The organism is Vibrio salilacus (assembly GCF_002811245.1).
Lineage (GTDB): Bacteria > Pseudomonadota > Gammaproteobacteria > Enterobacterales > Vibrionaceae > Vibrio > Vibrio salilacus.
The window spans coordinates 1-200,556 of record NZ_NIVQ01000006.1; the positions used below are offsets into that span (position 1 = coordinate 1).

Annotated in this window: 186 protein-coding genes, 4 tRNA genes and 8 pseudogenes; 105 read left to right on the top strand and 93 right to left on the bottom strand. The window is 44.8% G+C overall.

Annotated features, from left to right (window positions below):
* The coding region (locus CDZ87_RS05620; protein WP_157806448.1) for a hypothetical protein at positions 1-447 on the top strand (447 nt) is incomplete at its 5' end.
* 22 nt (positions 448-469) lie between these two features.
* Here CDZ87_RS05620 and CDZ87_RS05625 read toward each other — a convergent pair.
* Both CDZ87_RS05625 and mobV read right to left on the bottom strand, forming a co-directional pair.
* Positions 470-715, bottom strand: coding sequence for a hypothetical protein (locus CDZ87_RS05625; protein ID WP_100752571.1), 246 nt, complete (start codon positions 713-715; stop codon positions 470-472).
* Positions 715-1,356: a MobV family relaxase gene (mobV, locus tag CDZ87_RS05630; protein WP_100752572.1), complete on the bottom strand. Its 642-nt coding sequence runs from the start codon at positions 1,354-1,356 to the stop codon at positions 715-717. Before mobV ends, CDZ87_RS05625 begins: the two co-directional genes overlap by 1 nt.
* A 506-nt stretch (positions 1,357-1,862) precedes the next feature.
* Between mobV and CDZ87_RS05635 the strand changes: the two genes are divergently transcribed.
* A complete protein-coding gene (locus CDZ87_RS05635) occupies positions 1,863-2,534 on the top strand; it encodes a hypothetical protein (RefSeq protein ID WP_100752573.1) in 672 nt (223 codons plus the stop codon).
* On the opposite strand, the gene CDZ87_RS05640 is transcribed toward CDZ87_RS05635, so the two are convergent.
* Positions 2,527-4,455, bottom strand: coding sequence for an acyltransferase family protein (locus tag CDZ87_RS05640; protein WP_100752574.1), 1,929 nt, complete (start codon positions 4,453-4,455; stop codon positions 2,527-2,529). The genes CDZ87_RS05635 and CDZ87_RS05640 overlap by 8 nt on opposite strands.
* Positions 4,456-4,581: 126 nt before the next feature.
* Here CDZ87_RS05640 and CDZ87_RS05645 point away from each other — a divergent pair.
* The 3 genes and pseudogenes from CDZ87_RS05645 to CDZ87_RS05650 all read left to right on the top strand — a co-directional run.
* Positions 4,582-4,929 (top strand): annotated as a pseudogene (locus CDZ87_RS05645) (DUF4174 domain-containing protein); the annotation flags it as partial.
* Positions 4,930-4,980: 51 nt separating this feature from the next.
* Positions 4,981-5,076: pseudogene (locus CDZ87_RS17550) on the top strand (diguanylate cyclase); the annotation flags it as partial.
* Positions 5,077-5,084: 8 nt separating this feature from the next.
* Positions 5,085-5,213, top strand: a complete 129-nt coding sequence (locus CDZ87_RS05650) for a hypothetical protein (protein ID WP_245834652.1) — start codon at positions 5,085-5,087, stop codon at positions 5,211-5,213.
* Positions 5,214-5,306: 93 nt separating this feature from the next.
* On the opposite strand, the gene CDZ87_RS05655 is transcribed toward CDZ87_RS05650, so the two are convergent.
* From CDZ87_RS05655 to CDZ87_RS05710, 12 genes are all read right to left on the bottom strand, one after another.
* Positions 5,307-5,380 (bottom strand) — tRNA-Cys (locus CDZ87_RS05655).
* Between the two features lie 23 nt (positions 5,381-5,403).
* Positions 5,404-5,490, bottom strand: a tRNA-Leu gene (locus CDZ87_RS05660).
* Between the two features lie 67 nt (positions 5,491-5,557).
* Positions 5,558-5,631, bottom strand: a tRNA-Cys gene (locus CDZ87_RS05665).
* A 172-nt stretch (positions 5,632-5,803) separates the two neighbouring features.
* Complete coding sequence (locus CDZ87_RS05670) at positions 5,804-6,154, bottom strand: MmcQ/YjbR family DNA-binding protein (protein ID WP_100752743.1); 351 nt, start codon at positions 6,152-6,154, stop codon at positions 5,804-5,806.
* Between the two features lie 40 nt (positions 6,155-6,194).
* The gene (locus tag CDZ87_RS05675) at positions 6,195-6,254 is read right to left on the bottom strand and encodes a hypothetical protein (protein WP_245834658.1); all 60 of its coding nucleotides are present in this window, start codon (positions 6,252-6,254) and stop codon (positions 6,195-6,197) included.
* A gap of 23 nt (positions 6,255-6,277) precedes the next feature.
* Positions 6,278-7,036 (bottom strand): SDR family oxidoreductase, encoded by a 759-nt coding sequence (locus tag CDZ87_RS05680; protein ID WP_100752577.1) that lies wholly within the window; start codon positions 7,034-7,036, stop codon positions 6,278-6,280.
* A gap of 12 nt (positions 7,037-7,048) precedes the next feature.
* Positions 7,049-7,951 carry a 3-hydroxyisobutyrate dehydrogenase gene (gene mmsB, locus CDZ87_RS05685; RefSeq protein ID WP_100752578.1) on the bottom strand — a complete coding sequence of 301 codons (903 nt, stop codon included), beginning with the start codon at positions 7,949-7,951 and terminating at the stop codon, positions 7,049-7,051.
* Positions 7,952-7,997: 46 nt separating this feature from the next.
* Positions 7,998-9,125, bottom strand: coding sequence for an enoyl-CoA hydratase/isomerase family protein (locus tag CDZ87_RS05690; RefSeq protein ID WP_100752579.1), 1,128 nt, complete (start codon positions 9,123-9,125; stop codon positions 7,998-8,000).
* Positions 9,126-9,142: 17 nt separating this feature from the next.
* Positions 9,143-9,931 carry an enoyl-CoA hydratase gene (locus CDZ87_RS05695; protein WP_100752580.1) on the bottom strand — a complete coding sequence of 263 codons (789 nt, stop codon included), beginning with the start codon at positions 9,929-9,931 and terminating at the stop codon, positions 9,143-9,145.
* A 12-nt stretch (positions 9,932-9,943) separates the two neighbouring features.
* Positions 9,944-11,098: an acyl-CoA dehydrogenase family protein gene (locus CDZ87_RS05700; RefSeq protein ID WP_100752581.1), complete on the bottom strand. Its 1,155-nt coding sequence runs from the start codon at positions 11,096-11,098 to the stop codon at positions 9,944-9,946.
* A 9-nt stretch (positions 11,099-11,107) separates the two neighbouring features.
* On the bottom strand, positions 11,108-12,601 hold the full coding sequence (locus CDZ87_RS05705) for a CoA-acylating methylmalonate-semialdehyde dehydrogenase (RefSeq protein ID WP_100752582.1): 1,494 nt from the start codon (positions 12,599-12,601) through the stop codon (positions 11,108-11,110).
* Positions 12,602-12,627: 26 nt separating this feature from the next.
* Positions 12,628-13,854, bottom strand: a complete 1,227-nt coding sequence (locus tag CDZ87_RS05710; protein WP_100752583.1) for a thiolase family protein — start codon at positions 13,852-13,854, stop codon at positions 12,628-12,630.
* 164 nt (positions 13,855-14,018) lie between these two features.
* Between CDZ87_RS05710 and CDZ87_RS05715 the strand changes: the two genes are divergently transcribed.
* The 7 genes from CDZ87_RS05715 (at position 14,019) to CDZ87_RS05745 (ending at position 21,124) form a co-directional block, all read left to right on the top strand.
* Positions 14,019-14,396, top strand: a complete 378-nt coding sequence (locus CDZ87_RS05715) for a MerR family transcriptional regulator (RefSeq protein WP_100752584.1) — start codon at positions 14,019-14,021, stop codon at positions 14,394-14,396.
* A gap of 63 nt (positions 14,397-14,459) precedes the next feature.
* A complete protein-coding gene (locus CDZ87_RS05720) occupies positions 14,460-15,629 on the top strand; it encodes an isovaleryl-CoA dehydrogenase (RefSeq protein WP_100752585.1) in 1,170 nt (389 codons plus the stop codon).
* 9 nt (positions 15,630-15,638) lie between these two features.
* Positions 15,639-17,249: a carboxyl transferase domain-containing protein gene (locus CDZ87_RS05725; RefSeq protein ID WP_100752586.1), complete on the top strand. Its 1,611-nt coding sequence runs from the start codon at positions 15,639-15,641 to the stop codon at positions 17,247-17,249.
* A 2-nt stretch (positions 17,250-17,251) separates the two neighbouring features.
* The gene (locus CDZ87_RS05730; RefSeq protein WP_100752587.1) at positions 17,252-18,052 is read left to right on the top strand and encodes an enoyl-CoA hydratase-related protein; all 801 of its coding nucleotides are present in this window, start codon (positions 17,252-17,254) and stop codon (positions 18,050-18,052) included.
* 28 nt (positions 18,053-18,080) lie between these two features.
* A complete protein-coding gene (locus CDZ87_RS05735; protein WP_100752588.1) occupies positions 18,081-18,998 on the top strand; it encodes a hydroxymethylglutaryl-CoA lyase in 918 nt (305 codons plus the stop codon).
* A 180-nt stretch (positions 18,999-19,178) separates the two neighbouring features.
* A complete protein-coding gene (locus CDZ87_RS05740) occupies positions 19,179-20,162 on the top strand; it encodes a response regulator (RefSeq protein ID WP_100752589.1) in 984 nt (327 codons plus the stop codon).
* On the top strand, positions 20,159-21,124 hold the full coding sequence (locus tag CDZ87_RS05745; RefSeq protein ID WP_100752590.1) for a sensor domain-containing diguanylate cyclase: 966 nt from the start codon (positions 20,159-20,161) through the stop codon (positions 21,122-21,124). The genes CDZ87_RS05740 and CDZ87_RS05745 overlap by 4 nt, the downstream gene beginning before the upstream one ends.
* Positions 21,125-21,361: 237 nt before the next feature.
* Here the strand turns inward: CDZ87_RS05745 and CDZ87_RS05750 are convergent.
* The 3 genes from CDZ87_RS05750 to CDZ87_RS05760 all read right to left on the bottom strand — a co-directional run bounded on the left by CDZ87_RS05750 (position 21,362) and on the right by CDZ87_RS05760 (position 25,076).
* Positions 21,362-21,436 (bottom strand) — tRNA-Gly (locus CDZ87_RS05750).
* Between the two features lie 101 nt (positions 21,437-21,537).
* Positions 21,538-22,929 (bottom strand): transporter substrate-binding domain-containing diguanylate cyclase, encoded by a 1,392-nt coding sequence (locus CDZ87_RS05755; protein ID WP_100752591.1) that lies wholly within the window; start codon positions 22,927-22,929, stop codon positions 21,538-21,540.
* Positions 22,930-23,075: 146 nt separating this feature from the next.
* Positions 23,076-25,076, bottom strand: coding sequence for a HAMP domain-containing methyl-accepting chemotaxis protein (locus CDZ87_RS05760; RefSeq protein ID WP_100752592.1), 2,001 nt, complete (start codon positions 25,074-25,076; stop codon positions 23,076-23,078).
* A gap of 702 nt (positions 25,077-25,778) precedes the next feature.
* Between CDZ87_RS05760 and pdhA the strand changes: the two genes are divergently transcribed.
* From pdhA to CDZ87_RS05775, 3 genes are read left to right on the top strand one after another with little or no spacing between them, the layout of a single operon-like run.
* The gene (gene pdhA, locus CDZ87_RS05765) at positions 25,779-26,885 is read left to right on the top strand and encodes a pyruvate dehydrogenase (acetyl-transferring) E1 component subunit alpha (protein WP_100752593.1); all 1,107 of its coding nucleotides are present in this window, start codon (positions 25,779-25,781) and stop codon (positions 26,883-26,885) included.
* Positions 26,878-27,861: an alpha-ketoacid dehydrogenase subunit beta gene (locus tag CDZ87_RS05770; protein ID WP_100752594.1), complete on the top strand. Its 984-nt coding sequence runs from the start codon at positions 26,878-26,880 to the stop codon at positions 27,859-27,861. Before pdhA ends, CDZ87_RS05770 begins: the two co-directional genes overlap by 8 nt.
* Positions 27,858-29,003, top strand: a complete 1,146-nt coding sequence (locus CDZ87_RS05775) for a dihydrolipoamide acetyltransferase family protein (RefSeq protein WP_100752595.1) — start codon at positions 27,858-27,860, stop codon at positions 29,001-29,003. The genes CDZ87_RS05770 and CDZ87_RS05775 overlap by 4 nt, the downstream gene beginning before the upstream one ends.
* A 64-nt stretch (positions 29,004-29,067) precedes the next feature.
* Here the strand turns inward: CDZ87_RS05775 and CDZ87_RS05780 are convergent, their stop codons facing one another.
* Together CDZ87_RS05780 and CDZ87_RS05785 are read right to left on the bottom strand one after the other, a co-directional pair.
* Entirely contained in the window at positions 29,068-30,021 is a 954-nt protein-coding gene (locus tag CDZ87_RS05780) for an electron transfer flavoprotein subunit alpha/FixB family protein (RefSeq protein ID WP_100752596.1), read from the bottom strand.
* Between the two features lie 10 nt (positions 30,022-30,031).
* The gene (locus tag CDZ87_RS05785; protein WP_100752597.1) at positions 30,032-30,784 is read right to left on the bottom strand and encodes an electron transfer flavoprotein subunit beta/FixA family protein; all 753 of its coding nucleotides are present in this window, start codon (positions 30,782-30,784) and stop codon (positions 30,032-30,034) included.
* 106 nt (positions 30,785-30,890) lie between these two features.
* On the opposite strand from CDZ87_RS05785, the gene CDZ87_RS05790 reads away from it, so the two are divergent.
* The 7 genes and pseudogenes from CDZ87_RS05790 (at position 30,891) to CDZ87_RS05815 (ending at position 39,476) form a co-directional block, all read left to right on the top strand.
* Complete coding sequence (locus CDZ87_RS05790) at positions 30,891-32,549, top strand: electron transfer flavoprotein-ubiquinone oxidoreductase (RefSeq protein WP_100752598.1); 1,659 nt, start codon at positions 30,891-30,893, stop codon at positions 32,547-32,549.
* A gap of 292 nt (positions 32,550-32,841) precedes the next feature.
* Positions 32,842-34,074: an L-lactate MFS transporter gene (locus CDZ87_RS05795; protein WP_100752599.1), complete on the top strand. Its 1,233-nt coding sequence runs from the start codon at positions 32,842-32,844 to the stop codon at positions 34,072-34,074.
* A gap of 33 nt (positions 34,075-34,107) precedes the next feature.
* Positions 34,108-34,412: pseudogene (locus tag CDZ87_RS16990) on the top strand (fatty acid cis/trans isomerase); the annotation flags it as partial.
* A gap of 2 nt (positions 34,413-34,414) precedes the next feature.
* Positions 34,415-34,603, top strand: coding sequence for a hypothetical protein (locus CDZ87_RS05800; RefSeq protein ID WP_100752600.1), 189 nt, complete (start codon positions 34,415-34,417; stop codon positions 34,601-34,603).
* Positions 34,604-34,977: 374 nt separating this feature from the next.
* On the top strand, positions 34,978-36,726 hold the full coding sequence (locus CDZ87_RS05805) for a formate--tetrahydrofolate ligase (protein WP_100752601.1): 1,749 nt from the start codon (positions 34,978-34,980) through the stop codon (positions 36,724-36,726).
* Between the two features lie 133 nt (positions 36,727-36,859).
* Positions 36,860-38,749 carry a putative nucleotidyltransferase substrate binding domain-containing protein gene (locus CDZ87_RS05810; RefSeq protein WP_100752745.1) on the top strand — a complete coding sequence of 630 codons (1,890 nt, stop codon included), beginning with the start codon at positions 36,860-36,862 and terminating at the stop codon, positions 38,747-38,749.
* Positions 38,750-38,756: 7 nt separating this feature from the next.
* A complete protein-coding gene (locus CDZ87_RS05815) occupies positions 38,757-39,476 on the top strand; it encodes a 3'-5' exonuclease (RefSeq protein WP_100752602.1) in 720 nt (239 codons plus the stop codon).
* A 72-nt stretch (positions 39,477-39,548) separates the two neighbouring features.
* Here the strand turns inward: CDZ87_RS05815 and CDZ87_RS05820 are convergent, their stop codons facing one another.
* A complete protein-coding gene (locus CDZ87_RS05820) occupies positions 39,549-41,120 on the bottom strand; it encodes a BCCT family transporter (protein WP_100752603.1) in 1,572 nt (523 codons plus the stop codon).
* A gap of 378 nt (positions 41,121-41,498) precedes the next feature.
* Between CDZ87_RS05820 and CDZ87_RS05825 the strand changes: the two genes are divergently transcribed.
* Positions 41,499-41,981, top strand: coding sequence for a MarR family winged helix-turn-helix transcriptional regulator (locus CDZ87_RS05825; protein WP_100752604.1), 483 nt, complete (start codon positions 41,499-41,501; stop codon positions 41,979-41,981).
* A 167-nt stretch (positions 41,982-42,148) separates the two neighbouring features.
* On the opposite strand, the gene CDZ87_RS05830 is transcribed toward CDZ87_RS05825, so the two are convergent.
* Positions 42,149-42,619: an Lrp/AsnC family transcriptional regulator gene (locus CDZ87_RS05830; RefSeq protein ID WP_100752605.1), complete on the bottom strand. Its 471-nt coding sequence runs from the start codon at positions 42,617-42,619 to the stop codon at positions 42,149-42,151.
* 144 nt (positions 42,620-42,763) lie between these two features.
* Here CDZ87_RS05830 and CDZ87_RS05835 point away from each other — a divergent pair, with 144 nt between their 5' ends.
* The 3 genes from CDZ87_RS05835 to emrD all read left to right on the top strand — a co-directional run bounded on the left by CDZ87_RS05835 (position 42,764) and on the right by emrD (position 45,484).
* Positions 42,764-43,690: a DMT family transporter gene (locus CDZ87_RS05835; RefSeq protein ID WP_216639376.1), complete on the top strand. Its 927-nt coding sequence runs from the start codon at positions 42,764-42,766 to the stop codon at positions 43,688-43,690.
* A gap of 68 nt (positions 43,691-43,758) precedes the next feature.
* The gene (locus CDZ87_RS05840) at positions 43,759-44,067 is read left to right on the top strand and encodes a cysteine-rich CWC family protein (protein WP_100752606.1); all 309 of its coding nucleotides are present in this window, start codon (positions 43,759-43,761) and stop codon (positions 44,065-44,067) included.
* 211 nt (positions 44,068-44,278) lie between these two features.
* Positions 44,279-45,484 (top strand): multidrug efflux MFS transporter EmrD, encoded by a 1,206-nt coding sequence (emrD, locus tag CDZ87_RS05845; RefSeq protein ID WP_100752607.1) that lies wholly within the window; start codon positions 44,279-44,281, stop codon positions 45,482-45,484.
* 54 nt (positions 45,485-45,538) lie between these two features.
* Here the strand turns inward: emrD and viaA are convergent, their stop codons facing one another.
* Together viaA and CDZ87_RS05855 are read right to left on the bottom strand one after the other, a co-directional pair.
* Positions 45,539-46,984 carry an ATPase RavA stimulator ViaA gene (gene viaA / locus CDZ87_RS05850; protein WP_100752608.1) on the bottom strand — a complete coding sequence of 482 codons (1,446 nt, stop codon included), beginning with the start codon at positions 46,982-46,984 and terminating at the stop codon, positions 45,539-45,541.
* A gap of 9 nt (positions 46,985-46,993) precedes the next feature.
* Entirely contained in the window at positions 46,994-48,658 is a 1,665-nt protein-coding gene (locus CDZ87_RS05855; protein WP_100752609.1) for an ATPase RavA domain-containing protein, read from the bottom strand.
* 268 nt (positions 48,659-48,926) lie between these two features.
* Here CDZ87_RS05855 and CDZ87_RS05860 point away from each other — a divergent pair, with 268 nt between their 5' ends.
* Together CDZ87_RS05860 and ltaE are read left to right on the top strand one after the other, a co-directional pair.
* Complete coding sequence (locus CDZ87_RS05860) at positions 48,927-49,451, top strand: NUDIX hydrolase (RefSeq protein ID WP_100752610.1); 525 nt, start codon at positions 48,927-48,929, stop codon at positions 49,449-49,451.
* Between the two features lie 13 nt (positions 49,452-49,464).
* Entirely contained in the window at positions 49,465-50,475 is a 1,011-nt protein-coding gene (gene ltaE / locus CDZ87_RS05865; RefSeq protein ID WP_100752611.1) for a low-specificity L-threonine aldolase, read from the top strand.
* Positions 50,476-50,523: 48 nt separating this feature from the next.
* On the opposite strand, the gene ppiC is transcribed toward ltaE, so the two are convergent.
* A complete protein-coding gene (ppiC, locus tag CDZ87_RS05870) occupies positions 50,524-50,802 on the bottom strand; it encodes a peptidylprolyl isomerase PpiC (protein ID WP_100752748.1) in 279 nt (92 codons plus the stop codon).
* A gap of 193 nt (positions 50,803-50,995) precedes the next feature.
* Between ppiC and CDZ87_RS05875 the strand changes: the two genes are divergently transcribed.
* The gene (locus tag CDZ87_RS05875) at positions 50,996-51,934 is read left to right on the top strand and encodes a chemotaxis protein (protein WP_100752612.1); all 939 of its coding nucleotides are present in this window, start codon (positions 50,996-50,998) and stop codon (positions 51,932-51,934) included.
* Between the two features lie 174 nt (positions 51,935-52,108).
* A complete protein-coding gene (locus CDZ87_RS05880) occupies positions 52,109-53,122 on the top strand; it encodes a GGDEF domain-containing protein (RefSeq protein WP_100752613.1) in 1,014 nt (337 codons plus the stop codon).
* 55 nt (positions 53,123-53,177) lie between these two features.
* Here the strand turns inward: CDZ87_RS05880 and CDZ87_RS05885 are convergent, their stop codons facing one another.
* Positions 53,178-54,110: an exopolyphosphatase gene (locus CDZ87_RS05885; protein ID WP_100752614.1), complete on the bottom strand. Its 933-nt coding sequence runs from the start codon at positions 54,108-54,110 to the stop codon at positions 53,178-53,180.
* A gap of 238 nt (positions 54,111-54,348) precedes the next feature.
* The gene (locus CDZ87_RS05890) at positions 54,349-55,173 is read right to left on the bottom strand and encodes a YdcF family protein (protein ID WP_100752615.1); all 825 of its coding nucleotides are present in this window, start codon (positions 55,171-55,173) and stop codon (positions 54,349-54,351) included.
* A gap of 176 nt (positions 55,174-55,349) precedes the next feature.
* On the opposite strand from CDZ87_RS05890, the gene CDZ87_RS05895 reads away from it, so the two are divergent.
* Complete coding sequence (locus CDZ87_RS05895) at positions 55,350-56,720, top strand: L-serine ammonia-lyase (protein WP_100752616.1); 1,371 nt, start codon at positions 55,350-55,352, stop codon at positions 56,718-56,720.
* A 46-nt stretch (positions 56,721-56,766) separates the two neighbouring features.
* Here CDZ87_RS05895 and CDZ87_RS05900 read toward each other — a convergent pair whose 3' ends face one another.
* The 3 genes from CDZ87_RS05900 to yjjG all read right to left on the bottom strand — a co-directional run bounded on the left by CDZ87_RS05900 (position 56,767) and on the right by yjjG (position 58,876).
* On the bottom strand, positions 56,767-57,891 hold the full coding sequence (locus tag CDZ87_RS05900; protein ID WP_100752617.1) for a M14 family metallopeptidase: 1,125 nt from the start codon (positions 57,889-57,891) through the stop codon (positions 56,767-56,769).
* A 59-nt stretch (positions 57,892-57,950) separates the two neighbouring features.
* The gene (locus CDZ87_RS16995) at positions 57,951-58,121 is read right to left on the bottom strand and encodes a hypothetical protein (RefSeq protein WP_157806449.1); all 171 of its coding nucleotides are present in this window, start codon (positions 58,119-58,121) and stop codon (positions 57,951-57,953) included.
* A gap of 80 nt (positions 58,122-58,201) precedes the next feature.
* The gene (gene yjjG / locus CDZ87_RS05905; protein WP_100752618.1) at positions 58,202-58,876 is read right to left on the bottom strand and encodes a pyrimidine 5'-nucleotidase; all 675 of its coding nucleotides are present in this window, start codon (positions 58,874-58,876) and stop codon (positions 58,202-58,204) included.
* Between the two features lie 95 nt (positions 58,877-58,971).
* On the opposite strand from yjjG, the gene CDZ87_RS05910 reads away from it, so the two are divergent.
* The 5 genes and pseudogenes from CDZ87_RS05910 to CDZ87_RS05925 form a co-directional block, all read left to right on the top strand.
* Positions 58,972-59,883, top strand: a complete 912-nt coding sequence (locus CDZ87_RS05910; RefSeq protein WP_100752619.1) for a LysR family transcriptional regulator — start codon at positions 58,972-58,974, stop codon at positions 59,881-59,883.
* A 75-nt stretch (positions 59,884-59,958) separates the two neighbouring features.
* On the top strand, positions 59,959-60,144 hold the full coding sequence (locus CDZ87_RS17000) for a hypothetical protein (protein ID WP_157806450.1): 186 nt from the start codon (positions 59,959-59,961) through the stop codon (positions 60,142-60,144).
* A gap of 75 nt (positions 60,145-60,219) precedes the next feature.
* A complete protein-coding gene (gene elbB, locus CDZ87_RS05915; protein ID WP_100752620.1) occupies positions 60,220-60,870 on the top strand; it encodes an isoprenoid biosynthesis glyoxalase ElbB in 651 nt (216 codons plus the stop codon).
* A gap of 315 nt (positions 60,871-61,185) precedes the next feature.
* Positions 61,186-62,334, top strand: coding sequence for an L-threonine dehydrogenase (gene yiaY / locus CDZ87_RS05920; RefSeq protein ID WP_100752621.1), 1,149 nt, complete (start codon positions 61,186-61,188; stop codon positions 62,332-62,334).
* Between the two features lie 53 nt (positions 62,335-62,387).
* Positions 62,388-62,621, top strand: a pseudogene (locus CDZ87_RS05925) (dienelactone hydrolase family protein); the annotation flags it as partial.
* Positions 62,622-62,714: 93 nt separating this feature from the next.
* Here the strand turns inward: CDZ87_RS05925 and secF are convergent.
* From secF to phhA, 6 genes are all read right to left on the bottom strand, one after another.
* A complete protein-coding gene (secF, locus tag CDZ87_RS05930; protein ID WP_100752623.1) occupies positions 62,715-63,617 on the bottom strand; it encodes a protein translocase subunit SecF in 903 nt (300 codons plus the stop codon).
* A gap of 3 nt (positions 63,618-63,620) precedes the next feature.
* On the bottom strand, positions 63,621-65,471 hold the full coding sequence (secD, locus tag CDZ87_RS05935) for a protein translocase subunit SecD (protein WP_100752624.1): 1,851 nt from the start codon (positions 65,469-65,471) through the stop codon (positions 63,621-63,623).
* A gap of 76 nt (positions 65,472-65,547) precedes the next feature.
* A complete protein-coding gene (locus CDZ87_RS05940) occupies positions 65,548-66,033 on the bottom strand; it encodes a hypothetical protein (protein WP_100752625.1) in 486 nt (161 codons plus the stop codon).
* Positions 66,034-66,156: 123 nt separating this feature from the next.
* Positions 66,157-66,828, bottom strand: a complete 672-nt coding sequence (locus CDZ87_RS05945) for an SH3 domain-containing protein (protein WP_100752626.1) — start codon at positions 66,826-66,828, stop codon at positions 66,157-66,159.
* Positions 66,829-67,080: 252 nt separating this feature from the next.
* Positions 67,081-67,422, bottom strand: coding sequence for a 4a-hydroxytetrahydrobiopterin dehydratase (locus tag CDZ87_RS05950; protein WP_100752627.1), 342 nt, complete (start codon positions 67,420-67,422; stop codon positions 67,081-67,083).
* Positions 67,412-68,206, bottom strand: coding sequence for a phenylalanine 4-monooxygenase (phhA, locus tag CDZ87_RS05955; RefSeq protein WP_100752750.1), 795 nt, complete (start codon positions 68,204-68,206; stop codon positions 67,412-67,414). Before phhA ends, CDZ87_RS05950 begins: the two co-directional genes overlap by 11 nt.
* 225 nt (positions 68,207-68,431) lie before the next feature.
* Here phhA and CDZ87_RS05960 point away from each other — a divergent pair, with 225 nt between their 5' ends.
* The gene (locus CDZ87_RS05960; RefSeq protein ID WP_100752628.1) at positions 68,432-70,432 is read left to right on the top strand and encodes an acetoacetate--CoA ligase; all 2,001 of its coding nucleotides are present in this window, start codon (positions 68,432-68,434) and stop codon (positions 70,430-70,432) included.
* Positions 70,433-70,478: 46 nt separating this feature from the next.
* Here CDZ87_RS05960 and CDZ87_RS05965 read toward each other — a convergent pair whose 3' ends face one another.
* The gene (locus CDZ87_RS05965) at positions 70,479-71,057 is read right to left on the bottom strand and encodes a class I SAM-dependent DNA methyltransferase (protein ID WP_100752629.1); all 579 of its coding nucleotides are present in this window, start codon (positions 71,055-71,057) and stop codon (positions 70,479-70,481) included.
* A 143-nt stretch (positions 71,058-71,200) separates the two neighbouring features.
* Here CDZ87_RS05965 and CDZ87_RS05970 point away from each other — a divergent pair, with 143 nt between their 5' ends.
* Complete coding sequence (locus CDZ87_RS05970) at positions 71,201-72,079, top strand: LysR family transcriptional regulator (RefSeq protein WP_100752630.1); 879 nt, start codon at positions 71,201-71,203, stop codon at positions 72,077-72,079.
* A gap of 195 nt (positions 72,080-72,274) precedes the next feature.
* Positions 72,275-73,168 carry a cation efflux transmembrane domain-containing protein gene (locus CDZ87_RS05975; protein ID WP_100752631.1) on the top strand — a complete coding sequence of 298 codons (894 nt, stop codon included), beginning with the start codon at positions 72,275-72,277 and terminating at the stop codon, positions 73,166-73,168.
* A gap of 54 nt (positions 73,169-73,222) precedes the next feature.
* Here the strand turns inward: CDZ87_RS05975 and CDZ87_RS05980 are convergent, their stop codons facing one another.
* Positions 73,223-73,417 carry a hypothetical protein gene (locus CDZ87_RS05980; RefSeq protein ID WP_100752632.1) on the bottom strand — a complete coding sequence of 65 codons (195 nt, stop codon included), beginning with the start codon at positions 73,415-73,417 and terminating at the stop codon, positions 73,223-73,225.
* A 377-nt stretch (positions 73,418-73,794) separates the two neighbouring features.
* Between CDZ87_RS05980 and CDZ87_RS05985 the strand changes: the two genes are divergently transcribed.
* From CDZ87_RS05985 to proX, 5 genes are all read left to right on the top strand, one after another.
* A complete protein-coding gene (locus CDZ87_RS05985; protein WP_100752633.1) occupies positions 73,795-75,582 on the top strand; it encodes an alpha-amylase family protein in 1,788 nt (595 codons plus the stop codon).
* Positions 75,583-75,907: 325 nt separating this feature from the next.
* Positions 75,908-76,156 carry a hypothetical protein gene (locus CDZ87_RS05990; protein WP_100752634.1) on the top strand — a complete coding sequence of 83 codons (249 nt, stop codon included), beginning with the start codon at positions 75,908-75,910 and terminating at the stop codon, positions 76,154-76,156.
* A gap of 351 nt (positions 76,157-76,507) precedes the next feature.
* On the top strand, positions 76,508-77,695 hold the full coding sequence (gene proV, locus CDZ87_RS05995) for a glycine betaine/L-proline ABC transporter ATP-binding protein ProV (RefSeq protein WP_100752635.1): 1,188 nt from the start codon (positions 76,508-76,510) through the stop codon (positions 77,693-77,695).
* 4 nt (positions 77,696-77,699) lie between these two features.
* Positions 77,700-78,785: a glycine betaine/L-proline ABC transporter permease ProW gene (gene proW, locus CDZ87_RS06000; protein WP_038177344.1), complete on the top strand. Its 1,086-nt coding sequence runs from the start codon at positions 77,700-77,702 to the stop codon at positions 78,783-78,785.
* The gene (gene proX / locus CDZ87_RS06005; protein WP_100752636.1) at positions 78,782-79,780 is read left to right on the top strand and encodes a glycine betaine/L-proline ABC transporter substrate-binding protein ProX; all 999 of its coding nucleotides are present in this window, start codon (positions 78,782-78,784) and stop codon (positions 79,778-79,780) included. The genes proW and proX overlap by 4 nt, the downstream gene beginning before the upstream one ends.
* An 81-nt stretch (positions 79,781-79,861) precedes the next feature.
* Here proX and CDZ87_RS06010 read toward each other — a convergent pair whose 3' ends face one another.
* Positions 79,862-81,127 carry a RidA family protein gene (locus CDZ87_RS06010; RefSeq protein ID WP_100752637.1) on the bottom strand — a complete coding sequence of 422 codons (1,266 nt, stop codon included), beginning with the start codon at positions 81,125-81,127 and terminating at the stop codon, positions 79,862-79,864.
* Between the two features lie 796 nt (positions 81,128-81,923).
* Here CDZ87_RS06010 and CDZ87_RS06015 point away from each other — a divergent pair.
* Positions 81,924-82,937 carry an alpha/beta hydrolase family protein gene (locus CDZ87_RS06015; protein ID WP_100752638.1) on the top strand — a complete coding sequence of 338 codons (1,014 nt, stop codon included), beginning with the start codon at positions 81,924-81,926 and terminating at the stop codon, positions 82,935-82,937.
* Between the two features lie 20 nt (positions 82,938-82,957).
* Here CDZ87_RS06015 and CDZ87_RS06020 read toward each other — a convergent pair whose 3' ends face one another.
* The 7 genes from CDZ87_RS06020 to CDZ87_RS06050 all read right to left on the bottom strand — a co-directional run bounded on the left by CDZ87_RS06020 (position 82,958) and on the right by CDZ87_RS06050 (position 90,895).
* The gene (locus CDZ87_RS06020; RefSeq protein WP_100752639.1) at positions 82,958-84,028 is read right to left on the bottom strand and encodes a helix-turn-helix domain-containing protein; all 1,071 of its coding nucleotides are present in this window, start codon (positions 84,026-84,028) and stop codon (positions 82,958-82,960) included.
* 329 nt (positions 84,029-84,357) lie between these two features.
* On the bottom strand, positions 84,358-85,020 hold the full coding sequence (locus tag CDZ87_RS06025) for an HAD family hydrolase (protein WP_100752640.1): 663 nt from the start codon (positions 85,018-85,020) through the stop codon (positions 84,358-84,360).
* Between the two features lie 16 nt (positions 85,021-85,036).
* Positions 85,037-85,939: an EamA family transporter gene (locus CDZ87_RS06030; RefSeq protein WP_100752641.1), complete on the bottom strand. Its 903-nt coding sequence runs from the start codon at positions 85,937-85,939 to the stop codon at positions 85,037-85,039.
* A 66-nt stretch (positions 85,940-86,005) separates the two neighbouring features.
* Complete coding sequence (phnR, locus tag CDZ87_RS06035; protein WP_005442366.1) at positions 86,006-86,710, bottom strand: phosphonate utilization transcriptional regulator PhnR; 705 nt, start codon at positions 86,708-86,710, stop codon at positions 86,006-86,008.
* Between the two features lie 9 nt (positions 86,711-86,719).
* Positions 86,720-88,444, bottom strand: coding sequence for a putative 2-aminoethylphosphonate ABC transporter permease subunit (locus CDZ87_RS06040; protein WP_100752642.1), 1,725 nt, complete (start codon positions 88,442-88,444; stop codon positions 86,720-86,722).
* Positions 88,445-88,452: 8 nt separating this feature from the next.
* Positions 88,453-89,559, bottom strand: a complete 1,107-nt coding sequence (locus CDZ87_RS06045) for a putative 2-aminoethylphosphonate ABC transporter ATP-binding protein (protein WP_100752643.1) — start codon at positions 89,557-89,559, stop codon at positions 88,453-88,455.
* A 325-nt stretch (positions 89,560-89,884) separates the two neighbouring features.
* Positions 89,885-90,895 carry a putative 2-aminoethylphosphonate ABC transporter substrate-binding protein gene (locus tag CDZ87_RS06050; RefSeq protein WP_100752644.1) on the bottom strand — a complete coding sequence of 337 codons (1,011 nt, stop codon included), beginning with the start codon at positions 90,893-90,895 and terminating at the stop codon, positions 89,885-89,887.
* Between the two features lie 266 nt (positions 90,896-91,161).
* Between CDZ87_RS06050 and phnW the strand changes: the two genes are divergently transcribed.
* The 3 genes from phnW (at position 91,162) to phnX (ending at position 94,565) form a co-directional block, all read left to right on the top strand.
* Positions 91,162-92,265, top strand: a complete 1,104-nt coding sequence (gene phnW, locus CDZ87_RS06055) for a 2-aminoethylphosphonate--pyruvate transaminase (RefSeq protein ID WP_100752645.1) — start codon at positions 91,162-91,164, stop codon at positions 92,263-92,265.
* Positions 92,266-92,291: 26 nt separating this feature from the next.
* The gene (locus CDZ87_RS06060) at positions 92,292-93,671 is read left to right on the top strand and encodes an aspartate aminotransferase family protein (RefSeq protein ID WP_100752646.1); all 1,380 of its coding nucleotides are present in this window, start codon (positions 92,292-92,294) and stop codon (positions 93,669-93,671) included.
* A 78-nt stretch (positions 93,672-93,749) separates the two neighbouring features.
* Positions 93,750-94,565 carry a phosphonoacetaldehyde hydrolase gene (gene phnX, locus CDZ87_RS06065; RefSeq protein ID WP_100752647.1) on the top strand — a complete coding sequence of 272 codons (816 nt, stop codon included), beginning with the start codon at positions 93,750-93,752 and terminating at the stop codon, positions 94,563-94,565.
* Between the two features lie 218 nt (positions 94,566-94,783).
* Here phnX and CDZ87_RS06070 read toward each other — a convergent pair whose 3' ends face one another.
* From CDZ87_RS06070 to CDZ87_RS06090, 5 genes are all read right to left on the bottom strand, one after another.
* A complete protein-coding gene (locus CDZ87_RS06070) occupies positions 94,784-95,029 on the bottom strand; it encodes a response regulator (protein ID WP_100752648.1) in 246 nt (81 codons plus the stop codon).
* A gap of 38 nt (positions 95,030-95,067) precedes the next feature.
* Positions 95,068-95,283: a DUF3820 family protein gene (locus CDZ87_RS06075; protein WP_038177357.1), complete on the bottom strand. Its 216-nt coding sequence runs from the start codon at positions 95,281-95,283 to the stop codon at positions 95,068-95,070.
* Positions 95,284-95,343: 60 nt separating this feature from the next.
* On the bottom strand, positions 95,344-95,700 hold the full coding sequence (locus CDZ87_RS06080) for a helix-turn-helix domain-containing protein (protein ID WP_100752649.1): 357 nt from the start codon (positions 95,698-95,700) through the stop codon (positions 95,344-95,346).
* 167 nt (positions 95,701-95,867) lie between these two features.
* Complete coding sequence (locus CDZ87_RS06085) at positions 95,868-97,034, bottom strand: D-alanyl-D-alanine carboxypeptidase family protein (protein WP_100752650.1); 1,167 nt, start codon at positions 97,032-97,034, stop codon at positions 95,868-95,870.
* A 186-nt stretch (positions 97,035-97,220) separates the two neighbouring features.
* Positions 97,221-97,577: an NADH:ubiquinone oxidoreductase gene (locus tag CDZ87_RS06090; RefSeq protein ID WP_100752651.1), complete on the bottom strand. Its 357-nt coding sequence runs from the start codon at positions 97,575-97,577 to the stop codon at positions 97,221-97,223.
* Between the two features lie 471 nt (positions 97,578-98,048).
* Here CDZ87_RS06090 and CDZ87_RS06095 point away from each other — a divergent pair, with 471 nt between their 5' ends.
* On the top strand, positions 98,049-99,212 hold the full coding sequence (locus CDZ87_RS06095) for a threonine/serine exporter family protein (RefSeq protein ID WP_100752652.1): 1,164 nt from the start codon (positions 98,049-98,051) through the stop codon (positions 99,210-99,212).
* Positions 99,213-99,275: 63 nt separating this feature from the next.
* Here CDZ87_RS06095 and CDZ87_RS06100 read toward each other — a convergent pair whose 3' ends face one another.
* Entirely contained in the window at positions 99,276-99,482 is a 207-nt protein-coding gene (locus CDZ87_RS06100; protein ID WP_100752653.1) for an alternative ribosome-rescue factor A, read from the bottom strand.
* A gap of 376 nt (positions 99,483-99,858) precedes the next feature.
* Here CDZ87_RS06100 and CDZ87_RS06105 point away from each other — a divergent pair, with 376 nt between their 5' ends.
* The 3 genes from CDZ87_RS06105 (at position 99,859) to CDZ87_RS06115 (ending at position 101,212) form a co-directional block, all read left to right on the top strand.
* Complete coding sequence (locus CDZ87_RS06105; RefSeq protein ID WP_006960450.1) at positions 99,859-100,068, top strand: cold-shock protein; 210 nt, start codon at positions 99,859-99,861, stop codon at positions 100,066-100,068.
* 69 nt (positions 100,069-100,137) lie between these two features.
* On the top strand, positions 100,138-100,677 hold the full coding sequence (locus CDZ87_RS06110) for a YaeQ family protein (protein WP_100752654.1): 540 nt from the start codon (positions 100,138-100,140) through the stop codon (positions 100,675-100,677).
* 46 nt (positions 100,678-100,723) lie between these two features.
* Positions 100,724-101,212, top strand: coding sequence for a hypothetical protein (locus CDZ87_RS06115; RefSeq protein ID WP_245834654.1), 489 nt, complete (start codon positions 100,724-100,726; stop codon positions 101,210-101,212).
* 40 nt (positions 101,213-101,252) lie between these two features.
* Here the strand turns inward: CDZ87_RS06115 and hmpA are convergent, their stop codons facing one another.
* On the bottom strand, positions 101,253-102,428 hold the full coding sequence (gene hmpA / locus CDZ87_RS06120) for an NO-inducible flavohemoprotein (RefSeq protein ID WP_100752655.1): 1,176 nt from the start codon (positions 102,426-102,428) through the stop codon (positions 101,253-101,255).
* Positions 102,429-102,661: 233 nt separating this feature from the next.
* On the opposite strand from hmpA, the gene norR reads away from it, so the two are divergent.
* From norR to CDZ87_RS06140, 4 genes are all read left to right on the top strand, one after another.
* Complete coding sequence (gene norR / locus CDZ87_RS06125; RefSeq protein WP_100752656.1) at positions 102,662-104,251, top strand: nitric oxide reductase transcriptional regulator NorR; 1,590 nt, start codon at positions 102,662-102,664, stop codon at positions 104,249-104,251.
* Positions 104,252-104,342: 91 nt separating this feature from the next.
* On the top strand, positions 104,343-104,702 hold the full coding sequence (locus CDZ87_RS06130) for a glutaredoxin family protein (RefSeq protein ID WP_100752657.1): 360 nt from the start codon (positions 104,343-104,345) through the stop codon (positions 104,700-104,702).
* Between the two features lie 24 nt (positions 104,703-104,726).
* Positions 104,727-105,335 carry an HAD family hydrolase gene (locus CDZ87_RS06135; RefSeq protein WP_100752658.1) on the top strand — a complete coding sequence of 203 codons (609 nt, stop codon included), beginning with the start codon at positions 104,727-104,729 and terminating at the stop codon, positions 105,333-105,335.
* 179 nt (positions 105,336-105,514) lie between these two features.
* Entirely contained in the window at positions 105,515-106,855 is a 1,341-nt protein-coding gene (locus CDZ87_RS06140) for an MATE family efflux transporter (protein ID WP_100752752.1), read from the top strand.
* 93 nt (positions 106,856-106,948) lie between these two features.
* Here the strand turns inward: CDZ87_RS06140 and trhO are convergent, their stop codons facing one another.
* A complete protein-coding gene (gene trhO / locus CDZ87_RS06145) occupies positions 106,949-107,929 on the bottom strand; it encodes an oxygen-dependent tRNA uridine(34) hydroxylase TrhO (RefSeq protein ID WP_100752659.1) in 981 nt (326 codons plus the stop codon).
* A gap of 149 nt (positions 107,930-108,078) precedes the next feature.
* Positions 108,079-109,626: a DUF3369 domain-containing protein gene (locus CDZ87_RS06150; protein ID WP_100752660.1), complete on the bottom strand. Its 1,548-nt coding sequence runs from the start codon at positions 109,624-109,626 to the stop codon at positions 108,079-108,081.
* 173 nt (positions 109,627-109,799) lie between these two features.
* Here CDZ87_RS06150 and CDZ87_RS06155 point away from each other — a divergent pair, with 173 nt between their 5' ends.
* Positions 109,800-110,684, top strand: a complete 885-nt coding sequence (locus CDZ87_RS06155) for a DMT family transporter (protein ID WP_100752661.1) — start codon at positions 109,800-109,802, stop codon at positions 110,682-110,684.
* Positions 110,685-110,741: 57 nt separating this feature from the next.
* The gene (locus CDZ87_RS06160) at positions 110,742-111,341 is read left to right on the top strand and encodes a glutaredoxin domain-containing protein (protein WP_100752662.1); all 600 of its coding nucleotides are present in this window, start codon (positions 110,742-110,744) and stop codon (positions 111,339-111,341) included.
* A 134-nt stretch (positions 111,342-111,475) separates the two neighbouring features.
* On the opposite strand, the gene CDZ87_RS17435 is transcribed toward CDZ87_RS06160, so the two are convergent.
* The 3 genes from CDZ87_RS17435 to CDZ87_RS06170 all read right to left on the bottom strand — a co-directional run bounded on the left by CDZ87_RS17435 (position 111,476) and on the right by CDZ87_RS06170 (position 113,253).
* Positions 111,476-111,610, bottom strand: a complete 135-nt coding sequence (locus tag CDZ87_RS17435; RefSeq protein WP_281251951.1) for a hypothetical protein — start codon at positions 111,608-111,610, stop codon at positions 111,476-111,478.
* 75 nt (positions 111,611-111,685) lie between these two features.
* Entirely contained in the window at positions 111,686-112,036 is a 351-nt protein-coding gene (locus CDZ87_RS06165; RefSeq protein ID WP_100752663.1) for a hypothetical protein, read from the bottom strand.
* Positions 112,037-112,074: 38 nt separating this feature from the next.
* Positions 112,075-113,253, bottom strand: a complete 1,179-nt coding sequence (locus CDZ87_RS06170) for a multidrug effflux MFS transporter (RefSeq protein ID WP_100752664.1) — start codon at positions 113,251-113,253, stop codon at positions 112,075-112,077.
* A 111-nt stretch (positions 113,254-113,364) separates the two neighbouring features.
* Here CDZ87_RS06170 and CDZ87_RS06175 point away from each other — a divergent pair, with 111 nt between their 5' ends.
* Positions 113,365-114,249: a LysR family transcriptional regulator gene (locus CDZ87_RS06175; RefSeq protein ID WP_100752665.1), complete on the top strand. Its 885-nt coding sequence runs from the start codon at positions 113,365-113,367 to the stop codon at positions 114,247-114,249.
* Between the two features lie 118 nt (positions 114,250-114,367).
* Positions 114,368-116,215, top strand: a complete 1,848-nt coding sequence (locus tag CDZ87_RS06180; protein WP_100752666.1) for a putative bifunctional diguanylate cyclase/phosphodiesterase — start codon at positions 114,368-114,370, stop codon at positions 116,213-116,215.
* A gap of 70 nt (positions 116,216-116,285) precedes the next feature.
* Here CDZ87_RS06180 and CDZ87_RS06185 read toward each other — a convergent pair whose 3' ends face one another.
* The gene (locus CDZ87_RS06185; protein WP_100752667.1) at positions 116,286-116,816 is read right to left on the bottom strand and encodes a nicotinate-nicotinamide nucleotide adenylyltransferase; all 531 of its coding nucleotides are present in this window, start codon (positions 116,814-116,816) and stop codon (positions 116,286-116,288) included.
* A 185-nt stretch (positions 116,817-117,001) separates the two neighbouring features.
* On the opposite strand from CDZ87_RS06185, the gene nadE reads away from it, so the two are divergent.
* Together nadE and CDZ87_RS06195 are read left to right on the top strand one after the other, a co-directional pair.
* Complete coding sequence (gene nadE / locus CDZ87_RS06190; protein WP_100752668.1) at positions 117,002-117,829, top strand: ammonia-dependent NAD(+) synthetase; 828 nt, start codon at positions 117,002-117,004, stop codon at positions 117,827-117,829.
* Positions 117,830-118,138: 309 nt separating this feature from the next.
* Positions 118,139-118,687 carry an MSHA operon transcriptional regulator gene (locus CDZ87_RS06195; RefSeq protein ID WP_100752669.1) on the top strand — a complete coding sequence of 183 codons (549 nt, stop codon included), beginning with the start codon at positions 118,139-118,141 and terminating at the stop codon, positions 118,685-118,687.
* Positions 118,688-118,750: 63 nt separating this feature from the next.
* Here CDZ87_RS06195 and CDZ87_RS06200 read toward each other — a convergent pair whose 3' ends face one another.
* The gene (locus CDZ87_RS06200; RefSeq protein ID WP_100752754.1) at positions 118,751-119,479 is read right to left on the bottom strand and encodes a substrate-binding periplasmic protein; all 729 of its coding nucleotides are present in this window, start codon (positions 119,477-119,479) and stop codon (positions 118,751-118,753) included.
* A 119-nt stretch (positions 119,480-119,598) separates the two neighbouring features.
* Positions 119,599-120,492 carry a DMT family transporter gene (locus CDZ87_RS06205; protein ID WP_100752670.1) on the bottom strand — a complete coding sequence of 298 codons (894 nt, stop codon included), beginning with the start codon at positions 120,490-120,492 and terminating at the stop codon, positions 119,599-119,601.
* 99 nt (positions 120,493-120,591) lie between these two features.
* Here CDZ87_RS06205 and CDZ87_RS06210 point away from each other — a divergent pair, with 99 nt between their 5' ends.
* Entirely contained in the window at positions 120,592-122,010 is a 1,419-nt protein-coding gene (locus CDZ87_RS06210; protein WP_100752671.1) for an aminotransferase-like domain-containing protein, read from the top strand.
* 204 nt (positions 122,011-122,214) lie between these two features.
* Here CDZ87_RS06210 and hutZ read toward each other — a convergent pair whose 3' ends face one another.
* The gene (gene hutZ / locus CDZ87_RS06220; RefSeq protein ID WP_100752672.1) at positions 122,215-122,739 is read right to left on the bottom strand and encodes a heme utilization protein HutZ; all 525 of its coding nucleotides are present in this window, start codon (positions 122,737-122,739) and stop codon (positions 122,215-122,217) included.
* Positions 122,740-122,758: 19 nt separating this feature from the next.
* The gene (gene hutX, locus CDZ87_RS06225; RefSeq protein ID WP_100752673.1) at positions 122,759-123,280 is read right to left on the bottom strand and encodes a heme utilization cystosolic carrier protein HutX; all 522 of its coding nucleotides are present in this window, start codon (positions 123,278-123,280) and stop codon (positions 122,759-122,761) included.
* Between the two features lie 315 nt (positions 123,281-123,595).
* Between hutX and CDZ87_RS06230 the strand changes: the two genes are divergently transcribed.
* From CDZ87_RS06230 to CDZ87_RS06260, 7 genes are all read left to right on the top strand, one after another.
* Positions 123,596-124,327 carry an energy transducer TonB gene (locus CDZ87_RS06230; protein ID WP_100752674.1) on the top strand — a complete coding sequence of 244 codons (732 nt, stop codon included), beginning with the start codon at positions 123,596-123,598 and terminating at the stop codon, positions 124,325-124,327.
* Positions 124,327-125,031, top strand: a complete 705-nt coding sequence (locus CDZ87_RS06235) for a MotA/TolQ/ExbB proton channel family protein (protein WP_100752675.1) — start codon at positions 124,327-124,329, stop codon at positions 125,029-125,031. The genes CDZ87_RS06230 and CDZ87_RS06235 overlap by 1 nt, the downstream gene beginning before the upstream one ends.
* Complete coding sequence (locus tag CDZ87_RS06240) at positions 125,028-125,438, top strand: ExbD/TolR family protein (protein ID WP_100752676.1); 411 nt, start codon at positions 125,028-125,030, stop codon at positions 125,436-125,438. Before CDZ87_RS06235 ends, CDZ87_RS06240 begins: the two co-directional genes overlap by 4 nt.
* A gap of 14 nt (positions 125,439-125,452) precedes the next feature.
* Positions 125,453-126,298 (top strand): heme/hemin ABC transporter substrate-binding protein, encoded by an 846-nt coding sequence (locus CDZ87_RS06245; RefSeq protein ID WP_100752677.1) that lies wholly within the window; start codon positions 125,453-125,455, stop codon positions 126,296-126,298.
* Positions 126,299-126,310: 12 nt separating this feature from the next.
* A complete protein-coding gene (locus CDZ87_RS06250; RefSeq protein ID WP_100752678.1) occupies positions 126,311-127,348 on the top strand; it encodes a FecCD family ABC transporter permease in 1,038 nt (345 codons plus the stop codon).
* Positions 127,348-128,130 (top strand): heme ABC transporter ATP-binding protein, encoded by a 783-nt coding sequence (locus tag CDZ87_RS06255; protein ID WP_100752679.1) that lies wholly within the window; start codon positions 127,348-127,350, stop codon positions 128,128-128,130. The genes CDZ87_RS06250 and CDZ87_RS06255 overlap by 1 nt, the downstream gene beginning before the upstream one ends.
* Before the next feature lie 61 nt (positions 128,131-128,191).
* Complete coding sequence (locus tag CDZ87_RS06260) at positions 128,192-128,923, top strand: substrate-binding periplasmic protein (protein ID WP_100752680.1); 732 nt, start codon at positions 128,192-128,194, stop codon at positions 128,921-128,923.
* Positions 128,924-128,925: 2 nt separating this feature from the next.
* Here CDZ87_RS06260 and ppsR read toward each other — a convergent pair whose 3' ends face one another.
* Positions 128,926-129,759 carry a posphoenolpyruvate synthetase regulatory kinase/phosphorylase PpsR gene (ppsR, locus tag CDZ87_RS06265; protein WP_100752681.1) on the bottom strand — a complete coding sequence of 278 codons (834 nt, stop codon included), beginning with the start codon at positions 129,757-129,759 and terminating at the stop codon, positions 128,926-128,928.
* Positions 129,760-129,932: 173 nt separating this feature from the next.
* On the opposite strand from ppsR, the gene ppsA reads away from it, so the two are divergent.
* The gene (gene ppsA / locus CDZ87_RS06270) at positions 129,933-132,302 is read left to right on the top strand and encodes a phosphoenolpyruvate synthase (RefSeq protein ID WP_172953554.1); all 2,370 of its coding nucleotides are present in this window, start codon (positions 129,933-129,935) and stop codon (positions 132,300-132,302) included.
* Between the two features lie 71 nt (positions 132,303-132,373).
* Here the strand turns inward: ppsA and shyA are convergent, their stop codons facing one another.
* From shyA to CDZ87_RS06285, 3 genes are all read right to left on the bottom strand, one after another.
* Complete coding sequence (shyA, locus tag CDZ87_RS06275) at positions 132,374-133,678, bottom strand: peptidoglycan DD-endopeptidase ShyA (protein ID WP_100752683.1); 1,305 nt, start codon at positions 133,676-133,678, stop codon at positions 132,374-132,376.
* A 151-nt stretch (positions 133,679-133,829) separates the two neighbouring features.
* A complete protein-coding gene (locus tag CDZ87_RS06280) occupies positions 133,830-134,129 on the bottom strand; it encodes an isoamylase early set domain-containing protein (RefSeq protein ID WP_038177403.1) in 300 nt (99 codons plus the stop codon).
* 102 nt (positions 134,130-134,231) lie between these two features.
* Positions 134,232-134,843 carry a hypothetical protein gene (locus CDZ87_RS06285; RefSeq protein WP_100752684.1) on the bottom strand — a complete coding sequence of 204 codons (612 nt, stop codon included), beginning with the start codon at positions 134,841-134,843 and terminating at the stop codon, positions 134,232-134,234.
* 209 nt (positions 134,844-135,052) lie between these two features.
* Between CDZ87_RS06285 and CDZ87_RS06290 the strand changes: the two genes are divergently transcribed.
* Together CDZ87_RS06290 and CDZ87_RS06295 are read left to right on the top strand one after the other, a co-directional pair.
* On the top strand, positions 135,053-135,718 hold the full coding sequence (locus CDZ87_RS06290; RefSeq protein ID WP_100752685.1) for a YoaK family protein: 666 nt from the start codon (positions 135,053-135,055) through the stop codon (positions 135,716-135,718).
* 240 nt (positions 135,719-135,958) lie between these two features.
* The gene (locus CDZ87_RS06295) at positions 135,959-137,329 is read left to right on the top strand and encodes a YjiH family protein (protein ID WP_100752686.1); all 1,371 of its coding nucleotides are present in this window, start codon (positions 135,959-135,961) and stop codon (positions 137,327-137,329) included.
* 208 nt (positions 137,330-137,537) lie between these two features.
* On the opposite strand, the gene CDZ87_RS06300 is transcribed toward CDZ87_RS06295, so the two are convergent.
* A complete protein-coding gene (locus tag CDZ87_RS06300; RefSeq protein ID WP_100752687.1) occupies positions 137,538-138,881 on the bottom strand; it encodes a DEAD/DEAH box helicase in 1,344 nt (447 codons plus the stop codon).
* 343 nt (positions 138,882-139,224) lie between these two features.
* Between CDZ87_RS06300 and CDZ87_RS06305 the strand changes: the two genes are divergently transcribed.
* Positions 139,225-139,473, top strand: coding sequence for an Lpp/OprI family alanine-zipper lipoprotein (locus tag CDZ87_RS06305; protein WP_038177420.1), 249 nt, complete (start codon positions 139,225-139,227; stop codon positions 139,471-139,473).
* Positions 139,474-139,521: 48 nt separating this feature from the next.
* Here CDZ87_RS06305 and CDZ87_RS06310 read toward each other — a convergent pair whose 3' ends face one another.
* Genes CDZ87_RS06310 through CDZ87_RS06325 form a run of 4 tightly spaced genes read right to left on the bottom strand, consistent with a single transcriptional unit; the run spans position 139,522 to position 143,581 of the window.
* Entirely contained in the window at positions 139,522-140,427 is a 906-nt protein-coding gene (locus tag CDZ87_RS06310; protein ID WP_100752688.1) for a L,D-transpeptidase family protein, read from the bottom strand.
* The gene (gene phrB, locus CDZ87_RS06315; RefSeq protein WP_100752689.1) at positions 140,417-141,844 is read right to left on the bottom strand and encodes a deoxyribodipyrimidine photo-lyase; all 1,428 of its coding nucleotides are present in this window, start codon (positions 141,842-141,844) and stop codon (positions 140,417-140,419) included. The genes CDZ87_RS06310 and phrB overlap by 11 nt, the downstream gene beginning before the upstream one ends.
* Before the next feature lie 8 nt (positions 141,845-141,852).
* The gene (locus tag CDZ87_RS06320; protein WP_100752690.1) at positions 141,853-142,641 is read right to left on the bottom strand and encodes a MerR family transcriptional regulator; all 789 of its coding nucleotides are present in this window, start codon (positions 142,639-142,641) and stop codon (positions 141,853-141,855) included.
* Positions 142,631-143,581, bottom strand: a complete 951-nt coding sequence (locus tag CDZ87_RS06325) for a YbgA family protein (RefSeq protein WP_100752691.1) — start codon at positions 143,579-143,581, stop codon at positions 142,631-142,633. Before CDZ87_RS06325 ends, CDZ87_RS06320 begins: the two co-directional genes overlap by 11 nt.
* Before the next feature lie 350 nt (positions 143,582-143,931).
* Here CDZ87_RS06325 and deoD point away from each other — a divergent pair, with 350 nt between their 5' ends.
* The 4 genes from deoD (at position 143,932) to CDZ87_RS06345 (ending at position 149,349) form a co-directional block, all read left to right on the top strand.
* Positions 143,932-144,642, top strand: coding sequence for a purine-nucleoside phosphorylase (gene deoD, locus CDZ87_RS06330; RefSeq protein WP_100752692.1), 711 nt, complete (start codon positions 143,932-143,934; stop codon positions 144,640-144,642).
* A 56-nt stretch (positions 144,643-144,698) separates the two neighbouring features.
* On the top strand, positions 144,699-146,168 hold the full coding sequence (locus CDZ87_RS06335) for a lactate dehydrogenase (RefSeq protein ID WP_100752693.1): 1,470 nt from the start codon (positions 144,699-144,701) through the stop codon (positions 146,166-146,168).
* 132 nt (positions 146,169-146,300) lie between these two features.
* Positions 146,301-147,788, top strand: coding sequence for a tetratricopeptide repeat protein (locus CDZ87_RS06340; protein WP_100752694.1), 1,488 nt, complete (start codon positions 146,301-146,303; stop codon positions 147,786-147,788).
* The gene (locus tag CDZ87_RS06345) at positions 147,769-149,349 is read left to right on the top strand and encodes a GGDEF domain-containing protein (RefSeq protein WP_100752695.1); all 1,581 of its coding nucleotides are present in this window, start codon (positions 147,769-147,771) and stop codon (positions 149,347-149,349) included. The genes CDZ87_RS06340 and CDZ87_RS06345 overlap by 20 nt, the downstream gene beginning before the upstream one ends.
* 28 nt (positions 149,350-149,377) lie before the next feature.
* Here CDZ87_RS06345 and CDZ87_RS17555 read toward each other — a convergent pair.
* Positions 149,378-149,588, bottom strand: a pseudogene (locus CDZ87_RS17555) (EamA family transporter); the annotation flags it as partial.
* A 174-nt stretch (positions 149,589-149,762) separates the two neighbouring features.
* Here CDZ87_RS17555 and CDZ87_RS06350 point away from each other — a divergent pair.
* The gene (locus CDZ87_RS06350) at positions 149,763-150,149 is read left to right on the top strand and encodes a DUF3302 domain-containing protein (RefSeq protein WP_100752696.1); all 387 of its coding nucleotides are present in this window, start codon (positions 149,763-149,765) and stop codon (positions 150,147-150,149) included.
* On the top strand, positions 150,149-151,279 hold the full coding sequence (locus tag CDZ87_RS06355; protein WP_100752697.1) for an HlyD family secretion protein: 1,131 nt from the start codon (positions 150,149-150,151) through the stop codon (positions 151,277-151,279). Before CDZ87_RS06350 ends, CDZ87_RS06355 begins: the two co-directional genes overlap by 1 nt.
* Positions 151,280-151,332: 53 nt before the next feature.
* Here the strand turns inward: CDZ87_RS06355 and CDZ87_RS17300 are convergent, their stop codons facing one another.
* Positions 151,333-151,512 carry a hypothetical protein gene (locus CDZ87_RS17300; RefSeq protein WP_245834655.1) on the bottom strand — a complete coding sequence of 60 codons (180 nt, stop codon included), beginning with the start codon at positions 151,510-151,512 and terminating at the stop codon, positions 151,333-151,335.
* Positions 151,513-151,778: 266 nt separating this feature from the next.
* Here CDZ87_RS17300 and CDZ87_RS06365 point away from each other — a divergent pair, with 266 nt between their 5' ends.
* The 3 genes from CDZ87_RS06365 to CDZ87_RS06375 all read left to right on the top strand — a co-directional run bounded on the left by CDZ87_RS06365 (position 151,779) and on the right by CDZ87_RS06375 (position 154,610).
* Positions 151,779-153,209 (top strand): methyl-accepting chemotaxis protein, encoded by a 1,431-nt coding sequence (locus CDZ87_RS06365; RefSeq protein ID WP_100752698.1) that lies wholly within the window; start codon positions 151,779-151,781, stop codon positions 153,207-153,209.
* A gap of 144 nt (positions 153,210-153,353) precedes the next feature.
* Complete coding sequence (locus tag CDZ87_RS06370) at positions 153,354-153,782, top strand: acyl-CoA thioesterase (protein WP_100752699.1); 429 nt, start codon at positions 153,354-153,356, stop codon at positions 153,780-153,782.
* A gap of 123 nt (positions 153,783-153,905) precedes the next feature.
* Complete coding sequence (locus CDZ87_RS06375; RefSeq protein WP_100752700.1) at positions 153,906-154,610, top strand: DUF445 domain-containing protein; 705 nt, start codon at positions 153,906-153,908, stop codon at positions 154,608-154,610.
* A 43-nt stretch (positions 154,611-154,653) separates the two neighbouring features.
* Here the strand turns inward: CDZ87_RS06375 and CDZ87_RS06380 are convergent, their stop codons facing one another.
* From CDZ87_RS06380 to CDZ87_RS06405, 5 genes are all read right to left on the bottom strand, one after another.
* Positions 154,654-155,130: an Lrp/AsnC family transcriptional regulator gene (locus CDZ87_RS06380; RefSeq protein WP_100752701.1), complete on the bottom strand. Its 477-nt coding sequence runs from the start codon at positions 155,128-155,130 to the stop codon at positions 154,654-154,656.
* 490 nt (positions 155,131-155,620) lie between these two features.
* Positions 155,621-157,108 (bottom strand): sodium/proline symporter PutP, encoded by a 1,488-nt coding sequence (gene putP, locus CDZ87_RS06390; RefSeq protein WP_100752702.1) that lies wholly within the window; start codon positions 157,106-157,108, stop codon positions 155,621-155,623.
* Between the two features lie 71 nt (positions 157,109-157,179).
* Positions 157,180-157,878, bottom strand: a complete 699-nt coding sequence (locus CDZ87_RS06395) for a 1-pyrroline-5-carboxylate dehydrogenase (RefSeq protein WP_100752703.1) — start codon at positions 157,876-157,878, stop codon at positions 157,180-157,182.
* Positions 157,879-157,900: 22 nt separating this feature from the next.
* Positions 157,901-161,020, bottom strand: a complete 3,120-nt coding sequence (gene putA / locus CDZ87_RS06400) for a bifunctional proline dehydrogenase/L-glutamate gamma-semialdehyde dehydrogenase PutA (protein ID WP_100752705.1) — start codon at positions 161,018-161,020, stop codon at positions 157,901-157,903.
* A 187-nt stretch (positions 161,021-161,207) separates the two neighbouring features.
* Positions 161,208-162,023, bottom strand: a complete 816-nt coding sequence (locus CDZ87_RS06405; protein WP_100752707.1) for an AraC family transcriptional regulator — start codon at positions 162,021-162,023, stop codon at positions 161,208-161,210.
* A gap of 494 nt (positions 162,024-162,517) precedes the next feature.
* Here CDZ87_RS06405 and CDZ87_RS06410 point away from each other — a divergent pair, with 494 nt between their 5' ends.
* From CDZ87_RS06410 to CDZ87_RS06420, 3 genes are all read left to right on the top strand, one after another.
* Positions 162,518-163,615, top strand: a complete 1,098-nt coding sequence (locus CDZ87_RS06410) for a PEGA domain-containing protein (protein ID WP_100752708.1) — start codon at positions 162,518-162,520, stop codon at positions 163,613-163,615.
* Between the two features lie 141 nt (positions 163,616-163,756).
* Complete coding sequence (locus CDZ87_RS06415; RefSeq protein WP_100752709.1) at positions 163,757-165,583, top strand: formylglycine-generating enzyme family protein; 1,827 nt, start codon at positions 163,757-163,759, stop codon at positions 165,581-165,583.
* A 361-nt stretch (positions 165,584-165,944) separates the two neighbouring features.
* The gene (locus tag CDZ87_RS06420; RefSeq protein ID WP_100752711.1) at positions 165,945-166,658 is read left to right on the top strand and encodes a helix-turn-helix transcriptional regulator; all 714 of its coding nucleotides are present in this window, start codon (positions 165,945-165,947) and stop codon (positions 166,656-166,658) included.
* Between the two features lie 20 nt (positions 166,659-166,678).
* Here CDZ87_RS06420 and pdxH read toward each other — a convergent pair whose 3' ends face one another.
* Positions 166,679-167,314 (bottom strand): pyridoxamine 5'-phosphate oxidase, encoded by a 636-nt coding sequence (gene pdxH / locus CDZ87_RS06425; RefSeq protein ID WP_100752712.1) that lies wholly within the window; start codon positions 167,312-167,314, stop codon positions 166,679-166,681.
* Positions 167,315-167,526: 212 nt separating this feature from the next.
* Here pdxH and CDZ87_RS06430 point away from each other — a divergent pair, with 212 nt between their 5' ends.
* From CDZ87_RS06430 to CDZ87_RS06445, 4 genes are all read left to right on the top strand, one after another.
* Positions 167,527-168,918: an HlyD family type I secretion periplasmic adaptor subunit gene (locus tag CDZ87_RS06430; protein WP_100752713.1), complete on the top strand. Its 1,392-nt coding sequence runs from the start codon at positions 167,527-167,529 to the stop codon at positions 168,916-168,918.
* An 82-nt stretch (positions 168,919-169,000) separates the two neighbouring features.
* Positions 169,001-169,639, top strand: a complete 639-nt coding sequence (locus CDZ87_RS06435; RefSeq protein ID WP_422641442.1) for a transglutaminase-like cysteine peptidase — start codon at positions 169,001-169,003, stop codon at positions 169,637-169,639.
* A gap of 5 nt (positions 169,640-169,644) precedes the next feature.
* Positions 169,645-171,564 carry a bifunctional diguanylate cyclase/phosphodiesterase gene (locus CDZ87_RS06440; protein ID WP_100752714.1) on the top strand — a complete coding sequence of 640 codons (1,920 nt, stop codon included), beginning with the start codon at positions 169,645-169,647 and terminating at the stop codon, positions 171,562-171,564.
* A 17-nt stretch (positions 171,565-171,581) separates the two neighbouring features.
* Positions 171,582-173,696: a type I secretion system permease/ATPase gene (locus CDZ87_RS06445; RefSeq protein WP_100752715.1), complete on the top strand. Its 2,115-nt coding sequence runs from the start codon at positions 171,582-171,584 to the stop codon at positions 173,694-173,696.
* A gap of 65 nt (positions 173,697-173,761) precedes the next feature.
* Here CDZ87_RS06445 and CDZ87_RS06450 read toward each other — a convergent pair whose 3' ends face one another.
* Together CDZ87_RS06450 and CDZ87_RS06455 are read right to left on the bottom strand one after the other, a co-directional pair.
* Positions 173,762-176,005 carry a glycosyl hydrolase family 18 protein gene (locus CDZ87_RS06450; protein ID WP_100752717.1) on the bottom strand — a complete coding sequence of 748 codons (2,244 nt, stop codon included), beginning with the start codon at positions 176,003-176,005 and terminating at the stop codon, positions 173,762-173,764.
* A gap of 173 nt (positions 176,006-176,178) precedes the next feature.
* Positions 176,179-176,388: a hypothetical protein gene (locus tag CDZ87_RS06455; protein ID WP_100752718.1), complete on the bottom strand. Its 210-nt coding sequence runs from the start codon at positions 176,386-176,388 to the stop codon at positions 176,179-176,181.
* Between the two features lie 50 nt (positions 176,389-176,438).
* Between CDZ87_RS06455 and CDZ87_RS06460 the strand changes: the two genes are divergently transcribed.
* From CDZ87_RS06460 to sstT, 5 genes are all read left to right on the top strand, one after another.
* The gene (locus CDZ87_RS06460; RefSeq protein ID WP_100752719.1) at positions 176,439-176,720 is read left to right on the top strand and encodes a GNAT family N-acetyltransferase; all 282 of its coding nucleotides are present in this window, start codon (positions 176,439-176,441) and stop codon (positions 176,718-176,720) included.
* An 83-nt stretch (positions 176,721-176,803) separates the two neighbouring features.
* A complete protein-coding gene (locus CDZ87_RS06465) occupies positions 176,804-177,232 on the top strand; it encodes a hypothetical protein (protein WP_100752720.1) in 429 nt (142 codons plus the stop codon).
* Entirely contained in the window at positions 177,229-177,828 is a 600-nt protein-coding gene (locus CDZ87_RS06470) for an SCO family protein (RefSeq protein WP_100752721.1), read from the top strand. Before CDZ87_RS06465 ends, CDZ87_RS06470 begins: the two co-directional genes overlap by 4 nt.
* Before the next feature lie 2 nt (positions 177,829-177,830).
* A complete protein-coding gene (locus CDZ87_RS06475) occupies positions 177,831-178,277 on the top strand; it encodes a copper chaperone PCu(A)C (protein ID WP_100752722.1) in 447 nt (148 codons plus the stop codon).
* Positions 178,278-178,670: 393 nt separating this feature from the next.
* A complete protein-coding gene (gene sstT / locus CDZ87_RS06480) occupies positions 178,671-179,885 on the top strand; it encodes a serine/threonine transporter SstT (protein ID WP_100752723.1) in 1,215 nt (404 codons plus the stop codon).
* A gap of 76 nt (positions 179,886-179,961) precedes the next feature.
* On the opposite strand, the gene CDZ87_RS06485 is transcribed toward sstT, so the two are convergent.
* Positions 179,962-181,134 (bottom strand): tetratricopeptide repeat protein, encoded by a 1,173-nt coding sequence (locus tag CDZ87_RS06485; protein WP_100752725.1) that lies wholly within the window; start codon positions 181,132-181,134, stop codon positions 179,962-179,964.
* A 372-nt stretch (positions 181,135-181,506) separates the two neighbouring features.
* Between CDZ87_RS06485 and nagB the strand changes: the two genes are divergently transcribed.
* On the top strand, positions 181,507-182,307 hold the full coding sequence (gene nagB, locus CDZ87_RS06490; RefSeq protein ID WP_100752726.1) for a glucosamine-6-phosphate deaminase: 801 nt from the start codon (positions 181,507-181,509) through the stop codon (positions 182,305-182,307).
* 140 nt (positions 182,308-182,447) lie between these two features.
* On the opposite strand, the gene CDZ87_RS06495 is transcribed toward nagB, so the two are convergent.
* Entirely contained in the window at positions 182,448-183,884 is a 1,437-nt protein-coding gene (locus CDZ87_RS06495) for a coniferyl aldehyde dehydrogenase (protein WP_100752727.1), read from the bottom strand.
* A gap of 359 nt (positions 183,885-184,243) precedes the next feature.
* Between CDZ87_RS06495 and CDZ87_RS06500 the strand changes: the two genes are divergently transcribed.
* Positions 184,244-186,004, top strand: coding sequence for an SgrR family transcriptional regulator (locus CDZ87_RS06500; RefSeq protein WP_100752729.1), 1,761 nt, complete (start codon positions 184,244-184,246; stop codon positions 186,002-186,004).
* A 352-nt stretch (positions 186,005-186,356) separates the two neighbouring features.
* On the opposite strand, the gene CDZ87_RS06505 is transcribed toward CDZ87_RS06500, so the two are convergent.
* The 6 genes and pseudogenes from CDZ87_RS06505 to CDZ87_RS06525 form a co-directional block, all read right to left on the bottom strand.
* Positions 186,357-186,563, bottom strand: coding sequence for a hypothetical protein (locus CDZ87_RS06505; RefSeq protein ID WP_100752730.1), 207 nt, complete (start codon positions 186,561-186,563; stop codon positions 186,357-186,359).
* Between the two features lie 165 nt (positions 186,564-186,728).
* Positions 186,729-186,941 carry a cold-shock protein gene (locus CDZ87_RS06510; RefSeq protein ID WP_100752731.1) on the bottom strand — a complete coding sequence of 71 codons (213 nt, stop codon included), beginning with the start codon at positions 186,939-186,941 and terminating at the stop codon, positions 186,729-186,731.
* A 296-nt stretch (positions 186,942-187,237) separates the two neighbouring features.
* The gene (locus CDZ87_RS17440; protein ID WP_281251952.1) at positions 187,238-187,360 is read right to left on the bottom strand and encodes a hypothetical protein; all 123 of its coding nucleotides are present in this window, start codon (positions 187,358-187,360) and stop codon (positions 187,238-187,240) included.
* A gap of 261 nt (positions 187,361-187,621) precedes the next feature.
* Positions 187,622-187,852, bottom strand: a pseudogene (locus tag CDZ87_RS06515) (heavy metal-binding domain-containing protein); the annotation flags it as partial.
* 12 nt (positions 187,853-187,864) lie between these two features.
* A pseudogene (locus tag CDZ87_RS06520) lies at positions 187,865-188,526 on the bottom strand (TolC family protein); the annotation flags it as partial.
* A gap of 232 nt (positions 188,527-188,758) precedes the next feature.
* Positions 188,759-189,178 carry a hypothetical protein gene (locus CDZ87_RS06525; protein WP_157806451.1) on the bottom strand — a complete coding sequence of 140 codons (420 nt, stop codon included), beginning with the start codon at positions 189,176-189,178 and terminating at the stop codon, positions 188,759-188,761.
* Between the two features lie 203 nt (positions 189,179-189,381).
* On the opposite strand from CDZ87_RS06525, the gene CDZ87_RS06530 reads away from it, so the two are divergent.
* Entirely contained in the window at positions 189,382-190,182 is an 801-nt protein-coding gene (locus CDZ87_RS06530; RefSeq protein WP_100752733.1) for a Cof-type HAD-IIB family hydrolase, read from the top strand.
* Here CDZ87_RS06530 and CDZ87_RS17560 read toward each other — a convergent pair.
* Together CDZ87_RS17560 and CDZ87_RS06535 are read right to left on the bottom strand one after the other, a co-directional pair.
* Positions 190,179-190,256 (bottom strand): annotated as a pseudogene (locus CDZ87_RS17560) (VOC family protein); the annotation flags it as partial. The gene CDZ87_RS06530 and the pseudogene CDZ87_RS17560 overlap by 4 nt on opposite strands.
* Positions 190,257-190,303: 47 nt before the next feature.
* Positions 190,304-190,918, bottom strand: coding sequence for a hypothetical protein (locus CDZ87_RS06535; RefSeq protein WP_100752734.1), 615 nt, complete (start codon positions 190,916-190,918; stop codon positions 190,304-190,306).
* A gap of 383 nt (positions 190,919-191,301) precedes the next feature.
* Between CDZ87_RS06535 and kynA the strand changes: the two genes are divergently transcribed.
* The 3 genes from kynA to CDZ87_RS06550 all read left to right on the top strand — a co-directional run bounded on the left by kynA (position 191,302) and on the right by CDZ87_RS06550 (position 194,450).
* Positions 191,302-192,117 carry a tryptophan 2,3-dioxygenase gene (kynA, locus tag CDZ87_RS06540; RefSeq protein WP_216639377.1) on the top strand — a complete coding sequence of 272 codons (816 nt, stop codon included), beginning with the start codon at positions 191,302-191,304 and terminating at the stop codon, positions 192,115-192,117.
* A gap of 17 nt (positions 192,118-192,134) precedes the next feature.
* Entirely contained in the window at positions 192,135-193,316 is a 1,182-nt protein-coding gene (locus CDZ87_RS06545; protein WP_100752736.1) for an aminotransferase class V-fold PLP-dependent enzyme, read from the top strand.
* 186 nt (positions 193,317-193,502) lie between these two features.
* Positions 193,503-194,450 (top strand): endonuclease/exonuclease/phosphatase family protein, encoded by a 948-nt coding sequence (locus CDZ87_RS06550; RefSeq protein ID WP_100752737.1) that lies wholly within the window; start codon positions 193,503-193,505, stop codon positions 194,448-194,450.
* Between the two features lie 60 nt (positions 194,451-194,510).
* Here CDZ87_RS06550 and CDZ87_RS06555 read toward each other — a convergent pair whose 3' ends face one another.
* Complete coding sequence (locus CDZ87_RS06555) at positions 194,511-194,771, bottom strand: DUF2999 family protein (protein ID WP_100752738.1); 261 nt, start codon at positions 194,769-194,771, stop codon at positions 194,511-194,513.
* A gap of 313 nt (positions 194,772-195,084) precedes the next feature.
* Between CDZ87_RS06555 and CDZ87_RS06560 the strand changes: the two genes are divergently transcribed.
* The 4 genes from CDZ87_RS06560 (at position 195,085) to CDZ87_RS06575 (ending at position 200,282) form a co-directional block, all read left to right on the top strand.
* Positions 195,085-195,987, top strand: coding sequence for a DMT family transporter (locus tag CDZ87_RS06560; protein WP_100752740.1), 903 nt, complete (start codon positions 195,085-195,087; stop codon positions 195,985-195,987).
* A 181-nt stretch (positions 195,988-196,168) separates the two neighbouring features.
* Complete coding sequence (locus CDZ87_RS06565) at positions 196,169-196,687, top strand: Hcp family type VI secretion system effector (RefSeq protein WP_038177510.1); 519 nt, start codon at positions 196,169-196,171, stop codon at positions 196,685-196,687.
* 164 nt (positions 196,688-196,851) lie between these two features.
* On the top strand, positions 196,852-199,872 hold the full coding sequence (tssI, locus tag CDZ87_RS06570) for a type VI secretion system tip protein TssI/VgrG (protein ID WP_100752741.1): 3,021 nt from the start codon (positions 196,852-196,854) through the stop codon (positions 199,870-199,872).
* Positions 199,869-200,282 (top strand): hypothetical protein, encoded by a 414-nt coding sequence (locus CDZ87_RS06575; RefSeq protein WP_100752742.1) that lies wholly within the window; start codon positions 199,869-199,871, stop codon positions 200,280-200,282. The genes tssI and CDZ87_RS06575 overlap by 4 nt, the downstream gene beginning before the upstream one ends.
* The last annotated feature ends 274 nt before the right edge of the window (positions 200,283-200,556 follow it).

Here is a 200,556-nt window from a genome sequence, read left to right on the forward strand (position 1 = left end):
CTAAATGTGATCGTCAAATCGATCATTGATTTGATTAAAAAATGTTCGCGATCTCACCCTGGGATAGCAGACTTCAAAGCTAATATAGCAAGACTTTCAAGTGATAATAAATTAGCTTATTTTGACAAAACAGATCCTGTATCAATAATAAAAGGTAAAAGATTTGTTAACGAGAACTTTGCAGGTTTTGTTATTTCAAGTGATTCAAAAGCCTGTACTGCTTTATATTCAAATGGGAAAATTATTCATTTCCCACTAAAGAACAGCAAAATTGAAAAGAAAGAAAGCATCAGGCCTGTAGATGGTTTTAGTGAGTTCTTTGAATTAAAACAAGAAATACTAAATTCATATAAAAGTGGGAATATGGATGGAATGTTCATTGAAATATTAAGAGCTACTAATTTCTGGGGTGTTGACACACCAGAGAAAGACTACTCATTTGAATAACCCAAAATAGATTAAGAAAATATCATCTTAATCTATTTTTCTTTATTCTTCTACCTTTTCTTTCATTGAGCTCATCAGGATAGTTATTTGGCTTTAGCTCTGGAAAAAGATATTTATGCTGCTTTTTTCCTGGTTCTTTTTCCGGAGTGCCATAATTGAAAAAATTTTCAATTTTTTCTTTCAACTTTTCAACAACCTTATTCAGTTTGTTAATTTCACTATTTTGATACTCCACTTTTGCCTCTAGCTTTTTTACTTTATTACTCATTAAAAATATCTTATCTTTTTTTCTTCAAGTTCACTCTCTAAATTTAAAATATCACTTTCTAATTTATTACCATCCTCTACTTTTTCATTTATCATAGAGTAATAATCTTTGAGCTTTGTATGTTCTAGCTTAGAGCCCTTATTATATTTTAGTTTAGGCTCAATTTTTTTCATTTTTTTTAAGTAAGACTTTTGATAATCGGGCAATGTGCTTTTATTAAAAAGTTCACGAGCGGATAATCTACTATCGCCAGTAATTGGAACAATATGAGCGTGTACGTGCGGCGTTTTTTCATCAAGGTGCAACACAGCAGATACAAGATTATCACCAAACTCACTTATTAGCCATTCACGGGCACTTATTGCAAAGTCTTTTGTGTTCGTGTTGCTCTGAAAAAAGTCAGGCGATAGGCTTAATACAGCTTCAATACAAAGCACTGCGTTTTTTCTCGGGTTAATATCATTTTCTTCAAACTTCCGCTTTACATCTTTTACAACATTACCAGAACCACGTAATTTTTTGTTCATTATATTAGGGTTGGCGTTTGGTGTTTCTAAGTATCTATATACGTGAGAATTTGATAAGTTTAAATTATTATAATCTTTTATTTTTTCAAATCGTAATATTGTTTTTAATTCCATCTTAAATCTCCATGTTATTTTTTATAATAAATAATCCTTGATTATTTATACCCGCAGGGCGAACACAAACGAAGTTTGTATAGTGAGTATACAAACGTGTTTGTTCGTATATACACTAAACATATGACCATATATTATAATATTGTCAAATATTGGTGCTTTGACAATCACAATTAGCTAGATATCCACAACCGTTCCAACATCATTCCATAACTGTTCCAATCACATCACACAATAGTTCCAAGTTTATTCCGCAGCCGTTCCAAGATAAAAGGCTACACATTGAATTATTACTTTAAATATCAGATTATTTTGTCATTGATAAAACACCCTAATATATCTTTAAGCATTTTGTTTATTATTATTTTTAAAATACTAAAAGCCAATTGCGCTATGCGCCTTTCTGATAATCCGCACGTAGTGCGAATAAATAACTTCGATCACCTATTTACATTTGATAAATATATGATAAAAATATTACACAACCGTTCCAAAAAGAGGATATTATGAATAAATATAATGAACTACCACAATTACCAAAAGTTAAAAAAAACAAGTTAATAATTTTACTAAATCAAAATGCAGTTAGAGATACTAATTTCATAAGGTCATTTGGAAAACCAAGAGAATTTTATCTATTTTCTATATTGCTTCATAACGAAATAACTCGAACAAAAGAAAATAGAACAATTGAAATAAGCATAAAAGAACTACAAGAAAAGTATAAAATTTTTAGAGGGGAATCAAAATATGACTTAATGGATTTCTCAAATCAAATTAATAATGAAATATTTTCATATTTTGTTTTAGACAAAGAAAACGAGACCTTAAATTACAATGTCAAAACTGATTATTTTGATACTAATAGCAATACATTCTTTGTTAATGTCTGCTTATTGAAAAGACTAAAAATTCACTCTCAAAAAATCGCACTATATTTAATGAGCATGGGACCACACGCTAAGTATCTTCACCTTTCACATATTGCTAAGTTATTAGATATTGAAGGTAAGAGTCAGAGGTTAAAACAAAAATCAGCTAACATTGCCATAGAGACACTATCAAAGCATAATTTTATTAAAGATAGTAAATATGATCGAAGTAAGAAAATATTTTACTTCAAAATGGAAGATCTTAAATTAAAGGAAATAATTCAAGATCTTCCTGATTTCATTTAACAACAGATAAAAACATTGGTGTAAGCAACTTATTACCAAACTCACTCATATGATCACCATCGTAGTAAATAGGTCTACCGTCATAATCTCCATAGCAGGTGTTATTATCACAAAGATAAATCGTTGGATCTAATAGCGTAACATTACTTATTTCATTAGGTAATTTGTTAAATATATCTAACATTTCTTTATTCCGATCTATATAAAGAGATTTATCTACACCAATAGTATCTACTCCATGGCCTAATAGTAATGACCGACTAATTTTTTTAGGTACATTTACTCTCATTTCAGGTGTAGGTAATACGAGGTATACATCCCTATTATCATTTATTTCGTTCAGTGTTAATTTTAATGAATAATCTATTTCATTCAATAAATCTTTATTTAATTCCTCATAAATATGTTCTGAAAAGTAAATAGATGGTTTGGTATCTCTTATATCTTTAATTCTATCTGGATTTGATTGGCCTTTTATATAAGCAGAACTTCTGGCAACCCAAAAAACAGGCGTGTTGATATATTTTTCTTTTAATATTTTTAATCTACGCTCATTCTCTTCCAAACATTCCGCTCCGTGTTTAGTTGATTTTATACCCAAGATAAATGGACAACTTGATTTAGTAAGAGCTATTATTCCACTTTTTTCTAAATCAAAAGCACTGGATAACGATGTTGTTAATGCATCAGCGTGGCTATCCCCTACAATAATAGCCTTTATATTATTGGCATTACCTATATAACAAGGGAACTTTTCCTCTTCCATACACTTATATGGATTCTTATTAACTGCTTCATTTGATGCTAATATCACTTCATTATTATAATGCCATTCAAAACCACGACTTATAAATGTAATACTACCAAATAAACCTACAAAAATAACCATATACAATGGATAGCATTTTGTATAAGTAAATATTCCATTAAAATTATTCTTAAACTTAATACTCTCTATATATCTATTGCTAACAAAGCCAAGAATTACTGACAGGATAATACCAAAATATACAAACTGTTCATTTAGTTCAAAGTAGTATATGAAAACAACAAGAGGCCAATGCCAAAGATAAATTGAATAAGACCACTTACCTAATGATTGAACCACAATATTACCTGTTACAATACTGTCACTCCTTTGAGCTTGGATTAGTAAAAACGCACCGAGAACAGGAATTAAAGCTAAATAGCCTGGCCATAAGTTTTCTTTTGTAATAAAAATACAAGATAAAATTATTAGTGCTAAACCAAACGATTCAAAGACTTTCTTTTTATTCTCTACAAGTTTTAACGGGTAAAGGTATGCAACACCGCCAATCATCATTTCCCACGCTCTGGTAGGTAATAGATAGTAAGCAGGATTAGGCCATTTATAAGTAGCTACTACACAGAAGATAAAGCCCAACACCGTTCCAACTAAAACAGTCGCTTTCATAGCCTTTAATGACATAAACTTTCTCATAGCAACTAGGACTAATGGATAGATTATGTAGAACTGCCATTCAGCAGATAAAGACCAAGTATGTAAAAGCCACTTTTCGTGTGAAGCTGCGTCAAAGTAGCCCGACTCCCTCCAATATATGATATTGGATAAAAAGCCCATGCTACTGCCTGCGTGCTTTCCTAATGCTCTATAATCTAACGGAGTAAGATAGAACCAACCAAACACTAACAAGACCAGACAAAGAACTGCTAATGCAGGTATGATCCTGTTAGCTCTCGCAACATAAAACTTCAAAATAGAAAAGTTTTCTTGCTCAATCCCTCTGAATATTATCCCTGTCATTAAAAAACCAGAAATAACAAAAAACACGTCTACCCCTGCAAAACCGCCGGGCATCCAACTCGCATTAAAGTGAAATAGCACAACCGCTATTACTGCTATGGCTCTTAAACCATTTATATCTTTTCTGAACTGCACAAGCCTAAACCAACTGATTAAAATATTTGGTCGTATTTTATACTAATACTAAGGCAAGACAAGACAATTGATGAAAACTCAATACATTATAAAATCTCAATTTTATTCCTGTTAATCTTGCGTAGCACTGTGATCTATTTTGCGCCAACCAACGATGAGCACGTTAAACAGTTTTTGCTTGAGACGTTGATCAATAAGTGTCAATTACAAGACCGAGATTTGATTGCTCTCGTCGTCACTGAAGATGGTTTTACCCAACCTAAGTGGGTCAAATATGAGTTCAACCTCAATGAACTGTTTGCCGTTTACAATATTGAGCCGGGTTCGCACACTGCTGTGTTGATAGGTAAAGACGGGCATGAAAAATTGCGCTGGGGAAGTGCAACAGATTGGGAACAAGTCAAACGTGTGATCGATCGCATGCCAATGAGAAAACACGAGATGGCCACGAAAGCCAGTCCATGTTCAGCTTAGTTGTGGGTACAACAATAAATCGCCATTAATAAACCGCACCAAACATGTGTAAACCTCCACCCCGACGACTACGATCTTGCCGTCGGTGCCTTTGAAGATCATCTCGCGGGTAAACCGCTGCGGATGATGGGCACCCATACCGACATAGTATTGGGGTGTGTCTTTTCTCGGGCTCACACCACCGTTTTGAAGACATTTACCAACGCGCAGACAGTGCCATGTACAAAATTAAGAAGAATGGCAAAAACGGAGTAGCGGTGGTCGACTTAACCGCAACGCAGTAACATCTAAATCCTCCGTCAATAAAAAACGCACGGCTCAGTCAATAAAATCCAGATACAACAAAGCCAGTCACTAGGACTGGCTTTGTTAAGAAATGGAGGCGCGTCCCGGAGTCGAACCGAGGTCCACGGATTTGCAATCCGCTGCATAGCCACTCTGCCAACGCGCCTTTGTGCTCTATGAGCGAATAGATGGTGCCCCGGGCCGGACTTGAACCGGCACAGCGCGAACGCCGAGGGATTTTAAATCCCTTGTGTCTACCAATTCCACCACCAGGGCACACAAATTACTTTGTGATGCCGTTTAGTACGATAAACACCATCTAAAATTTAATAAAGAAAAGAAATGGAGGCGCGTCCCGGAGTCGAACCGAGGTCCACGGATTTGCAATCCGCTGCATAGCCACTCTGCCAACGCGCCCTTTTCTTTCAACGCGTTAGGTGACTCACCGTTGCGTTCGATGCATACTTTACGGATTGAGCGAGAAGAGTCAAACAAAAACATCACTTTTTATTTTGTTTGCTGAGTTTTGAACCAACATGCTGCTTGTTTGATCTAATCTAACGCTTTTTGAGCAGCAAAACCAAACCATTCAAGCAAGCAAAGCCCGCTGCGCCTTAGGTAACTTGTTCACAACAAGCTGGTACGAGCGTTGACACAAATCTTCAATCAGGCCATCTTCAACATCTCCTGGGTAATAAACCGTCACCCAATGGCGCTTGTTGGTGTGATAACCGGGAGTAATATCGGCAAACTGCGCGCTAAGCACTTCACCATCTTCTGGCATGACCTTCACCGTGACATACTCACGCCCTTCCCTGTGTGACAAAATGGCAAACATCTTACCTTTGATCTTGTAAACCCGTGCATCTGGCCCAAAAGGGTAATCCGCTTGCGCGCAGGTAAAAGTATCAAGAAACGTCGCTAATTGTTGATTATTCATGATGACGCCCAAAAGGAGCATAAAGCTCCTACTCAGATTATTACGCTTTAGCCACTAACGCAGGGCCATCAAACTCAATACCTTGCCAGCCATATTGCATAAAATTACGAATATTAGCGTGATTTACATTCTTATCCCGCCGTCTATTTCCAAGATCCGACCGCTGATGTAATCATTGTCGAAAATAAATTTAACCGTATTGGCTATTTCAGCGGTTTTTCCCATTCTGCCGACAGGAATCATTGCTTCAAGGCGTGCAATCGCTTCTGGTTTCATTTGCGCGGCCATTGGTGTTTCTATCACACCGGGCGCAATTGCCGCCGCTCGAATGCCGTAACGTGCTAACTCTTTCGCCCAAGTTGTTGCCAAAGTTGCGACTGCCGCTTTTGACGCCGCGTAGTTAGTTTGACCGATGTTTCCTGCTCTGGCGACACTAGAAATATTGATGATCACCCCTTGAGACTGAGTCTCTATCATTTGCACTGCCGCTTCCCGACCACACAAAAACGTTCCGGTAAGGTTAACGTCAATCACCGCATTAAACTGCTCAAGCGACATCTTCGACACCTGACCATCTTTGACTTTAACCAATAGTCCATCACGCAGTATCCCAGCGTTATTGACCAACCCATTCAATCGGCCAAAATCTGTGACAATGTCACTAAATATCTGTTCAACCTGCGCTTCTTGGGTTACATTCACTTGGTAGGTCAGTGCTTTGACACCCAACATTAAGCACTGACGCTTAGTATCATCAAGAGCCTTTTGATTGACGTCGAGCAGGGCTAATTCAGCGCCAGCGTGAGCCAGCGTCACCGCCATCATTTGCCCAAGCCCTTGCCCTGCGCCTGTAATCGCTATTACGCTTTGCTTTAAATCCATATCCTTTCCCTATCATGGCTGCTCTGAGCGATAAAACTCAAACAAACTCGAAAAGTCTAGCTCTTGATTACCGTTCATATTGTGAAATGCATACAAATTACGCGCTAAAGCGCCCATCGGCACTGAAGATTGACTTTGCGTGGCGGCTTCAAGGCCTAATCCTAAATCTTTGAGCATCAATTTACTCATAAATCCTGGCTGATAGTGGTTGGATGCCGGCGCATTTTCCATCACACCGGGACACGGATTATAAAGCTCAAGCGCCCAGTTTCGCCCTGAACTTTGTAGCATGATGTTAGACAGTACTTTTGGATCAAGTCCGTTGGCGATACCTAAGTTAAGCGCCTCACAGGTTCCTGCCATCAATATACCCAACATCAAGTTATTGCATATTTTCCCCATCTGACCACAACCACTGTCGCCAGCATGAAAGATGTTTTTTCCCATGTGTTTCAACACACACTCTGCGCGTATAAAAGCTTGCTCGCTGCCACCGACGATAAAAGTTAACGTACCGGCCGAGGCGCCAGTGACACCACCAGAAACAGGAGCATCGGCAAAATCAATACCGCGTTCTTTTGCCTTGGCTGCAACCAAGCGTGCAGACTTAGGATCAATGGTTGAAGAGTCGATCAACACCGTCGACTCACCAACATAATTGACAATACCTTGGCAGCCATTACCACCTAAGTAGACCGCTGTGACATGTTCACCAGCAGGCAACATGGTAACAACCGCATCAGCGCCCATCACTACCTGTTCTATCGAATCACACACCTTTGCGCCAGCGGCAGCGAGTGGTTTTGCCAACTCGGTTACCAAATCAAACACCTGAACCTTTAACCCTGCCGACAACAAGTTGTTGGCCATTGGCGCGCCCATATTTCCCAGTCCGATGAATGCTATCGTTTCCATGCGCACTTCTCCTTAATAATGACCTTACGTTAATCGTGACTTAACGTTAATAGTGGCCTAGCGTTGCCAAAGGGTGAGCTTCTTCAGGCCACAGTGAACGGCACATTTCATCGATAACTTGGGTCTCCACCGTTGCAACATTGGGATAGAGCCATTTAGGCTCACCATCTTTGTCGACCAATCGAGCTCTCACCCCTTCTTGGAATTCACCCAATAAGGTACTGCGAACCGACATAGTGATCTCTAAGCGAAAACAGTCTGCTAGTGATAGGTCACTGTATTGCGTCATCTGACGAAAGCACAAGTGGGCGGTAATCGGGCTGCCTAATGCCGAGTTTGATTTAGCCACCGCTAGCCATTCATCGTCCCCTTGAATCGCTTGGATATTATCAAGCACTTGAATCACATTATCGGCACTACAGGCTAAACGAATCTGACCCAAATACGGCACCATTTGCGCTTGTGGTTGATTGTCGACCTGCAATGCGAAGCCTTCAAGAAGCTCAGTGACCACTTCATAGACATCGTCGACACACTCCCAATCGGCCACCTGCAACTGCTCTATCAACTGCTGTTTATGCCTTGGCAAGGCAATGTGATCAGCAAGATGGATGGCAACGGCATCACTGGCATTAACCATCACGCCGGTCATACCTAAAAACATGCCAACACCGCTGTCTAAACGATTAAGAAACCAGGTTCCACCGACATCAGGATAGAGACCAATACTGACTTCCGGCATCGCTAAACGTGAATCAGGAGTCACGACTTTATGGCTTGAGCCCATGTAGAGCCCCATCCCTCCTCCCATGACAATGCCCTGCCCCCAAGCAATAATCGGCTTGCAGTAAGTATGGATCAGATAGTCACATTGATACTCGGTGGTAAAAAATTGGCCACAAAAATCTTGGATTTCCTCACGACTGCTGTCACGCATCACGCGGTGCATAGTGCGAACGTCACCTCCAGCGCAAAAGGCTTTTTCACCCGCACCTTCTAATAGTACACAAACTAGATTGTCGTCTTCATGCCACTTCTGAAGTTGTTGATGCAAACTCACCAGCATGTCTAAGGTTAGCGCGTTTAAAGACTTGGTATTGTCTAAGGTCGCAACGCCCACTTTATGCACCCCATTGCTACAGGGCAATTCAGAAAAATGAATGCTCTCACTCATGATTGTTCTCCTTCGCCCTAGCGGTTATTCCAGCGTGGTGGGCGTTTTTCAAGAAAGGCATTGACGCCCTCTTGTTGATCGTCGGTATCAAACAGTTGAGTAAACCGCTCCCTCTCTTTTTCCAATCCGTGAACAATTGGCCCAGAGCGAGCATGTTGAATAAGTGTTTTGCACGCAGCGACAGCCGGCGGGGCTTGATTGGCGACCTTTTCGGCAAGTTGAATGGCCGTTTTCAAAGCATCCCCCTGCGCGACCACCTCTTCCACCAAGCCGATCTCAAGAGCCTTGGCCGCGGTAAGTTGCTCACCACACAAAATAATTCGCTTAGCCCAACCCTCGCCAACCAACGCGGTAAGATTTTGCGTCCCCCCAGCACAAGGCAACAGACCAACTTTCGCCTCGGGCAGCGCCAGCTTGGCTTGCTGCTCTGCGATGCGAATATCACAAGCAAGCGCCGCTTCTAGTCCCCCACCCATCGCATAGCCATTAATTGCTGCGACAGAGACTCCGCGAAATGCGCTCAAGGTTTCAAACGCTTCGCCAAACACGCGCGCCATATCGGCAGCAACCTGCTTATCACCTGAAGAAAACAGGTTAAGATCGGCACCGGCTGAGAAAAACTTGTCGCCTTGACCGGTTATAACCAACGCATACACGGTTAATTGCTGATTAAGTGCGGTGATCAGTTGCTTGAGTTCAATCAGGCTATCACGCGTCCAAGTATTTGCAGGTGGATTAGTGATGGTCAGCACCGCAACGTGATTATCAATATAGTGTTCGATGCATCCTTGCTTTTGATTGGTCATATCTCTCTCCCTTTACAGTTGCTCAGCGCCATCAGCGAGTAATCTTCGGGCGACGATAAGGCGCATGATTTCGTTGGTGCCTTCTAAAATTTGGTGGACACGCACATCTCGAAAATAGCGCTCAAGCGGGTACTCTTTGATGTAGCCATAGCCGCCGTAAAGCTGTAGGGCCTGATCGCAGACCCGAAAACCGACGTCAGTTGCAAAACGTTTTGCCATCGCGCAATACGTACTGGCATCTGGGTGTTGGTTGTCGAGTTTACTTGCAGCCAAACGTACCATTTGCCGCGCCGCCACCAGCTCGGTGGCCATGTCTGCCAATGTAAACTGCAACGCCTGAAACTGGCCGAGCGGTTGACCAAACTGCTTGCGCTCTTTGAGATAACCGATAGCAAGATTAAGTGCTTGCTGCGCAGTGCCGAGCGAACAGGTGGCGATGTTAATGCGACCACCATCCAATCCTTTCATCGCGAAGACAAAACCTTGGCCCTCTGCGCCGAGTAAATTTTCTTTCGCCACCAAGACATTATCAAAACTGATACTGCGGGTTGGCTGAGAGTTCCAGCCCATTTTCGGCTCCTTACGCCCATAACTGATCCCTTGGCTATCGGCCGCAACGACAAACGCAGACACCCCCTTGGCTCCCTCATCACTGGTGCGTGCCATCACGACCAACACATCCGTTTCTCCGGCCCCTGAAATAAACACCTTGCTGCCATTGAGCAGATAACCATCGGCCACCTTCTTGGCACTGGTGGTCAACGATGCCGCATCTGATCCTGCGTTGGGCTCAGTTAAACAGTAAGAACCAAGCCACTCGCCACTAATAAGCTTAGGACAGAACTGCGTCGCGGCACGTTCGGTTGCAAAGCTGGCCACCATCCAGGTCACCATGTTGTGGATGGTCATAAAAGCGGTCGTTGAAGTGCAGCCCATCGCCAGTTGTTCAAAAATGATCGAGGCATCAAGGCGGCTCAAACCCAATCCCCCTTTTTCCTCTGGGGTGTAAAGGCTCAGAAAACCTAGCTCCCCCGCCTGGCGTAATACCGACTTGGGGAAAATTTTCTCTTCATCCCACTTGGCCGCATTGGGTTCGAGACTATCGCGAGCAAACTGCGCGGCGGTATCAGCAAAAGCGCGCTGATCTTGGTTGAGTTCGAAGTCCATATCGCCTCCTTAGCGCAGCTGAATCGACATGTTTGGGCCACTTGGCACATCATCATCAAACCAACGCGCAGTGACTGTTTTGGTCTCGGTATAAAAACGCACCGCTTGTTTGCCATACGCATGCAAGTCGCCATAAAAACTGCCACGCCAACCTGTAAACGAGAAAAACGGCAGCGGGACCGGAATCGGTACGTTAATACCAACTTGGCCGACCTGAATCTGGTGTTGGAATTTTCGCGCAGCACCACCGCTGGCGGTAAACAATGACGTTCCGTTGCCATATGGATTGCGATTAATTAGCTCGATAGCCTCATCAAGGCTCTGTACCTCAATACACACGAGAACCGGTCCGAAGATCTCTTGTTGATATAGCGACATCTCGGTGCTCACACCACGAAACAAGGTCGGGCCGAGCCAGTTGCCATCAGGGTGCCCCTCTACCTCACACTGAGTACCATCAAGCAAACAGTTGGCACCCTGTGTTTTTCCTTGCTCTATCAAAGAGACAACACGCAGCTTCGCTTCCCTGCTGATTAAAGGACCAAAGCCTGCATGCTCATCATCCCAAACCCCAGGCGTCACCTTGGCCATTTCACTGGCTAAATCGTCGATCCACTGGCTTGAATCACCGACAAATACCGCCACCGATATTGCCATACAGCGCTGACCCGCCGCACCCACCGATGCACCAACAAGGTTATTGATTACCTGAACTTTATTAGCATCAGGCATGATCACCATATGATTTTTCGCGCCAGCAAACGCTTGGACGCGCTTATTGTAAGACGTTGCTGTGTGATAGATGTATTTTGCAACCGGAACAGAACCGACAAATGAGACTGTTTTGATCTGCGGGTGTGCCAACAGGTAATCCACTTGCGCTTTAGCGCCATGAACAACTTGCAATACCCCTGGCGGCGCTCCGGCTTGGTCAAATAGCTCTGCTAATCTCATCGCGGTAAGGGGCACCTGCTCTGAGGGCTTAAGGATAAACGTGTTGCCCGCGGCGATGGCTAATGGAAACATCCACAGTGGGATCATGGCCGGAAAGTTAAAAGGCGTGATACCACAGCAGACACCGAGCGGTTGAATAAGTGAATAGCTGTCGATATCTGCCGCGACATTTTCAACCGTTTCACCCATCATATTACTGGCGATATTAGCCGCTTGCTCGACCACTTCGATACCTCGCCAAACATCTCCTTTCGCATCAAGAGTGGTTTTTCCGGTCTCTTTTGATACCAGCCACGCCAACTCATCATGATGCTGTTTTAATAAATGCTGATAACGCAGCATTAATCTTGCGCGATCGGAAACTGCGACCTCTTTCCACACACTAAAAGCCTGGCTTGCGCTCTCAATCGCACGTTCGATCTCATCACCTGTTGCACAAGGTAACTGCGCGATGATTTGATTATTGGCAGGATTGGTAACTTCAAGCCACTCATTGCTTTCAGACTGGCAGAACTCTCCACCGATAAATAAAGAGACTGGCTGTGTCATGATGATGTCCTTAATTGATTAAGCGATTACAAAGGAATTTCGACGGCAATCGCGGTTGCTTCGCCACCACCGATGCATATCGCCGCTATCCCTCTCATGGTTTTACGTTGAGTGGCATCATCATCGATTCCATAAGCTTGCAGCTGACGTAAACTGTAGATAAGCGTGGTGATAATTCTTGCTCCGCTGGCCCCGATCGGATGACCCAACGCGCATGCTCCACCTTTGATGTTGACTTTACTTGAATCTAAACCGAGCTCTTTAACCGCGATTTGCGCAACCACGGCGAAGGCTTCGTTAATTTCCCATAAATCAACGTCTTCAACGTCCCAGCCCAGTTTTGACAGCAAGGCTTCAATGGCGTAAACCGGAGCAACCGTAAATTCTTCAGGTAATCTAGCATGAGTCGCATGGCCTTTAATCACCGCAAGTGGCGCTACGCCATTTTGCTCGGCGAAGGCTTGCTCCATCACGATTAATGCCGCTGCACCGTCTGAAATCGCGCTTGAGTTGGCGGCAGTAATTGAGCCTTGCGGTGAGAATGCGGGTTTGAGTCTGGCGATTTTGGTCGCATCAATGGAGGGCGGTAGTTCATCAAAATCAAACCAGTCTAATGCACTTTCGCCCTGTTTTTCGCTTTCTATTGCCACCATTTCAGCGCTAAACATGCCCTGCGCCTGCGCGGCTAGCGCTCTTTGCAACGACTGTTCGGCCCAGTTGTCCATCTCTTGACGTGAGAAGTTAAGTGTATCGGCGATCCGCTGACCATAAACGCCCATCAGCTCACCTTGATAGGCATCTTGCAGCCCATCAAGAAACATATGATCAAACGTTGTTTTGTGCCCCATCCGCATACCGGCTCGCGACTCTTTGAGCAAATAAGGGGCATTCGACATGCTTTCCATTCCACCAGCAACCGCGCATCGAATTGAGCCACTGCGAATCAAATCATACGCCAACATCACGCTTTTCATTCCAGAACCGCACACCTTATTGATGGTCGAACATGGCACACTGTCAGGCAGGCCTGCTTTCAATGCGGCTTGACGTGCTGGCGCTTGGCCGCATCCGGCAGCAAGTACACAGCCCATAAATAGCTCATCGATTAGCTCCCCGTGAAGATTTGACTGCTCCGTCGCCGCGCGAATAGCAAACCCACCTAATTGTGGAGCCGAATAGCTCACGAGTTCGCCTTGAAAGCGCCCCATCGGTGTGCGTTTAGCCGCGACTATCCATATCTCATCCAGTTCCATCATAGCTCTCTTTGACCGCTAGATAATTTCTTGACGTTTACGTAAGCATAGCACTAACATTTACGTAAACGTCAACAAACCAAGAAAACTATTTTGCTTTACCAAATTGATGGAAAGTGACCGATTAGTAACCCAAGAAAGACGGACCCAGGAATCAAGGCTCAGTGGAAAAATATAAGATAAGTGAACTTGCGAAAGAATTTGATATTACAACTCGAAGTATCCGTTTTTACGAAGACGAAGGGTTAATTCAGCCTGAGCGAAAAGGCAGTATGCGGATGTACAACCGTCGAGATAAAACCCGACTCAAGCTCATTTTACGGGGTAAGCGCTTGGGGTTTTCTTTGGCGGAGATTCGTGAATTATTTGAACTGTATGATACTCGTCAAGGCAACACTCAGTTAAAAGAAATGCTGAAAATCATTGATGAGAAAGAAGCGTTGCTGATGCGACAGCTCGAAGACATAAATAACATGCTAGAAGACTTATCTGTCGCTCGCGCACGTTGTGAGCAGGCGCTTAAGTCACCACAACTTAACTAAGCATCAACGAATCGTCTTCGTCTATTTGGTTGATTGATTGGCTTACATTCATTCGGAGGCGTTATGTTTACTCATTATACCCCACTCAATTTTGGGCTGGATAACTCTATTAACATGCTGCGTGATCACGTTTATGGATTTGCACAGCAGCACATTGCGCCCCTCGCTCAAGAAATCGATCGCTCCAACACGTTCCCCAATCAACTTTGGCCTTTGATGGGAGAGATGGGCTTACTCGGCGTCACCGTCAGCGAACAATATGGCGGTGCCGAGATGGGGTATTTAGCCCACGCCATCGCCATGGAAGAGATAAGCCGAGCTTCCGCCTCGGTTGGACTCAGTTATGGCGCGCACTCCAATTTGTGTGTCAACCAAATTTTTCGTAACGGCACCACTGAGCAACAAACGACGTTCTTACCCAAATTGCTCGATGGCAGCTCGGTGGGCGCACTTGCAATGAGCGAACCCAACGCCGGCTCTGATGTTGTTAGCATGCAGCTTAAAGCAACGTTAAATAATGACCATTATCTTCTTAATGGCAGTAAAATGTGGATAACCAACGGGCCTGATGCCGATGTGATCGTGGTGTACGCTAAAACTGTGCCTGAGCAAGGGAGTCGTGGTATTACTGCATTCATTGTCGACAAAAATACCAGCCCTTTCCAAGCGGCGCAAAAGCTCGATAAGCTTGGCATGCGCGGTTCAAACACCTGCGAGCTAGTGTTTGAAAATTGCCCCGTTCCAGTAGAGAACGTGCTCGGTAAGATTAATCATGGTGTCGAAGTGCTGATGAGCGGCCTTGATTACGAACGTGTGGTCCTTGCCGCTGGCCCAGTCGGCATTATGCAAGCCTGTTTGGACTTGGTCGTGCCCTACATTCATGACCGCAAGCAGTTTGGCCGCTCAATTGGCGAGTTTCAATTGGTGCAAGGAAAAATGGCCGACATCTATACTCGAACCAACGCCGCCAGAGCTTATCTTTATGCGGTCGCAGCGGCCTGCGATAACGGTCACGCGACACGCAAAGACGCCGCTGGAGTAATTTTATACTGCGCCGAAACCGCAACCCAAATTGCATTAGATACCATTCAGCTTCTTGGCGGCAATGGCTACATCAACGAATTCCCCGCTGGACGTTTGCTGCGTGATGCTAAGTTGTATGAAATTGGTGCCGGTACGTCAGAAATTCGCCGTATGTTAATTGGTCGCGAACTGTTTGAAGAGTCTCGATAGGAGCATGTGATGCCAATCATTCAAAGTAAAATCAAACCTGACTCAGAGCTTTTTCAAAGCAACGTTGCAGCGATGTCAGCACTTGTCGCAACACTAAACACTGACATCCACACTATTTTACAAGGCGGTGGTGAAAGCGCTCAGCAACATCAAAAAGCAAAGGGCAAACTGCCAGTCCGAGAGAGAATTGATCTGTTACTCGACCAGCACAGCCCGTTTCTTGAAATCAGCCCATTCGCCGCTTGGAATGTTTACTCTGAAGCGGTTCCATGTGCGGGCATTGTCGCCGGAATTGGTCAGGTCAATAGCCATCCTTGCATGGTGATCGCCAATGATCCGACCGTCAAAGGCGGCACCTACTACCCTTTAACCGTAAAGAAACATCTACGTGCTCAAACGATTGCTCAACGCTGCAAAATCCCCTGCGTATATTTAGTCGATTCCGGCGGAGCCAATTTACCTCATCAAGCCGAGGTGTTTGCCGACAAAGAACATTTCGGCCGTATCTTCTTTAATCAAGCCAAGATGTCGAGTGAAGGTATCCCGCAAATTGCTGTCGTGCTTGGATTGTGCACTGCAGGCGGCGCCTACATACCAGCGATGTCAGATATTGCCATCATGGTCAAACAACAAGCGAGCATCTTTCTCGCCGGTCCCCCTTTAGTCAAAGCTGCCACAGGCGAAGTGGTCAGCGAAGAAGAACTTGGCGGCGCAGATGTCCATTGTCGTAAGTCTGGCGTCGCAGACTATTATGCAGAAAGTGAAGCGCACGCGATGGCACTTGCCCGTGAAGCTCTCGCCAATACTGGGCAAGACAGTCGCAAGCCTGTCGTTGATGTTGATAAGGTGGCATCTCCTCGCTATCCGGCAGAGGAGTTATACGGCATTGTTAACGCCAACTTAAGGCTTTCATTTGACGTTCGGGAAGTCATCGCCCGACTTGTTGATGACTCAGAATTCGACGAGTTCAAAGCGCTGTTTGGCACGACACTGGTGTGCGGATTTGCACGCATTGACGGATACTTAATCGGTATCTTAGCGAACAATGGCATCTTGTTTTCTGAATCAGCACAAAAAGGCGCGCACTTTATCGAACTGTGTGCCAAGCGCCATATCCCGTTACTTTTTTTACAAAACATCACCGGATTTATGGTGGGAAAAAGAGTCGAAGAAGGCGGCATTGCTAAACACGGCGCTAAGCTGGTGATGGCAGTGGCGTGCGCCGAAGTACCCAAGTTTACCGTTGTTATTGGCGGTTCATATGGGGCGGGTAACTACGCAATGTGTGGCCGTGCTTACGATCCTACCATGATGTGGATGTGGCCCAATGCACGCATTTCAGTGATGGGAGGTGAACAAGCCGCTGGTGTGCTCACTGAAGTAAAAAATCACGTCATGCAACGCAATGAAACGCCATGGCCCGAGAGCGAACAGCAGCAGTTTCGACAAGAGATCCTCGACTTATATGAACAACAAGGACACCCGTACTACGCCAGCGCAAGGCTGTGGGATGATGGCATTATCGATCCTAAAGAGACCCGCAATGTATTGGCTCAAGCTCTGAATGCGACTTCACAATCTGACACAACAGTCAGTCAATTTGGCATATTTAGGATGTAGTCATGTCAGTGAAACATTACGCCAATTATCAACACATTGAATGTCAGCTCAACGGTGAAGGTATCGCACAGTTGATACTGAATCGGCCACAATGCGCCAACGCATTTAACGACCAGATGATCGCCGAACTTATCTCTGCTATCGACCAACTCGCAAGTGATAAAGCAGTGCGTGGACTGCTGCTTTGTGGTCATGGTAAACACTTCTCTGCAGGCGCCGACATCACTTGGATGCGCTCTATGCTTAATAAAAGTCAACAAGACAATCAGCTTGATGCCTACCAATTGGCAACACTTCTGGCAAAACTTGACCAATTTCCTCACCCGACGGTTGCTGCAGTGCAAGGTTGCGCATTTGGCGGTGCCTTAGGCTTGATATGTTGCTGTGACATGGTCTTTGCTGCCGATCACAGTCAGTTTTGTTTAAGTGAAGTTAAGCTAGGGTTAGTCCCTGCCACTATTGCGCCGTACGTGATCCGAGCGATAGGCATTCGTCAGGCCCGGCGCTATATGTTGTCTGCTGAGCCTATCAACAGCCAAACGGCGCAGCACATTCATCTAGTCCATGAGTTAGCCGCGAGCGAACACCTTGCTTTAAGTAGTCACGCATGGCTGATGTCGACCATAAACCACAGTCCAAATGCCTTAACCACAACCAAACGTCTGTGTGACCACTGTCATCACCAACCCATTGATGACGCCTTACTGCGCTATACAAGCGAATTAATCGCCAAGATTCGCGTTTCTCAGCAAGGGCAAGAAGGGCTCACAGCCTTTCTAGAGAAACGGCCACCCAATTGGTAGTGCGCGACTAGCAACTAAGGAGCAACGCATGAATAATCCGCTAGCAAGTAAGCACCTTCCATCCTCTGTAACTGTTGTCGAAGTGGGCCCCCGCGATGGATTACAAGGTGAGCGTTCTCTGCCTATTGCCAGTAAAATCGAGTTCATCAATCAACTATCACGGGCGGGTCTCACTCATATTGAATCAGGTGCCTTTGTCGCCAAACATCGCGTACCGCAAATGGCCGACTCAAAACAAGTTCTGCAAGGGATCTCGCGCCAACTAGGGGTGCGTTATTCTGCGCTCACGCCTAATAGGCAAGGCTTGGAGGCTGCGATAGAGAGCCAAGTTTCTGAAGTTGCGGTATTTACTTCAGCTTCTGAAGGATTTTGCCAACGCAATATTCATTGTTCCGTCGAGGCCAGTCTCGCGCGCTTTGAGGACGTAATTGCGTTGGCGTCTCAATATCATATCCCAGTGCGCGGTTATCTTTCTTGTGTCATCGACTGCCCTTACGATGGTGCTACTCTACCTGACAAAGTGGCCCAGCTTAGCCAGACCATGTTAGAGATGGGTTGTTATCAGGTATCACTCGGCGACACGATAGGAACAGCAACACCACATCGTATTGCGACCATGCTAGAGGCCGTACTAAACATCGCAGATCCAGACGCCATCGCCGTACATTTTCATGACACATATGGTCAAGCACTTGCCAATATTTATCAGGCACTTACGATGGGAATTCATGTCATTGACTCTAGCACCGCTGGACTCGGCGGCTGCCCATATGCCAAAGGCGCTGCTGGTAACGTTGCTACCGAGGATGTGCTCTATCTTTGTCACGGTTTAGGTATAACAACTGGGGTTTCCCTTGATAACGTGGTGAGTGCGGCGTGGTATATCTGTGGCCAATTAAACAAACTTCCCAGCTCTAAGGTTTCATTAGCATTTAAACGCAATTGAAATGAGTAATTATGTGTTTAAACTCCAATTTTTCGACCTTCAAACTAAAAAATACGTGAGTTAGTGCTGTGAAAAGTGTTTACTAGCAGGCTTGAAGATTTGAACTAAGGTCACAAGACCCCGATCAGATTGTTGGCTATTTAGACAAAACCACCATTTTCAAGGCTAGCGACTAACACTATGAACCTATTAGTTTGCGATGATTCAATTATCGCTCGCAAATCCATTGTTAGCAGGATAGAACCCTCAACACACAATACGATTCACCAAGCCGAAAATGGTCAACAAGCACTCGATATCTTAACTTCGCATCATATTGATGTCTTGTTTCTCGACTTAACAATGCCAGTGATGGATGGCTTTGAAGTGTTAGCCAACATGCCAGTCAACCATTACCCTACTGATGTTATTGTCGTGTCGGGCGATATACAAACAGCGGCAAAAGCTCGTTGCTCCGACATGGGCGCAAAAGACTTTATTGAAAAGCCGTTTGCCACCTCTGACCTGGTCGATCTATTCAGCAAATACCACATTCCCCTGCGAAATACAGAGCTTAATAGTTCAATTTCATCGTCGACGGGGGTTGATCTGGTCGCAGCTATTCGTGAGATGAGCAATATTGCGTTAGGCTCTAGCGCCGCGCTGATTTCTCAGCAAGTCGGCCATTTTATTGAAATGCCTTTACCTAATGTTGCCTCTCTTCATCAGTCTGAATTAAAAATGACATTGCAAGATATTGTTAATAATTCAGAGTCGCGCGCGGTATCTCAACGTTTCGTCGGTCACGGCATTAATGGCGAGGCTTTGGTTTGTTTGCATGGCACGGATTTTAGCAACTTAACTTATCAAAATGGTGAGCAGGTTGAATGTTCGACCAATGAGATCATTTTGGATCTGTCGAATCTATTAGTTTCGTCGTTTTTAGGCTCATTTAGCAAGCAGTTAGATATCAATATCTCACTCAGACAGCCAATAGTTTTAGAGAAAGAAGTCTTGCAACTCGCGCTTAACTCCAACCAGTTTTTGGCTGACTACGAGCAAGACATTTTCACCATTGAGTTTGTCTATAAAGCAGAAAATCTTGATGTCGCTTGCGATATCGTGTTTTTAATCGACAACGACTCGCTCAGTGCAATTAAAGCAATTTTGGAGAGTGTGTTATGAACTCAACTGAAATCGGTGACTTACATTGGGTAATGCAGATCCTGGGCGATCTCGACGCCGGATTGATTGTGGTTGATAGAGATTACAATGTCTGTGTCTGGAACGCGTTTATGCAATCATACAGCGGCATTGCTGCAGACCAGATACTGGGCAAAAACTTGTTTGATGTGGTCCCCGAACTGCCCCATGCTTGGCTAAGGCGTAAAGTTGATACGGCATTCACACTCAACAGCCGTGGATTTTCCTGCTGGGAAGACCGAGCTTACCTGTTTAAGTTTAAAAACTTTAGCCCCATTTCCAATAGCCTAACCGAAATGAGGCAGAACATTAACTTTTCGCCACTGACCTCTGTTAATGGTGACGTTTCTCATGTCAGCATCATCATTAACGACGTTACCGATATCGCCAAAAACAAAATTCACTTGCTCGATTCAAACCAAAAACTGTCTGATCTGAGTCGCATTGATGGGTTAACGAAACTGTTTAATCGCGCCCATTGGGAAAGTTGCTTACACCACCAATATCAACAACAAAAATTGGTCGGTAACCCTGCTTCCTTAGTGATTTTTGATATCGATCACTTTAAACGAGTGAACGATACTTATGGTCACACGGTTGGGGACGAAGTCATCCGCCACGCCGCCCAAGAACTGAAGAAAGCCTCACGTAACTCTGATATCTGCGGACGTTATGGCGGCGAAGAATTTACGGTAATTCTACCAGACACTTCTGCCAATCAAGCGCTGTACTTCACCGAAAGACTGCGAAAACGAATCGAACAAGCGGTAATTCAAGTTGGTCAGCATGCGGTGAAATATACGATAAGCTTGGGAGTTTGCGAGCTGTCTAGCTATCAAACCTGTCATTTAACTTGGTTAGAACATGCCGACAAGTCTCTCTACTTCTCTAAGCAATCAGGCCGTAATCGCTCGACTGTGTTTGACCCAGCTTTTATTCGCTAGAGTTGCACAGCGTAGCCAGAATATTGGAGTATGTGATAATCAACAACGTTGTTAGCTTTGACACTAATTGGACAGCATCGTTGTTTAGAATGGTTAACTCAGATAAAAGGAAAATAAAGACAGGTACGGTAGTTTAAATTACGATTTCGGAAAATGCACATCGTGACACCTTGTTGTATCACTGCTAATTGGAATTGCTTAACCTTGGTGTAAATCTTTGAAATTAATCAGGAGTTTTGGAGCGTACTGCGGGAATCGAACCCGCATCATCAGCTTGGAAGGCTGAGGTAATAGCCATTATACGAAGTACGCTATGCCTTGAAGACAGGTGTAATATGCCACATCTGACTGAAAAGAAAAGTCTTTTATTGCCCTATTTGGTTCGACTGCTGAAGTTATCGCCATTTTGTTGATTAAGTGCTGTTTTTCACATCGATTGGTTCGTCAATTGTAAATTCCTGAGCGGTGACACGATTCTTTCCAGCCACTTTAGATTGATACATTAGCTTATCCGCATCGGAAAGAGAAATTGCCATCGAAGTATGGGGATAATAAGCACATCCTATACTCACTGTGACTTTGCGCGTTTTGTCTTCGCGCAAGTCAACGGTTCTGACCTGGTCACAAATCATCTCGGCCAACTCCACCACATCAGCAACCCCCTCATTATTGACGACGACCGCGAACTCCTCACCGCCAATTCGTCCGATAAGATGCGGTTCAGACAACACACTTTTTGCCGCCTCGGCAACCTCTCGTATCACTCTATCGCCGACTTGATGACCATATTCATCATTAACCCGTTTAAAATCGTCAATATCAAAGATCATTATTGCAATTGAACCTGGGTTATTGAGCCGACACTCAAACTCTAAAACAAAATGTCGACGATTACTTAAATTCGTGAGCTGATCGGTTTCGGATAGTTTTTTTAGCTCTTGGTTGGCTTGTTCTAACGCTTTGGTGCGAGCTTTCACCGTTGCATTGAGCATAACAATATAAACCACAGCCACGACAACGATAACCAAGATCGATAATGGTAATAAGTAGTCAGGATAAACAGTGCTGATATACATCCAGCGGTTTAAGATTTGTTTCTTCTCTTCATTGGTCAATGCGGCAAGGCCAGACGTTATTTGCTCTAGCAACTGCTGATTGCCCTGCATAACAGCAGGTCGAAGCTCACCGGAGTAGAGATGACGTACGCCAACAAAACGATGAGCTTGCTCACCACTACTGAGTACATAAAAGTTGGCAACTTGGAGATCGGCAACAAATGCATCCAGTTCACCATTAAATGCAGCCTCGATCATTTGATGATTATTGGAAAAACTGAGCAGGTTTAAATTTGGGTAGTGCTGTTGGGTAAATGCTTGTTCGTAGCCACCCGCAACAACCCCAACTTGGTATTGATGATCACCTAGCAGAAACTGGTCAAGATTGGTTGCGATAAGATCTTGGCTAATGAACATCTGAGTGTCGATGTTCATTAAAGCTGGAGCATAGTCGAGGTAGGCATCACGCTCTTCCGACCACAGTAAGCCGGCGTGAATGTCGGCTCTGCCATCTTTCAACGCATCCAGTGACGCCTGCCAATCTAAGAGAACAAACTCAATGTCAACATTGTGCTTTTTTCCATAAGCCTTCCAGTAATCGATTAAGATACCATCAGGCTCGCCGTCACTATTGATGAAAGAGAAGGGTTTCCACGCTTTTGAATTCGCGATAGTAAGGCTATTTGCCGATGAGGTATCGGCAAAGGTGTGAAAAGACAACAGTAGCAAAACGAAAAGCAAGCGATACACAAGTGTTCCTAATTACTAATTCAAAATGCACTGACCCTGAGTAAAAAGTCAGTAGAATAGATTATGTATAGATTAAGTTCGTGTTGCTAGCTGAAACCAGCAAACAATTATGAGACTTAAATCATTTATTCATATAAGCCGCTGACTTATTTGGTTTTAAATTGCGCCATTTCATTATTCAACTCACCGACTTGCCCTTGAACCTGGTTTGATATTTGTGCCGATGCCTGGGATATTTTGGCCACATCATCAACCGATGCGATGACTTGGTTCATCAACCCTTGAATTTCGTCGGTAGCGTTCGACTGTTGCTGAGCAGAACGGAGTAATTCTTGCATTTGTTGGCTCAGGCGTTTGATCTGTTCGGTAGTGGCACTTAATGTTCCGTGAGCGTGTTGAGTATGATCCGCCCCTTCTTGTGCAAGCATTTTACTACTATCAATCTCGCTGACGACTGCCGCAGTCGATGATTGGATCGCATTAACAATGTTATTGATTTCTGACGTTGATTCCGTGGTTCGAGTTGCCAGTAATCTTACCTCGTCGGCAACCACTGCAAACCCTCGCCCATACTCCCCAGCTCGAGCCGCTTCGATAGCCGCATTCAGTGCAAGCAAATTTGTCTGCCCTGCGAGATTTTCAATCACTTCGGTAACGCGGCCAATCGCTTCACTCTCTTTACTCAGTTCATTCACTTGCACGCTGGCTTTTTCAATCGTTGCATGCAATAGATCCACGGTGGTTTTGTTGCGTTCAAGGGCTTTAGAGCCTTGCTCAATGTGCGTCTTAGATTCAGCCAAACTAGCCGAAGATTGTTCGGCTTGAAGTGCCGTTTCACTGGCGGAGTGACTCACTTCAGCGACTTGTTGTCCAACAAGATCAATCGTGGATTTTTGGCTCTCCACTTGTGACACCGTCTGATGACTCGCGTCTTGTAGAGATGACATACTACTGCCGACCTTTCTGGCTTTATCACTCACGCCTTTAACAATATTGGCTAACTCATTATTCATTTTGTTAATAGATCGGGTCAAACTTGCTAGCTCGTCACTACCACCGAGATCCAATGCTGGCTGTGAAATATCACCATTGGCAATCGACTCGGCACGTTGAGAAATAGTGGCTACGCGTCTACCAATGTTTTTACCCATAAAATGAGCCACGGTAAAAGAGACACCAACCACCCCTGCAATTGATGCGATAAGTAGTGTGAGCACCTTGGTCACTGATTGGAATATCCCCTGACCACTTTGATCGGCGCGCTGTTGCTGCTGATTAATCACAGTTTCAAGATTCGAGTTTATTGTTTCAACGGCTGGCACAAGTTGATTAGCCATTTTTTGGTTCGCAATATTCCAACCATTTGAACGACGTTGCGCGACCACTTGCTCTGCCAAAGGGAAGTAAAGTTGCTGCATATCTTTAAATAACGACCATAAACTTTGATCACTGCTCGACATCAGCTCGATTTTTGACTCAATTTCACGCACCGATTTGTTGTGCGAGTCTAAGAAATCTTGGTACTTGTCCAGATGGTCTTGTCTACCGTATAAAAGGAAATCTCGCATAGAAGAAAGAGCATTAGCCAAAGAGGTATAACTGTCAGCATAAAGGCGAAATAAGCGCTTACGCTCCCCCCCCTCTTTATTACCAGCTTCATCGTTAATAAGGCCTTGCAACTGATCCAGTGCCACCTCTGCGATTGGTGCTGCTTCATTAATAAACAAAGAGTGTGCAGGGAGATTTTCATCACTATGGCTAAGTAGAGTAATTTCGTCGATTGATTGAGTCACCGCGGCCCAATCAGTGGTCACTTGGTGATATTGCTCCAGATCAATCAATTTCTCTAATGGCGGTAGAGCTCCCTCAACATGGTCTATAGCTTGCTGTAGGTTGGCTTGATGGAACGCGCTAGTTAGTTCATCTCCACCGAGCAACATGTATGCTCTTAGTGAGGAAACCGTAGCGTGAATCGATTGTTGTATCGTACGTGCCGCATTCACTGTTGGCAGATCTCGGCTCAGTAATGATTGTGTCTGGCTTTCGACGCTAGCAACACTGCGATAAATGAAAAAAGCGGATGCGATAAAAAGTACTGCAAGTGACAGAAAACTCAGCTGTAACTTCCCTGATATCGTGAGTTTCATCCTTTAACTCCTATTATATAGCCAGTCGACACTATAGCTTCTTGCCGCGCATTGTTAAATATATGTAAGCCAAATAGTTAAAATTTCGTTTGAGTTAGTTCATAAACTAAAAAATCCCCGTGAAACCTGTAACGATTAATGTTTGTTTGCCGCTAGTCGATATTGGTGAAACACAAGATTCGCTCATCACTTCAGCAGCCTGCTGAACAGGTAGAATAAGCACCGTTTAAGTGGATTTAACCCAACAGCAGGCCTTGCCCTACTGTTTCTTTATGCCAATCATTTTTTATCAGATTCTCCAGCCGCTGTCACGCCACGTATTATTTCACCATTAATACCCTAGCCAGTACATAATTCTATTTTTAACCTTATAGTTCGTTTAATAGCAACACCTTTCACTAATCTCCCTCAGTGTGTAAGCCTAACTTTACTGATCGATACACTATCGAACTGCGCAATATTTAACATTTTGATTACACTTAACTCTAACGGCGTACTACAACATTGTTCTCTGCATTGTGAACACTTTCTAGCGTATTAACGCAAGCTTGAGTCACTGGTTAGCAGGTTATGTTTAGAACACGACCAAGAAGTATCAACGAATAATATCTACCTTGACTCGTCAAGACCGGAACATGGTTATCGGGTCATCGTTTGTTGCTCAACGTGCGATCCATTTTGAGTAGCAGTGAGGAGATAGCGATGAATGTTCAGACACTTCCCATGCATCGATTCATTGATCACCACGGTGTATCAATAAATCAACTACCTGCTTGGGCCGATATTGCCACCTTGACCACCTTCTATAAGGACATGGTTCTTACTCGAACCTACGACAACAAAGCGGTCGCACTACAACGTACTGGCAAACTAGGTACCTACCCGTCACATCTTGGGGCAGAGGCATTTGGCGTTGGTCTTGGCCATGCGATGCATCCGAGAGATGTGTTTATCCCCTACTACCGTGACATGCCCGCAATGTGGGTGCGCGGTATAGCGATGGAGAAAAATCTTCAATATTGGGGAGGCGATGAGCGAGGCAGCGATTTTTATATTGAGCCAAGCGATGGAGGGGTTGCAGAACATTGCCGCGATCTTCCCTTCTGTGTGCCTATTGCGACTCAATGTACTCACGCAGTCGGTGTTGCCGCGGCGCTAAAAATTGAAGGACATCATCACGCGGCTGTTGTGACTTGCGGAGACGGTGCGACTTCTAAAGGTGACTTTCTTGAGAGTATCAACTGCGCTGGTGCTTGGAATCTGCCACTGGTTTTCGCTGTTAACAACAACCAATGGGCGATTTCTGTTCCACGAGCACTGCAGTGTGCGGCTGATTTCTTGTCCGAAAAAGCCAAAGGTGCTGGCATCAAGGGTATTACCGTCGATGGCAACGACATTGTCGCCATGCATGATACGGTGTTGGCAGCACTTGACAGAGCACGTAAAGGCAAGGGCCCAACTCTAATCGAGGCCGTGAGCTACCGTTTAAGCGATCATACCACTGCCGACGATGCTAGCCGTTATCGTAGCGATGAGGAACTCAACCAAGCGTGGCAGTTCGAACCGATTAAACGCTTACGACGCTATCTTGAAGCGCAACACGCTTGGGACAATACTCAGGAAGAGCAATGGCAAAAAACATGCAAGCAACACGTTGACCGAGTGGTCGAAAACTACATCAACCTAGCACCACAAGCCCCCGAATCAGCGTTTGATTACCTCTACGAACACACGCCTGCTGAACTCAACCCACAGCGTGATGCACTAATTAATAAAGCAATGCGCATGCAAGGAGGCAAACATGGCTGAATTAACCCTGGTTGAAGCGGTCAACCTTGCCTTACATCATGAAATGAATCGCGATGAGAGTGTGGTACTCCTTGGCGAAGATGTCGGTGATAACGGCGGTGTCTTTCGTGCAACTGTGGGACTGAAAGAAAAGTTTGGCTTACGCCGCGTTATTGACTCACCTTTAGCAGAAGCGCTAATTGGCGGTGTTGCCATCGGCATGGCGAGTCAGGGGTTACGTCCGATCGCCGAGTTTCAATTCCAAGGCTTTGTTTTCCCTGCAATGGAGCATCTAATCTGTCACGCAGCGCGAATACGTAATCGAACACGCGGACGCTTAACCTGCCCAGCAGTATTCCGCGCGCCTTTTGGTGGCGGTATCCATGCGCCCGAACACCATTCAGAAAGTGTGGAAGCTTTATTCGCTCATACTCCCGGTTTTAAAGTGGTCATCCCCTCTTCGCCACAACGTGCGTATGGATTACTGTTAGCATCGATCCGGTGCAATGATCCAGTGATGTTTTTCGAACCCAAACGCATCTACCGAACCGTCAAATCGGAAGTCATTGATAGTGGCGAAGCGCTCCCTCTTGATCGCTGTTTTACGCTTCGTAAAGGGCGAGATGTGACATTAGTGACTTGGGGAGCGTGTGTGGTTGAGTCACTGCAAGCGGCGCAAACCCTCTCATCACAAGGTATTGAGCTCGAGGTTATCGATTTAGCCTCAATTAAACCCATCGACATGGACACTATTCTGCGCTCGCTGGAACGAACCGGTCGTCTGTTAGTCGTACATGAAGCGAGTCGAACCTGTGGCGTTGGCGCTGAGCTTTTAGCTCGGGTTGCAGAACAAGCAATGTGTTTACTCAAAGCGCCACCGAAACGGGTCACCGGGATGGACACCATCATGCCGTACTACCGGAACGAAGATTACTTCATGATTAATGAACAAGACATTGTGCTGGCGGCACGCGAGCTCGTGGAGGGCTGGAAATGAAAGCATTCTTATTGCCAGATCTCGGTGAAGGATTAGCTGAGTCGGAGATTATTGAGTGGCACATTAAGGTTGGCGACAGCGTTGAAGTTGATCAAGTAGTATTAACCGTTGAAACAGCCAAAGCCGTAGTCGAAGTGCCGGCTCCCCATTCAGGGGTGGTCATTAGCCGACATGGTGAAGCGGGTGATGTGATTAATATTGGCGCTTTGCTGCTAGAAATCGAAGAACAACCTGAACGGGTGGCAGACGCTGGGAAAAAATCACAACAGCACGATGCCGCAACCGTGGTGGGCAATGTATCTCATACCACTCATCATGTGGATGTCGATAACTTTTGGGTTGGTGGCTCTCATAACTCATCCTCAACTCAAGCCGTCTCGGCACTGCCCTCGGCACGTCTGCTGGCCAAAAAACTCGGCGTTGATGTTAACCAAGTCAATGGTTCAGGCAATCAGGGCATGGTGACTGAAGAAGATATTTATCGTCAAGCAAGAAAACAAAGCCCAGGTACTGAGGTACTTAAAGGAGCGAGACGAACGATGGTCTCGACCATGTCCGAGTCGCACAGCAGCGTTGCCGCCGTCACGATAACTGAAGAGGCAAGTCTGGGTGATTGGCACGACGATGAAGATGTTTCGGCGCGTTTAGTCAAAGCCGTATTACACGCTTGTCAGCAAGAGCCTGCAATGAACGCTTGGTTCGATGCTGAGACCATGACTCGCTGCGTACACAGTAAGGTCAATATTGGTATCGCAGTCGATAGTAGCCACGGCTTGTATGTACCAGTACTTAAGAATGCCGAACAATACAATGGTGAGCAAATACGACACTGGCTTGATGAGACAGTACAAGGTATTCGCAATCGTCGTATTGGCCGAGAAAGTCTGCAAAATGCCACGATCACGCTATCTAATTTTGGTGCAATCGCGGGTATTTTTGCGACGCCAGTGGTCTCCCCACCGCAAGTCGCTATTGTTGGTGCGGGGCGCATTATTGAGCGAGTCGTCATCCATCAAGGTCAAGCGATTGCCGTCAAAGTAATCCCATTATCGATCACCTTCGATCATAGAGCTTGCACTGGCGGTGAAGCGGCCCGTTTTACCAAGCGATTAGTCGAACACTTGCAGCAACCCAGCGGTTAATCACTTATCTCATCCAATCAAAAGCGCACCACCTAGGTGCGCTTGCTTTTGCCAACTGGCTTGATTACACCTTGTCGATAAGCTCTGGTAAAATCTCAAATAAATCGCCCACCAATCCATAATCAGCAATCTCAAAAATGGGCGCATCAGGGTCGCTGTTAATCGCGACTATCACTTTTGAATCTTTCATCCCGGCGACATGCTGAATCGCTCCCGAGATGCCCACTGCAATATAAAGCTGCGGTGCGACAATTTTCCCTGTTTGTCCAACTTGCAGATCATTACTGACAAAACCGGCATCAACCGCCGCACGTGAAGCGCCAATTGCAGCGCCCAATTTATCGGCCAATGTTTCTAACATCGCAAAGTTCTCTTTACTTCCAACCCCGCGTCCGCCTGAAATCACCACCTGCGCTTGTGTGAGGGCTGGGCGCTCAAGATCCACCTGCTCACGCTCAATGAGTTGCGTCAGTTGTGGCCGATAGTCGAGATCGAGTGCCACCACCTCTGCGCAAGCCTCATCGGCAGGGGAGGCTTTGTCAAAAGCGGTCGCACGAATCGTCATCACAACCAAGCTATCTTGGGTTTTCACCCGTGCAAGCGCATTACCTGCATAAATAGGTCGAATGACAGTATCAGCACTTTCAATAGTGACAATATCAGACAACATATCCACATCGAGCAGGGCTGCAAACCTTGGCATGACGTCTTTACCATAGCTAGTTGCAGGAGTAATAACATGAGTGTAATTTTTTGCTAACGCTTGCAAGACCATGGCATGATTTTCCGCAAGACCGTCTTGATAGATGGGTCTGTCGACCATCAGCACTCTGTCGACATCGGTACAATGACTTAAGCTCTGACCGACTTGTTGACATTGACTACCAATCACCAACATGTCGATATGACCGCCAGCTAACTGTCGTAATTGTAACGCCGCAGTCAACGCAGAATAAGTGTCGGCGTGTACATTTTGATTATTATGCTGAGCAAGCACTAGTATATTCAAATGACTCATCGCTTTCCCCTTACTCTATGACTTTGGCTTGATTTTTAAGCTTATCAATCAGCTCAGCAACGTTATTAACTCGAACACCAGCGCTGCGGCTTGCCGGCACCACGACTTCGAGCACTTGATGATGGCTGGTTAACTCAACGCCCAACGAATCCGCAGCCACGACCTCTAAAGGTTTGCGCTTCGCTTTCATAATATTGGGCAATGAGGCGTAACGCGGTTCATTCAAGCGTAAGTCGGTACTGACCACAGCGGGCAAATTCAGTTGTAACGTTTCAAGGCCACCATCGACCTCTCGCGTGACCAATGCTTTATCGCCCTCAATTTCAAGCTTTGACGCACACGTCGCTTGGGACCAACTCGCGATCCCTGCGAGCATCTGCGCAACTTGATTGTTGTCGTTATCAATTGACTGTTTACCCATTAATACCAAATCGGGTCGCTCTTGACGAACAATCGCATTGAGCAACTTGGCAGTCGTTAATGGCGAGTAAGTTTGGACAACGTCAACATGAATCGCTCTGTCTGCGCCGAGCGCCAGTGCGTTTCGTAACTGTTCTTGGCAACTTGCGCCACCAATCGAAACCACCACCACCTCTTTACATACACCTGATTCTTTTAAACGTACCGCTTCTTCTACCGCAATTTCACAAAATGGATTGATCGCCATTTTTACATTGTCTTGTTCAACACCACTTCCATCGGGCTTGACTCGAATTTTGGTGTAAGGATCGATAACGCGCTTGATCGCAACGAGTACTTTCATTACCTGCTCCATCTAACCGTTGATAGTTTGAGCTTAGTAAAGTTTACGTTTACGTCAACTGTAACTATATTTGTCTCATAGGCGATAACAACAAAGGTTTAGTAGGATGGAACGAGAGAGCATGGACTTCGACGTAGTGATCGTCGGAGCTGGCCCTGCCGGGCTAACAGCCGCTTGCCGACTTGCGCAACTTGGAGTAGACAATCAACAGCCAGTCTCCATTTGCGTCGTCGAGAAAGGAGCTGAAGTTGGCGCACATATCCTCTCTGGCGCGGTGTTTGAGACCACCGCACTCGACGAGCTTTTCCCCGATTGGCGTGAGCGTAGAGCCCCAATCAGTACACCCGTTGGCTCCGAACAACTACTCTACCTCACTACTCCGCAACGCCATGTGCAAATTCCCGAACTGTTGACACCGTTAGCCATGCGCAATCAACAAGATCAATACGTGATCAGCTTGAGTAAACTATGCCGCTGGTTGGCAAAGCAAGCAGAAAGCCTTGGCGTTGACATTTTTCCCGGCTTTCCAGCCAAAGAGATCTGCTTTGATAAAAACGGTCAAGTATGCGGGGTTATCACTGCCGATATGGGACTTGATAAAGACGGCCAAGCGAAATCGACTTTTCAACCGGGTATTAAGCTCAATGCAAAGCAGACGATTTTTGCCGAGGGCGCACGTGGACATTTAGGCAAACAAATTATTAGTCGTTTTCAGCTTGATGCAGATAGCCAACCACAGCATTACGCTTTAGGCATCAAGGAAATTTGGCAACTCAGCAAAGACGACCCGCGCTTTCAGCCCGGACTTGTCGTCCACACCACAGGTTGGCCATTATCGGAATCATCAACCACAGGCGGTGGTTTTCTCTATCATCTCGAAGATAACTTAATTGCGGTTGGCCTGATCACCGATCTCAACTACACCAACCCGTATCTGAGCCCATTTGATGAATTTCAACGCCTTAAACATCACCCCAAATTCGCCGAGCAGTTAACGGGGGCCGAACGCATCGCCTACGGTGCCAGAGCGCTCGCCAAAGGTGGCCTTTTTTCTCTGCCTAAACAGCAGTTCCCAGGTGGACTATTGATTGGCTGTGACGCAGGCACTCTCAATGCAGCGAAAATAAAAGGTTGTCACACCGCCATGAAATCTGGCCTTCTGGCCGCAGAATCTGTATTTAACGCGCTATTAAACAGTGAAAACCAAGCCAATTATCAGCACTTGTTTGAGCGCTCTTGGCTCTATAGTGAACTCAATCAACAACGTAACTTCGCGGGGGCCATCCACAAATACGGATCTTTGATTGGCGGTGCACTGGCACTGCTTGAACAAAATATTTGGCAGCGCTTAACCGCTGGTACATCGAGTTGGGATATTAAAGATACCCAACCAGACTATGTGGCTTTGTATGAACAAACTCGCTGTAAACCGATTCACTACGATAAACCTGATGGCGTATTAAGTTTCGATAAGCCTTCGTCAATGTATCTCTCTGCTACTTTCCATGAGGAGAACCAACCCTGTCACTTACAAGTAACCGATTTAAATATCGCCCTAACGCAACATATGACACTATTTAACGAGCCAAGTCAGCGTTATTGCCCTGCCGGGGTATACGAAGTGATCGACGCACAAGGCAAACAAAAACTGCAGATCAATGCGGCCAATTGTCTGCACTGTAAAGCGTGTGACATCAAAGACCCTTCACAAAATATTACTTGGACACCACCAGAAGGTGGCGGGCCTAATTACCAGAATATGTAACTTATAACGCGCATACAGAGTGGATTTAACAGCACAACATCAGACGTTTTTACTTTGTTGGAGTTAAGTTGTCCGACTTGGCTCTTGTGCCGAATTGTTGCTAGTTTTTGTCTTAATCGATCACTTTATTAACATCTTAAAATAAATCCATCATTGATTTAAAAAGAGATTCCAATCACATTTTATTCGGTTATAATCCGCGCCACTGCGATTTATGTTGATAAACGCAAACTTAATTTGAAGAAATCGACAGCTAACCGAACCTCACTGACGAGGGAGAATGAGAGTAATAATGAGCAAGATTGATAAAGCAATGCGAATTCTACTAGCAGGATTTTGTATCAACCTTTGTCTTGGCATCCTGTATGCTTGGAGTGTATTTAACAAAGCGTTAGTCACAGAGTCTGGCTGGAGTGCCGCTGAAGCATCGGCTCCTTATGCAACCGCAACGATCACCTTTTCTATCTGCCTTCTTGTTGCGGGCATCTTGCAAGATCGCATGGGGCCACGGCTGATTCTGATCCTAGGTACTGTTCTTACCGGTTTTGGCATGATCGCGTCTGGTTTTGTTAACTCACCACTTATGCTCAACATCACCTTTGGCGTGATCACCGGTGCAGGTATCGGTTTTGGTTACGCTTGCCTGTCACCTTCAGCCATGAAATGGTTCCATGCGTCGAAAAAAGGCATGGTTAACGGCATCATCGCAGCTGGTTTTGGTCTTGCGGCTATTTATCTAGCGCCAGTGACTTCCGCTTTGATTGACAGCATGGGTATCCAAACTAGCTTCTTAGTCCTTGGTATTGGCATCCTTGCTATTGCGGTTCCTTTGGCCGCCACTATTAATAATCCACCCGCGGATTACACCCCTGCTGAGCCTAAACTCAAACAAGGGCAAGCCCCTAAAGTGGTTAAAAAGTCTGATGACCTAACTTGGAAAGCAATGCTAAAAACACCGCAGTTTTATTCACTGTGGATCATGTATGCATTCGCGGCATCGGTTGGTCTGATGATCATCGGCAATATCACCACTATCGCCAGCGTTCAAGCAAACCTACCCAATGCGGTTTACCTTGCGTCTATCTTAGCGGTATTTAACTCAGGTGGTCGTGTTGCTGCTGGCATGTTGGCTGATAAAATTGGCGGCGTGCGTACTCTACTGCTCGCATTCGTGCTGCAAGGCGTAAACATGGTTCTGTTCGCGACATTCAATACAGAGTTCACGCTTATCATTGGTACTGCTATTGCAGCCGTTGGTTACGGAACGCTTCTCGCCGTATTCCCTACTCTAACCGCAGAGTTCTACGGCCTTAAAAACTACGGGACTAACTACGGCGTGCTCTACACTGCATGGGGTATTGGTGGTGCCATCGGCGCAGCTGTAGTTGGCTTCTCAATGACTAACGGCGAAGGTTATGCACTCGCTTATACCGTTTCCGCGGTTATGATGGCGGTGTGTATTGTTCTTGCCGTGCTTACTAAGCCGATGACTGAAGCCAAGATTGCGCAACTAAAAACCGCTTAATTAACTGATTTTTAAATAAAAAGGCTTAAAATTAAGAATAATGACCTTTTTTTAATTCGTGGAGTGATCGGCCGCCTTCCTTCGGCGTACCTATCTGTCAAGGAATAACAAATTCCTAAGCTAGTAAATATCCGCGATGTCTTAAAAGTGAAGAAGATTAGGTTAAGTCGTTGGATATGTTCGCGGTTCGTCGCAGCTCAGACAGGTTCTGGCCACATAATGACAAGGTTCATCAATGGTATCGTACTAATCAACCTATCGAATTTGGTTTACTTGACTACAATAAATTTAGAATAGGTAGAACCGTTCAACTGCGCAGACAACGCAAATGGAGGTAACCATGGGTATTAACGATAGCATTCGAGCGTTAGAGCAACAGATCTATGTCGCTTGCTCTGAAGGAGATTACGACACGGTCAATATGCTTGAGCATCAATTGGACAGCTTACGCCATAAAGCTGAGCATCCCTTTGATGACGATCCGTACGCGTCAGAATCGACCATCTTCCCGGAAGATAATCAGTACTAAATTGTCAACGCCCCAGCAAAAAATGGGGCGTTTATTTAGCGGCTTTTTTCTCGCTACTTGTAGGTAACTGGCCGCGTCACTCACACGACCCGAGTGGAGAAGATAAACCAATGCAACTTTTGACGAATAGGGGTCAGTTCTAGGTGAATATCTTGTTGGAACTTGCCTCCACTCTCGCGACTCAGGGATTATAGGGATTTTGGCCTACCTTCGGGTAGGTCATTTTTGTTTATGACAGTGATCAACACGCCACGTCTATTTTTACGTTAAAGTCTCATCCATACTAAAAACACCGCTTTACAAAGCACGTTTTAACGCTATTATTTGAACGCAAACGATTGCCTCACTTTTTGTGTGCTTATTTTGAGGATTTTATGCTGTCCGATATCGATATCTGTCGTAAGACGATTCTCCAACCCATTACCCAAGTCGCGCATAATGCAGGACTAAGAGATGGTGAATTTCATAGCCAAGGTAAATACAAAGCAAAAGTGGCATTAGATACCCTTAAACGTCTGCAACATCACCCCAAGGGAAAGCTTGTTTTAGTCACCGCTATCACTCCAACCCCGCTTGGCGAGGGAAAGACAGTGACAACCATTGGTCTTTCACAAGGATTGGCTAAGTTACAACAATCGGTGATGGCATGCATTAGACAACCTTCTATGGGCCCAGTTTTCGGTGTCAAAGGCGGTGCAGCGGGTGGTGGTTACGCTCAGGTTGCTCCAATGGAAGAGCTCAACCTCCATTTGACAGGAGACATTCACGCCGTGACTGCCGCGCACAATTTAGCGGCCGCGGCTATCGATGCCCGCATTTATCATGAACAACGTTTGGGATATCAAGACTTCGAGCAGCGCAGTGGTATGAAAGCATTACGCATTGATAGCAAGCGTGTAGTGTGGAAGCGCGTGATGGACCACAATGATCGCGCGCTGCGGATGGTCACGGTGGGGCAAAATGAACCAGACAAAACCGTTAATGGCTTTGAGCGTCTCGATGGTTTTGATATTTCGGCAGCCTCCGAACTGATGGCAATCTTAGCCCTAGCAAGTGATTTGAAAGACTTACGGTCTCGCATTGGTCGTATTGTGGTCGCTTATAACCTCGAAGGCCATCCTGTTACAACTGAAGATCTTCAGGTAGCAGGCGCGATGGCTGTCAGTATGAAGGAAGCGATTGAACCAACGCTAATGCAAACGCTTGAAGGAGTTCCGACGTTAATTCACGCCGGACCATTTGCCAACATCGCCCATGGGAACTCTTCGATCATTGCCGACAATATTGCCACCAGGTTATGCGACTATACCGTCACTGAAGGTGGCTTTGGCTCTGATATGGGGTTTGAAAAAGCCTGTAATATTAAAGCGCAGATGTCAGCCAAGGCTCCAGACTGTGCGGTCATCGTTGCGACCCTGCGTGGCCTCAAAGCCAATTCGGGCCACTACCAATTCATGCCTGGTCAATCTATTCCTGACACCCTATTTGCCGACGACGAGCAAGCTCTTGAGTCAGGGTTTGAGAACCTCAAATGGCACATTAATAACGTCAATAAATACGGCGTGCCAGCCGTAGTTGCGATCAACCGCTTTCCACAAGACAGCGAACATGAATTGCAGTTACTCAAACAATGGGTCGAATCGCTGCCAAACAATGTAGCGGTCGCAATTAGTGAAGGCTTTAGCCAAGGCGGTAATGGCACGTTAGAACTGGCGGATAAAGTCATCCAACAATGCACCAAACCATCGATATTCAAGCCTCTTTATCATTTTTCTCAGCCCACGGAGGAAAAGCTGATGGCGGTTGCTGAAAGTGGTTATGGTGCAGCCAGTATTACGTTTAGTGACAAAGCTAAGCAGCAACTCGCCGATCTTAAACATCATGGATTTGATAATCTTGCTGTCTGTTTGGCCAAAACACCGATGTCGATTTCAACCGATGGTTCGGTCAAAGGGGTACCGAAAGGCTTTGATGTCCCCGTTCGAGAGCTTAGGCTTTGTGCTGGTGCAGGGTTTGTCTATGCTCTGTGTGGTCATGTTATGACAATGCCTGGCTTACCCGAAAAACCCGCTTTCATGCATCTCGATATCGATGATAATGGCGATATTATCGGCTTAAGCTAATTTGGCGCATACTAACAGCAAACTAAGCCACATTAAGTACTTGGTTTGCTGTTGATTTGTATCGCCATCCCATGAAGTTACTCGTGAGATGGTGTACCATGAAATGACAGTCTCTCAACAATCGGACGTTTTCATGGAAGCAGAGCTACTGGAAATTAAAAACTTCCTATCCCAACACCCTCCTTTTGACGAATTGGAAGATGATGTACTTAATTACATCACTAAAAATGTCGAAATTTCCTATTATCGTGAAGACACTCCCGTCATTCACTTCGGTGACGAGATCCACGATTTGTACGTTGTTCGCAGTGGCGTTATTGAGTTGTATCGTCGCAAAGGCGAGTTATACAATCGACTTGATGAGGGCGCGCTATTTGGACAGATGGGAATTTTAACCCGTAATAAAGTACGTTTTCCTGCCAAAGCCATCAAAGATAGTTTGCTCTACTGCATCCCCGAAGCGGTGTTTCAAGAGCTGTATGAAAATCATGAATCCTTTGCCGATTTTGTAGAGGTTGAAAATAACGCTCGCCTGCGTAACACGGTTTCTAATAGTAATGAGCGAAATGACCTAACCACATCCAAATTGCGAACGTTACTCAGCGGTGAAGCCCCGTTCATCCATAAAACAGAGTCGATTCAAAACGCGGCAATAAAAATGGCCGATGAGAATGTGTCATCACTGCTAATTATTGACCCCAACATCACCGATGATGACGAAAGCGATAATAACCCGCTTGTTGGGATCATCACTGACCGAGATCTTTGTACGCGGGTATTAGCACAAGGGCTCGATCCTGGTGATGATGTCGCGAGCGTGATGACCACAGAAGTCATTTCACTCGACTACAACGCATACGTGTATGAAGCGATGCTAACCATGCTGCGCTACAATGTCCATCACCTACCAGTGCTCAAAGACAAAAAGCCAATCGGTATTATCGAAGCCACTGACATTGTGCGCTACGAGTCGCAGAACTCTTTATTGCTAGTGAGTAGTATTTTCCAACAGCAGTCTATTGAAGAGCTCGCCACCCTTGCAGAACAAGTGAAAGATAGCTTTGTCCGTTTAGTTAACGAAGATGCTAACTCGCACATGGTTGGCAGTGCAATGTCAGTGATTGGCCGCAGCTTTAAGCAACGTATTATTGAACTCGGTGAAGAAGAACTTGGCGAACCACCCGTACCGTACTGTTTTGTCGCGTTAGGATCGATGGGACGTGATGAACAGTTATTGGTCACCGACCAAGATAATGCCATTATTCTTGATAATACCTTTATCAAGGAAGAGCATGATGCGTATTTCGCTGAACTTGCCAAACGTGTCTGTGATGGTTTGGACAAATGTGGCTACAGCTACTGTACTGGCGATATTATGGCCACCAATCCAGATTGGCGCATGACCCGTACCGAATGGGAAGAATGTTTTGCTGATTGGATCGACAACCCAAACCCTAAAGCGCTGCTCAATGCTTCGATCTTCTTCGATCTTGATGGCGTCTATGGCCGCCTAAAGTGGGCTGAACAGCTTAATGGATTCATTGTTCGCCGTGCTCGACGCAATAACCGCTTCTTAGCTTGTCTAGCAAGAAACGCGATGAATCGGACTCCACCACTTGGTTTCTTTAAAGACTTTGTGATGGAAAAAGATGGCCAACACAAAAACTCGATTAACTTGAAGCGTCGCGGTACCGCACCTTTGGCGGATCTTATTCGCGTTCATGCTTTAGCCGTCGGTTCGCGCTCTAAAAACTCGTTTGAACGCCTCGACGATATTCACGATGCCGGAATTTTGCCCAAAGGAAAAGCGCGTGATCTCAGTGATGCGCTGGAGTTTATCTCTATGGTCCGTATTCGCCACCAAGCGTACGATGTAGAGAATCAGATCGATCCAGACAACAATATTGAACCCGAACACCTGTCTGAGTTTGAGCGTCGAAACCTTAAAGATGCTTTCCAAATTTTGAGCAATGCGCAGAACTTCCTCAAGTTCCGTTACTCTGCCAGCAAAAACTTTAAGTGAGGCACTGATGATCAGAAAAATCATGTCCCCACCGTCGATTGATTGGAAAGCCAAGTTCTCGCGGAAACTTGAAGTCATTAAAGATGATGCGTTGCGCAGTTACTACACAGCGGGGGTTCCGGAACCAAATACGCCATTAAATGAAGTGACTTTTCTGGCGATGGACTTTGAAACCACAGGCTTAGACTCGCTTACAGATGACATCATTACCATTGGTACTGTGCCATTTACGCTCAATCGAATCTTTATCAATCAAGCAAAACATTGGACAGTAAAACCGCGTAGACAATTGGCAGAAGAGTCTGTCATTATCCACGGCATTACTCATTCGGATGTGCTCGATGCACCTGATCTCTCTGCGGTTTATCAAGATGTATTGGCTCAAATGTCGGGGCGTGTCATGGTGGTCCACTACCAGCGCATCGAACGCGAATTCTTTGCCAATGCGTTATTAACGCGAATTAATGAAGGGATTGAGTTTCCAGTCGTTGATACAATGCAGATCGAATCACATGTGCAAAAGAAACATCATGGCGGCATCATCAATAAACTACGAGGCCGAAAACCTGAATCGGTTCGTCTAGGCGCCAGTCGCACTCGCTATGGTTTACCGCTCTATACCCCGCATCATGCTCTAACCGATGCGGTAGCAACTGCTGAACTACTTCAGGCGCAAATTGCCCATCATTACGATGCTAAAATGCCAATTGGTCAGTTGTGGATTTAATGCTTAAATAGTGGAGATAAAAAAGGGGCCGATACATCGTCGCCCCCTTTTTCGTATGTTTAGTACAACCTGTTAGCGGCGCTCTGTTCTCATACCCATGATCAAACTGACACACATCAGCAAGAGTACAAAAGTAAATGGTAGCGCAGTAGAGATTGCCCCTGCCTGCAGCGCTTGAACCGCTTCGGAACCTCCAACCCATAGCAGGGCAACTGCAATCGCCCCTTCCATGAAGGCCCAGAATATACGCTGAGTCACTGGTGCATCAACTTTACCACCAGCCGTGATACTGTCGATAACCAACGAGCCAGAATCTGAAGAAGTAATAAAGAACACCAACACCAACACGACAGCGGTAATTGACAGAATTGAGCCATAAGGCAGAACATCAAACATCTGGAACATCGCAAGCGAAACATCGGTTAAACCGTTAGTGCCAAGCTCGCCGACATTGTTCATAACTTGGTCAATCGCCAAACCACCAAAGGTCGACATCCAAATAACCGTCACAGCCGTTGGAACCAGTAGAACAGCAGTAATGAATTCACGGACTGTACGACCTTTTGATACTCGAGCAATAAACATGCCCACGAATGGTGACCATGAAATCCACCATGCCCAGTAGAATACAGTCCAGCCTTGGAACCATGCTTCGTCTTGACGACCATGCGGGTTGCTCAGCGGGATTAGGTTTTCTACGTATGCCATAAACGTCGTACCGATGTTACCAAGTACAATCGCGTAGCCAATCAGGGCAACCATAATCAGTAGCAAGAAGGCGATAACCATATTGATGTTACTGATCACTTTCACACCACCATCAATACCACGCACAACCGAAACGACGGCGAGTAAGGTAACAACAGTGATCACGATAACTTGCAAGCCAAGACCAGAATCAAGACCAAACACATGGTGAATACCACTTGCTGCTTGTTGTGCGCCTAAACCCAGTGATGTTGCCAAGCCAAACAGAGTCGCTAATACCGCGAGAATATCGACAATATGACCTGCCCAACCCCAAGCGCGATCGCCTAAAATCGGGTAAAAAATTGAACGAATTGAAAGTGGTAAGCCTTTGTTGTAAGCAAAAAACGCTAGTGAAAGCGCCACAACACCGTAGATTGCCCATGGGTGAAGGCCCCAGTGGAACATGGTCGCGCCAAGCGCTAGTCTTGCAGCTTCCGGCGTATTCGCTTCTACACCCAGCGGCGTTTCATACCAACCAGTGAAGTACGCGACAGGTTCTGCCACACTCCAGAACATCAGACCGATACCCATGCCTGCTGCAAATAGCATCGATAGCCAAGAAATATACGAGAAGTCAGCGGTTGCGTCAGTCCCCCCCAAACGGATTTTACCATACGGTGACACAACTAACGCCAAGCAGAAGATCACAAAAATGTTACCAGACCAGATAAATAACCAGTCAAAACTGCCAATGATCTGCCACTTGATGCCATCGAGCGTTGCTTTCGCTGATTCAGCATCCATTATTAACACAGCGATTAAAAACGCTGCAATCAGACCCGCACTCCAGCCAAAGACCGGATTGTGTACATCGAACCCCCACTTCTGTACATTATCTTGACCGACCGTATAGTCGGTACTATCAATACTGTACTTATCTATGCCTTTAGTCATTTTTCCTCACTACCTCTAGTTTCAAATGCACAACAGATTGCCAACGTAGAAATCATTAGAGTTGAAATGATAATTTTAATACTACAATCTGATACACCTCTCATTATCTTACTCAAGTTATCGTTAAATTCCACTAATATACTATTTTTTAACCACATTTTCTCAAATTAGCATAGCGAAAGACCAAATTTCAACCAATGCAGTAGTGTTTTATTTTCTGCAAATTTTAGTGCACTAAACATGAGCCCTGCACAAAATGTCTAAAAATCGGACCGACCACTACTGTTTGTTTAAATAGAGGCTTTTTTTCAATGCTCGATTAAGGTATTTTGCATTGCTTTCATTATCATTATAAAAGACAGTAATTAAGGATCTGAATTGGAAAAGCATGAAGAAGTCCTTATCTCGATTCGCCAAATTATTCGTGCGATCGATTTACACTCCAAGAAACTCAGCAAAGAATCGGGGCTTACAGGCCCTCAGTTAATATTAATGCGCTCAATTCGCGAGTTGGGTGAAGTAACCATTCGTCAACTGTCAGATCATACGAATATGAGCCAAGCAACCGCGACCACGATACTAGATCGCTTAGAACGCAATGGCCTAGTTCAACGTGTTCGCAGTAACAAAGACAAACGTAAAGTTCATGCTCACCTTACTGAGAAAGGTAACGTGTTACTCAGTCAAGCCCCAATGCCACTGCAACAAAGTTTTATTACTAAATTCCAGCACTTAGAAGAGTGGGAGCAGTCTCTTTTACTTTCGTCTGTTCAGCGTATTTCTTCGATGATGAATGCGGAAGAATATGACGTTGCACCAGTTTTGGAAATTGGCAGTATCACACAATCAGAATATAAGTAAGGATATTTGCTTTCCCTCCTTTAAGCTTACGTTTACTGAATAGCAGTATAAGTCGCGAGAACTGGATGGGAAAGCATCAATCTTTACCGAATTAACCGACGAGGCGATTCTCTACTTAAAACAGCAAAAGCGTTTTAAAAAATGTTTGCCTTCACTCTTTTGGTCGTTTAAAAGTTCGAAGACGTATTAAAAATCGGTAATTCGCTACCACCTTTAACCTGACGTATCGCTAAATGAGTATGGATGTCTTTAACGTTTTCAAGTCGCTGTAGCTTACGGGTGAATCCTTCATACCCCAATAGATCATAGCTGACCACTTCAAGTAAATAATCATATGCCCCCGAAACCACATGGCAACTGATCACCTCATTCATATCTTGAATCGCGTCCTCAAACTCATCAATACTAGTGGCTTGGTGATTGCTTAAGCTCACTTCGACAAACACCGTCATACCAACACCAATACGTTCTTTATTCAAGTAAGCCCGATAACTGGCAATAATACCGGACTCTTCTAGCCGCTTGATACGCCTTGCACAAGGTGATGCCGACAACCCGACCTTATCGGCAATATCGGCAGTGGCTTGACGTGCGTCTTGTTGCAGTAGTCTTAGGATATGTTTATCTATACGGTCCATCTCTTGTCGCCCTTTTCACGCGCTAATAATACTTTACACGCGACTTTCAACTAATAACTCATAAAATTAGGACTAATATTGCCAGATATCGGCTTCATTTTCGCACCATAATGTTAACAAATTCAATTTAGCTCACGGATCGATATGCTTTCTGGTTACTTGGCAATGTTTATCACATTACTACTTTGGTCAGGTTTTTTTCTTTCGTTACGCAGTGGAGCGCATTCGGAATTAATGACTGGCGACATCGCTTTAACTCGCTTTATCATCCCTTGTTTGATCTTATTACCGATTGTATACAAGGCTCGAGCCAAAATTGCCGTGATTCCAAAACGTTACGTGCTAGGTATGTTTGTTGGTAGCGGTTTGCCTTATTTGATGGTAGCGGGGACAGGAATGCAATATGCGCCAGTTTCTGACGGCAGTGCTCTTGTTCCTGGCACTTTGCCTTTATTCGTTTCCGCCATCGCTGTACTATTGTTTAAGCAGCCGTTAAGTTCTCACCGAATCTTTGGTTTAGTCTTAGTCATCTCAGGCATAGCCACTTTTTTATCGCAGAGTTTTTCTAATATGAACGACGGCTTACTGCAAGGGCATTTACTGTTTTTACTTGGTAGTGTCATGTGGGCAACATTTACCATTTGTGCGCGAGTCTCTAACCTCGATCCACTCGCCGCTTCTGGGCTGGTATCATTACTTTCTAGCCTATCGTTAGTCTTACTGGTTTTAACTGGCGGTATTGATAGCTATCTAGTCACTCAACCTCTGTCGGTTTGGCCATGGCAAGAGTTATTTGGTCATATGATGCTACAAGGGATAGGCGCCGGGTTAATTGCTGCTTTTACCTATCTCCATGCTATCTCTGTGTTAGGAGCTGAACGAACGGCAGCATTTGGCGCCGCAACCCCCGCCATCGCGACTCTGCTTGCTATTCCAGTGCTGGCTGAGTCTCCATCGCACTTAGGTTGGATTGCATTAGGGTTAATCTGTTTGGGAAGTTTAATCTCGAGTAATGTTTTACTTAAGAAGGATACATCTTTGCACTATCGACCTCCGTCATTTAAAAATTAATCGACTTTGATGTTGGTTGGCGATACAGGTATAGTCCTGCCGGTCTTTGTTGATTTGGAACACCTGATTTGAAAACGCCTTGTATCGCAGCCTGCAAAAATAGTCATGGTATCTGCAGTGGTTGCCATCGCACCATGAATGAAATCGTTAACTGGCGTCATTTTTCTGATGCTGAGCGAGATACGGTCATCACTCATATTCAGCGACAGACGTCAACGCATCAATGCCCATCGTGCCATGCGCCAGCACAATGCGATATTAGCCAAGGTAAGGCTACTTGTTGGTGCTTTGAGCTAGAACAGCGTGACACATCAAGTCTGGTAGAGAATAGCGCCTGCTTGTGTCGACAGTGTTTAACCGAACTGCCTCTGGCATAAAAACTCACTACATTCTGCATGATTATTTTCATTACTTTATCTAATGGAAAGGTGAAATTTTTATCTTGTTTAAGATCACACTTTTTGATTGCGAGTTACTGTAACTCGCTCTAATATCTCGCGCCTAAATAGTTCCCTATTTGATTTAATTCATTAGCCTAGCTTTGCAAAGGCTATCTTTTTTACGCTTTGAATTTAGGTGTAGTAGACAATGTCAGCGTCGTCTCAAGTGATTAAACTCGTGTTCCTTATCGCTATTTTGACAGCAGTGGGGCAAATGACTCAAACCATGTATGTACCTTCAATTGGTTATATGGCGAACGAGTTTTTGGTCTCGCCTGCCGCTCTTCAAGCGGTAATGGCGTGTTATTTGATCCCTTATGGCTTCTCGCAATTTATCTACGGCCCAATGTCTGATCGCTTGGGTCGTAAGCCGATTATTATTGTTGGCTTGTTGATTTATATTGTCGGTTCTTTGCTAACTCTATTTGCCCACAGCTTTGAATGGTTTCTGGCAGGCAGTTTTGTTCAAGGGTTAGGAGTTGGTTGCGGTGGTGCGATGTCACGTACGTTAACTCGCGATTTGTTTGAAGGTGCAGAGCTACATAAAGTAAACGGCTTGATCAGCATGTGTGTTATTTTTTCACCACTGTTAGCTCCCGTATTAGGGGGGTTCTTAACCGAAAGCTTTGGCTGGCGTTCAAGTTATATGTTCTTGGCGCTATTTGCGATTGCAGTGGTGATTACGATGATGACTAGTTTTATCGAGACATTACCGCGTGAAAAACGCCGCTATGAGAAAGTCAGCCATAGTTATAAATTTGTGTTGTCTGATCGTCGCTTTCAAGGCTACTTAATCTGCCTAGTTGCGACCTTCTCAGGCATTGCTATCTTCGAAGCGGCAGCGGGCGTGTTGTTGGGGGGTGTACTTGAGCTACCTGCAACAACCGTTAGCCTATTATTTGTATTGCCGATCCCGGGCTACCTATTAGGTGCTGCGCTTTCAAGCTATATTGCGGCTAAATGCGATGAGAAGCGTGCGATGAGTGTTGGGCTTATAGCGACAATGGTTGGTGCAGTAATTGTCTTGCTCCCAGGTTTGATGGGTGAGACTACCGCACCCACATTAATTGGTGGCGCGACACTCTATTTCTTAGGTGGTGGAATTTTGTTTCCAGCCGCCACGACTGGCGCGCTATCACCCTTGCCTTATCACGCAGGCACTGGCGGTGCACTGTTGGGTGGTATGCAAAACTTAGGCGCCGGTTTAGCGACACTTGCAGCATCATTAATTCCGGCAACAAACCAGATGCCGCTAGGCGCATTAATGCTGATCATGTCATTCATCGCCCTACTCGGCTTACTGCGCGTATACCGCAAAAACGACCCGTCTAACGAGATGCCTTTGGCGATATAAGATGGAAGAAAGGAGCTCATCGAGCTCCTTTTTATTTTTGATTATTGAGTTTTACTACCATTTTTTCATCAAACGCCCAACAAGATTGGGGTGATAGGCCCAGCTATGATCAAATAGGCTCATTAACTCAGGATTGCCGTATTTCGATAGACTGATCGCATGAAAGCGGTTTTTGGCTTTTTTAAGCTCGGCGACTTTATCAACCATCTGCTGAGATTGCTTTGGCGCGATAAAGTCTGAAATGACCACCATATCGGCATTTTTATATTTACCACTACTCATCAACTCAACGGATTTAAGCAGCACTGGCTCTAAATCGGTTCCGCCATGGAAGCGATAGCTTAAAAAATCACTCGCCTCACGAAGACCATCTTGTCTTGTCAACTCATAGGTAATTTGCTCGCTAGAAAACAGGATCACATAACAATCTCGATCTTCTGCCAATGCAATTTGCATTAACGCATAAGCTATCGCCTTTGCACACTGTTCTGGAAAGCCACTCATCGAGCCTGATGCATCAACACATACGATGAACGGTCCTTTCTCAACATCAACTTGCTTATGATCTGGTTGCTGAGCGCGGATCTTTCTCAGCGTTCTCGACTTACCTTGCATGCGATAGTTCATTAAACGCTTATCGACTAAGTGTTTATAGAACACGACTTCTAACTCAGGATAAGCAAGGAATAAGGTTTCATTAGGCAGTAATTTGTTCAGATCATCGCTTTCATGAACGCCGACAATATCATCTGTCGCTTCATCTGACTTTTCTTCTACCATCTGCAACTGTTCAGCTGGCGCACGATTAAGCTCGGGATCATCCACCTGCCCTGCCATACGTCCAAGCTTTTCAGCGATCTCTTGTAGTCCCTTATTTTTCACCAAAAATTCTGCATGACGTTTCATCACCGTGAGATCGCTCTTACTCAATTTTGCCGATGCCATATCCCACAGTCTGCCTACACTCGCTTGGTCTCCTTCTTGCGTGACTTTATCCATGTTTTTCATGGTTTCCATCCGCTGATAGAGATCTTTAAGCACTTTTTCTTGGCTCGCTTTTAACTCGCTCAATTGAGCCTGACGCAAGGCATCCGACAAACTTTGGTACCATTGATCGCAAAAATAGTGTGGCAACATTGGGTTATTAATCCCTTTGTTCTGTTCGATTAAACGCCTCGCTTGAAGATAAAAAGCAGAGTGCCACTCAAGCTTTCTGATCACATCAGAAATACGCTCAAAAAACTCTGATTCATTCCAATAAATCACCTCTTGATATAAAGCTATCTCTTGTTGAAATCGTTCTGTCTCACACACTTTAGTAATGCGTTTTTTCACGCTACCGCGCCATTTGAGAAGGTGGCTTTTGACCGATGTCTTGACGCCCGGGTTTTCCGCCACCATCATCACTTGTGACCGAGCCATCAATTCATTCACTGCGCTATCAAGCATGCCAGAATCGGCGATTGCTAAGATTAGGTTTAGACCATCTGCTCCTAACATATCGATTCCTTACGCGAAGAACTGGTTAAGGTTTTTAAAGCGAAAGGCGGTATGCTCACACTCTGTTTTGGTCGATTCCAGAACCTGTTGCAGCTGCTGTAAACTTGCTTCCATAATCCGAGGCAGCTCTTGATCAATAAAGCTATGCGGTAGAGCGCCGTGGAAATTTGCACGCACTTTTCTCAGGTGATGTTCAGCCGTTTCTAGCTGGGCCATCGCTTGCTCACTTTTGCTAACCCACTGTTGGTAAAGTGAGTCATCAAGGCCGGCATTCGTCACTAACGACACTAAGACAGCGCGGTTAGCAATGTCTTTAATCACTAAGTTACTTTCAGCATCTAGCTCAAAGCGCAGTCGACACAAATTGCTATTTTGATTAACGTAACCGTACACATCACCTTGGCCATCTTTGATCACGCGCTCTAGATCATTTTTTGCGATATACACCCAGCGGCTATCACCTTTCTCAGATTCAGACACCGATAAATTGCTTTGCAACAGTACTAACTTAACTAAATCAAACGCGCTGCCGACTTTATAACTTTTAGCCTGTGAAATATCATAGCTGTGGATTTGTTTTTTAAGCAGCCCTGTAGTCGATTCCATCAATACCGTAATGCCAAATTGCAATTCCAATTCATCTTGAATATCGAGTAATTCTTCACGACACAATGTGATTTGTTGCTCGACATCTTGTTGATCGAAGGCGTGGTGTAACGCGAACTCTTTTACTACATTTCGCACCACGTCACGTGATTCAGGGTTGTTCCATAAGCAGTCTTGCAAAAGCAGTAAATCTAGGGGATTAATTGCGTCACGGCCATTAAAATAGGCGCTAGCTTTCAGTAGTTTGACTGCTTTTTTCCAACGGCGATCAGACACATACATATCGGTATTGCTGCCATCGATACCCGTTATCGACGTGGTTGCATTTTCAAGCAGGTCTTTTAGTTCAAAGAGCTTCTCAAATACCTCATCAGAGAGTTCGAGCTTATCGAGCTCCCCTTGCCACTGATGATATTCTCGATCGGTAATCGCCAGTCCTGGTGGAATCGTTGCTTCTTGCGACGTCCCGACAGTCAGCATCGATTTGAAATTTTGTTTGTTTTGGATACGATTAACGAATACACGGACCAACATTCGATCATAAAGCGCTTCTAGTCCACTGTCTTCATCTGGTAATTCATTCGATGCAGACACCAGTAGACGCATTGGAACGCGTTCAATATCGCTGCCATTTTTGAAGGTTTTTTCATTAACAACCGTAAGTAATGTGTTAAGAATCGCCGGGCCAGCTTTCCAGATTTCGTCTAAAAATACCACTTGTGCGGTTGGCAAATAACCTTCGGTCAAACGCAAGTAACGGCCGTTGTCTTTAAGTTCTTGAATACTGAGCGGACCAAAAACCTCTTCTGGTGTCGAGAAGCGTGTCATTAAGTATTCAAAATAGGAGGCGTTATCGAACGCTTGAATCAGCCTTTTTGCAATCAAGCTTTTTGCAATACCCGGAGGACCCAAAAGGAAAACACTTTCACCCGCAAGCGCGGCAAGTAGGCAGAGTTTTATCGTGTCCTCACGCTCATATACACCATCAGATAACGCTTCAGCAAGCTTATTAATTCGTTCAGAGAGTAACGCTTTTTGCGAGTAAGAGACTCGGCTAGTACTCATCATATATCCACTCTCCTAACATAAAGTATGCATCTATACACAAGCTTATACATTTGTTGACACTTTGTTACAAGTGTAATTTACAATTGCCCACCCTTTATAGCAGAAGTGTTTTCGCTGTTATCGAATGAAACCTTTGTTTGCAATTTTGAGGTATATATCACTAATGAATGTAATCATATGCAACAATAACGCTTATTTTGACTTTATCTCCCTTACACGAAAAGTTATGGTAAAGCTCGTCTAGCGTGAGGACTAAAATAACAACCATATGGAAAACAACATCACCACACTTCATCAATGGAAGCGTGTCGCACTTGTCGAAGAGTCGGTGGCTCTGCCCAATGGCAAAACCATCACTCACACAACCATCTCTCATCCTGGCGCTGCGGTTATTTTACCGATTAAGCACAATGGCGAGATTGTTGTGGTCAATCAATTCAGACCATCATTAAAAAAGTGGCTGATTGAACTGCCCGCGGGTACTCTCGAAGCGCAAGAGCCAATTGAATCGTGCGCGCTACGCGAATTAGAAGAAGAGACGGGTTACAGTGCGGAAAGCTTGATTCCAATGGGACAAGTGACGCCAATGGCAGGCTTTTGCGACGAGATACAATACCTCTTTGTTGCTAAAGGACTCCGTCGTACACAACGCTATTCATGCGATGACGATGAAGTACTCGAAGTACTATCCCTGACGATCGACACCTTAGAGCAAAAGATAATCTCTGGTGAGGTCACCGATGCCAAAACCATCGCCTGTTTGAGTAAAGCCAAGCTGTGCGGCTACATTTAGGAGAGTAAATACAATGGATTTTCGTTCAGATACTGTAACTAAACCAACCTCGGCAATGCGTCAGGCAATGGCGCAAGCCCCTGTTGGTGATGATGTTTATGGTGACGATCCCACGGTTAACGAGTTAGAGCAATGGACAGCAAAGCGTCACGGTTTTGAATCCGCCTTATTTACCACATCGGGAACGCAAGCTAACCTACTTGGTCTGATGGCGCATTGTGAGCGTGGTGACGAATATCTTTGTGGCCAGCAAGCTCACAACTACAAATACGAGGCAGGCGGCGCAGCTGTTTTGGGCTCAATCCAACCTCAACCGATCGAAAATAATCCTGACGGTAGTTTAGATTTCGCCAAACTTAAAGCTGCGATCAAACCCGATGATTGTCATTTTGCTCGCACTAAGCTCTTAAGCCTTGAAAACACCATCAATGGCAAAGTGCTTCCGCTTAGCTACTTGGCTGATGCGCGCGAATTTGTCGATACTCACGGTTTGTCTTTGCATTTAGATGGGGCACGCGTCTATAACGCCGCCGTCGCACTCGATGTGGATGTAAAAGATATCGCACAATATTTCGATTCGATGACGGTATGTTTATCGAAAGGGCTAAGTGCCCCTATTGGTTCACTACTGCTAGGTAGCCACGAATTTATTGCCAAAGCACGACGATTAAGAAAAATGGTTGGGGGCGGCATGCGCCAAGCCGGTATTCTGGCAGCGGCGGGCAAACTGGCCCTTACCGAGCAGGTTGAACAGCTTAAACTCGATCATCAAAACGCCAAACGCTTGGCTCTGGGTCTTAGTCAAATTGATGGGTTCAAGGTCAATCCCGACCTAGTGCAAACCAACATTGTCTTTGCCAAACTTGATGAACATATCGACATTAATCAAATCGCAGAGCAACTGGCAGAAGAAGGAATTACCATTTCTACGGGAAATCCGATTCGTTTTGTCACCCACAAAGATGTCAGCAGTAACGATATCGATACACTGTTAAGCAAACTTGCGGTGTACTGCAACACGTAAAAACACCAATTAGGAATAACAAGAGCTGACATCCATCAGCTCTTTTTTTTACGTTCTGTAAAGCACTTTGACCACATGCCAGCCAAACTTGGTTTTGACTAGGTGTGGTACTAAGGTTTCACCCGAGAAACAAACTTTGTCAAATTGAGGTACCATTTGACCGCGACGAAACTCGCCCAAATCGCCTCCGCGCTTACCAGATGGACAAGTAGAGTGCTTTTTCGCTAAAGCTTGAAACTTAGCGCCTTTTTTAAGCTGCTTGATGATGTCTTCAGCCTGCTCTTTATGTTTAACCAATATGTGCAGTGCCGCTGCTGTGTTCGCCATAATTCTTCTCAGTAAAACTTCTAACGACTCGAATTGTACCCGATTCATCGGCATTTGTTCACCCAAACCGTATGATGATTGCACTGTTTTGCCTTTGTTCCTAACCGTTGACAACAATTTTGATATGACTCCATTGATCATCGAACCAAATCCGTTACCATTTAACTAACTAAGCGGAAATATGAGCACCTCAATGGCTAAAACAGTAAGTAAGGCAAACCAATCTCAAGGCATGCTGATGTTTACTTTAACCAACAGTAAACAACTTTTTGCAATTGGTACATTAAAAGTACGAGAGATCGTACCCTATCAGCCTACAACGCAAATTCCGTATTCTCATCACCACGTGATTGGCACTGTAACGATCCGCAACAAAACCATTCCGGTGATCAATATGCCTGCAGCGATTGGCTTTCGTCCTATACAACCAGAGGAATACGGATCTTGTTATCTGATAGTCACCGATTGTTTGCGTACTATTGTGGCCTTTATGGTTCGTTCTATCGAAAAAATCATTAGTTGTGATTGGAAAACCATCGAGTCGACCCCTAAAACGGCGGGTAATGATGTGTTCGTTACTGGCATAACCCGCTATAATAATCAGATAGTTCAGATGCTTGATGTTGAGTTATTACTATCTAAAATTTATCCTCAATATGAGTCAACCAACATTCCAATGTTGACCGATATTGAGCGCGAGCGTCTCAAAGCGTTACGAATTCTCCTTGTTGATGATTCTTCCATCGCTCGTAAACAACTCGCGGATGCACTCGATAGTATCAACATTTCCTATCAAATTTGTAATAACGGTCTTGATGCCTTAACACTGATGCGCCAATGTGCCGCACAAGGACAAGCGATCGATTTATTGGTGAGTGATATTGAAATGCCAGGTCTAGATGGCTACGAATTGGCATTCGAAACACAAAATGAACGCGAATTGAGCAATAGTTACGTAATATTGCATACGTCATTATCAAGTGAAATTTGTGTCGAACGCGCTCAACAAGTCGGTGCTCATGAAGCACTAGAGAAATTTAACGCTGCCGACTTAATTCAAGCGATGTTGCGCGGTGCCAGTAAATTGGAGCAAGGCAATGTAAGACCCGAAGTTGTCACGGACGAAGGCTAAATAAAAGTCACGAATAAGTTTGCTCAACGAATTGACTGGTTCTACGCTTTAAATGTGCAATTGAACAAAGTCTAGGTAAAGTGATACAAGCAAATTAACTTTAAATCAAACATCTATGCGCAAAATCGGGTAATCTTAGCTCATAGTATGTCTCTTATAGAATGTTCATAGGAAATGACCGACGATTTTAAAAAGTCGACAGCGAATTTACGAAAAGCTGTCCCACTGATGATGAAAAATCATGTAGCGGCTACGCCAGCAAACTATGCCCTTTGGTACACATACGTTGATAATGCGATTCCCCAGTTAAACAGGGATCTAGATGACGTTATTGACAACTTCGGCATTTGTCCACCAGCGGCTAGTGAACAGTTGTATCAAAACTATGTTGCATGTCGCACTGAAACAGATATACGTGATCTACGAGCCAACATAGAGATATTAGTTAATGAAGTTTCCAACTCTATGGTAGATACCCTTTCTGATACCTCCCAATTTTCGCAACTGATTGACAAAAGTTTTGTTGATTTGGCTCGTGTTGAAAATGAAGCCATGTCTATGGAAGAGGTAATGAAGGTTATCCGCCAGTTAGTCTCGGAATCAACTGAAATTCGCCACTCTACGCGCTTTCTAAATAATCAGCTCGAAAACGCAACTAAAGAGATTAATCACCTCAAAACCCAATTGGCCGCTGTTCAACAAGACGCCTTATTTGATGCCCTAACGAGCTTATATAATCGGCGAGCCTTTGATAGCGACATCAACACACTATGCCGCGCAGAGCAAAAAATGTCGTTAGTACTGGCTGATATTGACCATTTTAAAGCCTTTAATGATACCTATGGTCACCTATTTGGTGATACGGTCATCAAAAGCATCGCTAGACGTCTGCAGCTAAGTTGTCGCGATGGCATTCATGCCTACCGTTTTGGTGGTGAAGAATTTGCTCTTATCGTCCCGAATAAATCTTTGCGTATTGCCAGACAATATGCTGAAACGTTACGGCGTTCAATAGAAAAGTTGTCGATCAAAGATCGCCGCACGTCGGAGCAAGTAGGAAATATCACGATCTCTTTAGGTATCGCTGAGTTTGAGCCTGGCGAGTCGGTAGAGTCTTTGATTGAACGCGCAGACAAACACCTTTATGAAGCAAAACAACTTGGCCGCAACCGAGTCATGCCGATTTAAGTTATCGTTCAAATAATAGAGCTCCAATACTATGATTGGAGCTCTATTATTTGGCTTAACCGTCACGTGTTATCGTTTCAATCAGATCTTTCTGAACTTGTTCCGCTTTATCATTAACAATTTGACAGGTTCCCGCCGCTTTATGGCCACCCCCACCATATTTCAACATCAACTCTCCGACATTGGTTTTAGAGCTGCGATCAAATATTGACTTTCCGGTAGCAAAAACCGTATTTTGTTTTTGAAAGCCCCACATTTTATGGATTGAGATATTGCACTGCGGATAGAGCGCATAAATCATAAACCGGTTACCCGCATAGATCACCTCTTCCCCCGTCAAGTCGAGAAATACGAGGTTGTCGTATACTGTGGCACAGCGCTGAACTTGCTGCTTAAACAAGTTTTCATGTTCACGATACAGATCAATACGCTCACGCACATCAGGTAAATCGAGTATTTGGTCGATCGAATGGTGTTTACAGTACTCGATAAGATCCATCATTAAGTTGTAGTTTGAAATACGAAACTCTCTGAATCGCCCTAATCCAGTGCGAGCATCCATTAAAAAGTTGAGTAGGTTCCACCCAGTTGAATCAAGCACTTCATCACGACTAAATTGCGCTGAATCCCCTTTGTCTACTGCTTTCATCATCTCTAACCATTGCGATGGAAAAGTGCTCTCTCCGCCATAATGATCCCACACCACACGAGCCGCAGAAGGTGCATCAGGATCGATAATGTGATTGGCACGCTTGCCTTGGTTTCGAATAACCTCTGACAAATGATGATCAAAGACAAGGTGCGCGTGTTCTACGTAAGGCAAGTTGGTTATGATGTCATTTGACGTAATATCTATCACACCATCTTGCATATCTTTAGGGTGTACAAATTTAATATCGTCAATAAGGTCTAGTTGCTTCAACAGTACAGCACACACTAAACCATCAAAGTCACTTCGGGTGACGAGTCGATGTTTTTGATCCGACATTGGCACTTCCTATGCTTGAGCTTGTTATTAATACGGCGATAAACCGAGTTAGCGAAAACGGTGAACAAAACGACAATGACAATATCGCTTTGACATATAACTCATTTAATTTTAGACAGCGCTAATATTTTAACCAGTTTAAGGCAAAGAAATTATTCGATTATTGCCCATTTCATATTCAACTGAGTAAAACAATCAACTAACAGGGCATGAAAAAATAGCAATTGAAGTCTTGGTATCAGTTCTCTGGGTCGATACGCCGATTAAGATCCGTTAAGTGCCAGTTAAGCTGCTTTAGATATGTCACACAAACCTGAGTGTCTACCTCTGCGGTCGTATTTTCAACGGCCTGTTCGATCTGTGTCAGTGACTGTTGTATCTGTTTATCGAAGCTCAATATTTTTAGACGTTTTAACGCCTGACGAGCAATCTGATATGGCTGGGCTCTGACCTCGGTCAACGGACGTTTAAATACACATGCAACGACGCCCTCTAAATAGACCCGGTACGTTGTCAGCTTGTCAAGCAATAAAAACCCGTGCGCTCTTGCGCCATCATGAGGATAAGGCACCGCAAAGTGCTGCGATAGTTGATTCGTTATCGAGATATTGAACCCTAACGTATGATATTGATGCCGCATCGCATTCAACAACCCTTGCTCGGGCATTAGCCTTTCTACTTGGACAATACGCTGAAGGTGATAATCGTTTGAGAGCAAAGTGAGCGTGAGTGTTTGCTGGTGCAGTGAAGTAAGACTTTGGTTTAGTTTACTCGCGGCATTGGCAAGATTCTCGATGGTATTTTGCGATTGATCCTCAAGGAGAATGCGATATGACTCAATGACGCTCAACGGCAGTAACTGCTGTAAATAATTTCGCATCGCCATCGCTTCAGAGACTAGTTGCCCTTGCGTGACTCCCCCACAAAAAATAATGGCTGTCGTCTTGCTATCAAGTGACATCATCTGCTTAGCGAGCGCCTCAACCCGAGAGCGACCTTCAACAGTCAACTGGTCTGAGACTAATCGTTTGCCGAGCACCAATACTACACTATTTATATTCATTAATTATCCATGTCTCAATTATTCCTACTGAGTAACGGAGAAACTGTACAAGCATCGACTTTACCGTTAGCTTAAGCTCGGTTAACATTTTGTTAAATGCAGCGATTCATTACCCGTGACGCTGCGATCCCCTACAAGAGCCTCAACCAAAGGCCACGACAACAGGAAGTAAGTTTATGCTGTCAATATTTGATATTTTCAAAGTGGGCGTTGGGCCTTCAAGTTCACATACTAATGGCCCAATGATCGCTGGCTACCATTTTACACGCTTGCTATCGCCAACGCTGCAACAAGTCCACCGAGTTCAAGTCGATTTGTATGGTTCGTTGTCACTAACTGGACGAGGCCACCATACCGACCGCGCTGTGATCCTCGGTTTACTTGGTAATACACCCGATACAATCAAAATGTCGAGTGCCAAGCAAGCCCTTGCAACAGCCATCGATGAACAACAACTTGTTTTAGCCGGTGAACATCACATCGGCTTTGATTATGACGCTGATATCTTGTTCCATAACGACAATTTGCCACTGCACGAAAATGGTATGACGATCACCGCCTACGACGGCACCGGTGAGCAGCTTTGCTTTGAAACTTACTACTCCATTGGTGGTGGGTTTATTGCTACTGCTAAAGAGTTGACTGAAGGCACTGGCATCTCGCCTGTCGAGGTGCCTTACCCATTTACCAATGCAGAACAAATGCTTGAAATGGCAGAGCTACATGGCTTTAGTCTTGGTGGCATGATATTGCGCAACGAACAGCAGTTTCATGATGATGAAACGATCACGCGAAAAACAGAGCAAATTTGGAAAGTAATGTCACTTTGTATGCAACGCGGATTTGACACAGAGGGCATACTTGAAGGCGGACTCAATGTGACTCGCCGTGCACCAAATCTGCTCAAAAAGCTCGAAGCCAACGCCGCCGTTGAAAACGATCCGATGGAAATTTTAGACTGGATTAATTTGTTTGCTTTTGCCGTGAGCGAAGAGAACGCCGCTGGTGGTCAAGTTGTCACATCGCCAACCAATGGAGCCGCTGGTGTTATTCCGGCGGTTCTTATGTACTACCATCGATTTATCAAAGAGTTAGATAACAAGCAGTTGAAAGACTTTTTGGCAGTGGCAGGAGCCATTGGAATTTTGTACAAAACCAACGCTTCTATTTCTGGCGCTGAAGTAGGCTGCCAGGGCGAAATAGGCGTCTCATCTTCAATGGCCGCCGCTGGGCTGACCGCGCTTCGTGGTGGCAGTAATGAACAGATCTGTATCGCTGCTGAAATCGCAATGGAGCACTCGCTTGGCATGACTTGCGATCCCATCGGAGGTCTAGTTCAAGTACCATGCATTGAGCGTAACGCGATGGGCGCAATGAAGGCCATCAACGCTTCAAGAATGGCGTTAAAACGTACCAGTAAGTGTTTAATCTCGTTAGATAAGGTGATTGAAACCATGTATCAAACGGGTAAAGACATGAATAAAAAATACCGTGAGACTTCGCTTGGCGGGCTTGCCGTGATCCATATGGCACCACCTTGTGAATAACAACAAAGGCGGAGCTGACTGCTACGCCTTTCAATTTTTGCTTCAATTAGACCTTATCGGCGATTGCGAGTGTCGCAGTCAGCACATCCTGACCAAACTTAACACTACGCTCAGGTGACCAACCATAAAGCGGATCCGGGTACTCATTGTTGTCTTTGAACGGCATTTCGACAGTGTAAGATAGGCATTTAAACTGCTCACCCACCCAGTTAGAACCGACAGTCAAATTGGCTTTACCCGGTTCGTCTTTGTCGTAGCCATGATGATCTTGAAATTCTGGGGTGGCAATTGAAAGCGCCTGTTTAAACGCATTTTCCAAGCTTGCTAAACGTTCATTGTATGATGGAATACCTTCAGAGCCTGCGACAAAGTTGTATGGAATCGCCTCATCACCGTGAATATCTAAAAACATATCTACGCCCGTTTCAAGCATACGTTGACGGACCAAGAACACTTCAGGGCTTTTCTCCATTGAAGGGGTTTGCCACTCACGGTTAAGGTTGACTCCCTGCGCGTTGCAACGTAAATGGCCTCGAATTGCCCCATCCGGGTTCATATTCGGCACAACGTAAAGTACCGCTTTTTCAAGCAACGCACGTGCACTGGTGTCGTCGTGATCAAGCAGGCGCTGGATAAAACCTTCCATGAACCACTCGGCCATACTTTCGCCTGGGTGTTGACGGGCGATTATCCAGATTTTTTTCTTCCCTTGTTCCTGCTCGCCAAAGGTAAGCAACGACATATCGTTGCCATCAAGAGTATGACCTAAGGTTTCGAGTTGACAGTGATGAGCACTTTGAGCCAAATGCAACAAGTCCAAATGACGATCGTAAGTATAAGGTGCGAAGTAAGCGAAATAGATAGAGCTACGCTCCGGGATCGCGGTAAAAGTGAGCGTATCGCCATCAAACTCAGCCGGAATTCGGAACCACTCTTCTCTGTCATATGAAGCGACGACATCATAGCCTTTCCATCCATCAGGATAAGCAGAACTTTTAAGATCAAGCAGTGAAATGGTATGTGCTTGCTCTGCTTGCGTCTCTAACCGAAAGTGGAACCATTGATAAAACTCGGACTGGTTATCATTAGGAATTTTTAACTGGATGTTGTCTTTATCTTTAATACTAACAACCTCAATGTTGCCGCTATCAAAGTTACTGAATATCTTCATGTCGTTACACTCCTTATACATAATTAATCGCGATGCTCGAGGCTATCATAAAGCTAGGACTAAGACGTAGCGTATTTTCTTCTATTGGCCCACTGTTCGCTATCGTTGGCGGTCGTTATGGTTGCGATTACACTGGTTTCATCTTTGATCATGAGTAAAATACTTGAAGCAGCAAGCACCGGTGAACCACCCGTTGACTTGGTTGCAACGATAAATGATTGAGTCAGCAATGCTTAGTTCAATGATTTAACGCAGGCTATTAGCTATACTTATCCGAAATTACGTCACATACAACAAGTCGATTGGAACCTTATGCCAAAAGAATATCTTTTAACTCGTGCAACGAGCTAACGGTGTAATTTGGCGAGATATTTGAATCTTGCTCGACGCCCTGATGATTAAGCCAACACGTCTCAATGCCAAAGTTAATGCCACCGAGAATATCGGAATGTTGATTATCACCAACCATTAACACTTTGCTTTTACACGGTGTGCCCATCTTCTCTAATGCATGATTGAATATCGCTTGATCAGGTTTGGCAACCCCCACCTGCTCAGAAATAATGACGTGTTCAAAATAATGCGCTATTTCTGTTCGTTCTAAACGAATCGCCTGAAGCTCGGTAAAGCCATTGGTAATGATCCCCATTTTCGCTCGACCATGAACCGCGTCCATCAACTCCCTCGCGCCAGGCAGTAAAGTACAAATGTCTGCCATCGCTTCTAAAAATGCACTATTAAGCTCGGCTGTCGTCGTCTGAAGCTTTTCAGCCCATTCGATAAAACGGTTGTGTTTAAGCTGAGCAGCGGTAATTTTCCCATCCTGATAGTCAACCCACAAAGGCTTATTAATGGTTTGGTAGTCAGCAAAGTCTTGTTGGGTGAATTCAACGCCTTTGCGTGAAAACATCAACTGCATCCCTTTAAAAGCATCAAAATGAAACAGGGTTTCGTCAGCGTCAAACAAGATCCAATCGTACTTCATTTATCTTCTCCTCATTTTTATCGCTTTATTGTAGATTGTTTTCAATTTAATGATAATCTTTAAAAATTGAATTAATTGTTTACTAATAATCAACAATGCACGCATTCTCGTCGATCCCTATATTTATCTCTGTGGTTGAAAATGGCAGTTTTTCTAGTGCAGCCCAAAGTTTAAACATCACCAAATCGGCGGTGAGTAAACGTATCACTCAGTTAGAAGATGAACTGGGTATACGTCTTCTTAATCGCACCACCAGAAAACTCAGCTTAACCGAAGCAGGACAGCGATATTACCAATACGTCATTCAGGCCTATAGTCTTGCACAACAAGGTATCGATGCGGTTACCGAGCTGCAAGGACAGCCCCGTGGCCGCCTAAAATTAACCGCCCCGATGTCTTTTGGTGTATTGCATATTGCACCATTAATCGCAGAGTTTATGACTTTGTATCCAGAGGTCGATATTGATCTTCAATTGGAAGATAAAATGGTCGATTTAGTCCAGCAAGGGTTTGATTTAGGAATCCGCATTGGTCATCTCCCTTTGTCTAACTTGGTCGCCAAGCGACTCGCGCCGTGTAAAAGTGTCCTGTGCGCCTCACCTGACTACCTTAAACACCAAGGCACACCAATGCGGCCTAGTGAGCTATCACTGCACAACTGCTTACAGTATAGCTATTACCGTGGTGGCAATGAATGGCGACTTAGTACCACCAATCATCAATACAGTGTCATTCCTAAGGGACGTTTAATGGTCAACAATAGTGAAGCCATTCGGCGCGCCGTACTCGCTGGTAGCGGCATAGGCAACTTACCAACCTTTATCGTTGGTAAAGACATTATAGCGGGGGCGATTGACGTCGTTCTACCTAACTACCAACTGCCTGAGCACGCAGTCTATGCGGTATTTCCTGAACGTAAGCATATGCCCTTGAAGGTGCGGGCTTTTATTGATTTCATCAGCGACAAACTAGGCTCTGATGAACCTTACTGGGATCAATGGATGTGATGCTATACTCAAAATTCAAGTCTTAATTCTATTAGTCGCTGAATTTAATGACTTAAAACAACTCGCCGAGCCAAAGTGCAATCGACAATAGCGGTACGGATTCAATTCTTAGTCGAGAACAATATGAAACGCTTTTTCCCCTCAAGCATTATGCTGACCCCTTTCTTAGTAAAAAACTACTCCGAAGATCTCGCTGATCTCGAGGCACAAGAGTTTGAACAAACTGATTCAGGCCATGACCAAGACGAAACTGAAGAATGAGAGCCTCATCAGATCGTTGATTAAAAAAATTTGCTAGTGTCGACCCTCGAATGAAATTAAGGGTGGGAATCAATGATGAAAAAAATCGCTGTGATATTAAGTGGTTCAGGTGTGTTTGATGGCGCAGAAATTCATGAGGCAGTGTTAGCCCTGCATGCGATAGAAAAGGCCCGCGCAAGTTGGCACTGCTTTGCTCCCAACATTGACCAGTTAAACGTCATTAACCATCAAACTGGCGACGAGATGGATGAAAAACGCAATGTGTTGATCGAGGCGGCGAGAATCGCGCGCGGCAACATTGAGGATGTTGCCAAGCTCAATGTCGACGAGTATGACGCCCTCTTGCTGCCCGGTGGTTTTGGCGCCGCCAAAAACCTGACCGACTTCGCCGTGAACGGCGCCGAATGCAGTATCAACACCCATGTCGCCTCAGCATGTCGTGCTTTTGCCCTCGCGAAAAAGCCGGCAGGCTATTTGTGCATTGCACCTATCATTATCCCGATGATTTACCCTAACGGAGTAAAAGGTACCGTTGGCAAGGATCAAGCCGCCGCCGCCGCTTTCAATCAACTCGGGGGGCAGCATGTCGACTGCGCGGTAGAAGACGTGATTTTCGACCCAGAACATGTGGTTCTCTCTAGCCCCGCTTATATGCTTGCCGAGACGATTTCACAGGCCTCCGCTGGCATCGACAAACTCGTCACTCACCTTGTCGAACTCACGTAAGTCACGTAGCACAAATTTTATTCACTTTTTTATCGCCCTTTGCTTGGTTATTCGAGCAAAGGGTTGTTTTTTCTCGCCACCAAGTTTTGGCTTCATCGGGCCTATCTATCTAAATATGTTGAGAAAACGATTGCGCTAAACCACTAATTATTAACAAGTTTATCCATTAAAACTAACCGTATGAATGAGGATCACACTTCCGATTCTCCCCTCGCCTATTTACCATCGAATCTTGTCGGAGATCAAATTTCTTGCGCGGATTTTTATGCGAGTCTAATTGCAGAAAGCAAACAATAACGATAACGGAGCAATCCAATGACAAGTGCATTTTTCATCCCTACTGTTAACCTCATGGGCGCTGGCTGTTTAAAAGACGCCGCAGACACTATTCAGGCACAAGGCTTTAAAAACGGCCTGATCGTGACCGACAACGTACTCAATCAAATCGGTGTGGTTAAGCAAGTTCAGGACTTGCTAAGCGAACGCGATGTATCGACAGTGGTCTTCGATGGGACTCAACCTAACCCAACCATTGGCAACGTCAACGCTGGCCTTGCGCTACTTAAGCAACACCAGTGTGATTTTGTTATCTCGTTGGGTGGAGGTTCACCGCATGACTGCGCTAAAGGGGTCGCTCTAGTCGCCGCCAACGGTGGTCAGATCGGCGATTATGAGGGAGTGGATCAGTCCGCCAAGCCTATGCTTCCGCTGATTGCAATTAACACCACCGCTGGTACTGCTTCAGAAATGACGCGCTTTTGTATTATCACCGATGAAGAGCGCCACATTAAGATGGCCATCGTCGACAAACATACCACGCCACTTATCTCAGTGAACGACCCCGAACTCATGCTGGCCAAACCCGCTTCGTTAACAGCGGCAACTGGCATGGATGCATTGACACACGCCGTAGAAGCCTATGTTTCGATTGCAGCGACGCCGATTACCGATGCGGTGGCTATTAAGGCGATAGAGTTGATCCAAGCTCACCTTCGCACTGCCGTCGCTAACGGTGACGACATTGAAGCGCGCGAGCAAATGGCCTATGCCCAATTTATGGCAGGCATGGCGTTTAACAACGCGTCACTTGGCTATGTCCACGCCATGGCGCACCAGTTGGGCGGCTTCTATAACTTACCACACGGTGTGTGTAACGCGATTTTACTGCCTCACGTTCAGCGCTATAACGCTCAAGTGTGCCCAGAACGCCTGCGCGACGTTGCCAAAGCCATGGGGGTAAATGTCGCGGGAATGACGCCAGAGCAAGGTGCAGATGCCGCCATTAGTGCCATTGTCACCCTCGCGAAAGATGTCGGTATCCCAAATGGTATCGAGCAGCTTGGTGCAAAACTTGAAGATATTCCGACCCTAGCGGATAACGCACTCAAAGATGCGTGTGGCTTTACCAATCCGAAGCAAGCGACTCGCGACGAAATCTCCGAGATCTTCCAAGCCGCAATGTAGAGGTGCTTTCGATTTCCTTGCAGTTCTAGCCTCCTTCGGGAGGCTTTTTTGAGATGACCAAAGCACCAATTATGGTCTTGCACGGCACCGCTGACAGCGCAATTTCTATGTCAGATTTTGCCTCGTTGGCAGAGCAGCTTGAGACCGCACAAGTCAGTCATGAGATGATTACCTATAGCGACGCACCACACGCCTTTACCGTCTTTGGCAGTCTTCGTTATCGTCAAGATGCTAATGAAAAATCGTGGACAAGCTTTTCCCAGTTCTTAACGGCCGCAGCCCGGTAAGATAGAACTGCGCGGTATGGGTTAATAAACACTAAACCCCAAGTCTGAAAACTTGGGACTTTAGTGTTTATTTTTTGTTATGACAATTTGCGACTACGGCGCGTTATCGACTTCTATCGGTAAGTAATGTTTGGGTTCAAGCTTTAACCATTCAGGTAAAACGGTACCAATTGATATCGAAGACCAAGTGCCCGACAAAATACCGATAAACATAGCAATAGCAAACCCTTGTAATGCACTACCACCTAAAATCCACAGCGCAGAGACCGTCATCAAGGTCGTACCAGACGTCACCATCGTTCGTGAAAAGGTTGCCAATATTGCTTGGTCATTGATCTCCTCAGTAGGTAACGCCTGCTTCGCCACCAATAATTCTCGGATCCGATCGGCAATGATTATTGAGTCATTGAGAGAATAACCGAGAATCGCCAGTATTGCGGCAAACACCGTCAAATTAAATTCCATCTGCGTTGCAGCAAAAAAGCCCAGTACCAACACCACATCATGCAACAATGCTAATAGCGAGCCGCTCGCTAGTCGCCACTCAAAACGAAAACAGAGATAAGCTAAGATCGATAACATCGAAATCAACAGTGCAAGACCACCTTGATCTATTAAATCTTCGCCAACCTGAGAACCAACCATACTATTGCTGATAACCTCGACTTGATGAGAGATCGATGTGAGCAATTGCGTTAAATCCGCTCCCTGCTCACCCGGCTGAGGAACGGGATAGCGCACTACCCAACGCCCATCTTGGTCAGAGTGCGTTACATTAGTAAACGGCCCTATTTCTGGTTGTAAAACCTCAACCATTTGGGTGTGCGTCAGTTGATCGTCAACTCTGACTTCTGTGACCATACCACCGGTGAAATCAAGCCCTAGATTTAATCCATTGATGGACAGTGCGATTAACGAAACAACCATTAAGGCCAGCGAAACAAAACTGGTAATGTAACGAATACGACGGATACGTTGTTTAAAAAATTCGACCATGACTTAAACCCTTACATCGCGACGCGCATCGCGCCCCCAAACTAAATTGATGATTGCTCGCGAGGCAAATAAACCACTGAACATACTGGTTAACAAACCTAACCCAAGTGTTAAAGCAAAGCCTTGAATCGGGCCATTACCAATTGAATAGAGCACCACAGCCGTAATCATAGTGGTAATGTTGGCATCTAAAATGGTACTGAGTGCGCTATCAAAGCCAAGATCGATAGACTGAGCGAATGTGCGCCCTTCTGCCAATTTGTCTTTAATCCGCTCAAAGATCAGAACATTCGTATCGACTGCCATACCAACGGTCAACACTAAACCAGCGATACCCGGTAAGGTCAGTACGGCGCCAGGCAACAAAGCAATTAAGCCAAGTAAACAAGCCATGTTTACTAACAACGCAACATTGGCTACCCAACCTAAGCGGCGATACCATAACGCCATGAAAGATAACGTCATCGCTAAACCTAGCGCCAAAGCAGCAAAGCCGTTTTGAATATTCTCCGCGCCAAGTGAAGCGCCAATGGTACGCTCTTCAACGATAGTAACCGGTGCGGTGAGTGAGCCTGCACGCAACAACAGCGATAAGTTTTGTGCATCTTCCATTGAACCTGCCCCTGTGATCCGGAATTGGCTACCGAGCTGAGACTGGATGGTTGCAATACTAATAACGCGTTCACTACGTTCTGTTTCACCTTGAGCATTGGTGGTGTATTCACGATACACGGTCGCCATCGGTTTACCGATATGATCGGCAGAGAAATCACTCATGATCTTCCCTCCCGCATGGTCGAGGGAAATATTCACCTCAGAAAAGCCCATTTTGTCCATCCCAGCACGAGCATTAATAATGTGTTCACCCGTTAATACCGGATGCTTGGCCACAGTCACCTCCATTCCTTCGTTGTTTTTTAACACCACATCACCATACGCTTTGCTGTCAGAGGGTGTGCGTGCTTGATGGAATGCTAAACTCGCGGTCGCTCCTATTACGTTTTTAGCTAGCGAAGGATCTTGAACACCTGGCAACTCAATACGGATGCTGTGCTCACCTTGTCGTTGAACTAACGCTTCGGTAATACCAAGCTCTTCAATGCGGCCACGCATGATCTTCAAGTTCTGCTGCAAAGTGACCGATTGAAACTCGCTCTTGTTGTCAACCGTGGGATTTACCATGAGAGAATCTGACTGACGTTTGATATTCCAACCACCATAGTTGTGGTTTAAAAACTGCGTAATCTGGCCAAGCGCTTTTTGATCATTTGACTTAATTTCAAATGCTTCAGTACCGACTAAGGTGATTTGTACAGTACGTAATCGCTCTTGACGAAGGAAGTCTCGCGTCTCTTCTATCAAGCTATTACGTTGATCTTCAAACGCTTTGTCGATATCAACATTGAGTAAAAACTGTACTCCCCCACGTAAATCTAAACCCAATTTAATTGGACTAAAACCAAAATCAGACAGCCATGTCGGAGCAACAGACACGTAGGAAAAAGTAATCGAGTCATCTGGGCCCAACAATGTATCGAGCAATTGCCGCGCTTGTGTTTGATCCGTTTCATTGTCAAACACCAACGTCGTCAGAGTACCCTTTTGCTCAATTTGACTGGTTTGGACATCATGTTGTTGTAGGTAATGATTCAACTCGGTGACATCATTCAACACTGAGTGCTCCGCGCCAGGTGACGCTGTCACCTGTATTGACGGTTTTTCACCATACCATGTTGGAATAGCACTTAAGGTGAGCATCACTACAGTGACAATTAATACCACGTATTTCCAAACAGAATAGTGGTTCATCAGGCGCGCTGATTTGGCCTGTTTTGCAGGATTCATTTTCTTCATATTTCTTAACTTAGCGGGGCGTGGTGTAACGACGCCTATCAATCACAGTGATGGCTAAAACCATCAGTAAGGTCAGTTAACAAATAGGAGTAAATTGGCTATTAAGGGCAACGTACAAGACGTTGGATTCTTTCCAACCTGAAATACGATAAGAAGATGGGTAGCGAGCGACCGGAGCTAAGTACAGCTCGACGCGCAGTAACTTGTTGTATAGTCGATATAGCGGAACGGCTGCGGATTCAACGATAGGCAAGTCAACATTTGATGATGATTCACTCTCATCAAAATGACGGTTATCATTGAGCCATCGGTGGCTATGAATAATCGCCAGCCAATCTTGAGAAACTTCAGATTGAGTAACAGGTTCAGACTCTGGTTGCTGCTTAACCTTATCAAACAGCGTTTGAACCGTTGGGTGTGCGTAGAGAGTCGGAGCGTTAGTACCACTAATTAACCGTGCAGAAACTTCCGATTCGGCTTTCCATAAATAGCCAAAGGCTTGCGTTGGTAGCACCATCGCAAACATAAATAACCAAATAATAGAAATCAGCCGTTGAAACATTAATACGCCAAATAGTCACTAACCGCGTGATAGTAGAACTAAGATAAAACACAGGCAACTAAAAACTTCTAAAAACGCAGTTTGTATTTGTATCTACGCAGTTATTGCTCTAATAAACAGTCACTAACGATAAAAGATTTTTCCGGTACGAATATTCAAGTAGATCTTATTGGCTTGTTTGAGACCACCACAATAAACAAAGTAAGCCTCTTGCTCGCTAAACGTTACTGAGCGAATCCACCCTTTGGTCTCTTCAAAGTCTAATGGCGTGCAAGTGCCATCTTTGAGCAATTGGTCGGTGGTACTAATAAACATTTCAAAGTGCTGTTTGAAATCATCTGAACCTTCAATATATTCACTCAGCGTTGTCATACGCTCTTTTTTAGTAATAGTGGGCGGCACTTCGAGTAACGCTGCCATTGGCACCCACTCTGCGACTTCTGGGCCGCCTTCTTCATAAACAAAGTAAGCAGAGATGCGTCCCCAGCCGTCTTTTTTCTCTAGAATATGTAACTTATCACCCCGATACACCACGCTCTCGATAAACGCATCGTAGTCTGGAGCCTCACGTACGCCAAGTTTATCTGGATTTACATAGTAATCAGTTTGAGGCGGCGGTGGTGGTGGCTCTGGCTCATCTTCAAGAATAACAAGCGGTACTACCGGCTCTTCTTGCGCCTGTGCTTGCTCCAATGCCAATGCATCTTGCTGCGGCTTGTAGTAAAAGATGTAGTAGCCAGCACCTGCGCAGGCAACGCCGAGCAACAGTAAAACCGCCATTATAACCTTTTTCATATTCGTCTCATTCTTTTCCTATACTTATCGAGTGACGACCAAAACAGCTATCGCAATGAAATGCCACTACATTAGTATAACGGCAGCCCTACTAATCACTTTACCTTTTCAGTTGAGTGCAGCATATTGTGACGAATATTCATGGAACCGCTCCCTCAAACTTCAACAAACCTTAATAGCAAGTACAACCAACGTGCTCGAAGAATGTTGTGCGTCTGAGATGAATCGGAGCAAAAATCTTGGTGTGGTGATCTATCTTGGTGATGAATTGATTTGATCACACTTCGCTGCGCAGATGAAGTCGTTCTGATGTAACCCTTTGATAGAATGGCTCCACCAGGTTACCGTTACTTTACCCCACTCGAGCAATATAGCCGGATGATGGAACTCATGTTCAGCAAGCTCTGACACTTTATTGGCAAACGCCCATGCCTGTTTGTAGTTCTTAAACTTATACACTTTTTCTAACTGCGGGATATCACCACGTTCAAGTAATTGCCAACCTTCGAGCTCGGTAAGCAGCAATCGTCTCTCTTCGGCACCTAAAGCCACGGCACTACTAGTGCAAGCTTCGCAGCGTAATTCATTCAGCATGAGTCACTTCCTTTGGTTCAAATAATGGGGGGAGTAAACCGGCTTTCATTGCCTGTTTAACATGATGCATCAAATCTGTCTTACTTAGTTGGTACAGCTGTTTGATATCCTCCAGCACAAAATATTCTGGCTGCATAATATCAATGCGATACGGTGTTCTTAACACCGTATTGATATCAAACGCTTCGCGCTTGGCTTGTGGGTCGTCTAAGGAATAGAGCGTTTCACCTGGCGAAGATAAAATCCCTCCACCATAGATCTTGGTCGTGTCTCCTTCTTTAACCAAACCAAACTCAACGGTAAACCAGTAAAGTCTTGCCAAATAAGCCCTTTCTTTGTCCGATGCTTCGCGGCCCAACATGCCATAAGTACGAGTAAACTCGGCGAATTCAGGATTGGTCAACATTGCACAATGACCAAATATTTCATGAAAGTAGTCCGGCTCTTGTAGATAATCAAACTCTTGCCGACTGCGTAAGAAGGTCGCAACCGGAAATTTTTTCTCGGCCAAAAGCGCAAAAAAACGGTCAAAGTTAATCAAAGCAGGTACAGGCTCGACTTGCCAACCCGTTGCTTCTTTTAGAACTTGGTTAATATCAATAATCTGTGGTGCACGCTCTAACGGTAAGTCCAACAATTTAAGGCCAGCCAGATACTCGTTACAAGCACGGTCTTCCACCAAATGATATTGACGTTTGATCAAATCTCGCCAGATTATGTCTTCTTCTATGCTCCAATCAACAATGCCCTGGTCATTGACAGATTTAGAATGATATTGTGCCATACCTAGCCTCATTAACAATTCCTTCACATTTAGATTATCTCTACCACTGGCTGATGACAATTTTATCGGCGTACTCTGCCTATAGTGCATCGCGTAACATAATGTTTACATTTGACAGCTTTTTCCTTATTTTTCAGCTATCTGTTGTCGTGGGATAAGTTTGACTTTGCCTATAAATTCATCAAAAATTAATCCTATACCGGAGAGCGATGAGACGAGGATGTCATGACTAACCCAGACCCAAATTTTCCTGCCCCTATTTGGGTGCCAAGTAGTGACCGAATTGAGTCATCCAATCTTAGTAATTTTATGAAACACGTTAATATTCAAGGTGATATTATCGACAGCTATACAGAGCTACATCAATGGTCTATCGATTATAAGAAAGATTTTTGGTTAGAGATTTGGCAGTTCTGTGACGTTATCGGCTACAAAGGCGACTGTATTTTGGGTGAAGGTCTAGCCAAATGGGGAGCTTTTAATCCAAGTCGCGACACCATTTGGTTCCCACAATCACAACTTAACTACGCTGAAAACCTACTGGCCTATTCGTTTCAAGCGCCCGATGATACGGCGATTTGGTTCAAAAATGAACGCGGTGAAAGTCGTCAGCTCACTTGGCAAGAACTTTGTGATCAAGTATCAGTATTACAGCAATGGCTAAAACATAATGGCGTAGAAAAAGGAGACGTCGTCGCGGGTTATCTACCACATATGCCAGAAACCGTTATCGCGATGCTCGCCACCACTAGCCTTGGCGCGATTTGGACATCAACCTCGCCCGATTTTGGCACTGAAAGCGTGATAGAGCGATTCGGTCAGGTCAATCCTAAAATACTATTTTGCTGTAACGGCTATGACTTCAACGGTAAAACCTTTCATATCGAAGAAAAAAATCGTCAAATCTCTGATGCACTTCCCAGTCTTGTTAATACCTGTCAGATTGACTATCTACAAACCGATATGCGTCAGGACGACCACAGCGATTTCTTTTCCGATTGGCAAGCGATCTTAGCCAGCTTTCTACCGCGCGGGATCAACTTCGAACGCATCAGTTTTAACGAACCCTTGTTTGTGCTCTATTCATCAGGCACCACCGGCAAGCCCAAGTGTATTGTTCATTCGGTTGGGGGCACTATTCTTAGCCACCTCAAAGAGCATCAATTGCATTGTGACGTTCAACCGAAAGATCGCGTTTTTTATTACACGACTTGTGGCTGGATGATGTGGAACTGGCATGTATCTGCACTCGCCAGCGGCGCTACTTTGGTTATTTTTGATGGCAGCCCAATGTACCCTAACCCCAACGTTCTTTGGCAATTGGCACAAGAAGCGCAAGTGACGCTGTTTGGTACTTCGGCAAAATACCTAGAAGCGCTGCAAAAAAGTCAATTTACGCCAAGCAGTTGCTATACACTCGATTCGCTTAAAACCCTTTGCTCAACAGGCTCGGTACTCTATCCAGAGCAATACGATTTTGTTTACTCATCAATCAAGGTTGATGTCCACCTAGCTTCAATTGCGGGCGGCACCGATATCTGCGGGTGTTTTGTTTTGGGCAATCCTATTTCTCCGGTTTATCGTGGCGAGTGCCAAGGCGCAGGTTTAGGAATGGATGTAACGGTATTCGACCAGCAGGGGAAAGAAGTCGTTGCACAGCGAGGTGAACTCGTCTGTCGCAATAGTTTCCCCAATCAGCCGCTCGGCTTTTGGCATGACAATGGTGAACGCTACCATAACGCCTATTGGAATAAATTCAACGATACTTGGCATCATGGTGACGATGTAGAAATGACCCAACACGGCGGGATGATTTTCTATGGCCGAAGCGATACAACGCTCAATCCAGGCGGCGTTCGCATCGGCACCGCTGAAATCTATCAGCAAGTGAATCAACTAGAGAAAATTCAAGACTCAATCGCCGTCGCCAGACGTGTCGATGGCGATGAAAACGTGGTGCTGTTTGTCCAACTGACTGATGGCGCTGTGCTCGATGACGACTTGCAACAAAGTATCAAGCAAACCTTACGAATAAAGTGCTCACCTCGCCATGTTCCTGCTGAGATCTATCGATTAAATGAAATTCCTAAGACGAAATCAGGTAAATTAGTCGAGTTGGCAGTCAAGCAGGTGCTGCACGGCCTCGACGTACAAAACTTGGGCGCGATAGCCAACCCTTCGGCACTTGAGGAAGTCGCGCAATATCAGCGCCAGCCTATTAGCTAAAAACAAAAACCCGGCATCATTGCCGGGCTTCAATTTGTATTTATAACTATTTCTGCGCCAAGGCCATCAAGACTTTGAACTTGCCTTGTGGTGTTTCAACCTCAAATGGTGTGGTTATCTCGACGCGGCTAAACCCGACACTGGTCAAGACTTGCTGAGCATGTTGAATGGTCATGCCGCCCGGTTCATCGGTCTCTGACAACCAATCCCAATGGATAAAGTAGCCCTCTTTATTCATTAGGCTAAAAACAATATCCGCCACTTCAGAGTAACTCGGCACAAAACTGCATACCGATGACGCCACCACTAAGTCAAACTGGGTGCGAAACGCCGGATGCAACGCAACCAAACCACGAGTGAGCGTATCAACAACAGGCTCTACATTGGGTAGCTCTTTCATATCGAGTTGTTCGATCATGGCTTCAGAACTGTCTAATGCTACAATATCTTTTACCATTGGTGACAAACGTTGACTGAGTAGTCCGGTTCCACAACCAAAATCTAAAATGTGCATTCCTTTCACATCAACGAACTGAAGCAAAGATTGCAACGCTTTGTCCGCATAGGTATTTGTGGATGCTTCCGAGTCCCAATTTGCCGCGACATCGTCCCAACTATTAGCCATCATGATCTCCCTGTAACTACATTCATTAGGCGTTACCAAGAGTATCAAAACTACATGAAATTAATAGCATTTCAATCCGGAAAACAGACAATTCGCTAAGATTGAGATAATATCGCTTTTAAGCCAACCAATTTGTTTAAAAGATGAACTTATCGCAGATCGAAGCATTTTGTACTGTTGCTGATACGGGTTCCGTTTCAGAGGCAGCGCGTCAGTTAGAGTGTAACCGCACCAAATTAAGCATGGCGATCAAAGCGTTAGAGAAAGATCTTGCCGTTGAGCTGTTTGTTCGTAGCGGTAATAATCTGATGCTTTCAGAAGCAGGCAAAGCCATCTATAAAGATAGCCAAAACTTATTGGTCACCGCTGCACGTATTCGCCAAACTTGTGCTCAAGTGTCAGGTGAGTTTAACGCCGAAATATGGATCGCCCGTGACGACTCACTGCCTGACGAATTGTGGCAAGATTTATCGCACCGATTGAATAATCGTTTCCCCGCGACCTCATTTAATACCGTGCTCGCTTCAAGTGGCGACCTCGCAAACTTAGTCGCTACATCACAAGTCGACTTTGCTTTTGGTGTTGACTATGAACGCATCGATAACCCTCACATTACTTACCAGCCGCTTGGTAAAATTCGGATGATGTCAGTATGTCGTTCAAGCCACCCTCTCGCCCGTCTACGTCGCGTCTCAGACGATGACCTGCGTAATGCGATGCAAGCCGTGATGGTTTACCTCAATGAGAAGGATAACCCTGAGCTACAGCCGTTTTCTCTGCGTTATATTGGCTTTTCAAGCTTTGATTACATGCTTAACACCATTCTGAAAGAGGATGCTTGGGGCGTTCTTCCTGAGCCACTGATCCGTCATTTACTGCGTCAGCAAGAACTTGCCGTCATCAAGCATACTTACGGTTTAACCCAAGAGGACTATTGTATGTTTACTGCCGCAGGGATGGCTGAGCACCCTGGCATGTCTTGGTTGGCAGATAAATTAAACGAATATCTCTTTGACTTCTAAATATATTCAAGCCTTTTCAGTGATTAAGGTCACTCAGTGTCAAAATTAATGACAGCAATATATTGACATAAGCTTCTGTTTTTAAAAGAAATGATTAAAATTCACTCAAAATGACTGACTCTTCAATCAGATTGTAGTTGTCTAATTCTCTTAAAATGAGAACACTATACAGGTATTCCAATAAGAGAGTTCACCATGTGTGCTAGGACAAGCCTAAACGAAAAACGTATTTTAACCTTCTCAGCAATGCTTGCATCGGGCTTTGCCGCCGGAGGCTTGGTACTTGGTTTGCTGGTCGGTTCATTGGTGATTGTTTTTGATGGTGTTTATTCCTTAGTCAGTCTACTGCTAACATTATTGTCGCTGGCCGTCTCTAAGTTTATTGAACGCCCATCGAAACGTCAGTTTCAATTTGGTAAATCAGTACTAGAACCGATTGTTATCGCTACCAAAGGCATTGTCATTTTGGCCATCGTCAGCTATTCGCTTTATTCTGCGGTCATTTCAGTCATGAGTGGCGGCCGTGAAGTCGATACGAGTATCGCGACGCTATTTGGTGTTGTCAATGTACTTGGTTGTGGCTATGCATGGTGGCATATTGCTAAGAAGTCTAAACGCTTCTCTTCAGGTCTGATCGAAGCCGAAACAAAACAGTGGCAAATGGACACCTTACTCAGTGTAGCGGTCACACTTGGATTTATTATTGCTTGGTTCGTGTCATTGTCTCCTTTTGCACAGCTCGCCGTCTATGCTGACCCAATGATGATGATCCTAATGTCTTTCTATTTCATCAAGGTACCGTTCGACATGCTACGTGGCGCCCTACGTGAAATGCTAATGATGAAACCCACTGAAGAGATCTGTCAAGCTGTGGATCAAGAAGTGTCAGCCCTAAAACATCACGTTGCACAACAATTCGAAGTGGCCGCCGTGACCAAAGTTGGACGTGAGTTGCGTGTAAAACTGGATGTGCACCCCGTTGGCCAGCAACTGCAGGTCGCGGATCTAGAAAAGACACGTCGTATTTTAAAAGACAGGTTATCGAGACTATCCCTCGATCTTAACCTCATCATGAATATCGCTCACTAAAACAACATAGGCAGCCGAAATGGCTGCCTATTATCATTACTGGGCCTGCGAATGTTAATTATCCAATGACATTCCGATGTGACTTAATTTATCTTTAAACTCATCAATGCTGTTCGCCTCGTATGTCGGTGAACCATTAAAGTACCTGGGCTTTTCAGGCAACATGGCATTTTTGAGGGCTTTTTCTTGGTCAATATCATCGTGATAAACGGTCACGCGCTTGGGGATGTCTTGTTGGAATCTCGCCATTATGTTCTCCTTTTCATCTGACGTTAGGTCATCACTAAGCGTAGAAAACAGTTCCCCTGTGTCAACATCGTATCTGGTGGAAACATCACGGCTTAACACCAAGCTAGGCATTGATATAAAAGCAATTTATACCGTTTATACTGATGTTTGAATAGGAAAATGAATCTTGGTTTTGTGACCTTATTCGAACTATTCACGTGCATTAATGACTGGTCACACACTACTCCAACCAAGCCTTTAATTTGAACGTCTCGCGCTGAAAGCGAAACCTCAATCACACTTTCGACCTCTACGCCCCCGATGGTTGATTAAAGGATGAGTTGCTGACTTGAACCATGATCTAGCCTATATGCAAACAAAGATAGCGACTCGACAAAATGAAAAAGCATAATATCTATCAGGTTTTCACCCGTCTGTTTGGCAATACCAACTCAAACAATCAAGCTTGGGGCACTATTGAACAAAATGGCGTTGGTAAATTTAGCGATTTAAGTGATCTCGCCTTAGAAAAGATCCGTCAACTTGGTATCACTTATATCTGGTATACTGGCATACCTCATCACGCTTTAGTTGGCGATTACAACGAGATTGGCGTCGACAATGATCACCCTAGTGTTGTCAAAGGCCGCGCGGGTTCACCTTATGCGGTTAAAGACTACTACTCAGTCAATCCAGATCTTGCTGATGATCCTGCTAAGCGTAATCAAGAGTTTTCTGCACTGATCAAACGCACGCACAACGCTGGTATGAAGGTCATTATTGATATCGTCCCCAACCATGTCGCTCGAGTGTATAAAGGCCTCAACAATCCTGATGGCGTGCGCGACTTTGGCGCTGACGATAACCCCCATGTTGAATACCAACGAGATAACAATTTCTATTATATTCCTGGCCAACGCTTTGAACTGCCTGACACGTTGACGCATCAACCAGCGCTCGGTGGTGAGAAGCATCCCGACTTAACGACGCCTTACCACGAGTGTCCGGCGAAGTGGACAGGTAACGGGTCTCGACTGGCGAAGCCAAATCATGACGATTGGTACGAAACCGTTAAGATTAATTACGGCGTACGCCCTGATGGCTCAAAAGATTTCGAGCTTTTACCCACTGAGTATCGCCATCGTTCACATCACGATCACTACCAATTTTGGCAAGGAAAATCACTGCCCGACTCTTGGTATAAATTCCGTGATATCGCACTCTACTGGCTAAAACAAGGGGTGGATGGCTTTCGCTTTGATATGGCCGAAATGGTTCCGGTCGAATTCTGGAGCTTTTTAAACTCAGCGATCAAACATGCTAACCCACAATCGATAGTGATCGCTGAAGTGTATCAACCTGCGCTCTATCGCGATTATATTCAACTGGGTAAAATGGATTACTTGTATGACAAGGTGGATCTATACGACACCTTAAAAGCCATAATTCGCCATCAAGCTTCGACCAGTGATATTGGTCGTATTCAGCATGAGTTGCGCGATATCGAACATAACATGCTGCATTTTCTCGATAATCACGACGAGCAGCGCCTTGCTTGCGAGCACTTTGCCGGCTGCGGGGAAAATGGTAAGCCTGCGATGTTGGTATCGACCTGTCTATCGACCTCACCAACCATGATTTACTTTGGTCAAGAGGTCGGAGAAGTCGGTGCAGAGATGGCGGGCTTTGGGCAACCCTCTCGTACCTCAATCTTCGATTATATCGGTGTCCCTAGTCATCAACGTTGGATGAATCACGGCCGCTTTGATGGCGCACTGTTAAGTGAGTCTGAAAAGACACTAAGGGCGTTTTACTCTCGGCTGCTTAACCTAGCGTTAAGCAGCCCTGCGCTAAGCGGCGATTATCATGACCTTTACGCTGAAAACTACCAAAACTTTGCCGATATGCAGCATCAGTTGTACGCCTTTGCGCGCTCAGACAACCAACAAGCGGTGATCATTGCCACCAATTTCAGTCGCGAGAAAGGCAAAACAATTGAACTGAAGATTCCTCATCACTTGATCAAATTATGGCAATTGTCAGCTGGCCATTATGAGCTTATCGATAAACTCAATCACACAAGCTACCCAATGCAAGTGAATCAGCATGGCGCAACAATACCGATATATTTGGCGCCGCTCGCCACGCACTTTCTCTGCTTAGATGAGCTTGGTCAATTCCGCTGAGCCATAATCTACGGCGAACTGCTGTTGATTCAAACCTGCCTGCTGAGCCAGTTCAATCAGCGTAGCAAGTCGCTTTGTCTGCGTCACGAACCATTACTGCAACTCACAATTTATTAGCAACGCTTGATTGCCAAGCGCTGCTAATCTGGCTTTGCATTGCCTAACTGAATGGCATAAACGTTAAAATACTACTGTGAACGGTTAACGCTTATTCACTTATCGACTCACTAGTAGCAATTATTCACTATGCTAGTTAAAGTAGCGCCGATGAATAAGTTCGGCTCTTGACTGCCTGACGAAAAGCACAGTAAAACTGAGAGATAACATGATTAATGACGATAGAATTATTGCCGACCTACAAGAACTTGAAGCCTTTCTTGTTGCGATTGAAAGCGGAATGATGGGATTAAGCAACGCCGCCGGAGTTGTATTGGCAACCAATAATAGCGATGGCCGACGTTTTGTCGCCGTGCTTGATGATGATAATCAGCTCGTCTTGGGCCGCTGGGTAACTGAAGAGATTTTCCACTCAGGACAAGATATGGTTCGTCACGGACCTAAGCGCAAACATTAAGCGTTGCCCAATGTCAGTAATAACGCTAAATCGATGCGCTTGTTATTACTGACACCTTTGAGAACTAACATTAAGAGCTAAAATTAAATTCCCATTATCTTTCCCACCCGTCTAATCTCCAACCTGATTGAAAAACATTCGTTCGTTTTCACCCCCCCCCTCACTATACAAAAAATAAAGCTTTATATACATAGCTTTAAAGTAAATCCTTGTTATTGAACATGCTACCAATAACAACTTTTAATTATACCACTCACCATATACAGTACGTCATTCATTGATTTATAATAAAATTTTCATTAGAGTTCTAATTGATTTTATACTGGTACATTACCTAACAAAGGAAAAATCATGGATCCCATACTGGAAGTTAAGGGACTGTATAAAGTGTTTGGAGAAGACACACAACGCGCTTTCGATATGATCGAAAAAGGCGCGGACAAAGATGCAGTGTTTGAGAAAACAGGATTAACCATAGGTGTTAATGACGTCTCGCTCAGCATCAATGAAGGTGAAATCTTCGTCATTATGGGCCTTTCTGGTTCAGGCAAATCGACTCTAGTCCGTCTACTCAATCGTCTCATCGAACCCACCAAAGGCAACGTATTATTCAAAGGTAAAGACATTGCCCATATTACTGATGATGAGCTACGCGAAGTGCGCCGCAATAATATTTCGATGGTCTTCCAAAACTTCGCCCTAATGCCACATATGACGGTGATCGAGAACGCAGCGTTTGGTTTAGAGCTTGCCGGCATAGAAACGGATGTGCGAAAAAAATCGGCGTTTGAGGCACTTGAACGCGTCGGCCTTGATGCTTATTGCGACGTGTTTCCAGACGAGCTATCTGGCGGTATGAAGCAGCGTGTCGGCTTAGCACGTGCCCTAGCTTGTGACCCAGATATCTTATTAATGGACGAGGCGTTTTCAGCGCTTGACCCTCTGATCCGCACGGAAATGCAAGATGAGCTGATCCGTCTACAAAACGATGATAAACGTACCATCGTCTTTATTTCCCACGATCTCGACGAAGCGATGCGTATTGGTGATCGCATTGCGATTATGCAAGATGGCGACGTGGTACAAGTCGGCACACCTGATGAGATTTTAAACCAACCTGCCAACGACTACGTGGCCGCGTTTTTCCGTGGCGTTAACGTCGCCAGTATCCTTACCGCGAAAGACATTGCTCGCAAGAACCCGGCCGCTGTATTCAAAAAGTCTGAGCACGATGGTCCAGCTTCGGCGATGCAGATATTGATGGATAATGATCGTGAATACGGCATTGTTGTTGATCGCAGCAGTCGCTATTCGGGCATCGTGTCAGTTGACTCTCTGCGCGCCGCGCACAAAGAGAATCGCTCTCTAACCAGTGCGCAGCTCGATGATGACATTACACTCGAACCAACCCAATCAATTAATGACATTCTAGGTACCGTTGCAGGCGTTCCCTACTCCGTTCCTGTTGTCGACGAGCAAGGTACTTACTTCGGTGTCGTAACCAAATCACGATTATTGCAAACGTTAGATAAGGATTAGCGCCATGTCATCAGAGCAAACAAACAATGACCCATGGTCGCAAACGACCACGCAACAAAGCGACCCTTGGGGACAAGCGTCAACCAGTAACGCACCAACTAACGATTGGTTAACTAGCGAGACGGTTGAACAAGCCCCATTCGATATCATGAATCCGTTCCAAGACGCCGTACTGCCGTTAGACACTTGGGTTGAGTCTGGTTTGAACTGGTTAGTTGACCACGGTCGACCAGTGTTTCAGGCAATTCGTGTGCCGATCGACTTCATTCTGACATCATTTGAGACGGCACTGGTCTCGACACCAGCGCCATTTATGTTGGTATTTTTATTTCTTTTAGCTTGGCAGTTTTCGAACCTACGACTTGGCGTCGCAACGTTCGTATCACTGGTTTTTATCGGCCTAATTGGCGCTTGGTCACAAGCAATGACCACCCTCTCGCTGGTCATGACTTCGGTGTTTTTCTGCCTATTGATAGGCTTGCCACTCGGTATATGGCTCGCTCGTAGTCATACCGCCGCTAAGATTATCAGACCAATACTCGACGCAATGCAAACAACCCCAGCGTTTGTCTACTTAGTACCGATTGTGATGCTATTTGGTATCGGTAATGTTCCTGGGGTGGTCGTAACGATTATTTTCGCCCTGCCACCCGTGGTGCGATTGACCATCTTAGGCATCCAACAAGTGCCAGAAGAACTGATTGAAGCGGGCCACTCTTTTGGTGCTAGCAGTAAACAGATGTTGTATCGCATTCAGTTACCACTCGCACTGCCGACCATCATGGCTGGCGTTAACCAAACCTTGATGCTGTCGCTATCAATGGTAGTTATCGCGTCAATGATCGCTGTTGGCGGGCTTGGACAAATGGTATTGCGCGGTATTGGCCGCCTTGATATGGGGCTTGCTGCCGTCGGTGGTTTAGGCATTGTCATTCTTGCCATCCTACTTGACCGTATTACCCAAGAGCTAGGCGCAAATGCAGGTAACACCAAGCTTCGTTGGTACCACACAGGCCCAGTTTCATTCGTCATCAAATTACTCACTAATCAGAATGAACCTCAAGTTACACTTAAGGAGAAAACTAAATGAACAACTCATGGAAGACAACACTGACAATCAGTGCACTCACACTAGCAACAAGCGTAACGGCAAATGAATTGCCGGGCGCTGGGGTAACGGTTCAACCTGTGCAATCATCCGTTGCTGAAGAGACGTTTCAAACTCTAATTGTAAATCGAGCTTTAGAAGAGCTCGGCTATGAAGTTCAACCAACCAAAGAAGTCGACTACAACGTTGGCTACACCTCAATTGCTAAAGGTGATGCCACTTTTCTTGCGGTAGGTTGGTTCCCACTGCATGCCGATAAATACACCATGTCGGGTGCTGATGACAAGTTTTCACGTCAAGGCCAGTATGTCAGTGGCGCTGCGCAAGGTTACTTAATCGATAAGAAGACCGCAGACAAATACGGCATTACCAACATCGGCCAGCTGAAAGATCCTAAAATAGCCCAACTGTTTGATGCTAATGGCGACGGTAAAGCAGATTTAACCGGTTGTAACCCGGGCTGGGGTTGTGAGCTGGTTATCGAAGAACAATTAAACGCGTTTGAACTAGGCGACACCGTAAGCCACAATCAAGGTAATTATGCCGCGATCATCGCCGATACTATTTCACGTTATAACAAAGGCGATTCGATTTTATACTACACATGGACACCATATTGGGTGAGTGGCGTACTTGTCCCTGGAGAAGATGTTGTTTGGCTTGAAGTGCCATTTTCTGCACTACCGGGCGAACGTAAAAATGTCGATACCACGCTGGCCAATGGCAAGAACTACGGTTTTGAAATGAACTCTATGCGTATCGTTGCTAATAAAGAGTTTACTCAAAACAACCCAGCCGCGGCCAAACTGTTCGAAATCATGAAGCTTAATATTAATGATGTCAGTGCACAAAACATGATGATGAGCCAAGGTAAGAATAGTTCTTCTGATATCGAAGCGCACGTCAATGGTTGGATTAAAGCAAACCAACAGCTATTTGATTCGTGGGTGAAAGAAGCCAAACAAGCTGCACTATAAAAAAGCTTAGTAATACATAAAATCGAAAGGGAGCGCTCATTGGCGCTCCCTTATTATTTTAAACGACAAAGAGTCGACAAATTAATGCGTTGGTGGCGTACCTTCACCATTAGACACCACGGCATCAATCTGAACAGCAGCGCCTAATGGAATGTCTGAGACACCAATGACGGTTCTTGCTGGTAATTCACCGCTAAAAAAGCCCGCGTATATAGTATCAATCACAGCCAAGTCTGCCATATCCGTCAATTGGATGTTGATCTTAACGATGTCGTCCATGTTATGACTGATGCTTTCAACAATCGCTTTGATGTTGTTAAGACACTGTTTAGCTTGCTCTGTTACTCCACCCTCTACCAAGGCACCACCATGGGTTTTCACTGGCAATTGTGCAGTAAGGTGGTTGTAGTGAGAAAAAGCGACAGTTTGCGTCGAAAGCGGGCAAATTGGTGCATCAACCGTGTTGTTGGTACGAATCACAATGCCGTGTCGGTCCTCGATTTCTTGATGCGGCGTGCCGTCACCATGAGAGATAGCAGTATCAATTTGCACCAACGCTCCCATCGGCAAGCCATTCGCTTTAATCACCGAACGAGCTGGCATATAACCCACTGTGCGTGCAATGGAAGAGTCCGGGAAGAAGGTCGTGTAAACCTGGTTAACGGCTTCTAAGTCGGCCAAGTCGGTTAGATAAATGTTCGCTTTGACAATGTCGTCAAACGGCACATCAATGCTCTCCATAATAGTCTTAATATTTCGCAGACATTGGGCTGTTTGTGCTTTAATTCCACCGTCAACGATTTTGCCAGTAGTCGGGCAGATAGGTAGCTGAGCACCAATATTATTGTAGTGAGAGAAGGCAACCGTTTGAGTTGACCACTGGCTAACAGGTGCACTATCACTATTTCTTGATAGTTTAATTAAATCACACGGGGCTTGCGGCTTGGTTCCTTCACCATTCGAGATGAGCGCGTCCATTTGAATTAGAGCGTCACCATGTGGCAGTGCTGCGACTTCAACCACAGTGCGTGTTGGTAACTGAGTATCAAAGTAAGCGTTATAGACTTCATTCACTGCCGCTAAATCGTTCATGCTTTTAACAAAGACATTAATTTTGACCACATCATCCATCACATGGCCAACGCTCTCAACAATCGCTTTAATATTATTCAGACACTGTTTGGCTTGATCTCGGACATCGCCCACGACTATTTCACCAGACTGCGGGTCTAATGGTAGTTGAGCAGAAAGGTTGTTGTAGTGAGAAAATGCAACACTCTGGCTTGATAACGCATTGATCGGTGCCTGCTCAGTATTTCTTGATACTTTGATAATTTCGCCACTCATTGAGATAGGTATCCTTAAATTTTTAAGACAATATAACTTTGTCTTTAGTAGGGTTATTGGGATAAGTGGCGCCATAGTAAGAGATAGAATTGGACGTGAGTGTGATAAATCTCAAATTAAAAATGCACCGACGTTGGCTAGATGGTACGGATAATTAGTCACTGAACGACTAAATATCCGCTGGTGATCAGCGAATCATAAATCGCAACAGGCTGATGTCACTAAACATCCCCACAAATTGAATTTAACCCGGAATTTTTCTTAGTCGCAGTGCCTGACTTTGATTCAATTTTGATATCAGGCTCACATCGCCAAGCGGATTTTGAGGTGATTGGTCTTATCGCACTGCTTGTTAAGCCGTGATAACTGCATAAAGCATTGATTATCAACAATCTTGCAAACTAATGCGAACAGCCATGACAATTTGTTAATGTGTAGATAACAGATAACGGACTTATTTTCGGAACAAAAAAATTCCTACGGGGGTCTCATTAACTTCATTTTCCACTGTCACTTCTACCATCCGCAGTATTGACTCATGAATAACTATCATTATGGCAAGTCGCTCAACTCGATGTACAGATTTAATGGTATAGGGCACTAGAAGTACAGTATTTTAATCATAAGACCCAAGCTTTGGTACGCAGCGTAAAGCGTTCTAGAGGCAGGTAACGAAACCTGATCGCTAAATTGGGTACTAACATATGATTTAGGCCGTCCTAGATCGTGTTTGAGGTCTCGTGATACCAAGCGTTAGCGCATATTAGCTCCAATCACCTCAATTGGAGTTAACACTATGAAATGGACACATTTACTGTTCACATTCTTACTTTTCCTTTCCAGTTCAACCATCGCTTCCGATGTCGGATTTACTCAAGTCACCTTAACTGACGATCCTAATCGCCCGATAAACACTACAATTTGGTATCCCACACGAGATACATCAGATACAACCTTGATTGGCGATAACCCCGCTTTCATCGGCACACAAGTTATCAAAGATACAGAAATTCAATCCGGAACTTTTCCTGTGGTGCTTTTGTCACACGGCTATCGAGGAAATTGGCGCAACCAAAACTGGTTGGCAACCAAACTTGCGAGTCGTGGCTACATCGTAGCGGCCGCAGATCATCCGGGAACCACCACTTTCGACCAATCCCCAAAGCAAGCAGCGAAATGGTGGGAAAGGCCACAAGATATGTCACGTCTTCTGGACTACTTATTATCCGAACCCCAGTGGAAGCAGTCAGCTAGCGTCGACAATGTTACCGCAATCGGGCATTCCTTAGGTGGTTGGACTGTGATGCAATTGGCAGGAGCGAAAATGGATAGACCAACCTTTGAGGCCAATTGTCTCATATACCCCAACCCACGAACTTGTGGGCTTGCTGAAGAACTAGGGCTAGACAAAGTCCAAGCTAAAGAGCCAAATAAAAAAGACTTTTCAGATCCTAGAATTCAACGTGTAGTTAGCCTTGATCTGGGGCTTGCTCGTAGCTTTTCAGTCGGTAGTCTAAAGGACATTAAAGTGCCAACCTTAATACTGGCGGCTGGGAGCAATATTGGAGATCTTCCTCAGGCATTGGAGTCTGGTTATATTGCCGAGCACATGTCACTGAACTCAAGACGGTACAAAGTCTATGAAAACGCCACGCATTTCAGCTTCATTCAAGACTGTAAACCCGGTGCTATACCCATGCTTAACGAAGAAGTGCCAGGCGATGGCATTATTTGTAAAGATGGCATTGGAACATCACGCGACCAGTTGCATCAATTGTTCTTCAATGACATCGCTAGTTTTCTGAATTGATAAACGAAAAGCAAACACACTCAACCTAACTCTTGTGGCGAACTTCGAAACTCACTCGGAGTTTGCCCGGTTATCCTTGAAAACTCGCGATTGAAATTAGATTTGGTTTGAAAACCTGAACTTAGAAATATCTCAGTTATCGTTTTATCAGTTTGCTTCAGGAGAGTCTTCGCGTGCTCAATTCGATAAGCGTTAATCACCTTAGAAATGTTCTGGTGGTGAGTTTGATTAACCGCAGACGATATTTTCCGAGCAGGAATACCCAGCTTTCGTGCCAAACGATTCAGAGATAAATCAGGATCCTTGAATACTTGGTGATCTTTCATTAATACATCGAACTCGGCAATGACCTGTGCAGTTTCTTCAACTTGGTCGTCATCTAAGATAACGGTTAATGTCTCTGGCGTATTAGCCTCTTTAGGAGATAACTGTGAGGAAGAACGTAAAGTCAACGCTTGCTTGGTTATGTCTTCAGCAGGCGTACTAATACTGATAACCATCACTGCGGACACAACGGCTGGAATAAGGACAAGGTAGCTAATCGATAAGATCAGATTGGTATGCTGCGCATTCAACAGTAAGATGTCGTAAGAGAGCACACCGTCGACCATGGCGGAGAATAGTAGCATTACACCTGCAACCCGTTCAGCAACCAACACTTTCGATACATCGGTTAACCGCACTTGTTCCGGCACGCGCAGCGACGACTTCAACAGTAAACTTCCATATCCGAGATAGAGCAAGATAAGCCATACATCAACGGTTCCTACCCAGACATACTCATGGAAAAGTGAACCAACTAAACCAGCAATGGGGCCTAACCAATGCAAATGTGTACTGGATTGACTTCGATGGGCTCCCGCAAAACACAGCCAAGCTGCCACAGGGACACTCGCACAGAGGGTGGGTTGCAAGAAGCGAAACAACGCAATATCTACCGTCCATCGTAGGCCCACTACAGTAACCATTAACGCACATAGGATGATAAGCCAAAATGGTTTTTGACTGGTATGTGGGTACCTGTACCGAAGCACGATACCAGTCATGAGTAACAATAGCGCGGCGACAAATGGTAAGGGAATAGCAAGCATCAAAAGTCCAATTAAATTAGATAAAAGATCACTTTGAAATCACGTCAAGCACTGCATTCGTGAAACAACTGAACGGACGGGTGATACATATTGAATATCAATCTTTAATAAAATAACTTTTTATAGGGAAAATGTACATTAACAGAGTGTAAATGACTTCTTACTCTGCCTCAAAATTGGGCAAAACCCTTTTAGAACTTTTACCAAAATGAGCATTACATAAATTACTTCAGGTAATGCTGTACAACAGATATATCTAATACGCAGAGAATCAAAGAGAATTCACAAGCTCAGCACCCTAGCCTAGTAGTAAAAGGGCAGTGTTCACTTTACGCTCCCCAACGCAGTACGGGCCAATTGCGCTCTACGCCAACTGTTCTTAACCTAGGACAAGGGTTAACAAGGTAGGTAGAGTTAGCATACTCACACAATGGCAAGTCGTTGATAGAATCCGTAAAAAAGTGAATCTCCGAAAAGGACTGTTTCGTTTCCTTTAACCACTGCTCTAGTCGAGTAACCTTACCTTCGCGATATGTCGCTATCCCCTTTATTTCAGAGCTATAGCAAGCATTTTTTTCAACCAAATCGATACCCAAAGCGGTTTTGATTCCTAAGTGACGTGCGATGACTTCAACTAAAAAAGTGACACTAGCTGAAACAATGATCAACTCTGCGCGTTCACGTACGAGTTTCTCAATTAGCACCTTAGATTGGGTAAACTGCTTGGGCAGAATATCGCGCCGTACACATTCTTCAACCCAATCAATAATTTGAGACTTTGGAATAGCCGTAAGCGGTGCTAAAGAAAAATCTAAGTAGCACTGCATATCTAACTCTCCTTTCGCATATAGATTCATTAAACGCTTGTCTTCGTCAATGAAGTTATGATCCGTTACAATGCCTTTCTCGACTAAAAACTCATTCCAAACCATAGAGCAGTCGGCGTTAATGAGAGTTTCATCCAAATCAAATACATACAAAGGTTTAGACATAACTTTCTCCAATTAATCATTTCAGAGCATGAATCAAACCTGTTATCACTAGGATAATTCCTGCACAACGAGTGAGGTACCACTTCTCTCCCAAGAAATAGATCCCCATAAACAAACCAAACACGATACTAATTTGCCTGAGTGCTACAACCAAACTAACATTATCGGTCATGGTCATCGCAAACAGCACCAAGCCGTAGGTTAATGCCATCATTACCCCGGCCATACTAGCTTTTTTCCTGATCCGCCAAGCAGTCTTGATTTCACCTTGCTTACCCGTGATCAAACACCACACAGCGGCAGGAATACCTATCGCCCAAAACTGCACGCCCAAGTAGAAGATTGCACTGTACTGATCATGCAAGATCTCTGATGCTTGTCCTGTGAGTAAACTCAGCGCTTCTTTGTCGACCACCGAGTAACCCGTTGTGCCTATTGCGGCAATCAATGCCCAGAACACACCGACATTCAAATAAGAGCTCAACGTCATTTGACGAAAGTTCGTCAGTGGTACCAGCATACAACCAAGGGTAATCAGCAAGAATCCAAACCACTGCTGACTGGATAATTCATCCCCCAATGCCACACTGATTGCGCCGACCATCATCACAGGCAGTGCCCGAGCAATCGGATAAACCACACCCACATCAGCGTGCTTATAAGCGACAATCAAACCGACCAAATAAACCATTTGTGAAATGCCGCTAATGAACAGCAATCCCCAAAACTCACTCGGTAATGATGTCCAGCCAATGGTTGCCAAATACCAAATCAAATAAGGGGTAAGAATGAAGCATGCAGAAAAGCTGGCCGCCATAATAAACGCAAGCCCAGAGCCTGAGTTGCTTTTACCAAGGATATTCCAGCCCGCATGGAGAACAGCAGAAAAAACGACGAGACCAATCGCCAACAAATCCATTTCAATGTTCCTGTCTGAATAAAATAAAGGCCCCGAGATGGAGCCTTAGATAATGAGAAAATCCACTTAACGATTGAGCTCCGCCAGAGATTCAATGCTGATGGCATCGTGTCGCCAATACTCGATATCGCAATCAATTAACTCACCGTGTTGGTTGTAGTTGATGCGCTCCACTACCATCGCAGGCGTACCGGCTGTCGCACGCAGTGCCTGAGCCATTTCACCCAACAAAGTGCTGGTTGAAATGCGGTAGCGAATCTTTTGATACGTCACGCCATAATGATCGCGGTAAATGTCCGTCAGTGAATTTGATAAGTCGTAGTCCAGCAGGTTCGGAAACAGCTCTGGGCGAATGTAGTTTGTTACGAATACCACAGGTCTATCTTCAAGGTATCGCACACGGTCGACTCGATACACATCCGAGAAAGGCTGCAAGTCCAGCAAGCGCGCCGCTTGTTTGTTTGCCAACGTTCCTTTTGCTGCGACCAACTCCGTTTTGGGCACACGATTTTGCGCTTTCGCCATGTTCGGGAAGTTCAGGGTTTGGGTTGGGTCATAACGCAATGGCTCAGGTGAGATAAACCAACCTCGGCGATCTTCGCGATAGATTCGACCTTCCGCTTCTAGCAGTGATAAAGCTTCACGCAGAGTGACGCGTGTAGTATCGAACGACTCCGCCAACTTACGCTCTGCTGGCAGTTTTTGACGCGGCGATAGCATGCCCGCTTCAATCTGTTCAACAATCGAATCTTTAATTTTTACGTATTGCACGAAGTGTCCTTATCTTTTGCGCCAAGCTTGTGTGCGATTCTCTAACAATTTACCCAAAGTCATCTGAACAATCTTCGCAATTGCGGCAGCAATCATGATCATCACAGCCATTGCCGCTGCAGCGCCAGTTTGACCTGCATCGTCCATATTCAGAATCGAGACCGAAGCCGGAATCGTATCGGTTGAGTAAAGGAATACTACCGCAGAAGTGGTGGTCAATGCATTAACAAACAAGTAAGTCGCAATGTCCAAAATCGCAGGTAAACATACGGGTAATGTCACTTTAAAGAACAACTTGTATTGAGGAAGCTTCACGGATGCCGCCGTGGCTTCAATCTCCGATGGCAACTGCTTTAGCGCTGTCAGGGCTGTCATGTGACCCACGGTGTAGTAATGCACTACCGTGTTAATCACCAAGAATGCCATGGTGCCATAAAGCACGTTCAAAGGATTGTTCACATCATTGAAGTAAAAGATGTAACCCAAACCAAGTACCATACCCGGAACCGCCATTGGCACCACGCTAAGCATTTGCATCACTTGACGAATTGGACCAAATGCACGCCCTTTCTCAATGCAGTAAGCACCGACAAAGATGATGGCTGTACCGAACACTGCAGTCCAACCTGCAAGCGTTAGTGAGTTGAAGAATGGAATCCAACCATAAGTACTCATTTCAGCAAAGTTATAGTTGTTTAGTGTCAACGCTTTATTCCAAGGCCAGAACGTGACAAACGAGCCATGCACCGCCATGCCAAGCACTGCCAGCACTGCGATAGAAATGATGCTGCAATATACCAAGCAAATACTATCGCGTGCTTTGTTAGGTTCTGGCTGATAAGGCACCGAACGTGTGTCGAATAAACTCTTCTGTTTTTTCTGTACCCAGCGGTCTACGCCGAACGCCAGTACCGCAGGAAATAGCAGCATAATGCTGGTCACCGCCCCCATGGCAAAGTTTTGCTGCCCTACAACTTGCTTGAAGATGTCAGTAGCCAGAACATTATAGCTGCCACCAATCACCTTCGGCACACCAAAGTCTGTGATAACCAGCGTAAAAACCACGATAAGCGTACTGATCAAGCCGTATTTCGCCGCAGGTATCGTCACCATAAAGAAGGTTTTGATGGGTGAGGTTTTAAGTGCACGAGCTGCTTCATACAAGCGGGCATCTGAAGTACGCAGCGAAGTGGTCAAAATCATCAATGCATGGGGGAAGGTCCAGAAGATCAAACCCATCGAGATGCCAATCACGCCGTAAATCGAGTGTCCTAACAACATCTCTTTGGCAATGCCTTGATTACCAAAAAGGAAGATCAAACTGATCGCTGGCAACAACGAAGGCGCAAGGATCGGTGCCGTACCTAGGATTTGAAACAAGCCTTTAAATGGCATGCATGAACGAGTCAGCGCATAGGCATAACCAAACGCAAGCACACCCACCACCGAGGTCACAATTACACCCAAAGTGAAGGTATTTCCCACCGACACCCACAAACTTGAAGAGGAAAAGTACGTCGCAAAGTTTGCCAAACCGACAAATTCGCCATTGGCATCTTGCACACTCTTGGTTAACATTGCCCAAAGTGGCATTAAGATAAATAGCACCATCATGGTCGACAAGCCAGCGAGCAAACCAAACAACACAAAGTTGTCGCGACTGACACGTCCTCGTAAGGATTTTGCTTTGTCTTGAATGGTGAGTCTATTCATCGTCATTGTTTTCGCATTCATGTTTACACCTACGCCGCTAGGGCTTTATCAACCGAAGGTACGGGGTAACCATGCAGCCCTTCTTCAACAAACTGGATGTAACGCACATCGCCCGCCTTGATATTGAGTTTTTGTACTGTGTCCACAGGCACATCCACAATGATGTTTTTTGTTGATATGTCGTTTTGTAATACGCAGTCAATGCGGAAAAACGCCCCCAGAAACTCAGTTGCAGTAACTCGCACTGGTAAAGAGTTGGTGTAGGTTTCAACGAACTTGATACTTTCAGGGCGTACCGCAAGGTCGAAACGATCACCACGTTGGAGCTTACGATTACTCAGGCTTGGCGCTGGCATCAAGGTTTCTGCAATGCGTACTTGGGAGTCCGAGGCGACTGAGGTTTCAATAAAGTTCATGCTGCCTACAAACTCAGCGACAAAGCGCGTGGCTGGTTGTTGGTAGATTTCTTGAGGTGTGCCCACTTGCTCAATCACACCATGGTTCATCACCACGATGCGATCTGCCATCGACAGGGCTTCATCCTGATCGTGCGTAACCATGATGGTGGTGATGCCAAGCTTGCGTTGCAGCTTACAAATCTCGTCACGCAAGTGAACACGTACTTTTGCATCCAGCGCTGACAGCGGCTCATCAAGTAGCAGCAAACCCGGAGATAGCGCCAATGCACGAGCCAAAGCAACTCGCTGTTGTTGGCCACCAGACAGTTGGCTGGGGAATTTCTCGCCAGAGGTTGGAAGACCAATGGTTTCTAACCAGAAATCCACCTTCTCTAGCGCTTCCTTGGTCGACATGCCCTGGTTCTTCAAACCCACCGCAATGTTCTCTTGCACGGTAAGGTTCGGAAACAGCGCATATGATTGAAATACGATGCCGAAGTCACGCTTCTCTGGTGGCAAGAATGTGGTCTCTTGACCGTTTTGAAAAATAGCACCTGATGTTGGTAGGTCTAAACCTGCAATGGCACGAAGTAAAGTGGTTTTACCGCAGCCAGAAGGACCAAGAAAACAAACAAACTCGCCCTTCTCAATTGCTAACGAGATTTTCTTTAATGCAGTGAACTGTCCGAATTGCTTCACTACATTTTCGATATTTAGGTAATGTTGGTTAGTTGACATAACACACGCTCCAAATGGTATATACCAACTTTAGTTTTGAAGTGTTACGTTCCAATGACAAATTTATAGCCAGAAGATGACAAATAGATGAAGGAAAATGAGGTTTGTTTTAGTGGTAATTCGAGATTCCCCACTCACTCCTCCGTCGCTCTCGAGAATGACGTTGTGAGTGCGGATAGAAGCTCCCAACTTTCTTAAGTCCGTCATTCCAGCGAACCTAGGTGAGACTAGGAATCTACTTGCAGCAAACTCTGAAATAACAGAGAAAACAAAAAATCCACCTCAACCGAGGTGGATTTCAGTATTCAACTCAAAGCAAATTCAATTAAGACTTTGGCTCTGATTTCGCGTCAAACTTCTCAGACCATGCCGCTAGAATCTCTGCACGCTTGCTGCCCATTTGCGCGAAGTCCATCTTCGCCATGTTCTCTTGAACGTTCGGGAAGTTAGAAACGGTCGCTTTCACTTCTTTATGTGCAACCACTGGGTACATTTCTACGTAAAGCTCGTTTGCAGCTTTAGAGATTGACCAGTCGACAACGCGCTTCGCTGCATCAGACTCTTTTACTAGACCAACGGCTTCTGATTCCCAGCCGATGCCTTTTGGTGTGATAACCGCTAGTGGTGCACCTTGTGTTTTCAGCTTCGCGCCGCGGCTCGCCATCGAGATACCGATAGCCACTTCACCCATACCCGCTTGAACACATGGTTTAGAGCCAGAGTGCGTGTAGTGTGCAATGTTCTTGTCTAAGTCACGCATGTAGTTCCATGCCTGATCTTCACCCATGTTTTGTAGCCACGCAGAAACCTGCATGTAGCCAGTGCCTGAAGACGCTGGGTTAGGCATTGCAATGTGACCTTTGTAAACCGGCTTTGTTAGGTCTTCCCAGGACGTTGGTTTCGGTAGGTTAAGTTGTTTCGCTACCGCTTCGTTGAAACAAACTGCATTAAAGAACGCATCGTTACCGAACCAAGCTTGATTTGATTGAGGGTCGTTTAGGTTCGCGTGCAGCTCTTCCAAACCTTTTGGTGTGTAAGGCTTAAGAAGACCTTCACCTTTAAGCAGTGCCATTGACGAGCCAGCCAGACCCCAAACCACTTCCGCTTGAGGGTTGTTCTTTTCGGCCAGCAATTTTGCCGTCATGATACCGGTGGAATCGCGAACCCACTTAATCTTGATATCTGGGTTATCTTTCTCAAACGCAGACTTGTATTTAGCAAGAATGTCAGTTTCGAAAGCGGTGTAAACCGTGACTTCCTGTGCTGCCATTGCATTCGTAGCTAGCAGAGAGACAAGTGCAGCCAGCGATCCTTTCATCAAACGGTTTTTCATCATTTTCTCCAGTTAATTTGGCTAAGTTTTAATTTGGTCTGTACCAGTTGAAGATAACCACCCTACTGAGCCTTTATGACGAAATCATGACCATTAAATGGCAGTTTTACGAAAATTTGCGATGAATAATCGTTCAATTGATCCGCCATTTTCTGCATATTAAAGTTTTGTGAAATTGAAGATTCGCCTATTTACTGCCCTTTTCTTCCTCGCTAGAGTGAAACTGAAATTTGGTGTAGACCAATTAGATTGTTATGATGGAAATCGAGATGAAAAACGAATACCTACTACTGACTCCAGGTCCTCTATCTACTTCTGAAACAGTACGTGAAGCCATGCTAAAAGACTGGTGTACTTGGGATGATGAATACAACAAAGACATTGTAGAAGTGATCCGCACTAAGCTTGTAAAGCTGGCGACGGAGCAAGACGGCTACACCAGCGTACTAATGCAAGGTAGCGGCACCGCATCAGTAGAAGCAACAATTGGCAGCGCCATTGGCAAAGATGGGAAGCTGCTAGTTGTCGACAACGGTGCGTACGGTGCACGTATCGCTCAGATCGCTGATTACCTAAATATTCCATGCCATGTAGTTTCCCCAGGCGAAACATCACAGCCACACTTGAACGAGGTGGAAACTGCATTGGCATCGGATCCTGCGATCACACACGTGGCAATTGTTCACTGTGAGACAACCACTGGCATGCTTAACCCAATTGAGGCATTTGCTTCTGCGGCAAAAGCACACGGTAAAGTGGTGATTCTCGATGCCATGTCGAGCTTTGGTGGCATTCCTATCGATATCGCAGAGCTAGGCATCGATTTTATGATCAGCTCTGCAAACAAATGTATTCAAGGCGTACCGGGTTTTGGCTTTGTGATTGCAAAACAAACAGAGCTAGAAAAGTGCCAAGGTCAGGCTCGCTCTTTGAGCCTTGATCTTTACGACCAGTGGCACTGCATGGAAGTGAACCACGGCAAATGGCGTTTTACGTCTCCAACGCACACGGTTCGCGCTTTCTATCAAGCATTGTTAGAGCTGGAACAAGAAGGCGGTATTGAGGCTCGTCATAACCGTTACCAAACTAACCAGAAAACACTGGTTGCAGGTATGCGTTCTCTGGGTTTCGAGCCACTACTGAGTAATGACCTTCACTCGCCAATCATCACTTCTTTCTACTCTCCGACGCACAGTGATTACCAGTTCAAAGCGTTCTACACGCGTTTGAAAGAGCAAGGCTTCGTGATTTATCCGGGTAAGGTGTCGAACGCAGATTGCTTCCGTATCGGCAACATTGGCGAAGTTTACCCAGCAGATATCGAGCGCTTAATCGGTGCGATTGAAAAAGCAATGTACTGGCAAGTTGCGTAAAGCAGCCTTCTGATTGAGAGAGCGTTATGACTCAGAATATCAAACCGACCCACTTCCGCAGCGAAGGCGATGTCAACACGACACCAGCGCGCCAAGCTTGGAATGCATCGATGGACGACGAACGCACGCAAGCCTTGTTGAAGCGTGATTCGGAAGTCTTTATTCATCAAGCTATGTCGACGCCTTGCTTAGATACCTTGGAAGCAGCAGAAGGCATCTACATCCAAGATGCCACGGGCCAAAAGTACATGGACTTCCATGGCAATAACGTCCATCAGCTGGGCTACGCTCATCCGCATGTGATTAAACGTGTGCAAGAGCAAATTGCCAAACTGCCTTTTTCACCACGTCGTTTTACCAACGAGACCGCAATTGAATGCGCCGAAAAACTCACCCAAATCTGTGGCGGCGAATTGAACCGCGTGTTGTTTGCTCCGGGTGGCACATCTGCGGTTGGCATGGCGCTTAAACTAGCGCGCCACATCACGGGCAACTACAAGGTGGTGTCTCTGTGGGATTCCTTCCACGGCGCATCGTTGGATGCCATCTCAGTGGGCGGTGAAGCGTGTTTCCGCCAAGGCATGGGACCATTAATGGCAGGTGTTGAGCGCATTCCACCAGCCGTATCTTACCGTGGCGCTTTCCCAGTCGCGGACGGCAGCGACGTGCATTACGCCGACTACCTTAAATACGTGATTGAGAAAGAAGGCGGCGTGGGCGCGTTTATCGCAGAAGCGGTTCGCAATACCGACGTACAAGTGCCGAGCAAAGCCTACTGGAAACGCATTCGCGAAATCTGTGACAAACACAATGTCATGCTGATCATCGACGACATCCCTAACGGCATGGGTCGCAGCGGTGAATGGTTTACCTACCAAGCCTACGACATCGAGCCAGATATGCTGTGCATCGGTAAAGGCTTGGGTGGTGGCTTAGTGCCTATCGCAGCCATGGTAACCAAAGACAAATACAACACCGCCGAGCAAATCTCCATGGGTCACTACACTCATGAGAAAAGCCCTATCGGTTGTGCTGCAGCACTGGCAACCATGGAAGCCATTGAGCAAGACGGCTTGCTAGATAAAGCCAAAGCCGACAGCCAGTTCATGCGTGAAAAGCTGCTAGAGATGAAAGCCAAATACCCCGTGATTGGTGATGTGCGTGGCATCGGCATGTTGTGGGGCATTGAGCTGGTCACTGACCACGAAAGCAAAGCACGCGCGTATGACGAAGCGGAAGCTGTGCTCTACCAATGCCTCAACAACGGAGTGAGTTTCAAGGTATCGCAAGGTAATGTGATTCAACTCAGCCCACCGCTGATCATCACTCGCGAACAACTGACAGAAGCGTTGGCGATATTCGAAGAAGCCATCGCCAAAGTGTGCAAAGACTTTAACTACTTCTAACCTCAACAAAAACCAATTTATCCTGAGCGCAGTTCCGACGTATAGGCAAGCGCTCTGGTAAGCAAAAAAGGATTGAACATGAGCAACTCACCAATTCAAGCAGTGATCTTTGACTGGGCTGGCACTATCGTCGATTTCGGCTCTTTTGCGCCAACCAGTATCTTTGTGGAAGCGTTCAAACAAGGTTTTGATTTTGATATCGACCTTGAAGAAGCGCGCGAACCAATGGGACTTGGTAAGTGGGACCACATCCAAGCGGTTGGTCGCATCCCTGCAGTTGATAAGCGTTGGAATGACAAATTTGGTCACTCAATGACCAGCGAAGACATCGACGCTATCTACGCAGCATTTATGCCTCTGCAAAAAGCAAAAGTGGCTGATCATGCAGAGCCTATCTTAAATGCGATTGAAGTTGTGAACGGTCTGAAAGACAAAGGCATCAAGATCGGTTCTTGTTCTGGTTATCCTCGCGAAGTGATGGACGTGCTGATTCCGGTGGCAGCGGATTACGGCTACAAACCAGATTACGTAGTAGCAACGGATGACCTACCGCAAGGTGGTCGCCCAGCACCATTTATGGCACTCAAGAACGTGATTGAGCTGAATGTTACTGACGTTAATGCGTGTATCAAAGTGGATGATGCCGCACCGGGCATCGATGAAGGTCACAACGCCGGTATGTGGACCGTTGGTTTACTGCTTTCTGGTAACGAAGCAGGTCTAACGTTTGAAGAATACCAAGCCGCGGACGAAGCAACACTTAATGCCGCTCGTGAAAAAGCGCGTACAAAATTGCTCAAGAGCTCGCCGCATTACCTCATCGATACTATCGCTGACCTCCCAGAAGTGGTTGCAGATATCGAATGTCGCCTAGAGGCAGGTGAACGTCCGTAGGATTTATGTACCAAGCCTCTAACTCAACGAATTGAGTTAGAGGTAATATGCTGAAATTATTTCGGATAAGTATTACTAGCCCAAATATTGATACTAAAGATTGTCTTGATTAATAACTCTATGAGGGAGTGGGGCAAAAAAGAGTCAGTCTGGCTCTTTTGAATAAAAAGAGAGGGTATCGAGGAAGAACTTAGGAAGCAGTGTCAGGTTACCCTCACTTACTCTTGGGGCTGATGACCCGTCTTCTCCGCAAGCTTGCGCATAGCCTCGGCAAACGTTGTTGTCGCGCCTTTCGCCTGAACCTGTACTACCTTATATCCCATCTTTTCTAACGCTTGACGTTCTGCCAAAACAGCTTTGTCCTCTTGCTGGCTAGCCTGAGTAGGCAGATGAATGTAACACCCTTCTAATTGACCGTCTTCGACCAATTGGTGGTGTCTTAGTGCATTGATATCGAAATTCATAGTAAGGTTTTGGGTATTAATTTGAATTACTGGGTTGGCTACATTCGCTTTAAAGGCTTAACCACGCTATCTAGCCCCTCAATTTTAAGTGCCAAACAGAGCTGCAGCAGTTTACCCAACTCTCCTTCGGGAAAGCCTTTCTTATCGAACCACAACAAATACTCTTCTGGTAGATCAATCAATGCTCGCCCAGCATATTTACCAAAAGGCATCGGCATACGTGCCAATTTTATCAGGTTTTCTTTTTCTAGCATCAGGCTTTACTCTGTAGATCAAGTCGTGACAGTTTACACTTTTCAAACCAGGGACAACAACTAAAGCTGAGGCGTCACAGTATGGGCGTACTCTACCACGATTTGATTTCCGTCAATGTAAGCATTTTGGATATCGCCATCAACACTCATTCTGCTTACCAGGTAAATTACTTTAGGCCCATTGGCTAAATCTTCTTTCAATGACGGAAACACATTATGAGGCTCCAAGCGCAATAAATGACAAAACTGGCTGACAAATGACATTGTTAGCGGTTTTTCACCACGCAATAATTGTGAAAACGCAAGCTGACTCATGCCAAGCTTTTTGGCAAACTCCATCTGCGTTAGACGCATTTTTGACTTTTGTGACATCCAAGACTTATACAAAGCTTCTCTGTCTTTATCAGTAAACTCCATTATATTCCCCCACACTAATTTATTGGGTGAATTGTCGGCGTTTTGTCGTCAAGATTGTCAGCGCTAGGTTAATGAAAGTCATAATCATGTTGAAACTGTCTTAACGTGCAGGCTTGCTAAAATAAGCGCTCAAAAACTGCCTAATTCATCCGCCTGAACGTGATTATTTAGAACCAACTCAACATTAACCTCTTAAACCAATCGACTATTTGTTTAAACACCCCACCTTCTTCAACCGCTTGTTGTGCCACCAAATCAACACGAGCAACTTGATCATCCTCTAGACGGTAAATAACGCTGCCAACAATATCACCTTTACTTATCGGAGCAACAAGATCATTTGAGTACTCTAGCTCAGCAGTTAGCTTATTACTGTCCCCTTTTGCAAGTGTCAGCAATACTGGCTGACTGATACCAACAGGGAGATTATCAACCTTACCCATCCACACTCGTACCTCGGCTAAAGTCTCATCGACACGAGAAGGCGCAACCGTGTCAAAAAAGCGAAAGCCGTAGCTCAGTAATTGCTTACTTTCAGATTCGCGACGTTGAGTGCTGCTTGATCCCATTACTACCGAAATTAAACGCATGTCGCCATTGGTCGCTGAGGTCGCCAAACTATACCCTGCCCCGCTGGTATAGCCGGTTTTCATCCCATCGACATTAAGGCTTCGATCGCGTAACAAACCATTACGGTTGTATTGCGTTATACCATTATAGCTATATACGGTTTCACTATATAAAGGGTAGATAGCGGGCAAGTCACGGATAATGGCTTGGCTTAGTAAAGCAATGTCACGAGGTGTGGAGTAAAGCCCATCACTGTCTAAACCATGTGGATTGGTAAATGCGCTATTTTCTAACCCTAAGGTTTGCGCCCAACTGTTCATTAAGCTAACAAACGCGCCTTCATTACCTGCCACATGCTCTGCAATGGCGACACTGGCATCGTTTCCAGATTGAACAATCAAACCACGATACAGGTCGATCAGTTTGACGTCGGTACCAACCTCAATAAACATTTTTGAAGAGTCAGGAAAGTTCTTAGCCCAGGCATTACGGCTAATACGTACTTGATCCTCAAGTGAAATATTGCCGCGATTCACCTCTTGCCCAGCCACATACGCGGTCATTAGTTTTGTTAAGCTCGCTGGATTAAGTTTGGTATCTGCGTTCTTCTCAACCAAGACGGTACCAGTGTGATAATCGATTAAAATATACCCTTTAGCACTAAGAACTGGGGGATCTGGGATAATCGTCGGTGCAGCAACCACACCGAATGAGAGAGAAAGTGTCGTAAAGAGCGCTGAAGATGGAAGTAAACGCGTGATCATGATGTGCAACGTCTCACTATAAGTGTGGATAAACTCACACAGTATAGACAAGTGGCACAGAGTTTCAGCCACTTTGAAACTAATCGTTACTATTCGACCGGCTTTATCAGAAATAGCTCAATATCACGCTAGCAGAAACAAAAAAGCCAGCGTTAACCACCGGCTTCATAACAAAATTGGATTAGTTTAGGCAACTTTCAGCGTTTTTTGTTTCGCCATCAACTTCTCGCGATGAGCAAACCAAAAGTAAGTGGCAACGATAGAAAAGAACAAGTATGACAGAGAAAACACAAACGGAGAACTGATTAATTGCTGTGACATACCCCAGATCACTCCTACTACTGTAACCGCAATCTTAGCAAAAAAGCCGCTGATCAGCAGTAACAGAGCTAACTGTGGGGAACGACTGCTACGAAACGCTAACCAGTAACAACATCCGACTGCAAGGGTGGAGATATACAAGCCCAACAAAAACGAATGGAGGTGTTCAGCAGAAGCGATACCCGCAGTGATCGAAATAATAAATAGAATAATTAGTTTCATAATTGGCCTCGCTTTTATGTCGAAAAGAGCTCAATTTCATTTTTGCAATCTCATGTTACGTTTATTTTCGCCGTTTATTGACGAAACACAAGCACTATTTATTGTCCATTTATTAACCAAAAGGTGACCTTTAACAACGTGTAAATACAATGTTAAATACCTAGTATTACTCAACTCTTACTCTAGCTTAACCGTTTATCACAATCCTTAATCAGATGCGAAAAGTGTCACATAAAAACAACATTTGAAACATTTTAAAATACTTTATAATATGTGATAGGGCACATAATAATTGACGCTAAACGATCGTCACATGCCAAATCAAAAACTAAGTTTACACTGCACGTAACAACTCATCCTGACAGCACAAAAAATATAGTGTGAAGTTAACCACTGTTCGACGCTTTGCGCCTCGTATCAACTAAGACGGTTTGCTATTTTTGCGCCACCCAATATTACCTATGAACACTCATGCCTTCCGAGTTTCGAATTAACAAGATTGTAGAGATAGGCGACACCTTGCATCGCAGCGGTTGCGCCCCGTACAAACTTGAAAAATATACCCAATTCTATGCCCGTAAACACGGTGTTGATGTCATGATCCAAGCGACACCAACCACGGTTAATTACCAGTTTCCAGATGACAACAATGCCGTAGTGATGAAGCGCCATCAGCCAGCCTCAATCAATTTGAGTTTGCTTGCCAATACCATTATTCGTATTAATCAACCCAGTAGTGAACCCATACCCGAACCTATTGGTTATCCTAAATGGGTCATCGCGCTGGCGAATATGGGGATTCCACCTGCATATTTGATGTTAGTCGGCAGTACTATCGACGCGATTTACTTTGCCACTTTGCTTGGCTTTGTTGTGTGGCTAACTCAACAAGTATGCCGCGCGCGACGCTCTATTGCTGCAGAATTTTTAGCCGCCCTTTTGACTGGTATATTGGTCGCATTCTTTTCCAGCACTGGCCTCGCTATTCCAGTTTGGGCACTGTGTATAGCCGCCATCGTACTGTTTGTTCCCGGATTGTCGATCGCCAACTCACTAGAGTGTTTAGCATTTAATGATCTCGTCTCTGGCACTAGCTTACTTGGACAAAGTGCCCTAACGCTGATAAAACTGTTTGTCGGCATTGTTATGGGACTAAATATTGGTGAGGCAATATGGGGGCAAGCAGAGTCATTACAATACGTTAATCAAGTGCCGATGTGGCTGCATGTATTTGGTCTGCTTTTGATTTCAACGTCATTGGGTGTGATCTTTAATGCTCGGCCAAAAGATATTCTGCTCGGTTTACCAGTCGCAGCGCTTGGCATGTGGGGGCCGTTATATCTTGGCTTCGAAAGTGGCTGGGTCGTTGGCACTTGGGTTACAACCGTACTCATTACCTTGTATGGCACCTGGGTGGCAAAAAAAATGGCGTTAACGGGGTCAATTTATATTGTTCAAGGGATCATTATCTTAGTTCCCGGCAGCCGCGTATTAGTCAGCGCAGGCCAATCGGTGTTTGAACAATCGATTTTACCGATACCGAGCATTGGTCTTTCGGCTCTATTTATGTTTTCAGCCATTGTCGCAGGTCAAATTACCGCGTATTCGATCTATTCGCCTCAAATTGAGCGTTAAAACCAAAGTTACATCAACAATATACTGACTTGGTATATAAAAGCCCTATTCAAACGATACTCATTAAGCCGCTTTTGAATAGGGCTCTCTGCCCTTATGTTTCATGTTGCGCCGAAAGCTTCCTTTGCCTTTTTTCGCTTTTTCAACTTTCGCCTTAAACAAGCAGCTTGTGACGATTGCTTTGAGCGCATTGTCTTTGATTTGACCGCGTCCAAACTCTACCTCTGTAGCGTTATTATCAACGGTAAATCGTTGTTTTCGCTTTGCCATAAAGCCTCCACATTGTCGGTTACAAACAACTGGTGATTGTTGTGTTTATACTCACTAAAGGTTAGCTTTCTTACCTAAGTCACCAGCCAAACGAATGTTACACTCATTATACCTAAATCAGTAATATTTTCGAAACCCTACCTAGCGCAAGTTTCTAATGAAAACACCGTTTAAACCCAAACATTACTCCTTATTTTTATTGACTTAGTTGCACTTCGCATTAGACTAGTTTGCAGCTAGAAAACGGTTCTTGTTTATATTCGCCGTTCCGTTAGATTACTTGTATATCTGTCGTAACGTCGTGCGCATTAGCAATCTCCTTTTCCACGCTATCGATGCCGTATGGCTTTTACAAGATTTATCAAGGAAATACACTATGTCTAACACTGTTACTGGTACAGTAAAATGGTTCAACGAAACTAAAGGTTTCGGTTTCATTCAACAAGAAAACGGTCCAGACGTATTCGCACACTTCTCTGCAATCACTGGCGACGGTTTCCGTACCCTAGTTGAAGGCCAAAAAGTTGAGTTCACTGTATCTCAAGGTCAAAAAGGCCCTCAAGCTGAGAACATCAAACTAGTTTAATTTTAAACTAAACAGAATTTATGATAGCCAGCAGCTCGCTGGCTATTTTTTTATATATAAGAACAAGTTATGGCTCTCAAACCCACAATTTATAAATTTCGCATTTCACTTTCTGATACCAACCGAGATCTTTACGACTCTACACAATTAACCGTTGCTCAGCACCCATCTGAAACCCTTGAGCGTATGATGGCGCGTATCTTGGCGTATTGCGTAAAATGGCAACCAGATTTAGCCTTAACCAAAGGGCTGTCGACCGTTGAAGAACCTGACCTATGGGTTAAATCTCTCGATGACCAAATAGAGCTTTGGGTTGAGATTGGCGAGCCGTCCCTAGATCGCCTTAAAAAAGCGTGTCGCTTGGCTAAGCGAGTGGATGTTTTCTCGTTCAATAGTAAGTCTGAAGTCTGGTGGGAGCAGAGCAAAAACAAAGCGCACCAGTACAACGCAAATATCTATCGTCTTGACAGCCAAGCGATTGAAGCCCTAGCAGCAACTGTCTCCCGCACGATGGATCTATCGGTGATGATCTCGGGCAACAGCTTATTTATTGATACAGACCAAGGGTCCTTTGAAATTACCTTAGATACCTTACAAGGCCATGAATAAACTCAGCGAATGGCTATGCACAACCCATGCTAATCAGCTTAAAATAGTGCAATATAAAGCTGCTGTGTATGAACGGTTTTGCCAGCAACATGCGCCACTGTTTGAACAAGTATTGCAAGCCAAACCAGACACTGCCGCCGAACATCACTTACTCGGTGTGTTAACCAAAGCGCATATTGAAGCGTCCTGTCAGGTTGATGCTCAGCGCGAGTCTGCGGCGGCGATGCACGATGTTCTGCAAACAGGCTTAGGTGACGCCCATCGGCATAAATTCGAAGAGCAAGGTATGGCGCAATTGCAACTAGTCACGCACTTATGGCTGTATATGCAGGGCTATCTTAAAATGGATTTCAGTTTGGCCAACGATCATGCCGACTCCACGGCGCAACTGATCAATTCGATCACTAAAGACGATACCCAAGCGCTAAGAACACACTATCTTGAGAGTTATTATCTTGGTGATCTTCACTCTCCGCTCAAGCGTAAGTTCGGCATAGTAGCGCGCGTGAAACAGTGGCTGACGAAAAATCAATAAAAAGGCCCGAAACGGGCCTTTATTGCGTGTTCGCTGTTGTCTATAGATAAGTATGCGGACCAAAGACTTCGTAATGAATTCGATCGCGCTCCACCCCAGCCTGTTCTAACTGATGCACTACTGACTCCATAAAACCCACTGGACCACACAGATAGAAATCTCCTTTCGCCAAAGGTAGCTCTTTAGCAATCAAAGTAATATCGATCTGACCTGAAAAATCAGCCCCAGTTTGGTTTAAATACCAAGTGTATTGAGGCCATTGATTACTTTGAGCAAGCTGCGCAGACTCTTGTTTAAAGGTATGTTGTTTGTCTCCATTACATGAATAGAGCACTGTCACCTCTTTCTTTTTCTGATGCGCTAATGACTGCATCATCGCTTGGATCGGTGTTACCCCGACACCGGCTGAAATCAATACGACTGGTTGACCCTTCTCTTGATAGAAAAAATCACCGGCTGGTGGATAGAGACTAACGACATCACCTCGATCAACATCATCATGTAAATAATTAGATACCACGCCATTGTGCGCTCCTACTTCACGCTTAACAGAAATACGGTAATCTTGACCGTTCGGCTTTTGCGATAACGAATACTGACGTATTTCCTTGTATTGACTCCCTTTAGGTTTGAGTTCAATACCAATGTATTGACCTGGCTGGAAATCGAGTACTGTACCGCCATCTTCTGGTACCAACATAAAACTGGTCACGAATTCAGACTCAGGTTTTTTCTCTTTCACCACAAAACGGCGCGCATTTTGCCATCCACCAACCGCTTGTTTACGCTGCAGGTAGAGCTCCCCTTCACGATCAATAAAGATCTGTGCCAAAAACAGATACGCGGCTGTCCACGCCTCTTCCACTTGTGGAGTAAAAGCATCACTGGCAAGCTCACGTAACGTTTCAATCAGGTGGTGGCCAACAATTTGATAGTGCTCCGCTTGGATATTAAAGCTGGTGTGTTTATGGGCAATACGCTCTACAGCTGTGGTTAATGCTGACAGGTTTTCAATGTTCTTGGCGTAAGCTGCGATTGCTTCAAACAGAGCAACACTCTGTCGCCCAGTCTTCTGGTGCGTCATGTTGAAGATATCTTTTAACTCTGGGTTATGGTTGAACATGCGCTGATAGAAATATTCAGTCAGTGTAGGACCTGCAGACTCTAACAATGGAATGGTGCTTTTTATTACTTCAATATGTTGGTTGTTGAGCATCTCGACTTTCTCCTCATTTATTTTTCTTTCCTATCAAGAGCAGGATACATGCCAACTTATAGATGCCCTAAGTGACTGGGTTTATTAATATTTTATTATCAAAACCGAGTCAAATAGACACACTAATTGATGTCATTATGACTACTTAATGTTGCAATAACCTCAAAGATATGGTTAATTTCACTGCATCACTCGTACGCACGGGGCTCGCCCGCCTCATCTCTTGGTATTGTATGCAAGATATCTCTGTTTCAACACTTATTGACATGACAATCAGTCTCGCTCGCGGAGACAATGATCAGGATCGTTTCAACAACCTTCTTGATGCTATTCGTAAAGCGATTCAGTGTGATTGCGTTGCGCTACTTTCGCTGCAAGGAGACACCTTAGTCCCTCTCGCGATGCAAGGTTTAACCCGAGATACATTAGGGCGTCGTTATAAGATAGACCAACACCCTAGGTTCGCACATATTTGTGCATCCAAAACAGCGGTTAGATTTGACTCTGACTGCGAGTTACCCGACCCATTTGATAATCTATTGATCGACCATGACGGCGATCTTCCGATGCACTCATGCATGGGCTTGCCACTTTATTATGCCGATAAATTACTGGGGATCTTAACGCTAGACAGTTTAACTCCAGATGCATTTGACCACTTTCCGATTCGCAGCTTAGATGCCTTGTCTGCCATTGCAGCTTCATCGCTTAAAGTGGCGCTTACCGTAAGCCAACTTGAGCACCAAGCGAAGCAAACTCAGCAGCGATTCGAGGAGCTAAATGAAGAGGCGTGGGAACGTGATGGCGGCGAAATCATCGGTAATAGCGCTGCCATACAAGCGCTCAAAGCCGATATCGAAGTGGTTGCCCCATCCAATTTCAATATTCTAATTCACGGCGAAACGGGGGTAGGTAAAGAATTAGTCGCCCGTAGTCTTCATCATCTGTCACCACGAAGAAAGCAGCCTATGGTCTATGTCAATTGCGCTGCGATACCGGAAAACTTGGTTGAAAGTGAGCTGTTTGGTCACGTTCGAGGCGCTTTCACCGGAGCAGATATGTCTCGTCTTGGTAAGTTTGCTCTTGCCGATGGCGGAACCCTGTTTCTTGATGAAATTGGCGAACTGCCCCTTGCCGCACAAAGTAAAATCTTGCGTGCGCTGCAAAACAACGAAATCCAACCTGTAGGACAAGACAAAGTCGAAACCATTGATGTTCGTGTACTGGCTGCCACCAACCGAGACCTTAAACAAGAGATAGATAAAGGCCACTTCCGATCGGATCTTTACCATCGTTTAAGTGTCTATCCCATTACAGTGCCCCCCCTGAGAGAGCGCGACGAAGACAGCGTGCTATTGGCGGGTTATTTCTTAGAACAAGCTAGGCGAAAACTAGGTATTGTCCAGCTTAAGCTCGGTAAAGACGCGCAATGGCTGCTCTCGAATTATAACTGGCCGGGCAATGTCCGCGAGCTTGAGCACGTGATCAATCGCGCAGCACTTAAAGCCCGTGCTCGCCGCCATCAAGGCACACTCATTACCGTGTCTGTCGAAGATATTGGCGAACTGCAATCGCTGGCTAATCTTGCCTCTTCAGCCCCCAGCAAAACACACGTTGCAACGCATACGTTAGATCCCGAATTAGGCCTTAGAGAATCAACCGATCAATACCAACGTCAACTGGTGTTAGCAGCGTTAACAAAAGCGGGATTCAATTGGGCTAAAGCGGCTCGAGCGCTGAAAACCGATCGAGCTAATTTAACCCGATTGGCGAAACGACTGGGAATACAGGTGACGACCCAACATCAAATCAAGGTGAGCTGAGTTTGCTGTACCGAAATGATCACATCTCAGATACAATACGTAACCTAATAGTTACTCAAATAGTCAAACAAGCTCAACAAATAGGATGGTTATGAAGTTTATCCGCTGGTTTTTAGGACGCGTGATCCTTTTACTCAACTTTATTTTTTCACCAAGTGGCGTCAAGCGCTCAACGCAGCAGCAACAGGTAGCTGACAGCAAAGCTCAATCTCTCGCTCTGTATCAGTTCGATGCTTGTCCCTTCTGCGTCAAAGTCCGCCGTGCCATGAAGCGTCAATCGGTCAATATCGAATTGCGCGATGCCAAAAATAATCCGACACACCGCGCAGAGTTAGAAGCGGGTGGTGGCAAAGTTAAAGTCCCTTGCCTAAGAATTGAAAAAGACGACAAAGTCGAATGGATGTATGAATCTTCAGACATTGTTGCCTACTTAGAGCGAGAGTTCGCTTAACTTCAAGCCTATTAGGAAATGCCTATGTCATACGTTCCACTCAATATTTCGCATATCCAAGCTATTGTGTTTGATCTCGATAATACGTTGGTTACGTCTGACATGAACTTCTCATGGCTTAGAGAGCAAATTGGCTGTCCACAAGACAGTGATCTGCTCTCTTTTGTTGAACAAATCGATTGTCCACACACCGCAAGCAAGGCGCATCAGCTTATTCTTGATCACGAACTGCAAGACGCCCAAACGTCTCAACCGATGCCTGGCTGTCACTCATTGCTTAATTTCATTGACAGTAATCAGCTACACACAGCTGTTATTACCCGTAATTGTGCCGACGCGACTCAACAAAAAATGGCCCATAATCAGTTGAATATTCAACGCGTGATTACACGAGAACATTATCCACCTAAGCCTGCACCCGATGCGTTGATTTCGTTAGCTAACGAATGGCAAATAGGTAGCCACCAGCTCTTGTATGTCGGCGACTATCTGTACGATCTGCAAGCAGCTTTCAATGCCGATATGCCCTCGTGTTTAGTCACCCATGGTAACGCAAGCCCATTTACCGCACATGCATCACTAGTGATTGAGCATCTCACTGACCTAGAAACGAGATTTGCTCAGCGTATTTGAATCATATATACCATCGGCGACACCCACTAAGATTTAAACACTTCATCGCTAACCCGACGATTAAAGTTCGCCAGCCCCTTGAAAATGGGCGACAGCGTAACGATGTTGTAACTATCGATTTAACCGAGGCTCTTATGTCTCGGTTATTTATTTCCCCAAATAAAAACCTTAACGGCAACATGGCTATGACAAACACCTCTTCCTCTTCTTCGCTGAGACAGCAACTGTTCAAAATGACATGGCCGATGCTGTTTGGTGTACTGTCTTTGATGAGTTTTCAACTGGTCGACAGTGCCTTTATCGGTCAACTAGGGGTATTACCGCTTGCCGCTCAGGGGTTTACCCTACCGATACAAATGGTGATCATCGGCATTCAAGTCGGATTAGGCATTGCTACTACCGCCGTAATCGCTAAGGCCATTGGAGCCGGTGACGATCGTTATGCGAAACAACTCGGCGGCTTGGTGGTCGCGCTCGGCAGTATCGGCGTTGCTTTGATTTGCCTCAGCCTATACCTATTACGCGAGCCGATTTTACTGCTGCTTAGTGCACCGCAAAGTGTCTTTGCGATTATTGACAGCTATTGGATTTACTGGTTGATAAGCTCTTGGACAGGTGCAGTGCTGTACTTCTTCTATAGTCTTTGTCGCGCTAATGGCAATACCATGTTGCCGGGCACGATGATGATGGTCACCAGCGCTCTCAATCTAATACTCGACCCGATCTTCATCTTTACGTTCGATCTAGGCATCAATGGCGCCGCCATCGCGACCATCCTCGCATTTGGTATCGGTATTGTGTTCGTTGCACCTAAAGTGGCGCGCAAGCAGTGGATGAGCTTTGACTGGAACGATCTTAATGTCGCTGACAGTCTTCGCTCGATCAGCCATATCATGGGACCTGCAATGGTGAGCCAATTGCTGCCACCATTATCTTCAATGCTAGCGACCAAACTACTCGCAAGCTACGGCACTGCAGCAGTTGCAGCATGGGCATTGGGATCGCGATATGAATTTTTTGCTATCGTCGCCGTACTGGCGCTGACGATGTCGATGCCACCAATGATCGGCAAACGTCTTGGACAAAATAACCTCGCCGACATTCGTAAACTGGTCTCGATAGCGGCTCAGTTTGTAATAGGGTTCCAACTCGTTATCGGCCTAATCACGTTAATCAGCTCAGGATTACTCGCCAATCTTATGACCAGCGAGTCGCAAGTAGGCAACATTCTCAACTATCACTTAATGGTGGTACCATTTAGTTTAGGTCCACTTGGCATCTGTATGTTGATGGTGTCTGTCTCTAATGCTCTGGGCAAGTCTTATACCGCGCTGACTATCTCTGCACTGCGCTTATTTGCCTTCTTCCTGCCATGCTTATGGCTAGGGTCACAATGGGGTGGTATCGAAGGTCTGTTCTGGGGCGCGTTTATTGGCAACATATTGGCGGGGGCCACCGCTTGGTTGATGTACCAAAAAGCGCTCCGCCAGATAGAGCAAAAATTGCTCTTTGTTCAATAAAGAGCCATTGTTAACACAATAAAAAAATGCCGAACACAAATGTGAACGGCATTTATCAAATCGCTTATCGAAGATGGCTAGCTGTCAATTTGGCTATTTTGATTTTCTTTGCTGCTCTTTACGGGCTAGTTTCTCTTGTCGGCGCTGCGCAATCAGTTGATCCGCTTCACCACCCACATGAGTTTCCCCACGCGCATTTGCCAATTGAACTTGTTTTTCCCGTTCACGGAAACGTGCTTTCTGCTCATCAGTATGCTTGTCGATACACTTAGGGCAACTCACCCCTTTCTCAAACGCCTCGGATTCGATATCTTGCTGAGTGATTGGCAAGCGACATGCGTTACACATCTCATACTCACTTTTCTCTAACTGGTGGTTAACCGCAACTCGGCCATCAAACACATAGCAATCACCTTGCCACATGCTCTTTTCTTCTGGCACCTCTTCAAGATACTTCAGAATACCACCTTCAAGATGATAAACCTCTTCAAAGCCTTGCTCTTTCATGTAAGCCGTCGATTTCTCGCAACGAATGCCGCCGGTACAGAACATCGCAACTTTTTTGTGCTTGCTTGGATCCATGTTTTCAGCAACGTATTCTGGGAACTCACGGAAGGTTGCCGTTTTCGGATTGACTGCGTTTTTGAAGGTACCTATTTCAATTTCGTAATCATTACGAGTATCGACAACAAACACGTCAGGGTCAGAGATAAGATCATTCCACTCGTTCGGTTTAACGTAAGTGCCCACCACATGGCGAGGATCAATGCCTTCCACACCTAATGTGACAATTTCTTTTTTTAGTTTCACTTTGCTGCGGTTAAAAGGTTGGGTGACTTCAAATGATTCTTTGTACACAATATCAGCTAATCGGGCGTCCTGTTTGAACCAAGCAATGAGAGCATCAATGCCTTCTCGAGTTGAAGCAACGGTGCCGTTTATCCCTTCACTAGCCAGCAATAAAGTACCGCGTATTTGATGCTTCTCCATCAACGCTTTTAGCGACTGACGAAGTTCAACATAATCTTCAAGGCGCACAAACTTGTACAACGCACATACTACGTAATCTGTCATTTCTTTTCCTTATAGCGACTTGGATCGTAAATCCAGAGCTTTGGGTTTTAATCGCAGCGAGTATAACTAAGTGTCGAAAGGATAAATACGGACAATTATTGAGGATATTAGCGTCAACATCAGAATGCGCTCCTAACGCATGTGTCATATCAATCCGGGAGTGAATTTCGAATGGCGATGAAATCATCCCAATGGTCTATCATTAGTTCGACCAATTTGGGCTCAAAATGCTTACCTTTTTGAGCGACTAACTCTTGCTTAATCGCTTCGTCGGTCCAAGGTTGTTTGTAAGAGCGTTGAGACCCTAAAGCATCAAAGACATCGGCTATCGCGGCAACACGCCCGCTGACTGGAATCAACTCACCACTCAACTGGTTAGGATAACCGCTGCCATCCCATTTTTCATGATGAGTACCGGCAATTTGTTTTGCTACATTGATCAAACGACGTTTCGAATGGCTAAGAATTTCAACGCCATACTCTACGTGTTTTTGCATTATCACCCATTCTTCAGCATCGAGCTTACCGGGTTTATGTAAAATACTATCGGGAATCGCCACCTTACCAATATCATGGAGGGGAGAGGCATACTTGATCATTTTCGCTTCTTGCTCAGGCAAACCGTATAACAAGGCTAGTTTTTCACAAATCAACGCCACGCGTTGTACATGTGCTCCCGTTTCTTTACTTCGCGCCTCAACGGCGTTCGCCAGGTTAAAGACCAGTTCTTTAGATGTTTCACGGATATCGGTTAACAGAGTAAGATTTTCAAAGGTTAAGCCAATATTCTGCATATAGATTTCGAGTAGGTGTTTGTCTAGCTCAGAAAGGTCACGGTTGACATTGACATACAGTAAGCATTCCACACCATCAGCATCGTGAGTATACAACACGTACGCATCACCATAATTATTGCTTTTTGCTTTTGCTAGGGTTTCTCGACAACGCTCAGCCACCAGCTTAGGGAGACGCTCAAACGCACATTCTGAATAACAATCAACATAATCCCCTGTAGCCGCAAGCGTTAGTGCCCGAGATTCCTCACCGTCAGGTAACGGATGAACTAGACAGTAAAAAGCCGATTTATCTAATTTGAGTAATGAGGTCACTTGTGACAGAACAGCTTCAGCGTATGCTTGTAAACTATCGGTATTTTGAACATATGAGGAAGCTTCAATGACTTTTCTCAGCCCTTCTTTCTGCTCCTCAATCAGGCATAAATCACGGTAACTACGCAGCATAGAATAAAGCAGAGTCTTAAGTTTTTGAGTCGTAAGTTCCGTTTTTTCTTTATAGTCATCAATATCATATTCACGTATCACCACATCTTCTGGTGCTTGGCCCGCTTGGCCAGTACGAAGAACCAGTCGAATCCGTTGATTACCCAGCTCATTACGAATGAACTTGACTAATTCGAGGCCTGCGTTTTCAGATTCCATCACAACGTCGACCAGAGCAAGAGCAATATTGTCATTTTGACGACAGATCAGTTTGGCCTCTTCGCCAGATAAAGCCGATAATAAATTTAATCGCTTACCTTCAAACTCAAAGTTAGCAAGCGCTAATTTAGTCACTTGGTGCATTTGTTGTTCATCATCAACCAGTAGAATGTCCCACTGCGACTCCGAGTTATTAGGCTCTATTGGTACAGTGTTGATCTGATCGTCTACTGTTGCTTTATCTGCGAAAAAATCCATTTGCCACTATTCCTAAAACTATAACGATACTTAAGGTTTAGCATAAAAAAATTGTTGTTTCACGACTGTTTGACAATCTAGTTAGTCAAGTGATAACCACAACTACATGTTAGGTGATTTTCGTAACAGAAAAACGTATGATTCAGCCTACATATTCCTCAGCCCTTTAAAACATGAATTCCCATAACCATCACCCTATTCAAGGGGCGAGCTGGATGCTAGCAGCAGGCTTTGCTTTTGCTGTCGTCAACAGTCTCGCGCAAGTTGCTAGCATTAACTTTGGTCTCTCCTCGACGATCGTCGCTCTTATTCAATACGCCATTGCCTTGGTGGTCATTTTACCCTATTTGAAAACCCTTGGCATTCGCCGTTCCCTTCGCACTCAGCATTTGGGAATGCATGTTTTCCGAGTCTTTCTTTCGGTGATCGGAATTCAACTTTGGTTATGGGCCTTGGCCTATCCAGTACCAATTTGGCAAGGTATCGCACTACTAATGACCTCACCTTTGTTCGCCACGGTTGGTTCGGGATTATTCTTGAAAGAGAGGGTTGGTTTTGCCCGTTGGGGAGCAACCTTGACTGGTTTCCTTGGCGCAATGATCATTTTACAACCTTGGGCAAGCGATTTTAGTTGGGCAACACTACTCCCTGTTGGTGCCGCATTCTTTTGGGCATGCTACTCACTGATGGTGAAAAAACTCTCTTCAGACGACTCGCCTTCTACCATGGTGGTTTATCTACTTATTTTGATCACACCTTTCAATCTGTTACTTGCTGTGCCAGATTGGCAAACGCCAGTCGGAGGTCAGCTATGGCTAGTACTAATCGTCGCAGGCGTGATGACGGCTTTAGCTCAGTGGGCTATTGTTAAGGCATACTCGGTGGCAGATGCTTCTTTTGTCCAACCGTTCGATCATGCCAAGCTGCCGTTGAATGTACTGGCAGGCTGGTTGGTGTTTAGCTGGGTACCACCTGGCCGCTTGTGGCTTGGGGCGGCAATTATCATTGCATCCGTCGCCTTCATCACCCATTGGGAAACAAAAAAGCCAACTAAGTGAAAGAAATCACCGCTTACTTCGTTCTAATTAGTCATAGTATTTACGGGAGAGAACCCTATGACAGATCCAATCAAATTAACCCTTTACCGCTGGGCAGGAAGCTGGGGCCCTTTTAAGGTCAATATTCCTTGCGGGGAATGCACCTTGACCAAAGACATTCTAACCGATGTGTTTGACAATGAATTGGCTGGCATAGAGGTTGATCTGGAGGTTAAAGATTGGCTCTCTCACTGGTGGGAGCCTTTAAAAGCCGGATCCTGGCACGCTCCGATTGTAATGGTCGAGGGCAAGGTCATTAGCCAAGGCGCAGCATTAAATCGCGGTGTGCTGGTTCAATCTGTGATTACCGAGTGGACCAAACGTGACACCTTGAAAGGAAATATTGTCTACGGTAAAGCAAGCTGCCCTTATTGTATTAAAGCGAAAAAATTACTTGATAACGCAGGAATAGAGTACCAATACCACGATGTAGTAAAAGACAGCGCCGCACTGTATCGTATGATTCCAGAGGTCAAAGCCATTATCGGCGGAAAAACGCCAGTAACCGTGCCGCAAATTTGGCTCGATGGGCATTATATCGGTGGTGCTGATAACCTTGCGGCTTGGATTGAAGAGAAAGGACTTAATAAGGTCCCTGACAATGTGGTCTCTTTATAATTTACTCATCTTTATAGCCAAGTAAAGCTCCCAAAAACACAAAGCCTCGCTAACTTAGCGAGGCTTTGTTCTGCTCAATCATAGGCGGGTTCGTGGTCCTACCATTAAGCATCAATGCCAGTTCACACTTGCGATTACTTCACCTTTTTTTTCATCATACGTTTAATGAAAGAAGGTTTCTTCGCTTTAGGCTTGACGTTAAGCGCATCGTGCATGGCTTGTCTAGCGATCATTTGACCTAAATATGCATTGCCTAATTCGTGATTCATGAGTCTCTCCTCGATAGTAAGGAGTGTGATTTTAATCACAATCAAGACAAGATCAAGACGTAGATCACATTATAATTAAGCACGCTTAGCTTGTTGATAGGTTTTACCCGCTGCTTGGTAAGTATCTTTACGTTTCACATCAAACATAGCTTCAAAGAACCAAGCAACGAAACGAATCACATCATCGCCTTCATCCATCACATGCTCAACAAACTCTTGTTCTTCGCCCTGCTCGTTTTCCTGCAACGTAACATGGTAAATACGTCTTGCCCCTTCAGTTTCCGCCAGCGCAAACTGACCCGTTAATGAGTCTGCCGCCTGCGCCACTTCTTGATCATCGCAAGTTTTAAGTATGACCAATGCTTGAGGTAAGGTTTGTTGCTCGCACAGTGACAGTACCAGTGCTTCAAATTGATTGTATTCCATCAGACTTCTCTATCGCAGATAATTGCGCGTATTGTACGTCAAGCCAACTCTTGTTGCACATTATGATTAGCCTTGGACAAACTCAACACCGTAGCCATCGTACACGCACATAGCAGATAAAAAATGCCCATTGCATACTGACTGTGTACCCAGCTTTCAACCAAATAGCCACCGAGCACTCCGGCTAAACACATCTGTATTGATCCCGAAAGCGCTGATACCGCACCCGCCTGACGTTTATGGGGCTCAAGCAATAAGCTGATCGAGATAGGAAATGACAAGCCTTGCGCAATAGCAAGTAAGGTAAAAGGCGCGACCAAGTTGAACAAGCTTACTGGTGCCAATACTAACCAGACACCCCCAAGCATCAACAATGAAATCGCAATAGAAAGCAGTTGATTTGAAGATAAATAGCGGGTGAGAACATTGAGGGTTAAGCTACCTATCATCAAACCAGCTGATGGAATAATCATGACAGAACCATATTCCGCAACGGTTAATCCTAGCTCATGTTGCAATAAGAAAGGCATCACCGACAATGACACTAAACTTGCTAGATAACTCACCCAATTGTAACTCGCACTGGTCAGAACTTGTCGGCTGGTCATCAATTGACGGTAATTAGACACGACCTGACGCAAACTGAAGCGCGATTTACCGTAAGACATGGTTTCAGGTAATACAAAATAACCTAAAGTAAAAATGGCCATTAGATAACACAAAACAAACATAAATACCGACTGCCAGCCAAGATAAAACGCCAGCCAGCCTCCGATAACCGGAGCAAGGATAGGCATAACCGAAGCGGTAACCGATATATAGGATAGTGCGCGAGTCAGTTGCGCTCCATCATAGCTATCACGCAACACACTGCGCCCCAAGACAGACGCACTTCCCGCCCCTAAGCCTTGTAATAATCGACCGAGAATAAGTGATTCAAGATGATGAGACAATAACAAACAGATCACAGTTCCAAGCAGGTAAATACCTTGGCCAAGGATAAATACCGGACGACGACCAATCGCGTCTGAGAGTGGACCATAAAATAGCTGAGAAGCCCCAAAACCGACCAAAAATAGTGTCACCAAAAGTTGCACATCAGCCTGGCTTGCTTCTAGCGTCTGACTAATCAAAGGAAGTGAAGGTAGATAAATACTCACACCAACTTGGCCAGTTGCAATTATCATCATCGCCAATACGATCGGCATTTTTCTCATTCATATCTCCCCAATTAGCCCAATGTCAGCAGTGTAGATTAATCACTAGTAAATGATAATATATCGATTTGGAAAGTAATTAATTCCCATGAGGAATCAATAGGAAGATCTATGGATTGGTTACAGAGTGTTCAGAGCTATCTTCGTGTTGTTGATGAAGGCAGCTTTAATGGCGCAGCACGTAAACTCAACACCACCAGCTCAGCAATCAGTAAACGCATTCACTGGCTTGAAGAAAGAATTGGTGTCCAATTACTCAAACGTACCACGCGTTCGGTCACTCAAACTGAAGCTGGCGCACTGTTCTACCAAAGAGCCAAAGTACAAATTGATGGTTGGCAGTCGGTCCTCGACGAGACCCGCTCGGTATCGCAATCCCCAGCCGGACTACTCAAAATCGGCGCGACTCTTGCGGTAGGTTCGAAGTTTCTGGTGCAGTATCTCAACGACTTTTTGCAAATGTACCCCGATATTCGAATTCAGTTAATCACCACGACTCCAGGACAACTGCCGACATTAAGCTTGGATCTCTTCATCAGCCGAGAAATTGAACAACTCAACTCACTTAGCTTCAAAGCCAGCCCTTTATTTGAACATCGAGCAGGATTTTATGCGTCTCCTGGTTATATTGAAGAGTTTGGTCAGCCTTTGCAGCCTGAAGATCTTACGCAACACAATATGTTGATATGGGGCGAGCGTACTCAACGTGAAATCACCCTAACAAACGGGCAAAAACTCAACTTAAGTGGCAACTTTGCGACCACCAACCCTGAAGCGCTGTTTTATGCGGCAAAGAGTGGCATGGGATTACTGCTGACCAATGACGTCATGATCAAAGAAGATCTTAGATTAGGCGCGCTCAAACGCGTATTGCCGGGTATCACTGCAGACGAGGCGATTGTTTATGCTTATTACCCTAAACTTGACTACCAGCATACTCGCACACAGCTTTTTCTTAACTATCTAAAACAAAGACTTGAACAAAAGCAGTCCTAACACTATCGATGGATGATCGATTTCGGCTTGCAATACTATGTGACTAATACCATATTTGTTAGGTAACCCAATCAACGGATAAGTGGCCCAAGCCACACTAATAAGTGAGTTACCCATTATGGTTAGGACAACGTCGATTCAGCTGTCATTAAATGTTGAGACCCTTAATGATATTCTGAGTTTAGATGGGCTAAAACTACTCAACAAAGCCACCCATGAGCTACGTCAATCGTCAGGGGCTTTTTGTACCTGCGTGATAGAGTTGGATCAATTTACCGCGACATCCAATCTTATTGCCAGTGCATCAGACCAAGTATTGAATCGTTGTCTGTACGCCACTCCACTAAGTCGCACAGCGTACACGTTTGTTAGCCAATCAAATCAGCAGGCGATTATCTGTCAAAAAGGGGCTTGCCAGCGGCATAGTACCGAATCTTTTATTCTCGACAATGACATTGAATCTTACATCGCTATCCCACTTAAAACGCAAAATGGCGAGATATTAGGTATTCTGATTTCAACCTATACGCACAAACTCGCAAGTCGAGATATTGAATCGTTAACTTACTACCACAAGTTGATCGCCAATGTTATTACCCATCATCTGAAAGCGAAGTGGTTAACCGCACGAGCAGACTCTTTGGTCGACCAACTCAGTTATGAAGTTTCTCACGATAATTTAACGGGTTTACTCAACCGCAGTTACCTATCTGATACCCTTCAACGACTGATCAGTGAAAATAAACAACTATTTACTCTGGCCTATCTTGATATTGACAATTTTAAAACGATCAATGATTTGTATGGTAACTACATTGGTGATCAAATTATAAAATTTGTTGCCACCACCATCAAAGAGTCCATTCAAGACAAACAGTTAGCTTATCGAATCGCCGGGGATGAGTTTGCTTTTATCAGTCGTTCACGAGATCCCTTTGCGGTCTGTCACGAGATCATCCAACGTCTTGACAAAGGCTATCAGGACAACACCCATAATATTCAGTTTAACGTCAGTATAGGACTAGCGACAAAGAGCGATCAATTACATTCGGCTGATCAAATTCTCAACAATGCCAGTTTAGCGCTTAAAGACTGTAAACAGACCAAGCACACCAATGTGCAGTGCTATGACACTCATCTGAGCGCACAATACCATCGTCGCGCTCTCGTCATCGATACTCTGCGTATTGAATTAAGCCGAGATATTAACAGCTGTGAGATTTATGTAGTCGCTCAACCTATCGTCAAAAAAGAAAACGATCGATGGGACTATTATGAGATTTTGGCGCGTTGGCAGAGCAAAGCGCTTGGCCATGTCTCTCCGGTCGAATTCATAGAAGCCGCTGAACAATCCGGGTTGATTGTCAAGCTTGGAGAGCGGATCATAGAATTAGCATGTAAAGCCAAATTTGAACTTGAGCAAGGTCTAGGTCATCGGGTTAGGTTGAGCGTTAACTGCTCAGCGAACGAGTTTAATAACTCTAATCGATACCTTCAGCATTTAATGAATTGCCTAAAGAATTATAACTTCTCTCCTCAAGATTTCACCATTGAGCTAACAGAAACCGTACTACTTATACGGAAAAATGAGGTACAAGAAATACTGAATAAACTACGTCTTTTAGGCTTTAAAGTTGCACTGGATGACTTTGGTACTGGCTACTCGAGCCTTAATTACATTCATAGTTACCCGATTGACTGTATAAAAATTGATGCGAGTTTTATTCGTAATATGCTTAGCAACGAAACAGCCGAACGATTGGTGTGGCTTATGGTGCAGCTTTCGCAGCAACTGGGGGTCACTCTCGTTGCTGAAGGCGTTGAAGATAAAGTATCGTTGGATAAACTGTATCAAATGGGCTGTACTTGGATTCAGGGCTACTATTTTTCACGTCCAGAGAAACCCCATCAACTGATCGAGAGCCATTTACTCCGCCTCAAAGCACAACGAGTCTCTAATAGCTAAACTCACAAGATTAAAGCGAAAGTGACCGTTTAGACTTCGTCATCACATCACCGTTATCGCGACTTCCCTTTTACACTGACTCTAATCCATAATAATGCGCTTGTTCACTCAATAGACGTGCGACATTTTCGGTCGTTAGATGATTCACATCTTGCTTGCAACTCAGTGCTGAACGGATATCCGTGCTGCGAATTGCCACTTTTTCTGGGCAACTGAGTAAAGACCAACGACACAGGATTTCATCACAGCGATAAAACTGACTAAAGTTAAATAAATTGTCAGGGCCAACGACAAAAGTCAGCTCAGCCTCTGGGTGACGCTGCTCTAATGCTTCTAAAACGGCAAACGTAGTAACACTTTGCTCCGGCTGATAAAGGCACTCTTCAACATCACTGCGCATGACGTATGGCAGATTCATATCTTCGATGAAAGCATCGACTAATTGACAACGTATTGAGTAATCAAGCATCTGTTTACCCCAAGCATGAGAAATACTCGGTAATAACAAAACCTGCTCGAAATGGGATAATGATTCAATCACACTTTTGTGACCTAAACTTGGCGGATTAAATGCGCTTCCAAACACGGCGATTTTTTTCATTTCTCTCATTCACTATTAATGAAAACTGTGATCACGGTTTTCTAATTCGTTGTTTAAGGTATGATACGACAAGGTGAGTTTAACACGTCCCCTTCAACACTGAGAATCCCAGATGAGGTGGACTTGATAAAATTACCATTTTTGGTTTTGTTTTTTAGATATATTGATTGCAGGAAGGAGACATAATGGAACAGTTGATTCGCGATGAAATGCGTGTTCTGCCAACGATTGACCCTCAATTCGAAATCTCACGCCGCGTGGATTTCATCAAACGCAAACTCCAACAAGCTGGCTGTAAATCTCTTGTCCTCGGCATCAGTGGTGGTGTGGACTCGACAACCTGTGGTCGGCTAGCTCAATTGGCCGTTGACCAACTCAATCAAGATACCGAAGGTGGTTATCAATTTATTGCTGTACGCCTACCTTACGGGCAACAAAAAGACGAAGATGAAGCTCAACTTGCCTTGCAATTTATTCAGCCGACGCATTCGGTGTCAGTCAATATTAAACCGGGCGTCGATGGGCTTCACTCAGCAAGTCAAATAGCACTTGACGGTACAGGCTTGCTACCTCAAGACAGCGCAAAAGTCGACTTTGTTAAAGGTAACGTAAAAGCACGCGCACGTATGGTTGCTCAATATGAGATTGCAGGTTTTGTCGGTGGATTGGTCATTGGTACTGACCATTCGGCAGAGAATATTACCGGGTTTTACACCAAGTTTGGTGATGGTGCCTGCGACATGGCTCCACTGTTTGGCTTAAGCAAACGTCAAGTTCGCCAAGTTGCTGAAACCTTAGGTGCCCCAGAACTTTTAGTCAAAAAAGTACCTACCGCAGATCTAGAAGAATTGGCACCACAGAAAGCCGATGAAGAGGCTCTTAATCTGACTTACGACCAAATTGATGATTTCTTAGAAGGAAAGCCTGTTGCGCCAGAAGTCTGTGAGCGTTTAGTCCACATCTATACCCTTACTCAACATAAGCGCGAGCCAATTCCGACAATTTACGACTAACTATCGTGAGATCTATTTCCGCCCTTATCATTCGATAAGGGCTTAATTTATTGTTTGTTGTAGTCAAATAAAGTGGCATCCCATACTAATGGCGACGCATATGACCGCATGAGGCTAATGATATCTTTCTTCAACGTAAGGCTAAGCCGTCACACAATTCACTATTTCTTGCTATTGATCACTAGCTAGTCGCGAGCCTTTTCACTACACTATGCTGGTTTAAGCACTCAATCTACCTATCTGTGGTGAACTCTGTCCGCCTGAAGTGCTTGATTTAAAACCTATCGACTCAAAATAGTGTATTCATATATGGAACAAGATAAGTTTACTAATATTTATCGATTACCAACGGCTATCCAGATCCGAATCGGTAAATGGCAACAAACCTTCAATGGCACCTCTGATCTGATTATGCATCAGGCAATCGAAGTACGTAATAAGCAATATCGCAAACCTACCTTTCTTCCTTCTGGTTGGTGTGTTCAGCGATTCGATCAAGATAGTATTTCGATCACCAATCACGGTAAATACATTCAAACAGCGATGCGTACGATGCTTGACCGTAAGGTGTCATATAAGCGTATTTACCTTTCTCGTTTGCCCATAGAACAAGCACAACCCGGATTAATCGCGTTTAAACGCGAGTGGATTTCAAAACATAACCGAGTCGCAGATAAATACAACCAAATTAAGAAAAAACAATTTATACGCTACGCCAACGAAGAGGCCGATACACTCTACCCTTCCATACCGAAGGGGGAATTTGATGTCACTTTGTGGAACAAACTGGTTGTTTCACTATTAGGAAGCGCGAATAAATTTGATAACCCTTACTTTGTTAAAAAAGCTAAAGTTTGAGTCAAAAGAGCCAAAGTCTGAATAATCAAAGGCAGCACAGTGCGCCTTTGATTCCACTCATCGTTAATATTTATCTAGAATTTCTTGGTAACGACTGCGCCCTGATTGATCAGTTTGCTTAAGGAGATCTAACCCTTTTTGGAGCTTTTCAACCACGGCAGGATCACTATCTTGGTTGACCGCAAAATAGACATCGCCCTTTTTGACCACATACACCGGCTCAAATAAATCAGTGTCTATCCCGGCTTGTCGAGCCCACCAGTAAGCTGCACGTTCAGCATACACCAATAAATCAATTCGCTTTTTCAGGAGCTGTTCAGCCAGCACCGTCACATCAATAGCTTCTTGCATCGCGTCACGCGGAACCCCGAGTTCCAGCAAGCTCTGCTCACCGATGTCATCACGTATGACACCAATGCGGTATTTCGCCATATCTAACGGTTTATCTATTTTAATATTCTCTCCTCGACGCGCAAGGACAACCACTTTGATGTCCACGATAGGGCCAACCCAATAAAAAAGCGCATACCGATGCTCGGAACGCGTCGTGGAGAATAAAACCGTGTTTCGGCGCGTTAACACTCGGCGATAAGAGCGGGCCCAAGGCTGTAAGGAAATTTGCGACAAAGAAACAGGCTCTCCTACCAATGCACTTGCCGCCAGTAAAATATCGACCGAATAACCCGTTATATGATCATCTTTAATAAAATTGGCTGGAGGGTAAGCCTCAGTAAAAAACTCCACGTCTCGAAGGTCGTTTTCAGCGCCGACAGCCGATGATATTGACAACATCAACGACAAAGCGCAGGCCGATTGGCAAATAAAGTTACGTACAAACACAGACCATCTCCATTTAGCGTCTCAGTTAAAGTTAGCTTAATCAAGCCATAACTTCTAAGTACAATGATAAATTAATGCTTAAAGAGTAATTTTAATTGGCCGACCTGTGGTGCTTTTGCCACCAAATACACCGCACCAGCAGCGCACATAAAACCGAACACACCAAGAGCATCAAACGACTCGTCAAACATTAACCACGCTTGCACCGCCGTGGTCGGCGGCACTAGATAAAACACAGATGCAACACTGGATGACGCACCGTGCTCAACCATATATAAAAGAAGTAAAATCGCAACACAAGACAGCACCACCACCAACCAAACTAACGTTAGAATCAATGAATAGTTCCATTCAACCTGCATGGTTTCAAAGCTTACCGCGTAAGGGATGAACAACATGCCCGCCGCAAAATATTGAATAGCCGCACTGCCGACCATATCGACACCTTGGCAGTACTTTTTCTGATATAGGGTTCCCAAAGTAATACCAACCAAAGAGACCAAGCACACCACGACCGCTAAGGTGCGATGCTGATCTGACTGCCAGTCCACTTTGCCCATCAACACTAAACTGATGCCGACAAAGCCAAGCATCAAGCCAAGCCATTGAGATGGCTTAAAGGCATGCTGGGTAAAACTCACCAATAGCAACACGGTCAAAATCGGTTGTAAGCCAACCAACAATGAACTCAACCCCGCCGGCATACCGAAACTAATCGCCAAATAGGTACCCCCAAGATAGAAACCATGAATTAATACCCCAACCACCGCGCAGTGGAATAGCATTTTTCCCGTTGGGATTCGTCTGCGTAGTACGACAACAAGCAGTAGAAATAGCGCAACATTGGCGGTCATACGAATCGAAAGCAAGGTCGCAGGTTCAGCGTATTGAAGACCAAACCTTGCGCCGACAAAGCCTGACGCCCACAACACAACAAATATAAAAGGAATTAATCGAACTAACATCGCCTTTCCTCTGGCTTTTTGATCAGATATCAGGCTACTTTATTGGGTACAGAAAAATGATAAAGACACAGATTAGACTTTTTATATGGGTACAGATGAATGGGCATCAGCAATAAATACGTCATGGTCGAGGACCATATCAAAACTCGAATCCATACAGGTCAACTGTCCAACGAAGACAAACTACCGTCAATTCGCGATTTGAGTAGCGAGCTAAACGTCAGTAAAAATACCGTGATTCGTGCTTATCAAGAGTTAGAGGGACAAGGTATTATCTATGCGGTGGCGAAATCAGGTTATCGGGTACAGACACCACGTCACGTTGTATCGCAGGTGACACAACCTAACCATGTCGATCTGTTGTCGCTGTGCAAAGAAATATTGACCTATTCTCCTAAACGCGAGTGGTTGGCCACCGGCTCAGCACATCCTAATATTGATTCCCCGGCGATAAAAACACTGTATGCAGAGATCGGGCGTCACAGTCGTCAGCAAAGTCAGATTCCAAGCCATTATCAGCTACCTCCGGGCAATACCCTGTTGCTTCGACATTTAACTAAAATAAGCCAAGGCCTTGGTGTCGAGGTGTCGAGCAATGATCTCGCGGTCACTCATGGTGCTCAGCAGGCGATTAGCCTCGCACTGCGAGCGATGACCCAGCCAGGTGATATTGTCGCCGTTGAATCGCCGTGCTATTTCGGTAACTTGCTATTGATGGAATCGCTAGGTTTGAAAGTTATTGAAATACCGAGCTGTCCGCGCAGTGGTATGGATCCAGATTTATTAGCGCAAGCGGTAACCAAGTGGCTAATTCGCGTTATCGTCGTCACGCCAAACTTTACCAACCCTACTGGGGCCAAGATGCCTTTAGAAAAACGTCTTGCGCTACTTGAAGCGGCTCAATCGGTTGCCATTATTGAAGATGACGTGTTCGGCGCGCTCACCTTTGATGAAACCATTACACCACTCAAAACGCTCGACAAGCGCGATCGAGTCATTTATGTCAACTCGCTCTCGAAAATGCTTGATTCAAGGCTACGCATTGGTTGGATTGCGGCCGGTCGTTATCAAGCCGAAATTGAGAAGCTCCTAGTCAGCGACAACATGGGAAGCCTCAACCTAATGCAATCTGCGGTGGCTGGCTTTCTCAATAGCGGCAAATACAAACAGCATGTCAAACGAATGCAACGCGAATACCAAACCAATGTGCGAATGTTTTGCCAGCAATTATCCCGTTCGCTTGATGCCTACGCAAACCTAAATGGCCGTTATCAGCTTTATTGCCCGCAAGGATCGTTTCTCGTTTGGTTATCATTGCCAGCAAAGTCAGACAGTGAGCAACTCTATCAACAGGCAAAAGCACTGAACATCAGTATTCTTCCCGGAACCTTGTTTGCTACCGAAGGGCAGTATCGACACTGTGTTCGTTTTAGTTGCTCAAACTTCCTAACCCACCCTGACTGGAAAAACGGCGTTGTAAAGCTGGCTGAGCTCATCCATCATCAAGTAAACCGCTAAGGAGTCGATTATGCACACACCGATACTCTCATCGTAACGAGATCCTTGGCCGTGAAAGTACTTCGCTAGAAATTGCGTTTTTAACACGCCCTGATTCGAGCTTTTAGCCTAATCACCCGGCGCTAGCGTTCGTTTAATTACTGAGACTAGCAAACTCCGCCTCTTTTACCACCGCAACCTCTTTCATCACCACAACAGTGTTGGTTAAGAGACTTTTTTATGCCCTTCTTGCAAATGGACGAAATCGACTAAATCATCACCGGCGACTTGATAAGCTTGACCAAAACCTTTTACAAACAGGCCTTTTTCAGCCTTAAGATTAAATAAAACGAAGTCTTGTAATTGACTCAGTCCATCGATTATTTCACCAAATCGGGTTTGCATCTGGCCAATGACTTGCTGCCACTGTTCGCTATCGCGCTTCACCACACAAGCAACGGCATCAAAGGTTAAGCGCTTACGGGCGAACAGTTGTTTGCAGCTCTCTTCATCTTCAATCATCATGATTGAAACGTTCGGGTTCACTTGCAAATTGCGCGCATGACGAGCAATTTCTGAGATCAACACAAAATAGCCATCTTGGTTTTGTACAAATGGCGCATAACTGACATTTGGACGCCCCTCGGCATCAACGGTAGCCAATTGCAATGTTTTACGTTGCTGGCGAAACGCTTTAATTTCTGGGCCCAAACGCCCTTGTAAACGCTCTTGCTTAACCTGCTGATCCATATTCACTCTCCTTCTTAGCCTATATTGTTGTCAAATGACTGTTGTTAAATTCTTGTTGCCACTGCTTAAAGGTGGCCACTTGTTCAGCGATCAATTCACGTTTGTTATTCCGGCCAAGGTAGACTTTAAAAACGTTATTCCCAGCTGGACAGAAAAAGCCAAAATAGTGGCTTTCACGCCCCATAAATGGCTTGCTGACCAAGGCAATATGCTGGATATTATCGAGTTTAAGGTGACCATGTAGCTCACCTTCACTGCCGATTAAGTTGTAATAACCACGAGCCAACTTACCCTTTGGGAAAGGCGCTTTCACTTCAAAGATTGAACCAAACGAGTGGACAATCGTTGTCACTGGCCCAAAACCGACCAAACTTTCTAAGATCGCTTGGGCTTGATCGCCATCGACAATCGCCGTCATTTCTGTTGGCAACGCCGCCACCACATCAAATTCTGACACACTCAATTGTTGAGCCATCGCAGCAGGCAGCAACGTGGGGTCTTGCTCGAGTAATTTCGCCACTCGTTGTGATAATGAATCCATGAGTTATTCCAATTAAACAGCGACAACATAAGCGCGCTTTTTGTTGATGGTTAAACGGTAGTCGTAATTGATTAGCATCGATGTGGCAAGTCGCTCACACGGCTGATGCGGCTTAACTCAACGAAGATACGATCTAACCAAATGATATATAAAACTTTGATATGTCGTGAACTTATCGTTCGCGCAGTTATCTTTGATTTGCCATCGATAATAAATTGCCACTAATGCGAATGCAATTGATAATTGATATTATTTGCATGTTGGGCGATAATTGATTTATCTTAGTCATCAAGGATTTGTAAAAGGCACAATCAAGTGAATATCAAGCGATACACGATTGCCGCGAGTTTATCTATGGCAGCCCACTCAGCAGTGCTGTTCGTGGCGCAAGAACCCAAGGCTTTCGCCATGCCTGTGGGTTCACAATCGACATCGGTTTCACTGAACTTTAAAGCCATCGCTGCACCAGCGAAAGCCGAAACTGTGTCAGAGCCCAAAAAAGCCAGCACACCAGCACAGAGTCAGACCTCCGCACCTGCCGCAACCGACCAGATCGTAAAAAAATCGCCACCGGTTAAGAACAAAAAACAACCGCATAATTCACCCAATCAACCTAAGGTAGCGCTCCAACAACCCAAGGTTCAAACGCTAACGAAGACTGCTCAACCAAGCGAGACGACCGAGCGACAAAGACCACAGGTCGATAAAAAACAACCTGAAAGAGCAACAAATCAGGTCGCAAATCGAGGCGTTACTACTGAACCAGTCATCATTGAAAATCCCTCGTTTTTATCTCGCCCTCGCGCCCCTCATTACCCAAGAATGGCGCGCAAACGAGGTATCGAAGGCGTGGCATTATATGAGATATGGCTTGATGAGAATGGCCACCAAGTCAAGCAAGTATTGATTTCGTCATCCGGAGCCACCTTGCTCGATAAGTCAGCGCTGGACGCGATAAAAGATTGGAAATTCTCGCCCCATTCTATTGATGGTCAAACCATGGCTCATCGCGTGCAAATCCCTATTCGTTTTAAATTGGATCGATAATGGAACAGATACAACTTTTACAACAACAGCTTGGCTTAATGACCTGGCCCTTGATCGTGTGCTCAGCACTCACCTTAATGATCATCGTTGAACGACTCTTTCAAGTTTTGATTAGCTTAGGCGTCGGCAAACGTGCCATTGGCAAACAGCTGCAACAGATTTCCCCGACCGACAGCCAGCAAATTGAGACTCTGGCTGAAATGATGTCAATCAAACGTCCATTGCTATACAAAGGCGTCGCCATGCTACTGGCTCATCACGCTTTTGCCAAAACACTGCGTGAAGACGCGGCAGGAATGTGGCTACAAGAAAAACGTCACCAGTTACACTCTGGCTTGCGTTTATTGACTTTAATTGGTGTGCTCAGTCCACTGATCGGTTTATTGGGAACCGTACTTGGATTAATAGCGATGTTTAAAGGCGTTGCCGCTTCATCTGGCAACATCACCCCTAATGATTTAGCTGAAGGACTAGGCATCGCAATGCGCACTACCGCTGCAGGCTTGATGGTTGCCCTGCCTGCTATTACTGCTGCTCAGCTGTTCGGTTTATGGGCAGACAAAGTCATAGCGAAGCTCGAACACACACTCAATTATGTCAATTTATGGTTAGAAGGCATCCACTGGCAACCCACTCCAACTTCCCTGACGGATGTTATACCGCCAAGCGACAGTGATCTCATCAGAACAGAAGCGTCATTATGATCAAAGCACCTAAAAGCGACACTCTAATGAGCTCTAGCCCTGATCTCACTCCATTGCTAGACATCATCTTCATTGTCATGGTGTTCTTAATGCTTACCGCTGCAGTGAAACTTGAATCGTTAGAGGTGGATCTGCCTGCATCAGATTCGCCGGTTACGTCAGCCGTAGAAAGTGATTCGTTAACCATTAATATTCTGGCGAACCAACCGCACTGGGCCATTAATGGCAAAACCTATATTGACTGGCAGAACTTTACCCTTGCTCTGCTCGAAGCACACCATGCAAAAAAGCAGCCGATTGCCATCGCCGCCGATAGAACCGCGGATGTGCAATACCTAGTCAAATTACTTGGATTCTTGCAACAAAATGGGATTCAAGCTACCCAACTTTTAACCGAAGAAAAATAATAGTCGAGTTTATCATGTTCAATTCACGTTTATTCACCCTCTCAAGTGCATTGCTTTTGCTGGTATTTTCCACCACCTCTTTTGCTAGTGAGCGCATCATTAGTGCCGGTAGCACCGTGACAGAGTTGCTGTTTGCCTTAAACCAGCAAAATAAATTGATCGCGGTTGATGTCACGAGTGACATTCCGCAGGGGTTATCATTGCCAACCATTGGCTACCATCGTCAGTTGTCTGCGGAAGGGTTGCTCGCGCTAGGCGCGACACGATTAATTGGCTCAGATGAGATGGGGCCGAAAACCGCACTCAGCCAACTTCGCGCCGCAGGGGTAAACGTAGATATCATTAACACTGAACCGACGCCTCAAGGGTTGTTAGCGCGTATTGATGACATTGCAGCAATCACTGGCGCCGAGCAACAAGCTTTGCAGTTAAAAGCAAAAGTGAATCAGCAACTCGACACTTTAGCAGCCAATAAACGTCCGCTCGGCACGAGCAAAAAAGTCCTGTTTTTGCTACTTCACGAAGGACGACCAGCCAACGTTGCAGGCGCGAACACCACACCCAACACGATCATCGAACTCGCAGGTGGCGTTAATCCGGCGGCGAAAACACTCTCTTCGTATAAACCCTTATCCACCGAAGCCATGATTGAAATGCAGCCTGACGTTATTTTGGTTAGTGGGCGCAGTTACAAAGCTCTTGGTGGCGCAGATGAAATTCTCAAAAAAATGCCGATGCTTGCCGCAACACCCGCCGGTAAGAACCGACATTTTATTCAAGTCGATGGACGCGCATTGGTGGGCGGCCTTGGTCTAAAAAGCCTAGCTGAAGCACAGCGCATCAGCGCACAGCTTCACTAACGAGAGATTGAAATGTTATTACGTCGACTTCCGCTACGCTACCTGATGATTCTATTTAGCAGTATTTTGCTGCTCGCCGCGATAAGTTCAGTGACCGTCGGGCCGATGAACATCACTTTCTGGCAAAGTGTGCAAAGCCTGTTATTTCACTCCGAGCAGTTAGCGCCACACATAAACTTAGTGGTTCACGATATTCGCCTGCCGAGAACATTGCTATGTATATTGGTTGGCGCCATCCTCGCGATATGTGGCACTGTCATGCAAGGGCTGTTTCGTAATCCACTGGCAGAGCCCGGTATTATTGGTGTGTCCGCAGGAGCCTCACTCGGCGCAGCACTGGCGATTGTATTGTTTAGCGATATCTCCCAGCACTACCCACAACTGATGAATCTTGCAGCTGTTCCACTGTTTGCTTTTCTTGGCGGCGCTTTGACGACCCTGCTAGTTTACCAACTAGGCACGAGTAAGATGGGCACGTCAGTCACCATTATGCTGCTCGCTGGTGTTGCAATTAGCGCCTTGTCTGGTGCGGGGATTGGTTATCTCAATTTTGTCGCTGATGATCAGATGTTGCGCGATCTATCCTTGTGGTCAATGGGATCACTCGCTGGTGCCAACTCGTCTAGTATTATTCTTTGCGCGATAACGCTGGGTCTTTTATTGATGATTTTCATTGCAAAGTCAACGGCTCTTAATGCGTTATTACTTGGTGAAGCCGAAGCATATCATTTAGGCATTCCACTCCAAAAACTCAAGCGCCAACTGATTTTACTCACCGCGGTAGGCGTTGGCGTTACCGTCAGCGTTGCAGGGATGATCGGTTTCATTGGTTTAGTTATTCCCCACCTTGGCAGGATGATTTCAGGGCCCAACCATACCTCATTGTTACCGATTTCAGCCTTGCTGGGCGCCCTGCTGCTTACCGGCGCGGATATGATTTCACGCATTGCACTTTCCCCAGCAGAGCTTCCGGTTGGCATTGTAACCGCACTGGTAGGTGCACCATTTTTTATCTATTTACTGTTTCAGCAAAAAGGACAAATACTCTGATGAGTGCCATTGCGTTATCCGGTCGTCATCTGTCGATGAATTTTTCTGGCCGAACTGTGTTAAACGCCATTGATATCGACATACGCTGTGGAGAAGTGACCGCATTGCTTGGTCCCAATGGTGCAGGCAAAAGTACCTTACTTAAGCTGCTCAGCGGCGAGATTCCCTCAACGGGTGATATTCGCTATTTCGATGTGCCTCGCCAGCAATGGCCAGCCAATCTTCTGGCTCAACATCTTGCTATGTTACCGCAACATAGCACCTTGAGTTTTCCTTTTTTAGCCCATGAAGTCGTTGAGCTTGGTGCGATCCCGCTCAAACTCACCAACAGTACGACTCGCGCGATGGCCGAGAAATACATGCGTTTAACCGATGTATGGCACCTTGCCAAGCGACTCTATCCCTCACTCTCTGGAGGCGAAAAACAGCGGCTGCACTTAGCTCGGGTCTTAGTTCAACTTGACAAATCTAACGAAAAAAAGATTCTCATGCTCGATGAACCGACATCAGCGCTGGATTTATCCCATCAACAAAATACGCTTAAAATCGCACGTCGATTAGCTACCGAATCCAATGCGGCGGTGGTAGTCGTATTACATGACCTTAACCTCGCCGCCCAGTATGCTGATCGCATGGTCATTTTACACAACGGAGATATTGTTTGTGATGCACCTCCAAAACAAGCACTGACTGTGGCTATGCTCAAACATGTCTATGACTACAACGCCATAGTAACGACTCATCCAACGTTAGGGTTCCCGCAGATTTATCCTGACAACTAATCTGTAAGCTGGGCAAAGCTTAACTATACTCTTGACTGAATACGTAACAAAAGGGACAACCATGCTGCACTTTGCCCACAGACTAATCCTCGTTGTTACTCTACTTATTGGTGTTAATGTCTATGCGCACACCTTTAACGATATCCCTCTGTTAAGAGTGTGCGGTGATGCTCTAGACTGGCGCCCTTACACTTATCAAGAAAACGATAAGGTAAAAGGGTTTGATAAACAAGTGCTCGACCAAGCCCTAGGAAGGCATGGCATTGACTATGAGATGACAATGACCTCATGGTCACGCTGCCTTAAAGGTACCAAGGCGGGCAATTACGATCTTGCCGTTAGCGCATCTTATAATGAAGAACGAGTGCAGGATTATCTCTACACCGAGTGGTACTACACCGTGACCCCCTACTACTTGTTTTCAGTTAAGCATTTTCCTGATGGTTTGGTTATCTCCGATGTTGCCGATTTAAACGACTACAAAGTCTGCGGAAATCATAACTATAACTACTCAGATTTTGAGCTAACCAAGATCGAACGCTCAGGACACACGATTCAACACTCTTTAAATCAGTTGGAAACAGGTGAGTGCGAGGTCTATATTAGCTGGGCTGAGATATTGACTGGCAATAAAAATCCACGAGGGGAACCCTATGTCAAAGATGACATCATATCTTTACCGGTCCCCAACATGGAACCGCACAAATTTTATATGTTGATCTCTCGTCAGCTCGAGAGTGCCCCTACTCTGAAGGCGTTACTCGACAACTACTTTCGTTTGGTACGAGAGTAGAATTAAAGTAAACGACGTTTAAGACCGGCTCTCTCAAGTACCCGTGTTGAAATCTCTTCAACTGAAAGTGCTGAGGTATTAATATAAGGAATCGCTTCACGGCGAAACAGCGCTTCGACGGTTTGTAATTCATGCAGACACTGCTCGTTGCTCGCATAGTCACTGCCTGCTAAACGATTTTGACGAATCTGTGTCAATCGCTCGGGATTAATGGTCAAGCCAAACAACTTATGGCGATGAATTTCAAACTCAGGTAGCAGCTTCATACGTGCTAAATCGTCATCGATAAATGGGTAATTCACAACGCGTAGACCAAACTGCATTGCCATGTATAAACTCGTTGGTGTCTTACCACTGCGTGATACACCAAGCAGGATAATGTCTGCCTCTTCAAGTCCTTTAAGGGTGATGCCATCATCGTGCGCTAAGGTGTACTCAATGGCAGCAATTCTATCGAAGTATTTCACGCTATCGCGCCCGACACTGCGTGAGCGCTGCAACTTGGGCTTGGGGGCTAACTGAATATCATCTTGTACTCGCTGCACAATACTTTCGAGCACATCATAACCATAGCAGTGCGACGCCAATAGTTTTTCTCGCAGTTGTGGAATCACCAGAGAGAAAAACACCAAAGGTTTCACGCCGTGAGTTTGGTAGGAAGTTTCAATTTCTTTGATCAGGTCAGCCAATTTATCTTCACTTTCAACAAACGGGAAGGTTTTCTCATTGGCTTGAAACGGAAATTGACCCAAAACAACATGGCCTAATGTCTCACATGTTATGGCCGTTCCATCAGAAACATAGAACACATCACGACTTTGACTTTCAATTTGCATTTTATTTTAAACTTTAAAATTCTTTTGAGTAGGATAGTCGACATAATATCGATAATAAAACCTGGCTGACTGTTACGTCCCCCACAGCTTTAAAAATTCTTGGTGAATTTTTTTATGCTTTTACGTAATCGTTTGCCTTTAATCCCTACGCTGCAATGTTTCTGGAGAAGTACATGCAAAAGAACACCCTCTGGTTCGATGGTCTATCGATGGAAGATGTCGACAAAGTCGGCGGAAAAAACGCATCACTTGGTGAAATGGTTTCAAACCTGGCCAATGCTGGAGTGTCTGTACCGAATGGCTTTGCCACCACTTCCTACGCGTTCAATCAATTCTTAGATTTTGAAGGATTGGACAATCGCATCCACCAACTGCTCGATGAACTAGACGTTGATGATGTACAAGCCCTGCGCAAGACAGGTGCCACCATACGTCAATGGGTATTAGAAGCCCCATTCCCTGCGGAACTCGAACAAGATATTCGCGACAACTACCAAACACTGATTGAAGGCAATGATGAGTTATCAGTCGCGGTGCGTTCTTCAGCGACAGCCGAAGACTTACCCGACGCTTCGTTTGCAGGTCAACAAGAGACCTTCCTTAATGTCAAAGGCATTGAGGCAGTACTAGAAGCAACCAAACATGTCTTCGCCTCCTTATTTAACGACCGCGCGATCTCTTATCGCGTTCATCAAGGTTTCGATCACCGCGGCATCGCGTTATCGGCGGGCATCCAACGCATGGTACGCTCTGATAAAGCCTCATCTGGTGTGATGTTTACCCTAGACACGGAATCTGGCTTTGATCAGGTGGTATTTATCACCTCTTCATGGGGTTTAGGCGAGATGGTTGTTCAAGGCGCAGTTAACCCTGACGAGTTTTACGTTCACAAACCACTGCTTGAAGCGGGCCAACATCCAATCGTGAAAAAAACATTTGGTTCAAAGCTCATCAAAATGAGCTACTCCACCAACCAAGAGATTGGTAAGCAAGTCGACATTATTGATACGACTGAACAAGAGCGTAACCAGTTCTCTCTAAACGATGAAGAGATCACTGAGCTGGCTAAACAAGCCATGATCATTGAAAAACACTACCAGCGTCCAATGGACATTGAGTGGGCCAAAGATGGCATTGATGGCAAGCTATACATAGTGCAAGCCCGTCCAGAGACGGTTTGTTCTCAAAACGAACAAAACGTTATCGAACGTTACGAGCTTAACAATAAAGCAGAAGTATTGATTGAAGGTCGCGCTATTGGTCAGCGTATTGGCTCAGGTATTGTGCGCTTAGTCGACTCATTGGATCAAATGTCACTGGTGCAAGAAGGCGATGTTTTAGTGACCGACATGACCGACCCAGACTGGGAACCGGTGATGAAAAAAGCCTCGGCGATTGTCACTAACCGTGGTGGTCGTACTTGCCACGCGGCAATCATTGCTCGTGAATTGGGTATTCCTGCTATCGTTGGCTGCGGTCATGCTACCTCAAGCCTCAATGACGGTATGACAATCACGGTTTCTTGCGCAGAAGGCGAAACGGGGTATGTTTATCAAGGCGAATTAGACTTTGAGGTCAAGCGCTCTGCGGTTGATGAGCTGCCGATGCTACCAACTAAAGTCATGATGAACGTTGGCAACCCAGATCGTGCCTTCGACTTTGCTCAAATTCCAAATGAAGGTGTTGGCCTTGCTCGTCTTGAGTTCATCATTAACAAAATGATTGGTATTCACCCGAAAGCGCTACTTAACTTTGAACAACAAAGCGATGAGATAAAAATAGAGATCACTCAGCGTATTCGCGGTTACCAAGATCCTATCGACTTTTATATCAGCAAGCTTACCGAGGGTATCGCCACCATCGCCGCCGCTTTTTGGCCGAAACGCGTGATTGTTCGTATGTCGGATTTTAAATCGAACGAATACAGCAATCTTGTCGGTGGACAAGGGTATGAGCCACATGAAGAGAACCCGATGCTTGGTTTCCGTGGTGCTTCTCGTTACATTTCTCCGGTTTTTGAAGATTGCTTCGAGCTAGAGACACAAGCCATTAGACGTGTACGCAATGAGATGGGGCTGAAAAATGTCGAGGTCATGATTCCTTTCGTGCGGACACCGAGTGAGGCCGCATCAGTGATTGACCTATTGGCTAAGTTCAATTTACGTCGTGGTGACCAAGGCCTGAAAGTGATCATGATGTGTGAGCTACCATCCAATGCTATTTTGGCGGATGAGTTCCTCAAGTACTTTGATGGATTCTCGATCGGCTCAAACGACATGACTCAGCTAACACTGGGCCTTGATCGTGACTCAGGCGACGTTGCGCACCTGTTTGATGAACGTAATCCAGCGGTGAAAGCCATGTTGAAGATGGCCATTGACGCCGCAACTAAAGCAGGCAAATACGTCGGAATTTGTGGTCAAGGTCCATCGGACCACGAAGACCTCGCTGAATGGTTGATGGATCAGGGTATTAGCTCAGTGTCACTCAACCCCGATACCGTGATTGATACCTGGTTAAAACTTGGCAAAGCAGCTAAATAATTGGCGGTAAAATAAACAAAGGCTTCTGTAGGGAAGCCTTTTTATTTTTCCTAATCATTTACTAGCGTCAATTAACTGGTTGGTTGAAGGTTAACCTGCTGAGCCAATTCAATTTCTCGCTGCTTGAGCATAGCATCCATCTCATCACGTTTGTCTTTAAAAGCGGCCATTTGATTATTAGGTACGGATTTAGCCATTGGGATATTGGCTTTCATCGCATTGACCGCACGCCCTCTATCAATCAACTCATAGTGGATATGTGGTCCAGTCACACGCCCCGTTGCACCTGACAGACCAATACGTTGACCGCGAGACACTTTTTGTCCTTTACGCACTAAAATCTTACTTAAATGCAAATAGCGTGTTTTGTATCGACTACCATGTTGAATCACAACGTAATTACCCGCATAAGGGTGCTTGCGTGTCATGATCACGACACCATCACCAGTAGACACAATCGGTGTCCCTGTCGGCGTTGCCCAGTCAGTCCCATTATGCGGTGCAACACGTCCAGTGACAGGGTGCTTACGTGTCGGATTGTATTGCGAGCTCAACCGATAGTTACCGTTGACCGGTTTGCGCTGAAAGGCACGTTGTAAACTGTCACCTTTTGCATCGTAATATTGACCATCGCTATGCAGATAGGCTGAAAGCACTCGTCCTCGGTTATAAATCTTAATCGCTTGTATTTCACGATTTCCCGTCAATTGATCAGCTACAAACTGACGTGATTGAACCACTTCAAAACGGTCACCAGCTCTTAGATCCCGTGAAAAATTAATCTTATCTTTCAACAAGCCGACCACTTGCTCAACTTCACTGTTGCCTAAACCAAGCGCATGAACAGACTGTGAGAAACTGCCATTAATCTCCCCGACCAGTGGCAAAGGCTTCCAAACACCTGCAATCTTGACGTCACTAAATTCGTAACCACCATCTTCCATTCTTGTGTAAACAGCTCGTTCAACCATGCTGAACTCAAGTTCCATTTTTGCCAAAGCTTGGGAGTTTTCGTCACGCCAAAAACGCAATGTGTTGCCCGGTTTGAGAGTATCTAACGCTAAAAAGTTTAGATCCGTTTCCATAATTTTCATCAGTTCGCTGTAACCAAAGCCTAACTGATTAAAAATGTTGCTTAAGTTATCACCTGCTTTGATCTCGTACTCGTAACTAGGAAGATCAGCCGTCACTTCGTTACTTAACAAAATGTCATTAACAAGCGTTGATTCAGGAAGAGAAACATCAATGGTACGATGGTATCGGTCACGTTCAGACGACGAAAGAACAACCGCAGCAAGAATAGGCAGTGTTAATAATACTAACTTCTTTCGACGCGATAACTCTCGGAAGCGAGGCTTAAAACTTCTAGATTGCACAAATTTGACCTAATAATTGAAATAACCAAAGGCCTAAGAGTACGAATTTCTCTAGAAGTTGTCACCTGTGATATATCAACTTTAAGGTAAAAAAGGCGCAAAATGCGCCTTTATTGATTAAAATGAACAGTAAACCCTTTAACGATAACTGCTACTGATAGGTCGAAACAAGGGCGTTATCTTCGCCAAACCCGTTAGGTCGGTATTGATCAGCCTGTGGGTCATTCACCCATTTTTCTTTATCGACCAAGTATCTAAATTCAAAATGACTGTCTTTAGGTAAGCGTGTTTTGAACTTATAGCTCTTCGATTTAGCGACTTTTTTCATTTCGGTTGGTTGCCAATCTAAAAAGTCCGCAACAATCCAAACAGATTGATTAACGTGTTCAGCATCGAGCTCAAACGTCACTTCAACTTCATCTTTGGTTTTGAAAAAGCGTTTATTGATCATATTTAACTCCATTAACGACAATTAAGGTCCATCTCATAACTTGCTAGGTTAAATAATAAGCAATTCATCACACATACTCAATACTGTATATTCGCCGCACAACTATTGCCTTTCTAAGCTATCTTGCTCAGTTATCTTGAACAGTATAGTGGTTATTTTTGTCGGCTCCTCCGACATCGCTTGATGAGCATCACGTTCTTGGATGGTGACCGTAACCCTATCACCATCGACAACAATGCCCTTAACATGGATTCTGTCACCTAACAGTTGTGCGTTCTCACTCACCATACGTTGGCGGGCCGTATCGTAATGACTAAGTGTTAAATAGTAAAAGACACCGGAGCCTTGATTAATGACACTTAAAGGGTGGATGTAACGATTGTCAGCAATTTTTAATAGATAACGAGTGTCGATTGACACACTTCCCCTTTCAACACCATCTTGATATTTGCCACTATAAATCCTTGGCTGATTGTTGCTTTTTATAAAGGTGAATGTCCCACTCTCAGGGACTTTGATTGTCCATGGATTAGGTGTAGTTAGTGAAAACAACAACTGCATAATCGCGTCATTTTGTGCCGAATAACTGGGAAACTTAGCCAAAACTTCTTCATCTGATAAGCTGAACCGATAGAGACCTGCCGCCGAAACAACGACTAGCAATACAATGGGAGTCAACAAAATCAGTGGGATAGGTAACAAACGTTTTTTCATTAGCGTTGCTTTGTCTCGAATACTTTTTTGATGGCTGTATGGTATCAGGCTAGCTTGACTAGATACAACAACCCAGCAACGACAATAGAAAGGGTCATAAGCACAACATCAGAAAAAGCTTATTTGATCACACGGTTTTTTCAACCAGCCCCCTATCAGTAACCTTATTGTGGGACTATAATTGCGCCCCTCAGCAACAGGAGCACATCGTGATTACAAAACTTCCACGCTGGGTAGAATATGGCGCTTTTCTACTCGCCTTGCTAGCTGGCATTGTCAACGCTATCGGATTACTCGGTTTTCAACACCAAGCCGTGTCACATATCTCTGGCACAGTGACGCTGCTAGGCACGTCTGTCTTAGAGTTCAACCACCAAACCGGCCACTTATTACTGATTTTGTTAAGCTTTTTGTTTGGCGCGACACTCAGCGGCACATTTATCGAAAGCACCGCACTGAAACTTGGCAGACGCTATGGAGTCGCTCTTTGTATCGAAAGCGCACTACTGGCTTTATCTTACTACTTGCTCAGCAATGGCCATCAATCGGGGCAATATTTCGCTTCTGCAGCTTGTGGCTTGCAAAACGCGATGATCACAACGTTCAGTGGCGCTATCATTCGCACGACCCATATGACGGGGATCATGACGGATCTGGGTATCATGATCGGCGCTAAATTACGTGGTGAAAGTTTTGATTTTCGCAAAGCGAAACTGTTTCTGTTTATTTTCAGTGGGTTCCTATCCGGTGGGATTCTCGGCGCGAACTTATACGCACGTCTCTCGATTGCGGCCTTGATCGTACCGGTACTGCTCGCCCTTACCTTGGCCGTCACCTACTGGCTGTATATAGCCGAACGACATATCAATCACTAATTGACACTTCTTGCTTGAAACACAATTTTAAACAATTTAACATCCTCGACACATTAAACTGAATACGTCAAAATAATCAATGCTTTATAATGAATATTTAACGATATTTATTGAATAGTATTGCAAGCAAAGTTAAAAGCCATTAACCTTGCGCTAATTTGATAAAATATGGATGTTTAGTGAATAACTATGCCACAAGGAGTGGCTACGATATTTAACTAGTTGTAACTCGAGAAGTATATGCAAAATAACGCACAATCTGTCGAACAAACCAAAAGCAAAGCGACCTTTTGGATGTTTTTTATCCCTTCGTTAGTTGGCCTGTTTCTTTTTATGGCGCCGATAAGCTATCAAGGTGATCTCACTATTCCCGTTGCCGTTTTAGCCAAGTCTATTCAAGCCATTTTTGGTGATTACTTAGTGCACATCGTGACAGCTATCATTGCGTTTATGGCAATCGCATCAGTAGCATGTCGTATTAAGACACCGACTTTCATTGCAAATAATGCGTTCCTTAACGGGCTGTTTAATCCGAGCTCATTGTGGCTTGCCGTTCGTTTAATTGGTGGCGCTGCAGTCATCATGACATTTTTCCAAGTCGGACCAAAAGCCATTTGGGAAGAAAATACTGGTGGTCTAGTACTTGAAGGCCTGTTACCAACACTTTTCTCTGTATTTATTTTTGCAGGCCTTTTACTACCATTGCTACTTAACTTTGGTCTGCTTGAGTTATTTGGTACCTTGTTGAGCAAAATCATGCGCCCACTGTTTAACCTTCCTGGCCGCAGTGCGATTGACTGTATGGCCTCGTGGCTTGGTGACGGCTCTGTCGGTATCTTACTCACTAGTAAGCAGTATGAAGAGAAGTTTTATACTCAGCGTGAAGCTGCAGTCGTTGGTACCACATTCTCTGCCGTTTCAATAACGTTTAGCTTGGTCGTGATTGCCCAAGTAGAACTTGAGCACCTATTCTTGCCGTTTTACGGCGCGATCTGCTTAGCAGGCTTTGTGGCTGCGGTGATTATTCCTCGTCTACCACCACTGAGCTTAAAAAAAGATACCTTTATCGATGGTTCGAAACCTGCCAGCGATGCTGATGCCATTCCACATGATCACACCACTTTTTCTTGGGGTATGCACTTAGCCCTTAGTAAAGCAGCGCAGGTAAAGTCAGTACGTAGTGTGTTTGCAGAAGGTATTCGTAACGCGGTTGATATGGTGTTTGGCGTGCTACCAGTCGTTATGGGGCTTGGTACGATTGCATTGATTATTGCCGAGTACACCTCTGTGTTCAGCATTTTAGGCCAACCCTTTATTCCATTTCTAGAACTACTCGGTGTACCTGAAGCGGTTGCGGCGTCAGAAACCATCGTAGTTGGTTTCGCTGATATGTTCATTCCAGCGATTCTCGCAGCCTCTATCGACAATGAAATGACACGTTTCGTCATCGCTGCAATGTCAGTCACTCAATTGATTTACATGTCAGAAGTGGGCGCCTTGCTACTTGGTAGCCGTATCCCGGTGAACTTGATTGAACTGTTCACCATCTTTATCCTGCGTACGCTGATCACCCTTCCGGTTATTGCAGGTGTTGCACACTTGATTTTCTAATCCACATTGATATCAATAAAGCCCCGAAATCGGGGCTTTTTCCATGGGACCGAGTGATAGCGAAAATCCACAAGAACTTATCACTTTTGTCTATTCTATATAGCTATGTACTATGCTGAACGTTGAGTAGAGCAACTGAACAAAGTTAATACCATTGTTTGTGACAAAAAGGTTGCCAATCTAGCAACCCTTTCTCTTTTAAGCTTTGTTACTCGTCTTCAATTTTTGGTGCAACTTTCTTTTTAGGGATAAAGACGTTATCGCCCACCGCAACGTTCTGATGGAAACTCTTATCACGTTTGACTGGCTTCTTAATTGATTTTTTCGCCTGAGGTTTCGCTTTCTTGGTCGTTTTATCTTTGACGCGGAAATCAGGCTTGCGCGGTTTGATTCCTTTAAACTTACCTTGCAAACCTTCGAGCTCGGAAAATGCCAGATCTTGTTGTAGGTAGGTTTCAACGCGTTTAAAGCTATCCCAGTCTTTCGGCCCCACTAAAGAAGCAGCATCGCCCTTATTACCCGCACGCCCCGTACGGCCCACGCGGTGGACGTATTCTTCGGTATGTTTTGGCATATCAAAGTTAATCACGTGTGTCACATTGGTGATATCCAAACCGCGTGATGCAATGTCTGTTGTGACCAGGATTTTAAACACCGCTCGCTCAAACTGACTCATAATAGTGTTACGTTGCGTCTGCGTTAGGCTACCGCTTAACGCGACCGCTTTAAGCTTTTTCTCGTTCAACTTGTCAGTCAAGCGTTCTGTATCAGCGCGTGTCGCCGTAAAGATCATCACTTGTTTGTACTGCGCTTCACTCAGAATACGATCAAGAATGGCTTCTTTGTGATCTAAGTGATCACACAAATAGAATTTTTGCGTGATGTCTTTGTGCTCGTCACTGCCCACACCAATCGCGATTTGTTTGGGTGCGTTAAGCATCTCAATAGCAATATCATTAACTTGAGTATGATCTAACGTCGCTGAGAACATCAAGGTTTGACGACGACGATGCTTAGCCGCGTTGTGAATGCGACGTAGTTCAGGGGCAAAACCCAAATCCAACATACGGTCTGCTTCATCCAGTACTAGCGTCTCTAGTCCATCGAGGTGCAAAGAACGATGCTCTAAGTGATCGGCTAAACGCCCTGGGGTAGCCACAATAAACTTAGGGTAGCGACGCAAAGCTTTCACTTGGTCGTTGAAGTTCTCTCCGCCAACAATCAAAGTCGCATCGTACGATAGACCCGCCAGCATTGTGCGTAATTCGCCGTAAACCTGTTTTGCCAGTTCACGCGTCGGTGCCAAAATTAGGCCACGAGGATCTTTTGCTGAAAAAGCTTTGTTTTTTAAAGACTTATGTAGCATAGGCAAAACAAATGCCAGCGTCTTACCTGAACCCGTTTTTGATGAAGCCAACAGATCTTTACCCGCGATCGCAACCGGAATGGCGCGTTGCTGTATGTCTGTCGCCTTGTTAAAATCCAAATGTTTTAAGTTCTTCAGTAAGCGATTGTCTAAGCCTAACTCTTTAAACTGCAAAGTATTCTCCAATTGAACTATGTGTTGATGGCACGACGTCAAATGGGTGCCGAATAAACACGAAAATATTAATAACAGGCCATGATAACTGTATTCAGCGAAAGAGGATAGAGATCACATAAAATAATCTTGTCATGCAAAATCACGTCAAATGCAGTCAATAGAATGACTGACACTGATTGCTGCTACCAGTGAGACATCGATCACCTAATTCGATAATTGCTTAAATTCTTGGGTTTTTTTGACTTTGCCATGCTTTAGGATGCCTATAATTAGAGCTACACTGAAAACGCCACTATAAGAGTAAGAAGTTATAGGGTGTTATATTGATACTTTACAAGCAAGGAGTTCTCTTATGAACAAAATGTTGATCGCAGCTGCTGCATCATCTGTTCTTTTACTCGCAGGTTGTGCCTCTGGTCCTGATGAAGCAACAACAGCAAAGATGGATGAGCTAAGCAATCAAGTCAGCCAACTAAGCCAAGACGTTCAAGCTCTACAATCAGAAGTACGTAAATCGAACGATTCAGCAATGGCAGCTCAAGAAGAAGCAGCACGTGCTAACGAGCGTATCGACAACATTGCTCAGTCTTACACTAAGTAATTCGTCTTTCTAAAAAAGAGGGGTCAGCATGCTGACCCCTCTTTTGATTTAGTGGGTACGTGTTGGCGCAACAATTTCAACTGGGACACCGTTTTGTGCCAAGATGACCGCACGTGCTTTAATGTCAGAATAATCAAACTCTTCTAACCACCAACTCAGCTCTATCGGCACGTCCAGATCGTGCTTGACACCATCGCTGCGCGTTAGGGGTTCATGCGCTTCAACAAACACACTTCTATCGGGCTCTAAAGCGACTTTAATCGGTTGATTAATCACGCGCACCTTTTCGCCTAACTCTACCTTTTCAAATAACCATTCAATGTCTTTTGGATCCATACGAATACAACCAGAGCTGACACGAAGACCGATTCCGAAATCTTTATTGGTGCCATGAATAAGGTAATCACCGACACCATAAGCGAGGCGAAGTGCATACTCCCCTAGAGGGTTGTCAGGCCCTGCTGGGACCACAGCAGGCAGCTCGATCCCTTTCGCACGGTACTCTTTTCGAATAGAGGTTGGTGGCGTCCACGTCGGATTAGGGCGTTTCTGACTAATGCGAGTTTCCATTTCTGGCGTATCGCGACCAATTCGGCCAATCCCAACCGGAAATATATGAACTTTATTGATTTCAGGTTGAAAGTAGTAGAGGCGCAGCTCAGCCAAGTTAATCACCACTCCTTGACGTTCGACATTAGGTAATATTATCTGAGTTGGTATGGTTAGTACGTAGTCAACTTGAGGCAAAAATGGATCGACGCCTTTATTTGCCGCCATAAGCGACAAAAATCCCACATCATACTGCTTGGCAATATTTGCCAGTGTGTCACCTTCTGCCACTTGATGAAACTGAGTACGCCCAACAATACTGCTACCTTCAAGCGGGAGGTCGTAAGTGGCAGCAAACACAGATGTACTCAAGCAACAACACCAAGCAATAAATTTACGCACCATTGTTGGTTTCCTTGGCTTCTTTGTAGAGGCTTAAGGTTATCTCTCTTTCGCTCTTGTGATCAACGATTGGTGCAGGATATGACAAAGCTTTGGCATTGGGCGACTTCCAAGGAGAGTGAATCCACTTGTCAGGCAAATTGGCTAACTCAGGAACCCAAGTGCGAACAAAGTGCCCCTCAGGGTCAAAACGTTCGCCCTGTGTGGTTGGGTTGAAAATGCGAAAGTATGGCTGACCATCGCAGCCCGTTGATGCACACCATTGCCACCCACCGTTGTTTGCAGCGTAGTCACCATCCACCAGCTTGGACATAAAATATTGCTCGCCAATACGCCAATCAACATGCAAATCTTTGACAAGAAAGCTGGCCACAATCATCCTAAGACGATTATGCATCCAACCGGTTTTATTCAGTTGACGCATCGCCGCGTCGACAATTGGGTAGCCCGTATTGCCGGTTTTCCATGCCTCAATAAACGCCGGGGTATCACGCCACAACAGATTATCTCCCCACGGCGTAAAACTGTGTCTTTTACTTAACTTAGGTTCAAAGTAGATCAAATGTTGATAGAACTCTCGCCACACCAATTCGCTTTGCCACACCTCTCGTCCGCCCGTTAAAGGTAGCTCACGATGGTAGGTTAAGCGTGCCATGCACTGACGTACTGATAACGCGCCAATAGCAAGGTAAGGTGACAGTAAGCTGGTAGCGTTTAGTGCCGGAAAATCCCTATGCTGGTCATAGTCATCCGCACCATCGCGATCGAAAGCACGTAATTGGTCAATGATAGATTGTGTATCAACCGCGTAAGCTTCACTGCTTTCGCGAGGATAATCAAAACAGGATTCAAGGGACAACAACGTTACCTTTTGATCATGCCACACTGCGCGTTGAGCAATAGGAGTAACTTTAGTGACTCGCCATGACTGTTGATACATTTTGGCTAAATAAGCACGTTTGAACGGGGTAAACACTTTGAAGTATTGTCCTTGCTTATTCATCACACTACCCGGTGGCAATAGGCACTTATCATCTAGTGCTTGACTTTCAAGCTCGGCAGCGTCAAGCAATTCAACAAGTTGTTTATCACGTGCAACTTCATTGATTTCATATTCTTTATTGAAATATACCCTCGAAGCAGAATACGTTTGTGCGAGATCAGCGACCATTTGTGCCGCTTGATTGTACGTCGGCGTTTGCGCGTAAATCAGCGGTATATTGTTATGCTCGAGGTCTTTTTGCAGTTCGAATAAGCGACGATAGAGAAGGTCCGCTTGGATCGGAGCAAGATGATGCTCAGCCCACGTTTGTGGTGTGGCAATATAAACCGCTACCACAGGTTCACCGCTTATCGAGGCGTGATAAAGCGCGCTGTTATCTTCTACTCGTAAATCTCGACGTAACCAGACAATATTCATTTTACCCTCTAGTGTTCAATCAAATCTGACAGCAAAACTTCACCATCAAAGCTGTGTTTGATTCTTTCTATTATTGCGGTCTGAGTTGGGCCTAACGGACGCGAGCTATAAAGAGCCAATACCTGATAAGCGCCTAAACCGCTATGCTCAACTAACCCAGATAAATCATCGACACCATCGATGATCACCATATGCATACCTAATTGTGAAAGTTTCAATGCCCATAGTCTCGAACCAAAGCCATTGATAGAATCTGAGCTAATAAACAAGCAACGTCCACTTCGAGCCGCTTTGTTCTCGGCATCAATGATGGCGCTCAAGCGCGCAGACAAAATCGCATCCATTAATCCTTTTTGCAGTGAGCGCAAACCAAAACGGACTAAAGATAATGCTTTCACTGAAGGCTGAATAAATTGGCTATCGACCACGTCGAGCGGATACTCTTTTAGCACCGTACTGACGATAGCGTCGGCTTTACTCTTGTTCAAATCAGCCAGAGCCTGAAGAAATTTCGCCACCTCTTCTAACTGCTCTACGCCAACCAACTCGACGCCATCAAGCGAGACATTAGACTCAAGCACCGCTTTGACCTTGCCAATCGGCACCCCTTTGTTGAGCCAACTTTGGATCTCACCGATCAAAGCGACATCTTGGTCTGTGTACAGACGATGCCCTTTTTCAGTTCGCTGAGGTTGAACTAGACTGTAACGTCTTTGCCAAGCTCTGAGTGTCACTGGTTTAACGCCTGTTATTTCAGAGACTTCACGAATTGCGTATAGCTTTTTCTCACAATCCATATCTTAAACGTAACTCCTGAGGGTGTGGTTGCAAGAAGGCCTGCTCGGCCAAATATTCATCTGGATGAGCCGATAAGTAGTGTTTTAACAGCGTCAATGGCGCAAGTAAAGGTAGTAGACCGACGCGATAATCATCAATGACCTGACGTAACTCTTGCTTTTGATTCTTGTCTAAGTTGCGCTTAAAGTAACCTTGGATATGCATTAGTACATTGGTATTGTTTTTGCGGCTGGCGCGGTGTGCCATTGCGTTCATTAGCCCTTCTCGATACAGGCGATAAAACTCGTCGAGTTCATACTCTTTGATGTTGGCGACAAGCTTGCCTAACTCTTTATAAGAGGCAGGGTGGTGCGCCATTAAAGTAAGTTTGTATCGCGAATGGAACGCTACGATCTTTCCTCGCGTAGGCTCATCCCCCATCGAGTTGTAGAAGTCATGAAGTGAGAATATTCGCGTAACAAAGTTCTCTTTTAACACTGGGTCATTAAGACGACCATCTTCCTCAATCGGTAACCAAGGCATGCCTTTCATCAATTCATTGGTATAAAGGCCAACCCCAATACTTTCAGCGTTGTTCTTATTGTACACCTTGACTCGTTCCATACCGCAAGTAGGAGACTTTGCACAAACGATGTAGCCGCAAAGTTGCTGCTGTTCGAGCTCGGCAACTTTACTTTTCGAATAATCCATCACCTTATCAGTATGGTCCTGAGTGGGATCTTTTGTCTCAACCAGAGCAATACGTTCTTGGTCGGAAACCAGTCGAATGGTAGGTCGAGGCACAGGCATGCCAGAGCCGACTTCTGGGCACACTGGGACAAAATCAAAGTATGGTGCAAGTTCCTTAGTCACAAACTTACTTATTTTGTGGCCCGAGTCGAAACGCACACGCTCACCTAACACACAAGAACTGATGCCTATTTTAATCGTTTGATCCATGAGTGGCTCCTTTACATTACCGTGCTATACAAAATTTATTCTTGTATAAGTTTTAGCACAGTTTAACTGGGTGTACAAAAAAAATATTTGTATAACTTTAAATAGCAGCTACGAAATTAAATCCGTTTTCGTTCATTTTGTTAAGCAAACGTTTTTCCGAATCGATTGCTCAATCACTTTCAACACATTTAGTTATCAATAGTAGTGGAGAACCAAAAACAACCACTTTATGTGAGCTACCTCTCATGGCTTGTCACTTCATAAAGCTAGTATTGCCTCAACAGATTATTCAAAATCAACATAATTAGTAATCAGTAAATTGAGTTACTAGTAAACTTGGAGTATTAACCATGGCAACCCCTCACATTAACGCAAAACCAGGTGATTTCGCTGAAACCGTCCTAATGCCTGGTGATCCACTACGAGCTAAGTACATCGCAGAAACCTTTCTAGAAGATGTTGAGCAAGTGTGTGATGTTCGCAATATGTTCGGCTATACAGGTACTTACAAAGGTAAAAAAGTATCTGTAATGGGCCATGGCATGGGCATCCCATCGTGCTGTATCTATGTCCACGAATTGATCGCTGAATACGGTGTGAAAAATATTATTCGTGTTGGTAGCTGTGGCGCAGTACGTGATGACGTTAAACTTATGGATGTTGTCATCGGTATGGGTGCTTCTACCGATTCGAAAGTAAACCGTATTCGTTTCAACAACCATGACTTCGCAGCCATTGCTGACTACGGTCTACTAGAAGAAGCGGTTAACCAAGCACGTGCACAACAAGTGCCAATTAAAGTCGGTAACGTGTTCTCTGCAGACCTTTTCTACACCCCTGAAGCTGATATCTTCGAGAAGATGGAAAAATTAGGCATCTTAGGCGTTGATATGGAAGCTGCTGGTATCTACGGTGTAGCGGCTGATCTTGGTGCGAAAGCTTTGACCATTCTTACCGTGTCAGATCACATCATCCGTGGCGAAAAACTCAGTGCTGAAGAGCGTCAGAAGTCATTCAACGACATGATGAAAGTCGCACTAGAGACGGCCATCAACATCTAATCAGACTTAGCTGCCAACTATCTATTGGCAGCAATATTAATCCAGAGGGGGAGATAGTGACGACTGGCAAACTGCCACAGGACGCAGACGGGTTACAACTCAATTTTTGTAAAACATTGGCGTGTGACAATTTTGGATTGAGTGATGCACATCGTTATGTTGTGCAGCACGCTAATCCCAAGCGACCTGCGATGGTTTGTCGGGAGTGTGGTGCTTTCCCCCCCTTACTTAACAACCAAGAGGTGCTTAACGAACTGCATCGGTTAAGACATCTCCACAGTGATGGCCTTCCCGCATGTCGTAACGACGACTGTGATAACTTTGGCCTTTCGGTTCATACCCACAAAAACCTTTACCACGCTTTTGGTTACAGTGGCGATCGCCAACGCTATCGCTGTAAATTATGCCAATCAACCTTTGTTGATAAATGGTCCGGTGCCAACAAAAAACTCCATTTTCAAGAAAACCTCCTTGGCTTGCTCTTTATGAGCTATTCGGTACGCGAAATCTGCCGCAAATTAGAGATCAATCCAAAGACGTTCTACGATCACCTTGACCATATTGCCAGTCGATGCCGAAGAAAGCTCGCTATGTTTGATGCTCGTTGGGTAAATCATGCTGCCAATTATGAGCTAGCATCACACTATATTACTCTCCAGCCCAAGAGCAACAATGGTGTATTATGGATCGCCACCGGGGAAGCTCACAGTGGTTACATTCTTTGCCAGCATGTCAATTACTCGGCCAATGAAGAGCCTGTAGGCGAGGTAGATCATGACCCATATCACCCCCCGGCAAGGTTTGTCTCTCGTGATCACTCCTCTGAAGCCAATATTCCGACACCTGAGCCCTCACCGATACTGCATGAACGTATTGACCAAAAATATCAAACCATCCTAGCGCGCGGTAATGTCGAAGACCCTATGGGTAATCTAACGACATTTAATTACCCATCAAAGGGCGCACTTATCCGACCGCCCTACACCTCGTACGCGCATTTTTTACATGTGCTCGATTTGTGCCAAGAGGACCGGCAAGTTTCAATATACCTACCACAAGATCCCGTTTTACGTTCTGCTGCGCTGAGTGTGTGTTTACGACGAATCCAACGTCAAAATATCGACCTTCTTTATGTTGAAGAAGATCAATCATGGCATCAAGATTACCCCATTGATAAAATTGATATTGTCCATATGGGCTGGTGGCGTGACCGCTGGGCAATTGCAAATAATGGCTCGGCCTCAAAGGGAATCTGTTATCTAGCGGGATGTAACAACCAGCCTAAACAATGGCTTAGAACGGCCTCAATTCGTCAAACGGCTTTCTTCCAACACCGCTTTGAAACGCTTTTTGAAAGTTTCATCAACGAGCCTAGACGTAAGTTACGACCCGGAGGTTTACTTCCTATGCTTGATATATTTAGAGCTTGGCACAATTTGTGCTACCAAAATAAGGAAGGGAAGACTGCGGCACAGATGTTAGAACTTACACCATCGCCTCTGACACTGAGTGAGCTGCTTGCCTAACATATGATAGTGTGACGAGCGCCGTTAAACCGTGTCTGTGTTATTACTTTTAGTGGAGTTCACTCTCTAGCTATTCATATAATGCTATAAAGGGTGTGTTGGTAGAGTACTCAGCAGTATAGGATTGATTCATTGGATAAAAGCCAACGGCTGTTAAAAGTCGAGATAGATCAACTCAAAGGCAGAATAGAGACTGACCCAGAAAAAGTCTGGGCAGTTGCAGAGCAATGTGCATCGCGTTCTGTACAAATTCTCTATCCCGAGGGCGAAATCCAATGCTTGGTGATTATGTCGCGCTGCGCGTGGTGCTCAATGGAGTACCGCAAAGGCCTAAAGTACATCAAAGAAGCTTACAGCAAATTGAAAGTTCTTGATACTGACGACTTGCTTCCAGAAATTTTACACATCCACGCGCTGCATTATTGGGGCCAAGCCAAATACTATTCAGCTCAACAATACTGGATTAACGCGTTAGAACAATCCGCTCTGATTGATGATACTGAAATCCAACTCGAAGCATTAATTGGCCTGGGTAACGTTTGGCGTATTACTAATGAATACCACCTTGCCAAAACCACTCATGAACTCGCCGTAAAGGTTGCCAACAACGCACGCATTGGTTGGTTAGAGGGTAAAGCGCGAATTCTCTTGGCTTGGGATTACTACCTCCTCAATAACTATGTTGAGATGCTCTCTGTCCTTGATGGCGCTGCAGAAGCACTCAAAGATCACTACGATAAAACGTGGCAAGCGGAGGTATGGGATTTTCGCGGTCTTGCTCTACTTGGACTCGAACGTATCGAAGATGCCGAAGAGGCCACCAACAAAGCACATGATCTTGCGATACGTCACGACTTAATATGGATGAAGGCGCACTCCTTTATCAGTCGAGCGCGCGTTGAACTATTGCGTAAACAACCTAAAAAAGCAGCACAACTATTGATTAAAGCCGAGCAATCTGCGGTGAGTTTTGATAACGGTGAATTGCTGTCACAAATCTGCTTTCAACAATCGAGAGTCGCCGAAGAGTCTGGCGATTACCGATTAGCGCTCGAAGCATTCCGAAAATATCGTCAACATTCCACTAATATGTTGCGTGAGCAAACCGCCCGAGTTAGCAGTGACAAAGCACGCGCATCCAAAAGACAGCTCGAACAGCGTGCCCGTAAGCTCATTAATCGAATTCGTGGACAACATGAATTCGATCCTGAAAAGCAACTAAGTCAAATGGTGTCAGAAACCTATTGGTGGGAACAATTGGTTCTGTTCAAGACCGAGCTAAAACGTTCGAATCATGCAGTCATCATGTTGCAACATTCAGACTCAAATTACCTCGATATTTGTACCGAACTCGCCCACTCTCTTTGTAATAAACAAGACCTACTTTCACGTTTAAGCAGTGAAAGGCTGGGAATTTTACTTGCTGATAAAGGCGAAGAGGGACTGGGCGTTTTCCATGTGCTGACAAAAATGATAGAAATCTACCCTTGGCACCGAAAAGGGTTAAATAACGAACTTCCTATAGTGGTCTATCACGACATTCTTTCTTTCCCATTCACCTTAGATCAACTAGAAGAAAACCAGAGACAGGAACAACACGATGGAAGTACTGTTAAATAAGATTACCGACTCTGGATTAGATGCAACATCAGTCAGCGGTGAAGAAGCACTGATTTTTTGGAATCATACTCGACAACATGTTGCCACTACAGCACAAGAAAAAGCGCAGTGTTTAATCATTAGTGCTGAATTTCGCTCTGAGCTAAAACAACTGCAAACCAGTATTGATGAACTACGGGAGGCACTTGATTACTTATCGCTGCCCGAAGACGCAGAGTTGGTTTTAGAAGTCTGTCATGGTTTAGCAGAACGACTGGTTGAAAATGGGGACTTCCATGGAGCGCTCAATCAGTACATCAGCGCGTCAACCATTGCGGTCGATAACGGCTTTATTGATGCTTATGTATTAGCGGTTTTAGGTATGGGCAACTTATGTGACGCTTATGGCGATCATAACCGCGCCCTTCGTTACTACCAAAAGGTTGATAGTATCGATCACGCCATCACAAGTCGTTCATTACGCCTACGTTATAAACTCTACATGCTCGCATGCTATATCGAACTCAACCGTACGACTGCGGCGACTGAGTTAATCAAAGAGTGTGAAGAGCTCAGTATTCTGGTCAGCGACAAAGTTCTGTCTGGTCAAGTATTGCTGTACCAGGCAAAGCTCTATCGACAAAACCAGCAGATTGATTTGGCGATGCAATGTTTAAGCAACGTTCAGTACGCCGCTGGCAATATTCATTCTACCTGGCTTTCAAACATGATTCGTCTTGAAATCGCCTATTGTTTGAGCGAACAAAACAAGCCACATATCGCTAACTGGTTACTCGAGTCAACCCGAAGACGAGTGCGACTTTACGCCTCACCGGTATTGAGCCTTAAGCTGTGCGACTCACTTGCCGCGATCTGCACGCAAAATAACGACTATCAAACGGCGCTTAATTACGAAAAACACGCTTATCGTATTGAAAGTGATCTAATGAAGAAGATTCCGATTGGCGAACTCGGTGCAAGCCAATTACGACGCCTATCGCGCTTTGAATTACAGTTAAAACTGATCTTATCTGAACAAGAGAACCGTGAGCTCAAAGAGACAACAGAAAATCAAAAGCATACCGTAGCGAAATTACAACAAGACGTGTTTACCGATCCATTAACCAACTTACATAACCGTCGCTGGCTCGACGTTAAACTCAAAGATCTATTGCTGCATGATGATCCCTTTGCACTGATGGTCGTCGATATTGACCACTTTAAGTCAATTAATGATGAACTTAGCCACCTCGTCGGCGATAAAGCGATTGTCAACGTGGCTCATGAGCTTAGCACCTACTTTAAATTCCGGGGGGCTTCCTGCGTGCGCTTCGGTGGCGAAGAGTTTTTGATCATTCTTGAGCGCTCGACGCTTGAACAAGCCGAAATGCATGCAGAAAACTACCGCGAACGTATCTATCAGTTCGGTTGGCATGACATTTTGGGTGAACGTGGCCTTACCGTCAGTATTGGCATCACGCTACATCGCGAAGGTGAAAATACTCAGCGTACCTTTTATCGTGCCGACAAAGCATTGTATCGTGCTAAAGCCAACGGACGTAATCAAGTGTGTAGTGAATAGTCAGTCAAGGGATTGATATGAGCCTATCAACGTACAAAAATAGCGAAATAACAACGCCACTTGCTTGGCGAACACTGGCAAGTAAACCAAAACCGATCTCCTGCCAGTCAATCGTTTGACCATCATTGTCAAAGACTACCGCTGAAACCGAGACCGTAACGATGATAACCCCTAGCCAAAGTTTGGATAGTTAATACGATACCCAGAGCAAGTAATAACGTTTTATTCGGTCCAATGCGGCACCAACAGCTGCAACCTCTCCTTGAAATGGCATCCTTTTCCCTATTATTAGCTAAACATAGATCAAAAAAACAATACATTAACGTGTCTAATATATTGTTTTTATTCCTATACTTTATATTTGAATAAACGTCATCTTAGATAATTTTGCCACCACAGAAAGGAACATAATTATGTTTTTGGACTACTTTGCACTTGGGCTATTGGTCTTCGTCGCACTAGTGATTTTTTATGGCATTATCGTTATTCACGATATTCCCTATGAAATTGCTAAAGAGCGCGAACACCCGCATCAAGACGCAATACATTATGCTGGCTGGGTTAGCTTGTTTACTTTGCATGCAATTTGGCCATTTCTATGGATATGGGCAACCTTGTGGCGTAAAGAACGCGGTTGGGGCTTTCACAAACTAGAGGCTGAGCAACACGACATTCATCATAGAGTCGATGCCTTAATCGATCAGGTGACACAACTGCAAGCAGAGTTAAACGAGTTAAAAGCGCAAAATAATAGCACATTGATGCAGGAAACTTTCCGGGCGGATGAGGAGAAAAACTAATGGATATACTTCTCATTCTTACTTACACCGCTATTTGTATTACCATTTTTAAAGTGTTTAAAATCCCATTGAACAAATGGACTGTGCCAACGGCAGCTCTGGGCGGCGTGGTTTTGATTGGTACACTTATCCTATTAATGAACTACAACCACCCATTCACTCAAATTGGCAATCAAATCTACTCAACTACACCGATTGTTTCTGGTGTAAGAGGGCGAGTCGTAGAGGTTCCTGTCCAAGCCAATAAACCACTAAAGCAAGGCGATGTTCTCTTTAAAATCGACCCGATTCCTTATCAAGCCGAAGTGGCAAAGAAACAAGCGCAAATTAAAGAAGCAAATCAAAGTGCTCTTGGATTAGAGTCTTCCTTTCAAGAAGCCTTGGCGTCAAAAGCCAAAGCGGTCGCCGAACGAGACAAAGCCAAACGTGAGCTTGACCGCTATCAACGTGGTTTTGATAAAGGCGCATTCACCGAGCAACAACTCGATACACGCCGTCAAGCATATAAAGCAGCTGAATCCACCGTGAATGTAGCTAACGCCAAAATAGAACGAGCACAACTAGCACTTGAGTCTGAAATTGACGGTGAAAATACAACGGTCGTGCGTTTGATTGAAGAATTGCGTCAAGCTGAGTTCAATTTAGAGCAAACCATTGTCCGTGCACCAACCGATGGTTTCGCCACGCAATTGGCGTTAAGGCCAGGCGTAATGGCGGTCCCTTTACCACTAGCACCAGTGATGAGCTATGTCCATCAAGAAGACATCCACTATATGGCAGCATTCAGACAAAACTCACTGCAACGCCTAAAATCTGGTTACGAAGCAGAATTTGTTTTCAGAGCACTTCCGGGTAAAGTATTCAAAGGCGAAGTGGTTGAGTTACTACCGGTTATAGGTGAGGGCCAGTTCCAAGCACGTGGTGCGCTGCTAGGAACCGATGCCTTGCGAACGAGCGGACGGGTTTTTGTTAAGCTCAAAATCACCGATGATCTATCGCAGTACAACCTACCTTTGGGGACAGCAGTCGAAGTGGCAGTTTACTCAGATAAATTTACCCATGTTTCTATCATGCGAAAAGTTCTTATCCGCATGAAGAGCTGGCAAAACTTCCTCTATTTGGATCACTGATAAAAATTAGAAAGCCTAGAATCTCCTCTAGGCTTTCTTTATTCATTCTCTGTTTACGCCAAGTTGAGAAACAGTTCATCATCTATCATGTCTTTATACTTAAATCCTAAGTTGCGTAAGTGTATAAACATCCCTTTAGCATGTGGAGCACTGCCACCAATAACGACTGAGTGTTGTTGCCATTTTCTCACCCGTTGGAAAAAACGCCCTTTACTAACTTCTACCCTACACATTGGTTCGCACCATATAAACACTAGCCTATCACGCGGATCAATCGTCGCTACAATTCGCGATTCAATGACATGTCTATTTCTCGGCGTTATCGCACATTAGCACCCAAACAAGACTAGGATCACAATAAGAAAACAAATGTGCAGGTTAATTACATATTTTCGAGACTAATGACTCATAATTCTGCCGCTTTGACCGATAAATTAATAGATACATTACTAGCCAACCCCAATTAGCCTTCCGGCATAGCAGGAATAGGAATCCCAATATGAAAGAAGTTGAGTTTCGAACGATAGACAAGCTGTTTATTAAGATGTCGATAAATGACAAGATATGGGTCATTTTTGCATTATTTCTAATAACAGTAGCCGCGTTAGCTGGTGGCAGATACTCTCACACACTGCAAGCGTTTGAACAACACACCTTGTTCGCGGCTGAGCAAAAGCTCGAAGGAGTGATAGCCGCTAGTACACCTGAAAGCTTAAAAGCATTTAATCAGATTCAAGCGGTCAATCGCGTTTCGCCGCCTCGCTACGATCAAGGCTTAGCCACCGTATCCAAACAAGGTCCAGATGGCAAAGTGTATCAGCTGACGTTAGATAAACGTAACCAAGCACAACAAGTAAAGTCTGAAGCGATGATGAGCTTTGGGTTGAGCTTTTTATGGGTCATCCCATTTGCCATATTTTGCTACTGGGTGGCAACCTTCCTCGGCGGCGCGCTTTGGGTACTTTACACCACGACGCAACGTATTGGTGAAGGCGACTTAACCTCACGCCTCGGCTTTCACCCTGGTCGTGACGAATTTGGTACCATTGGTTGTGCACTCGATAAAGCCATGGATACACTGACCGACCTGGTTGTGGTGGTCAAAGACAATGCCACAACATTAAGCGAAACCTCGTCTTCATTTGAACAAGAAATGAAGACCAGCGAATCACAAATTAGCCAACAGTATGCTTCTCTCGATTCTGTCGCCACGGCGATGGAAGAAATGACGGCATCAGCCAAAGAAGTGACGAATATTTCTCAACAGTCTACGTCTCAAACAGAGAGCGATTCACAGCATATCGAGCAAAGCTACCAACGCGTACAATCTGCTATTAGTGAGATCACTAAACTCTCTGATTATATTGCTCAAACCTCCCAATCCGTTGCAACGTTGACAGAAAATACCACGCAAATTAATGAAGTCATTACGACCATTAATGCCATCTCTGAGCAAACCAACCTGTTGGCTCTAAACGCGGCAATTGAAGCGGCGCGTGCTGGCGAACAAGGAAGAGGTTTTGCTGTTGTTGCCGATGAGGTTCGCACCCTCGCTGGCCGCACACAGTCCGCAACTGTAGAAATTCAGGCAATGATCGAAAAACTGCAATCAGAAACTCGCAGTATTGCGTCAATCACTGAACAAACCGTCAGCCAAGCGCAAACCAGCAGTGACTTAGTGGCCGATATCGGTAATGATGTACAGTCGATTTCAGACTCAGCACGTTCACTGATGGATATGAGTATCCAAATCTCAACATCAGCAGAAGAGCAAAGTGCCGTTGCCAATGACATAGCCTCTGAACTCAGTGATATACGTACTCAGTCAAATACTATCCGTAACATTGCCGAGCAATCGTCACTGGGGGTCGCTAACCTGACCAAAGCATCGGTCTCCCTAGCCGACATTCTCAAGCAATACCGCACTTAATCACCTAAGGGGCCGATGGCCCCTTTTCTCTCGTCTCTATTCCTTCCCACCAGTCGCGCTCGCCATGTCACAATTTATCAACATTGAAATTACATTTCATTAAATTCGATTTAGACTAATTACTCAGTCTCAAGGAGAAGCAACATGAACAATTTACTGGCAGATTACCCAGTTATTACTGAAATCCCCGTGGCATGGGGTGAAATGGATGCGCTACAACACGTCAATAACGTAGTTTACTTCCGCTATTTTGAAACCGCTCGTCTCGACTATTTCAACCAAATCGATCTACTGGTAAATTTGCAGCAAAGTAAAATTGGCCCGGTGCTCGGCCATACTGAATGCCATTACAAGCGCCCAGTCACCTATCCAGATACTTTGCTCATTGGATCACGCGTGGTTGATCTTCAAGACGATCGCTTTACCATGGAGTACCAAATCGTCAGTAAAAAACAAGGTAAAGTCACCACCAACGGCCGTGCAACTTGTGTAATGTTCGATTTCAAAAACAATACCAAAGCGCCCATTCCAGATCAGATCAAGCAGGCGATTATTACTGCGCAAGAGAAATAATCGTTCCAACAAGGCATTGGTAATAAATCAGCATCCATAGCCGAGATTGAGAATAGGTGTCCAATGCGATTTAACTTGGTATATACTTCGCGTCACCGTTAAACAAACTACTTTATTATTAAGATGAACAAGAGCTTATTAACTAACCTTGTTGCCCTTGCTTTGCTGGCTGGCGGTTACCAAGCAGACAATCAAACCGCCTTTTACGCCGGCTTATTTGCATTTTCTGGCGCGATTACTAACTGGCTCGCTATCCATATGCTGTTTGAAAAAGTCCCCGGACTGTACGGATCGGGCGTAATACCAGCTCGATTTGAGGAGTTTAAGGCGGCCATCAAAACCTTAATGATGGAGCAATTTTTTACTCAGTCGAATATCGACAAATTTTTAAACAAAGAGATGGGGGGGAGCACCTCACTTAACCTAGAGCCCGTGTTAGAAAAAGTAGACTTCAATCCTACCTTTGATTCTCTTGTAGACGTGATTGCTAACTCTTCATTTGGCAGTATGTTAACCATGTTAGGTGGCACTGAAGCACTACAGCCACTTAAGCAGCCCTTCGTCGAGAAGATGCAAGAGTCAGTAGTTCAAATTAGCCAAAGTGATTCGGTTAAACAAGCCTTAAAAGAACAATTTGAATCGCCTGCCATGATGGAAGAAATTCAGGCAAACATTGAAAACATTATAGATCAGCGTCTTGATGAGCTTACGCCAAAGCTAGTTAAAGAGATGGTACAGAAGATGATTAAGCAGCACTTAGGTTGGTTAGTCGTTTGGGGTGGTGTATTTGGGGGCCTGATTGGTATTGGCTCATCATTTGTTGCCTAACCTCAATCAATCAACCCCAAGGGAAGTCGATTGGCTTCCTTTTTTATAACTTAGTGATCAAATCGGCGTTGACGCCAAAACTTGTTTTATGCTCTTCAATCACAACTTCACTGCGCGTTTGGATCACCCCGGGTAAGGTGCCGAGCTTAGTCGACATAAAGCTTTGATAAGCTTTCATGTCTTTAACACGCACCTTGATCATAGTATCAAAGTCACCAGATAAGGAATAACACGCTTCGATCTCGGGCATATCGGCAACCGCTTGAGCGAATTTTTCAAAGATAGAGAAGCTAGTTTGATCGAGGCGAATATGGATAAATACCTGTACATCCAGGCCGAGCTTTTCTGGATTTAATTCAGCATGATAACCACAAATATACCCTTCTTTCTCTAGCCGTTTGACTCGATCTGAACAAGGTGAGGTGGTCAAGTTAACCTGTTTGGCCAACTCGACAATCGGCAGTCGGCCTTTTAGATTGAGGGCGCGAAGAATTTCTTTATCAATTCTATCTAGGTTCATGATTCGCTCAAAATTAACAACGTGTATTGAGCTCTATTCTAGAGGAAAACCGCGCGACGTTAATAGCTGCATGACGGTTAAGTTGTGAACTTATGCAATTTTTGCGTCCGAAAAACGATTCGCAACAGGTTCAACGGCCGTTTGACTATTGCATACTCGACAAAATGATTGCTTTTCCATCTTAACGTAATGGGCACCTTGAAATAGCGTAGAGAAAGTATAAGACAGGCTTTTTAGCAAAGAATCATGCTGTACTTCACAACGTTTCATTACGACCTTGTGGTGCGTTGTTTTGTGACAACAATGGCAGTGCATTTGTGGCATCTTCGTCTCTCCTTTTTACGCTCGTTATTGATAGTCGACACATTTTGAGAGCGAGAGTTCATAAAATTCAAACGATAATTTAGAAAACGTGAGTTATGTTCAATAAATAGAGCAAAAAAACCAAAAAGCCCCGAAGTCGGGGCTTTTTTAACAAAACGTTCGCGATCTAGTCAAGTTCGACTAGCTGCTTCTTAAACGTCGCATGTTGAGATTTTACACTCTGATCAGGTTCACCGGTTGCCAAACTGACAATCACGATAGCGGCAATCGATAAAATGATTCCTGGAACAATCTCATAAACATCGAACCATCCACCAGATAGCTGTTTCCAAACAACGATGGTGATACCACCAACGAGGATGCCAGCAAGAGCACCGTTACGGTTCATACGCTCCCAGTACAGACTCAGTATTAAAGCTGGACCAAAGGCTGCACCAAAACCTGCCCAAGCGTAAGAAACAAGACCAAGGACTGAGCTGTCTGGCGTCATCGCAAGCATGAGCGCTACAATTGAAATGCCAATCACAGCAATACGACCAACCATCACAATCTCTTCCGAAGATGCGTCTTGTTTAAACACTTGCTTATAGAAGTCTTCCGCCAAAGCTGAAGAGGAAACCAAGAGCTGTGAGTCAGCAGTACTCATTACTGCCGCTAGAATCGCCGCTAACAGAATACCCGCAATCACTGGATGGAAGAGTGCATTAACCAGAAGCATGAATATCTTCTCACCATCGTCAATGCCAAGGCCTGTGTTGGTTACATACACTAAACCAACCAAACCCACTAACATAGCGCCAACCATCGACAGTGCTGTCCAAATTACCGCAATACGACGAGCCGTGATAAGGTCTTTGTTCGAACGAGAAGCTTGGAAACGTGCCAGGATATGCGGCTGTCCAAAATAGCCCAAACCCCATGCTGCCAGTGAAATGATCGCGATTGCCGATAAAGGCTCACCTTTTGAATCATTCCATAGCGTCAGTAGTTGTGGGTTAATGTTCGCCAAGTCACTATTTAACTGACCAAAGCCACCTTCTAGTGCAACAATAGGCACAATTAGTAGTGCTGCCGACATCAACAAACCTTGAACTAGGTCAGTCCAAGAGACCGCAAGGAAACCACCAAACATAGTATAAGAAACAACACATACTGTTCCGATAATCACTGCGGTGGTGTAATCCAAGCCGAAAACGGTTTCAAATAGTTTGCCACCTGCAACTAAACCTGAACTGGTATAGAAAAGGAAGAACAACAGAATGAAGAATGCCGAAATTACCTGAATCATTTTAGACGTGTCATTAAAGCGACGTGATAAGAATTCAGGTAAGGTTAGTGCGTCTGTGGTAATACTGTAAGTACGTAAACGTTTTGCACTTACAAGCCAGTTAAGCCATGTACCTATCAGCAGGCCACCCGCAAGCCAGAATGCTTCGACACCTGCAGCATAGGCGTAACCAGGTAAACCAAGCAGTAACCAGCCACTCATGTCTGAAGCGCCCGCTGAAAGTGCCGCAGGCCATGGCCCTAGTGTACGGCCGCCCAGAAAATAATCGCTTGAGCTTTTCGTTCGTTGATATGCATACACGCCTATTGCTAGCATCATCAAAAGATACGCAATAAACGTCGTCGTAATAGCGAAGCTATTTTCCATGTGATTTATCCTCTCTAATAATATCGCCTTCCCTGAATGCCCTCTAAATTCGAGGGCAGACTAACGAAGAGTTAGTGGGTTTCACTACCAAGTTCAAGCAAGGTCGCGTTACCGCCCACCGCTGTTATATTTATTGTTCGGGTACGCTCTGTAATAAAACGGAGCGCTAAGTGTGGATCGTGCGCAACAGGAATGTTCACCAGATCCGTTTCAGACGTTAGGCTTACAATGGCACCAGAACGCTGTACAAGTAAGCGGTTGATTGTTTTTTCAACCTCATGACTACCCACGTAAGCAAGACTGCGTACATCCGAATCGAGCAATTGATGGTAAGCATCAAGTGCAACAAATTGTGCTAAGTGAGTAGGTAATGAAGACTGCACATAAGCAGACTCTAAAGCTTGGCTAAGCTCATCGTCATCACTGCATAAGATAACGGTGTTGCCCGCGATTAACGCCGCCGTTAACTGCGCGACCACGGCATGCTTAGCCTGCTGTTGTAATGCATCCTGAATGACAACAGCGACACCGCGACCTGCGGTGTAAAGTTCGTTGGTTTCACCCGTTGGACCAACCAATTGATGAGTCTCAGCGAGTAACGCTGACGCTTGCTCAATATGGTAAGAAACAACGGCAGCCAACTCAGGCTCTACTTGTTGTAAAGCCTGTTTAAAAGCGAGCAAACACTCACTTTTTGAATCAAAATCGGTCAGATTCCAGTTTTCCCAAGCTGAAAAAGCATCAGAAAAACGAGTGACTTGATGAACCATAATTATTCCTCTCGCCTTTAAATTAAGAAAACTGTGCTTGTGTAAATCGATACAGGTAATGTGGACCACCCGCTTTCGGCCCCGTGCCTGACAGGCCTTGACCACCGAACGGTTGAACACCTACGACGGCACCAACTTGGTCGCGGTTGATGTAGCAGTTACCCACACGAGCGTGTTTCTCTATCCAACGATAGGTCGTTTCGTTGCGACTGTGGATACCCATGGTTAGACCAAATCCAGTATTGTTAATTTGTTCAACCACCTGTGTTAACTCATTGGCCTTAAAGCGAACAATATGTAAGATCGGACCAAACTGCTCTTCTTTGAGACATGAAATATCAGCAATTTCAAATGCCGTTGGAGGCACAAAATCGCCATGAGCATGCTCATCCGTCAACGCCAGTTGGGCAATTTTCTTCTCGCTATTACTCATGTGTTCAATGTGCGATATCAACTTAGATTTAGCCGTAGCGTCAATCACGGGACCAACATCAGTAGAATGCAAGTACGGTTTACCGACGCTCAGCTCTTGCATCGCACCTTGAATCAGCGCCGTGATTCGATCCGCGATATCCGCTTGAACATAAAGCACTCGCAGCGCACTACAGCGTTGACCAGCAGAAGCAAATGCCGAACGAATTACATCGCGTACAACTTGTTCTGGAAGTGCTGTACTGTCGACGATCATCGCATTCTGACCGCCCGTTTCAGCGATGAATGGAACCGGAGCCGCATCGCGAGCGGCAAGAGTTTGGTTGATACGTTGAGCGGTTGCCGTCGAACCAGTAAACGCCACGCCCGCAATCGCAGGGTGAGACGTAAGTGCTGATCCAATTTCTGCGCCGCGACCCGTTACCAATTGAATAGTACCTGCAGGGAAGCCAGCATCTATCATTAGTTCAACAGCACGAGCCGCGATAAGGCTGGTTTGCTCGGCAGGTTTAGCCACTACGGTATTGCCTGCCACCAACGCAGCGGTGACTTGACCTAAGAAAATAGCCAACGGGAAGTTCCACGGACTAATACAGACAAACACACCGCGACCTTGGCGAGTCATCGACCGGCTTTGACCATCGAACCCCTTGAGCGACAATGCACCTAGGGCATCGACCTGCTTAGCGTAGTAACGACAAAAATCGACCGCTTCACGCACTTCATCAATACCATCATGGATGGTTTTGCCCGCTTCTTGATGACACAGCGCCACAAGCTCTGCTAAATGCTCTTCTAACAGGTCCGCTAATGCTTCAAGTTTTTCACCACGTTGCGCTTTCGAAGTCGCTTGCCAGCTTGGGAATGCTTGCTTCGCTCCCTCAATCGCAGCGGAAACATGATCAAGTGATGCAAAAGCAATCTTACCCACTTCAATACGTCGGTCGTATGGTGCAGTGACGACTTCAGTATTAAGATTTTCCTTGATCATGCTTTCAGCGAGTAATTTATTGTTGATTACCGGACCACCAATCCATTGCTTACTAAGAAAACTCTCAACTTCATGCTCAAATGGCTTAGCTTCACTTTCGATATCGATGTTGACGCCAGCAGAGTTTTTACGCTCTGGGAAAATATCCATTGGCAGTGGGATACTGGTGTTATTAAAGCTATCGAACGCCAACAGCATATCAACCGGGTGCTGAGTTAAACTGTCGATAGGACAGCGCGCGTCGACCAAACGGTGAACAAATGAGCTGTTTGCGCCATTTTCAAGTAAACGGCGAACCAGATACGGCAGCAAATCTTTATGGCTACCAACCGGGGCGTAAATGCGAACAGATTGTTGATATGCGCTCATGGCGTGGTTATATAACGAGTCGCCCATGCCATGCAGACGCTGAAATTCAAAGTCTTTATGTGTTGCCATGACCGCGATTGAGGTCACCGTCTGCGCGTTATGACTGGCAAACTGCGGGAAAATATTACCGCGAACGTGGTCACTCAATAGGAAACGCGCACAGGCCAGATAAGCCACGTCGGTCGCTTCTTTACGAGTATAGACAGGATAATTAGTGTAGCCCGCTTGCTGAGACCATTTGATTTCGCTGTCCCAGTACGCCCCTTTCACCAAGCGAAGTGGGATCAAATCACCCTGCTCTTTCGCTAGGCGGTTTAGCCAAACAAGAACGGGCAAAGCACGCTTAGAGTAAGCTTGAATAACTAGACCAAACTTGCCCCAGCCTTTGACTAATTCACTACGGTAAACTTTTTCAAACAACCTTAAAGAGAGCTCAAGACGATCAGCTTCTTCGGCATCAATCGTAATCGCGACATCTAACTCAACGGCACGACATAGAAGTTGTTGTAACGTATCGTATAGCTCGGTCAATACACGCGCTTCATTGGCCACTTCGTAGCGTGGGTGCAGCGCAGATAACTTAATCGATACCGATGGCGCTGGGCTTTTGTCTGAAGCGTAAGTATCTCGACCCACCGCTTCGATCGCCATTAGATAATCTTTGAAATATTTATTTGCATCGGCCGTCGTTAACGCCGCTTCGCCCAACATATCGTAAGAGTAAGTAAAGCCTTTATCACGCATCGCTTTGCCATTTTTCTGCGCTTCGGCAATGCTACGACCTAAGACAAACTGATGACCCATGACTTTCATTGCCTGGTGCATCGCCTGACGAATCACAGGTTCTGACATCTTGTTAACTAAGCGGTTAACGGCACTCACTGGGCTTTGCGCTTCATTTTCAGACAGGCCAACCACCTTCCCAGTTAGCATTAATCCCCAAGTTGAGGCGTTAACGAATACTGAGTCTGAATTTTTCAGGTGAGATTTCCAATCAGCCACAGTGAGTTTATCGCGAATCAACGCATCCGCTGTGGCGGCATCAGGAATACGCATTAGCGCTTCAGCAAGACACATTAACAAGATGCCTTCATGGGTATCGAGACTATACTCAAGCAGTAACGCATCAATCATTTGAATTGATTTTTTATCTGCTCGAATCGCTTTAATCAAATCCGTTGTCTTGACTGTAATCTGTTCTTTTTCAGCATCGGTTGGCATTGCCAAAGGCAGCAATTGGTTAAGCCATTGTGATTCGTCCACCATGTATAGTGGCGAGATCAATGACCAAAGCTCATTAAGCGGTTGCTCAACGAACTCAGCATTCAACACATCAGTTGCTGTAAACATGCGTTTTCCTCAATCTCAGACCTGAAATCATTTCAGGTTTCCTACAGTGACAAGCAGTGTATTTTGAGCTTGAGAAGATTACTTGTCAAAAACTCCGAGTTTTTTGTTAAATACTCTGATTTTTAACAAAACAAAAACACAGTCACACTCAAATGAGTAAAGTATTATCTCGATTGCGTTATCTTATTTAACTGAATTGTTTCTTGTACTGAGAAGGAGACATACCTTGAAGACGGGAAAAAGAGTGAGTAAAGGTGCTTTGACCAGAAAAACCCGTAAACTCCGCAACCTGACCAAGGGTAAGGTTGCCTTGCTCAATAAATTGCTTAGCCATATCAATACGCTTACCAAGAACATATTGATGGGGCGTAATGCCCATCTGCTCTTTAAACAGTGAATGGAATTGACTTTCACCGAGAAAGACGCTGCCCGCTAACTGGGTGACAGAAATTTTTTGAGTGAGATGTTGTTCAATGTAACGATCGATGGCTTCTAGATCAAAACGTGAGTCTTTACGCGACGTTTCAAATGCCGACATATGCCGCTGCAGCAGCGCGACAACCGTGTCATTGCAAGCTCGGCTAAGCAATAGGTCATCGGGGTTCGCTTGCATTTCCGCGACCAACATCTGGATTAATTTTTGGATTTGTCCATCCAATTTAAAGTAGGTCTCTTTCTGGTTAAGTTCGTTCAACCGCTGTAGCAGTATCGCATCACTCTCTTGAGGCAACGGCATGTTAAGCACCAATATGTCAGATTGACCGACCACACCACCAAATGCGTGCCCTGTACCCGACGTCACGACGCAACCTTGGCCTGGACCAACCAAATTGCCATAGCCACTGACCTCAAACTCTGCTTGGCCTTTTAAGCCAATGACAACTTGGGTATAGCTATGATCATGACACTCCATATAAGAAGGCAAAGTGATAATTTGGGCAGGTTTAGGCGACAATTCTTTGGCAGTTGATGCTTCACTTGGCGATTTATTTACGCGAGACATAGCAGATCACGAAAAAAGTTATCAGTGGGTTTGGGCATGGTATAACAAAAGTGACGTAACTCGAAATTACTATTGATAAGTTATAAAATAGGTTGCACAATCAGGATCAGGGTTATCGCTCAACCTCACCCTGAAGTGGTTGAAAAATCGCCAACCAAAGCACTGGAAGAATGATCAAGTGCACATAAATTACGGCTCATGTCACTTCTACCCGCTTTAGCCATTCTGAATCAAAAATCTTTACTTGCATATTTCTTGAATGCGCCCAAAATGGAATATGTATTAGATAAGTTTATCTCTAATTATGATAAGCTTAGGTCACACTCTCTTAGAGTAGGGTGATAGAAATGGAAGAAAGAGACCTTTGTAAGGCATCTGAACAATGGACTGTCAAAAGTTTGTCTTTTTCCTAATGTAAGTTGCATATATTATGGATATGCACTGATTTGATTATTTTACATTGGTTGTTTAAACGTTAATTGTTGCAGGGACTTATGATCATACGTCGCATCGCAGCGCTTTTGCTTGCGCTAGGCCCTATTTGGGTTTCGACTTCGATTTTTGCACAGGAAAGTGTACAGGCTGATCCTGTTGCTGAAATCGAAACTAAATTAGAAACTAAAGAAGCGGAATTGGGCACTATGGCTACAGAGTTTGACTCTGAAGCTGAACGCCTCCAACAACTTCGAAACGAACAAGATAAGCTTGAGCGCCAAGAGCAAGAGCTCAACGCAAAGCGAAATCGAGCTAAGTCAGCATTGGACAAACAATATAGCCGTCTTTTAGATGATCCAGAGATCGACTTAGTTTCTTTTCAAAAAGCTTATCAAGACGCTTGGACTGAAGTTAAGGATAACCAGTCAGCGATTCTTGAAAACCAACAAGCCATCACTGAAAGTGAAATGCGATTGTCTCAGGTCAAACAAAAGCAAGCACGCCTAAATAGCGAGCTTTCTTACCTGCAAGAGCAAAGAGTTGAAGCTCGTGTAAAACGCTTAGCGGCTGAACTACGTGAAAGTGATGTGTTGGAAACCAGCTATAAAACCACATGTTCATCAACGATGACGATTGGTGAGTGTAAGAATCAAGGTCACTATTTAACTAAGCAAAAAGCGGTCAAAGCTTTCAAAGCTAAGTTGATGGATAGACTCACTGAATCTAACATCGCGAAGCAGAATGCCAAAGATGTACAGCTCAACGTACATGTTCAAGAAAACCAAGTGATCCGTTCTGGTTTCGAAGGCAGCAACGACTATTACACAGAAATGCGTTCACAACTGCAGGCACGACCTGAGGCGTCAGCGGCTTGTAAGCTGCTAAACGTGTCGTCTCGTTACTGTTTAAAAGGCGAACAAACAGCAGACAACAAGAATCAAGACAAAAACTGGGTCAACGTAACGGTGCGTTCTGATCAGTTTGACGATGATGTCGTTATTAATGGTATCAACTACGGGAGTACTCCTGTTGAAGTTGTACTGCCTCGCGGTCAACACCAAGTGACGGTATCAAAAAACGGATTTGAAACTTATAACCGCGTGATCAGTGTCAATACCAGTGACACGGTTTGGGTTAAGCTTCGTCCAAGTGGCTAACGATTGTTTTACCAATCTGATTCACAAAGATGAACTAAAGCGCCATTTTGATCTTCAGTTATTCATTGATAACTTAAGATAAAGTGGCGTTTTCGTTTAGAATAAGCCCATTAACCAATAATTAGATGTAGAAGATAGTCAATGCGTCCAGGTTTATCCGCCCTTTTGTTAGCATTATTGCCATGCTTAGTTCCGTCTCCAGCCCTCGCTGAAGATGGGCAAGCGTCATTAATACAAATTGATGACCAACTGTTCACCAAACATGACGAACTCAGCACAGCGCGACAAACAAAAGACGAGCAGCAAGCACTGCTAGATAAAAAACAAGCTGAACTTAGCTCTCTCGATCAACAAGCGAAAGCAATAGAGAAAGCTTTCACTAACGCAAAGCAAAAGCTCGAGTCTGATTATCAAAGCATGATTGACGACCCGAGTGTTGACTTGGCTGCCTCTCAACAAGCCTATCAAGACGCCTGGTCAACGGTTAAGCAAAACCAGAAAGCACGCCTAGCGGCAGAACAAGCCGTTGAAGAGCAACGTGCGTTGTTAATCACACGTAATGCTGAAGTGGAAGCAATTGAAAAAATAATTGTCGGTCTTGGCGAAAGCAAAATTCGTGCGCGAGTTGAACAACTGAACCATGAACTGCAACAGCCAAGTAATATCGCGGTCAGCTTTACCAACCGCTGTCAGCCATCAATGACCTTAGCGCAATGCGACCAACAAACTCGCGATCTAGCACTGCAAAAGGCAGTTAAACAGTTTCGCAGTGAGCTCCCAAACCAAACCAGTGAAAGCGCTTTGGTAAAACGTAATATCGACGATACCGCTCTCAATATTCACGTGTTAAGACATACCACCAAGCAGTCTGGGTTTTACGATGGTGTTCGCTACCGCATTGTTATGGATGTAGAGTTGGAAACAAGACCAAGCGAAACCGTGGCTTGTCAGTTGCTTCAGGTCGAAAATCAATACTGTTTCGCTCCCGGCGTTGATAGCACCAAACAATTACCTGTCGATCAGGAAATTGCTTGGGTGACCTTCTCTTTACGTTCAAATCAATACAATGACAATGTCTTTATTGATGGTGTCTCTTATGGCAGCACTCCTATCGAAGTGATGTTGCCGACGGGATCGCACAATGTCTTGATCAAAAAAGAAGGTTATCAACCGTTTAATCAGCAAATATCGATTAAATCAGACACTTCTTTACGCGCCGTATTAACAGAGAAAGCCAATCCATTGCGCAATGGAACTAAGTTTGCCGATGGCATGGCTAACAAAGGTTCAGCGCCAGAAGTTGTCACTTTACTACCTGGCAAATTCTTTGTGGGAGAACAAGGCTCAAAGCAAGTTTACCTTGATCATGCTTTCGCGATTGGGGTTACCCCGGTGACCGTTAGCCAATTCGCAACCTTTGTCGAACACACCAGTTATCAAACGGATGCCGAGCTCAAAAACACGTGTACCGCATTGGTTAACGCCGAAGTCACTCCTATTGCTAACAGCAGTTGGCGCGACCCAGGCTTTAAGCAATATCCAAACTCTCCAGTGGTGTGTATTAGCCAAAATGACGCTAGCTCATACACCAATTGGCTGCGCCAACAAACTGGCGCATCTTATCGTCTACCCACTGAAGATGAATGGGAAATCGCCGCACGTGCTGGTAGCCAAGATAAGTATTGGTGGGGTGATGAATTTAAACCAGGTCAAGCCAATACCGGTTGGAGTGGCACACCTTGGTCAAATATAAGTACCGCTCCGGTCAGTGCTTTCAAACCAAACCAACTAGGTGTTTATGATAGTGTTGGCAACGTGTGGCAGTGGACCAGTAGTCCACGCGGCATCGTTAAGGGAGGTGCTTGGAATTTTTCGCCAAATATGGCGGCGGCAGATAAGCAATTATTCCTCTCTCCATCAGAAGCCACCAACTATGTTGGCTTTCGTATCGTACGCGATATCAATTAAGTATCTGAGGGGGATTTCCCCCCTTTTTTATTTATTTCAAAAAGATAGAATCGATAACGAACTTAAGTCTAGCCACTTAAGTTTGATGTATATTGATATGTCTATCTCTCAGTGATTTATTCTGAGTACATAGAACCTCTTCTACACTTGGACAGGAACTTATGGTTCTTGTATTTGCCAGTCATCAATTGATGCCTGGCATTTTTTATTCATCGCCCCACTCTTCACTTGAGTTACAGTCAACCATTACACTGACTGACAAATTAACGAGCAACCCATCGACTTATCTAATATCTACAACTGCCTATTCAATAGAACATGCTATGATAGTCATCTTATTTAATAGCTTACTGTTGCACCTGTGAATCCACAACAGCTCTCCCTTTTTGCGCAATTACCCGGATATTGGGGATGCAAAGATCTCCGTTCGGTTTTTGTTTATGCTAACGACGCTTACGCCAAATTAATCGGCTTTGATCAACCTCATGATTGTATCGGTTTGACCGACCATCAGATGCCGAGTCCAACCACCCGCTGTGCTAGCGACTTTGTCAACCAAGATCGATATGTCATGGAGCACAAAACTCAGCTCAAAGTGTTAGATATCCACCCCTACCCTGATGGGACCTGGCGTGCACATATCTTTACCAAGATTCCATGGCTTGATGATAGTGGTCAAGTTCAAGGTACAATATTTTATGGTCAAGAGCTGTCAGATACTGCGATTTTAGAAGTGGGTCATTGGATTTGTCGAGCCACTGGAATCTCAACAGAACGTCCCATGACGGCCGTTACTCCCGCAACGAGTACCCTTAGCTGTCAGTTAACCGACAGAGAATCTGAAGCATTGTTTCTGCTTTTATATGGTAAGAAACCACACTACATCGCCAATATTATGCACATATCGGTGAAAACGTTAGAAAGCTACGTGGTGCGATTAAGGCGTAAGTTTGGGGCTCATTCAAAAGCGCAATTAGTCGAAATGGCGCTTGACCAAGGCTATGGATCGCATATCCCGAAAACATTATTGAAAACCCAAATTTCGGTTGCTCTCAATAGTGAATACGCCACGTAAGTGGCGTATTCGATTTTGTCCTAAGGAGCTAAACGGTCGATAATCCACTGCTCTTCTTGTTTCGAGAACAAAAAGCGATCGTGAAGTCGATGCTCTCCACCCTGCCAAAACTCTATGCTTTGTGGTCGAATACGATACCCGCCCCAGAAACTAGGTACTGGGATCTCTCCGGCTTCAAACTTTTTCTTGAGTTCAAGAAACTTGCCTTCCAGCACGCCACGAGCGGAAATTCGGCTACTTTGTTTACTGGCGATAGCGGCAAGCTGGCTACCTTTAGGGCGAGAAGAGAAATACTTCAAGTTTTCCGTTGCCGATAATTTTTCTGCTACACCGGTAATATGAACTTGACGTTCTAATGGGTGCCATGGGAAATGGAGGCTAACTTTGCCATTATGCTCTATATGCTGAGCCTTGCGGCTACCCAAGTTAGTATAAAAAACGAAACCGCGCTTATCGAGATCTTTTAGTAGTACAATGCGCTGAAAGGGCTGACCCGTTTGATCAACGGTCGCGACTGTCATTGCTGTCGGGTCGGTCAGTTTCGCCTCAATGGCTTGTTTTAACCACAGGTTAAACTGCTCGATTGGGTCTGCGTTGAGGTCTTTTCGGCGCAGTCCACCTTTGTTATATTCGCGGCGAATATCTTCAAGTTCCATCTCTTGTCCTCGACGAAATTTTTCATCGATTGTGCGCGCTTCTCGACAAGAACTCAAGCCCAAGACACGGGTTATGACTACACTTTATTGGAACTATCTATCAAAAAGGAGAAACCTATCATCTTGAATGACAAAACTGACGCTAAGTCCTTAACATTTTTAGCTATCAGTAATAAAATCAATCGAATATCACCATATTACAAGGGCCACTAATGAGTAAGAGCCATTATAACAAGCTTACTCCTGACGAGCTGGATTATGTCGATGACAAAACCGCTGCGTTATTATTGAATACGCCAAACAGTGCCCGCATCATGCTGTGGGTAATGGTGATATTTTTTGTTTTAGCAGGTCTGTGGGCTGCGTGGGCTGAAATTGACAAAGTCACTGTGGGTCAAGGAAAGGTCGTACCCTCTTCACAACTTCAAGTGGTACAAAACCTCGAAGGTGGTTTAGTCAAAGAGATCCTTGTTCGTGAAGGACAGAAAGTTGAAAAAGGCCAGCAATTGTTGCTGATTGATGACACACGTTTTCGTTCCGATTACCGCGAGCGTGAACAACAAGTCGCCAACTTAACCGCAAGTGTGCTGCAACTATCAGCATCCATTACCAGTGTGATCATTAATGAAGAGTTTGAAGAGGCAGAATGGCAACGAGCGGTGCTGCTCAATTTTAACCGCCTCGCCTTTCCTCCTATATTGGTCGAGTCTCAACCTCGACTTGTCGCGCGACAACGAGATGAGTACCGTCAAAATCTCGAAAAACTCCGCAACCAACTGTCTGTGATTGACCAACAAGTTAAGCAAAAACAACAAGATTTAGCAGAGATCCAGGCGCGTATCAAAAACTTACGTGAAAGCTATCGCTTTGCCGATGAAGAACTTGAGATTACACGTCCACTTGCCGAAGAGGGGGTTGTCCCTCGTATTGAATTACTAAAACTGCAGCGCCAAGTTAACGACACACGTCGCGAACTAACCTCTAGTGAACTCAAAATGCCAGTTTTACAATCAGCAGTTCGAGAAGCAATGCTTAACCGTATTGATGTGGCCCAGAAGTTTCGTTCAGAACAGCAAGAAAAGCTCAACGAAGCTCAAGATAGACTATCATCGTTGACTGAGTCGACAATAGGTCTAGAGGATCGCGTAAACCGCACCACCGTAACCTCACCGGTCACAGGCACAGTAAAAACGCTCAACGTTAATACAGTTGGAGGCGTTATTCAGCCGGGTATGGATATTGTTGAAATTGTTCCGAGTGAAGATACGCTGTTGGTTGAGGCTAAGATTGCACCTCAGGATATTGCATTTTTGCGCCCTGAACTGCCAACCATTGTTAAATTTAGTGCTTATGATTTCACTAAATATGGTGGGTTAGAAGGCACTTTAGAACATATTAGTGCCGATACCACCACCGATGAAGAAGGCAATAGTTTTTATCTTGTGCGTATCCGCACCAAAGAGACCAGTCTCAACAAAGATAACTCGCTGCCTATAATTCCGGGAATGACCACTTCTGTCGATATAATTACAGGTAAGCGAACCATACTTGAATATCTACTTAAACCAATTTTAAGCGCACAAAACAACGCCCTAAAGGAATAGCTATGGTTAATCTCAATGACCGTTATTCAAGGATTGCCGCTTGAAGGCAATCACTCTAGCAAAATACTCAGTCGCTTTTGCGCTGCTATTTTTTGCTACAACGACCTCGTTTGCTCTTAACACCCAAGAGCAACGTTGGGTTGATTCGGTCAGAAAAACCTATGGCGATCGCGCTGCAAGGCGAGTGGAAAGCTGGCGTCGGGAAATGTCTCAGTACGCTTCACTCCCCGAGCGACAAAAGCTCACCAAAGTGAACCGTTTCTTTAACCAGCTTAATTTTGTTGATGATATTACTCTTTGGGGAAAAAACGATTATTGGGCAACGCCGCTCGAATTTTTAGGCAGTAATGCGGGTGACTGCGAAGATTTTACCATTGCCAAATATTTCTCTTTGTTAGAGCTCGGCGTCCCCGATAAAAAACTGCGCTTGGTCTATGTTAAAGCTATCGAGCTCAACCAGTTCCATATGGTGTTGGCATACTATGCCACACCGAGTGCAGAGCCGGTACTGTTGGACAATATTAACCCAGAGATTAAACGCGCTTCTACCCGCCGCGACCTATTACCTATTTACAGTTTCAACGGTAAAAACTTATGGCTAATGAAGTCGAAAAAAGGACAACTTGCAGGGAAATCTTCCAGGCTCAGTCTTTGGAATGATCTCCGTGAGCGTGAAAAATCGCTCCAACTAAACAAACCCATAGTCAATTATGATGAGTAGGCAATATGACGTTATATAAACAACTTGTCGCCGGTATGATTGCGGTTATTTTAATGTTGCTAATTTCAGTGTTTATCATTGAATTCAATACAACACGAAACAACCTCATTCAGCAGCAGCAATCCGAGGTGAATAATACCATCAATACTGTTGGCTTGGCTCTAGCCCCCTATCTAGAGGACAAAGATCAAGTCGCAGTTGAGTCGGTCATTAATGCGCTGTTCGATGGCAGTAGTTATTCAATCGTACGACTTATCTTCTTAGATACTGGCGACGAGATTCTGCGAACCTACCCAGTTCAGCCCAATAACGTCCCCAAATGGTTTACCCAACTCAACCTATTTGAACGAATACATGATCGCCGCGTTGTGACGAGTGGTTGGATGCAGTTAGCAGAAGTCGAAATTGTGAGTGATACTGGGGATGCCTACATCCAGCTCTGGCTTGCTTTTGAACGTTTAGTTATTGCGTTCTGTATTATTCTGCTTATTGGTTTGTTTGCTATTTCATTCATTCTTAAACGTGCGCTCCGTCCATTGCAATTGATTGTTAATAAAATGGAGCAAGTCGCACGCAATCAGTTTGGCGAACCACTCCCCCGCCCTAGCACACAAGATTTGATCTACGTTGTTGATGGCATTAACAGCATGTCATCTCAACTCGAAAAATCATTTAAAGCACAAGCAAAAGAGGCGCAGCAACTGCGTGAACGTGCCTATATCGACCCGGTTTCTCAGTTAGGTAACCGTGCCTACTACATGAGTCAACTCAACTCATGGCTTGGTGAAGGTGGTATGGGTGGTGTGGGTGGTGTGGCTATTCTCGAAGCGAGCTTTATTCGTGAACTCTACGAAGACAAAGGCTACGAAGCTGGCGACGGGATGGTACGAGAGCTTGCCGATCACCTAAAAGTATCGCTCTCTTCTCCTAACGTAACACTTGCTCGTATTTCGACTGAAGAGTTCGGTTTAATTATTCCGAATCTTGATGAGAGCGAACTAAAATTAATCGCCGAGAGTATCATCACCTATGTACAAGACGTCAATGCTGACCCGACAGGCATGGCGACATCGAACGTTTCCCTTGGCGTTGTTTATAACAAGGGCTCAACCAGTTCAACTGAGCTATTAACTATGCTCGACAATGCGTTAGCCGCAGCGAAGTCAAATCCAGAGTTGGATTACAGCTTCGTGACGGGTGAACAGACCGACAGTTTAATGGGCAAACAACAATGGAAACAATTAGTCAGTGAAGCCATCAGCAACGATTGGTTTAACTTTCGTTTCCAAGCGGCTAACGACAGTTCCGGTCAGGCCTATCACCGTGAGGTGTTCTCAGCGATCGAGAAAGAAGATGAACGTTACAGCGCAAACCAATACTTATTTGCGCTCGAACAACTCAATGCTAGCCATCTGTTTGATGAGTACGTCATCGAATCGATGGTCAAGCGTTTAGAGGCAGGCGAGTTTGACGCACCAGTCGCCATCAACATTGCGCAAAGCAGCATTTCTCAACCAAGCTTTATTCGTTGGGTGACTCAACTGCTTAACAAACATACTCAAGTCGCCTCACTGCTCCATTTTGAAATTCCTGAGAATTGCTTTATTAGCTCACCACACCATACCGCCTTATTTTGTAATGCGGTGCGCAGCGCAGGTGCTGATTTCGGTGTCGACAACTATGGACGAAACTTCCAATCGCTTGACTATATTAATGAATTCCGTCCAGCGTATGTAAAACTCGATTATCTCTACACCCATCATCTTGATGACGAAAAACAGAAATTCACACTGACGTCAATTTCAAGAACAGCACACAATCTGGGTATTAAGACCATTGCATCGCGAGTCGAGACACAGACTCAGTTAGACTTCTTAGCTGAGCACTTTATTGAAGTCTTCCAAGGCTTCATCGTAGATAAATAACAAATAAAAGGTATAGCATGCAGGATCCGCTATTAAATTCTCTTATCTACGTCAGTCGATACTATGGATTAGCTAACTCTCCCGAGGCTTTAATTAATGGCTTACCACTCTCCGATGGTAAGTTAACCCCTTTTTTGTTCCCTCGCGCAGCGGAACGTGCTGGGCTAGTCGCGAAAGAGAACCGTGCAGGCCTTGATGAAATTTCACAACTGGTATTACCCGTTGTACTGATTTTAAAAGGTGGTGACGCTTGTGTTCTCAATAGCATCAACCCAGACAAAGCCGAAGCTGAGATTGTTTCTGGAGAGTCGGGGTTGGTGCCGATTTCCATTGCTCTTGAAGAACTTAGCCAACTCTATATTGGCCGCTACTTTTTAGTAAAAAAGCAGTTTCGCTACGACGAGCGCTCACCAGAAATTTTAAAAACGCGCGAAGGTCACTGGTTCTGGAGCACGATTTGGCAATCTAAAAAAATCTATCGAGACGTATTGATCGCTTCAATTTTAATCAATTTATTCGCTATCGCAGCGCCAATGTTTACGCGTCTCGTGTATGACAAAGTGGTGCCAAATCTAGCGTTTGAAACCTTATGGGTACTCGCGAGCGGTATTTTCGTCATCTTCTTGTTTGACCTTACTCTCAAGCTAATGCGTAGCTATTTTATCGACGTAGCAGGGAAGAAGTCCGATATTTTGATCTCTTCTAAACTGTTCAGTAAAGTCATGGGCATTCGAATGGAATCACGCCCAGCGTCGGTTGGCGCTTTTGCCCGTCACTTACAAGAATTTGAGTCGATCCGTGAGTTCTTTACTTCTGCAACGATTGGCTCGTTGATTGATTTGCCTTTCGCCATTCTCTTCTTGTTGCTGATCTGGTTAATGGCAGGAAGCCTGGTGTTCGTCCCGATTATCGGGGTTCTGATCTTAATCATTTACTCGTTGTTGATTCAAGGACCTTTGCGTCACACGATCGAGGAAGGCTCACGACTTGCTTCGCAAAAATACGCCAACTTAATCGAAAGTCTGGCCGGTTTAGAGACCGTTAAACTATTTGGCGCGCAGAGCCAATTCCAATACCGTTGGGAAGAAGCCGTCGCGCATATGGCGAATTGGAGTGTTAAGAGCCGTCGTATAACAGATGGCATTCAAAATACCGCCGGATTTGTACAACAAGCCTCTAACGTCGGTATGATTATTCTCGGCGTCTACTTAATTGCACAGGGCGAGTTGACCATGGGTGGCTTGATTGCCGCCACCATGCTCAGTGGTCGTGCAATTGGCCCTATGGTTCAGTTATCGCTGCTTTCCACTCGTTACAATCAAGCTAAGTCATCAATGACGATTATTGATCAAGTCATGTCGATGCCAGATGAACAAGAAGAAGGCAAACGCTACATCCATCGTCCGATCATTCATGGCAAAATTGAGTTGGATAAAGTGACCTTCCACTACCCAGACTCACCTGTCGCTTCGATACGTGATTTAAGTTTAACCATCAACCCTGGCGAAAAAGTCGCCATTATCGGCCGTATTGGCTCAGGTAAGACAACGTTAGAACGTTTGATCATGGGGCTGTATAAACCGACTGAAGGTCACGTTCGTATCGATGATACTGACATAGACCAACTGCACCATATCGATATTCGCCGTAATATCGGTTGTGTTCCGCAAGACAGCCAACTGTTTTATGGCACGATTCGCGACAACATTACCTTAGGTCGACCACTGGCTGACGATAGAGATGTTCTCGACGCCGCAAACCGCGCTGGTGTGACCGTCTTTACTCAGCAAGACCCCGCGGGTCTTGAACGTCAAGTGGGCGAAGGTGGTTTAATGCTGTCGGGGGGACAACGTCAAGCTGTTACCATCGCACGTGCAATCCTTGGTCGTCCTCCGGTATTGCTGCTTGATGAACCAACAAGCGCCATGGATAACCGTTCAGAAATGCATATAAAACAACAACTCGCGCAATTAAAATCAACCGAGACGCTGATTTTAATCACCCATAAGACCTCAATGTTGGATGTCGTGGATCGAGTGATCGTGATGGAAAAAGGCTGCATCATTGCTGATGGACCTAAATCAGAAGTGCTTAACAGCCTTAAGCAAGGTAAAGTCAGAGCGGTCAACTAACCCTAAAGCGTAAAATGAAAAAGCCATCAGCTCGATGGCTTTTTGTTTATCTTAAGCAGACGAAGTTAGCTCGTTGGGCAACTTGCTACCCCCACTTCCTTCCACACCCCCCACTGACCGGATTGCGTAGGATCATCGCCTTGATTCCACCATTTTGCTTGCCAAACTTTACTAGCCCACGTGACTTGTTGACCACCGTTGTAGACTGCTGCCGCATCCCACAGATTGTCGCACAACTCACCGCCTGATGAAGTTTTAGTCACAACAACCGTACTCGACGCTGTCACATTGGCTTGGCCATCGCTAACCGTTACAGTAAACGCTAATGAGGTATCTTGGGTGTATTGAGCAGCAACAAAGCTCACCATTGCACCATCGATCGTCGCGTTTAATCCTGCAGGGATACCCCATGAATAGCTGAGTGGGTCATTGTCGGCATCGCTTGATGCTGATGCATCGACGACTACCACATCGCCACTTTGAACTGTGGCTGGAGCACTAACGACAGCGACTGGCGCTTTATTGACTGGCGTACCATTACCACCAGCTAAACCTTCATGCATTGCATTTAAGATATCGCCGTTATCTGCATCAATTTCCCACGAGAACAGACCAGCCAGACCTAAATCGCGAACATAAGCGCCTTTCACTTTCACGGAGCGCTCGTCATCAAACGTAATCAGTTTACCTGACGTCGGATTCCATAACCAAGGGGCTTGCGCTTGCTCATCGTAACCATATTGGAAGCCATTAATACCCTTATTGTCAGGCCCCAACATAAACGACTTAATGCCTTTATAATCAATAACCCCATCTTCCCAAACGCCTTGAGCACTTGAGCCTGTCAGTTTACCGTTACCAACACCTGTCATTGGATCTGTTGGGTCACTTAATGAGCTCGGGAGTACCCCTTCCCATCCACGTCCATACATGGCCGCACCAAGTACAAGCTTGTTAGCCGGAACGCCTTGAGCCAGTAATAACTGAATACCATTGTCTGAAGTGTAAGCTGGCCCAGTATATGGTTTGCCATTCTCATCAACCCCAGTTCCATCACATTGACCAGGACGCATAAAGTTACCGCAATAGAGCGCCGTCTGATGGCCGAGCACATTGTTCCAACCGCCATAGAAGTCATAAGTCATAGCGAAGATATAGTCCATGTACTGAACTGCATCGGCATAATCAACATCTTCTATCTTGTCGTGGCCAACGCCAATCGCAGAGGTCAACTCATAAGTACGACCACTATTCGCTTCCAATTCATCAAGCATGGCACGCAATTCACGCATCAATGCGACATAGGCCGGGCCATCATTAACCGGATCGCCCTTGTCGGCAGCTGCACCGCCGCCGCCAGGAAATTCCCAGTCAATATCGACACCGTCATAGAACTTCCATGTGGTTAAGAAACGTTTAACCGAAGCAACAAACGTATCTCGGTTAGCTTTGGTGGTAAAGTCAAAGAATGGGTCTGATAACGTCCAACCGCCAATAGATGGAATGATCTTAAGATCGGGGTTACGCTGCTTGAGTGCCATTAACATGGCATAGTTACCCTTGATTGGAGAGCTGTATTCATGGCCTGCCTGAGGGAAACTCTTTTGATAAGCAGCCCATGGGTCATGAATCACAACTTCATAGTCAGGGACCCCCTGACAAGCAGTCATAAGCGCATTGTAGCTGTTGCCACCAACTGATTTCACCGACTCATTAGGACCACAAATCGGGATAAATCCGTAGAGGATATGGGTCAGATTGTCTGCAGGCAGGTTATCAACGGTGTAATCGCGACCATAAATACCCCACTCGACAAAATACGTCCCGACGACTGTATTTGGGTCGGTATTGTATGACTTGTTATTTGGATCAATGTTCATCGCAAGCGGCGCAAGGTGAGCGCCATCGGTATCCGCGACTACAATTTCGGCTGGCGCACTAGTACTACAGCCCGTGGCGTCACACGCTTCGATGGTCAACTGATAACGGCCGCCTTGGCCATATTGGAAGTTGGCACTGGTTTGGCTACCCGCAATTGGACCGGTTGCGACTTCAACACCATCAAAATAAATCTTGTATGTGTCCCCTGTGGTTCCACTCCACTGGTTAAACTTAATACTGATATCCGCTTGTTCTTTATACTTAACCATCTGGTTGTAACCAGAGGTGGTTTCCATTGCCAATTCAATCTTAGAAAACTGTAGATTGTTCGATCCATATACATCAACGCTTGGAGCAGCAGGTGCCGCCAGCGTAGTGCCAGAGATCGCCAATGCGATGCTTGCTGCACATATAGTAATACGATTCATACCTATTTCTCTCATCCCTTGTATGTTTGCCCCAATTGTCAGAGCCACGTCTGTTCAATCGAAAGTGAAGAACATCACCTTCAGTATTTAAGAGACTTTATTTTTAATGGGCAAAATAAAGATTAAATACGAGCCAAGATTGAAAAACTTACCGATGTTAGCAACTTGTTGCATTACAAAGTCGACATTAAGTCAAAAACTAAAGACGGTGAGATAAGCAAAGTTAAAATGGGAAAATGCTCAGCAAGCGATTTAATATAACGTGGTTTCATTGAGAGCCAAAAGTCATCGCAGTCAACCAACTCAATCATTACATTGACTTTGGTCGTTTCAAGCATAACACGGCGTAGGTCGGCACTTATTTCTTGCTTGGCAAAGACCATTGTGACGTTTCCAATTATTAGTATTTGATATACCGAGCAGAGCAAACTAAATCACCAATGATACCCAGTGTGTTGAAATCGGTTATTGGTTGAGTCAATCTCATCGAGGTAAGGGCATAATGCCGCGCGTTGTTCATCAAATCGTGTTTGAAGAATTAAACATGGAGAAGGTACAATTGTCAGCCGCCGTAGATAACCATGCCAGTCGCCGAGTAGCAGAAAAAGTGGGCATGGTGTTAGAGGGCATCTTAACCAATCAAGGAAAAATCTCTGACCGTATTCTTGATCATGCTATTTACGGGCTCAAAAAGTCGCAATTAATGAGTGAGTGAACACGTTGTTTGTTGGATTAATAGAGATTTACCAAACTATATAATACTATTGGCAGCAGATTTTGTAGTTAGAGAAATTTCTAATGTCTACAAGCATTAAACTGATTTTGATCGTCCTAGCTTTGAGCGGTGGCTTTTTTGCGAGTGACCTCATTAGGTGGTTTCAATCACCTCAAACCAATATATCGTTAAACAATTACTGCTTAGTCACAACGGCGGGTTGTCTGCAAGACGGAATTCGCATCACTGCTGACCGTGATACTACCCAACCGTTAGCGCCCACTCAACTCACCGTTGACTGGCCAAACTCCAGCAGTGAAACACTGTTTCTGACACTTCAAGGATATGAAATGGATATGGGTAAGTTGGTCTTTAAATTGGACAAAAACCCTCAAGGTCAATTTACTGGTCAAGTCGTATTACCGGTATGTACATCGGATGCCATGACTTGGTACGGCGCTCTTTCTGACCAAGTCCACTCAATCAACACTTCAATAAGGATGGAACGATGAGTAAGAAATGGGGATTCGCACTCTTAGCCGCGTTTGTTTTGGGTATTAGTTTAAATCACTATTATATAAATTCTCAAAGCACTTCTACGTTGACTGATGGGCCACCTAACTCAAGCATCTTATATGGTGAAAACAATGCCCCAGTCGATATCTTTGCCCCAAGTGATCAACGAATTCGCGTCGTCTATTTCGGTTTTACCCGCTGCCCTGATGTTTGTCCTACCTCGCTGGCAATGTTAGCAGGTGCACTCAATCAAATTGACGATGAAACCAAACAACGATTTCGGCCACTTTTTATCTCGCTTGATCCTGAGCGTGATGCCGCGGCAGACGCTTATCAATACGCTCAGTATTTTCACCCGATGATAGAAGGTTTATCAGCGCCACTCGACATTACCACCCCACTGGCTCATCGCTATGGCGTCATTTTTCGCAAAACTAAGTTAGAAAACTCTCAACTTGAGTACACGCTCGATCACAGTTCTTATTTCTACTTTCTCCAACCAGACGGCACATTAATCACTAAAGTGCCACATATTCTGACACCAGCGCCCTTGGTGGAAGCCTTTAAAAAACTGAATTACAAAGGATTATGACCATGAAATTGAAAACCTTGTTACTGGCCTTTTTTGCCTTAAGCCCTCTGGCTCACGCAAATCAAACCGACATTATGACGCACAATGCATACGCCCGTGCCACACCGCCCAATGCACCGACCAGTGCCGTATTCGTTGAAATCCTCAATCAAGGTGACAAAGATCGCTACATTGTATCTGCGTCAACACCAGCCGCTGGCAAAGTAGAACTTCACGATGTGATTACCGAAGGCGACGTGATGAAAATGCGTCAGATCGAGCGCATCGAAGTGCCAAGTAAAGGAAAAGCAGTACTTAAACCTGGTAGCCTACATATTATGTTGTTCGATCTTAAGCAAGCGTTTGTAGAAGGTGAGCAGATAGACGTAGAGATTACGTTTGCCAATGGTGAGCAACAAACCTTTAGTGCGCCAATCAAGAAAGTCATGAGTGGCATGAAACACCATTAATAAAAAAATAACTCAACAAGGTGGGTAAGCTCCCGCCTTGTTGATTAGACAATTGGTTTAAATAACGGCGCGAGCAAAAACGCCACAGTGGACTTTGCCAGAGTAAAGAGTATCGTTTAAAAAGCTGACGAAGTTTTGTAAAAATTCAAAATGAACACCATCAGTATAAGTGTTAAATCTACTTATAAGACGAAGAGGCTCTCGCCCCCTCTAACTCACCAAAAAAGCACATAATTTCAACATAAAGTTCACATCATCTCATTTCAATTAATTTTTCATGCTAATTTTCAATTACATCTAGACACATTATTTCAAGCCGCTAGTATATCGATCTCAGTTTGATATAACTGTTATTACTATAACTCTATAAAACTATTCATTGCAGGGATAACTATGCAACACAACTCACTTATTGCACGCTTTGCTCGTGGCAATCTGGTTTTGCAGATCCTAGCCGGCATCATTCTCGGTGTAGGTCTAGCGACTGTTTCTCCACAGCACGCTCAAAGTGTTGGATTACTCGGAAGCCTGTTCGTTGGTGCGCTCAAAGCAGTCGCCCCTATTCTCGTTTTTATTTTGGTTGCTGCCTCGATCGCCAACCAGAAAAAAAACCAGCATACCTATATGCGTCCCATCGTGGTGCTTTACCTTTTGGGTACGTTAACTGCTGCACTGACCGCAGTCGTACTGAGCTTTTTATTCCCAACCACATTAACGCTTGTCACAGGTGCCGAAGGCGCAACACCACCACAAGGTATTGCTGAAGTTTTAAATACTCTATTATTTAAGTTAGTCGACAACCCAGTTAATGCTTTGATGAGTGCAAACTACATTGGTATTTTGGCATGGGCGGTTGGCCTTGGTCTGGCGTTACACCACGCATCAGCAACAACCAAAGCGGTATTTGAAGATTTGAGTCACGGCGTTTCGCAGATCGTTCGCTTCATTATACGTCTGGCTCCTTTTGGTATCTTTGGTTTGGTTGCCTCAACGTTGGCAACGACTGGTTTCGACGCCTTAGCTGGCTACGCTCAACTGTTGGCTGTTCTGCTGAGTTCTATGCTTATTATTGCTCTCGTAGTCAATCCAATCATCGTTTATGTCAAAACAGGCGAGAACCCGTACCCACTCGTACTAAGATGTCTGCGTGAAAGTGGTGTGACGGCCTTCTTTACCCGTTCAAGCGCTGCAAACATCCCTGTAAATATGGCGTTGTGTGAAAAGCTTAACCTTGACGAAGATACCTACTCAGTCTCGATCCCTCTTGGTGCAACCATCAACATGGCAGGCGCTGCGATTACTATCACAACTCTGACTCTGGCTGCCGTTCATACAGTGGGAATTGAAATTGACTTGCTGACAGCGCTACTACTCAGTGTCGTTGCAGCGGTTTCAGCTTGTGGAGCCTCTGGCGTTGCTGGTGGTTCGCTATTACTTATCCCACTGGCCTGCGGTTTGTTTGGTATTCCTAATGAAGTGGCGATGCAAGTGGTCGCGGTTGGCTTTATTATCGGTGTAGTACAAGACTCTGCAGAAACGGCACTGAACAGTTCAACAGATGTCGTCTTTACAGCGGCGGTATGTAAAGCGAAACAAAAACAAGCGTAATCTTTACCTGATAAAAAAAGCCTCGTCATCACGAGGCTTTTTTGTATTTATAGCAAAGAGATCAAACAATTGGTGACTAATGTTTGTCAATCGGTGACTGAGTAAAATCAAGACGATCGCTACTCGTTTCCGAGGCTGGAAGGTCCGTATCTTCGGTTAAGAGAGCTTCAATCACAGTGGCAGGATCGGTCATGGTAAGCTCGTCACTCAGTTGATCGGCGTTTGGCGATGCAATACGGCTGTTTTCATCAGTCGGAATATTACGCTTGTAAAGGCGATTAAGTGCCTTAATGATGGAGTGCCTACTGATTTTTCGTTCACGAACTTTCTTAACAATAGGCTTGGCGAGACTTTGCAAACCAACAACCGTATCGACACCAATATGCATCGCGACCTGATCTCGTAAATTACGCGCAGAACCATGGCCAAGTTCCGCCGCTAAAAACAGCCAGATGTAAGCGATAGAGTTCCCGTTTGGACGATGTTCCATCCAAATTTCTCCAGCTATGTACATCGCTTCTAGATGGCCTTTTTCCGCCGCACGCTCTATCCAATAACAACCGCGTTCAAAGTCTTGAGGCACACCCCATCCTTTGATGTAATTTAAGCCGAGTTTCATCCGACCTTGATTGCTTTTAAGCTCAGCAGCATCACGAAAACACTCGCTCGACTTGGTCGGATTCTTTTGCGGATTGTTAGGCGATATCCACCAGTCTCCCAAGAAAATCAGCGCATCAACATAATTTTGTTCAGCCGCTGACTGCATAATGTCGATCGCCTTGGCAACATTGATATCAGTACCATGACCATTAAATAGCGCCATGGCCATTTCGTATTTATGCGGCAAACTGCCATCAGCAGCCGCAATACACACTTGCCAAAACTGCGCTTTCTCTTTCAGTACAACATCTTGTTTCATCTTATTACTCAGACGTACAATTCCGTACATCCCTGTAACACTGTCAAGCTCAGCCGCTTTGGTATACCAATGAAGTGCTTCTTTCAATCGCGCTCTTTCTGCTTCTTTTGCCAAGTAAAGAATGGTAGGAAGATCGCCATTTTCTGCTTTAGCAATGCGTTCTTGTTGCTCTTGCTTGCGATGTTTTTCTATCGCCTTTCGTTGCACAATACTACGTTCTCTACGCTCTTGTTCTAAACGTTTTTTACGCAGTGAAAGCGCCAGCATCCACATAAACATGCTCAGTAGCAGCAACCCGGTCGCACCAATGGCGATCCCAATTATATTCATTCGATCTTCTTTCGTATATTGAGCTAATTATAATATCGGTAGCATACTCAAATGATTGAGTTTCTTAATCATACCCTATAAACACATGCACCACATACTGCAATCCCATTCGTGAATGCAACCCAGTTCACAAGCTAGAGCAATTGATTACCTGCTCACTTTCGAGCTTATTTTAATTATAAAAATTTTTCGGAAAAATCACATAAACCATGACTATATTAGTCAATCATTGCGCTTATCAAACACTTCCGTGCCGTATTTAAGACTAATTTATGAAAAATTGACCAAAAACAATAGCAGAAACACACTACTTATTTTATAATGCGAATTAATGATTGAAAACATCATACATTCTAACATTAGGGGCAGAAAATGAGACTTATCCCATTAAACAAAGCCGCACAAGTCGGTAAGTGGGCAGCAGCGCACATCGTAAAACGTATTAATGACTTTCAGCCGACCGCAGATCGCCCATTCGTTTTAGGTTTGCCGACTGGCGGCACACCTCTGGCGACTTACAAAGCGCTGATCGAACTGTATAACGCAGGCGAAGTAAGCTTTAAACACGTTGTGACTTTCAATATGGATGAGTACATTGGCATCGCTGAAGATCACCCTGAATCTTACCGTTCATTTATGTATAACAACTTCTTTAATCACATTGATATCCAAGCAGAAAACATCAACCTTCTTAATGGAAACGCCGAAGATAATGAAGTTGAATGCAAACGTTACGAAGACAAGATCAAGTCTTACGGCAGAATTAACTTGTTTATGGGCGGTGTGGGGAATGATGGCCACATTGCCTTTAATGAACCTGCATCATCACTCTCTTCACGCACTCGTATCAAAACCCTAACGGAAGATACCCGCATTGCTAACTCGCGCTTTTTTGATGGTGATATTGAGCAAGTACCTAAGTACGCACTGACGATTGGTGTGGGTACACTGCTAGACTCTCAAGAAGTGATGATTCTGGTTACAGGTCACAACAAAGCTCTAGCACTGCAAGCTGCGGTAGAAGGCAGTGTTAACCATCTATGGACAGTTTCTGCACTGCAACTGCATCCTAAATCGGTTATCGTTTGTGACGAAGCAGCCCAGCAAGAACTCAAAGTAAAAACGGTTAAGTACTTTACAGAGTTAGAAGCAAAAAATATTGTCGGTTTCTAAATCTAAGAATCTAAGAATCTAAGAATCTAAGACGATTAAAAAATCCGAATTTAATACTCGGATTTTTTGTTGTCGCCAATCGAAAAGGTATGGCGACACCACCACCAGCAACTCTCGTTAACACGGGGCAACAGTGACCGCTAGCGCAGAAAAAGACTTGATAACAGTTTAACCAACAACTTGGGATACTTAAGCAATAGATGACTACGCGGCAACCATGATGGCGATACCATTACGGTTTTAGCATGTGAGAAAGTATAGAACCCTTCTTTGCCATGGTAGTGGCCAATTCCCGACTCGCCAATACCACCAAATGGCGCATCATCCGCCGCGACATGCAGTAAAGTATCGTTGATCACTACGCCTCCACTGTGGGTCTGTTCAACCACCTGTTGTTGCAGCACCTGATTATCTGACATCAAGTACAGTGCGAGCGGTCGAGGTCGTTGGTTGACAATAGTAAAGGCGTCACTTAACTGTCGATAAGTGATAATGGGCAAGATCGGACCAAAAATCTCCTCTTTCATCAGTAACATTGAATGAGTCACCCCAGTGATAAGATTTGGCAACATTTGCCGCTCATTCAACTGGACATCTTCAAGCGTATGAATGGTTGCCCCTTGTTGCTTAGCGTCAGACAAGTAAGTCTGCAAACGTTGATATTGACGCTCATTCACGATCTGGGTTATCGGCACTAGCTGCCCCTTGCGAACAAAACGCTTTTTGTACTTGGCCAAATAGGTATGGATGAACAGCTGCTCTTTACCTTCCGGTAGCAAAATATAGTCAGGGGCAACGCAAATCTGCCCGGCATTGATTGATTTCCCGATCATAATGGCGTCGACGGCGCGTTTTATATCAGCATCATCGCCAATGATAACAGGCGATTTTCCACCTAATTCTAACGTCACTGGGGTTAGATTTTTCGCCGCAGCCTGCGCAACCAAACGCCCCACTGATGTCGAACCAGTGAAAATTAGATGATCAAAGGGTAAGGATGAAAAACTCTCCGCAATGTCGGCTTCACCTTCGATAGCAAAGATATGATCCTCAAGCGATGCACATATTTCGCTCAGCACTTGATTGGTGTGTGGCGTGTACTCACTGAGTTTGACCATAACGCGATTACCGGCAGCTAACGCGGTCACGATAGGGCCAAGGCTAAGAAAGATTGGAAAATTCCACGGCACAATTACTCCGACGACCCCAACGGGCTGGTACTCAACCTTTACCTTTGACGGTGAGAGCAATAATCCGGCGTGACGACGGCTTGGCTTCATCCATTTTTTTACGTGTCTGATGCTGTAATTAATATGGTTTACGGCGGGTAGAAGATCGCTGATCAAACTATCGAATTCGCTCCGGAATCCGTAATCGTTTTTCAATGCCTCAACTAGGTCATCTTGCCGAGCAAGCAACTGTGCTTTTAAGCGCGTCAGCAACGCGATTCTTTGAGCGTGATCTGGGTACGGATCATTGTGATAGAGTGCCTGAACTTTTTGATACAACTGCTCAAGCTCTTGCTTATTTTTGACATGATCCTTATGCCAGCGATTCAAATCGACCACTTTTTCCATCAATAGCTACCAACTCATTCAAACCATTTAACTCATAGTAGTAAGTTTTTGCTCTAATGTCGCTAAACAGGTCGCCTGCAATGGTCAATTATTGTCTGAAAAGGAAAACGCAGCGCCATAAACATCAGCTTGTGGGGGACAGGAGCATGTTTCATCGGCGCTGCGTGTAGAACCACCTACCAAATCAGTAAGCCAAATTATTGTGCCACTGAATAAGGAAAGGTAACACTGAGATCTTTTTCCTGCCTTTGTTCCCTATTTGTCTGATAACGGCGACTTTTAAACGAAATAATCTGGAAATAGAGCGAAAACAGGAACAAAATGAGATTTATCATGACTCATTTTAGGAGTGTTTTGCTGTGTCCGAGCTTAACTTGCTGCGCTATTACTCGCGCCTAGTGTCATTTGGTGTCGGTGACGAAGTGAAAACAACCCTGCCAGATGTCGCCAATATCCTCTGCACCAGTCCTCGACATGCGCGCAACCTTCTCAGTCAAATGCAACAACTAGCTTGGCTCACGTGGCAGCCAAAATCAGGCCGTAACCAACGTTCAACCTTATTCCTTCGGCCCTCACTCGCTGAATTGAAAAGGCAATTGGCGAGCGAACGAATTTTGCAAGGTCAATATGAAAAGGCGCTGTCACTGCTTAATCACGATCAATTAGCATTTGGTCAACTACTGCAAAGTACCTCCGGCGCATCATTGCGCGAGGGCTTGATGCATATTCAGCTAACCTATAAGCGCGCCTTTGAGCACTTGGTGCCCCATCAATTACAGCGTTCCAGTGAGCGTTATTTACTGCGTCAAATCTATTGCTGTTTAGTGGCAAGTAGTCTCGACGGTCAACTTGAAGCCCAACTTGCTCATCATTGGAACTACGATGAATCCTCTCTTGAATGGTCTTTCTTTCTTCGCCCTGGGCTCACTTTTCATAATGGCAAGCCCATTAGCGCTGAATGTATTGTTACGTTGTTTGACAAACTGGTTCTACTTGACGATTACCGCAGTGAACTCAATCACTTGGTTCGGGTTTATTCACCCGGAGCTAACCGCGTGGTATTTCAACTCAGTGAACCCGACCAAGGCTTTGGAGGCTTGATCTCCGGGGTCAAGTATTCGATTCAACCTCCTGAGCAAGTCAACCTATCCGCCCCTATGCTAGTGGTAGGATCTGGGCCCTTCGAAGTGACTGAGCACTCACACACCAAGCTGTGCCTTAGGGCCTTCGAGCGTTACTACGCTTGTCGTGCCTTGACTGATCAAGTGACCATTTGGCATTTAGATGAAAGCGAACTTGGCGACAAGCAACAAATTGAAACCAATCAACCCGGTGCATCACTGCGCCCGTCCTGTCATTATTATGTTGCCCATGCGGTAGGAAAAAGCAAAGCTGTTGAAAGTGAGATCAAGCAGAGCAGAACTGAAGATGGTTGTATGTTTGTGCTATTCAATCAATGCGCCAATGTCGTGCTCAGTGAGCAGCAGCGTCGCTATCTCTCGACCTATATTACGCCACAAAAAGTCTACCAGTATCTCGACCAAACTGGCCAGTTGTTCGGCTGTGAACTGGCGAGTAACTTACTGCCGATTTGGCATAAAATTACCCGACCAACCATGCCCAAAACTGACTTGCCGCCACAGATCGATATTGCCATCTACGATTACAGTTCGCTGCGCCATTGCGCTCTCGCAGTCAAACACTTACTTGAGCAACTAGGAGTGACGGTAACTATCAATAGCTATAGCTACCGAGAGCTCACCGCGTTGTCTATCTCGGGTCAATTGACGGAGTCTGTGATTATCACCAACATCAATTTGGACGATAACCGCCACGCCTCGGCGTTTAACAGCTTGTATCATAATCCGATCATCCAACGCTGCATTGGTGAGTCATCCAAGCAGTGGCTAATGGAACACCTCACTTCGCTGCGTGCTCAAACCCAACTACATGACTACTTAGAGGCACTTGAACCGATAGCTTCTGCATTGATCAATCAATTTTGGTTAGCACCGCTGTTTCACCACCGACAAACTCTGCGCTTTCAGGGCGTTTTGAATGATGTTGAACTGACGAACTGGGGTTGGCCAGATATTCGCAATGTGTGGTCGACGGACTGAAATTGAGCAGACAATAATAAGTCCACTCAATTTTCTGTATCGTAAACAGCAGCCTCAAAACGATCAACGCTGACAGCAACTCGAGCTCTGTCAGCGTAATGACTATTGTTGATTGCGTTATCCTTGAGCACAGTTACCTGTGATTATTGAAAATGTCTGATTTTCGATGTAACGCTACCAGAAGTTGCCGGCACACTTGCATCCAGAATTACGGATAATTATCAGATATTGAAACATGCATCTTCACGTTGAACGGGTATAGCTTAGAAGTGGACAAAGCGCTGAGGGAAAGCTTACTACACCAGGTTTCGGGTAATTTTAATCTGTTGATGTGAGGAGTGCTAATTTTAAATTAAGCGTTAGTGGCATTAAGCCAAACTCCATTTTCTTTGTGTGCTAGTAACGTTCCAATAAGATCTCTGAGCTCAATTCTACTTGTAAAAAATGGAGCGCAAGACGAAGCTGATATTTTGGCACCTTTTAAGCCGCGCATAAAAACCGTTTCTAATCTTAATGTGTTATTTTTTTCGTTAATATATTTAATATTAAATGTTGGCATAATTATCTTCTAGTTTATTGTTGGTATTTTTATAGTTTAAACCAAAAGTTTTTCCAGAAATAAGTGCGTGAGGAATGCATCTTTTAAGGGGGGAAAGCTGTTGATTGGCTATTTTGAGGGGGGGAGGTATAGAGGTGGTTGAGAACCACCTCTATTTAAATCAGTTTAAGCAACGACAACATTCGCAGCTTGAAGGCCTTTTTGACCTTGCTCTACATTGAAAATCACCTTTTGGCCTTCAATTAGAGTCTTAAAACCTTCTGAAACGATAGAGTTAAAATGAACGAATACGTCAGCACCGCCATTATCTTGAGTCAAAAAGCCAAAGCCTTTACTTTCGTTAAACCATTTTACAGAACCAGTTGTTTTATCAGACATAGATTGTCCCTTAATATTTAAATATAAATGAGTCGCCAAAATGCGAAGCGCTGAAAATTGAATTATTTAATGTATCTATGAAGCTAACGAAGGGAAACTCTGAGGATAACAACTAGTGAATTCTGAGGGTTTTACTTAAAAAACTTTATTTTTTCATTTAATAACTCTGAATAACAGAGCAAAGCCATTATGCGCTTTATTAATTTAATGTAAAGGATTATTTAGTTTTTAAGCTAATTAACTTTTTATGACCAAATGACAGACAAAAGTAAGTTGTCGACAACGCGCTAAAAAGCTCAGCGACGAGCTTGATATAGCGCGTCATCGGCGTGACGAAACGTATTGGCTTTCGCAACGTCCTGATGAAGCGCAACACCACAGCTGATGGTATCAAATGGAATGGGTGGCCAATTATGCATGTCAATCAAACAGATATAAGCTACTGTTGCGAAATTTATTAGACTGAAAACTGTGCCGTGTCTGGAACCTAGAACAAATATCGCCACCACGGGCGTCAAGTACGTGCATCGTCACTCGAAGGGCAGGCTTATTGTCAAAAGTGGTGCGCCGATATAGTTCGAAACGAAAGTGATGACAGCGCTAATATGATCAAGAGAGGGTGAGCCGTCACGTTCCCCTCTATCTACCATTTACAAAGTCACTTTCTTTATCATGCCCGCTTCAGCGTAGACAGGGACTAAATCCATGCCCATTGGCGACTTACCTGGTTTGTCTCGTTGATAATTGGGATCCATCGGAGCAACCCAGTACAGAGGCTCATTCGTTGACGAACGAGTTTCACTCGCTAGGGCGGACATTTAATGGTCCATCTCTGGTAAATAGCGACTAATTCCATACCCGATAACACCACCGACCAATAGCGCAACCGTTGCAACTTTTAACGTACTCATGACTTTTCCTTCTTATTGTTGTGGCGCGTGTGCAGCGGAGTTGGGCAGCGAGTGTTGATACCCGCCAAGTAAAGCTGCAAGTTTGCTATTGGTAATGTTGAGATCGGTAACTAAGCGCTCTAATTCTATGCGTAGCGCAATATCATCAGTTGTTGCGGTAAGCACATCGCTAAACTGAGCGGTGTTATTTTGGTAGCCACGCTCTATGGCTTCGATTCTGGCACTCGCTTGAGGAATGAGACGTTCTTGGTAGCGTTCGATAAGATTAACGCGGTCATTGACCAAGGCATTCACTTGCGCGTTCATCTGCGCCAGAAGTGCGTCTTTTTGGTATTGAGACGCTCCGACCTGATATTGCGCAGCCGATAAACTTTTATCTTGGCGGTTTCCTGTAAACAATGGAATGTCCAACGTTAAATAGGCGCTAACCAGATCAGAGGCGGGTTCGCCACGCATGTTATTCCCCTGTCTGTAGGCGTACATGACTTCAATACCAAACTGCGGAGTATATGATTGCTCTGCAACTTATCATCAATTTTGTGCAACTGAAGCTGAGTATTGAGTAGGTCTTGTGCTTCACTATTACCGATAGCGTAATTAGTACGGACGAACTTGAGCTGAAGTGAGACGCCATCGGCTCGTTGGTTGGCTTTACGTTGATTGAGCTGTAACGTCGCAGTTTGAGTATTTTCTGAATGGCTTACGATATCAGCCATGGCTAAAGGTGGTAGCATTGCCGCACTCGCAGCAATACACAGACTCAGGGCTTTGGGGCGATCAAAAGTACTTAATTCAATAATCACAATAGGTATCCATTTGGAGCGTAAAAACGCTATAGATATCTCCCTAGCTCAACAATCAATATAGATCATCAATCAGAGCTAAAGAACGAAAGTGCGAGTTGAATTAAGCGGAAGGCGGACGGAGAATACTTTGCGAACGTGAGACCTTTTCACCCATTTTCACCGCATTAAAATGGGCAAAACGAGAAGAAAGCTCACTGTTTGTTTTGATATTGGCTAAAGGAAAGGAGGCGCTGGAACAGACAGATCCACAGTGGGTATGGGTGTCGGTGTCAGTATCATCACAATGACTGACTGATTGAGCCTTTGGATACTCTTTAGCTAAAGTGGAAGAATGGCAATCATCACGCTCAGAACTGGTCACAGAATGAGTAGAATGAACAGAGTGAGTATTGTCGACCACCACCTCTGACATCATCATACTCTTCATTACCATGTTTGGTGCGCTTGACACATAGTTAGACATCAACATCGCCAAGATGCCGAAAATCATAATCCATGTTGTGCGTGATGAGTGTGTCATAGCGTACCCTTGATAAGAGTAGAAAAGTATAAACCTTACACCTAGGGTAAGGTCAACTCCGTTTTACAGGATTTTTCTGGTTTACTTGATCACTCCATGCTTGGTCGTCCATATCCTGTATAAAAAATGACTTGCAGATAACGGCAACTGATGTAATTTGTTGTGACTGATTTATTGTCCTTTTCCCAACAACCCGGTCAACTATGCCTAGCAAAGATATCAAATTTATTGCCGTCGATATGGACGGAACGCTACTCGATCACAACAGCCAACTGCCAGAAGACTTCTACTCAGTCTATCAACAACTTGAGCAGCGCGGCATCACTTTGGCTGCCGCTTCCGGCCGTCAGTACTACAGCCTGATGGAGACGTTCGCACCAATTAGCGATCGCATGATGTTTATCGCTGAAAATGGCACCATGGTGATGCATCAAGGCAAAGAGCTGTACCGCTGTGAAATGGATAAAACATCAATTACTAGCATCATTAACCAAGCGCGTTTGATTGAAGGTGCACATATCGTTTTGTGTGGTACGCAGTCGGCGTACATTGAAACCCAAGATCCTAAAGCACTTAAAGAGTTCGCCAAATACTACCACCGCTGTCAATATGTGGAAGATCTGCTGAGTGTCGAAGATGACTTCATCAAGGTGGCCATTTGTCACTTTGACGGCACTGAGACGCATGTTTGGCCGAATTTTGATCGCGAATTTGGCCACAGTCATCAGGTGGTCGTGAGCGCGAAAATCTGGCTTGATGTCATGAATGCCGAAGCATCAAAAGGGGCTGCAATTAAGCACTTACAAACTACTCTCGGTTTTAGCTATGAGCAAACCATGAGTTTTGGCGATTACCTTAACGATCTAGAGATGCTCAAAGCGAGTTACCACTCCTTCGCAATGGCAAATGCCCACCCGACAGTGAAACAGACAGCACGTTTTGCTGCGCCGAGTCATCGTGAGGCTGGCGTCATAACGGTCATTAAGCGCGAGTTGCTCGACTAAGCCTGATACAACTCAAGTGGTAAGCCGTCAGGATCTTGAAAAAAGGTGAACGGCTTACCCGTAACCTCGTCGATGACCAATAAGCCATTATAATATTGACGCGCGTCTGCATAATATGTCCCTATTGTGAAGGGGAACTTTTCTTGTCGGGACGATGGTCGAGTTGCTCTAACTGCGTGGCCAACTGTTGCTGTTGATTAGAGATAGCTTCAAGGGCTTGTGCGGTGGTTTTGATTGCGTCAGCCATAGAAGAAAGATTGCGTGTGGTTTTGGTTAAGGTATGTTGAATTGGCCTAAGAATAAACCAAGCAATCACCACAATAATCGCAATGATGATGACGCCGATAAGGCTCACCACCAACAATATCTGCTGACGGACATCGGATAGAAAACGTTCGCTGCTGCGCGCCAACACTTGCTTAGAGTCTTGATATGCTTGAGGTAAAGACTCTACCGAGCGCCGAGACAACACCACCAATTGATTGAGGTTATCGACCGTGTGGTCTAACTGTTTTTGCTGCGCGGGCGTCAAACTCTCGCTCGCCGCGATTTTGTTGAGCGCCACACCGACTTGGTCGAGAGAGTGACGAGTGTCGTCTATCGCCCGCTCCACACCATCAAGTTCGAGCGTCATATTGATTTTAAAAAACGCCTCTGACTCAGGAGCAGGCTCATCCTTTTGCGCATAACCGTTAAAGCTAAAAACGCTGATAGCGATTGCCCATATCCATTTCATTTTTATTCCTTCTGTTCGACTCACGCATTGAATAATAGAATGACAACACAGCACTCGCAAACAAGATACGTTGGAATGGCGAAGCGTTCATTATGATTGTCCCTCTCGACTGTTCCAAACAGGTGAATGAAACACTTGAACGCCTGCGCAGTCATGTTGAAATCAAACAAAACCCCATAGTTAAACGTAGCAAAGAACAAAAGCAGAATTAATCAAATCCACGAGTAATCATCTAAGGGCTTGCATCTAATTTCTGATGTGCGTCCGATCTTATTGAGGTTATTCACTTGAATTATAAAGTAGCGTATGCAATGACTAATACTACTCTAATAACAAGATCAGGATCTTAGCTCATGGCTTGCCCACATCGTAATTTTCGAGAAATGGAAAAAGACATTCATACCGATTTTAAAGATGATATGTCTTATGGTGATTACCTACAATTAAACCAAATATTGTCGGCACAAACACCGCTATCAGATCAACACGATGAAATGCTGTTTATTATTATTCATCAGTCCAGTGAATTATGGTTGAAGCTTGCTGGTCATGAGTTAACTGAAGCGATAGAAAACCTCAAGCAAGGCGACTTTGGGCATGCGTCTAAAGTGATATCTCGTGTTAAACAAATCTTTAATCAGCTAACGCAATCATGGAATATTCTGTCCACCTTAACGCCTGTTGATTATTTAAAGTTCAGAGATGCGTTGGGCCACTCTTCGGGCTTTCAATCCTATGGTTATCGAAAACTTGAATTTTTGCTTGGTAATAAAAATCAAACACTACTTCAAGTTCATGAAAACGATAGCAAAGTACATCAAGAGTTGAAGGGGATTTTAGAAGCGCCGAGTTTATATGACGTGGCCTTATCCATGCTTTCTGAACAAGGATTAAAGATTGATAAGAACCATCTTTATCGAGATGTAAGTTTGCCTTATGAGAAAAATGACTCTGTTTTAAATGCATGGTTAACGGTTTATCGTGATGCCGATACCTATTTTGAATTATATGAATTAGCTGAAAAGCTCGTTGACATAGAAGATAGCTTCCAACAGTGGCGATTTAAACACATGTATACGGTACAGCGAATTATCGGCAATAAAACCGGTACTGGTGGTTCATCCGGTGTCGCTTTTTTGAAAAAAGCACTCGACATCAGCTTTTTTCCTGAACTGTTCGAATTACGTACACAGCTTTAAATCAGGGAGATCACACTATGAATATAGCGAAAGACTTACAGCCTTATTATCGTCAATTTAATGTTTCAGAACGTATTTTGTTATCGGGCCATTCTCATCAAGCATGGCCTGATGTGGCAGAGCAAGGCGTGCTTGACTGTTTTCATGACGCCGCTAAGCACATTGATGATAAATGGGAACTGGCATTTGAGAAAGCAGAGAAAGTCAGAGCGTTTTATCGAAGTTTGATGCATGACTTCAATGGACAAATTGCTTTAGGGCAATCAACACATGAACTCATTTTGAGATTTCTATCTGACTTAGACTGCTTTAAAAAAAAGAAAAAGGCGCCAATAAAAATTGTCACAACCGACGGGGAATTCCATTCTATGCGCCGTCAACTTGATCGTTTAAAGGAGCTAGATATCAATATTGAAGTGGTTCCAACACAGCCATCAGATACTTTAGCTAGTCGCATTATTGATAAACTGGATCATTCGACAGATGCAGTGATGGTTTCTGCTGTTTTTTTTGCTACAAGCCAAATATTCAAACACATTGGAGAGGTAGCAAATGCTGCAACATCACTCAACATACCTTGTTTAGTCGATGCTTATCATGCCATTAATGTTATCGAGTTTGACCTTGAACAATGGCAATTACAAAACGCATTTATCATTGGCGGTGGCTATAAATATTGCCAAGCTGGTGAGGGCAATTGTTTTATGCGTATTCCTCACGATTATCATGGCTCACCCGTTATTACAGGTTGGTTTGCTGAATTTGAAACTCTCGACCAGATAACGGGGAAAGTCAATTATGGCAGAGGACAAGGGGCATTCTCAGGCTCTACTTATGATCCAACGAGCCACTATCGCGCTGCAGCAGTTTTTGATTTTTTGAACCAACAAGGTTTAACTGCACAGGTACTCGCGACCATCAATAAGCAACAGGTCAGCAGGTTATGGCAAGGTATCGAGAGTTTAAATATTCCGACCAATATTCTGGTGTTACCAGAGCACGATATTCAAGATAACGCTGGCTTTCTGTCATTGACCACGCCACACGCAGAAAAATGGGTAAAGCTTCTTGGCTCTAAAGGTATCCAAACCGATAGTAGGGGCAATCAACTAAGATTAGGTCCAGCTCCATACGTATCAAATGCACAAATAGATTTTGCTTTGAATGAAATAGAGCAGCTTGCTGGCTTTGTTTCCTAAATCAGAGAACTAAATCACCAACTTACGATCTGAACAGCTCAGTTCGTCCAAATACATAGCCCAATGGCTCATCTCGACTTTTTATCGCAGAAATGCCTATTTCTGCGATAAAACAGTGACTTCACATGCAAGCTCAATAAGGATTGTTTACACTAAGAGGGAGTAATTCGTTGATAAGGGCCATCTGTGCTGACGAAACAAACACTAACTATTGCCTCGGCGAATTTGTTTAATTTCATCGAGCCGCCGAATGCGTTCTACGACTTTGAAAACATCTATGAACGCGATGCTTGGCAAGATAAGTGCCGTTGGACCAAACAAAACATTCAAGCCTTAGAAGCAGACATCGTTGGCCTTCAAGAAGTGTTTAGTATTGATGCTGTGCAAACGCTATTCACGCAGATGGGTTACCCGTATTTTGCAACCGTAGAGACCCCCAAAGTTGCAGATGAGTATATTTACTCACACCCTGTTGTCGCCGTTGCCTCGCGCTATCCTCTAAAATACATTCAAGCAGTAACCACACCCAACGACTTGATATCGAAGGGCTATGGCGTTGAAGTGCCACCTTTTAGCCGCGCGCCCATTTTTTGTATTGTCGACATTCCCCATATTGGTGAGATCGGTTTTTATGTTTGCCACTTAAAATCGCAGCGTGCAACCGAGAGCTTGACGGCGGACGGGGCTCAACCGCTGATTGGTCGCTGGCTTTCAAGCCAACAGAGAGGATGGGAAGCACTGATGCTACGCCTGTTTAGCGAACAGCAGTATGCCCAGAGACCGATGCCAACGGTGCTCGTCGGGGATATGAACCAAGCGCTCAGTAGTGATATCTCTGGCTTACTGACGGAACCTACCAACAACGAACCACACAAGCTGCAATTCAAAGATAGCTGGCAATTGCTATCTGATGCGCCCCAAGATCGGCCCGCGACCCATTATCATTTCAGCCATGGCAATGTTTTAGACTACATTTTGTTATCGCAAGAGTTTCAGCCCGACTCGGTGTATTCGCTTGCCGATGTGACTCAGTTTACAACGCTCGATCAGCACTTAATCAATCCAATCTATGAGCAAGATAAAAACGCCAGTGACCATGCCTTTATCGCGGTCACATTACGCTTTGTTCTATAATCTGTTCCATAAATAAACAGGCCGTGCATTAGCACGGCCTGTTTTATCGTGAGTGATCGCTTACTTCGATTCTTGCTGCAGTTTGGCTTTCGCTTCTTCTACTTTACTAAAATCCAAACCTAGCTCTTCGACCGCCTGTTTGATAAGCGCTGGATTTTGCATCACTTGGCCCATCAACAATTGCAGTTTATCTTGTGGTAAGCCCAGTTGGCTGATGGTCGCCATCGCGGCCAATGGGTTTTGTGTCAAGGTTTGGAATAGTTGGTTGATTTGCTCATCGCTAAGATTGTTTTCTTTTAACATGGCAATAATCGGATTCATTTCGTTACCTATTTCGTTAAGTAAAACATGCGCCGCAGTCTATCACTTGCCTGATACGATTTGTATTTTTATTGCTTGGCCATTTTAGCGGAATGTTCAGCGGGAGAATCTTCTTTATTGCTAGGCAAAAAAGGATGGCATTGTTGTTTTAATTGGGTACTCATGCATCTTTCCTTAGAGAGAGTAATACCTTTACTCGTCAATATTTGGCCGTACAATATAGTGCATCATCGATATCTATGATCGTAAGACAAGTCTAATTTGTAAATGACAGCGACATCAACCTAACACAACCATACAAGATCCCTTAAATATGTTGAACCTACTCTATACCCAAGTCCCTGCCGGGGTAAGATTTATGCTGCTTTCCGCACTAGGCTTTGCGTTGATGTCTGCGTGTGTAAAATATGTCAGCATCCATGGTATCCCCGTTTTTGAAATCGTCGCTGCGCGCGCGTTAGTGTCATTGATCATTAGCTACCTCGACGTGAAAAGAAAACGAATTTCCATCTGGGGTAACAACAAACCTTTATTGTTGATTCGCGGTATCATCGGAACCGTTGCCTTAATGTGCGTTTACTACTCGGTAACGACCCTTCCTCTGGCAGAAGCCACGATATTGCAATACGTCCACCCCGTATTTACTGCGCTACTTGGACTATTACTCCTCAAAGAACGAGTGCAGACGTCTACCCTCATCTGTATCGCTTTTTGTTTATTGGGTTTATGGGTGATGGTCCAACCTAGCCTTGATCACACGATTGAGTATCAACTGCCGATGTTTAGTGTCATGACGGCGCTCCTTGGCGCGCTAGGCAGCTCAATCGCTTATATCATCGTTCGCAAACTTAGCCAGACTGAAGATAGCTCAGTGATCATCATGTACTTTCCATTGATCGCACTTCCCGTTTCATTAGTTTTAATTGGCGATAACTTCGTTTGGCCTAGCCTCTACCTAACATTTTTACTGGTACTGGTGGGCATCTTCACTCAGGTCGGTCAGTATGGACTAACAAAAGCGATGCAAACTCAGGCGGCTGGAAAAGCCTCGGCTTACTCGTACGTACAAGTTGTTTTTTCCGCACTGCTCGGCGTATGGATTTTCAATGAAATCCCATCCATCTGGACATATATCGGCGGTACTTTGATTGTCACCGGAGCATTAATTAACGTTTTTGGTCAGCAATTGGTAAAACCTTTTCAACGTGGGCAATAAATCACAATATATTGCTCATCGAGCAACGTGTTTTTGCTTGCTGTAGGTAAAAACTTGCTCAACAAAAATGGCCAAAAAACATAACCTATTGATTATATTTAACTTTATATTCAGGCATAACAATTGCCCTTTAGTAAGCACATTCACATGTTAAACAAACACACTAAAGGAAAAGATTGCTATGCCAACTCCATGTTATATCTCTATCGACGGTGAAACTCAGGGTCTAATCACTGCTGGCGCTTGTACTGCTGATTCTATCGGTGATTCATTTGTAGAAGGTCATGAAGATGAGATGCTGGTTCAAAAGTTTGACCACGTCGTAACTGTTCCTACTGATCCACAGTCAGGTCAACCTTCAGGTCAACGTGTTCACAAGCCGTTCCAGTTCACTGTTTCTCTAAACAAAGCGGTACCACTACTTTACAACGCACTTTCATCTGGCGAGAAGATGAAGACAGTTGAACTAAAATGGTACCGTACTTCTATCGAAGGTAAACAAGAGAACTTCTTCACAACTAAGCTTGAAAATGCGTCTATCGTAGACATCCACTGTGAGATGCCTCACTGTCAAGATCCATCAATGTCAGACTTCACACAGAACCTAACTGTGTCAATGTCTTACCGTAAGATTACTTGGGACCACGTTAACGCGGGTACTTCAGGTTCTGACGACTGGCGTAAGCCTGTCGAAGCGTAATCTTACGCTTTGTTTTAGCCCACCTTCGGGTGGGCTAGTTATAACCCTAACCAAGACGCCGTTAAAACGGTGTCTTGGTTAGGGTTTTATACCAATCTGGTCAAGGCAATTATTGAGCACTCTCCCTCCCAGATTGGTAATCGCGATTACGTAGGGCTGAATATATGACCACTCTCAATTTCAATCTAACCGTTGAAGGGCTCGATCCCCAAGCTTTTGTCGTCAGAGAGTTCGAAGGCAACGAATCTCTTTCGCATGATCTTAACCATGGCAAGCAACCATGCCATGGCTACTATTATGATGTTCAGCTCGCGAGTCGTAATTCGCTGCTCAGCGCTGAAGATGTCGTTGATAAGCAAGTCCAACTCACCTTATATCGCGACTTAGAAATCGTAAAAACCATCCACGGAATTGCACGAAGCTTCACCAAAAGTGATACTGGTCATCATCATACTTTTTACGCCTTAACGATTGTTCCAGCATTAGAGCGACTGTCTTTACGCCAAAATAGTCGCATTTTCCAGTTTAAAACCGTACCGGAAATCCTCTCTATTATTCTTAAAGAAATGGAGATCGATGATTTTGCCTTTGCCTTACAACACGACCATGGCCAAAGAGAATTTTGTGTTCAGTACCGAGAGTCCGACCTCGATTTTCTACACCGGCTGGCTGCCGAAGAAGGGCTGATTTACAGCTTTGTATTTGAAAATGGTAAGCACACGGTACTATTTAGTGACTCTGGTGCTTGTTTGCCTAAAGTAAACACGCCTATTCCATACAATGCGCTCAGCGGCGGCATCTCTGAGCAAGAGTATGTATCCGCGATGGTATTTAACACCCGTTTCGCACCCAGCTCGACGCAACTTAAAGATTACAGTTTTAAAAAGCCAGCCTATTCATTTCAGCAAAACACCCTTGCCACTGACATCGACTTTCAAAGTACCGACTATCAACACTTTGATGCACCAGGCCGGTTTAAATCGGATGATAGCGGCGCGTTAATTAACCAAACACGCCTCGACTACTTACGTCGCGATACACAACTTGCCACTGGCAAGAGCTACGTTGCTGCTATTCAAGCGGGTTACAAGTTTCAATTGAGTGAGCACTTAGATGATGAGTTCAATCGAGAATGGCTAGTCGTCAAAGCCACCCATCGCGGCACGCAACCTCAAGCCCTAGAAGAAGAAGCCGGCTCTGGTTCAACAACCTATGATAATCAATTTTGGTTGATCCCAAGCGAGCACAATTGGCAATTAGAACCCTTTACTAAGCCTTTGGTCGATGGCCCGATGATGGCGACTGTGGTTGGTCCTGAAGGTGAAGAAATTTACTGTGATGAGCATGGTCGCGTTAAAGTTCAATTTCCATGGGATCGCTATTCAAGCGGCGACGAGCACAGTTCGTGCTGGATTCGTGTTTCCCAAGGTTGGGCCGGAAATCAATACGGCATGTTAGCTATTCCTCGCATCGGCCATGAGGTGATCGTCGAGTTTTTAAATGGTGACCCTGACCAACCGATTATTACGGGCAGAACCTATCATGTGACGAACACTGCACCTTACGTGTTGCCCGACAATAAAACAAAAACCGTCATACGCAGTGAATCGCACCAAGGTGAAGGGTTTAACGAATTAAGTTTTGAGGATCAGTCTCAGCAAGAGCAAGTTTTTGTCCACGCTCAAAAAGATCTCGACATCGAGGTCGAAAACGACACCACGGTTCATATCAAACATGATCAGCATTTAACCGTCGATAATCACTACTTCAGCCATGTTAAGAACCATCGTAATGAAACGGTAGAAGGCGATAAGCGCAACAAAGTCACCCAAGATCAAACCTTAGTAGTTGAGGGCGCTTTACATCTCAAAACCGGTAAAGTTTGGGTCAATGACTCTGGCTCTGAAATCCACATTAAATCAGGCAATAAGGTGGTGATTGAGGCAGGCAGTGAAATCACCTTAAAAGCTGCAGGGAGCTTTGTCAAAGTTGACCCAGCAGGTGTTCACTTATCCGGTGCTGGCGTGAACCTGAATTCAGGCGGCAGCGCAGGAAGTGGCAGCGGCTATGCCGGACAAACAGCCGAGCTAGCCACAGCCTTACTCAACGATATTGAAGTCGCCGAACTGCAGCAAGCCGATATCTGTGCGACACAAAACAGCGCAGAAGCGAATGTGATAAGTGAGTTCACTGCGCCTGAAGAGATAACGCATGCAGCTCAACACTTAACAGCAAACAGCCCTGTTGCCGCAGTTTCGAGTGCTAATAGCAACAGCTCATCTGAATCTGAATCTGAAGAGACTAAATCACTAAGGTTAAAGTCTGCCCTTCTTAAGCAGTCTTCAACCTTAGATAAACTCGCGAATCGTGAATCTCATTCATACAAAAGTGGAGCAAAAGGGCAAGAAGTTGAATACATTCAACAAGCTCTGATAAAACTAGGTTTCGATCTTGGCAATGCAGGCGCTGACGGAGATTTTGGTTCAACCACACAACGTCAGGTTAAGCTGTTCCAAAGTGAGTATAAGCCGACCAACGAAACGCATCTCGCTTATGATGTGGGAGCCGTTGATGGAATCGTAGGTCAAGGAACCTTACTAGGTCTAGACGAAGCACTTGTTGAGGGGTGGGAGTATGTAGATAAATCATATAACTGGGCGGATAGTGAATTTGGAAAACAACTCGGGCAGGTGGAGTCAAATAATGACTATTCTGCATATAATAAGACAAAAGGTGGACTGAGATCTTATTACAATACACACTTAAATCAAATGAGCATAAGTGAAGTTCAGAAACTTCAGCAGACTCGAGAAGCTTTTGCGGTAGGTAGATTTCAGGTTATTCCTACCACTCTAGCTGATGCCATCAAATTCCTATCAATAGATAAATCAAGTTTGTTTGATAAAACAACCCAAGATATGATTTTCAATGAGTATCTGATAAGTAAGAAACGACCACAAATCATCTCATATTTGGAATCAGGCGGTTCTTTAGAAGATGCTATTTACTCTTGGGCAAAAGAGTTTGCATCTGCCGGCGTAGAGAAAGGTAGAAAATTAAGCAATAATTCTTTAGCTCAAGGTGGAGAATCATATTACTCTGGAGATGGATATAACAAAGCACATATATCTCCAGAAAAAATGAAGGCTGTACTTAGGAATTCAAAAATGGAGTTCAACAAATGAAAAGTCTTGCCTACTTAATCCTATCAATGAGTTTAATTAGTAGCTGTAGTATGGCTAACTCAGACACATTAATTCCTAACATAGAAAGTCAGGGGTTTACTCCCGAATTCATACGAGTTTTTCAAGAGGTTTATTCTAAAGGCCCAAACTTCAACGCTGATGATTATGTTTTGACCTATCCGTGTGGTGGTGGGGCTATTTGTGGAAGCATCTTTGATTCTTCGCGTGAAGAATTTATTTCTTTTCCTGATGACTTTATAGGTGCTTCTGAAGTTGAAAAATTTAGAATAAAATTTAACAACTCATCTAACTACATTTGTTTCTGGGGTGAGAGTGCGTATACCTCTAAGTTATATAAAAACGTGTGCTATTTTTATGATGGTAAGGCTTTAAATGTAAAAATTCAGTAGTCTGGTGGCAGATTGTTCAACTGTCCAGTTTAAATCGGATGATATGTATTAGTTCAGACTAGATCTGACACTTCAATTTGGAAAGAAGAGAGTTACCCACTTTGATTTGATTTGATTTGATTTGATTTGATTTGATTTGATTTGATTTGATTAAAGGTGCTTAATCCGAAATCAAAAGCAATTAAGATGTAACTTTCATTCTTCATGCCTCGTCCAACATCATGACCATATTGGTCATTGATCTTGTCTCACCGCAAACAAAAAAGGGTGTCAG

What these genes read in the sequence shown, in the direction of transcription:
- CDZ87_RS06395 (WP_100752703.1), bottom strand. Translation starts at nt 157,878, where the DNA reads ATGGTTCATCAAGTCACTCGTTTTTCTGATGCTTTTTCAGCTTGGGAA.
- CDZ87_RS06455 (WP_100752718.1), bottom strand. Translation starts at nt 176,388, where the DNA reads ATGGTCTTTGCCAAGCAAGAAATAAGTGCCGACCTACGCCGTGTTATG.
- CDZ87_RS05950 (WP_100752627.1), bottom strand. Translation starts at nt 67,422, where the DNA reads ATGCTGAATGAATTACGCTGCGAAGCTTGCACTAGTAGTGCCGTGGCT.
- mmsB (WP_100752578.1), bottom strand. Translation starts at nt 7,951, where the DNA reads ATGGAAACGATAGCATTCATCGGACTGGGAAATATGGGCGCGCCAATG.
- CDZ87_RS06110 (WP_100752654.1), top strand. Translation starts at nt 100,138, where the DNA reads ATGGCTCTCAAACCCACAATTTATAAATTTCGCATTTCACTTTCTGAT.
- CDZ87_RS05625 (WP_100752571.1), bottom strand. Translation starts at nt 715, where the DNA reads ATGAGTAATAAAGTAAAAAAGCTAGAGGCAAAAGTGGAGTATCAAAAT.
- ltaE (WP_100752611.1), top strand. Translation starts at nt 49,465, where the DNA reads ATGGATTTTCGTTCAGATACTGTAACTAAACCAACCTCGGCAATGCGT.
- CDZ87_RS06285 (WP_100752684.1), bottom strand. Translation starts at nt 134,843, where the DNA reads ATGAAAAAACGTTTGTTACCTATCCCACTGATTTTGTTGACTCCCATT.
- CDZ87_RS06415 (WP_100752709.1), top strand. Translation starts at nt 163,757, where the DNA reads ATGCGTCCAGGTTTATCCGCCCTTTTGTTAGCATTATTGCCATGCTTA.
- CDZ87_RS06140 (WP_100752752.1), top strand. Translation starts at nt 105,515, where the DNA reads ATGGCTATGACAAACACCTCTTCCTCTTCTTCGCTGAGACAGCAACTG.
- CDZ87_RS06475 (WP_100752722.1), top strand. Translation starts at nt 177,831, where the DNA reads ATGAAATTGAAAACCTTGTTACTGGCCTTTTTTGCCTTAAGCCCTCTG.
- CDZ87_RS05835 (WP_216639376.1), top strand. Translation starts at nt 42,764, where the DNA reads ATGCTTTCTGGTTACTTGGCAATGTTTATCACATTACTACTTTGGTCA.
- CDZ87_RS05710 (WP_100752583.1), bottom strand. Translation starts at nt 13,854, where the DNA reads ATGGAACTGGATGAGATATGGATAGTCGCGGCTAAACGCACACCGATG.
- CDZ87_RS17440 (WP_281251952.1), bottom strand. Translation starts at nt 187,360, where the DNA reads ATGCATAATTGGCCACCCATTCCATTTGATACCATCAGCTGTGGTGTT.
- CDZ87_RS06345 (WP_100752695.1), top strand. Translation starts at nt 147,769, where the DNA reads ATGGAAGTACTGTTAAATAAGATTACCGACTCTGGATTAGATGCAACA.
- CDZ87_RS06370 (WP_100752699.1), top strand. Translation starts at nt 153,354, where the DNA reads ATGAACAATTTACTGGCAGATTACCCAGTTATTACTGAAATCCCCGTG.
- CDZ87_RS05830 (WP_100752605.1), bottom strand. Translation starts at nt 42,619, where the DNA reads ATGGACCGTATAGATAAACATATCCTAAGACTACTGCAACAAGACGCA.
- CDZ87_RS05680 (WP_100752577.1), bottom strand. Translation starts at nt 7,036, where the DNA reads ATGGATTTAAAGCAAAGCGTAATAGCGATTACAGGCGCAGGGCAAGGG.
- CDZ87_RS06185 (WP_100752667.1), bottom strand. Translation starts at nt 116,816, where the DNA reads ATGAAAAAAATCGCCGTGTTTGGAAGCGCATTTAATCCGCCAAGTTTA.
- CDZ87_RS06235 (WP_100752675.1), top strand. Translation starts at nt 124,327, where the DNA reads ATGGAACAGATACAACTTTTACAACAACAGCTTGGCTTAATGACCTGG.
- CDZ87_RS06240 (WP_100752676.1), top strand. Translation starts at nt 125,028, where the DNA reads ATGATCAAAGCACCTAAAAGCGACACTCTAATGAGCTCTAGCCCTGAT.
- CDZ87_RS06090 (WP_100752651.1), bottom strand. Translation starts at nt 97,577, where the DNA reads ATGAAACTAATTATTCTATTTATTATTTCGATCACTGCGGGTATCGCT.
- CDZ87_RS06165 (WP_100752663.1), bottom strand. Translation starts at nt 112,036, where the DNA reads ATGGAATACAATCAATTTGAAGCACTGGTACTGTCACTGTGCGAGCAA.
- CDZ87_RS06025 (WP_100752640.1), bottom strand. Translation starts at nt 85,020, where the DNA reads ATGTCTAAACCTTTGTATGTATTTGATTTGGATGAAACTCTCATTAAC.
- CDZ87_RS05890 (WP_100752615.1), bottom strand. Translation starts at nt 55,173, where the DNA reads ATGAATATAAATAGTGTAGTATTGGTGCTCGGCAAACGATTAGTCTCA.
- CDZ87_RS05780 (WP_100752596.1), bottom strand. Translation starts at nt 30,021, where the DNA reads ATGAGTCATTTGAATATACTAGTGCTTGCTCAGCATAATAATCAAAAT.
- CDZ87_RS06350 (WP_100752696.1), top strand. Translation starts at nt 149,763, where the DNA reads ATGTTTTTGGACTACTTTGCACTTGGGCTATTGGTCTTCGTCGCACTA.
- phhA (WP_100752750.1), bottom strand. Translation starts at nt 68,206, where the DNA reads ATGGCACAATATCATTCTAAATCTGTCAATGACCAGGGCATTGTTGAT.
- CDZ87_RS06440 (WP_100752714.1), top strand. Translation starts at nt 169,645, where the DNA reads ATGACGTTATATAAACAACTTGTCGCCGGTATGATTGCGGTTATTTTA.
- pdhA (WP_100752593.1), top strand. Translation starts at nt 25,779, where the DNA reads ATGAATGTTCAGACACTTCCCATGCATCGATTCATTGATCACCACGGT.
- CDZ87_RS06445 (WP_100752715.1), top strand. Translation starts at nt 171,582, where the DNA reads ATGCAGGATCCGCTATTAAATTCTCTTATCTACGTCAGTCGATACTAT.
- CDZ87_RS06075 (WP_038177357.1), bottom strand. Translation starts at nt 95,283, where the DNA reads ATGCTAGAAAAAGAAAACCTGATAAAATTGGCACGTATGCCGATGCCT.
- CDZ87_RS06070 (WP_100752648.1), bottom strand. Translation starts at nt 95,029, where the DNA reads ATGAATTTCGATATCAATGCACTAAGACACCACCAATTGGTCGAAGAC.
- CDZ87_RS05880 (WP_100752613.1), top strand. Translation starts at nt 52,109, where the DNA reads ATGACCGACGATTTTAAAAAGTCGACAGCGAATTTACGAAAAGCTGTC.
- CDZ87_RS05990 (WP_100752634.1), top strand. Translation starts at nt 75,908, where the DNA reads ATGATTAATGACGATAGAATTATTGCCGACCTACAAGAACTTGAAGCC.
- phnW (WP_100752645.1), top strand. Translation starts at nt 91,162, where the DNA reads ATGAAAAACGAATACCTACTACTGACTCCAGGTCCTCTATCTACTTCT.
- CDZ87_RS06210 (WP_100752671.1), top strand. Translation starts at nt 120,592, where the DNA reads ATGGGCATCAGCAATAAATACGTCATGGTCGAGGACCATATCAAAACT.
- proW (WP_038177344.1), top strand. Translation starts at nt 77,700, where the DNA reads ATGTCATCAGAGCAAACAAACAATGACCCATGGTCGCAAACGACCACG.
- CDZ87_RS05670 (WP_100752743.1), bottom strand. Translation starts at nt 6,154, where the DNA reads ATGAATAATCAACAATTAGCGACGTTTCTTGATACTTTTACCTGCGCG.
- CDZ87_RS06135 (WP_100752658.1), top strand. Translation starts at nt 104,727, where the DNA reads ATGTCATACGTTCCACTCAATATTTCGCATATCCAAGCTATTGTGTTT.
- CDZ87_RS06010 (WP_100752637.1), bottom strand. Translation starts at nt 81,127, where the DNA reads ATGAGTGGCGAAATTATCAAAGTATCAAGAAATACTGAGCAGGCACCG.
- CDZ87_RS05790 (WP_100752598.1), top strand. Translation starts at nt 30,891, where the DNA reads ATGGAACGAGAGAGCATGGACTTCGACGTAGTGATCGTCGGAGCTGGC.
- CDZ87_RS06430 (WP_100752713.1), top strand. Translation starts at nt 167,527, where the DNA reads ATGAGTAAGAGCCATTATAACAAGCTTACTCCTGACGAGCTGGATTAT.
- CDZ87_RS05985 (WP_100752633.1), top strand. Translation starts at nt 73,795, where the DNA reads ATGAAAAAGCATAATATCTATCAGGTTTTCACCCGTCTGTTTGGCAAT.
- CDZ87_RS05965 (WP_100752629.1), bottom strand. Translation starts at nt 71,057, where the DNA reads ATGGCTAATAGTTGGGACGATGTCGCGGCAAATTGGGACTCGGAAGCA.
- CDZ87_RS05820 (WP_100752603.1), bottom strand. Translation starts at nt 41,120, where the DNA reads ATGACTAAAGGCATAGATAAGTACAGTATTGATAGTACCGACTATACG.
- CDZ87_RS05730 (WP_100752587.1), top strand. Translation starts at nt 17,252, where the DNA reads ATGTCAGTGAAACATTACGCCAATTATCAACACATTGAATGTCAGCTC.
- CDZ87_RS06170 (WP_100752664.1), bottom strand. Translation starts at nt 113,253, where the DNA reads ATGAGAAAAATGCCGATCGTATTGGCGATGATGATAATTGCAACTGGC.
- secF (WP_100752623.1), bottom strand. Translation starts at nt 63,617, where the DNA reads ATGGTCGAATTTTTTAAACAACGTATCCGTCGTATTCGTTACATTACC.
- CDZ87_RS06175 (WP_100752665.1), top strand. Translation starts at nt 113,365, where the DNA reads ATGGATTGGTTACAGAGTGTTCAGAGCTATCTTCGTGTTGTTGATGAA.
- deoD (WP_100752692.1), top strand. Translation starts at nt 143,932, where the DNA reads ATGGCAACCCCTCACATTAACGCAAAACCAGGTGATTTCGCTGAAACC.
- CDZ87_RS06410 (WP_100752708.1), top strand. Translation starts at nt 162,518, where the DNA reads ATGATCATACGTCGCATCGCAGCGCTTTTGCTTGCGCTAGGCCCTATT.
- CDZ87_RS06260 (WP_100752680.1), top strand. Translation starts at nt 128,192, where the DNA reads ATGCTGCACTTTGCCCACAGACTAATCCTCGTTGTTACTCTACTTATT.
- CDZ87_RS05745 (WP_100752590.1), top strand. Translation starts at nt 20,159, where the DNA reads ATGAACTCAACTGAAATCGGTGACTTACATTGGGTAATGCAGATCCTG.
- CDZ87_RS05770 (WP_100752594.1), top strand. Translation starts at nt 26,878, where the DNA reads ATGGCTGAATTAACCCTGGTTGAAGCGGTCAACCTTGCCTTACATCAT.
- yiaY (WP_100752621.1), top strand. Translation starts at nt 61,186, where the DNA reads ATGACAAGTGCATTTTTCATCCCTACTGTTAACCTCATGGGCGCTGGC.
- pdxH (WP_100752712.1), bottom strand. Translation starts at nt 167,314, where the DNA reads ATGGAACTTGAAGATATTCGCCGCGAATATAACAAAGGTGGACTGCGC.
- CDZ87_RS05975 (WP_100752631.1), top strand. Translation starts at nt 72,275, where the DNA reads ATGTGTGCTAGGACAAGCCTAAACGAAAAACGTATTTTAACCTTCTCA.
- norR (WP_100752656.1), top strand. Translation starts at nt 102,662, where the DNA reads ATGCAAGATATCTCTGTTTCAACACTTATTGACATGACAATCAGTCTC.
- CDZ87_RS06465 (WP_100752720.1), top strand. Translation starts at nt 176,804, where the DNA reads ATGTCTACAAGCATTAAACTGATTTTGATCGTCCTAGCTTTGAGCGGT.
- proV (WP_100752635.1), top strand. Translation starts at nt 76,508, where the DNA reads ATGGATCCCATACTGGAAGTTAAGGGACTGTATAAAGTGTTTGGAGAA.
- CDZ87_RS05855 (WP_100752609.1), bottom strand. Translation starts at nt 48,658, where the DNA reads ATGATGAGTACTAGCCGAGTCTCTTACTCGCAAAAAGCGTTACTCTCT.
- CDZ87_RS05735 (WP_100752588.1), top strand. Translation starts at nt 18,081, where the DNA reads ATGAATAATCCGCTAGCAAGTAAGCACCTTCCATCCTCTGTAACTGTT.
- CDZ87_RS06155 (WP_100752661.1), top strand. Translation starts at nt 109,800, where the DNA reads ATGAATTCCCATAACCATCACCCTATTCAAGGGGCGAGCTGGATGCTA.
- CDZ87_RS06310 (WP_100752688.1), bottom strand. Translation starts at nt 140,427, where the DNA reads ATGGTGCGTAAATTTATTGCTTGGTGTTGTTGCTTGAGTACATCTGTG.
- CDZ87_RS06085 (WP_100752650.1), bottom strand. Translation starts at nt 97,034, where the DNA reads ATGATCACGCGTTTACTTCCATCTTCAGCGCTCTTTACGACACTTTCT.
- CDZ87_RS05705 (WP_100752582.1), bottom strand. Translation starts at nt 12,601, where the DNA reads ATGACACAGCCAGTCTCTTTATTTATCGGTGGAGAGTTCTGCCAGTCT.
- CDZ87_RS06040 (WP_100752642.1), bottom strand. Translation starts at nt 88,444, where the DNA reads ATGAATGCGAAAACAATGACGATGAATAGACTCACCATTCAAGACAAA.
- hutZ (WP_100752672.1), bottom strand. Translation starts at nt 122,739, where the DNA reads ATGGATCAGCAGGTTAAGCAAGAGCGTTTACAAGGGCGTTTGGGCCCA.
- putA (WP_100752705.1), bottom strand. Translation starts at nt 161,020, where the DNA reads ATGTTTACAGCAACTGATGTGTTGAATGCTGAGTTCGTTGAGCAACCG.
- CDZ87_RS05785 (WP_100752597.1), bottom strand. Translation starts at nt 30,784, where the DNA reads ATGAAAGTACTCGTTGCGATCAAGCGCGTTATCGATCCTTACACCAAA.
- CDZ87_RS05810 (WP_100752745.1), top strand. Translation starts at nt 36,860, where the DNA reads ATGGAAGCAGAGCTACTGGAAATTAAAAACTTCCTATCCCAACACCCT.
- elbB (WP_100752620.1), top strand. Translation starts at nt 60,220, where the DNA reads ATGAAAAAAATCGCTGTGATATTAAGTGGTTCAGGTGTGTTTGATGGC.
- CDZ87_RS05800 (WP_100752600.1), top strand. Translation starts at nt 34,415, where the DNA reads ATGGGTATTAACGATAGCATTCGAGCGTTAGAGCAACAGATCTATGTC.
- hutX (WP_100752673.1), bottom strand. Translation starts at nt 123,280, where the DNA reads ATGGATTCATTATCACAACGAGTGGCGAAATTACTCGAGCAAGACCCC.
- CDZ87_RS06195 (WP_100752669.1), top strand. Translation starts at nt 118,139, where the DNA reads ATGGAACAAGATAAGTTTACTAATATTTATCGATTACCAACGGCTATC.
- CDZ87_RS06555 (WP_100752738.1), bottom strand. Translation starts at nt 194,771, where the DNA reads ATGAATCCGATTATTGCCATGTTAAAAGAAAACAATCTTAGCGATGAG.
- CDZ87_RS06245 (WP_100752677.1), top strand. Translation starts at nt 125,453, where the DNA reads ATGTTCAATTCACGTTTATTCACCCTCTCAAGTGCATTGCTTTTGCTG.
- viaA (WP_100752608.1), bottom strand. Translation starts at nt 46,984, where the DNA reads ATGTTAGGAGCAGATGGTCTAAACCTAATCTTAGCAATCGCCGATTCT.
- CDZ87_RS05700 (WP_100752581.1), bottom strand. Translation starts at nt 11,098, where the DNA reads ATGGACTTCGAACTCAACCAAGATCAGCGCGCTTTTGCTGATACCGCC.
- CDZ87_RS05980 (WP_100752632.1), bottom strand. Translation starts at nt 73,417, where the DNA reads ATGGCGAGATTCCAACAAGACATCCCCAAGCGCGTGACCGTTTATCAC.
- mobV (WP_100752572.1), bottom strand. Translation starts at nt 1,356, where the DNA reads ATGGAATTAAAAACAATATTACGATTTGAAAAAATAAAAGATTATAAT.
- CDZ87_RS06080 (WP_100752649.1), bottom strand. Translation starts at nt 95,700, where the DNA reads ATGGAGTTTACTGATAAAGACAGAGAAGCTTTGTATAAGTCTTGGATG.
- CDZ87_RS06100 (WP_100752653.1), bottom strand. Translation starts at nt 99,482, where the DNA reads ATGGCAAAGCGAAAACAACGATTTACCGTTGATAATAACGCTACAGAG.
- CDZ87_RS06530 (WP_100752733.1), top strand. Translation starts at nt 189,382, where the DNA reads ATGCCTAGCAAAGATATCAAATTTATTGCCGTCGATATGGACGGAACG.
- CDZ87_RS05805 (WP_100752601.1), top strand. Translation starts at nt 34,978, where the DNA reads ATGCTGTCCGATATCGATATCTGTCGTAAGACGATTCTCCAACCCATT.
- CDZ87_RS06545 (WP_100752736.1), top strand. Translation starts at nt 192,135, where the DNA reads ATGAATATAGCGAAAGACTTACAGCCTTATTATCGTCAATTTAATGTT.
- CDZ87_RS06295 (WP_100752686.1), top strand. Translation starts at nt 135,959, where the DNA reads ATGCAAAATAACGCACAATCTGTCGAACAAACCAAAAGCAAAGCGACC.
- CDZ87_RS05725 (WP_100752586.1), top strand. Translation starts at nt 15,639, where the DNA reads ATGCCAATCATTCAAAGTAAAATCAAACCTGACTCAGAGCTTTTTCAA.
- CDZ87_RS06375 (WP_100752700.1), top strand. Translation starts at nt 153,906, where the DNA reads ATGAACAAGAGCTTATTAACTAACCTTGTTGCCCTTGCTTTGCTGGCT.
- CDZ87_RS05960 (WP_100752628.1), top strand. Translation starts at nt 68,432, where the DNA reads ATGACTAACCCAGACCCAAATTTTCCTGCCCCTATTTGGGTGCCAAGT.
- CDZ87_RS06060 (WP_100752646.1), top strand. Translation starts at nt 92,292, where the DNA reads ATGACTCAGAATATCAAACCGACCCACTTCCGCAGCGAAGGCGATGTC.
- CDZ87_RS06380 (WP_100752701.1), bottom strand. Translation starts at nt 155,130, where the DNA reads ATGAACCTAGATAGAATTGATAAAGAAATTCTTCGCGCCCTCAATCTA.
- CDZ87_RS05635 (WP_100752573.1), top strand. Translation starts at nt 1,863, where the DNA reads ATGAATAAATATAATGAACTACCACAATTACCAAAAGTTAAAAAAAAC.
- CDZ87_RS06535 (WP_100752734.1), bottom strand. Translation starts at nt 190,918, where the DNA reads ATGAAATGGATATGGGCAATCGCTATCAGCGTTTTTAGCTTTAACGGT.
- CDZ87_RS06525 (WP_157806451.1), bottom strand. Translation starts at nt 189,178, where the DNA reads ATGACACACTCATCACGCACAACATGGATTATGATTTTCGGCATCTTG.
- CDZ87_RS06510 (WP_100752731.1), bottom strand. Translation starts at nt 186,941, where the DNA reads ATGTCTGATAAAACAACTGGTTCTGTAAAATGGTTTAACGAAAGTAAA.
- hmpA (WP_100752655.1), bottom strand. Translation starts at nt 102,428, where the DNA reads ATGCTCAACAACCAACATATTGAAGTAATAAAAAGCACCATTCCATTG.
- CDZ87_RS06015 (WP_100752638.1), top strand. Translation starts at nt 81,924, where the DNA reads ATGAAATGGACACATTTACTGTTCACATTCTTACTTTTCCTTTCCAGT.
- CDZ87_RS05815 (WP_100752602.1), top strand. Translation starts at nt 38,757, where the DNA reads ATGATCAGAAAAATCATGTCCCCACCGTCGATTGATTGGAAAGCCAAG.
- CDZ87_RS06180 (WP_100752666.1), top strand. Translation starts at nt 114,368, where the DNA reads ATGGTTAGGACAACGTCGATTCAGCTGTCATTAAATGTTGAGACCCTT.
- CDZ87_RS06255 (WP_100752679.1), top strand. Translation starts at nt 127,348, where the DNA reads ATGAGTGCCATTGCGTTATCCGGTCGTCATCTGTCGATGAATTTTTCT.
- nadE (WP_100752668.1), top strand. Translation starts at nt 117,002, where the DNA reads ATGGAACAGTTGATTCGCGATGAAATGCGTGTTCTGCCAACGATTGAC.
- CDZ87_RS05690 (WP_100752579.1), bottom strand. Translation starts at nt 9,125, where the DNA reads ATGAGTGAGAGCATTCATTTTTCTGAATTGCCCTGTAGCAATGGGGTG.
- CDZ87_RS06020 (WP_100752639.1), bottom strand. Translation starts at nt 84,028, where the DNA reads ATGCTTGCTATTCCCTTACCATTTGTCGCCGCGCTATTGTTACTCATG.
- CDZ87_RS05860 (WP_100752610.1), top strand. Translation starts at nt 48,927, where the DNA reads ATGGAAAACAACATCACCACACTTCATCAATGGAAGCGTGTCGCACTT.
- yjjG (WP_100752618.1), bottom strand. Translation starts at nt 58,876, where the DNA reads ATGAAGTACGATTGGATCTTGTTTGACGCTGACGAAACCCTGTTTCAT.
- CDZ87_RS06160 (WP_100752662.1), top strand. Translation starts at nt 110,742, where the DNA reads ATGACAGATCCAATCAAATTAACCCTTTACCGCTGGGCAGGAAGCTGG.
- CDZ87_RS05760 (WP_100752592.1), bottom strand. Translation starts at nt 25,076, where the DNA reads ATGAAACTCACGATATCAGGGAAGTTACAGCTGAGTTTTCTGTCACTT.
- CDZ87_RS05945 (WP_100752626.1), bottom strand. Translation starts at nt 66,828, where the DNA reads ATGAAAAAGGTTATAATGGCGGTTTTACTGTTGCTCGGCGTTGCCTGC.
- tssI (WP_100752741.1), top strand. Translation starts at nt 196,852, where the DNA reads ATGACCACTCTCAATTTCAATCTAACCGTTGAAGGGCTCGATCCCCAA.
- CDZ87_RS05795 (WP_100752599.1), top strand. Translation starts at nt 32,842, where the DNA reads ATGAGCAAGATTGATAAAGCAATGCGAATTCTACTAGCAGGATTTTGT.
- CDZ87_RS05695 (WP_100752580.1), bottom strand. Translation starts at nt 9,931, where the DNA reads ATGACCAATCAAAAGCAAGGATGCATCGAACACTATATTGATAATCAC.
- CDZ87_RS06575 (WP_100752742.1), top strand. Translation starts at nt 199,869, where the DNA reads ATGAAAAGTCTTGCCTACTTAATCCTATCAATGAGTTTAATTAGTAGC.
- nagB (WP_100752726.1), top strand. Translation starts at nt 181,507, where the DNA reads ATGAGACTTATCCCATTAAACAAAGCCGCACAAGTCGGTAAGTGGGCA.
- CDZ87_RS05775 (WP_100752595.1), top strand. Translation starts at nt 27,858, where the DNA reads ATGAAAGCATTCTTATTGCCAGATCTCGGTGAAGGATTAGCTGAGTCG.
- CDZ87_RS06560 (WP_100752740.1), top strand. Translation starts at nt 195,085, where the DNA reads ATGTTGAACCTACTCTATACCCAAGTCCCTGCCGGGGTAAGATTTATG.
- ppsA (WP_172953554.1), top strand. Translation starts at nt 129,933, where the DNA reads ATGCAAAAGAACACCCTCTGGTTCGATGGTCTATCGATGGAAGATGTC.
- CDZ87_RS05740 (WP_100752589.1), top strand. Translation starts at nt 19,179, where the DNA reads ATGAACCTATTAGTTTGCGATGATTCAATTATCGCTCGCAAATCCATT.
- CDZ87_RS06280 (WP_038177403.1), bottom strand. Translation starts at nt 134,129, where the DNA reads ATGATCAATAAACGCTTTTTCAAAACCAAAGATGAAGTTGAAGTGACG.
- CDZ87_RS06250 (WP_100752678.1), top strand. Translation starts at nt 126,311, where the DNA reads ATGTTATTACGTCGACTTCCGCTACGCTACCTGATGATTCTATTTAGC.
- CDZ87_RS06105 (WP_006960450.1), top strand. Translation starts at nt 99,859, where the DNA reads ATGTCTAACACTGTTACTGGTACAGTAAAATGGTTCAACGAAACTAAA.
- CDZ87_RS06450 (WP_100752717.1), bottom strand. Translation starts at nt 176,005, where the DNA reads ATGAATCGTATTACTATATGTGCAGCAAGCATCGCATTGGCGATCTCT.
- CDZ87_RS17435 (WP_281251951.1), bottom strand. Translation starts at nt 111,610, where the DNA reads ATGAATCACGAATTAGGCAATGCATATTTAGGTCAAATGATCGCTAGA.
- CDZ87_RS05910 (WP_100752619.1), top strand. Translation starts at nt 58,972, where the DNA reads ATGCACGCATTCTCGTCGATCCCTATATTTATCTCTGTGGTTGAAAAT.
- CDZ87_RS06495 (WP_100752727.1), bottom strand. Translation starts at nt 183,884, where the DNA reads ATGGAAAAAGTGGTCGATTTGAATCGCTGGCATAAGGATCATGTCAAA.
- CDZ87_RS06565 (WP_038177510.1), top strand. Translation starts at nt 196,169, where the DNA reads ATGCCAACTCCATGTTATATCTCTATCGACGGTGAAACTCAGGGTCTA.
- ppsR (WP_100752681.1), bottom strand. Translation starts at nt 129,759, where the DNA reads ATGCAAATTGAAAGTCAAAGTCGTGATGTGTTCTATGTTTCTGATGGA.
- CDZ87_RS06365 (WP_100752698.1), top strand. Translation starts at nt 151,779, where the DNA reads ATGAAAGAAGTTGAGTTTCGAACGATAGACAAGCTGTTTATTAAGATG.
- phrB (WP_100752689.1), bottom strand. Translation starts at nt 141,844, where the DNA reads ATGAATATTGTCTGGTTACGTCGAGATTTACGAGTAGAAGATAACAGC.
- CDZ87_RS05885 (WP_100752614.1), bottom strand. Translation starts at nt 54,110, where the DNA reads ATGTCGGATCAAAAACATCGACTCGTCACCCGAAGTGACTTTGATGGT.
- phnX (WP_100752647.1), top strand. Translation starts at nt 93,750, where the DNA reads ATGAGCAACTCACCAATTCAAGCAGTGATCTTTGACTGGGCTGGCACT.
- kynA (WP_216639377.1), top strand. Translation starts at nt 191,302, where the DNA reads ATGGAAAAAGACATTCATACCGATTTTAAAGATGATATGTCTTATGGT.
- CDZ87_RS06200 (WP_100752754.1), bottom strand. Translation starts at nt 119,479, where the DNA reads ATGTTGTCAATATCATCGGCTGTCGGCGCTGAAAACGACCTTCGAGAC.
- CDZ87_RS06470 (WP_100752721.1), top strand. Translation starts at nt 177,229, where the DNA reads ATGAGTAAGAAATGGGGATTCGCACTCTTAGCCGCGTTTGTTTTGGGT.
- proX (WP_100752636.1), top strand. Translation starts at nt 78,782, where the DNA reads ATGAACAACTCATGGAAGACAACACTGACAATCAGTGCACTCACACTA.
- ppiC (WP_100752748.1), bottom strand. Translation starts at nt 50,802, where the DNA reads ATGGCGAACACAGCAGCGGCACTGCACATATTGGTTAAACATAAAGAG.
- CDZ87_RS06355 (WP_100752697.1), top strand. Translation starts at nt 150,149, where the DNA reads ATGGATATACTTCTCATTCTTACTTACACCGCTATTTGTATTACCATT.
- CDZ87_RS17300 (WP_245834655.1), bottom strand. Translation starts at nt 151,512, where the DNA reads ATGTGTAGGGTAGAAGTTAGTAAAGGGCGTTTTTTCCAACGGGTGAGA.
- CDZ87_RS05970 (WP_100752630.1), top strand. Translation starts at nt 71,201, where the DNA reads ATGAACTTATCGCAGATCGAAGCATTTTGTACTGTTGCTGATACGGGT.
- CDZ87_RS06050 (WP_100752644.1), bottom strand. Translation starts at nt 90,895, where the DNA reads ATGATGAAAAACCGTTTGATGAAAGGATCGCTGGCTGCACTTGTCTCT.
- CDZ87_RS06505 (WP_100752730.1), bottom strand. Translation starts at nt 186,563, where the DNA reads ATGCCAACATTTAATATTAAATATATTAACGAAAAAAATAACACATTA.
- putP (WP_100752702.1), bottom strand. Translation starts at nt 157,108, where the DNA reads ATGGAAAATAGCTTCGCTATTACGACGACGTTTATTGCGTATCTTTTG.
- CDZ87_RS06030 (WP_100752641.1), bottom strand. Translation starts at nt 85,939, where the DNA reads ATGGATTTGTTGGCGATTGGTCTCGTCGTTTTTTCTGCTGTTCTCCAT.
- CDZ87_RS06130 (WP_100752657.1), top strand. Translation starts at nt 104,343, where the DNA reads ATGAAGTTTATCCGCTGGTTTTTAGGACGCGTGATCCTTTTACTCAAC.
- CDZ87_RS05895 (WP_100752616.1), top strand. Translation starts at nt 55,350, where the DNA reads ATGCTGTCAATATTTGATATTTTCAAAGTGGGCGTTGGGCCTTCAAGT.
- CDZ87_RS06405 (WP_100752707.1), bottom strand. Translation starts at nt 162,023, where the DNA reads ATGTCTCGCGTAAATAAATCGCCAAGTGAAGCATCAACTGCCAAAGAA.
- CDZ87_RS06150 (WP_100752660.1), bottom strand. Translation starts at nt 109,626, where the DNA reads ATGGATTTTTTCGCAGATAAAGCAACAGTAGACGATCAGATCAACACT.
- CDZ87_RS05900 (WP_100752617.1), bottom strand. Translation starts at nt 57,891, where the DNA reads ATGAAGATATTCAGTAACTTTGATAGCGGCAACATTGAGGTTGTTAGT.
- CDZ87_RS05940 (WP_100752625.1), bottom strand. Translation starts at nt 66,033, where the DNA reads ATGTTTCAACGGCTGATTTCTATTATTTGGTTATTTATGTTTGCGATG.
- emrD (WP_100752607.1), top strand. Translation starts at nt 44,279, where the DNA reads ATGTCAGCGTCGTCTCAAGTGATTAAACTCGTGTTCCTTATCGCTATT.
- secD (WP_100752624.1), bottom strand. Translation starts at nt 65,471, where the DNA reads ATGAAGAAAATGAATCCTGCAAAACAGGCCAAATCAGCGCGCCTGATG.
- CDZ87_RS06095 (WP_100752652.1), top strand. Translation starts at nt 98,049, where the DNA reads ATGCCTTCCGAGTTTCGAATTAACAAGATTGTAGAGATAGGCGACACC.
- CDZ87_RS06320 (WP_100752690.1), bottom strand. Translation starts at nt 142,641, where the DNA reads ATGGATTGTGAGAAAAAGCTATACGCAATTCGTGAAGTCTCTGAAATA.
- CDZ87_RS06485 (WP_100752725.1), bottom strand. Translation starts at nt 181,134, where the DNA reads ATGAATATAATTGGGATCGCCATTGGTGCGACCGGGTTGCTGCTACTG.
- CDZ87_RS06205 (WP_100752670.1), bottom strand. Translation starts at nt 120,492, where the DNA reads ATGTTAGTTCGATTAATTCCTTTTATATTTGTTGTGTTGTGGGCGTCA.
- CDZ87_RS06305 (WP_038177420.1), top strand. Translation starts at nt 139,225, where the DNA reads ATGAACAAAATGTTGATCGCAGCTGCTGCATCATCTGTTCTTTTACTC.
- CDZ87_RS06325 (WP_100752691.1), bottom strand. Translation starts at nt 143,581, where the DNA reads ATGGATCAAACGATTAAAATAGGCATCAGTTCTTGTGTGTTAGGTGAG.
- trhO (WP_100752659.1), bottom strand. Translation starts at nt 107,929, where the DNA reads ATGACAGATTACGTAGTATGTGCGTTGTACAAGTTTGTGCGCCTTGAA.
- CDZ87_RS06045 (WP_100752643.1), bottom strand. Translation starts at nt 89,559, where the DNA reads ATGTCAACTAACCAACATTACCTAAATATCGAAAATGTAGTGAAGCAA.
- sstT (WP_100752723.1), top strand. Translation starts at nt 178,671, where the DNA reads ATGCAACACAACTCACTTATTGCACGCTTTGCTCGTGGCAATCTGGTT.
- CDZ87_RS05875 (WP_100752612.1), top strand. Translation starts at nt 50,996, where the DNA reads ATGGCTAAAACAGTAAGTAAGGCAAACCAATCTCAAGGCATGCTGATG.
- CDZ87_RS05720 (WP_100752585.1), top strand. Translation starts at nt 14,460, where the DNA reads ATGTTTACTCATTATACCCCACTCAATTTTGGGCTGGATAACTCTATT.